The organism is Flavobacterium defluvii, assembly GCF_900129555.1.
Classification (GTDB): domain Bacteria; phylum Bacteroidota; class Bacteroidia; order Flavobacteriales; family Flavobacteriaceae; genus Flavobacterium; species Flavobacterium defluvii.
On record NZ_FQWC01000003.1, the window covers coordinates 115,344 to 346,029 of the forward strand.

The following is a 230,686-nucleotide window of genomic DNA, read 5'->3' on the forward strand; positions in this document are numbered from 1 at the left end:
ACCATAAGATGTATTTTCTGCCTGAGCAGCGTGATTGGCCAACAGACCATCATTATTTTTTAGTCTACTGTTAAAGAAGACTGTCTTTTTTGGAGGAAAAAACGAATTTGTGCTTTCATTCAGCTGAGCTGATTGAATTTCGGTTAAAAAAGCACCAAATCCAGGTACCGTTACACACTGATAACGATACAATAACTGCGCGATGTAAGTTTCGATTTTCATAGTAACAAAATTAATCAACCAATATAGTTATCAAAATTTTATTCACAATTTTTATTAACAATTCTGAAATTTTTATAGACAATTCGTTTTCAGTATTTTAACACTATTGTTATGAGACTCTATTAATTTTAAATTTCAATAACATTAAAATTTAATAAGAAATAACTTTATTTTAACCATATTTGCACTATAAAATTGGTTTTGTTTTTATTTCTATTTTACATAATGTTTTAGCCAAATGTCAGATCAGGATTTGTTTTATTTATTAGCCTTAATGAAAGTGGAGGGAGTTGGTGATATAATGGCCAAAAAATTATTGAATCACTGCGGAGATGCCGAAGCGATTTTTAAATCCAAATCAAGCCAAATTGCTGTAATTGATGGAGTTGGTTCAGCTTTGCTGAAAAACATGAAAGACAAAACTATTTTTGAAAAGGCAAATCACGAACTTGAATTCATTAGAAAAAACAAAATTGATGTTTCATTTTTTCAAAGCATAACATATCCCGAACGGTTAAAACATTGTGTTGATTCTCCGGTTTTGCTTTTTTCTGGCGGAGAAATAGATTTTGCAAACAAAAAGATTATCAGTATTGTGGGAACTCGGCAGATAACTTCGTATGGAATAGAATTCTGTCGAAAACTTATTGAAGATCTTGCGCCGCTTGACCCCGTAATTGTCAGCGGTTTTGCTTATGGTGTTGATATTGTTGCTCATCAATTTGCGATGGAATATAACTTGCAGACAGTTGGTGTTTTAGCTCATGGCTTAAATCAAATTTATCCGCGAACGCACAAAAAGTACATGGCAAAAATGGAAGAAAACGGAGGATTTATTACTGAATTTTGGAGTTCATCAAATCCTGATAAAGAGAATTTTGTTCGCCGAAACCGCATTGTTGCCGGAATTAGTGAAGCAACCATTGTGATTGAATCTGCAGATAAAGGCGGCTCGCTTATAACCGCCAATCTTGCAAATGATTATAACAGAGATGTTTTTGCAGTTCCCGGAAGAATTACAGACAAGTATAGTCAGGGATGTAATGATTTAATTAAAACCCAAAAAGCAAATTTACTCACAAGCGCCGCCGATTTGATCTACGTTTTGAATTGGGATATCGAAAAGAAATCTAAAACAATTCAGAAACAATTGTTTATAGAACTTGAACCTGATGAACAAAAGATCTATGATTTTCTTTTAAAAAATGGAAAAGAACTCTTAGATATCATTGCCCTGGAATGTGGTTTACCAGTATTTAGAATTTCGGGAATTCTTTTAAATATGGAACTTAAAGGCGTGGTAAGGCCTTTGCCGGGAAAAATGTTTGAAGCAATATAACCTCAATATTTTGAAAGTTCTATCGAGAAAATAACGCTTGAAATTTACCATTAATTTTTACCGGATTTAACGGGAATCGATTTTTTAAAATCAATAAAAACCAAACAAAAAACCATTTTTACAACCGCATACAGAGAATTTGCGATTGAAGGTTTCGAACCCGAAACGGTAGATTATATCCTGAAACAAAAACCTTTGAGCGTTTTTTAAAGCATTAGAAAATAATGAGATAGTTATAGAAAGTTTTACAATTCCTGTTGGCCAAAGCTTTAAAGAAAACCACGAAAATTTAAATAACCGTTTTTAAGATAAGGTTATTTTTAACAAAAAAATTAGGTTTAATATATTAAAACTATACTTTTGTTTTAACCCAAAAACCTTAAAAATGAATATAATAGAACTATTTGAAAACGCAGGCATTTACAAAGAAAACCGCAGCGGATTCAGCATTGAAGACTCAGAAAAAGTCAGGAAGCAATTTGAAATTGAGCGATCACAAAACCCAAATGTAGATCCTGATCTGGCAGATAATTTGATTGTCGCAATTAATGAATTTCCAAAAGAACTTTTGTTTATTTCAAACAATCGAATCCTTTACAATTTCTTTGCAAGAAAAAATTACTCCCGAAACAGATTTATTACAGATTATAATGTTTCTGTTAATGATGAAAACATTAAATCATTTATAGATAGATTTTTAGCAAAAGATTTAGACAAGTTTTTCGATCAAAACATAACACAAAACCGGTTTGATAGTATTGAGGATCTTTTGAATGTAAAGGAATATCTGCCTCAAAACTCATTAGACAGTTTGAATCAAAAACTGAATGCAAAACTTGATTTTGTTGTAAATAAATTTGATGAAAATCCATCTTTATCATCTGGAGCAGATACAATTGAATTTATTAAATACAGAAGTTTTTATGCTTTACTAACATATTTTAGATCTGAAGAAATCGACAAGAAAATTAGAGCGATCTATAGTAAAATGTCAGGCTCAATTGTAAATGGAGCTGTCCGAAATGAGTTTTTAGAGCCAATGGTAACTTCAATGGTGAATTATAAACCAATCGATTATGAATTAAGCAATTCGATAAGATCTCACAAAGAAAGAATTGATGCCGCAAAAGATAGAGAATACAGCAGCAGTTCATCTTCGGGCGGAATGTCTACTTGGTCTGTTATTGTTATTATCATCGTTGTTTTACGATTGATTTTATTACTTGCCAGATTAGGAAGAGCGTAAAGATTTTATATAAAAAAAGCCTGCTAAAATCAATTAGCAGGCTTTTTTATTTTATTATTATTTAGTTTTCAAAACCAAGAACATTTCTAACTTTTTTCAAAACACCATCGGCAACAACAGAAGCTTTTGCGGCACCCTTTTTCAATAAGGCATCTACTTCTTCAAGGTTATTGATGTAGTAATTGTATTTTTCTCTTTCGGTTTTAAATTTCTCTGTTATCAATTCAAAAAGAGCTTGTTTAGCATGGCCATAACCATAATTTCCGCCAAGATAATTCGCTCTCATTTCGGCAATTTGTGTTTCATTTGCCAGAAGAGAATAAATGGCAAAAGCGTTACACGTATCTGGATTTTTTGGCGCTTCAAGCGGCGTACTGTCTGTTTCAATACTCATAACCTGCTTGCGTAAGGCTTTATCATCTAGAAAAATATTGATGATATTATTAGCAGATTTACTCATTTTTCCACCGTTAGTTCCGGGAATCAACATAATGTTTTCCTCAATTTTTGCCTCAGGAAGTACAAAAGTTTCGCCCATTTGATGATTAAAACGAGAAGCTACATCACGAGTGATTTCTAAATGCTGTAATTGGTCTTTTCCAACAGGAACAAATTCAGCATCATACAATAAAATATCGGCTGCCATTAACATCGGATAGGTAAAAAGTCCGGCATTAACATCGTCTAAACGATCGGCTTTGTCTTTGAATGAATGTGCTAAAGCCAATCTTGAATAAGGAAAAAAACAGCTTAAATACCAGGTCAATTCAGCAGTTTGAGTCACATCAGATTGTCTGTAGAAAGTCACCTTATCAGGATTTAATCCGCAGGCAAGCCAGGCCGCAGCTGTGCTGTAAGTGTTTTCTCTTAACGTTTTGCCATCTTTAATTTGTGTAATCGAATGCAAATCAGCAATAAACAAAAATGATTCATTTGCCGGATTATTCGATAATTCAATCGCCGGGATAATTGCTCCCAATAAATTGCCTAAGTGTGGCGTTCCAGTACTCTGAACACCAGTAAGTATTTTTGCCATTCTAGTTTTTTTCTTAAACGCAAAGTTCGTGAAGTTTTTTATAACCGCAAAGTTTGCAAAGGTTTTAGGGAAATTTTTGAGAATTTCGTTTGGTTTTTTTAACGCTAAGGGCGCAAAGGTTTTTCGCAAAGAACACGAAGTTTTTTAAGATTTGCTTTGCAATGAGTTCTCAAAGCTTTGGCTATCTAGGAATTAACTTTAAAAAATTTGGTTTTGACTTTATATTTAATTTATAAGAAAATATTTATAATTTTATCGTTTTTGATTATGACAGAAAACGAAATATCAAATATTATAATTGGCCTTGCTATAGAAATTCATAAAAAACTTGGACCAGGTTTATTAGAGAATGTTTACAAAGAATGTTTGTTTTATAAAATTTCGAAGCGAGGGCTATTTGTAGAAAAAGAGAAAGCGCTGCCATTAGTTTTTGAAGAAGTTAATCTTGATTGTGGATACCGAATTGATTTGCTTGTAGAAAAGAAATTCCTAGTTGAAATTAAAACGGTAGAATCCCTCTCAGTTAATCATTTAGCACAAACATTAACCTATTTAAAACTAGGGAATTATAAACTTGGCTTACTTATAAATTTCAATGAAAGTCTCCTAAAAAATGGAATAAGAAGAGTCATAAATAATTTATAGAAAAAGCTTTGAGAACTCATTGCAAAGCAACTCCTAAAATAAAATTACCTTCTTTCTTTTGCGAAAAAACTTTATAACCTTCGCGTAAAGAAGGTTAAGGGTGAGCATTAAAAAATCTTTATAAAATTCATTTGGGTTTTAGTACTTTTGAAATTATGAAAATATTTAAGATTGTTTTTTGGATTATCTGGCGCATTTGGTTTTACATTTTAATGGCAATTCCGATATTGATTATGCTGCCGTTTTTACTGATTTCTATTATCTCGGAAAGAGGATATCCCTATTTCTTTAAAATGGCCCGCATTTGGGCTAAATTTATCCTTTTTGGCATGGGTTTTTATTACAAGGTCAAGAAGGAACAAAAGCTTATCAAAAATAAAAGCTACATGATTGTTGCCAATCATACTTCAATGACAGATATTATGCTGATGCTGGCAATTATAAAAAATCCTTTTGTTTTTGTTGGGAAAAAGGAACTTGTGAAAATTCCGTTATTTGGATTTTTCTACAAAAGAACCTGTATTTTAGTTGACAGAAATTCTTCGAAAAGTAAAAATGAAGTTTTTAAAAGAGCTCAAAATCGTTTAAATCAAGGTTTAAGCATTTGTATTTTTCCTGAAGGCGGAGTTCCCGATGATGAATCGATTTTATTGGACGATTTTAAAGATGGAGCTTTTAGACTTGCCATAGACCATCAAATTCCGATTGTACCAATTGTTTTTGCTGATAATAAAGAACGTTTTTCGTATACTTTTTTTAGCGGAAGTCCCGGAAAAATGCGGGGAAAAATTCTGCCCTTTGTGGAAACAAGCGGCTTAACAAGCGATCACAGAAAAGAGCTTAGAGATAGGGTAAGAGAGTTGATTTATAACGGTTTACTCGATTTTCAAAAGAAAGATTTAAAATAAGAAATAAACTAAAATAACAAACCCGACAAGATTTTACTCTTGCCGGGTTTTCTTTTGAAATAAAAACCCCCGTTTATATTCAAAAAGCTTATCGGTGAATTATTTCTATGAAATAAAACGCAATTTTTTTAATAGATAATTTTTTCAAAATCAGTAAAAACCCGTTAGAACCATGCGAAACTAACGGACTTTTATTGAATCAACCAACCAAATTTATTATAAAAAAAATGTTGAATTAAGTATTTATGGCTAATACCAATTAAACATTATGTCTACTGTATAGATGAAATTGTTACAAAAAGGTTGCGTTATTTTTTTAATTTTTTTTCAAATAAAAAACCCGAAAGTATAAAAAACTTTCGGGTTTGTGTTATAAAGTATTGATTATAAAACTTTTAAAAAGAATTTAAGCATCAGCTAATTCTTTCATATGCGCTTTAATTTTTTCCTCTAATTCTTCGGCTAATTCAGGATTATCTTTAATTAATGCTTTTACAGCATCACGACCTTGTCCTAATTTTGTGTCTCCGTAGCTAAACCAAGATCCCGCTTTTTTAACGATATCAAACTCAACCGCTAAGTCAAGAATTTCACCGGTTTTAGAAACTCCTTCTCCGTACATAATGTCGAATTCAGCAGTTTTAAAAGGCGGCGCCACTTTATTTTTAACGATTTTTACTTTAGTTCTGTTTCCAATTACGTTTTCACCGTCTTTAATTTGAGCAGAACGACGAATATCTAAACGTACCGAAGCGTAGAATTTTAATGCGTTACCTCCGGTTGTCGTTTCAGGGTTTCCGAACATTACACCAATTTTTTCACGAAGCTGGTTAATAAAGAAAACGGTGCAATTTGTTTTACTGATTGTTCCGGTTAATTTTCTTAAAGCCTGAGACATTAAACGTGCATGAAGACCCATTTTAGAATCTCCCATTTCGCCTTCGATTTCGCTTTTTGGAGTTAAAGCCGCAACCGAGTCAATTACAACAATATCTATAGCTCCTGAACGAATTAAGTTTTCGGCAATTTCTAAGGCCTGCTCACCATTGTCCGGCTGAGAGATAATTAAGTTCTCAATATCAACATTTAATTTTTCAGCATAGTTTCTGTCAAAAGCATGCTCAGCATCGATAAATGCGGCAATACCTCCGGCTTTTTGAGCTTCGGCAATAGCATGTAGTGTCAGTGTTGTTTTACCAGAAGATTCCGGCCCGTATATTTCAATAATTCTTCCTTTTGGATAACCATTTACTCCAAGAGCTAAATCAACGCCAAGAGAACCCGAAGAAATCGTTTCTACCTCTACAATGGCTCTGTCGCCCATTTTCATTACGGTTCCTTTTCCGTAGGTTTTGTCAAGTTTATCAAGCGTTAGCTGTAACGCTTTTAATTTGGCTTCTTTGTCTGAACTCATCTTTTCTTAAATTATCTAAATTATTTTTTTAGCTTTCAAAAGAAATCAAAAGGAAACAACTTATTGATTTTTATTTGACAAACTAGAATGTGTAAAAATACTTCTTTTTTTGAAGTTTCATTGCTCTAAATTGTTTCAAATTGTAACAATTTGTATTACAAAAACAAAGCTTTTAATTCTGTAGCGTCAGAAGGTTTTAATTTTCCTGCCAGTACTAAACTTAACTGTTTACGGCGTAAAGCAGCATCAAAACGTTGTATTTCTAATTCGGTTTCAGGAACAATTGCCGGTACTTCAACGGGTCTTCCGGTATCATCTACAGCAACAAAAGTATATATAGCTTCGTTTGCTTTGGTTCTGTTTCCAGATTCGCGGTCTTCTACCCAAACGTCTATAAAAACTTCCATCGAACTTTTGAATGATCTTGAAACTTTTGCTTCGACAGTAACAACGCTTCCAAGAGAAATTGCTCTGTTGAAAGCAACGTGATTTACAGATGCCGTAACCACAATTCGGCGGGAATGTCTGCGCGCGGCGATACTTGCTGCACGATCCATTCGGGCTAATAATTCGCCGCCAAAAAGATTGTTTAAAGGATTTGTTTCGCTTGGTAAAACTAAATCAGTTAATATTGTTACGGATTCTGAAGGATGTTTTGGATTCATTTTTTTATTATAAAAATTTGTTTTTTCTGCCACTCCCGATAGCTATCGGGATCACAGATTAGAAGGATCAAAAATCTGCTTGAATATTTAAAATCAGTGGCTTATCTTAAAAAATTGAGACTGATCAATTCAGCCAGTTAACTACCATTACGGCAGGAATTAAATAAATAACAATGGTTCTTGCACCATCGTAATCTTTGGCTAATCGTTGTCCGAAAAGCATCATTAATAAGCTGATACATGAAAAAATTCCGGCATAAAAACCATAATCACGACCGCTGTTTGTTAATAACTGAATTGCTCCAACAACGCTTAAAATTCCAGAAATTAATTCTAAAATTAAGAGATGAAGTAAAGCAAGCGGAACCTGATTTTTTAGCGGTGTTTTTGCAAAATGTTCTTTGAGCCAGGTTACATTATCTTTCCAATAAAAAATTTTTTCGTAGCCTGATTGTAAAAAAGTTAAAGCTAAAAATGCTAATATTAAAATAGAGGCAACATTATTCATTTGTGGACTATTTTTTATGAATTAAACGAGTCAGTTTTATAGATAAATCGGTTAAGATTATTTTTGCATTTCCATTTCTTTCAATGTGATACATCGCATCTGAAAGTTCTTTGAAAATTTCGTGAATGTTATTTCCGTTTACAAAAGGCGCAAAATTTTCGAGTTTAAACTTGTCGACTTTTGGCTCGATGTAAACCAAACTCGGAGTTTGATAATTTAGCAAAAGAGCCTGTCTGAACATTTCGATACAAAACTGAATGAATTTTTTTTGGCTTTCGCGGCCAAGTCCTGCAATTTCTTCACTCCAGGAAATTAAATCCTGAATGGCGGCGGCATTCCCTTTTGCTCTAAAAGCGGCACGAACCCAATTGACAAACCATTGTTCAAATGGATATTCAGAGTCATCCTCTTTTAGCAAATGGAGTGCTTTATTAAAATTTCCCTGAGCCTGGTGCGCAATTTTTTTCGCCATATTAGGATCGATGTTTTCCTGAGAAACAAGAGCATCTGCAATCACCTTTTCCGGAAGTCCGTTAAAGTGAATTACCTGACAGCGGGAACGTATAGTTTGTATAATATCTTCTTCGTTTTCAGAAATGAGAATAAACATTGTTTTGTCTGAAGGTTCTTCCAACAGTTTCAAAAGTTTGTTTGAAGCTGCAATGTTCATTTTATCGGCCATCCAGATAATCATGATTTTATAACCGCCTTCGTATGATTTAAGCGAAAGCGACTTTAAAACTTCCTGCGCATCTTCGACCCTGATTTCGCCTTGTTTATTTTGAACACCCAGAATTTTATACCAGTCAAATAATCCGCCGTAGGGCATTTCCTGAATAAAGGTGCGCCAATCCTGAATGAAGTCTAAACTTTTGGGTTTGGTTTTGACATCTTCGGTTGTAACGGTTGGATAAATAAAATGCAGATCGGGATGCGAAATGTTTTGGAATTTGAGATTACAGGAATCATTTCCGTTTTCGTTTTCATTTCCGGTATTGTTGCACAAAATATACTGTGCATAAGCAATTGCTGTAGACAATGTACCGCTTCCTTCAGGCCCAATGAATAATTGCGCATGCGGAATTCGCCCGGAAGAGGCACTTTTTATTAAGTGGCTTTTGATGTAATCTTGACCTAAAATTTGAGAAAATTGCATGAAGCAAAGATAGCAGAAAATGATGTAGTCAAAAATTTTAGATTAAAGATTATTGAGGTGCATTTCATTTATGAGATTATGATTGTTTTTTGCTGAAAATTTTGCTCTCTGTTAACTAACTTTTGTTAATAAATTACTTCATGCTAGCAGATATCAAGACTTTTTTGTTAATATTTTTTTGCCAAAAACGACAAACGTAATGTTTTTTTGGCTATTTAAAGTGAAAATCAGAGTCTTTTTTATAGAAAATATCTTACGTTTGTTGTTTTAACAAATTTAACAAAAACCCCGTCAAAACGCAGATTTTCTCGACGATAAGCGAGTTTTTAAGCTTTTTTTAAGCTTTTTTTTTGAAAAAAAAATTCAATAAAGTTGCAATTTAAGTTAATTTCTATATTTTTGTTTGCATCAACAACCAATTATATACAAGAATTTATGAAAGGGAAAATTATTTTATTTAGTGCATTTTTAATCATGACAACTGCAGCTGTTTCGGCGCAGGCAAAAAATGCTCCAAGAAGTATCATTAGTACAACAGCTCTTATTCGTAAATACCATGATCAAAAAGAATTGAGTGGTATGCAGAAAGGAGAACTTTTGGAATTATACATTGAGCGAATTAAAGTATTAGTAAAAACTCTCCCTTACATTGCTTTGGTTACTAAACCGGGTGTTACGATGGCAGATTTAGGTATTCCAGATGATGGTGATCACAAGAAAATCTTAGATGCACAGGCAATCGGTACAACAACTTTCTTAGATACTACAGTTGAGTTTCAAAGAAAAATGATGCCTTACTCTGACAAAGGAAACCTTATCGCAGCAATCTTGTTTTACGAAAACACATTAAAATCTTTACACGAGTTCAACGAATTGAACGAAATGTAAAAAATTTAAAAAATATTAAAACCTTTTTTGAGGTGTTTGCGTAGATAGATGAGTTTCTGCGAACATTTCGAGAAAGAAACAAAAACAACAACTCGTTCTCGATTATTCTGAAATTATTAGAAAAATTCGAGAAGAGTTTTGTCATTTTACGCATACCCAAATTTATTATTAACCTAATACACACCTTTATCATGAAAAAAATTACTCAAATGATCTGCGTTCTTTTGACAGTAACAAGTATGAGTGCTCAACAAGAGAAAGGAATTATGGGCTACACGAACTGGTTGAATAACTGGACTGAATTTAAGCCTAACAAAGTAGAGTATGGAGAAGCTAACCAAATTTTAGCAGGAAACATTTCTGTTAATACTAAGTTGCTTAAAAGGAATATTTATGTTTTGCAAGGGAACGTTTATGTTACGAACAATGCAGTTTTAACAATTGAGCCAGGAACTTTAATTATTGGTGATTTCGAAACAAAAGGAACATTGGTAGTTACAAAAGGTGCACAGCTTATTGCAGATGGTCTTGAAACAGATCCAATTGTATTTACTTCTAACCGCAGCCAGAAAAAAGCTGGAGACTGGGGTGGAGTAGTTATTTTAGGAGATGCTCCAATCAATAAATTCGGAAATGTTGGTTCTTACAACATGGACCTTGATCCAACTTTAACTACTTACGGTGGTGATAACGCTGCTTCAAATTCTGGAATTTTAAGATATGTTAGAATCGAGTTTGCTGGTAAAAAAGTAAAAGGTGTTGATACTTTCAACGGTTTAACTCTTGCTGGTGTTGGTAACAAAACTATTCTTGAAAACATTATGGTTAGCTACGCTGGTGGTGACTCATTTGGATTCATGGGTGGAGACGTTAACGCTACAAAATTCGTTTCTTATAAATCAATCAACGACGATTACAAATTTACTCAAGGAGTTCAATGTCGTTTTTACAACTCATTAGCAGTTAGATCTTCTTACTTTTCTAGTACAAAAGACGGATCTCGTTGTATGGAGGTAAAATCTTATGAGAAGAAAAGTGAAACAGACTTTACTAAAAAACAAACTTTAGTTGTTGCTACTAATATTACAATGCTTAACGATAGTGAAAATATCAATGCTGATATTCAGGCAGGATTGGTAAAAGAAGCTGTTTACGTTGCAGAAAATGCTTCTCTTGAAATGAAAAGAAGTGTAATCTCTGGATTCAACCCAGCAGTATTATTAGACAGCAAAATAGAAATTAATGATGCCAACCTTAAAAAAATCAAATTTGAGGAAATGTATTTCAACTTATGTAAAGGAAACATCTTTACAGAATACAACTCTAACAACGAAGATTTAGAAAGCTGGTATGGAAACAGTGTTTTCTTTAATGTTTACTCTCAAAGTGATAACAAAGAAACATTCATTGATATTTTCAACCCTAAAAAGCCAGATTACAGATTACAATTAGGAAAAATTACAGCTTCTAGCGGCAATAGATAAATAGATTTCGATTTTTATTTCAAAGCGTAAATTTTATTAATAAAGTCCCCAGACACAATTTATGTATCGTCTCTAAAGGACCAAATAAAGATCAGAATAATGGCTCTATCAACGAAAAAATATTTGTTATATACAATATTTTTGGTTTCTCCTATTTCGTTAAGTCTGTATGCACAAAACTCAGCAAAACCTACGTTTTCTGCTGATTCTGACTGCAAAATAGCAACGGTAATTGAAGCAAATCAAAATAACGAATCAGCTGATAAATCTATCAGCAAATTAGATAATTCTAATCAGTTAATAGTAGGGCTGTCCACCCCCAAGGACAGCCTTACTATGGCAGCTGATAAGGATAATCAATCTACAGAATGCAACGAAACTTCATTGCTTAGTTCTACTTCGATTCTTGCAAAAGACATCATCGAGAACTACAAATATGATTTTTCGGAAACATTCATTGATATCTTGTTTTTTGAGCGTATAGACTTAGCAAGAACACGTACTATATGATTCGAAAAACTACTTTATCTTTTTTTAAAGTTTTCTTTTTATTTAGTATAATTCTCTTTACTAAATCGCATACCTATGCTCAAACAGCAGCAATTGTTGGGCAGCAGCTTCCTTTTGATAGAATTTGTGCGGGTTTAATAGTAAATGGTACGCCTTTTAATGAGTACAACGCAACATTCAGCTATTTAAATTTTCCGGCGGGAACTACTTTTGAAGTAGAACTTTCTGATGACCTCGGAAGTTTTACAACTCCAACGGCTACAACAAAACTTTCGTTTGTGGATGATCCTGCAACAGGCCAGCAGACCATTAAGTTTGCAATTCCAACAAATTTAAAAGGATCAAATACTTACAGCCTTCGTGTTAAGAGTAATACGGCAACACCCGTTTATAGCCAAAGGTTTAAAAACTTTCAAAATCAGACTTCGTTTCCTGCTTTTTACAGAATTTTTACAGACAAATTCTATATCAATAACAGAGAAGCCAATGCAACAATCTGTTCAGGCGGAAGCATAAGCTTATCCGTAGACAATCCAACGCCTTCTGATACACCTTCATCTCCTGCTAATTATCCTGGTCTAACGTATAAATGGTACAAGGATGATGTTTTAATCGCAGGACAAAGTGGTACAACGTTAGTCGCAAATGCACCTGGTGTTTACTACGCTCAGATCAATTATGGGGGCTGTGATGACGATAACTTTAGTTCGAATCGTGTCACTGTAGTTTCTTCAACTGGAGGATCGGCCGTAACGGTAGATTCTAGTTTAGGAAATCCATTTTGTTCAAACGGTACAGGAACAGTATTAACAGCGACTTCTGGTAACAGTTATGCTTGGAAAAAAGACGGTGTAGCACTTGCAGCAACAACCCGAAGCATTACTGCAACTGAATCTGGAATTTATACGGTTGAGGTTGATTTTGGTGGATGTAAAGCAACAGGAAGTATCGATTTAAAAAGCAATAGTTTCGCAGCAAGTATTGATGTTGCTGATGAATACCAACTAAAAGACGGTGAGACTCTAAACGTATCTGTAACAACTGATGCGACAACTCCAAAATTTGAGTGGTTTTTAAACGGAATCGCTATAAACGGAGCAACAACAGGAAGTTATTTGGTAGCTGTAAGAGGTCTTTATAAAGTAAAAATTTCACAGGAATCAGGTTGTATTGCTTCAAAAGAATTTACGTTCAGAATTACTTCTGAAAATGATGCAAAAACTACTGTTATTCCTAATATAGTAAAATTAAGTGGTAATTATCCTTACTGGAATATTCCTGATATATACAAAACCGCAACGACAAAGTTGATGATTTTAAGTTCAAATGGAGAGGTAATGTTTGATGATGTTGGAAGCAACTACGATCCGGAACTTAATTCATTTATTAAAGATTTTAAAAATGTAAATCCAGTTTATTACTATGTCATTCAAGCAGACACAGGTGAAAAAAAAGGATCAATTACTGTGATTAAATAATATGAAGAAAATTTTACTATTCATAACTTTATTTTACGGTTTTTCAAATGCACTCTATTCTCAAACCCAAACCGAGAATGGAGTTGTTTCGTTTTCATTACCTATCAGAAATTCATTAAAGTTTAATAGATATTTAATTAACCCTGCATTTAGTTTTGTTCGCGAAACAAACGCTTATGCAAGTTTCTATAATAAAAGACAATGGGTGCAGTTTGAAAATGCACCAAATACGTATTTAGCCAATTATTCAGGAAGATTCAGAGAAAATGAAGCTTTTGCAGTTGGTCTTTTTCAGCAAAATTATGGTTTAATGACCGTTTTTGGAGGTGTTGTCAATTTTGCACACAACATTGTTTTAGATCAGGACAGTAACTTAACTTTTGGTTTAAATGTTGGCGCTTATCAAAGTGGTTTAGACAAAGGAAAAATTATATCTGATGATCCGGATATTTTAAACGGAGATTATCCTTCAAATACAATGCTTACCGTAAACCCAGGTATTAACTACGGAACAGCATTTCTGGATTTCGGATTATCCGTAAACAATTTAATTCTTTACAACTTTGGCTCAGGTGTTGTAAAAGAAGATCCCGAAAGAGCAATCGAACTTCATGCCATGTACACTGGATATATTGACAGCTATGGATTTTTTGAAGAAAGCAAATTCTCAGGGATTGTAAAAACAGAAATTAAAAAAGACAAAACAGTTCTTTCAGGGCTTGCCATGCTTTCATTAAAACAAGGCGTTTGGGCACAGGCAGGTTACAATACTTTATACGGAGTTTCTGCAGGATTAGGAGTTAATATCTCGCCAAGTATTGCAATTGAATATAACTATGAAAGAGGAATGGGCAATTTTACAAACATGGGAGGTTCTCATGAATTTGCAATTGCTTATAAATTCAAAAACAGAAATTACTATTACGGAGATGATGAAGAAGGAGCATTAATAGACCCATCAAGAACTACATCAAAACCAGTAATAGCAAAACCAAAAACAAACGCAGCTCCGGTCACACGAGTAGATGGAGCTGAAAAAGCAAGACTGGCTGCCGAAGCAAAAGCAAAAGCTGACGCCGAAGCAAAACAAGCAAGACTTGCTGCTGCAGAGAAAGCTAAGGCAGATGCCGAAGCTGCAGAAAAAGCAAAACTAGAAGCAGACAATAAAGCTAAAGCAGATGCTGAAGCTCTTAAAATAAAATTAGCTGCAGATGCAAAAGCGAAAGCAGATGCCGCAGCTGCAGCAAGAGCACAAACAGCTAATGCAAACAGAGCCGTTGCCGCTGAACAAAAAACACAAGCACAATTAGCTGCTGATAAGGCAAGAGCCGATGCTGAAGCACGCAGAATAAAACTGGCAGCAGATAATAAAGCAAGAGTAGATGCAGCCGCCGCTGCGAGAGCACAAGCACAAGCAAACAAACAAGCTGGAGCCGTGCAAAAAACACCGGCACAATTAGCAGCAGATAAATCAAGAGCTGATGCTGAAGCATTAAGAATAAAATTAGCTGCAGATGCAAAAGCAAAAGCCGATGCAGAAGCAAAAGCAAAACAAGCAGCAGGACAAAATCCGGCTGCACCAGCTCCGCAAAAGACACAAGCACAATTAGCTGCTGAAAAAGCCAAGGCTGATGCCGAAGCTGCAGCCAAAGCAAAACTTGCGGCAGACGAAAAAGCCAAAGCTGATGCCGAGGCATTAAAAATAAAATTAGCTGCAGATGCAAAAGCCAAAGCTGATGCTGCAGAAGCCAAGCGTAAAGCCGATGCAAAAGCTAAAGCTGAAGAAGCAGATTTACAGTCAATCTTAGCTGCAGATGCAAAAGCCAAAGCAGATTCAGATGCACTTCAGGCCAGATTAGCTGCCGAAGCAAAAGCCAAAGCGGCTGCAGAAGCTAAAACTAAAGCAGCAATTGATGCTGCAAACAGAGCGAAAGCTGCTGCTGCTGCAAAAGAAAAAGCTGCTGAAGAAGCTGCATTAAAAGAAAAATTAGCTGCGGAAGCAAAAGCCAAAGCCGATGCAGAAGCTAGACAAGCAATAATTGCAGCAGAAGCAAAAGCAAAAGCCGATGCGGAAGCATTAAAAATAAAACAAGCAGCAGAAGCTAAGGCAAAAGCCGAGGCAGAAGCACAAGCGAAATTGGATGCAGAGGCAAAAGCCAAAGCAGACGCAGAAGCTTTACAAGCGAAATTAGTTGCAGATGCAAAAGCGAAAGCTGATGCCGAAGCACAAGCAAAATTGGCTGCTGAAGCAAAAGCGAAAGCTGATGCGGAAGCACTTCAGGCTAAGTTAGCTGCCGATGCAAAAGCAAAAGCCGATGCAGAGGCATTACAAGCTAAACAAGCAGCTGAGGCGAAGGCTAAAGCAGATGAAGAAGCACGACAGGCTAAATTAGCTGCAGAAGCAAAAGCAAAAGCCGATGCAGAAGCTGAACAAGCAAGATTAGCAGCAGAAGCAAAAGCCAAAGCTGATATGGAAGCTTTACAAGCTAAACTAATTGCAGATGCAAGAGTAAAAGCCGATGCTGAAGCAACTGCAAAAGCAAAAGCCGAAGCAGAAGAAAAACAATTAAGAGAAGCTGAAGAAGCACGTCAGGCTAAGTTAGCAGCTGAAGCAAAAGCTAAGGCTGACGCAGAAGCACTTCAGGCGAAACTTGCTGCAGAGGCGAAAGCAAAAGCCGATGCAGAAGCTTTACAGGCTAAATTAGCGGCTGAAGCAAAAGCTAAGGCTGACGCAGAGGCTCTTCAGGAGAAACTAGCTGCAGAAGCAAAAGCAAAAGCTGACGCAGAAGCATTACAAGCAAAACAAGCTGCAGAGGCAAAAGCGAAAGCAGATGAAGAAGCACGTCAGGCGAAGTTAGCAGCTGAAGCAAAAGCTAAGGCTGATGCAGAAGCACTTCAAGCGAAACTTGCTACAGAAGCAAAAGCAAAAGCTGACGCAGAAGCTTTACAGGCTAAATTAGCGGCTGAAGCAAAAGCTAAGGCTGATGCAGAGGCTCTTCAAGCGAAACTTGCTGCAGATGCAAAAGCCAAAGCCGATGCAGAAGCATTACAAGCAAAACAAGCTGCAGAGGCAAAAGCGAAAGCAGATGAAGAAGCACGCCAGGCTAAATTAGCGGCAGATGCAAAAGCTAAGGCTGATGCAGAGGCTCTTCAGGCTAAATTGGCGGCTGAAGCAAAAGCTAAGGCTGACGCAGAAGCTCTTCAGGCGAAACTTGCTGCTGATGCGAAAGCAAAAGCTGATGCAGAAGCATTACAAGCAAAACAAGCTGCAGAGGCAAAAGCGAAAGCAGATGAAGAAGCACGTCAGGCTAAATTAGCGGCAGAAGCAAAAGCTAAGGCTGATGCAGAGGCTCTTCAGGCGAAACTTGCAGCAGAGGCGAAAGCAAAAGCCGATGCAGAAGCTTTACAGGCAAAATTAGCAGCTGATGCAAAAGCCAAAGCGGATGCAGAAGCAAATGAAAGATTGAAAGCTGAAGAAGAAGCAAGACAATTAAAAGCTGAAGAAGAACGTCAGGCTGCATTAGCTGCTGAAAAAGCAAAAGCCGATGCAGAAGCGGCAGCAGCAAGAGCTGCAGCAGCTGCTAAAGATGAGACAGCAAAAGCAATCGAGAGCTTAACAATTTCAATCGAAACATCTGAAAAAACACAAAATGATTTATTAGATCAGTTTAAATCAACAGTTGCCAATAAACAAAAAGACTTGAATGACTTAAAAGAAGAGAATGATTTAAGTGAAAAAGGTATTTACAAAGAACCAAAACCATTCAAGAGTGTTGCTGCGGAAAACAGCCAGTTAGAAGCTTTAAAAACACAATTAGCTGATGCAAGCAGAATTCAAAAAGATGAAATTGCTAAGCTGACTAATTTATATAATGAAAGACTGAAAAAAGTTCCAAATAAAAATGATGCTTTAAACAAAGCTTATCTTGAAAAGATAAACCAATTAAAAGCAGCACAGTTAAAAATGGAACAGGATGGTGCAGCATTACTAGCCGACTTAGAGCGTATTAAAGCTGAAACTGAGATTGAGAAAAAACGTAGAATTAAACGTGCGGCATACGAAAATGATCAGGGAAGATATGCTCAGGATTTAGCAGCTCTTAAACGTATTAAGGAAACTACGAAACCGAGCAGCACACCATTGACAGCAGCAGATTTTGATTTTGGAGAAGATCAGTCGAATATGCAGATTATCAAGAATATTAAAAATACTGAAAGTGGTTATTATATGATTCTTGCGGTACACAGCAGCGTTGAAAAACGAGATGAATTCTTAACTAAAGCAGTTGCAGCGGGACGTACAGATATTAATTTCTTTTACAATATAACAACTAGTAAGTATTATATCTATTATGAGAAATTCGATGGGTTACAAGAAGCAACTAAGGCATTAGAAGCAAAAGGGAAATCGCCTTACAACGGAAAAATGGCAATCGTAAAAGTCGAAAATTAGTATTAGATATAGATGGCAACTTCTTCAATAAAAGGAAGAAGGTAAGTAAAACATAAATTTAAATTAAGATTGAATGTTGTTCTTTGAACGCCCCTTCAAAGAACAACAGTTAAACTGAAACCATAGTAACATGAAGAAACCTACTACTTTAAAATTAGTTTTAACTGTATTATTTTTTATACAGAGTTTTATTATGTTCTCTCAAAAGAATTTCACCCCTCGCTTTGACCAGAGTTTAAAAGGTGATATGCTCTTGATAGGTAATAATATTTTGAATAGAGATAACAACAGGAATGGTGAGCGGCCTAATAATGCGTTTAATGCGACGAACCAAAATAACAACGACCTTAATATGCAGTATATTGATGTCGATAATGATAATACTACTTTTAGTTCGAGTTCGGCTAATTTAACTATTCCGCAAACTAGTAGAGAATGTTACAAAATTGTATATGCAGGTCTTTATTGGGCAGGTATTTACAGCAAAGGTACAGTTGACAATGGTACGGTTAACCGAGCTAATTTAGGTTCGATTAAGATTAAACTCCCAAGCCAGACAGCTTACACAAATATTTCGGGATCATTAATTTATGATTACTATCCAACGACATCAAATGGTGATCAGATGCCTTATGCATATTATTATGATTTGACATCAATGATTCAGGGATTAGCAAATCCTGAAGGAACTTATACTGTTGCCAATATCATTTCTGGAAGAGGCGGTATAAATGGAGGTTTTTCTGCAGGTTGGAATTTATTTGTGGTTTATGAAGATCCAAAATCATCTGCAAAATATATCACTTCTTTTGATGGTCTTCGCTGGATACAGTCAGGAAGTGCACCGGTAACTTATGATTTAACAGGTTTTAAAACAATTCCAACAGGAGTAGTAAAAGCAAAATTAGCTTTCGCAGCATTAGAAGGAGACGTTAACCTTACCGGAGATAAATATTCTATCAATAACGTAGATATTTTTACTGCTGAACGTCCGGTAAATAATTTCTTTAATAGTACTATTAATGATGTCAACGGTCCTTTTACAGACCGAACCCCAAGTAGTGCTAATACTTTAGGTTTTGAGACTGGTATTATCAATCTTAATAATGCTGCAAATGCGATTATTAAAAATAATGATACTTCTGCACAATTAAAGCTTAGTACGGGTGGAGATGGTTATGGACTTTTCTTTAATGCCTTCAATGTTGAAATCATTGAGCCAAAAATTGTTTTAACCAAAATTGTAAAAGACAATGCCGGAACAAATATTGGCGGGCAGAATGTTACTTTGGGGCAGCAGTTAAACTACGAAATTGGTTTTAAAAATACAGGTAACGATAATGCGACTTCGTTTACTATTCGAGATCAGCTTCCGATTAATATTATCTTTAATTATCCGGCTGATATAGTTTCGTTACCAGCCGGTGTAACCGTTCAAAGTTATAATGCTACTACAAGAAACATTGTTTTTGCAGTAAATAATAACATTGTAAAAGTTGGAGATCCTGAAAAAATTATCAGTTTCAAGGTTAAAGTTGTTCCAGATTGTCAAAGTTTGAGCGAAGCTTGTTCTAACAGTATTGACAACTCTGCTTATGCAACTTACAAAGGTCAGCAAAACACAACATTTACGATTTCTGATGACCCAAGTGTTAATACCAATACAGGATGTATTTTAGTTCCAAAAGCGACAAACTTTTTAGTGGGAGTAGATGGATGTAAATACACAGCTAATGTTACACTTTGTGGAGAGAACATTACTCTGACAGCTGCAAACGGATATTCAGATTATACATGGTATAGTGATGAGGCCAGAACAAACCAAATAGGTAAAGGACAAACATTAGTAGTAAAAGATCCTGGAACTTATTATGTTTACAACTTGGCCGCTGCACCTTGTAGATCAATTTATCAATCTTTTGTTGTAACAAGATTTGGAAGCACAGTAGAAAATCCGGTAATTCCTTTTGCAGATCAGGTAGTGACTTGTTCTAATGATGGAAAAAAATTGCCAAACATTTTCTTGTGTGGATCTAATGCAACAAGACAAATTACTACAAGCATTTCTGATGCAACTAGTATTGTTTGGGAAAAATTAAACGAAGGAAGCTGCGCCGCTGTAACCAATCAAAATTGTGCCAACGAAAATACTGCCTGTACATGGACAAGTGTTGGAAGCGGGCAAAATTATACAGCAAATCAGGCAGGACAATTCCGTGTAACATTAAATTATGCTGGCGGATGTTTTAACCGTTTCTATTTTAATGTTTATACCAATTCATTAACTCCAACAGAAACTCATAAGGATATTATTTGTGGTGTTCCTGGAAGTATTACAATTGGAGGAGTACCTGCAGGATACGAATATGCTATCAGAACTGACCCTAGTGGAGCAATTGGAGCATATCAAACAAGCAATACTTTCAATATTACAACTGCAAACTCTTATACTGTTTATATAAGACAAGTAGGTGTAACTACTAATCCATGTATTTTTACTGTTCCTAATATTCTTATCAGAAACAGAGCTTTACAGATTACTACGGCAGTTACTCAGCCAACTTGTTATGGAGATAAAGGAAGTATAAAAGTTGGAGCTCTTAATATCGATCCGCAATATTATTATTACTTATATAATAATGCAACCAATGCTCTTGTAAATAGTGCAGGTCCTATTGCTGCTTCAGACTATACTTTCCCGAATTTAAATCCTGGAACAACTTACAGAGTAAGAGTTACAAATGCTCCGGTTGGTGGTACACCAGCTCCAACTTGTGATGTGTCTAGTGTTATTTCTATCAATAATATTGCAGCGCCTTTAGTAGCAACTGCAGCTTTGACAACTCCACTTACAGCATGTAGTGATGGAAAAGTTACTTTATCAGGTTCTGGAGGTACTGCACCCTATTTCTTCTTTGTAAATGGATCGACTACTTTCCTTACTTCAAATGAAATAACAGTAACAGCTCCGGGAACTTATAATATTCGTTTAGTTGATTCTAATAACTGTGAGGCAACCACTTCGATTACAGTTACAGGAAACCCTAAACCAGTTTATAATGTAACAAATACTGAAATTAATTGTAATGGCGGTACTGCTCAAATTAATATTAATGTTACAAACGCAAACGGATATACTTTACAATACAGTATCGATAATGGTGCAACATTTAGCAGTACTCCTGTGTTTTCTAATTTAACAGGTGGAACTTATAATGTTGTGGTTAGATACACTTTGTCTGGTGTAACTTGTACTGATCCTGCAACAGCTATTACAATTACTGCTCCTGCAAATGCATTAAGTGCTTCTGCGGGTGTTTCTGAATTAGCGGGTTGTGATCCTGCAGGTACAGGTTATGGTAAAGTACGTATTACAAACCCTCAGGGCGGAACCCCTCCTTATACATATAGTTTTAATGGTGGAACAACTTACGGAACTTCAAATGAAGCTTATGTAGCTCCGGGAACTTATACACTTTATGTGAGAGATTCTAAAGGATGTACATTTGCAATGCCGGGTGTAGTTTTAGATCCAAAACCTGCAGATCCTACAATTTCTGTTGATCCTCCTGTTTTTAACTGTAACGGTACAGCAACAAGTACAGTAACTGTAACAAATAATGGTGGAGCAAATTATAGTTATGAATATTATTTAGATAACGTATTAAATACAAATACACCTTCTAATGTTTTCTTAAATGTTCCTTCTGGATCACACACAGTAAGTGTAAAATATAATTTGGTTTCTGTACCTACTTATAGTAATTTATTAATTGAAGATTTTGGTTCTGGTGGAACCACAACAACTCCTGGTATTGCATCAGCTTACTGTTTCAATGACCAAAGGGTAAACCCGCCATATACTTGTTCTTTAAACGGAACACCAACTCGTTCTGTAGAAGATAACCAATACTCCGTTACAAGTTTCTTCTGGAGAGGTGATGATCCTAGCAGTAATAATTCTGGTGCATGGTATCATTTTAAAGATCACACGACAAATCCTAATAACTTAGCAGGAGTTGGAGATGTAAATGGAAGATATTTATTAGTAAACATTGGAGGAGCAGCTGGACCTTACGGAGTTTTATATAGTAAACCTATTATTGATGTTATTCCTAATCAGCCGGTAATGGTTTCTTTGTATGTAGGAAACTTATTAAATACAGGTGTAAACGGAGCCGCTCCAATTGTTAGATTTGAATTAGTGAATTCTGCTGGAACAGTTGTTGCTACAGAAGATACCGGAAAAATCGCAGAAGCAGCAAATGACCCTAATAGAAGAAAATGGGTTCCGATAAATATTTCTCTTAACCCTGGAAATAACACAAATCTTACTTTTAGAATTCGTTCTGGAAGTGTTGAATATGGAGGTAATGACTTAGTAATTGATGATATCTGGGTACGTCAGATTCCAAAATCGTGTATTACTCAGAAAGATTTCCCAATTGTTATTGATAGCAACAAAGCTTTTACAGCTTCTATCACCGGAGTTAAAAATGTTACTTGTAATGGTGGAAATAATGGAGAAATTACTTTAGCAGCGCAAAACTTTAACCTTCCTTACGGATTCGATTATTCTATGAATAATGGTGCTACCTGGATAAATTCTAAAGTATCTCCTGTAACCGTAACAGGTTTAACAAGTCAGACATACGCAATTCAAATTCGTTTTAACAATAGTGCTTCTACTTGTAGCTTCCCATTTTCACAACCTATTACTGCTCCTGCAGCATTGGCTGTTACAGCTCAGGTTACAGCTCAGCCTACTTGTACAAGTGGTGCTTCTATTACAGCAACAGTAACTGGTGGAACACCGGCTTATCAATATGAATTAAGACAAAATAATGGAACTACAGTTGTAGTACCATTCCAAACTTCGAATGTATTTACAAACATTCCTTCGGGAACTTACAGAATCGTAGTTAGAGATGCAAATTCTTGTACTTCTCCAGCTTCTGCAACTGTAAATATTACTTCACCAACAGCTCCAACAGCTTCTTTAGCTGCAAGTTCAGATTTATGTTATGATTCTACTAATCAGGCTACACTTGTAGTTACAGCTACTGGAGCAGGAACTCTAACGTATAGTTTAGATGGTGGAGCAGCACAAACTTCAAATACATTTACAAATGTAGGTCCTGGTACACACAATGTTGTGGTTACAGATAGTAATAACTGTACAGCTACAGTTAGCAATATTGTAATTGCACCTGAGTTGCAGGGAAGCGCAACAATCTCTAAAACACTAGATTGTACTACATCTCCAAATGCTACTATTACAGTTTCAATTACTGGAGGTACAAGTGCATTTACATACAAAGTTAAAATAGGTTCAGGATCTTTTGGATCTAGCAATAACGTAACAGGAACATCATTTGTTTACACTGCTACAACGGCTAATACGTATACATTCGAAATTACAGATTCAAAAGGATGTGTTACTACAACCAGTGCAATTGTAAATCCAATTACAAATCCAACAGTCACAGCAACTAAAGTTGATGCAACTTGTAACGGAGCTTCTACAGGTTCTGTACAATTAGTTGGAGCAGGCGGATCTGGAGGTTACACTTACAGTTTTAACGGAAGTTCAACTTTCATTGCACAATCTAATTACACAGGATTGGCAGCTGGAACTTATACTTTCCAGGTAATGGATAGTAAAGGTTGTAAATCTGCAATAGGAAATATCACTATTACGCAGCCAACAACATTAACTGCTACAGCTACAGCTACAACATTTACTTGTAATGCTTCAAATGTAAAACAAGCAGCTACAGTAACAATTGCAGTTCCAACAACTGGAACAGCTCCTTATCAATATAGTTTTGACGGAGGAACAACATTTACAAGCACACGTACATTATCTGTTACAGATAACGGTACTAACCAAACTATTTCTTATGTAGTTAGTGATGCTCAAGGTTGTAAAACTCCGGTTCAAACCATTACAATCAACAGATTAAACCCTCCAACAGATTTAGCATTTAGTAATGCAGCAGTTACTTGTACAGCTACAACAACTACTGTTACTGCTACTGCTACAAATGGAGTAGCGCCTTTAACATACGCAATTACATCTCCGGCAGCATCTGCAGCTACAAACACTACAGGTGTATTCTCTGGATTAGCTGCAGGAACTTACAACTTTAGAGTTACTGATGCTAATGGATGTTATTATGATGAAGCTTATATCATCAACGCTGTTACACCAATTTCGGTAGTTGGTAATAAAACTAACGATGCACTTTGTAAAGGTGGTGCTACTGGATCAGGAACTTTCACAGTTTCTGGTAACGCTACTGTAGGTGCTTATACTTATACAGTAAGTCCTGCCGCTGCTGCATCATTAGTAACAAAATCAGGAAATACATTAACATTAGCAAATGCTGCAGCAGGAACATACACTGTTCAGGTTAGAGATAATGCAACAGGATGTACAAATACAACAAGTATTGTTATTACTGAACCTGCAAATGCATTAACATTTACAGCAACTGCTACAAATGTAAACTGTAATAACGATAATTCTCAAATTACAGTTACAGCTGCAGGCGGAACACCAAATTATACTTACGCTTTCGCGAAAAATCCATCAACTGTTCCAACTTCAACTTATGGAAGCAGTGCTACACTTACTGTAGATACTAATTCCGGAGCTGATTTAGTTTGGGATATTTATGTGAAAGATACAAATGGCTGTATCACTAAAAATACAGTTACAGTAGCTACAGATAATTTACCAACTGTAACTGCAACAAATAATAATCAATGTACAGGTTCTGGAAATTCATTTACTATCACTGCAACAGGAACTGGATTGGCTCCTCTGCAATATAGTATTGATGGAACTTCTTTCCAGGCTTCAAATACATTTAACGTACCTGCAGGAACTTATACAGTTACTGTAAAAGATAAAAACGGATGTACTGCTACAACTGCAACGGCATTAGTTATTTATCCACAATTAACAGCTGTAGGTGCAGTTACTAAAGAATTAGATTGTACGGTTTCTCCAAATGCTACTATTACAGTAACTATTGCAGGAGGAAAAGCGCCATATACTTATACATCTAAAAAAGGATCTGGAGCAACTAGTGCGCCAAGCGCTTCTATTGCGGGTCCAACATTTACTTTCTCAGTTACTCCTGCAAATGCAGACAGTTATACATTTGTAATTACAGATGCTAATGGATGTCAGGCTACTGCAGTAACTAAAGTTGATCCTATCACAAATCCAACAGTTACAGCTGTACCAACAAGTGCAAGCTGTAATGGAGCTGCTGATGGTTCAGTTACTTTAACAGGTGCTGGAGGATCAGGCGGATTTACTTATAGTAACAATGCTACAACAGGATTTACTACTAATCCGGTATTTAACGGATTAGCAGCTGGTAACTATACTTTCTATGTAAAAGATAGCAAAGGTTGTACAGGTTCTGTGGCTGTTACTATTACTCAGCCAAGTACATTAGCTGCAACTACAACAGTAGTTCCATTCTCTTGTAATGCTTCCAACGGAAAAGTTGCAGGAACAGTTACTATTAATGTAACAGCAGGAACAGGAACTGCTCCATACGAATACAGCTTCAACGGAAGCGGATACAGCTCAAATAATGTATTAACATTAAACGACAATGGAGCTGATCAGCCATATACATACTCAGTTAGAGATGCAAAAGGATGTCCTGTAACAGGTTCAGGAACTTTATTGAGATTGAACCCTCCAACTGATTTAACTTTTGCTTCAACAGCGGTTACTTGTACAGCTACAACAGCTACAGTTACTTTAACAGCAACCAACGGTGTTGGAACTTTACAATACGAAACAATTGCTCCTTCAGTAGTAATTAGAGCAAAACAAACTTCTAACTCATTTGCAAACCTTGCTCCTGGATCTTATACTTTCAGAGTTACAGATGCAAACGGATGTTATTATACAGAACCGTATATTGTTAATCCTGTTACTCCAATTGTAGTTACAGGAAACAAAACAAGTGATGTGTTGTGTAGAGGCGGAAACACAGGATCTGGAACTTTTACAGTTTCTGGTAATGCAACAGTTGGTGCTTATACATTTACTGTAACTCCTCCAGCTGCTACAGCATTAGTAACAAAATCTGGAAATACATTAACATTAGCAAACGCAACAGCGGGTACATATACCGTTACAGTTACAGATACTGCAACAGGCTGTACAGCTAATGCTTCAATCACAATTAATCAGCCAGCAGCTGCTTTAGCGATAACAAGTGCAGTTGCTACAAACGTAAGCTGTAATAACGATAATTCTAATATTACAGTTACTGCTGCAGGTGGTACTCCAAATTATACTTACGCTTTCGCGAAAAGCCCATCAACAGTACCATCATCGACTTATGGCGCTAGTAATGTTTTAACAGTAGATACTAATTCCGGAGCTGATTTAGTTTGGGATGTTTATGTGAAAGACGCAAACGGATGTACTGCGAAATCTACTGTTACAGTTATCTTGGATTCTATGCCGGCTATAACTAATGTAACAGTTAACAATCAGTGTACAGCTTCTGGAAGCGGATTTACTATTACTGCTACAGCTACAGGTTTAGCTCCGCTAGAATACAGCATTGATGGAGTTTCTTTCCAATCTTCAAATACATTTACAGTTGCTGCGGGAACTTACACAGTTTCTGTAAAAGATAAAAACGGATGTATTGCTTCAGCTCCGGCTGCAACAGTGGTTTACCCACAATTAACAGCTGCGGGTACAGTTACAAAAGAGTTAGATTGTACAGCTACTCCAAATGCAACTATTACAGTTACAATTGGCGGTGGTAGATCTACTTATACTTATACAGTACAAAAAGGTGCTGGTGCTCCAAGTGCTGCAAGTGCTCCTATAGCAGGACCAACATTTACATATACAGTAACACCTGTAAATGCTGACACTTATACGTTTGTAATTACAGATTCTAACAGCTGTACAAGAACAGCAGTTGTTACAGTATCTCCAATTTCAAACCCAACAGTTACGGCTGCTCAGGTAAATGCAAGTTGTAACGGAGCTGCTGATGGTTCAGTTACTTTAACAGGAGCTGGAGGATCAGGCGGATTTACTTATAGCAGCAATGTTGCAGGACCATTTACTACTAATCCGGTATTCACAGGATTAGCAGCTGGTACTTATACTTTCTATGTAAGAGACAGTAAAAACTGTACTGGATCAGTGGCAGTTACTATTACTCAGCCTCTAACATTAGCAGCTACAACTACTGTAGTTCCATTCTCTTGTAATGCTTCAAATGGAAAAGTTGCAGGAACAGTTACAGTAAATGTTACAGCAGGAACAGGAACTGCTCCATACGAATACAGCTTCAACGGAAGCGGATACAGCTCAAACAACGTTTTAACATTAAACGATAATGGAGCTGACCAGCCATATACATACTCAGTTAGAGATGCGAAAGGTTGTATCGTAACAGGTTCAGGAACTTTATTGAGATTGAACCCTCCAACAGATTTAACTTTTGCTTCAACAGCAGTTACTTGTACAGCTACAACAGCTACAGTTACTTTAACAGCAACTAACGGCGTTGGAACTTTACAATACGAAACAATTGCTCCTTCAGTAGTAATCAGAGCAAAACAAACTTCTAACTCATTTGCAAACCTTGCACCTGGTTCTTATACTTTCAGAGTTACAGATGCAAATGGATGTTATTATACTGAACCGTATATTGTTAATCCGGTTATTCCAATTGTAGTTACAGGAAATAAAACAAGTGATGTTTTATGTAATGGAGGAAGCACAGGATCTGGAATTTATACAGTTTCTGGTAATGCTACTGTAGGTGCTTATACATTTACATTAACAGCAGGAACTTTAGGATCAGGAACATTAACAAAGTCTGGTAACACATTAACATTATCAAATGTTGCCGCTGGAACCTACACTGTACAAGTTACAGATACGGCAACAGGGTGTACAAATTCAGCAAGTATTGTTATTGGTCAGCCGGCTGCTGCTTTAGCCATTACTTCTGCAGTTGCTACAAACGTAAATTGTAATAACGATAATTCACAAATTACAGTTACAGCAACTGGAGGAACACCAAATTATACTTATGCTTTTGCGAAAAACCCGTCAACTGTTCCAACTTCAACTTATGGAAATAGTGCTGTTTTAACGGTAGACACTAATTCTGGAGCTGATTTAGTTTGGGATGTTTATGTAAAAGATGCTAATGGATGTATTGCTAAATCAACAGCTACAGTTATTCTGGATGCAATGCCGGCAATCACTAATGTAACAGTTAACAATCAGTGTACAGCTTCTGGAAGCGGATTTACTATTACTGCTACAGCTACAGGTTTAGCTCCGCTAAGTTATGGAATTGGAGGTCCAACAGGAACTTTCCAATCTTCAAATACATTTACAGTTGCTGCGGGAACTTACACAGTTTATGTTAAAGACAAAAACGGATGTATCGTTTCGGCACCGGCTGCAACAGTAGTTTACCCACAATTAACAGCTGCGGGTACAGTTACAAAAGAGTTAGATTGTACAGCTACTCCAAATGCAACTATTACAGTTACAATTGGCGGTGGTAGATCTACCTATACTTATACAGTACAAAAAGGTGCTGGTGCTCCAAGTGCTCCAAGTGCACCTATTGCAGGGCCAACATTTACATATACAGTGACACCTGCAAATGCAGACACTTATACATTTGTAATTACAGATTCTAACAGCTGTACAAGAACAGCAGTTGTTACAGTATCTCCAATTTCAAATCCAACAGTTACAGCTGCTCAGGTAAATGCAAGCTGTAATGCTGCTGCTGATGGTTCAGTTACTTTAACAGGAGCTGGAGGATCAGGCGGATTTACTTATAGCAGCAATGTTGCAGGACCATTTACTACTAATCCGGTATTCACAGGATTAGCAGCTGGTACTTATACTTTCTATGTAAGAGACAGTAAAAACTGTACTGGATCAGTGGCAGTTACTATTACTCAGCCTCTAACATTAGCTGCAACTACAACTGTAGTTCCATTCTCTTGTAATGCTTCAAACGGAAAAGTTGCAGGAACAGTTACAGTTAATGTAACTGCAGGAACAGGAACTGCTCCATACGAATACAGCTTCAACGGAAGCGGATACAGCTCAAACAACGTTTTAACATTAAACGACAATGGTGCTAATCAGCCATATACATATTCTGTTAGAGATGCTAAAGGTTGTATCGTAACAGGTTCAGGAACTTTATTGAGACTGAACCCTCCAACAGATTTAACTTTTGCAAATCCAGCAGTTACTTGTACGGCTACAACAACTACAGTTACTTTAACGGCAACTAACGGTGTTGGAACTTTACAATACGAAACAATTGCTCCATCTCCGGTAATCATTGCTAAACAAACATCTAATGCCTTCCCAAATCTTGCGCCAGGTACTTATATGTTTAAAGTTACAGATGCAAACGGATGTTACTATACAGAATCTTACACAGTTAGTCCTGTAACACCAATTACAGTTTTAGCTAGTAAATTAAGTGATGTATTATGTAATGGAGGAAATACAGGATCTATCAGATTAAATGTTTCTGGCTTCGGATCGACTTATTCTTATACAGTTAATGGAGGTACAGCTGTAACTGGTGTTAGTTCAGCAACAGTTACTCTTCCAAATTTAACAGCAAATACGTATGCAATCGTTGTTACTGATGAAATAACAGGATGTACTGCAAATACTTCTATAACAATAAACCAACCAGCCGCTGCTTTATCTGCAACTTATACTGCAGTAAACGCAAACTGTTTTGTTAGTACTTCGGCAGTTACTGTTACAGCAACAGGAGGAACTCCGATTTACAGATATTCATTTGTACAAGATGGTGCTGCAGTTGGAACTTATACGAATAACAATAAAGCAAACTTAGATCCGGCGGTTAACCTAAACTGGGATGTTTATGTAATTGATGCAAATGGATGTACAACTAAGGTAGATATTACAATTGCCAAAGATCCTTCTCCAACGGTTACTGCTTCCGCAGCAGGTCAGTGTTTTGGTGTAGGAAGCTATACTATTACAGCAACTCCGGGAACAGGTTTAGTGGCTCCATTAAGCTACAGTATTAATGGCGGAGCTTCTTACCAGGCTGGAAATACATTTGTTGTAACTACTCCGGGAAGTTATACTATTAAGATTAAAGATGGTAACGGATGTACTGCTGATAGTAATGTTGTTATCGTAAATAATGCATTAACATTAAATGCTGTTTTAGACAAAGATATTACATGTTCAGCACCAACAGATGCTCAGGTTACTTTAACTCCAACTGGAGGAAACGGACCATTTACATATTCAAGTTCTCCTAATACGGGAACATTTGCCGGAAATGTATTTACTACAAGTACTGCTGGTTCGTATACTTTCACAGTAACCGACTCTAGGGGATGTACGGCTACATCTTCTGCAGTTATCGTTACTACACCGGTTAATCCAGACATTACTGGAGTTATACAAACTCAGAATATAAACTGTAATGGTGATGCTACAGCAGCAATTGCTATTACTATTGATAATACAAAAGGTCAGGCACCATTTGTATATACAGTATTAAACACAACAACTGGAGTTAATTACGGTTCGCAAACTTCTGGCTTAGCAGCTGGTGATTATGTGGTTACTGTAACTGATGCAAAAGGTTGTACAGATACATTTAATATAACTATAGCTCAGCCAACGCCAATTGTTGTGAGCAGAACGATTACGCCAATTACTTGTGGAGCTGGTGGTGTTTCTTTAGGATCTATTACCATTAATTCAGTTACTGGTGGTACTCCAAACTATACTTACCACGTAACAGGAGTAAACGGTTATAATAAACAAATCACAGGTCAAACTGGATCTACAGCTGTATTTGAAGTTGTTGATTTTGGTTTATACCAAATTATTATCACTGATGCGAACGGATGTACAAATATTGAACAAAACGTATTTGTTGCTTCACCGCCAGATGATTTAGATATTACGGTTACGGCTCCGCCAGCTGACTGTTCTTCATTAGGATCAGCAGTTGTAGCTATTGGTGCTGCGTCGACTAATATTACAGGTAATGGTCCATTCCACTTCGCTGTTTATACAGGTCCAGGAATGGTTTATACAAGTCCAACTACTTTACCATGGTATGATGAAGACGTTGTAGGAGTTCCTCCAGGAGTAAATCCGGGAAGTAAAAAAACAACAATACCAAACTTATTGCCAGGTGTTAAATATACTTTTATCGTACATGATGCGGGTACAGGTTGTTACTATTATGAAACAGCTACAATGCCTATACCTACAAACTCTACTTTAACGGTTAGCGGATTAACATCTAATAACGTTACTTGTAGAGGAAGTAATAATGGTAATGTTAGTTTTACAGTAAACAGTACTTATCCAATTGCAACGCCAATTAGTTATGAAATCTATAATGCTTTCACTATGGTTAGCACCGGAATTACAGGAACAGGAACTATTCCAGCAAATGGAAATCTTGTAATCAATAACCTTGGTGCATTAGGTTTCGGAAATTACGTTGTTGTAATTAGAGAAACTGCAGGTGCTACTAATGCAGGATGTAGTATTGCAACAAATTCATTTAATATTACTGAATCGGCTATTGATTTATCAGTTACAGCTTCAGTTACTAAAAATGCAAACTGTAATCCAAATTCAGGTATAATTACTGCTATTGCAAAAGACGGAACAGGTCCATATACATATCAATTATTATTGGCTACAGATCCTGCACCTACAGCTGCTGCTGCTGGATGGGCTTCTGCTAATACATTTAACAGAGATGCAGGAAACTATATTGCATACGCAAAAGATGCTTATGGCTGTATTAAGTTTGCTCCAATAACACTAATCAAAGATGCTGATCCAACGATTACAGCACCAGCGACAATTTGTTATGATGGAAATCCATTCACAATTACAATTACTGGAACAGTAGACCCTGCTGTTGGTGGAGAAACTTATAGTGTAAATGGAAGTACTTTCCAGACAAGTCCAAACTTTACATTTAATGCTTCTGGTATTTATACATTAGTAATTAAAGATGGAAATGGCTGTACTGCTACAACTACTTATGAAGTTAAACCACAATTACAATTAATTGCTGCATTAACTAAAGAATTAGATTGTACTGCAACTCCAAACGCTGAAATTACATTAACAGCAACTGGAGGTTACAATACATCTTACACTTATGAATATTCTACTGATGGTGGTTTCTCATACACATTAATGGCATCAAATGTTCTGTCAACTAGTGTTTTAGGTAACTATATCTTTAGAGTAAGTGATGCTAAAGTGCCAGTGGCATGTCAGGCTACAACTACTTTAACATTAGATCCTATCCAGTCGACTTTATTTACAACAGTTCAAACGGATGTTAGCTGTAACGGTGGAGCAGATGGAACCATTACTGTAAATGTGACTTCAGGAGTTGGTCCTTATGAATATCAATTAGATAGTGGAGCTTTCCAAACATCAAATGTATTTACAGGATTAGCTGCAGGAAATTCATATATCATCACAGTTAGAGATGCTAAATCTTGTCTTTATCCAAGTGCAGCAATCACAATTGCACAACCTTCAGCTTTAACAGCGACTTCGACTCTTACAACAGCATTAACATGTGCTGCAGGTAACGTACCGACAAAAGCTGTTGTAACTGTAACAGGTGCAGGTGGTACATCTCCATACTTATATAGTTTTGATGGAGGAACAACTTACACTAGTACAAATACATACGAATCATTCGCTGGAACAACATTCAATGTTTTAGTTAAAGATGCTAAAGGATGTATTTTCACTTTAACAAATGGAGTTAATATTCCAGCGTTAAATCCGCCGACAATTACAAATATTACCGGAACACCAATTTATTGTGCTCCAGCGGCAAATACAACCAGTACAGTTACTATCACTACTACAAATGGTGTTGGTACTTTATCTTACGCAATTTTATCACCAGCTAGTGCAACATCAAATGTTTCTGGTGCTGCGAGCGGAATATTTACATCATTAGCTCCTGATACTTATTTATTCGAAGTAACAGACGCAAATGGATGTAAAGACCAAAAATCATATACAGTTGATCCGGTAACTAATATTACAGTTGCAGGTCAGTTAGTAAGCAATGTAATTTGTAACGGACAAGCAAATGGTGCAGTTAAATTCACAGTTGCAAACTTCGGAGGTACATATACAGCGGTATTAACTGTAGGTACAGGTACATTAGTTCAAACTGGAAATACTGTTGACGTAACAGGATTAGTACCTGGAACATACACAGTTCAGGTTACAGATAATATTACAGGATGTACGGCTACAGCTTCTGTGGTTGTTACTCAGCCAACAGCTCTAAGTCTAAACTTAGTAAGTAATGTAAATGCAAATTGTAATTCTGGTGCAAAAGTCGAAGTTATTGCTTCTGGTGCAAAACCAAACTATACATATGCTTTTGTTCAGGACGGTGCAACGCCAAATGCAGGAGATTACACAAATAGTGCAAGTGCAGTATTAGCTCCAGCAACAAACACTCAATGGGATGTTTATGCTAAGGATGCAAACGGATGTACAGTAAAACTTGATGTAACTATTGGTACAGATGCATTGCCAACAATCAATTCATCTGCGGGATTATACTGCTACACAGGAGGTCCGGTTCCAATTACAATTACAGGAACTTATGTTGGAACGCCAACATACAGCATTGGTAACGGATACCAGTCTAGCCCTAACTTTGTATTGAATGCGCCAGGAAACTACACATTCTATATTAAAGACGGTAACGGATGTATCGTTTCAGCTCCTTATACATTAAACCAAGAATTACTATTACAAGCTACTTTAACACAAGATTTAACTTGTGCAGGATCAGCTAGTATCACATTATTGGCAACTCAGGGTACTACAACTTATACAGGTTTTGAAGTTGACTTTAATGGTGGAGGATATGTTGCTGCAACGTCACCATACACGGCTACTGCTGCTGGAACTTACACTTTCAGAGTAACAGACAGTCAGGGATGTCAGGCAGTTTCTATTCCGGTAACCGTTACACCAACAACAACTCCAACAGCAACTCTTGCTCAGACAAATGTTAGCTGTATAGGAGGAAATGATGGAAGTATTACTGTTACTGCTGCTAATGGAATTACTCCATATCAGTACAGTATCAACGGTGGAGCTTTCCAGGCTTCAAATATATTCACAGGATTAACTGCGGGAACATACAACATTGTGATTCGTGATGCTAAACAATGTACTTCAGTAAGCATAACTGCTACAATTACTGAGCCTACAGCTTTAGCCGCAACTGCTACATTAACTCAAGGTTTAACTTGCGGAACAGGCAATGCTACTCAGCCGGCAGTTGTTACAATCAATGTAACTGCGGGAACAGGAACAGCGCCTTACCAGTACAGTTTCAACGGTGGAACAAACTACAGCTCAACAAACACGTTGACTACTTATAATGCAGGAACAGTTACAGCTTACGTAAAAGATGCTAATAACTGTATCATCGCGACGCCAGTTACTATCAATATCCCAGCGTTAAATGCGCCGACAAATATGGATATTAACGGAACACCAATTTATTGTGCTCCAGCGGCAAGTACAACAAGTACAGTTACAATCAGTAATGTAATCAATGGAGTAGGAACTCTTCAATATGAAATTCTTTCTCCAATTGTTGTAGCGAAACAAACATCTGCAGTATTTGCAGGATTGTCTCCTGATACTTATTTATTCCAGGTAACGGATGCTAATGGATGTACGTTCCAAAAATCATATACTGTTCTTCCGGTAACTAATATTACAGTTTCAGGTCAGTTAGTAAGTAATGTTACTTGTAACGGAAATACAAACGGAGCTGTTAAATTTACAGTTGCTAATTATGGAACATCATATACAGCGGTATTAACAGCAGGAACAGGTACATTAACTCAAACTGGTAATACAGTAAATGTTACAGGATTAGTACCTGGAACATACACAGTTCAGGTTACAGATGGAACTACAGGATGTACAGCAACAGCTTCAGTTGTAGTTACTCAGCCAACAGTTCTAGGTCTTAACTTGGTGAGCAATGTAAATGCAAATTGTAATTTTGGTGCAAAAGTTACTGTTTTAGCAAACGGTGGAACACCAAACTATACTTATGCATTTGTTCAAGACGGTGTTACACCAGTTGCTGGAGATTACACAAATAGTGCAAGTGCAGTATTAGCACCTACTGTAAACACTCAATGGGATGTTTATGCTAAAGATGCAAACGGATGTACAGTAAAACTTGATGTAACTATTGGTACAGATGCATTGCCAACAATCAATTCATCTGCTGGATTATACTGCTACACAGGAGGTCCGGTTCCAATTACAATTACTGGAACTTATGTTGGAACACCAACATACAGTATTGGTAACGGATACCAGTCTAGCCCTAACTTTGTATTGAATGCGCCAGGAAACTACACATTCTATATTAAAGATGGTAACGGATGTATCGTTTCAGCTCCTTATACATTACGTCAGGAATTGTTATTGAAAGCTACCCTAACACAAGATTTAACTTGTGCAGGATCAGCTAGTATCACATTATTGGCGACTCAAGGAACTCTTACCTACACAGGATTTGAGGTTAGCTTTAATAGTGGAGCATATGTTGCTGCAACATCACCTTACACGGCTACTGCTGCTGGAACTTACACTTTCAGAGTAACAGACAGTCAGGGATGTCAGGCAGTTTCTATTCCGGTAACCGTTACACCAACAACAACTCCAACAGCAACATTTACACAAACAAATGTTAGCTGTATAGGAGGAAATGATGGAAGTATTATTGTTACTGCTGCTAATGGAATTACTCCATATCAGTACAGTATCAACGGTGGAGCTTTCCAGGCTTCAAATATATTCACAGGATTAACTGCAGGAACTTACAACATTGTTGTTCGTGATGCTAAACAATGTACTTCAGTAAGCATAACTGCTACAATTACTGAGCCTACAGCTTTAGCCGCAACTGCTACATTAACTCAAGGTTTAACTTGCGGAACAGGCAATGCTACTCAGCCGGCAGTTGTTACAATCAATGTAACTGCGGGAACAGGAACAGCGCCTTACCAGTACAGTTTCAACGGTGGAACAAACTACAGCTCAACAAACACGTTGACTACTTATAATGCAGGAACAGTTACAGCTTACGTAAAAGATGCTAATAACTGTATCATCGCGACGCCAGTTACTATCAATATCCCAGCGTTAAATGCGCCGACAAATATGGATATTAACGGAACACCAATTTATTGTGCTCCAGCGGCAAGTACAACAAGTACAGTTACAATCAGTAATGTAATCAATGGAGTAGGAACTCTTCAATATGAAATTCTTTCTCCAATTGTTGTAGCGAAACAAACATCTGCAGTATTTGCAGGATTGTCTCCTGATACTTATTTATTCCAGGTAACGGATGCTAATGGATGTACGTTCCAAAAATCATATACTGTTCTTCCGGTAACTAATATTACAGTTTCAGGTCAGTTAGTAAGTAATGTTACTTGTAACGGAAATACAAACGGAGCTGTTAAATTTACAGTTGCTAATTATGGAACATCATATACAGCGGTATTAACAGCAGGAACAGGTACATTAACTCAAACTGGTAATACAGTAAATGTTACAGGATTAGTACCTGGAACATACACAGTTCAGGTTACAGATGGAACTACAGGATGTACAGCAACAGCTTCAGTTGTAGTTACTCAGCCAACAGTTCTAGGTCTTAACTTGGTGAGCAATGTAAATGCAAATTGTAATTTTGGTGCAAAAGTTAGTGTTTTAGCAAACGGTGGAACACCAGTTTACAAATACGTGTTCGTTCAGGATGGAGTTACTCCAAACGTATTAGACTACGATACTGTAGCAAGTGCAGTATTAGATCCAACAATAAACACTCAATGGGATGTTTACGCTATGGATGCAAACGGATGTACAACTAAGATTGACGTTACAATTGCTACAGATGCATTGCCAACAATCAATTCATCTGCTGGATTATACTGCTACACAGGAGGCCCGGTTCCGATTACAATTACTGGAACTTATGTTGGAACACCAACATACAGCATTGGTAACGGATATCAGTCTAGCCCTAACTTTGTATTGAATGCGCCAGGAAACTACACATTCTATATTAAAGATGGTAATGGTTGTATCGTATCTAGTCCATATACATTAAATCAGGAATTATTATTACAAGCTACTTTAACACAAGATTTAACTTGTGCAGGATCAGCTAGTATCACATTATTGGCAACTCAGGGAACTCATACTTATGCAGGATTTGAAGTTGACTTTAATGGTGGAGGATATTTCCCTGCAACATCACCTTACACTGCAACAGTTGCTGGAACTTACACTTTCAGAGTAACAGACAGTCAGGGATGTCAGGCAGTTTCTATTCCGGTAATAGTAACTCCAACAACAACTCCAACAGCAACATTTACACAAACAAATGTTAGTTGTGTAGGAGGAAATGATGGAAGTATTATTGTTACTGCTGCTAATGGAATCACACCATATCAGTACAGTATCAATGGAGGAGCTTATCAGGCTTCTAACATATTCACAGGATTAACTGCGGGAACTTATAACATCGTTGTTCAAGACGCTAAGCAATGTACTTCAGTTAGCATAACAGCTACAATTACAGAGCCAGCTGCTCTTGCTGCAACAGCCGTATTAACTCAAAGTTTAACTTGTGGTTCAGGTAATGCAACGCAGCCAGCTGTTGTTACAATCAATGTAACTGCAGGTACTGGAACAGCGCCTTACCAATACAGTTTCAACGGTGGAACAAATTATAGTGCAACAAATACGTATACAACTTACAATGCAGGAACAGTTACAGCTTATGTAAAAGATGCTAACAACTGTATCATTGCAGTACCAGTAAGTGTAACGATTCCGGCACTTGATCCACCAACAATTGATTCTGTAACAGGAACCGATATTTGGTGTACACCATCAGCTAACACAACAAGTACAGTTACTGTAACTGTTTCTCACGGTGTTGGCGCATTACACTACGAGATTCTTTCTCCGGCAAGCGCAGTAACAAACGTTACAGGAGCCGCAAACGGAATATTTACAGGTCTAACAGCAGATACTTACTTATTCCAGGTAACAGACGCAAACGGATGTAAAGACGATATGTACTATACAGTTGATCCTTTAGTAAACATTACAGCTGCAGGTCAGTTAATCAACGACGTAAGTTGTAATGGAGGTTCAAACGGATCAGTGAAATTTGATGTTGACAATTTTGGAGGAGCTTATACAGCTGCTCTAATTGGAGGCCCAACAACAGGAACTTTAACTCAGGTTGGAAAAGTGGTAACATTAACAAACTTACCAGTTGGTACATACACAGTTCAAGTTACTGATAACACAACAGGATGTACAGCTTCAGCTTCTGTAACAGTTGGCGAACCTGCTGTATTAACATTAGTTCAGGCAACTAATGTAAATGCTAATTGTAATTCAGGTGCTCAGGTAAGCGTAACTGCTGCAGGAGGAACACCAGATTATCAATATGCTTTCGTACCAGGTACAGGAACACCAACAGCTGCTGACTATACAAATAGTAATAACGCTGTTCTTGATCCGGCTGTCAACTTGAACTGGAGAGCTTATGTTCTGGATTCAAAAGGTTGTGAAACGTTTATTCCAATCACAATTGCAGTAGATCCATTACCAAGTGCTATTACAGCTAATGTTTCTAGCCAATGTCCAACGGCAGCAGGTGAGTATACATTTACAGTTACTGTTGGTTCAGGTGTAGCGCCTTACGAGTATAGTATTGGAGCTGGTTTCCAAACGAGCCCAACATTCACAGTAAATGCTGCTGGAACTTATGACATAACAGTTAGAGATGCAAACGCATGTACAACTACAGTAACAGCTGCAGTAACTATTACTCCGGCATTACAGTTAGAAACTACAGTAACCGCATTACCAAGCTGTACATTTAATAACGGTGTTATTACTGCAACAGCAACAGGTGGTTCAGGAACTGCTAACTACAGATATACTCTTGACGGAGGTGTAATCGTAAATACTACACCGGCTGTGTTTAATAATGTTGCTCCTGGTACACACGTGATCAGAGTAAGAGATGTATTAACTACTTGTGACTTCAGTGTTACAATTGAAATCGCTCCGGCAACAGTTATTACTGGACTTGCTTTAACAGGAACTAATGTTTCTTGTAGAGGTAACTCTGACGGATCTATCACAGCTAACATTGACCCAAGTTCTCCTGGTGTAAATGATAACCCGGTTTACACTTACACATTAACAGGAACAACGGCTTTAGGTGCAGCAGTAAACAGACCAGCTCAGACATCAAATATTTTTGATAACCTTCAGGCTGGAGATTATACAGTAACAGTAACATCAGGAAGAGGATGTGTTGATTCTGAAGATATTAGAATCAGTGAGCCAAATGTAATTACAGTAGGATTGCCAGTTATCGCACAGTACAGCTGTACAACAGGTACAAATGCACCAAACTATGCAGTTATTACAGTAAACAATGTTACTGGTGGTTCAGGAACTTATACAATTTATGAGTTCTTTAAAAACGGAGTTCAGGTTCAAAAAGGTGCCGATAATTTCTACACTGAATCTGATTTCGCAGGAGGTGATTATACTGTAAATGTTTATGATGATAAAGGATGTATGGGATCTAGTACAGGAATAATTAGAGTAAATCCATTCATTCGTTTAGATCAGATAAACGTTGCTGTAAATACTGCTGTAACATGTATTTCTAACGAAGATATTACAGTATCTGTAACATCAATTGGAGGTACACCAGCAATATTAAATTATAATGTTGCAGGAACTGATGGAAACACGTACAATCAATCAAATACAAATGGTGTTTTCACAGGATTAACTATCGGAAATTATTTAATTACCGTAACGAATCCAGCAACAGGATGTTCTATTACACAAGTTCATTATGTTAATGATCCTAACACATTCGATATTAATGTAGCTCCAGTTAACGGACAAATCTGTTACGGTACTGCAGACGGAAGTGTTGATTTAACTATAGTTGATAATCAATTAAACCCAACAGATGACGCAGGAGCATTTAACTATGTAATTACAGGACCAGTTCCAAGCAACGGAACTTCTGCAAATGCAGGACCAGTTAGAATTTCTAACTTAACTGCCGGTCAGTATACAGTTGTTGCAACGTTAGTGAACAATCCTTTCTGTACAGTTACAACATTGTTCACAATAGAACAGCCAGCAGCTGCTCTTACAGTAACAACAGCGAAGTCTGATATTACTTGTGTAACAGGAAATAATGATGGAGAAATCACTGCTTCAGCTGCAGGTGGATGGGATAATAAATACGAATATCAATTAGTATTGAATGGTACAACATTAGTTGACTATTCAGCTCAATATGTATGGTCTGGATTATCTGCAGGTAATTATACAATTAACGTTAGAGATAATGTTGGATGTATCGCTACAGCAACAGAAACATTAGTTGTTCCGGCACCAATCGTTGTTACTGCATCTGCAAGTGCTACAACATTAACATGTTTCGGTGATAAAACTGGAGTAATTACAGTTGATCCTCCAACAGGTGGACAAGGAAGTAACTACCAGTATACTTTAAATATACTTTCAGCAAATCCAGTAATTGTTTCTGGACCACAGCTTAGCCCAATTTTCAGTGGATTAGGTGCTGGAACTTATAGTATAACTGTTACTGACGGATTCAGTTGTTCTGCAACATCGGCAAACATTGTGATCAATGAACCAACAGAAGTTGTTCCAACTTTAGTTGAAGCTACATCACAAACATGTTTAACTCAGGCAACACTTACTTTAAGCGCTGTGGGCGGAACTGCTCCTTACTCTTACAGTACTGATGCTAATTTTGGAACAACTATCGGAACATTTGCTTCTTCAGTTACATTCCCAGTTGGAGTTGGTACTTACAGCTACTATGTAAGAGATGCGGCAGGATGTGTTGGTTATGTTTCTAATGAAATCGTAATTGATCCAATAGTACCGCTTGATATTGATGTTGATGTTACAAATGCAGTTGTAAAATGTACAGGTGAAGCTACAGGTGTTATCGTAGCCGAAGCCAAAGGCGGATTAGGAAACTATATTTACAGATTAGAAGATACAGCTGGAAATATTATCCAAGGTCCTAAAGACAATGGTATTTTCGAAGACTTAGTAATTGGAGATTATGTTGTTAAAGTTGAAAGTGGAGATTGTTATGATACATCAGCTGTAATTACTATCAACGAACCGCCGGTTGCTTTACAAGCACAGTTTACACCAACAAACGTTTCATGTTTCGGTGAAAACAATGGTAAAATTGTTGTTACGGCTACAGGTGGAACAGGAGTTATTAAATATGCAATTTCACCAGATCTGAATCAGTTTGATACAATCAGCGTGTTTGATAAACTTGCTCCTGGAACATATACTGTAATTGCGCAAGATGAAAACGGATGTTATGTAATGACAGATGTAATAATCACGCAGCCGGCAGCACCGCTAGTAGCTACAGTTACTCCTAACTCTATTTTAGGAGAACAATGTAAAGGAGACTTAAATGGTGAATTTACAATTGACATTGCAGGTGGAACAGCTCCTTACTCAGTAAGCTTAGATTTACCAAATGGTCCTTTTGATCCAATTACTGGAACTCAGCATACATTTGATGGTCTTGCAGGAGGAAACCATACAGCTTATGTTGTAGATGCAAACAATTGTACGTATGAAATTGAAGTTCTTGTACCATTGGCAGTTGACATGGATCCAATAGCAGAAGTTGTTTATGGTTGTGAAACTAATACAGTTACTGTAACAATCGATCCATCTGTAGATCCTGCTGATGTTGATTACGCTTTAGATTCTAATGCTGGTCCATTCCAGTTAGAAAACGAATTTAAAGATGTTGCTCCTGGTGATCACGTAATTTATGCTAGACATACTAACGGATGTATCCAGCCAACAGCAAGTTTCAACATTCAGGCATTTGATAAGTTATACATTCAATTAGCTGCAGGACAACCAGAGATGAACGTAATTTCTGTAACTGCAATTGGTGGAAGACCAGCTTACGAATACAGCTTCAATGGAGGTCCATTTACATCTGATACTAAATTCAAAATCTACAAATCTGGAGATTATGTAATTACAGTAAGAGATCAAAACGGATGTACGGATACAATTACAGTTCCAATGACTTACATTGATGTTTGTCTTGACAATTACTTTACACCAAACGGAACTCACGATGGTTGGGGACCTGGATGTACAAATATTTACACAAATCTTGAGTTTGCGATCTTCGATAGATACGGACGTCAGATAGCTAAATATCATTATGGTCAAAAATGGGATGGTAGATACAAAGGCGAGGAATTACCAACAGGTGATTACTGGTATGTTCTTAAACTAAATGACGTGAATGATTCAAGAGAATTCGTTGGACACTTCACATTATACAGATAACAAAATAATAGCCCCATGATGTTATCTAAAAAAATTATTACAATGAAAAAGTTTATTTTATCCTTAGTACTCATGGCTGTAACAACAAGTTACAGCCAAGAGTTAAACCTACCAGTTTTTACTCAGTATCTGGCTGATAACCCGTTTGTGCTTTCTCCTGCTTATGCGGGTATTGGTGACAACCTTAGAATTAGGGCCAATGGTTTAACACAATGGGTTGGAATTAAAGATGCTCCGCAAAACCAATCGCTTTATGCCGATTTTAGAATCTTAGATCGTTCAGGGGTTGGTATTTCTTTGTACAACGATAAAAATGGATATACAAGACAAACGGGTGCAAAAGTCTCTTTTGCACATCACCTTATTCTTGATTATTATTCTAAACAGTATTTATCTTTTGGTATTTCGTACAACTTCAATACATTCAGAATTGATACAGATGAATTTAATACCACAATCGAGCATCCTGTTATAGACCCAACAGTTACAGACAATCGCTACAATGCAAACAACAACTTTGACATTAGTGCCTTGTACCGAAACAAAGATTTCTATTTGAGTTTTAATGCCAATAACGTATTAAAGAAAAACACATCTAAGTATCGTGGGGTAGAACCGAACTTACTTTCAAACTATCAGGTTTATACAGGTTATATTTTTCGAGATGCAGAAAATAGCCGTATCGAATACGAACCATCAGTTTTCTTCCAGTATTTTGCAAGTGACCAGCGTTCAACAACCGATATTAACTTCAAATACAGAAGATATAACCGTTACGAAGATTATTACTGGATTGGAGTTTCATACCGTTTCTTAAACGACCAGTTTCCAAAACCATTATCAGTTGGGCCAATGGCAGGTTTTATGAAATCTAAGTTTTACTTCGGATATTCATATCAGGTTATGTTCAACGATTTAGGAAATTACAATACAGGAACGCACGTTGTAACAATCGGATTCGATTTCTTACAATCTATCAGTAACTGTCCTTGTACGCAGAGTCCAGTTCACGATTAATCGCCAATTGACGATTATTTTATAAGACTTAAAAGTCTCAATATTATAAAGCGAGTCGAAACATATAATGTTGTGACTCGCTTTTTTATTTATTTCGTATCTGCTTAATTCTATAAATACCGTTTTTCATTACCACATTTCTTTTTTTGTTAACAGAGAAGGTTTTTTGTTTCAGATGATATCAAATCGTCACGCATAATTGTTTTTAATATTTAATAAACCAATTTATTTGTGAATTTATAACGTTTTCGTTCTTTTTATTAGAGCTTTTTTAGTTTATTCGAATTTATTAGTACTTTAAAAGTCCTATATTTGTTTTTCTTTCTAAAAAACTAAAAAAAATATCAAATGAAAACTTTAAGCGATTTCGATTTTAAAAATAAAAAAGCAGTAATCCGTGTTGACTTTAATGTGCCGTTGGATGAGAATTTTAATGTAACCGATACAACACGTATTGAAGCTGCAAAACCAACTATCGATACTATTTTATCTCAAGGCGGAAGCGTAATCTTAATGTCACACTTAGGAAGACCAAAAGGAGCTGAAGAAAAGTACTCATTAAAACATATCTTAAAAACGGCTTCTGAAATTTTAGGAGTACAAGTTAAGTTTGCAGAAAACTGCGTTGGGGAACCAGCTCAAACAGCTGCTAAAAATTTACAGCCGGGAGAAGTTTTATTACTTGAAAATTTACGTTTCCACGCAGAGGAAGAAGCTGGAGATATTGCTTTCGCAAAAGAATTAGCTTCATTAGGAGACATCTATGTAAACGACGCATTCGGAACTGCACACAGAGCGCACGCTTCGACTACAATTATAGCACAATTCTTTCCAAACGATAAAACATTCGGAACATTATTAGCAAAAGAAATTGACAGCTTAAACAAAGTACTTAATAACAGCGAAAAACCAGTAACAGCAGTTTTAGGAGGTTCAAAAGTTTCTTCTAAAATTACTGTTATCGAAAATATCTTAGACAAAGTCGACCACATGATTATTGGTGGAGGTATGACTTTTACATTCATCAAAGCACAAGGTGGAAAAATTGGAGAATCAATCTGCGAAGATGATAAATTAGATTTAGCACTTGAAATCTTAAGATTAGCAAAAGAAAAAAATGTTCAGGTTCATATTCCTGTTGATGTAGTGGCTGCAGACGATTTCTCAAATTCAGCAAATACACAAATTGTAGACGTAACAGCAATTCCTGACGGATGGCAGGGTCTTGACGCAGGTCCAAAATCATTAGAAAACTTCAAAAAAGTAATTTTAGAATCAAAAACAATTCTTTGGAACGGTCCATTAGGAGTTTTTGAAATGGAAACTTTCTCAAAAGGAACTATCGCTTTAGGTGATTTTATTGCAGAAGCAACTAAAAACGGAGCATTCTCTTTAGTTGGAGGAGGAGATTCTGTTGCAGCAGTAAAACAGTTTGGTCTTGAAGAGAAAATGAGCTACGTTTCTACGGGTGGCGGGGCAATGCTTGAAATGTTAGAAGGAAGAGTTTTACCTGGAATCGCAGCGATTTTAGACTAAAAAATCACAATTAACATTTTTTTGCGTATATTTAAGCCTTAAACTTTTTAAGTTTGCAAAAATAACAGTTCTATAATTGGTTGATTTATAGAATTTTAAAAAAGTGTTATATGATTGTAAGGAAAATTTCATTAGCGGTAACCGCTTTATTCTCAGTGTCAGTGTTTGCGCAACAGTCTGCCGAACTCTCAAAAGAAATAAAGCCCGAAGTAAAGTTGTCTTATTTAGATTCTATTAAAAGCACATTCAAAAAAGATGATCTGGCTTCAAAAGTTGACAGTCTTTGGATGAATGAGTTAGTAAGTTTAGATATCTACGATGATTTGACAAAAGATATTCAGACTATTAATAAAGATGTTACTGTAGATGAAGAATTGCCAACAGAATTGCTTAAAGAGCGTTTGGCGGCAATGAATGCAAAATCACCTTTTCAGATAGAATACAATCAGGGATTAGAAAATGTAATTAAGTCATTTCTAAAAAATCGTAAAAAATCATTTTCACGATTAATGGCTTTATCAGAATATTATTTTCCAATATTTGAGGAAACATTCGCAAAAGAAAAAGTTCCATTGGAAATAAAATACTTAGCCGTTGTAGAATCTGCTTTAAATCCTAAAGCAGTTTCTAGAATGGGCGCTACCGGGCTTTGGCAGTTTATGTACGGAACCGGAAAACAATATGCTTTAAAAATTGATTCTTATATCGATGAAAGAAGCGATCCTCTTAAGGCTACGGCCGCATGTTCAGACTACCTGAGCAGAATGTTCAACATTTTTAATGACTGGGAACTAGTTCTGGCATCTTATAACTCTGGTCCAGGAAACGTAACAAAAGCAATTCGTCGTTCGGGCGGAAAAACAGGTTACTGGGACATTCGCAATTATCTTCCAAAAGAAACTCAGGGTTATGTTCCGGCATTTTATGCAACAATGTACCTTTTTGAATATCACAAAGAACACGGAATCAATCCCGAAAGAGCTGTAGTAAAAAACTTTGAGACAGATACAATAGCAATTAAAAATGAAATGTCATTTAAACAAATTGCCGATTTATTAGACATGCCTCAATCACAGCTTCAGCTTTTAAATCCGTCGTATAAACTAAATGTTGTACCAGCTTATCATGGTGAACAAAATTTTCTTCGGTTACCAAAGGATAAAATCGCAACTTTTGTTTCAAACGAAGACAAAATTTACGCTTACGTAAAATACGAATCTGAAAATAAATCAATTCCATCTCGTTTAGCAATGAAAATTGCTCCAAAAGGAAAACCGGTTAAAGAGACTAAATCTTTAGAAGTTCAAAAAGAAATTCAAAAAGATATAGAATTTTATAAAGTTAGAAAAGGAGATAACTTAGGTTCTATTGCAGATAAATACAATGTGAATATTTCTGATTTGAAAAAATGGAACAACCTTAAATCAAATGCAATTGCTTTAGGAAAAACATTAAAAATTAAATCAGATATTGATTCTTCTGCGAAAGCGGTTAAAGAGCCTAAAGCATTGCCGGTTATAGAGAAAAATACTGAAGAAGCAGTAGCTTCAGCAGAAGATAATGATAAAGTTTCAATACAAACTGTAGAGTACGTTGTAGTAGCTGGCGATAATTTAGGAAGTATTGCAAAAAAATTCGGTACGACTATTGCTGACTTAAAAGAGTTAAATGATCTTACATCTAATAATATTGGTTTAGGAAAAACATTAGTGGTTTCTAAAATAGTTACAGAGATACAAGAACCTGTTTCTACAGCAATTGCATCTAACTCTGTAGAGTCTTTCAAAAAGAAAGCACCTTCAGCAAAATCTATGAGTGAAGATTATTACGTTAAAAAAGGTGATTCTTTATACAGCATTTCTAAAAAATATCCAGGAGTAACAATTTCTGATATAAAAAAATGGAATGGTATTAAAGATGAAGATATTAAACCGGGAATGAAACTTAAAATAAACGGATAATTCAAAATCTTATTTAAATTTGGGTTTTATTTCATAAATTAAGAAAATGAATAAAACCCATTTTTTATTTATAATACTTCCGTTTATACTGATTTCTTGTTTAAAAACAGACAAACAGCAACAGCCTGTTTCTGGAAAAACAAATACAATTTCCATTATCATCGACGATCAGTTGTGGTATGGAGAAGTTGGCGACAGTATAAGAAATAAATTTGCATCGCCAGTTCTGGGCTTAACTCAGGAAGAACCACTTTTTACAATCAATCAATATCCTGCAAAACTTCTGGAAGGATTTGTAACCGACAGCCGAAGCATTATCGTTGTTAAAAAATCAGCTGTAGAAAAATTTGAAATAATCCACAATAAATCATTGCCCCACAATACTTTTCGTATTTATGGAAAATCTGTTGATGACATTATCTGCAGCATCGAGTTAAATTCGGCACAAATTATCAAAATGATTCGCGATGCCGAAATCGAAAAAGTTCAGGAAGACAATAGAAAATCACTTTTGAATCCGGCGGTAATAAAAAATAAGTTTCACATCGATATTCAAATTCCTACCGGATATGAATATATGCTTCACAAAAAAAACTTCATCTGGCTTAAGAAAGATATTATCAGCGGAAACACAAGTTTATTGATATATCAAATTCCGCTTCACAATTTCAAAACCCGTGGAAATGTTGTTGGAAATATTATTAAAATGCGCGATTCAATAGGTACTTATATAAAAGGCAGAGAACCCAAAACCAAAATGATTACGGGAGAAGCTTATGCACCATATTTTTCAAATACATCACTTGATGGAAAAGAAGCTTTTGAAACAAAAGGCAACTGGGAGCTTAAAAACGATTTCATGTCCGGGCCTTTTATAAATTATGCAATTGTAGATCCTGTTTATAATCGAATTTTGGTGATAGAAGGTTTTTGTTATTCACCCTCAAATCAGGAACGCGATTTAATGTTCGATCTCGAAGCCATTATAAAATCTGTAAAAATAGACAAACGATAAAAGTTTGTTTCAGGTTTCAGGTTTCAAAAGTTTCAGGTTTTCTTAGCCGCAAAGTTATATTTAAGAATTTGCTTAAATTATCTTATATGTTTCTATAACGTGCCTTGCGTAAACCTTAGCAAACTTTGCAGTTAAATATACCCTGCAAAAACCCGAAACCTGAAACCTGAAACAACTCCAGTTGTTATTTTTCTTACTTTTGTTTTTGTAACAAACATAAAAACAAAGGATTATGAAAAAGTTAACCACCGCATTAGTAATTATTGCACTATGTGTTATTTCGTGTAAAAAAGAAGTAAAAGCAGAAACAGAAACCACTTCAACTGTTTCAGATAGTGTTAAAACCAAAGAGTCGGCAGCAGAAGCACCAGTAGATTCTGCTACAGCAGCAAAAGCATGGCAAGCCTATGCAACGCCCGGCGAACCACACAAATTAATGACCGATGAAGTTGGAACATGGAATTGTGACATGACGTTTTGGTACGAACCAGGCAGTAAACCGGAAAAATCTACTTCGGTAGCAAACATCAAAATGATTCTTGGAGGACGCTATCAGGAAGCAAATTATCAGGGAAAAATTATGGGAGCGCCATTTGAAGGAAAAAGTACATTGGCCTACAACAACGCAAGTAAAGAATACACAACAACTTTTATTGATAACATGGGGACAGGAATGATGGTTGCAACCGGAAAATATGATGAAGGGACTAAAAGTATGGAACTAAAAGGCGAAGTTGTAAATCCTGTGGATGGAAAAAAATCGCCATACAGAGAAGTTTATACTATTGTTGATCCAACAACACGTAAAATGGAAATGTTTGATGTAAAAGACGGAAAAGAATATAAAAGCATGGAAATTGTAATGAAGAAGAAATAATAACATACAATTTTTTATAAATAACAAATCCCGATTGTAAAATGCAATCGGGATTTCTATTTGATAATATTTGACGTAATTTTGTTTTAGTATTAAATTATTAAGACAGTATACAAAAATGGAATTAAAATGGAAAATAAAGTCATTTGAGGCATTAACAGTAAATGAATTATATGACTTGCTTAAACTAAGAAGCGAAATCTTCGTTCTAGAACAAAATTGTGTTTATTTAGATCTTGACGGAAAAGACAAAAAGGCTTTACATTTAATTGGAGAATATGACGGTAAAGTTGTTGCTTATTCTCGTTTGTTTGATGCCGGAATTAGTTTTGATAATGCATCGATAGGAAGAGTAGTTGTCGATGTGAATTATCGTGATAGAAAATGGGGACACGATTTAATGCGTGAAGCAGTTGCCGCTATAAAATCAAACTTTGGTAAAGATAAAATAACAATTGGAGCACAGTTGTATTTAAAGAAATTTTACGAAAGTCATGGTTTTGTTCAGTCAAGCGAAATGTACCTTGAAGACGATATTGAACACATCGAAATGATACGAGAATAAATAAAAACATAAAAAGCAACAATGTTGCAATATTTAATTTTAAGATTTATATAGATTGTAAATAATTTAAAAACAAAAAATTAACAATATTGTTTGGAGTAATACTTTAGGTAATAAAATCTTTCTATTTAAAAATTTTCTAAATTTTGGTAATTAAAAATTCAACCCGGCGATCGTATATATCGCCTCTTTTTAGAGGGAATTTATTACCGCAGCCTTGGTAACGCATTCTGTTTTTTGAAACTTTTTTAGAGCTTAAATAATAAAAAACTGTTTTTGCGCGGTTCCAGGAAAGTTTTCTTTCTTTGGTATCTTTATCAATTGCGTCACTGTATATTTCAGGAGTACAGCAAACGTGCCCCCTAATTTCAAACTCAATGTTTTTTTGCTTTTGAAGAGTTAACACAATTTTGTCAAGTTCTTTTTTAGAATTATTAGTTAAGCGTGCACTGCCCATATCAAAAAAAATGTTTTCAAGATATATTTTATCGCCAACCTTTAGCTTGTCTTTAAAAGAAGCATAACCATCTTTCTTTAGGAAACTGTTTCGTTTTATTACTATCAAATCAACCCGCCGATTCCGCAATCGGGTTTCATAAAGATTTTCAACAGTGTCAGGCCGAACCACAACCCGGCCTTTTCCTTCTAAAATAACAATTTTGCTTTGATTAAATCCTGATAAAACCAATAGGTTTTGTATTGTATTTACGCGGTCATGCGAAAGTTTAAAATTATAATCGTCTGTGCCGCGGTCATCGCAGTAACCGTAGATTTGTATAGATTCAACTTTTGCCGTGTCTATCGATTTTATAAAATTATTTACAATTCGGGTTTGTGTTTCAGTAAGATCATACTTGTCGAAATCAAAATATACTGTTTCGATAGGTTTTTGCTGTGCCGATACATTGTAAATAATAAACAAAAACAGGACCCGGTAGAGTTTCATTTTGCTACATTTTTAAAATCGTTTTATATTCAGTTTGATTATTTAATACGCTTACTGCTCTTTTAATTTCTGAATTGTTCTTAATATAAAACTGATACAAACCTTCCTGGTATTGGTATCTCTTGATAAGCTCTTCCTGAATTAAACCTCTTATTTCTTTTTGGTTTTTATCCAGCAGAGTGTTTTCACTTCTTTCTAATGCGGCTAATAATTGTTGATATTCCGGAGCAATAGTTTCGTCAATCTTTTCGGTTTTGGCTGCAGCCAAAGTGTTTTTCAGGGCAACTTCTGTTTCAGTATCAAAACTAATTTTATTTGTTTTTAAATATTGTTTAAAGGCAGAATAATCAGCATCTGTAACAACAGGAATTTTATCTCCTAAATTTTGATTTTTATAATAGTAAGTAGTTGCGTAATCAAATATTCCGTCATTTTTCAAAAGAGCGCTCGTAATTGGGCTCATTTTGGCTTCTTCAAGTTCAATATCCGGTAAAACGCCGCCGCCATCATAAACTGTTCTTCCTTTTCTTGTTTTAAAAGCATTGAAATTTTTGGCATCTGTCTTTTGAGCAACACCATTTTTATCTTTATGTGCATAATCTAATGCCTGAATACAACGACCCGAAGGGGTATAATAACGTGAAATAGTTACTTTAAGCTGAGTTCCGTAAGTCAAATCTACTGAACGTTGTACAAGTCCTTTTCCAAAACTGCGGCTTCCTAAAATTACCGCACGGTCTAAATCCTGCAAAGCTCCCGAAACAATTTCAGATGCCGATGCACTTCTTCCGTTTACTAAAATCGCAAGCGGAATCTCAGTATCAATCGGTTCTTTGGTTGTTTTATACGTATTGTTGTGTTTTTCGATTCTCGATTTTGTGGTTACAATAACTTCATTCTTTGGAACAAATAAATTGCAGATATCAATTGCTTCATTTAAAAGTCCGCCCGGATTTCCTCTTAAGTCCAAAACAATCTGTTTTGCTCCGTCGGCTTTTAGTTTTTCTAAAGCATCTTTAACTTCTGCAGAAGCTTTTCTGCTAAAATGTGCTAAAACGATATAACCGGTTTTTTCATCGATTTTTCCATAAAACGGAACTGATTTAATATCCACTTCATCCAAAACCAATTCTGTTGTATACGTTTTTCCCTGACGAAGATATTTGATAGCGATTTTCGTGTTTTTTGTTCCCTTCAGTAATTGCGAAGCATCATCTTTAAAATCAGCAATTAAAACATCGCCAATCTGGATAATTTCATCTCCCGCTTTTAATCCGGCTTTGTCAGCAGGATAATTTTTGTACGGTTCGCGAACAATTAAACGGTCTTTTTTGCGGGCAATCATAGCGCCAATTCCGGTATATTCTCCCGTATTATTGATTTTAAAATTCACCACATCCTGTTCGTTAAAGTAAACCGTGTACGGATCTAAACTTCCCAACATGCTTTTAATGGCTTTATCCATCAAATCACCCGGATTTGTTTCGTCTACATAATTGGTATTTACAGCTTTGAATAAGGTTGTGAAGATTTCGATTTGTTTGGCAATTTCAAAAAAGTCTTCTTTGAAACTGGTTCCCACAAATAATAACCCCGCTGCAACAGTTGGTATAATGAATTTCTTTTTGAAATAACGATTCATGATTGTTGTTTTTTTCTTTTTAATCTTTTTCTAATAAAATAGGCTAATACACAAAATATAATTATAAACGGCCAAATGCTGATAATTGATATAAAGAAACTCGACAAACTAAAAAATCCCGATTTTATAGCCGTCCAGATCTTTGATCCGTAAGATAATTGCACTGCTTCCTGCTCAGGAAGGTTTTTATAAAATTCAATTTTTACGGTACTTTCAGAAACTCTGCTTTCCAAATATTTTAATTGTCCTTCTTTAGCTTCAATTTCTTCGCGGATAATCGAAATCTGTTTTTCAATTTCCAGAATTTCGCTTATTTTATTCGCTTTTTGTAAAATCTGCAAATAACGCTCTTCAAGTTTTCGTTTGTTTTTTAATCTTGTTGTGAGATCAATGTATTCTTCGGTAACATCTTCTGCAGAAATATCTTTTCTTTCGAAATAAGAAACTCCTTTTGAAATTGTATTTATAAAATTATCAAAATTCTGACTCGGAACTTTAATCGTAAGATTTCTAAAAACAGAATTATAGTCTTTTTCTTCAGAATCAATTAAAATATTTCCGTGGTTTGCTGCAACAGCAATTTTGATTTTACTGAATGTTTCTTCTAAATCATTTGTCTCAAATCGAAGTGAAGCTTCTTTGATGATTTTTTGTTCAATTTTAGGAGAAGGAACTTCCAGGTTTTTATCAGCACTTACTGATTCTGATTTATTTAATTTCGGCGGTAATTTTACAGTACTAATTGCCAGTACTTCATCTGAGCTTTCAGATTCAGCTTTGCTGCAACCCAAGAGAACACAAAAAATTACAGATAAAAAGAAAATGTATCGCATAAAATTTCAATTTAGTGCTAAAACTACAATTTTTTTATAATTTTTTATCTGATTTGGTGTGCAAAGTTGAGGTTGAAGATTTATAAATCCTTTTTGATTTCAGAATCTTGTGTTTTGTTTATCTGCTGTACAAATTTCTCAAACAGCTGAATTGTTTTGGTGTTGATTTCTTCATATGATAATCTGTCTTTTGTCTGGTAAAAAAGCATGATCGAATATGGCCTTTCTAGATTATCTAAAAGCAAATGTTTATTTAATCGGTACGTTTCTCTCAAAACTCTTTTGAAGTAATTTCTATCAACAGCTTTCTTGAAATATTTTTTAGAAACCGAAACGCCCACTTTTGTTATTTCTTCTGAATTTCCTTCCGCTTGACGGAAAACCAAACGGAGCGGATATTTAGAAACTGATTTTCCTTCAGAAAACAGTAATCCAATCGTGGTTTTGCTCTTTAAGCGTTCATTTTTAGGGTAAGTAAAGTTCATTTAATTCAGAAAAAAGTTGCAATTTTAGGGACAAAGGTACAATTAAACCATAAAAACGGTTATTGTTTTCAATTTTTCTATCGCTAAGAATATATTTACTACTTTTGACCTCAAATTTTTTCAAGCATGCAAAAGATAATCTCATATCCAATCTCCGTTATTTATTATATATTTTTTGGATTGTGTTTGGTGGTTTTTCATCCGATACAATGGATCTGCCTTAATCTTTTTGGATATCAGGCTCATAAAAAAAGTGTCGACTATTTAAACCTCTGCCTTTTAAGATGTACCAATTTAGTTGGCACAACTTATAAAGTTACTGGTGTCGAGAATATTCCCACAGGAGTTCCGATCATTTTTGTTGCCAATCACCAAAGTATGTACGATATCGTTACAATCATTTGGTACTTTAGACGTTTTCATTGTAAATTTGTAAGTAAGAAGGAGTTAGGAAGCGGAATTCCAAGTGTATCGTATAATCTGCGTCACGGAGGTTCTGTTTTAATTGACCGTAAAGACCCAAAACAAGCGATTCCGGTAATCAAAGGCTTGTCTGAATATATAGAAAAAAACACTAGATCTGCTGTAATCTTCCCGGAAGGAACCCGTAGCAAAACAGGTAAACCTAAAGAATTTGCCCAAAGCGGTTTAAAAATTCTTTGCAAATATGCGCCTTCAGCGTATGTAGTACCGGTAAGTATTAATAATTCATGGAAAATGGTTCGTTACGGTATGTTTCCGGTTGGTTTAGGAAACCGCTTAACTTTTACGGCACACAAAGCACTAGCTGTAAAAGATTATGATTTTGCCGAATTAATGGCATTAACAGAAAAAGCGGTTGTTGAAGGAGTAAACGAGTATAAACAGGTTTAAGTTTTAGTCCGAGCTAAAACATAAATCCCCAAATTAAAATAAGTAATGTCTATAAAAAACATTAGATTAGAAGTGATGCAGTTTTTAGAAAAAAACGTTGACAGCTTCGTTGAACAGTATTTAATTCCGGTGGAAAAAATTTGGCAGCCGTCAGATTTCCTGCCTAATTCTGAAGGAGATAATTTCTTTGAGGAGGTAAAGGAACTGCGTGAAATTGCTAAAGAATTACCATACGATTTCTGGGTAACGCTTGTAGGTGATACTATTACCGAAGAAGCTTTGCCTACATATGAGTCCTGGTTAATGGATGTAGAAGGAATAAATCAAATTGAAAATGGCGGAAACGGCTGGGCCAAATGGGTAAGACAATGGACCGGAGAAGAAAACCGCCACGGAGATCTTTTAAATAAATACTTGTATTTGTCTGGTCGTGTTAACATGCGTGAAATTGAAATGACAACTCAGCATTTAATCAACGACGGTTTTGATATTGGTACCGGAACTGATCCATACAAAAACTTTGTATATACCAGTTTCCAGGAATTAGCAACTTATGTTTCGCATAACAGAGTTGCACAAATGGCTAAGAAATTTGGAGACAATAAACTCTCTAAAATGTGTAAAATGATTGCTGGAGACGAAATGCGTCATCATCATGCCTACAGTGAGTTTGTAAACAGAATTTTTCAGGTTGATCCTAGCGAAATGATGCTTGCTTTTCAATATATGATGAAACAAAAAATCGTTATGCCTGCTCATTTCTTAAGAGAATCAGGGCAAAAAATCAGCGCTGCATTTGAGCAGTTTTCTGATTCTGCACAGCGTATTGGTGTTTACACGGCAAATGATTATGTTGAAATTTTGCAGAAATTAATCAACAAATGGGAAATTGACAAAATCACAAACTTAACAGATGAAGCCGAAAAAGCACGTGATTACTTAATGAAACTTCCGGCTCGTATGGCCAGAATTTCTGAGAGATTAGTAATTCCGGCTGAATCTCACATTTTTAAATGGGTAGAACCGGCTAGATTGTAAAAAATTTTAGATTTTAGAATGTAGATTTTAGATTGATATTGCAAATTGCAATTGATTTTTTGATATTGAAAATATTGTTGATTGTTAGAGTTTAAAACCTTTAACAATCAACATTTTTTATTTAAACTATAAAACTTCAGCGGAAACTCGTTTAATCCGTTAAATCTGCGTGCCATTTTCACAAAAACCAAACCACAAATATGAATAACTCTGAACTTATAAATAAAACCATTGCTTTTGTAAAAGAAAAATTAAATGATGCCGAAGGCGGGCACGACTGGTTTCATATTGAACGTGTTTACAAAAACGCGCTTTTAATCGCAAAAGATACAGATTGTGATACAACTATTGTTGAATTAGGGGCTTTACTTCATGATATTGCCGATAGTAAATTTCATGACGGAGATGAAACCATCGGTCCTAAAACAGCAAGAGCGTTTTTAGAGTCAGAAAATGTTTCTGAAGACATAATTGTTCATGTAATTAATATTATTGAAAATATTTCGTTTAAAGGCGGGAATTTTGAAAAGAAATTTGCTTCTGTAGAATTAGACATTGTTCAGGATGCTGATCGATTAGATGCAATTGGTGCAATTGGTATAGCAAGGGCTTTTAATTACGGCGGATTTAAAAACCGTGCGTTGTACAATCCGGAAATTGAGCCGATAACGAATATGACAAAAGAGGAATATAAAAAGAATAATGCACCAACGATTAATCACTTTTATGAAAAGCTTTTACTTTTAAAAGATAAAATGAATACCGAAAAGGGAAAAGAAATCGCTGCAGAGAGACATCATTTTATGGAATTATTCCTGGCTCAGTTTTATGCTGAATGGGAAGGAGTAAAATAGCATTCGATTTTATATGACTTATTAATAAAAAAACGACCTCAGATTCTGAAGTCGTTTTTTTATCATAAGAATTTAGAAACTCTGCTGTTTTTTGTTGTTTAGAATTAGGATTTTAAAGCACTCATTAATGCAAAAGCACATAAGAATCCAATCGAAAACCATAATAATCTTGCAACTCTGTTATCTCTTAAAATTTCTTCTCTTTCAAACTTAGTCATTTCTGATGAATTTTTACACTGCAAAATTAATTCTGAAATAGTTTAAGAACAGGACTTAAAAGATTTAAAAATAATAACATAAGATAGAATCTTCATCAAATAAAAATAGTAATTTTCTTAACATTTAATATATTTGTGACTTATCCTAAAACAAATTATTTAATGAAAAAACTTTACTTAATTATTGCAGTTTTATTTAGTACATTTTGTTTGGCACAAGTATCAGTTAAAGACGAAATGGTGATTACAGGTAAGGATTCTGTTCTTACCTCAAAAATTAGATTTGGAAATGATTTGGTTACAATAGAAAGTACACCTGAATGGAAATTTACTATAGTTTCTGAAGCGGCTGTAGCTGAACGAAAAGGAATAACCTTAAAAATTTCTGCCGCAAAAGACGAGATCGATTATTCTGATGCGGTTTTGGAATATTATGTCAACAACGAATGTCAGCCTTCAATAGACAAATGTTTCTATCAAAAAATCGACAACCGCACTGTACTTTTTCAAAGACGTTTTAGTGTTGATGACCCGAGATATTATTACAGAATGACTAATATTTTCTTTAAACGTGCTGTTCTTTTAGAATGGTATGCTGATATTCCGGTTGATGGAAATGAAGATGAACTGAAAAAACAACTTGATGAGTTTGCAGAGTATATGGGAATGCATAAAGTTAAAATTTCGGGTAACTTTTTCAGTAAACCAACTGTTGGTAAAACTATAAAAAAGTAAGGAAAGCATAAAAAAGAAAAAGCTTTATAAGGATTAAAAATCCCTGTAAAGCTTTTTCTTTTTTATGAAATAAGGTTTTACGAGCACCCGCAATTACCATCGCCGCAGTCTTTTTTCTTTTTTGATTTCCAAAAGAATTTTTTAATTAAAAACCCTACAGCCAAAAGTAATATTGCAAAGGCTATAATTTCTTGTACCATAACTTTTTACTTTAAAAATTGATAAGCCACAAGTGCTGTAATATAAGCCAGACCACTCATAAAGAAAAGCTGCATTACCGGCCATTTCCATGAATTGGTTTCTTTTTTAGTAATGGCCAATGTACTGGCGCACTGCATGGCAAAAGCATAAAACAACAATAACGAAATACCTGTTGCAAAGTTAAATACCTTTTCGCCTGTTTCAGGATTTACTTCTTTCTGCATTCGGCTTTTTATGGTCGATTCATTATCACTATCTCCAACGCTGTAAATTGTGGCAAGCGTTCCTACCAGAACTTCACGAGCAGCAAACGAACTGATTATCGCAATTCCGATTTTCCAGTCGTAACCAAGTGGAGAAATTACAGGTTCGATAGCTTTACCCATAATTCCGATATAGGAATTCTCTATTTTTTGAGAAGCAACTTCATTTTCAAATTGAATTTCACTCAGTTTCGTATTTGCAAATCTTTCTTTTACGATAGTTTCTGCCTCGTTAAATTCTTTTCCTGGTCCGAAAGACGCTAAAAACCACAAAATAACCGATATTGCAAGAATGATTTTACCCGCGCCTAAAACAAATGCTTTGGTTTTCTCAACTACATTGATTCCAACATTCTTAAAAAGCGGTAATTTATAACTAGGCATTTCGACAACGAAATACGTTTTTGATTCAAATTTTAAAACCTTATTTAAAATATAAGCCGATAGAATTGCCATAAAGAATCCTAGTAAATACAACAACATAAGTGATAATCCCTGAAGATTTAAAATACCTAGCACACGTTTATTTGGAATTACCAATGAAATCATAATGGCATAAACGGGTAATCTTGCAGAGCAAGTTGTGAATGGCGTTACTAAAATCGTAATAAGGCGTTCTTTCCAGTTTTCGATATTTCGTGTCGCCATAATTGCCGGAATCGCGCAGGCTGTTCCTGAAATCAACGGCACAACGCTTTTTCCCGAAAGCCCGAATTTGCGCATAATTTTATCCATCAGGAAAACAACACGGCTCATGTATCCGCTTTCTTCGAGAATTGAAATAAACAAAAACAAGAAAGCAATTTGCGGAATGAAAATAATAACCCCGCCAATTCCCGGAATAATACCCTGCGAAAGCAAATCGGTTAATATACCGCTCGGTAGTTTTTCAGCAACCCAGCTGCTTAACGAAGCAAAAGTCGCGTCTATAAAATCCATCGGAATAGTTGACCAGCTGAAAATAGACTGGAAAATGACAAATAAAATCGCAAGGAAAATGGCATATCCCCAAAATTTATGAGTCAAAATGCGATCCAGTTTAGCTCTGAAATCTGTTGCCGCTTCGGTATCGATTTTTAAACCTTCTTTTAAAACATCATTTATAAACTGATATCTTTTGATGGTTTCTTTTTGCTGCAAGCGTTTTAATTCTGAATGCGATTTGGTAAAAGTGTTTCGAATTTCATTTCTGTCCAAATTTGAAAAATTGACATCCTGCGTAATTACCAGCCACAATTTATACATTAATTGGTTTGGAAAAGCATGCTGCAATTTTTGAAAATACTCGGGGTCAATTACCGATGCATTTAAACAAGGTTCGTGTGTAACGGTTTTATAAGAAACAATAAGTTCTTTTAGTTCCTCAATTCCCAAACCTTTGCGTGAACTTACTAAAGCAATTTTGGTTTTTAGTTTTTCTTCCAGAAGCGGAATATCCAAAGAAATTCCTTTGCTCTGCATACGATCTGCCATGTTGATGACTAATATCGTTGGAATTTCAAGATCTTTTATTTGTGTGAAAATCAGTAAATTTCTTTTTAGATTTTCTACATCAGTTACCACAACGGCAACGTCAGGATAAAGTTTGTCGTTTTTGTTTAATAAAAGTTCAATTACTACACTTTCGTCCATCGAACTGGCATTCAAACTATAAGTTCCTGGCAAATCGAGAATGTTGGCTTTAACGTTTTGCGGCAGTTTGCAGAAACCCATTTTTTTCTCAACCGTAATTCCCGGATAATTTCCAACTTGTTGATTTAAACCTGTAAGCTGATTAAAAACTGAAGTTTTTCCAACATTGGGATTTCCTATAAGGGCAACATTGATATTCTGAACGCTCATTATAAATTGGTTTGTAAAAGTTCAACTTCAATTTCACGAGCCGTTTCAACACGAATAGCAACATGCGAACCGTTTATGTCTAAATATAAAGGATCTCCAAATGGAGCAATTTGAAGTAATTCGACTAAACTGCCCGGCAGACATCCCATTTCTAATAGTTTTAAAGGAACCAAATCGATATCAAAATCTTTGATAATGGCTTTATCGCCTTTTTTCAGGGTGTGAATAGTATTATGCAAAGCTTATTTAGATTGAATTTAGATTGCAAAAATAGGTAATAATTATTTATTCCAAGGTAATAATACGGTTTGAAAATGCTAAATCTTTCTAAAAGTGAGGAATTTTACTCTTTTGATAGGAAATTTATGTCTTCGATTAGTCTGGCAATTTCTTCTTTTTTGGTTCCGTCATAAAATCCGCGAACACGTCTTTTTTGATCTACCAAAACAAAATTTTCGGTATGAACCATATCATATAACTGATCTGGGCGGCCAAGTTTAACCGCTAAGTAAGATTTTCTGGCCATGGTATAAATTTCTTTTTTATCTCCCGTAACCAAATTCCACTTACTGTCTACAACACCATATTTTACCGCATAGGCTTTTAAAACCGAAACGCTGTCTACTTCTGGAAAAACGGTATGCGAAAGCAGCATTACTTTTGGATTGTTTAAAACTGCTTTTTGTACTTCAACAAGATTGGTTGACATTTTTGGGCAGATCGATCCGCAGGTTGTAAAGAAGAAATCGGCAACATAAATCTTGCCTTCGTAATTTTTTTGAGTAATTGTATCGCCATTTTGATTTACAAACGAAAAATCTGCAATCGTATGGTACTTACTTTTGTACTGAATAGTACTGTCAACTAATTCCGGGTTTACATCGGCCGGATTATAAATCGGAAGTGTTTTTTGCGGTTTTAAAGCAGAATAAAATAAAGATATAGTGACTACAGAAAAAATAATTAATACAATGAAGAATTTGCGGTATTTATAAAGAAGCGATTTCATAAAAATAATTTGGCGCAAAAATACGAAAAGAGCGTTTTAAAAGGCACAATTTTAATGGTTTTTAACAAATGACAACGAGTTTTTCGCCACGAATTCACGAATTAAAATTAATGAATTGAATAAAAAATAATTCGTGAATTCGTGGCTAACTAAATTTTAGGTTTTCGGATGGATTTATTGACCATATACAATCCGGTTAAAGTTACGACCGAACCAATAGCGATTGCCTGTGTAAGTACTTCTCCAAAAATAATCGAACCCAATACCATCGCAACAATCGGATTAATGTAAACATAAATACTGCTTATTTCTGTTGGCAGATGCTGCAGCGTATAAATAAAAGCAATAAAGGTTAAAACGGAACCAATAATTACCAAATATCCAATTGCCCACCAGGATTGTGATGGAATTTCGCTAATTGGGATATTAACCTCAGCAGCTTCTGTAATTCCGAAAATAAAAATACTCGAAATCAGCATTTGCAGTCCTAAACTAAAATACGGATTAAAACTCGCTGCTTTTTTCTTCGTGTGTAAAATTCCAAATGCCCAAGTTACAGTTGACGCTGTCATTAGAATAATTCCGAATTGAAAATCTGGATTTAAAAAATCGGCTATATAATCGATAAAAATTACACAGATACCTCCAAAAGAAATCAAAATTCCAAACAAAGCCATTTTGGCAATTCGTTCGCCATTAAAGAAATTAATGATAATAATCCAGATTGGAAAAAGCGCACTTATGATGGCGCCCAATCCGCTTGTCATATATTTTACTCCCCAGGTACTTAAGCCATTACTGCAAACAAAATTCAAAAAGCTCAAAATAATAATAGTGCGCCATTGTTTTCCTTTTGGCCACGGTTGTTTTTTCAAAATAAAATAAACCACATAAATTAATCCGCCGAAAAACTGACGAATTGTTGCCATTTGTAAAGCCGGCATATGTTTAACGCCTTCTTTTGAAGCCAGCCAGGTTGTTCCCCAAAAAAAGCTGACCCAGCATAAAGCCATAATAGGTAAACCAATCGCTTCAATTTTTCCGGAAACGGCATTCTGAATTTTTGCTTTCATTTGGACTTTAATTTGTTAAACAAATATTCCAAAAACAATTTTAATTATCAGAAAAATAAAGGTTTTTAATTCATGAAAATAATCGATGGTTTCTATTAAAATGTTATAATATATTTCTTATAGTTTATTATTGCATAAATTTTAACATACAGTTACAAATTTTAACGATATGTTTGTATACACACTCGAAACACATTTAAAAATGAAGAAACAACTTAGTAAACCTTTATTTTGTGCTTTTTCTGTAATGTTTTCATTTACAGCAATCAAAGCCCAAAATGCTCCAAAAGAGCCTGGTATTAATGTATCTTACATGAATACTAAAATTAGTCCAAGTCAGGATTTTTTTCAATATGTTAACGGAACCTGGCTGGACCAAACTGAAATCCCTAACGATCGTACAACTTGGGGAAGCTTTAATGAATTAATTAAAAAGACAGACAAAGATGTAATGTCTATTTTAAAAGATGCATCAAAAAATCCAAATTATAAATCAAATACAGATCAGGGAAAAGCTGTTAACTTATTCCTTACTGTTTTGGATACTGTTGGAAGAAACAAAGCAGGAATTACTCCTTTAAAACCGTATTTAAAAAAGATCGATGCGATTAAAAATGTTGCCGATCTTCAAAAATATCTTGTAGAAATGGAGCCGGAAGGGGGTTCAGGTTTCTTCGGAATTTATATTGGTGCCGATGATAAAAACAGTTCTAAAAACTCGGTAAGTCTAGCTGTGAGCCAATTGGGATTACCAGACAAAGACTATTATACTTCTGAAGATAAAGATTCTAAAGAAAAACGTGCAAAATATGAACTTCATGTTGCAAGAATGCTGCAGTTTATTGGCGAATCTCCGGAAAAAGCAAAACAAAGCGCTGCAGAAATCTTAGCTTTTGAAACAGAATTATCTAAACCAAGATTAAACCGCGTAGAAAGCAGAGACAGCCGTTTGCAATATAACCCAATGACAATTGCCGAACTTCAAAAATTAACTCAGGCCATAAACTGGAATGGTTATTTTACAGGAATTGGTATAACAAAATTAGATACTGTTATTGTTACAGAACCTAAGTATATGAAAACACTGCAAACGGTATTTACAGAAAATAAAGTAGCACAGTGGAAAGAATATTTGAAATGGGATTTGTTAAACACAGCATCTTCAAAATTAACAACAGATATTGAAACAGCCAGTTTTGATTTTTACAGCAAAACTCTAAGAGGAGCAATTAAACAATTGCCTCGCGAAGAAAAAGCATTGCAGGTTGTAAACAGAGGAATTGGTGAAGCACTTGGTAAGTTGTATGTAGAAAAAGTATTTCCTGCTGAAGCAAAAACCAAAGCTCTGGACATGATTCATAATGTTATTACGGCCTACCAAAACCGTATTAATAATTTAACATGGATGTCTGCAGATACCAAAACGAAAGCAATCGAGAAACTAAATAAAATTACCATTAAAGTAGGTTATCCTGATAAGTGGAAAGATTATTCTGCACTGGAAATTAAAAGTATTGCAGAAGGCGGAACTTATTTTTACAATTCTAAAAACTTATCAAAATGGAGATTTAAGAAAAGTATTGAAAAGTTAAATAAACCGGTAGATAAAACAGAATGGGGCATGTCGCCGCAAACCGTAAATGCTTATTACAATCCATCATATAATGAAATTGTTTTTCCTGCCGCAATTCTTCAGCCGCCATTTTACAATTATCAGGCTGATGAAGCTGTAAATTATGGTGGAATTGGAGCTGTAATTGGTCACGAAATCTCACACGGATTTGATGATTCCGGAGCGCGTTACAATGCCGAAGGAAATCTTGTTGACTGGTGGACACCACAGGATTTAGAGCAATTTACAAAACTGGGTTCTGAATTGGCAGATCAATACAGTGCATTAGAGCCATTGCCGGGAATTCATGTTGACGGTAAATTTACTTTAGGTGAAAATATTGGAGATTTGGGCGGAATCAATGCGGCTTATGATGGGTTGCAATTGTATTTAAAAGCACATGGAAATCCGGGTTTAATCGACGGATTTACTCCAGAGCAGCGTTTCTTTATTTCCTGGGCTACAGTTTGGAGAACAAAATCAAGAGACGAAGCGATTAAAAACCAGGTAAAAACAGATCCGCACTCACCGGGAATGTACAGAGCTTATGTTCCAATTCAAAACGTGGATGCTTTTTACGAAGCTTTCAAAATTAAAAGTGGAGACAAAATGTTTGTAAGTCCTGAAAAACGAGTTAAAATCTGGTAAACTCATAAATAAAAAACGGCGCTGATTTCAGCGCCGTTTTTTATATACTAAAACATTAATTGCTCAAATGGCTGTAAATGTAAGTTTCAATTGCTTTTAATTCTTCATCAGACATTGCTTTTGTTATCCCGAAATTGGTCTGCATTACCGAAAACTGACTCGGATCAACAATAGGATCTGCATTTCCTTTTAAGAAAGTCGGAATATCTCCTTTTTTGTCTTTATAGATTTTGGCAATTTCCTTAATACTCGGCCCAATGATTTTTTGATCGGGCTGATGACATGATGTACAATTTCCTCTTCCTTCAAAAATTTCTTTCCCTAAAGCTTCCGGTGTTGTGGCTTTTGCCGATTCTCCTTCGGAATAAGTTTCTGTAACCGTATCTGTATTTTCTGAAACTTCTTTTTTACACGATGCAAATGCTAAAACAGCAGATAATAATAATACTTTTTTCATCCTTATTTATTTAAAAGTAATGAAGCTTCTTTTGCAAAATAAGTAGAGATAATACTCGCACCCGCACGTTTAATGCAATAAAGTTGCTCTATCATAATTTTGTCGTGATCCAGCCATCCTCTTTCGGCTGCGGCCTTTACCATTGCGTACTCACCAGATACTTGGTAAACAGCAACCGGCACATGAACGGCATTTTTTACCTCACGAACAATGTCTAAATAGGCTATTCCCGGTTTTACCATAACGATATCTGCACCTTCTTCAACGTCTAATAAAGCTTCGCGAATTCCTTCAATTCGGTTAGCATAATCCATTTGATATGTCTTTTTATCTTTTGGGATATTTTGCGAATCAACAGGAGCAGAATCTAAGGCATCGCGAAATGGTCCGTAAAATGCCGAAGCATATTTGGCACTGTAACTCATGATGCCAACATTGTGATGTCCGTTTTCTTCTAATGCTTTTCTAATCGCCAAAACACGTCCATCCATCATGTCGCTTGGTGCAACAAAATCAGCTCCCGCTTCAGCATGACTTAAACTCATTCTGGTTAAGGCGTCTACAGTTGCATCGTTAATTAATTGGCCATTTTCGATAATTCCGTCGTGACCGTAAATTGAATACGGGTCTAAAGCCACATCTGGCATTACAATCATTTCCGGAACAGCATCTTTAATCGCACGTATAGTTTGCTGCATTAAACCATCTTTGTTCCAGGCTTCAGTTCCTTTATTGTCTTTTAAATTATCGCTTACTTTTACGTAGATGTTTACCGCTTTAATTCCTAAATCCCAGGCTTCTTTTACTTCTTTTATTGTATTGTCTAATGAATGACGGTAAATTCCCGGCATTGACGGAATTGCCGATTTTACATCTTTTCCTTCGGCAACAAACATTGGAAGCATAAAATCCTGTGGACTTAAACTGGTTTCACGAACTAATGAACGTATAGATTCATTGGTTCTTAAACGGCGGTTTCTTTGTAATGGGAACATTGTTTTTGAATTTTAGATTTTAGAATGTAGATTTAGATTTTTCTACAACCCTGATTTTGATTTTTTATTAATTGATTATAATACTTTTGACTTTATGATTTTAACTTACGACTTACTTATGTAATCGAAGCCTTGTAAATAGCTTTAATTGTATTGCTTAGCGTTGTATCAAAATAAGCATCTGATTGGCCGGCACTAAGTCCTTCAGACAATGCTCTTGAAAAACTGGCGATTAATCCATGATTGTGTTCCAGTTTATCATTGGCTTCTTCTCTTGAATATCCTCCGGATAATGCCACAACCCGCACAACATGTGGATCAGAAATTAATTCGCTGTAAAAATTATTTACCGTTGGAATAGAAAGTTTCAGCATTACTTTTACATCTTTATCTAATAAATTAAGCTGTTTCTGGATTTCTTCTTTTAAAATCTGCTCTGATTTTTCTTTGTCAGGGCTGTAAATATCAACTTCAGGTTCAATAATCGGAACCAGACCTTTGGCGAATATTTGCTTTCCAACTTCAAACTGCTGTTCAACAACTTCACGAATTCCTTCCGGATTCGCTTCTTTAATCACAGAACGCATTTTGGTTCCAAATATATTTCGTTCTACAGCTCGCGTCAGCAATTCATCCAGATTTGAAATCGGCTTCATCAGCTGAACACCATTTGCAAGATCAGCTAATCCTTTGTCAACTTTTAAAAACGGAACGATATTTTTCTTTTTCCATAAATAATCTGCTGTCCATTCGCCGTCAATTTTGCGATCCATTGTGTTTTCAAACAAAATAGCTCCAAGAATATATTGGCTGTCAAAAGCAGGGCTTTTGATAATTCTGGTTCTCATTTCATGCACAAGCGTATACATTTCCTCATCATTTGTATAACTGCTCTCTTCAACGCCATATTGCGATAATGCCTTCGGAGTACTGCCGCCGCTTTGATCAAGAGCTGCTATAAATCCTTTTCCTGAATGCATACGATCTAATTGTTCATTGTTCAAATTTGCCATAATAATGAAATTTAGTTTGTATAAATCCTCGTTAATTTAAGCATTTTATTCGTAATTCATTGTTTATGAGTTCTAGTTTTTCTATAAACCAATTTTATCGTTAACCTTATCGTAGACTTCTTTTACTTTTTTCGGAGGATCGAATCGATAACCTACTGAAAGTTTTAAAGTAGCGATATTATCGTTTAGCCGCGGATCAACCTTATCATCCTGAGCAAAACTTACGGTATTAAGACTGGCAAAACCAAAGAAACGATCATTGTTATAGGTCAGTTTCAAATTAAAATCGGCTTGGTACAAAGCTGAGGTATCGCCGTCAATATCATTAATTCCTGCCCCCAAAGCAATTCCTGCCCCAATTAAAACCCGATCGCTTATTACGAAATTATAGAAATAAGATGGTGCCAATGTAAATACATACATATCTCCGGGTGACGAATCGGGAGTGTTCAAGTCCAGATTGGTGTAGTAAAAGGAGAAAGTCGGTATAAAACTTCCGGAACTTTTAGTCTGCCATTCATTTTGACTTACTAGTGTTTTAAAAGAAAATTTGTCATTAAAAATATAAGATGTAGAACCACCAATTTTCAAAGTACGCATATTGGGCAGTTGTGCAGTTACATTATTATCGTTGACATAAAATCCTTTTTGATTGATAAAAGTAAACGACTGCATCCATTTTTTGTAATAAAAACGAGTATTGAAATTAAAATGCTTCGAATGAGAGTCGCCTTTGTTTCCGCTAAGAAACTTTGGAGCGAAACCAACTGTAACATCTATAATTTTATAATTCAGATTAAAACCAATCTGTTCTCTTCGGTTTGGAATTAAATTTAAATATATTTTCGGATCCTGAATATCTGAAGCAATTTGAAAACTATTAGAAGTGTCCAGATAATAAACGCTGGCAGTAATTTTATCATTATATGATTTAAAATACGGATTTTGCAAAGTATCGTTTTGGGCAAAACACCCAAATGCACTTCCAAAAAACGTTAAATAAATCATTTTTAAATCCATTCACGCTGATTTTCCAAGACGTTTACTAATTTTTCTTCTTCGCTTCCAGGTTCGGCATGATGATCATAAACCCATTGTACATGTGGAGGTAAACTCATTAGAATACTCTCAATTCGCCCATTGGTTTTTAAACCGAATAAAGTTCCTTTGTCGTGAACGAGATTGAACTCAACATAGCGGCCACGACGGATTTCCTGCCAGTTTCTGTTTTCCGGAGTATAATCCAGATTTTTTCTTCTTTCCACAATCGGTACATACGCTTCAAGGAAACTGTTGCCAACTTCGGTTACAAAATCGTACCAGTTTTCCATCGACATTTGTTCATTTGCTTTGCAGTAATCAAAGAATAAACCCCCAATTCCGCGAGCTTCATTTCTATGTGCATTCCAAAAATACGAATCGCATTGTTTTTTATACTTCGGATAAAACTCCGAGTTATGTTTGTCGCAAGCTGTTTTACACGTTTGATGAAAGTGTTTTGCATCTTCTTCAAACAAATAATAAGGCGTTAAATCCTGTCCGCCGCCAAACCATTGTTCGATCACTTTTCCAGCTTCATCGTACATTTCAAAATATCGCCAATTGGCGTGGACAGTAGGAACCATAGGGTTTTTCGGGTGAATAACCAAACTTAATCCGCAGGCAAAGAAATCGGCTTCGCCTACGCCAAACATTTTTTGCATTGTTTCCGGAAGTTTCCCGTGAACAGCTGAAATGTTTACACCGCCTTTTTCGAAAACATTTCCGTTTTCTATAACGCGTGTTCTTCCGCCTCCGCCTTCAGAACGTTTCCATAAGTCTTCACGAAATTTTGCAGTTCCGTCAAGAGCTTCTAATCCGGCACAGATCTGGTCTTGTAAATTTTGTATGTATGCGTAAAATTTGTCTTTCATTCTCATTATTTTTTGGCTTTCGCCGAAGCAATTTTAGCATTTATTCCAAAAGAAAAAACCTTGCTTTCTTGTTGGATATATTGATAAATAGCCAAAGCTTTATCAGTAAAATTATAATTTTCTTCTTTGGAGAATTCAACCAAAATATCTCCGAATTGCTCCAAATGTTCCCAATCAAAATGAAGACGTATTAATAAAGTGATTAAATCTTCATTCGAAAAATCAATTAAACTTTCAATGTTTAACCCGAATTCTTTCAGCTGATTTTCAATATCAGTTATTTGCAAGTGACTCAAAGGATAAGGCACAAAAATAAGAGTTCGTAACGTTTTGAGGACGTTATCAATTCTTATTTTCTCTTCGTCTCTTAATCCTTTGTTGAGCATGTTTTTAAGTTGATTGTTGATGGTTTTTGGTTGATAGTTTTATTTCCAACAACCATCAACCAAAACTATCAGCTATTTATTGCCCGTATTCCTTAACTGCGTCAATAAACGCTTTTGCGTGATCTACAGGGATATTTGGTAAAATTCCGTGACCTAAATTTACAATATATTTGTCTTTTCCGAACTCATCGATCATTTCGTGAACCATTTTCTTGATAGTTGGAATAGGAGAAAGCAATCTGGAAGGATCAAAATTTCCTTGTAAAGTAATGTTTCCTCCAGATAAGTAGCGAGCATTTCTTGCTGTACAAGTCCAGTCAACTCCAAGTGCAGAAGCCCGGCTTTTACCCATTTCGCCAAGAGCAAACCAACATCCTTTTCCGAAAACAATAACTGGAGTGATATCTGCTAAAGCATCAACAATCTGGTTGATGTATTTCCATGAAAATTCCTGATAATCAGCTGGAGAAAGCATTCCTCCCCAAGAATCAAAAATCTGAACGGCATTTACTCCCGATTTTACTTTTTCTTTTAAGTATAAAATAGTTGTATCAGTGATTTTTTGCAATAAAGTATGCGCTGCAACTGGGTTTGAAAAACAGAATCCTTTTGCAGTATCAAAACTTTTAGAACCTTTTCCTTCAACTGCATAGCAGAAAATGGTCCAGGGCGAACCTGCGAAACCAATTAATGGCACTTCGTCATTCAGCATTTCTTTAGTCAATTTCACAGCGTCAAAAACGTAACCTAAAGTTTCATTTACATCTGGAACAAAAACTTGATTTACTTGTTCCATCGTACGAATTGGATTTGGAATAATTGGTCCTAAGTTGTCCTTCAATTCAACGTGAATTCCCATTGCGCGAGGCACTACTAAAATATCTGAGAATAAAATAGCAGCATCCGGAGCGATTCGGCGAATTGGCTGAACGGTAATTTCAGCAGCTAATTCTGGAGTTTCGCAACGTGTGAAAAAATCATATTTATCACGAAGCTCTCTAAATTCTGGTAAATATCTTCCTGCCTGACGCATCATCCATACCGGTGGACGCTGAACTGTTTCTCCTTTTAATGCTCTTAAAAATAGGTCGTTTTTTAACATGGTTTTTTTATGTTTAAACCTAACAGGTTTTTAAAACCTGTTAGGTTTGTTATTGTTATTTATATTCTTGAATTACATTTTCAATCACATCTTCAATCGTTGGTTGTTTTGCAACTATGATGTTTTTAGTAATTTTATGTAAAGCTTCGGCAGTGGTTTCGCCAATGCAAAAGCAAAGCTGCTTATGTATGGTGTTGTCTTTGAGGTAACTTTGAACTCCGGAAGGACTAAAAAACAAAACAGCTTCTGGATTTGCTTTTATTTTCTGAGGCAGTAGAGAAGTTTCGTAAACCTCAATTTCGTTAAATTTTATTCCGGCTTCTTTTAAAGCTTCCGGCAAAGTATCTCTTCGAAGATTACCGCTGAAAAAAGTATAACTTTCTTTGTTGTAAATCAACGATATAATTTCTGCCAAATCCGCTGCATAACCTGTGTAAGCCACAACATTGAATCCGTTTTCTGTTAAAAGACTTTTTGTTTTTAATCCAACACAATAAACGTTTTTCTTTTTTAGTTCTTCAGATTTTGGATGTGATAAAATACTGTGAACAGCGTTTTGGCTCGTGAAAATCAGACTTTCGTTAAGGTCTTTTAATTCGAAAGGTTTGTTTTCGGTTTTAATAAAATCGGCTTCTATTACTTCCAGACCAATTTTAACCAGCTCTTGTTTATGAAGAGGAGATAATACTTTAGTAGATAATATCTGAATTGAATTCGCCATTATTTTTTCAGTGATTCTTTAATCTTTTGCATCAATTCAGTTCCTCCATTATTCAAAATTTCCTGAGCAGAGTTGAAACCTAGTTTTTTCCACTCCGAAATATCAACCGTTTTATTGATTTCCAGTTTTTGTTTTCCGTCAATAGAAAGTAAAACGCCTTGAAAATGCAAAGTGTCTTCATCTTCATTATATTTTACCAAGGCTCCTATTGGGGCAGTACAGCCTCCTTCAAGAGTTCTTAAAAACTGACGTTCGATATGCGTACAGATTTCGGTTTCGATATCGTTTAGCTGCGAAAGGGCATCGAGCGTATAATTGTCGTTTTCCATTCCTACAACCAGCATTGCACCTTGTGCCGGCGCAGGAATCATCCAGTCTAAATTGATAAAATTTTCAGGTTTTAGGTTAATTCGCTCTAAACCTGCTGCGGCAAAAACAGCTCCGTCCCAATCATTATCCTGTAGTTTTTGCATGCGCGTATTTACGTTTCCTCGTAAATCAACTACGGTATGATTTGGGTATTTGTTAAACCATTGTGCCTGACGACGTAAACTTCCTGTCGCAATGGTACTTGAATTTGAAAAATCAGGATTTCCTTTGTGAACTAAAATGTCCAAAACATTGGCTCTTGGCAAAACTGCTCCCTGAACGATTCCTTTCGGTAAAGCTGTAGGAACATCTTTCATAGAATGCACCGCAATATCAATATCGCCATTAATCATGGCAATGTCAAGCGTTTTGGTAAAAATTCCTGTAATTCCCAATTCATAAAGCGGTTTATCAAGAATAATATCACCCTGAGATTTTACTGCCACAATTGAGGTTTTGTAACCTAAATCATTTAGTTTTTTCTCTACAGTGTGTGCTTGCCAAAGTGCTAATTCGCTGTCACGCGTTCCTATTCTGATTGTTTTTTCAGCCATGTTTTGTTTTTTGAACCATATAAGTTATATAAGTAAATTTAAGCAGTTTGGGTAAAACACAGTTTTTAAATGAACTTATATAACTTATATGGTTTAAATTGTATTTAAGATGCCTTTATTTTGAAGACTTTTTCGATCCATTCGATGCTTTCATCAACCATGGTATCGTCGTCTTTTAAATGATTTGCAAAATGAGTAGTGATTTTTTGAATGATTCGGTTACTGATGATTTCAGCTTGTGCTTCATTGAAATCAGCCATTTTTTTACTTTGAAAATCCAACTCTGAAGCTTTTATTGCGTTTAGTTTTTCTTTTAAAGCATTAATTGTCGGCGCAAATTTGCGGCCTTTCATCCACGCAATAAATTCTTCTTTAATTTCTTCGATGATCGCTTCAGCTGCCGGAATGTGTAATTTTCTGTTTTCCAGAGTTTCATCTGTCAACTGAGACAAATAATCCATATGAATCAAAGTTACACCTTCTAACTCCTCTACATTTTCATGAACGTTTTTTGGAATCGATAAATCCAAAATCAACAAAGGTTTTTTAAGATTCAAAATTGCTTTGTCAACTGTTGGGTTTTGTGCACCGGTTGCTACAACCACCACATCAGCTTTTTGAAGTTCTAAGTGCAATTCAGAATAATCTTTAACAATCAAATTTAGTTTTCCTGCTAGTTTCTCAGCTTTGTCTTTAGTTCGGTTGATTAAAGTAATGTGTTCGTTTTTAGTATGTTTTACTAAATTTTCACAAGTGTTTCTTCCAATTTTTCCAGTTCCGAAAAGCAAAATGTTTTTATTGCTGATATCTTCAACATTCTTTAAAATATATTGTACAGAAGCAAAAGATACGGAAGTAGCGCCAGAGCTAATTTCTGTTTCGGTTTTAATTCTTTTACTCGCCTGAATAACGGCGTTTACAAGTCTCTCCATAAAAGCATTGGCTAAGCCTAATGATTTTGAATGGGTAAAAGAAGTTTTGATTTGAGATATAATTTCGAAATCGCCAAGAATCTGACTATCTAAACCAGTTCCTACGCGAAATAAATGATTAATTGCTTCCTGATTTTTATAAACGAAACCAACTCTTTGAAAAGCATCAACAGAACCGTTGCTGTTGTCGCAGATAAGTTTGATTAATTGAAATGGATGTTCTGCAAAACCGTAAACCTCGGTTCTGTTGCAGGTCGAAGTTACTAATAAACTTTCTATCCCATCGTTTTTAGCCTGTTCAAGCAAACGCGTCTTTGCAATTGCATCCAAACTAAATTGACCTCTGACCTCAGCATCAGCTTTTTTATAACTCAGACCAACTGAGTAAAAATAAAGGTGTTTCGGTACGTTATTGTTTTCCATAAATTCACTTTCATAAAAGTGCAACAAAATTATTATTATACCGTTGATAAAAATAACGCTAAAAGTACTTTTTGTGTCGCTGTATGTTTTTTTGATTATAAACGTATCATTTTATTTAAAAATCAGCACTTTTATAGCAAAATCAAGTCGTTTGAAATGTTTTGTTTAGAGTCGTTCTAAATAAATTAAAGCAAATGGATAAAATTTGACTGTAAAAAAATATCGCTGAGGGTTCAAAAATTCAAAACCGAATTTTTTTAAATTATTTACTACCCAATTGGCGTTATTTTTTACTAAAAGTGGGATTAAATAAAAAGCGCCATCTTAAAGATTTAAAATAGCGCTTTTAGGGAAAGAAAATTATTTTTGAACGATTGGAGTTCTTAATGATTCTAAAACTGCAACGATATCTGTGTAAAGTTCTGTGTTTGAAGCAACACCATTTGCATTTGCGGCAGCACCAACATAACCTTCAAATTTTGTATAATCTGCATTGCTGGATTTAGTTCCCATTCTAGGGTTTTTTGCAGGATCGTGCGCAGCTGACATACTTAAACCTGAATATGTGTTTACAGCATTTGTTCCACCTGTATTAAAAGAAAAGAAATCAGTAAGATTATCTGATAATTTTGCAATATTAGTAGCCTGTGTATTTCCTGTTTCTGCAAGAAGAGGAGCAAAGTGTGCCTGTAAATTACCTGAAGCATTAGACTGAATATCAGCTACGATTAATCCTATGGTAGAATTTACAACTTTGCGGAAACTCAAACGGCCTTTTTCAATCATTTGTCCTGAATTATCAGGATCTGATACCATTGTAGTTCCTCCTAATCTCTCATAAATAGTTGGTTTTTCTGCCGGAGTGTTATTGTCATCGTCGTTGCTGCATGATGTTAATGATACCGCTGCAATAATCAATGCGCCAAGCGTAATTTTAGAAAAATTTTTCATAATAAATATTTAAGGGTTAATTAAAAAACTGATTGATTTTTTTTGACAATTTGTAGCTGTAACTATTTTGATCTATAGGACAAACTTCCTGGTTGGCCAGATTAGCAGGTAATATGTAACGTTTAGCATCATAATTGCCTTTGCTCATTAATTCGTCATATACTTTTTTTGAATTAGTAATCTTATTGTTATGAAAATAGACTACGACGTTTCTTTTTACGATTATCGAATCGGACGTTAATCCTTTTATGGATCTTAAATCTGCGCAAATCTTTTTCGCAGCAGCAGAATCTATGTTTTCTTTAAAATCAATCCTGCTTACCTGAAGATTTGGACTTTCATAAACTGCTGGTTTTGCTGTAATTATGTGGAATACCAAAATGGCGAAAAACAACACTCCTGTTATTAAAACCGCCCAAAGTCCTTTTTTTACTATTTTGTTAATTTTCATAAAAGCTTTTATTTAATTATTGATTTAGTTTTTTAGCATTTATTTACGTGCGGTTTTTATAATTGGTTTTATTAAAATGCAACAAATTCTTAATTTAGAACAGTTATAAATACTATAGGAAATAATTGATGTTTGTTTTTAAGAAGGATTAAGATGAAAATCAGTAAATTAACACTATCAAAACCAAGTTTGACTTCGATCGCTTTATGATAAAATTGAGCCGAAAAAGAAGGAAAAGATGTTGAAAGAATAAAGAAATTATAAATTTAGAAGCAAGTAAACGATAAACCCATCAAAATGATTTAATTTTGAAAACCAAATTATCGTTTCAGCAAAAATCAATTACAACTTGAATAAAGGAATCAAAATGGAGGAAGAAATAAAAATTGAAGACGACTTTACGCTAATCAGGTTTCAGAACGATAGTTCGGAGCCTTTTTATGCGCAGCATGAAATAGGTACGGGACTGATTCAGTTTCACTTCGGAATAAAAGGAAATGCAAAATTTTTATTCAATCAGGGCAATTATGCTTTAGAGCTGAAAGAAGAAAAATCACTCCTTTTATACAATCCGCAGAAAGAATTGCCTCTTAATTTAGAATTGGCGCCAAATTCCTGGGTTATTTCGGTAATTGTTTCTATTAAAAAATTTCACGCATTATTTTCTGCCGAAGCCGATTATATTACTTTTTTAAGCCCTGATAATAAGGACAAAAAATATTACAACGAAGGAAATATTAGTCCGTCTATGGCAATTGTGTTAAGCCAGTTGTTTCATTATAATCTTCATCCATCTATAAAAAACCTTTATTATAAAGGAAAAGGATACGAATTATTGAGTTTGTATTTCAACAGAACCGAAGATCCAAATGCAGAACAATGTCCGTTTTTGATTGATGAAGAAAATGTATTGAAAATCCGAAAAGCAAAAGAAATCGTAATTGCTAATATGGCAGAGCCGCCAGGGTTACAAGAATTAGCAGATGAAATTGGTTTGAACTTGAAAAAGCTGAAAATGGGTTTCAAACAAATTTATGGCGATACGGTTTATGGTTTCCTTTTTGATTATAAAATGGATTTCGCCAGAAAACTTTTAGATAGCGGTTCTTATAATGTAAACGAAGTCGGATTGAAAATCGGTTACAGTACAGGAAGTCATTTTATAGCAGCATTTAAAAAGAAATTCGGAACAACACCAAAAAAATATTTGATGTCAATTAATGCGAATGTTTAAGTTTTTTTTTCGCCACGACCCGAGCGATAGCGAGCTGGCTAAGCAATTCATGAATTAATCTGCTTTAATCTGTGTAATCCCGATAGCTATCGGGAGCGTGAAAAAATTTCTCGAATTAGCTAAATCAATTTTAGATATTCTATAATAATTAAAAAGTAATAAATATCATATTTCGAATAAAGTACAGCGTTTACTTTTGCCGAAATTTTAAGAACAAAATAAAAAGCTTAAAGAAAAAAGAAACAATAATGAAAGGCGTATTATTAGTAAACTTAGGTTCTCCGGACAGTCCAACTCCAAAAGATGTAAAACCGTATTTAGATGAATTTTTAATGGATAAATATGTGATCGATGTACCATATTTATTGAGAGCATTGTTAGTTCGCGGTATTATTTTAAGAAAAAGACCAGAAGAATCGGCACATGCTTATTCAAAAATCTGGTGGGAAGAAGGTTCTCCGTTAATAGTTCTTTCAGAAAGAATGCAGCAAAAAGTACAGCCTTTAGTAAATGTTCCCGTATCGCTGGCAATGCGTTACGGAAGTATGACAATCGAAAAAGGACTGCAGGAATTAAGCGATAAAGGAGTAACAGATGTACTGCTTTTTCCATTATATCCACAATATGCAATGGCTTCGACTTTGACTATTTTAGTCAAGGCAGAAGAAATTCGCAAAAATAAATTCCCTCACATGAAATTTACTGATGTTCCGTCATTTTACAATAAACCGGACTACATCAAAAACTTAGCAGATTCTATTCAGAAACACTTAGTTGGATTTGAATATGACCATTTATTGTTCTCTTATCATGGAATTCCGGAGCGCCATATCCGTAAAACCGATGTTACAAAATCGCATTGTAAAATTGACGGTTCATGCTGTAACACGCCATCACCGGCACACGAATTCTGCTACCGTCATCAATGTTATGAAACAACAAAACAAGTCGTTAAATTATTAGGTCTTCCGGAAGATAAATACAGCCTGACTTTCCAGTCTCGTTTAGCAGGTGATAAATGGCTCGAACCTTATACAGATGTTGAAATTGATAACATGCCGTCAAAAGGAATTAAAAAATTAGCAGTGGTAACACCAGCTTTCGTTTCAGATTGTTTAGAAACTTTAGAAGAAATCGCAATGCGTGCCAAAGAAGATTTTGAAGCAAATGGAGGAGAAGAATTCTTAGCTGTTCCTTGTTTGAATGACGATGACGAATGGTGCCAGACGGTTGCGAACTGGATTAATGATTGGACTAAATAATATTTGTTTCAGGTTTAAAGTTTCAAGTTTTTCCAAAGTTGATGAACTTGAAACCTGAAACCTGAAACCTGAATCAAAACAACAATGGAATACTACAACTATCTAAAATCACTGCATCTTATTTTTGTAATTACCTGGTTTGCCGGTTTATTTTATATTGTACGTTTGTTTGTGTATCAAATCGAAGCCAGTGAAAAACCTTCGCCAGAAAAAGAAATTCTTCAGGCGCAATACAAAATAATGGCCTACCGTTTGTGGTATATTATTACATGGCCATCGGCAGTTTTGGCAAGTATTTTTGCTTTTTGGATGCTGTTTTTTACTGATGCCGGGCATATTTGGCTTACACAACCCTGGATGCACGTAAAATTATGTTTCGTTTTCCTTTTATATTTATATCACGGAAAATGCCATCAGATTTTTAAACAATTACAAAGAGATGAGGTAAAATATTCCAATAATTTTATGCGTTTGTGGAATGAAGGCGCAACTATTATTCTGTTTGCTGTTGTCTTTTTAGTAGTTTTAAAAAGCGCCATCAACTGGATTTACGGCGTAATCGGAATTATTTTATTTTCGGTTTTAATTATGCTGGGATTCCGTTTTTATAAAAGAATTAGAGAGAAAAAATAGTTTTTTAGTTTCAGGTTTCAAGCTGCCAAAAGCAACGTAACTGAACTTGAAACCTGAAACCTGAAACAAATAAAACAGATGTTGAACAACTTCAAAATGTCAATGCTATCGCTTCGTACCAGGATTTTCCTGTCGATGATTGTATTGATTGTTGTGGCATCTTTTTTATTGGCATCGATTTCGATAATTCAGTTTAAAACCGAGGCAAAAGAATACCATCAGGAACGTTTAGAACGAAAAGAAAATGCGGTCAAAGAACACATCAATTATGTGCTTTCAACTACAACATATCCGCTGAAAACCCAAAATCTGGATTTGATTTTCAAAGATAAAATCCATGAACTTGCACAGATTCACAAAATCGAAATCAATATTTACAGTCTGGACGGAAAACTTTTAAAATCATCTAAAGAATCTTTTGCTGTTGATAAAATCGCACCGCCAATTCCGGAATATATTCTAAAACTGGTTCGTTCTTCCATCGAAAAACGTTTTGTAGACATTAAAACCATCGACGGAGTTAAGAACAGATCTTCATACAGTTTAATTAAAGACGAAAAATTCAAACCACTCGGAATTCTCAATCTTCCGTATTTAGAAGACGACGGTTATTATGATAACGAATTAAATACTTTCCTCATTCGTTTGAGTCAGGTTTATTCATTTATGCTGATTGTGGCTTTTGCTTTGGCATATTTCCTTTCAACATACATCACCAAATCATTAAAAACCATTTCAGATCGTTTGGAAGAAACCAATCTGGATCAGAAAAACGAGAAAATTGTTTTAGAAGCAAATAGTAAAGAAGTCAATTTCCTTATTAAAGCGTATAACGGAATGGTCGACAAACTCGAAACGAGTGCCATAAAATTAGCACAAAGCGAGCGTGAAGAGGCCTGGCGCGAAATGGCGAAACAAGTTGCACACGAAATTAAAAATCCGCTTACGCCAATGCGTTTAACGGTTCAGAGTTTTCAAAGAAAATTCGATCCAAATGATCCTGATGTTAAGCAGAAGATGAATGATTACTCCGAAACTTTAATTCAGCAGATAGATACGATGACGTCTGTGGCTTCGGCATTTTCGAACTTTGCTTCGATGCCGGCTCAGCAAAATGAAACCCTGAATGTTGTTGAAGTAGTAGAATTGGCTTTGGATATTTTTAATGAAGATTATATTTCTTTTGAAAAGGAAGAAGAAGAAATTATTTCCAAAATGGACCGTACACAGCTGATTCGTGTGATTACCAATTTGGTTAAAAATGCCACTCAGGCTATTCCCGAAAGTCAGTTTCAAAAATCGATTATTGTTACCGTAAAAAGACGAAATAATAATGTTGAAATTGCAGTAAAGGATAACGGAATTGGGATACAGAAACAAGATATAGGCCGAATTTTTGAACCAAAATTTACCACCAAAACCAGCGGAATGGGGCTTGGACTTGGAATTATCAAAAACATTATAGAAAATTACAAAGGAACAATTACCTTTGAATCAACTTACGGAAAAGGAACCACTTTTAGAGTTTCTTTACCTATTACAAACTCTTAAATTCATCGTCATGAACTACGAAAATATCTTAATTTCTATTGAGGAAAAAGCTGCTACCATAACTATAAACAGACCTTCAAAACTGAATGCTTTAAACAAAGCAACAATCAGCGATTTGAGTAATGCGCTAAACTTATTAGCTAAAAGCGATGAGGTACGTGTTATTATTTTAACAGGAAGCGGTGAAAAAGCTTTTGTAGCCGGAGCAGATATTTCGGAATTTGCAAATTACAGCGTTGTTGAAGGCGCGCAATTAGCATCTGAAGGGCAAGAAACATTATTTGATTTTATAGAAAATCTTAAAAAACCGGTTATTGCAGCAATTAATGGTTTTGCTCTTGGCGGCGGACTAGAATTAGCGATGGCATGTCATTTCAGAGTTGCTTCAGATAATGCAAAAATGGGACTGCCGGAAGTAACTTTAGGATTAATTCCGGGTTATGGAGGAACACAGCGTTTACCACAATTAGTTGGAAAAGGCCGTGCCATGGAAATGATTATGACTGCCGCGATGATTTCTGCAGATGAAGCAAAACAATACGGTCTGGTAAATCATGTTGTGCCGCAGGCAGAACTTTTATCATTTACAAATGTAATCGCTCAAAAAATTATTAAAAATGCTCCGTTTGCAATAGGTAAAGCCATAAAAGCAATCAATGCCAATTTTAAAGACGGCAAAAACGGATTTGATACAGAAATTAAATCCTTCGGAAAATGTTTCGGGACGCAGGATTTTAAAGAAGGAACAACAGCGTTTTTAGAAAAACGTAAACCAGAATTTACAGGAAAATAATTTTTTTTAACCGCAAAGTTCGCTAAGAGTTGCGCAAGGTTCGCAAAGTTTAAATTTTCCTTGTGTTCTTTGCGAAAAAACTTTGCGACCTTTGCGGTAAAATTATAGACAAAGGTTGTAAAACCTTAGTCCCGATAGCTATCGGGATAGCATCTCAAAACCTTAGAAACTTTAAAAAAAATGTACGAACCAATATTTGCCCTTTTTTGTGAACGAGTTAAAGAAAGTATTCAAGCTGGAACTTTCGCAAAACTTACTTTGGCTAAAACGATGGGCGATACCGAAATCAAAAACATTTATTTCAGATTGGTTTTAAATGAAGATAATACTTTTTCGATCTCATTAACTTCACGTTATAAGACTGAAGAAATCGAAAGCATTCATACTTTAGATGAAGCTTTACTGGTTTTGGGAACTTACATCAAAAAACCGTTTTTAACCGCACTTTTATTTACAACGAATGAAGATGTTACCTTCAAAGTAAATAAGAAGAATGCAGGAAGTATTATTGAGCAACCACCGACCTTTAAAAATGCTTCTCCGGTAATGCTGGAAATGATTGAGAAGGGGATTGTTTAGCAATCTTCTTCGTCTAAATAAAAAATTAAACCCGTAAAGACTGAATAGTTTTTACGGGTTTTTTATTGGCTTTTCTTAATACTATTCAAATGTCTACGGGTACATGAAACTAAGGAGCGGAAGTAATTTTGCAAAAATTTACAAAGTTTTTAAAATGAAAGAATATAGAATAAAAAAAAGAGTTAGACTATCAGTGTATGTTTTTGCTTCATTAGCAATAGTATTATACGGAGGTTTAACAATTGCGCTTATAATACCTCCCTTTAATACAATTACAGAAGAAATGCATCAAGCAATGCCAGGTTTATGGCTGACAGGATTGTTTCTTGCGATGGTTATTTTAATGATTGTTTCAATAATTTCTACAAAAAAAAGAAAAATCATTCTTGCGGATAAGTCTGTAATTTCAATTGGTTTATGGGGAAAAAGGGAGCTTAAATTTGCGGATATAAAAGGTTTTCGATTAGATAGAAACCCGAAATACCCTCAAATTAAGAATTTAGTTATTGAGCCTATTGAAAGAAAAATGAAAAGTATTAATATTGGTTTTTTTCTTAAAGATATGGATGATTTAAAGTCTAGTTTAGATTCTAAATTAAAAGACTTAGACGCAGACAAGAGTATAGCTTTAGAGCAAAAGTATAAGCGAGAAGAACAAGAAATACTTCAAAATAATGATTTTGGGTTTACGATTGAAGAAAGAGAAGAAAAGCTAAAAAAAGCCCATTTATTTGTAAAAGTACTAAACAGCATAACTGCTATTGTTGTTGTGTGGTTGTTTTTCTATCCAAGACCTTATAAATATGCGGTAATTGCTTGTGTTTCTTTACCATTAATAGGTTTTTTGTCGGTAAAATTTTGGAAAGGCTTAATTCAAATTGATGTTGAAAAAGGTAGTGTATATCCAACGGTAGTGTTTCCTATATTATTTCCAGGATTGATTCTTGGCTTAAGAGTCATGTTGGATTTTTCAATAGAGAATTACACTAACATTTGGATTCCGGCAATAGTAATTTCATTTATATATGCTGCACTTGTAATTATAAGCAGCAAAAAAATGTCATTTAAAAATGCCAAAGCTTATTTCTCAATATTAAGTTATGTTGTTTTTGGATTTCTTTATGGGTACAGTACTGTTGTAGCTACAAATTGCGTGTTTGATCATTCAGAGCCAAAAGTGTTTGCTTCAGAAGTTCTTAGTAAAACCATAAACGAAAGCCGTAAAAGCACAACATATTATTTGAATCTCTCTCCGTGGGGAGAAAAGACTGAGGCAGAGAAAATTTCTGTCGATAGTGATTTATATAATAACATTCAGACTGGTGATGAAGTTTCAGTATATCAATTTAAAGGGAGGTTCAATATTCCGTGGGTTGTTGTCGATTATGCGAGATAAGAGTATTATTAAAATGAAAAATCCGCTAGATTTATTAAATCTGGCAGATTTTTTTAAATTGTATTTTCACTAAACCAGCTTCACAAACAAATTAGAAGCAATTTTATTAGAAATAGACAATTCCTTTTCATTCACTTTGATTTTTACCGATAAATCGAAAGATTCTTTAGAAAGAAATTCGATTTTAGAACCCAAAGCAATTCCTTGTTTGTCCAGATATTTCAAAAAATCAGAAGAAGTATCTTTTACGCCAACGCAAACTCCGGTTTGGTTTTCCGATAATTCAGAAAGTAATTGTTTTTCAATCTTAATAATTCGGCCGTTTGCATCTGGAATTGGGTCGCCATGCGGATCTTCAGTTGGATTTCCAAGGAAATCATCTAAACGGTTAATCAATTGCTCTGATTTAATATGTTCTAACTGCTCTGCAATATCATGAACTTCGTCCCAGCTGAAATTTAACTTCTCAACCAAAAACACTTCCCATAAACGATGTTTTCTCACGATCATTTTGGCTGCCAGTTTTCCGTTTTCGGTTAAAGAAACACCTTGGTATTTTTTATAATTAACCAAATCCTTTTCTGCCAGCTTTTTAAGCATATCTGTAACCGAAGAAGCTTTTGTTTCCATTATTTCGGCAATAGCATTTGTGCTTACTTCCGTTTCCAAAGCAGCGGTTAAGTGGTATATCGATTTAAGGTAATTTTCTTCTGAAAAAGTCATTTTTTTTCTTTTGAGGTTCTAAGATTCTAAGGAGCTGAGGTTCTAAGGTTTTGTTCTAAAGCTTTCAAGAGAAACCTTAGCATCTTAGCAACTCAGTACCTTAGCACCTTTATTTAACAATCAACAAAGGTATTGAAATTTTATGTCTCAGTTTATCTACCGTTGTGCCAAAAAGAATATCTTTCAATCCAGTGTGGCCGTGGGTTCCCATTACCAAAATATCAAAAAGACCGTTGTTAATGATTTCCGGAATTATTTTGTTGGGTTTTCCAAAACCAAGTTCTGTTTCGATATTAAATCCTTTTTCCGAAAGCATTTCTTTGTATTCTAACAATAGTTTTTCATCAATCGTAGTTTCATGATCGTGAATGTGAATTCCATACATTAAAGCACCAACAGTTTCAACAATGTGTATAAGTGTGTATTTGGCTTCCATTCCGCCTAATTCGAAAGCATGGTTAAGAGCAGCTTCATCGGCATGAGAAAAATCAACAGAGACGGCAATATTTTTTACTTCCTGAGTTTTCTTTTGAGAAAAATGAAGTTTCAGGTTATGTGGAGAATGATTTATAGTTTTTGATTTGGCTTTGGCAATAAAAGGTTTAAAAATAATGTAAAGCAGTAAACCTAAAAAACCAAAGGCAAGCGGAACAACTGTAAGCCACAAAATTACAGGATGATTTGAACTTGCAAGCCAAGACGTAATTTCATCATAAACTAATTTCGCATTCAATGAAACAATTATCGAAGCAATAATCCAGGAAACAACCTGCGTAGTTCTGGAAATATGAAATCCGTTCATTTTTGATTTGTCGCTTACAAAGTGAATCAACGGAATAATCGCAAATCCTAATTGTAAACTCAAAATAACCTGACTGAGAATCAAAAGTTTTCCAGTTACGCTTTCGCCATAAATCCAAATAACGATCAAAGCCGGAACAATCGCAATCAAACGCGTAATGATTCGGCGTACCCAGGGCTGAATTCTAAGATGTAAGTAACCCTCCATAACAATTTGACCTGCAAGGGTTCCGGTAACGGTAGAACTTTGTCCTGCAGCAATTAAAGCAACGGCAAATAATACGGGTGCCCATTTGGTTCCTAAAAGCGGTTCAAGAAATTTATGGGCGTCCTGAATTTCGGCAACTTCAAACATTCCGTTTTTGTGGAAAGTAGCAGCGGCCAGAATTAATATAGCTGCATTTACAAAGAAAGCCAGATTAAGAGCAATTGTAGAATCTATAAAATTGTATTTTAAAGCTTGTTTGATTCCTGCCGGTGTTCTGTCAAATTTTCTGGTTTGTACCAAAGAAGAGTGCAGGTAAAGATTGTGTGGCATTACAGTGGCTCCAATAATACCTATTGCGATATATAAAGCAGCCGAATTTGGAATAGAAGGAACAAGTCCCGCAATGATTTTAGAAACTTCTGGTTCAGCAAAAATCATTTCAAAAATAAAAGAAAAACCAATTATCGCAACAAGAGCAATAATAAAAGCTTCCATTTTGCGAATTCCTTTGTTGATTAAGAACAAGAGAATGAAAGTATCCAAAACCGTAATCAAAACTCCTTCAAAAAGCGGAATTCCAAATAAGAGATTAATTCCAATCGCCATTCCAAGAACTTCTGCCAAATCACAGGCGGCAATGGCAATTTCAGCAAGAAAATATAAAATGTAGTTAATGAATTTTGAATAGGTTTCTCTGGATGCCTGTGCAAGATCACGCTGCGTAACAATTCCAAGTCTTGCGCTTAAACTCTGCAAAAGCAAAGCCATTAAGTTACTCATAAGTAAAACCCAGACTAAAGTATAGCCAAACTGGCTTCCACCGGCAATATCAGTTGCCCAGTTTCCGGGATCCATATAACCTACGCTAACTAAATATGCCGGACCTAAAAAGGCTAATATTTTCCTGAAACCTGTTTTTTTATGTTCTGTAGAAACTGATTCGTGTACTTCTTCTAATGATTTGGTCATTTCTAAAATATTGATTTACCAAATATATAGAAAAATTACATTCGCTCAACAATATTTTTAGACAAGTCTAAAACTTAAATGTTAGAATTTAAACATTTTGGACATAAACCTGAAAGGGTAAAATTAATCTCATTTACTTTATAATTATGAGGCATAATATAACTCGGTTTTACTGTTTCGAGACACGTTATTTCATTACAGTTTTCGCAGCTAAAATGGGCATGGTTATGAATGTGTACTTTTTGATGTGAATGATTGCATTTTGCATATTTTACTGTTCCGTCCTGATTTGATATTTTATGAATAATATCGTCGTTTAACAGACGATCCAGAATTCTATAAATGGTAACGCGGTCGCAGATATCGTTCAATTGTTTTTGAATTTCGGTGTGAGACAGTGCGGTTTTAGATTTCTCAAAAACCTCTAAAACGGCTGTCTTTGCTGTAGTGTTACGTGTAGTTTTCATTTTATTTTTGAATTAAAAAAATTAACGCAACAATGTTGCTTTTGTTTTTATTGTGTATATTTGCAACAACATTGCATTAAACAAATGTACAAGAAATGAAGAAAATAACCTCGTCCTTTTACGATATTTTAGGAATTTCAAGCGCAACGATCTGTCTGGTTCATTGTTTGATTTTTCCACTTTTAACGATTCTCCCTTTTGGCTTATCTCACAATCCAATTATCGATCTGTTATTTGCTTCAATAGGTTTATTTGCCGTTATCAAAATTACGAAAAAATCAAATCTTTTGGTTTCGTCAATTTTGATTGTTTCGATGGGTTTAATCTGGATAAGTATTTTGACAGATTTGTTTTTAGAAATTCATTTGGAGCTGATTTATTTCGGCGGAATCGGAATGATCGTTGGGCATTTAATTAATTACAAATTACACAAAAAACAAAATCATTAAAACATTCATTATGGAACAAAAGAATTTTGATGTGATTATCATTGGCGGAAGCTACAGCGGATTATCTGCAGCAATGAGTTTGGGACGTGCGCTGCGTCAGGTTTTAATTATTGACAGCGGTTTGCCTTGCAACAGACAAACGACGCATTCTCATAATTTTATTACACAGGATGGAGAAAAGCCCGCTGTTATTTCGGCGAAAGCCAAATTACAAGTCGATCTTTATAAAACAGTTCATTTTTATAGCGGACTTGCTGTAAAAGCTGTCAAAAAAGATAACGGATTTGAAATCTTAACAGAATCTGGAGAAGTTTTCAATTGCAGAAAAGTTCTGTTTGCAACCGGAGTCAAAGATTTGTTTCCGGAAATAAAAGATTTTGAAAATTGCTGGGGAATTTCTGTTCTGCATTGTCCGTATTGTCATGGTTATGAAGTTAAAAATGAAAAGACGGCGATTATTGCTAATGGCGAAATGGGATTTGAATATGCAAAACTGATTTCGAATTGGACAAAAGACTTACGATTATGTACGAATGGAAAATCGGAATTAACATTAGAACAAACTGAAACACTTAACAAACACGGTGTTCAAATTTTTGAAGAAGAAATAGATTCTTTTGAAAATCAAGATGGATATGTTCAAAATATAATCTTGAAAAATCAGGAAAAAATTACTGTAAAGGCAATTTATGCGAAACCACCTTTTGAGCAGCATTGTCCAATTCCTGAGACTTTGGGATGCGATATAAATGAACAAGGCTTATTAAAAGTTGATGCGATGCAAAAAACAAATGTTGCCGGTGTTTATGCAAGTGGTGATTGCACAACCCAAATGCGATCTGTGGCAATTGCGGTTTCTACAGGATCTTTTGCCGGAGCTGTAATCAATAAAGAACTTACTGATGAGGATTTTTGAAGTTTATAAAGTTTAAATAGCCCCTAGCTTCAGCTAGGGGAATTAGATTTGAATCGAAACGGGGCTTTAGCCTAATTGAATCAGTTTGGCTAAAGCCCTTTTGGTTTCGTTTATATTTTCATCCAGCTAAAGCTGGACGCTATTGAAAATTTTATTTGTTTTTAATCTTATAAATAGAAATATAACATATTGACATATTTTAAGTTATAAATTTCCAAATTTAAAATCATTATTTGTCAAATTTAATTTTTAGTTTTGTCTAAATTTAATTTTACCACGATGAAAAATTCAATTTGGATATTGATATTGTTTAATTTACAGTTTTGTTTTGCCCAACAGACTTCAAAAATATCAGGTTTTGTTTCAGGCAACGGACAAAAAATACAAGCCGCGAATGTTCAATTAGTAGGAACAAATCAAAAAACAGTTTCAGATAGTTTGGGTTATTATATTTTTGAAAATGTTACTGGCGAAAATGGAAAGATTCAGGTAACTTCGGCAGGATTCAAACCAGTAACTCAAAGATTTTCAATTATAAATGGACAAGATTTAAGTCTTGATTTTGATTTAGAAGACAATGAAAACCAACTTAATGAAGTTGTAGTTTCAGGAACTTTAAAACCGGTAAAACGTTTGGAAAGCGCCGTTCCGGTTGAGGTTTATTCTCCGGTTTTCTTCAAAAAAAATCCAACTCCGAGTATTTATGATGCACTGCAAAATATAAACGGCGTTCGGCCGCAGCTCAATTGTGGTGTTTGTAACACAGGAGATATTCATATAAATGGACTTGAAGGGCCATACACTTTAGTTATGATTGATGGAATGCCAATTGTAAGCAGTCTTTCGACGGTTTATGGTTTATCGGGAATTCCGAATTCATTGGTAGAAAGAATAGAAATTGTAAAAGGTCCCGCATCTTCTCTTTACGGAAGTGAAGCTGTTGGAGGATTAATCAACATTATTACCAAGAACCCTACAAATGCTCCAATGTTTTCTGCAGATTATTTTACAACGACTTATCTCGAAAACAATCTTGATTTGGGAATGAAGTTTAATGTTGGTAAAAAAACGATTTCTCTTTTAGGCGTAAATTACTTTAATTACGATCAGGTTATTGATAAAGACAAAGACAATTTTACCGATGTTACGCTTTCTGACCGTATCTCGGTTTTTAATAAATGGAATTTTCAGCGAAATGATAATCGTCTTTTTACGATTGCAGCGCGCGGAATGTATGAAGATCGCTGGGGAGGAGACGTTCGCTGGGAGAAAAAATACAGAGGAGGAGATGAAATTTATGGCGAAAGTATTTATACCAAAAGAGGAGAATTAATAGGAAGTTATCAATTGCCATTTGAAGAAAAACTAATGCTTTCTTTTTCTGGAAATGTGCATTATCAAGACAGTCGATACGGAACGACATCTTATATCGCGAATCAAAAAATCGGATTTTTGCAATTAACCTGGGACAAAAAAATAGGAAGAAATGATATATTGGCTGGAGCTGCAGCCCGATACACTTATTATAACGATAATACTACGGCAACAAAAAACCCCGAAAAAACATGGCTCCCGGGAATTTTTGTCCAGGACGAAATTACATTTTCTCCAAAAAGTCAGGTATTGCTTGGAGCGCGTTACGATTATAACTCAATTCACGGTTCTATTTTTACACCAAGATTTGCATATCGTTTCAAAGCAAATGAAAATACAATTTTCCGATTAAATGCCGGAACAGGATTTAGGGTTGTGAATTTGTTTACCGAAGATCACGCTGCTTTGACAGGTTCAAGAGATGTAATAATCAAAAACGACTTAAAACCGGAACAATCTGTAAATGTAAATTTGAATTATATTCAGAAAATAAACTTTGGAAATGGAACTTTTATGGGAATTGAAACGACGGCTTTTTATACCCGTTTCAGCAATAAAATCATTTCAGATTATGAAACAGATCCTAATAAAATTATTTATGATAATATTGATGGATATGCTTTAAGTCAGGGAATAAGTATCAATATTGATCTTAATTTTCCATCGGGTTTAAAATTTATTATTGGTGCAACGTTTTTAGACAATAAAAATGTTCAGGACGAAATTTCAGAAAGACCTTTTCTAACCGAAAATTTCACCGGGACCTGGAGCGTTTCATATAAAATTGAACCTTGGAATTTATTGTTGGATTATACCGGAAATGTTTACAGTCCGATGAAATTACCTTTGCTGAACGAATATGATCCAAGAAATCCAAATTCACCCTGGTACAGTATTCAAAATATTCAGTTTACCTATACAGGCTGGAAGAACTTTGAAATTTACGGCGGCATCAAAAATTTACTGAACTTTACTCCAAAACAGAATAATCCATTTTTGATTTCAAGAACAAACGATCCTTTCGACAAAAATGTACAATACGATTCAAATGGAAAAGTCATGGTAACACCAGATAATCCATACGGATTGACTTTTGATACTACCTATGTTTATGGGCAAAATCAAACGATTCGAGGTTTTTTGGGATTGCGATATACTTTGAAATAATGGCAAATGATAAGTAAACTGGACTGAAGTCCAGCTTTACAAAATAGTTCGTTCCGTTGGAACTTAAAGAGCCATAGGCTCGATTTAGCTTGTAGAGCTGGACTTCAGTCCAAGTTTAATGATATGAAAATTTTATATAGTCGAATCTATAATTATTTTAATCCGTGAAATCTGCGGCAAAAAAATAAAATAAAATGAAAAAGCTACTTCTACTAATCGTCTTCCTCTTAATAACTTCAACAGCATTCTGCCAATTACAAAGCAGAACTTTTGAAGAAATAGACAGCTTGCAGCAAATTCAAAGACGAAAAATCATCGTTTTTATTCATACTAATTGGTGTCAGTTTTGTCAGCGAATGAAAACTACGACTTTTAAAAATCAGGAAATCATCGAAAAACTGAACTCTAATTTTTATTTTATTGATTTTAATGCCGAAGAAAAACGAGATATTACTTTTCATAATCAGACTTTTAAATACAAACCTTCGGGAAGTAATGTCGGCGTTCACGAATTGGCTTTGCAGCTAGGAACGATCAATAATCAAATTGTATATCCGGTTTTATGTGTTTTGAATGAGCAAAACGAAATCATCTTTCAGTATTCCAACTATTTATCGCCAAAGGACTTTAAAGTGCTTTTGGAAAATTTGGAAAAATAAATTTCTTATTTTTGAGAATGAATTCTTCGCAAATTAAACATTTCGATTACATTTTTACAGGAACAGGACTAGCATCTTTGATGACAGTTTATAAAATGATTTTATCTGAGAAATTTACAGATAAGTCTATTTTGCTTTTAGATCAGGATTTAAAAAAAACAAATGACAGAACCTGGTGTTTTTGGGAAAAACAAGAATCAGCCTGGAATTCTGTTATTTTTAAAAAATGGGATTTGGCTTTATTTGCCAATCAAAATTTCAAACGCCATTTGGCGTTAAAGCCTTATAAATACAATCAAATAAATGGAATTGATTTTTATAATTTCGTTTTTACATCACTTTCCAAACATTCGAATATTACTTTTCTAAACGAAAAAGTAACCGATATCAACGAACTCGAAACTCATGTTTTTGTTGGTACAGAAGAAAATCGATACACTTGCAATTATTTATTCAATAGTATTTATACTAAGGCTTTCGCCGAAAGTCAAACCAAATATCCTGTTTTACAGCAGCACTTTATGGGCTGGTTTGTAAAAACTGAAAAAGAGGTTTTTAATCCCGAAGAAGTTACTTTCATGGATTTTTCGGTAGAACAAAAAGAAAATACAAGATTTATGTATGTTTTACCAATTTCAAAAACTGAAGCTTTGGTCGAATATACGTTGTTTTCGGAAAAACTTCTTCCAAAAACTGAATACGAAAACGAGATTCAGATTTATTTGCAACAACTTGGTGCAAATCAATTTAAAATTCTCGAAAAAGAGCAGGGAAGTATCCCGATGACAAGTTATCCGTTTTGGAAAAAAAATACCAAAAGAGTTTTAAATATTGGAACTGCCGGAGGATGGACAAAAGCAAGTACAGGTTATACTTTTAAAAACTCCGATAAAAAATCTTCACAACTCATCGAATTTCTTCAACAAGAAGACTTCAAGATGAAGGATTTTCATAAAAAAAATCGGTTTTGGTTTTACGATTTATTGCTTTTAGATATTCTTTATCATCACAATGAATTAGGAAACAGCATTTTTTCATCTTTATTTAAAAAAGGAAATCCAAATTTGATTTTCAAGTTTTTAGATGAAGAAACCAATTTGGTTGAAGATTTAAAAGTCATTTTAAAATGTCCAAAAACACCATTTTTAAAAGCGTTATTTAGAGTTGTTTTCTTTCAAAATAAATTAACTTAAAACCGACAGCAGAATACCAACGGCATATTTTTCTTTGTTTGAACCAGCATATTACTTTATAGACTTTGGTTTGTAGAGCATAGAAGATGTTTCGAAAGGGTTTTCAATCAATGAAGACGATACGATTAATGAAACCTATCTTTATCAAGTTTGGTAAATAATACTTCACTCTCAAATTTATTTTAGAAAATGTCTTATTCTTCTGTTTTAATAACTTTTTAAGGAGTTAGAAAAACGTGTTAACATTTAGATTTGCTGATTCAAAAAATCCTGTCAAATCAGGATAAGTCTAATATAATCGGTTATTCACGATAAAAAAATAATGCAAATTTATGGGCGTTGCAAAGAACTTAAAATTTGATATAGAAACAGAAGTAATAGGAAAAATATGCAAAGCACTTGGACATCCTGTCCGAATTCAGATTATGACACTCCTATGGAAAAGAGATAACAGAACGTGTGGTGAAATTGTTGAATTAATTCCGCTGGCACAATCTACAATATCAAAACATTTATTAGAGTTGAAAAAAGCAAATCTGGTCAATGTAAAATACGAAGGAAAAAAAACAATTTATTCTATAGAAGCAGATAATATAGAAATTCTTAAAAAATATGCCTCCAATTACCTTTCGACTATCAAAATTTCTGAACAGGATAAATCAACAGTTTTAACAACCCGATATAAAATAAGAGCCAGAAACAGCCATTTAAAACAATACAATTATCAATTTCCAGATAAAAAAATGAATAGGGAAGCTGTCTAGATATTTAAAAAATGTTGGATCTAAAAATTAATATTGTACTATAACAAAACTTTATACTTCAAATTAACTAGTTGCGAGTAAACTTTGTAACTTTGCAGTTCAAAAGTAAAATTTTAAAAGACAAAAATATGTATCCACTAGACATGGTAAAACCAATGGAAGCTGAATTAACAGCTGCAGGTTTTCAAGATTTACATAGTGCCGAAGCTGTTGAGAATGCTATCAAAGCTGAAGGTACCACTTTAGTTGTTGTGAACTCTGTTTGCGGGTGCGCTGCAAGAAATGCACGTCCGGGAGCAAAAATGAGTTTAGAAGGAGCTAAAAAACCAGATCACCTTATTACAGTTTTCGCTGGTGTCGACAAAGAAGCTGTTGATGCTGTAAGACAACATATGTTCCCATTTCCTCCATCTTCCCCATCTATGGCTTTATTCAAAAACGGAGAATTGGTACACATGTTAGAGCGTCACCACATCGAAGGACGTCCAGCTGAAATGATCGCTGAGAATTTGCAGGATGCGTTTAACGAGTTTTGTTAATTTTTTTTAAGGTGCTAAGGTTCTGAGTTGCTGAGGTTCTAAGGTTTTAGATACAAAGTGACAAAGGTACAGAGTTACAAAGATTAAAAAAGGGTTGTTTCATTTATGAAACAACCCTTTTTCTTTTATATAAATGTTCCGTAGGAACATCTCGTCGGTAGAAAAATTATATTGTTATATTTGTTTTACGTTCCGTAGGAACGTTTGAGATTATTGAATTCATTAAAAAACGATGTCAAAACCAGACGTTCCTACGGAACGTAAAATGTGGACAATCGCAATTTTTTCTACCAACGAAACATTCCTACGGAATGATAGCGTTATGTATAAGTGCAAAATCGATACTTTTTTATTAAGAATTCAGAGAAACCTTTGTCCCTCTGTCCCTTTGAACCTCAAAAAAATTAATTCCATCCCCCGCCGAGTGCTTTATACAACTGAACCATAGAACTCAATTGTTTTTGGGTTAACTGCGAAAGGCTTAACTGCGCTTCAAACAAGGATCTTTGTGCGTCAAGAACTTCTAAGTACGAAACATAACCGTTGTAATATCTCGCATTCGATAAATCATAGTTTTTTTGCGCAGCAACAACTTGTCGGTTTCTGGCTGTCCATTCTTCTTTGAACATAGCTGTGTTTTGAAGAGAGTTTTCAACCTCTGCAATAGCAGTTAAATATGTTTTCTGAAAGTTGAATTTCATTTCCTCGGCTAACTTTCTGTTGTAATCTACACGGCGTTTGTTTTTTCCGAAATTGAAAATCGGTCCAGTAATGCCACCGCCAGCATTTTGTATATAAGAGCCATCATTAAACAAATCACTAATCATAATGTTGGTAAAACCAGCAATTGCAGAAATATTAAATGATGGATATCGCATCGCCTGTGCAACGCCAATTCTTTCAAAAGAAGCTCTATATAAATATTCCTGACGTTTGACATCGGGTCTGTTTTCTAATAAAGCCGATGGAACAGAAGTTGGAAACTCAGTCAAAATTAACAATTCGCTATTGGTTTTTCCTCTCGGAATCGCTTGTGGAACTTGTCCAATCAAAACTGAAATAGCATTTTCTAAAGCCGTAATTTGTCTTTTGATTAAAGGAATATTCGCTTCGGCAATAGCAACCTGCTGTTCAATCTGCACTTTATCCAATTCGGCAACATAACCGCTTATAAAACGTTCGTTGATAATATCGTAAGCCTTTTGTCTGGTTTCTAAAGTGTGAGTTGTAATTTCAAGCTGATTATCAAAATCACGCAATTCAAAATAAGAAATAGCTATTGCACTTACAATATTCGACAAAACTACTTTTCGTGCTTCATCCGAAGCTAAAAGTTCATTTTGTAAAGCTTTGGTCTGATGACGGTATTTCCCCCAAAAATCTAGTTCCCACGACATATTTGCAAAAGCCGATGAAGGCTGCATGACAGTTTCTGCACTATTAACCTGACCAGAATATTGAAATGCAGGGAATAAATCGGCTTTTGCCATTCCGAGATTGGCCTGAACTTGTTCTAAACGTGCTATTGCAATTTTAAGATCATAATTGTTCTGAATTCCGTTTTCAATCAGACTAATTAAGACATCATCGTTAAATATCGATGACCATTTTATCGTAGTTACCGATTTGGTAGTATCTGCTGGCTGACTGCTATATCGAAATGAATCTGTCTGAGGCTGTTCTGGTTTGGTATACTTTGGCCCAACCATACATCCGAAAGGAAAAACTACGATAAAAAATAATGCCAGAAGTATCTTTAGAGTTTTCATTTTTCTTCAGTTTTAGGTTCATCGGTTTCCTCGGTTTTTTTCTTTCCGAATGTTTCAATAAAAACAAACAACACAGGAATCAAACAAACTCCCAAAATGGTCGCAACGAGCATGCCACTAAAAACAGTCATTCCCATAACCTTTCTGGCCTGAGCTCCGGCTCCAGTTGCAGTTAACAACGGAACAACCCCTAAAATGAAAGCAAAAGCAGTCATCAAAATAGGACGGAAGCGCAGTTTTGCGGCGTACAAAGCAGCATCTTTTGCGGGCATTCCTTTTTCATATTCTTCTTTCGCAAATTCTACAATCAGAATCGCATTTTTGGCAGCGAGTCCAATCAACATTACGAGTCCAATTTGAGCAAAAACATTATTTACATAATCAGGACTTAGCAATCGACAAATGTATAAACCAAGAAAAGCTCCAAAAACGGCAAAAGGTGTTCCGAGTAAAACGCTGAAAGGCAGTTTCCAGCTTTCGTATTGAGCCGCAAGAATTAAAAACACGAAAAGCAATGCCATTAAGAAAACAGTATTTCCTTTTCCTTCCGCTTGTTTTTCCTGATAACTCATGTTTGCCCATTCGTAACCCATACCTGCGGGAAGTACTTTTGCAGCGGTTTCTTGTAAAGCAGTCATGGCTTGGGCCGAAGTAAATCCGGGAGCGGGAGTTCCGCCAATTTCGGCAGCACGATACAAATTGAAACGAGTTGTAAATTCAGGTCCGCTTACTTTTCTGATTGTGGCAATACTCGTAATCGGAATCATTTTGTTGTCTTTACTCCGAACAAATATTTTATTAATGTCTTCGGGATTTACAGTATAACTCGGATCGGCCTGAAGCAATACAATATATTGTCGACCAAATTTATTGAACTCGTTAATATATTGTCCTCCTAAACTGGCTCCAATGGCAAGATTTACATCAGATAATGAAAGATTAAGTTCGGTAACTTTTTCCCTATCAATGTCCAAACTAATTTGCGGGACATTCGGATTAAAAGTCGTTCGAATCGTTCCAATTTCGGGTCGCTTTTTGGCTTCTGCCATGAATTGCTGTGCATTTGCAAAAAGATACTGCGGTGTATTTCCTTCCCGATCCTGTAGCATCATAGAGAATCCCGCGGCATTTCCAATTCCAGTAATTGGAGGTGGACCAAAGGCAAAAACGGTGGCTTCGGGAATTCCGAAAACCACTTTTCCGTTGACTTCTTTTAAAATCTGAAAAACATCTTGTTCGCGTTCTTTCCATTCTTTTAAAGCGACAAAGAAAAATCCATTGTTGGTCGCCACCGAGTTTTTTATTAAACTAAATCCGGCAACCGAAGTATAATATTCAACACCTTGATTTTGAGATAAAATATGTTCTACTTTCTGAATCACTTTTCCTGTTCTTTCTAAAGAAGAAGCACCGGGAAGTTCAATGTTTACAAACATATAGCCTTGATCTTCTTCGGGTACAAAACCGCCAGGAATTTTCCCTCCCAACAGAATAATCGCTCCAACGATAATTCCGATGAAGATTAAGCTTCGGGCGGTTTTTTTAATTAGAAAACCTGAAAAGCCAGTATATCTGTTGGTGAATTTTCCAAACTTATCATTAAACCATTTAAAGAATTTTCCGAGCCAGCCTTTTGCTTCCTGATTGGGTTTTAATAAAAGAGAACATAAAGCCGGACTTAAAGTTAACGCACTTAATGCAGAGAAAATCACAGATATAGCAATTGTAATAGCAAATTGCTGATACAATCTTCCCGTAATTCCGGGCGTTAAAGCTACGGGAATAAATACGGCGGTTAATACAATCGCAATGGCAATTACAGGTCCAGAAACTTCTTTCATCGCCTGATTGGTGGCTTCTCGGGGAGACATTCCCTGTTCGATATGATGCATTACGGCTTCTACAACCACAATGGCATCGTCAACGACAATTCCAATTGCCAATACTAATCCTAAAAGGGAAAGTACATTGATGGAAAATCCGAGTAACGGAAAAAGCATAAAAACTCCGATTAGTGATACAGGAACGGTTAAAAGCGGAATTAAAGTCGCTCGCCAGTTTTGAAGGAAGATAAAAACCACGATAATTACCAGAATAATCGCTTCGACCAAAGTGTGCATGATTTCGTTGATACCTTCAGAAATGGCAAGAGTCGTATCTAAAGAAACACGGTATTTTAAATCCTGCGGAAATCTTTTGCTAAGTCTTTCAATGGTATTTTTTACATTTTCCGCCACTTCCAATGCATTCGAACCCGGCATTTGTTTGATTCCGATTGTTCCGGCAGGGTTTCCGTTTAATTTGGCAATCGAGGCATAACTTTCTGTTCCTAAAGTTACCGTTCCAACATCTTTTAAACGAACCTGCTGATTGCTGATATTCGATTTTAAAATAATATTTTCAAAATCTTCCGGATTGACCAAACGGTCTTTCAGCATAACATTATAAGTAAACTCATTATTCTCAGTTGCCGGCGGAGCACCAAATTTTCCTCCGGGCGCAATAGCATTTTGATCTTGAATGGAGCGAATGATATCAGGAACGGTTAGATTGTATTTGGCCATAATATCGGGCTTGACCCAAATTCGCATGGCATAATTACTTCCTCCGTAAAGGGTAACTTCTCCAACTCCTTTGATACGTGCCAAAGCATCTACAATGTTGATATTGGCATAATTAGTCAGGAAGTTTCCATCGAAAGTTTTGTTGGGAGAATATAAGGATAAAATCAGCATGGGCATTGAGAGCGACTTTTTGGTCGTAACTCCCGTTGTTTTTACGTCATTTGGAAGTTTATTGGTCGCTTCGTTAACTCGGTTTTGGGTCAGCATAGTGGCGTTATCCAGATCGGTTCCCATGTCGAAGGTAATGTTAAGCGTCATACTTCCATCACCTGTATTGGTAGATTGCATGTAAAGCATGTTTTCAACTCCATTTACCTTTTGCTCGATTGGTGTGGCAACTGCCTGCTCAACATTCAGGGCATTGGCACCACGATAACTCGTGGAAACTTGTACCAAAGGCGGTGCAATTTCCGGATATTGGGCAATAGGAGTCGAAAGGACAGAAAGACCTCCAATTAAAACAATGAAAATGGAGAGAACAATAGCTACTATTGGTCTGCGTACAAAGAAATTATCCATAATCTAGTTGTTTAGAGATGATGCAATCTGCTTTTTATCTTTGTCGGCAACATAAGGAACCGGAACAACGGTTGATCCGGGCTGAATAAACTGATTACCAATAATGGCTACTTTTTCGTCGGGTTTTAAACCTTTGGTAATGATCCAGTCGACACCAATTTTCTGACCGACTTCGACCATTCGGGTTTGAATGGTGTTTTTATCGTCAATTATAGAAACCTGAAAAAGTCCCTGAATTTCAGTTACGGCTTTTTGTGGAATCACTATAGCATCTTTTTGAGTGCGAATTAAAACACGGACTTTTGCAAATTGTCCTGATCGTAAAGTTCCTTCGGGATTTGGGAACTGCGCTTCAATAGTCACAGTTCCGGTTGTGGGATCTATTTTAGTGTCAGAGAAATTGAGACTTCCTTTGTATGGATGGGTACTTCCGTCTGAAAGTATTAAAGAAAGATCAGTAATACGTTCTCCGGCTTTGACCTGCTTTTGGTATCGTAAATAATCGGATTCGCTAACTGTAAACTGAACTCTTACTTTTTCTAATTTGGAAACGGTATTGAGTTTTGCATCATTTCCAATTCGGGTAATATAATCTCCTAATCGGGCATTCGAAAGTCCGATTACACCATCAATTGGAGATCTGATGTCGCAGTAGCTTCTTTCAATCTGCTGATTTCTTAAACTGGCCTGTACACTGTTGAGGTTGGATCGTGCGGCTTTGTCTTTCGCGACAGCGGCATCTAATTCACGTTTACTGACTGCATTCATATCAGCAAGCGGACGGATTCTTTTTAATTCTTCTTCGGCATTTACCAAATTACTTTGAGCGCCGGCAACTTGTCCGCGAACCTGCTCTACTTTGGTATCATATTCTAACGGGTCGATGGTATATAAAAGCTGGCCTTTTTTGACTCTCTGGCCTTCTTTAAAATGAATTCCGGTGAGAATACCATCAACTCTTGCGATTAATTCAATGTCTAAATCTCCAAAAGTCTGTCCTGCAAAATCTTTATAAATGGGGACATCTTCACTTTTGACCGTAACAAAAGGAGCCTGCATTGGAGGAGGTGCTTTGGGCTGTTCTTTTTTGCAGGAAGTAAATAAGGTTAAAAGAATGAAGAGGGGAAGGATTGGTTTTGGTAGTTTTAAAGCATTCATGATCATAAATGTTAAAATTATACCACATAAATTTAAGAAAATTTTATAACGAATTGATAAACAGTGTTTGTTTTTTGTTTTTGCAACAAAGTTGCGAATGCAATCTAAAAGAAAAGCTCTATTTAAATGAACTTGAATCTCTTATATGGTTTCAGAAATCAGCCATTTTTATTGTTTTTAAAATTGAAAAGAAAGCCTTACCTTTGCGCCCGAATTTATTCCAGTTATAGATTCCTAATTATTTATTCTTAACTTAAAACTGTTTATAGCATGCAACTGTATAACACTTTAAGCGCGGAAGAAAGAGCCATCATGATCGATGATGCCGGTAAACAACGACTAACGTTGTCTTTCTATGCGTATGCCAAAATTCAAGATCCACAAAAATTTCGTAACGATTTATTCATTGCCTGGAATGCACTAGATGCATTGGGAAGAATTTATGTTGCCCATGAAGGAATTAATGCTCAGATGAGTGTTCCTGCCGAAAATTTTGAAGCTTTTAGAGAAACTCTTGAAGCTTACGACTTCATGAAAGGCATACGATTGAATGTTGCTGTAGAACAAGACGATCATTCTTTTTTAAAATTGACCATCAAAGTGCGACACAAAATCGTTGCTGACGGTTTAAACGACGAGACTTTTGATGTTACCAATATTGGTGTTCACTTAAAAGCCAAAGAATTCAACGAAATCCTTGATGATCCAAATACTATTGTGGTAGATTTTAGAAATCACTACGAAAGTGAAGTTGGACATTTTAAAGGCGCGATTACTCCAGATGTGGAGACTTTCAGAGAGAGTTTGCCAATTATCAACGAACAGCTTAAAGATCACAAAGACGATAAAAATCTGGTAATGTATTGTACTGGAGGAATCCGTTGCGAAAAAGCTAGTGCGTATTTCAAACACCACGGTTTCAAAAATGTTTATCAATTGGAAGGCGGAATTATTAATTACGCTAAACAATTGAAAGAAGAAGGTTTAGAAAGCAAATTCATTGGTAAAAATTTCGTATTTGATAATCGTCTGGGTGAAAGAATTACAGATGATATTATTTCGCAATGCCATCAATGCGGAAAACCTTGCGACAATCATACCAACTGTGAGAATGACGGTTGTCATCTATTGTTTATTCAGTGTGACGATTGTAAAGCGGCAATGGAAAACTGCTGTTCTACAGAATGTTTAGAGATTATCCATATGCCTTTGGTAGATCAGGTTCGTTTAAGAACTGGAAAACAAGTTGGAAATAAAGTATTCAGAAAAGGAAAATCTGAAAATCTTAAATTCAAACATTCAGGTGAACTGCCAGAAACTGCTTTGGCAACAGCTCAAAAGCCAGCTGATATCCGTCAGAAAATAAAAGTAAAGAAAGTACTTCTTGGAAAAGCAGAACATTATTATGTAAAAGCACAAGTTGGACAGTTTACTATCGAAAACCAGGAGTTAAACAGTGGTGATAAAATTTTAATTTCTGGTCCAACTACTGGAGATCAGGAAATGATTTTGAATAGAATTATCGTTAATGGAGCAGAAACTCAAACTGCTAAAATTGGTGATAAGGTTACTTTTGAGGTTCCTTTTCGTATTCGTTTGTCAGATAAATTGTATAAAATTGTAAATTAGCGGTTTTTTAAAACCCTAATTTACAATGTCACATTCTTTTTCCAAATTATGGATTCACGCCATTTGGGCGACTAAAAATCGTCAGGAATTAATTGATTTTTCAATTGAGAAAAACGTGCATGATTATATTCACGATGAATTAATTGAGTTGGATTGCCCTGTTAGAATCATTAACGGAATGACTGACCACATACATGTTTTATTTTTATTAAATCCGAAAAAATCTCTATCAGATGTAATTCGTCAGGCAAAAGGAGGATCTTCTCATTGTATAAATGGAGTAAATCTAATTCCTGAAAAATTCGCGTGGCAAACTGGTTACGCAGCTTTTGCAGTAAGCGAATCTCAGCTTGATGCTGTTTATAATTATATAAAAAATCAAAAGCAGCATCACCTCAAAAAGAACGGACAACAGGAATTTGAAGAGTTTGTAAAACTACACGGGTTTGAAAATTCAACCAATATATAGACAAAAATACCACAATAAAATATAAACATAGCCCACGGTTTCAACCGTGGGTACACAATGCAAATCCTTAACGTTGCATAACAATACGTTTCCCACGGTTGAAACCGTGGGCTATGTTTGATAAAGATTGCGCAACGGTTAAAGATATTGCCCACGGTTTCAACCGTGGGTACACAATGTGAATCTACAACGTTACGTAACAATACGTTTCCCACGGTTGAAACCGTGGGCTATGTTGATCTTCGGCAAAGAATCTTTTTAATTTATAGACTATGATAAAAATCATAGAAATCTAATTTAGACCACATTATTTTTGCCAATTGTTAGATGGCTAAATCCAAAAACATGTCATCCGAATACTAAATCAAAAATGACATTTCATAAAAAAATTGAACTCATGTCTCCAGCTGGAGATTTTGAATCGCTTCAGGCTGCCTTAGATAATGGCTGTGATTCTGTATATTTTGGAGTAGAACAGCTTAATATGCGCGCGCGCTCAACGGTGAATTTTACGATTGACGATTTAAAAGAAATTGCCAATCGATGCGAGGCCAAAAACGTTCGTAGTTATTTGACTTTAAACACCATTATTTACGATCACGATTTATCAGTCGTAAAAACATTATTGACAAAAGCTAAAGAGGCAAACATTACAGCTGTCATTGCTTCAGATCAGGCTGTAATTGCTATGGCAAGATCAATTGGAATGGAAGTCCATATTTCAACCCAGTTGAATGTAACTAATATCGAAACCATAAAATTCTACAGCTTATTTGCCGATACAATGGTTTTAAGTCGTGAACTGAGTTTGCGTCAAGTAAAAAATATCACCGACCAAATTGAAAAAGAGCAAATTAAAGGACCAAACGGAAATTTAGTTGAAATCGAAATTTTTGGTCACGGAGCTTTGTGTATGGCAGTTTCGGGAAAATGTTATTTGAGTTTACATTCTCATAATTCATCTGCCAATCGTGGCGCGTGCAAACAAAACTGCCGAAAAAAATATACCGTTATCGATCAGGAAACGGGTTTCGAAATCGAATTGGATAACGAATACATGATGTCACCTAAAGACTTGTGCACACTGGATTTCTTAGATCAGGTTATCGATTCCGGAATTAAGGTTTTAAAAATAGAAGGACGTGGCCGTGCACCAGAATATGTGGCAACAGTAACTAAAACGTATCGTGAAGCGATTGATGCATATTACGAAGGAACTTTTTCAAAAGAAAAAACTTTAGTTTGGATTCAAGCGTTAGAAACCGTTTACAATCGGGGATTTTGGTCAGGATATTATCTAGGTCAGGAATTAGGCGAGTGGAGCGATATTCCAGGATCAGCCGCAACACAGAAAAAGGTTTATGTGGGTAGAGGAATACATTATTTTCCAAAAGCTGAGGTTGGACAATTTAAGATTGAAGCTTACGATATTAAAATTGGAGATAAAATTTTAGTTACAGGACCAAGTACAGGCGCTCAGGAAATGATTATCGATGAAATGTTTGTAAACGATGCTGCTGGAGAAAAAGCTACAAAAGGTGACGACTGCAGTTTCAAATTGCCTTTTAGAATCAGAATGTCGGACAAATTATATAAAATTGTCGAAGCATAATGGTTGTCGTAACTTTACAAAGAGATAAATGCATTGGCTGTAATTATTGTGTTGAGATGGATCCGGTTCATTTTCAAATGTCAAAGAAAGACGGAAAATCGGTTTTGATTCATTCTGTAAATACAAAGGGATTTTTTACACTGAAATCTCCAAATCATACAATTTTTGAGAGTTGTGAATTGGCAGCAAAGGCCTGTCCGGTTAAGATTATTACGGTTAAGGAAACTTAAAAATCATTAAATAAAAACAAAAATCCCCTTTTTGAAAAACAAAATAGGGATTTTTGCTGTTACCTCATGTAACTTAAACCTTCGGCGATTTATTCTATAGTAGAGTAACTCTTAATTTGAATGTAATCATCTTTGTTATCAGTATCTCTAAAAAGAAATACAACATAATTGCTAAAAAAATCAGAAAGATTACGATCTTCAATTATATTTAGTTCACTGTTGTAAAATCGGGATGAATGTACGAAACTTTCTAAATCAAGTATTTTTTTAGATTTAAATCTTGGTCGGGTTTGTACATCGAATTCTTCAAAGAAAAAAGTACCGGTTTTAGATTTTCCGCCATCTTTTAATAAATATCTTTTTGGTGTACAATGCTCAGGTTCGTAAATGTATTTATTGTCCAGTTTAAAAAAAAGCGTATCCTTTCTTCTGTTTTCTACAATTTTTAAATCTTTTTGAATTGGATAATAAGAAATATATTCTAAATTTTTAGACTTAATCAATTCATTACCGTTGACAAAAAAGATAACGTACTTATCAGTTAATGAGTCTTTAAGTTTCCATTTGTCGACTATTTTATTATGATTGCCGTCATAATAAAATTTCTTATTTTCAATATAATCCTTTATTGATAATATTTTCTTGGGTTTAATTTCTTTTTGAGGAAGAGAATCTGCAGTAAAATAAATGTAACCGTCTGTGTTTGTCTGTCTAAATTGCATTTTTTGAAATGCCAGCTTTTGAGTATACTTTTCGTTTGACTGTTTTAGTTCAATCGATGACGATATTGTATAATACTTATCGAGATTAAAAAAAAGAGTATCTTTTTCTTTAACTTGAGCAGTGAGAGTGAAAGATATAAGTGATGCTAAAAATACAAAAGTTCTCATTTTTAAAGATTCAATAATTTTATTTGGAAAAAAACTTGTCTTAATTTCAAGACAAGTTTAAAAACGAGCAAATATATTCTTAATATTCTTACAAAAAACACAAAATATTGTGAAAGTAAAATTAAAATGTAGCTAATAAATTTTCAAGCAAAAAATGGCAGTAAATAAATACTATATATTTCTGTTTAATTTTTTTATTAAAAAATAGCCAAAAATAATATTTGGTATCCAGCAAACCCAAGCAGTTATTCTATAGGCAATTGTAAAATCTTTGAGCGTCAAAACTAATAAAGGAAGCCAGATTCTTAATGTAATTGCGGCAGAACAAGCAGCATAACTATAAATCATCATTTTATGATGTTCATTTATTTTGCCTTTTTTAATAGTTAGATAAGCTAAAAGTGTAGATGTAAACCAAATTAAGGCAAGAGAAATAAAACCTATAGCAGACCAAATTCCTCCAGTTGCAAAAACTCCAATATAAATTCCGGACAAAGAGCTTATTAAAACAGAAGCAACATATAGTTTTCCTATGTTGCGATGCAATTTGATTTTTTTAGATCTGAGTTTAGGAATAAATTGAATCCATCCAACAAGCAAAGCTATTCCGCCTGGAATGATATGTGAATAGAAAGCGACATTCCAACAAAAATTGGATAAAAGTTCATCCGATTTTGTTTGTAAAAGACCAAATTTCCTGTCAATCAAAAAGTAAATTATAGGATACAAGCCAATAATTATTGCAAGTAAGATGAATAATTTTTTAAATAGTTTTTTCATAACCTCTAAATTATAAAAGATGAAAGACGTTTTTACTTGTAAATTTAAAGATGATTATAGTTTGAAAATGACTGTTGTAGGACGGAAAATTGTTAGGATAAGACAAACTTTAATAATGTAACTATAATCGAGATTATTGAAAAATAATATCAAGATCATTATCAATAGCATCTTTGCACAATTCGATTAGTCTATCGATTAGATTTTCTCCATCAACATCAATGAAACAATCGTAGAGATTTAGAATTTTAATTTGATATAAATCTATCAATTCTTTTTTCTGATCTATAACTTTTTTATTAGGAGCTTGTTTTTGAAACGTTTTCTTTACTTTTTTAAGTTCAAACATCATTTCTACACATTCTTTAGATTCCCATTTTCCATCGCAATCAGAATGATTCATAATTGTTGGACAAATATCTCCCCAATTAGAACTGTTTTCAATGAATTCATAAATGCAATCACGAAAAATTCCAAAATACTCGTAAGTTCCCACTTCCAAGCCATTTATTTCTTCTTCATTTTTAAAAATTGCTAAATATAAACCCATAGTAATTTAATCTAAAGTTCTTTCTACTTTTATATGCGATTTGTTCTCTTTCATTAATTGCTTTAAATCATTTTTTAAAAGACATTCTTTTTTTACTTTAATGATTAATTGACCTTTTTTCGAGATTGCATCTGACAATAATATTTTGATTTGGTACGTTGCTCTTAGTTCATAACAACATTTTATTAAATACCGTTTATTATTTGAAAAAATATCAGCCTTGGCAGTTCTGGTGACTTGATGTTTTGTGTATTTATATTCGATATTCATGTTTTTGAATTTATAATAGTAATTTTATTCTCAATTACATTTTCTCAATAACCACAGTACTTGCAACATAATCATGAAATCCTTTTCGCTTAGGAGTAAAAAGAAGAATAATATTTATTACGGGAATAAATTTTACTACAGCCCTTAAAAAGTATCTTAAAGCAGAAATAGGTTCGTTATTATCTGAAACTGAAATAACAGACATCATTTTTTTTCCAAGTGTTCCTTTAAAAAACAATTCCATTAAGAAGAAATAAAGAAACCAAATTGGCAGAAAAATAAGTGTAAATCTTGTGTTGAAATATTCGGGTAAATGTTTTGAGAAAATTGCCAACGGAATATTTAATATTACTAACAAAAAAAGATCAATTATATAAGCTCCGATTCTTTTTCCAGTTGAAGTTATTGGGAGAATATCTTCTAAGGTGTTTTGAACAGAGTCGTTGTTTAGTAATATCGAATTTGGCTCGTAGAGTGTTTTGCAAGTTGTACATTCTAAAGAATCTCCCATTTTTCCTAATGGTAGTAATGGAATAAAAAATAATGCAAAATATTTTTTAGCCTGTTTTAAAATAAAATTTCTTTGCTTGTTGCATCTTGAACAATGAAAAGTTCCTTTCTTAATTCCTATTTCAACTATTTGAGAACCAAATATTACGATCATTTTTTTTAATTTTAAAAATTGGGTGCAAAAATAATTTTGAGAGTATATTTAAATAACCTTCATAAGACATAAAATAAACATTTTAGGGTTTTTTCAAATTGTTTGAAAAATTAAATCGGAGTTGATAAAAACACATTTTTTTATTTAACAACCCTTTACAATTAATCTATAAATAGCCAAATAAAAAAAATACTATCTTTACCGATCAAACGTTTATGAACTTAAGCTGCATTTTGGCAGCACTACATATATAATTATGGCATGTACAAGTTGTTCAACCTCAGATGGCGGCGCACCAAAAGGTTGTAAAAATAATGGGACTTGCGGCACCGATAGCTGCAATAAATTGACGGTTTTTGACTGGCTTTCAAACATGAGTCCGTCCAATGGAGAGGCGATTTTTGATTGTGTTGAGGTACGTTTTAAAAACGGACGTAAGGAATTTTTTAGAAATACAGAAAAATTAAGTTTAAGTATTGGTGATATTGTAGCAACTGTTGCTTCACCTGGACATGATATTGGAATTGTGACTTTGACAGGAGAATTGGTTAAAATTCAAATGAAGAAAAAAGGAGTTAATCCGGATAGTAACGAAGTTCCAAAAATTTACAGAAAAGCATCTCAAAAAGATATCGATATCTGGTCAGCAGCACGTGAACGTGAAGAACCAATGAAGGTTCGTGCACGAGAATTGGCAATTCACCATAAGCTAGAAATGAAAATCTCTGATATTGAATTTCAGGGAGATGGATCAAAAGCAACATTTTATTATACCGCAAACGACAGAGTCGATTTTAGAATGCTGATTAAAGATTTTGCCAAAGAATTCAGCACCAGAGTCGAAATGAAACAAGTTGGTTTCCGTCAGGAAGCTGCTCGTTTGGGCGGAATTGGTTCCTGCGGCCGTGAACTTTGCTGCTCGACCTGGCTTACAGATTTTAGAAGCGTAAACACATCTGCGGCACGTTATCAGCAGTTGTCATTGAATCCTCAAAAATTAGCCGGACAATGCGGTAAACTTAAATGTTGTTTAAACTATGAGTTAGATACTTATATGGACGCATTGAAGGATTTTCCGGATTACGATACAAAGCTAATAACCGAAAAAGGAGACGCAGTCTGCCAGAAACAAGATATTTTTAAAGGATTGATGTGGTTTGCATACACAAATAACTTTGCAAACTGGCATGTTTTGAAAATTGATCAGGTAAAAGAAATTATTGCCGAAAATAAACAAAAAAACAAAGTTTCTTCTTTAGAAGATTTTGCAATTGAAGTTACTTCAGAGCCGGAAAAAGATTTTAATAACGCAATGGGTCAGGAAAGTTTAACGCGTTTTGATCAGCCAAAAAGAAAGAAAAAACCAAATCGCAAGAAAAAACAAAATGCTGAAACAGCTGTTGCTGCAGCACCAGAAAAACAAAAACAGGCACAAAATAATAAACCAGCTGGCGCAGTAAACCCGAATCAGCAGAATAAGCAAAACAACCCAAATAAACCACATCATAAGAATAAGCACAAAAATTCGAATAAATCAAACAATCCGAATCAGCAAAATTCAAATGATAACAAACCTACAGAACCTAGAAAACCTATAATTATCACAAAAAATGAGAATAAAAAATAGCGGGATTCTTCTTTTGGCAGCGATACTTCTTTTTTCGTGCGACAAAAAGAGAGTATTCGATGAGTACAAATCTGTTGGAAGTGCCTGGCACAAAGACAGCATTGTCACTTTTGACCTGCCGGTTTTGGATTCTACCAAAAAGTACAATTTGTTTGTAAATTTGAGAGATAACAACAATTATCCTTTCAATAATTTATTTTTGATTGTGGCTATGGAAACACCAAGTGGTTTTACAAAAGTTGATACTTTAGAATACCAAATGGCAAACCCTGACGGAACATTGATGGGAAATGGTTTTACTGATATAAAGGAAAGTAAACTTTTTTACAAAGAAAATGTGAAGTTTAAAGGAAAATACAAAGTACATATCAAACAAGCTGTTAGAGAATCAGGGAAAATACCTGGAGTCGAAGCTCTGGAAGGTATTACAGATGTAGGTTTTAGAATAGAACAAAAAGATTAGAAAAATAGTTATGGCTGCTAAAAAAAACAATCAAACCAACACCGTAAAGGATATTAATTACTACAAAAAGAAATTCTGGAGAATCTTTGCTTATACGCTTTTAGGTATTCTGGCTTTCTTCTTATTTGCCTCTTGGGGATTTTTCGGGTCGATGCCTTCTTTTGAAGATTTAGAAAACCCAGATTCAAATCTGGCTACCGAGATTATTTCTTCTGATGGAGTTGTTTTAGGTAAATATTTCAAGACCAACAGATCACAGCTTAAATATTCAGATTTGCCAAAAAGTTTAGTTGAAGCTTTAGTGGCAACAGAAGATGCACGTTTTTACGAACATTCAGGAATTGACGGACGCGGAACTTTAAGAGCTGTTTTTAGTTTAGGTACAAATGGTGGAGCGAGTACCTTAACACAACAGCTTGCCAAACAATTATTTCATGGTGAAGGATCTAAATTTCTTCCTTTCAGAATTGTACAAAAAATAAAAGAGTGGATTATCGCCATTCGTCTGGAACGACAATATACCAAAAATGAAATCTTGGCAATGTATTGTAACGTATACGATTTCGGTAATTATTCAGTTGGAGTAAGCTCGGCAGCACAGACGTATTTCTCCAAAGACCCAAAAGACTTAACGATGGACGAATCGGCTATTTTAGTCGGAATGTTCAAAAACTCAGGATTATACAATCCCGTTAGAAATCCCGAAGGAGTAAAAAACCGTCGTAACGTTGTTCTTGCTCAAATGGCAAAAGCAAAAATGATTACAAATGCCGAAAAAGAAAGACTTCAGGCATTACCTATCGCATTAAAATTCAAATTAGAAAGCCACCGCGAGGGAACGGCTACTTATTTTAGAGAATATCTTCGTGATTACATGAAAAAATGGGTAACCGAAAACAAAAAACCAGACGGAACGGATTATGACATATACAAAGATGGTTTAAGAATTTATACAACCATCGATTCAAGAATGCAGCAATATGCAGAAGAAGCAGTGGCAGCGCATATGAAAAACCTGCAGCAGCAGTTTTTCATTGAAATGAAAAACAATAAAAATGCACCTTTCGTAAATATTACTCAGGCTGAAACTGACAGAATCATGATGCAGGCGATGAAAAATTCTGTTCGCTGGGCACAAATGAAAGAAATGGATAAGAGCGAAGACGATATTATTGCTTCTTTCAAAGTAAAAACGAGAATGCGCGTATTTACATGGAAAGGTGAGCGTGATACCATCATGACACCGCTGGATTCTATTCGTTACTACAAGCACTTTTTACAATCTGGTTTAATGGCGATGGAACCGCAAACAGGTAATATTAAAGCCTGGGTTGGAGGAATTAATTATAAATATTTCCAATACGATCACGTAGGTCAGGGAGCGAGACAAGTAGGTTCTACATTCAAACCTTTCGTTTATGCAACAGCTATCGAAGAGTTGAATATGTCACCTTGTGATTCTATTCTTGACGGACCATTTATGATCCATAAAGGACGTCACCATGTAACAGAAGACTGGGAACCAAGAAACTCTGACAACAGATACCGCGGAATGGTAACTTTAAAACAAGGTTTGGCCAACTCTATCAACACCGTTTCTGCAAAATTAATTGACAGAACAGGTCCTGAAGCTGTTGTAGATTTGACAAGAAAATTGGGAGTAAAAACAGAAATTCCGGTTCAGCCTTCAATCGCATTAGGAGCTGTAGATATTACAGTTGAAGATATGGTTGCGGCATACAGCACATTTGCAAATCAGGGAGTTTACGTAAAACCACAGTTTTTAAGCAGAATCGAGAACAAAAGCGGTGAAGTTATTTACGAACCGATTCCGGAATCTCATGACGTTTTAAATAAAGATATTGCCTTTGCCGTAATCAAATTATTAGAAGGTGTAACCGAAACCGGATCTGGAGCACGTTTACGTACACAAGGAGGAGGAAGTGGAGATAACCGCTGGACAGGATATCCGTATATGTTCAAAAACCCAATTGCGGGTAAAACAGGAACAACACAAAACCAGTCAGATGGCTGGTTTATGGGAATGGTTCCAAATTTAGTAACAGGAGTTTGGGTTGGATGCGAAGATCGTTCGGCACGTTTCAAAAGTTTAACTTACGGACAAGGTGCAACCGCAGCCTTACCGGTTTGGGCTTATTTTATGAAACTTTGTTATAAAGATGAAAACCTTCAAATCTCAAAATCAGAATTTGAACGTCCGGCAAATCTTTCTATAAAAGTAGATTGTTACCAAAGACCTGCGGTTGTAAAAGACACAACGCAAACAGAGCAAAATACAGACGAATTCGAGTTATAATTTAAATTCGTTTTTAAATAATAAATCCTCTTATGATCTTCTGAATCTGGAAGAATATAGGAGGATTTTTTTTCGAACCATCGTTTTTATTTTAAGCCGTTATAAAGTATATTGCTTATACTCCATTAGGAGTTAAATATCGGTAGCGTAATAATGATAAAACTTCGAAGATGTCCCGTAGGGACTACACCTTTACAGGCTTTTGATTGCGTATAGTCCCTACGGGACAAAAAATACTATAGCTAATAAATTTTCTACCAATATTTAATCTCTACGAGATTTTTTCTCTATATTATAAGGTTTATAATTAATAATTGATTTCAAATTTTATTTTTTACGAAATCGATATAATTTAATCTAAAAATCTTATTTTTATCAAAAATATACGGTAATAAAGACAGTTTGTTATGATAACAAAAAAAGTTAATAATGTTCAGGACGCAATTAAAGGAATTGAAACCGGTATGACGATTATGTTTGGTGGATTTGGTTTATGCGGAATTCCTGAAAATACAATTGCAGCATTGGTAAACACTTCAATTTCAGATTTAACTTGTATTTCAAACAATGCAGGGGTTGATGATTTTGGTTTAGGTTTGCTTTTACAGAAAAAACAAATCAAAAAAATGATTTCATCTTATGTGGGAGAAAATGCCGAGTTCGAGCGTCAGATGCTTTCTGGAGAACTTGAAGTTGAGTTGACACCGCAGGGAACTTTAGCAGAAAGATGCCGTGCTGCTCAGGCAGGAATTCCTGCTTTTTTTACGCCAGCCGGTTATGGAACCGAAGTTGCTGAAGGAAAAGAAGTGCGCGAATTCAACGGTAAAATGCATATTATGGAACAAGCTTTCAAAGCTGATTTTTCGATTGTAAAGGCATGGAAAGGTGATGAAGCCGGAAATCTTATTTTTAAAGGAACTGCCAGAAACTTTAATGCCTGCATGGCTGGAGCCGGAAAAATTACAATTGCAGAGGTTGAAGAATTGGTTCCTGTGGGTACTTTGGATCCAAATCAAATTCATATTCCGGGAATTATGGTTCAACGTATCTTTCAGGGAGAAAAATTTGAAAAAAGAATCGAACAGCGAACTGTGAGAAAGAGAGCATAATTAGATAATGAGATAATTTGTCGATTAGATAATTCAATTATCTGATTATCAAATTTTCTAATTAACACATTCAAGACATGTTAACAAAAGAAGATATAGCGAAAAGAATCGCAAAAGAAGTAAAAGACAGATATTTTGTGAATCTTGGAATAGGAATTCCAACTTTGGTTGCAAATTATGTTAGGGAAGATATTGCAGTTGAGTTTCAAAGTGAAAATGGTGTTCTCGGTATGGGGCCGTTTCCTTTTGAAGGTGAAGAAGATGCAGATATTATCAACGCAGGAAAACAAACCATAACCACATTGCCGGGAGCGAGTTTTTTCGATTCGGCTTTTAGTTTTGGAATGATTAGAAGCCAAAAAGTAGATTTAACTATTCTGGGCGCAATGGAAGTTTCGGAAAACGGTGATATTGCCAATTGGAAAATTCCGGGAAAAATGGTAAAAGGAATGGGAGGTGCAATGGATTTAGTGGCTTCTGCCGAAAACATCATTGTGGCCATGATGCACGTTAATAAAGCAGGAGAATCAAAAATTCTAAAAAAATGTACTCTGCCATTAACAGGCGTAGGATGCGTAAAAAAGATTGTAACCGAGCTTGCCGTTCTCGAAGTAACCGAAAAGGGTTTTAAGCTCTTAGAAAGAGCGCCAGGCGTTTCTGTAGAACATATTATCGCTTCAACTGAAGCTGAATTGATAATTGAAGGTGAAATTCCGGAAATGGATATTTAATTATAACCATTTAACTTTAGAAAAGAGAATTTTCGGAAATGGAGATTCTCTTTTTTATTTTCAGATAATCTTTATCTACATTTGCTTGGATTAAATAAGCACATTTGGAAAAGTTTGAAATAGATTTAAAATGGGGAAGTTATTTGTTTATTGCAAATATGGTTTCTACAATTTGTATTGTGTTATTAATATTTTTAATTAACAGTTATAGCTTTATATATTTATCTGATATACTTATACCAATTTTTATAATTCAACTTATTTACTTCACTATTAAAGCTATCAGAGAAAATAGAAAATATGACTTAAGTAAAGGTTTTCGAAAGATTTTTGTTTTTACTAGACTTTTAGTTTTCTATTTCATGTTAATTTCGTTTTCAGACGGAAGAACAAATATCTGGTGTTTTTCTTTACTTCTTCCTTATAGAAAAAAAGATATTTCAGAGTTAATTCAAGATGATTCAAATGAAGAGGATGAAATTACATTGAAAGAGTTTATGGTTAGATTAAAAAGAAAATTTTCAAGACCCTAAATATTAATGCAGATATAAAATTAAAAAACCGCTTTTTTGAGCGGTTTTTTTATACTTATCCATTTATAAAAAAAGTTTTTTGTCTGTATTTCAGTACATTAAAAATAATTGATATATTAATTTTCGGACTTTTTTGCTGCTAAATTATCACGTTTTGTTATATAAAAGTTAAATTTATGTAAAAAATGTTGCATTTTATCGATTAACGGCAAATTTCATCGATTATCTAACAAAATTAAAATACTTTTATCTCAAATTTAAGTATTTACTTACTTTAATTGATTGATTTTTTTTATCATTTAACTAAACTTAAAACCCCCAATTATTATGAAAAAAAAATTACCAAAAATTATTGTGACCACAATTGTTCTTAGTTTTTCTTTTTCTGCATTTGCGCAGGTTCAAACCGACAAACGGGTAGAACAGAAAAGTGTTTCAGAAAATGGACAGCCAAATTTAATTACGTTTAATGAACTTTCGACTTATAAAAGTTCAGAATCACAAAAGGTTTTTAAAGAACAATTAGGTTTAAAAGATTCTCAATCCTTCAAAAAAATCAGAACAGAATCGGACAAACAAGGTTACACGCATGAAAAATTTCAACTGTACGAACAGGGAATTAAAGTAGAATTTGCCAATTATACTTTACATTCAAAAGATGGAAAATTAGTTTCAATGAACGGTGAATATTACAACATCGAAAACGTGAAACTTTCTCCTGCACTTTCTGCGCAAGATGCTTTTAATAAGGCATTAAGCTACACGCGCGCCACAGAATATCTTTGGGACAAACCACAAGATGCCGCCGAATTAGGATATGAAAAACCAAAAGGTGAATTGGTTTTACTTCCTGATATGGAACAGCAAGGTCAAAAAAGAGCAGGCGATAAAGTTCGTTTGGCTTATAAATTTGACATTTATGCTACAAAACCATTAAGCCGTGGTGACCTTTATATTGATGCTGAAACTGGAAAAGCATTGTTTTATAATGCTGCAATAAAACACCTGAACGATAATGTTCACGTGAGTAAAGCTTCAAATTCGGTTAAAAATGAAACAGCTTCAAAAGCAGCATTCGTAGCAGCAAACGCAGCAACTCGTTACAGCGGAACGCAGACTATTCAAACTACTTTAAGCGGATCATCTTATATTTTATCAGATACATCTCGTGGTTTGGGAATTCAAACGTATAATTCTGCAAGAACTGCGACGTATCCAACAACAAACTTTACAGATGCTGATAATAACTGGACAGCGGCCGAATACAATAACACAAACAAAGACAATGGAGCACTGGATGCACATTGGGGCGCTGAAAAAACATACGACTATTGGTCATCTGTTCACGGAAGAAACAGTTTTGATAATGCCGGAGCAAAAATTAAAAGTTATGTCCATTATAATTTAGTTGCAGCAGGATATTCTAGCAACAACAACGCCTTCTGGAACGGAAGTGTAATGACATACGGTGACGGAACAGGAACTGGTGGATTTGACATTTTAACTTCACTAGATGTTGCCGGACATGAAATTGGCCATGCGGTTTGTACTTATACAGCAAATTTAGCTTACCAAAAAGAATCTGGAGCAATGAACGAAGCTTTCTCTGATATTTGGGCAGCTTGTATTGAATATCATTCAGCGCCAACAAAATCAATCTGGCTGGTTGGTGAAGATATCGAAAGAAGAAGCGGACACGTAGCTTTACGTTCAATGAGCGATCCAAATGCTGAAGGACAACCGGACACTTACGGAGGGACATATTGGGTAAACGTAAATTGTACTCCAACAAATAGCAATGATCAATGTGGTGTACATACAAATTCTGGTGTTTTAAACCATTGGTTTTACATCTTATCAGTAGGTAAATCAGGAACTAATGATCTTGGAAATGCTTATAACGTAACAGGAATTACTATTGATAAAGCAGAAAAAATTGCTTTCCGTTTAGAAGATGCTTATTTGGGAGCAAACTCAACTTATGCAAATGCAAGAACATACGGAATACAATCGGCTATTGATTTATACGGAGCTGGTTCTGCAGAAGTTATAGCTACAACAAATGCATTTTATGCAGTAGGAGTTGGAGCGGCATATTCTGGAGGAACAGATACAACTGCGCCATCTGCACCAACAGGTTTGGCAGCTTCCGGAACTACGGGAACAACTACAAACTTAACATGGACAGCTTCTACAGATAATGTAGCGGTTACCGGTTATGATATTTACCAGGGAACAAGCTTTAAAGGTTCTTCTACTACAACTTCTTATACTGTAACTGGATTAACGCCTTCAACTGCTTATACTTTTAGCGTAAAAGCCAAAGATGCAGCGGGGAATATTTCTGCTGCTAGTAATACAGTAAACGTAACCACTACAACAACGAGTGTAACATATTGTAATTCACAAGGAAACAGCGCTGCCGACGAAAGAATTGGTAAAGTTGTTTTTGGAACTATTAATAATACTTCAACAGGAACAACTGGTTATGAAAACTATACTTCTATTTCGACAAATGCTGCCAGAGGAACGGCTTATACAATTACAATAACGCCAACCTGGACTTCAACAACGTATAACGAAGGTTATGCAGTATTCATTGATTATAACCAAGATGGAGATTTCTCTGATTCTGGAGAAACGGTTTGGACAAAAACGGCATCAAAAACTACTCCGGTAACAGGAACAATTACAATTCCGTCAACTGCAGCTTTAGGAACAACAAGGTTAAGAGTTTCTATGAAATACAATGCGGTTCCAACAGCTTGTGAAACTTTCTCTTATGGGCAAGTTGAAGATTATACTATAAACATTACAGCTTCTGGAACAATCGATGGTGAAGAAATCGCAGCAGGATTAATCGAAACTACTGCACCAGTTGGTTTTGCATTATATCCAAATCCGGTTGAAAGCGAATTGAATGTTTCTCTTTCTGAAGAAAATTATTCATATAAAATCATAAACGCATTAGGGCAGCAGCTGGGCTCAGGACAAGTTGCAGGTTCTATTGATGTAAGTAAATTAAGCACAGGAATTTATCTTATCGAATTAAATAACGGAGATAAAAAAATCGTGAAGAAATTTGCTAAAAAATAAGAGAATTGAATTAGTTAGTTAAAATAGAAAAGCCTCGCAATTTGCGGGGCTTTTTTTGTTTTTAACCACAAAATATTTTTTAACGCAAAGAGCGCTAAGATTTCTCGCAAAGTTCACCAAAGTTTTTTTAATCTCGCAAAGTCGCGGAGCCGCAAAGTTTTTATTAATTGCCTCCTGCTTTAGCTGGAGGAAGTATAATTTATACACAAAAGGGCTTTAGCCAAACGATTATGTTTGGCTAAAGCCCTTTTCCCTTTCATTACTTTTTCATCCAGCTAAAGCTGGACGTTATTGAATCTAAACAATGAACTTTGCGGCTCCGCGACTTTGCGAGATTAAATCACCCACAAAGAAAAATAACTCTGCTAACTTTGCGAGAAACCTCAGTGCCCTTTGCGGTTAAAATGCCTACAAAGAAAAACTCATTCTTCCGAAGTAATAAGCCCCCGTAGTTCCCATTTGAACCGGTGCATATTTGAATACTCCGTAATAACTGTTTTCATAGATTTGTTTATCCGGGAAAACATCAAATAAGTTATTAGCGCCTAAGGCAAACTGAACTCTAGGCGTTATTTTATAAGCAATTGTCAAATCGGTAACTACTTTTCCGTTATGTCTTTGAATGCCGCCAAAAGGGAAACCATCTCGAATAACTTCACCAAAATAAGTATTTCTCAATAAAAAGTTCCATTTATCAATACTGTAATTAACAGCAAAAGTTCCTTTGTGTTTAGGAGTATTCGATTCGATTAGACTTCTTTCCTGCGGTCCGTAATAAACATCTTCCTGACCAACAAAAATGGCCGGAATATTGTTTAACTGATTATCAACCTGATTGTTGTTGTAATTGTATAATAAAGAAAGATTCAATTTACCACGTCCGGCATTTAAATCATAATCGATAACAACGTCAAGACCATCTGTAGTAGTATTAATTGCATTAGTAAAGAAACGTCCCGTTTGAGCCCCATATTGAGCAAATAAATTACGAAGTTCAGGAACAGGATCTCCATAAGCATCGTTTCCTAAATTTCCGGTCAAAATGATTCGGTTATCAATTCGAATATGATAATAATCTGCAGTTATATGCAAATTTTTTGTTGGAGAAAAAACAACTCCAAAACTGTAATTTCTAGACGTTTCTTCTTTTAATTTCGGAATTCCGAGTTGTTTTGCTACGTCGCTGTCATTTCTAAAAATACCCGAATTCAGAAGTTCACCATCAACAACATCTGTTGCGATATTATTGAAATATTGCTGATGCAATGAAGGCGCTCTAAAACCAGAACTAATCGCGCCGCGCACAAAAAGATTATTCAGGATTTTATATCTCAAAGATAATTTCCCGTTTATAGTATTTCCAAAATCGGTATAATCTTCATAACGACCCGCAATTCCAACTAAAAACTTATCAGTAATATCCGCTTCAACATCAGCATAAACACCAACGCTGTTTCTGTCTTCATTAACTTGATTTAGAGGAGAAAATCCTGGAAAAGACTGCGCGCCGCCATCAATATAAGAAGCTTCTTCGCCGGGAACAATTTTATATTTTTCATATCGATATTCGGCACCAAAAGCAACATTCAATCCGCTGAAAATATCTTTATACAATCTTGAAATGTCAGCATTTACCGTATTTTGAAGAAAAGAATGATTTCCGGCTTTAAATTCTGTCGGACTGGCATCTCCCAGAGAAAAGTTGTTTGTGTTTGAAACATCATAAACAAATTTATTTTCTCCAATTGTATTACTCAAATCCAGTTTCCATTCGCCAAATTTGAATTTGAAACCAAATGAAGAAGAAAGATCCGTAACAACTGAATTCAATTCAGGTTGAAATCCGAAAGGAAAAATAGAAGTTACAACACTTTCTGTTTCACTTGGTAAACGTCTAAAACCGTAACCTGTTCCTTTTCTGTGGCTCACACCTCCGGAAGCATAAAATTCGATTTGTTCGTTTAACGGAATCGAAGCATTAAAGAAACCCTGAATATTCTGGATTTTTGCGTCACCAATCTGGAAATTAAAATCATCACGTTTCAAACCGTTTTGAGCCAAAAGATTATCATCAATCTGACGTGATTGCGCCGGATCATCAGCAAAATCGTAAGCAAAGAAATTGCCTTCTGCCGATTGATCAAAAATAATCAGGTTATGATTTTGAGAACGATTTGTTTTCTGACGGTCATTAAATTCTGCCGAAAGATTTATAAAGCCGCCTTTATTGCCAATTTTTGTTCCGTAATTTAAATTCAAATTTGTTGTTTGACCGTCATTTCTTGAAGTCGAACCATAAGTGGCATTTGCTTCTAAACCTGTGTTGTCTTTTAAAACCAAGTTTATAACACCAGCAATCGCATCAGATCCATATTGTGCAGCTGCACCATCGCGTAAAACTTCAATTCTTTTAATTGCCGAAGCTGGAATTGCGCTTAAATCAGTTCCAACCGAACCATTTCCAACCGTGTTTTGATAATTTACCAAAGAAGTTGTGTGTCTTCTTTTTCCGTTAATCAAAACCAAAACCTGATCCGGACCCAAACCTCTCAAAGAAGCCGGATCAATATGTTCCGTCCCGTCTGCCGAAGATTGTCGGTTTGAATTGAAAGACGGAATCAAATACGTTAAAATGTCATTTGTTGTGGTTTGCGGTGTTGTGTTTCTAATTTTAGCCAGATTTACAACATCAACAGGAACGGCGGTTTCGAGTTTAGATTTCTTTGGGTTTCGGTTTCCAACAACTACAATTTCATCTAAATTATTATTTTCTAAAATCAATTGAACATCCACAAAATGATCTTTTGCCACTATTTCTTTGGTTTGATAGCCAAATAACGATACGATAAGTGTTGGTGAATTTGTGACTGCCGAAATTTTGAATTTTCCCAAAGCATCACTTGTTGCCGTAGTTTGAGTTCCTTTTACAAGAATAGCAGCAAACTCTAACGGAATTCCGGTTTCAGTTGTGATTGTTCCGCTGATTTCGTGATTTTGGGCAAAAAACAAACTGCTCGACAAAGTGAGAACGAGTGTTATAATAAGTTTTAATTTTTTTCTCATAATAAAAATGGTTTTTTGTACTAAAAGTATTGGAGAGATTATTTTCCTATTATTTATATAGGATAAAGAATAAAATGCAAATGTAATTGTAAAAAACTAAAATCAATTTATAAAATCTTGTTTTTTGTAAATTCATTATATGATTTTTTGATTTTAATGAAATATCTTTGCATAAATTTAAAAATAGAAAAAATGAAATTAAGAGTACTACTTTTTTTGTTAGCAATTACATTTAATGGTTTTTCGCAAAATAATGTATTGGTTTTTCAATCTGATTTTGGTTTGAAAGATGGAGCGGTTTCTGCTATGAAAGGAGTTGCAATGGGTGTTTCAACCGATTTGAAAATATTTGATTTAACACACGAAATTCCGGCTTTTAATATTTGGGAAGCAGCTTATCGTTTATCACAAACGGCTCAATATTATCCAACGGGAACTGTTTTTGTTTCAGTTTGTGATCCGGGAGTAGGTACGTCAAGACATTCGGTAGTTTTATTGACAAAATCGGGTCATTATTTTGTAACGCCGGATAACGGAACTTTAACTTTAATAGCAGAACAATTAGGAATTCAGGAAGTTCGTGAAATCGATGAGGTTAAAAACCGTCGTCAAAACTCCAATGAATCGTATACGTTTCACGGACGTGATGTGTATGCTTTTACAGGCGCGCGTTTAGCATCAAAAACAATTACTTTTGAAGAAGTTGGGCCAAAACTGCCAAGTGAAGTGGTTAAAATTGATTACCAAAAACCAGTTTTTGAAAACGGAGTTATCAAAGGTGGAATTCCAATTCTGGATATTCAATACGGAAATGTTTGGACAAATATTGATAAAAAGACGTTTGCTAATCTTGGTTTAAAAGCGGGTGACTTCGTTAAAATTCAGATTTTCAACGGAACTAAAAAAGTATATGACGGAAAATTAAAACTGGTAAATACTTTTGGAGAAGTTCCTGTAGGAACGGATGTTACGTATTTCAACAGTCTTTTGAATTTTTCATTAGCCGTAAATCAGGGGAGTTTCTCAGCTAAATATAAAATTTACAGCGGTGCTGACTGGACAATTCAGTTAAGCAAATAATGTTGTTATACATAAAAAGAAAAACCGCTCAATTGAGCGGTTTTTTTATAAAACTTTGCGAGATAAATTCTCTTATAAATTAAAAGAAGCTCCTAAACTAAAAGTAGCCTGATTGTTTAAATGATCGAACATATCGTTATTGTCGCTGTATTTTGCAATAGGGAAACCAATTTCTGTAAAAACACCAAATCCGTCAGTAAAAAAGTAACGTCCTCCGATGTGTCCTCCAAAGTTTTTTAAACCTAAGCTTAAACCTGGATAAACATCTAACTGCTCAACACCAATAACACTGCTTAAATTAGCATTGATTCTTGCTTTTGCATCAAAACGATCTTTAAATTCCGGCTTGTAATCGCTGTAGTAAGTTGGGCCTCCGTGGTAGTAACCATTAAAATTGTCTACTCCAAGTAAGTAAGTAGAAACAAATCCGAAAGAGAAATTTTCTCCTAAACCAAAGTCGATAGAACCTTGAATTCCTGATCCTCCATCTTGTAGATTAGCACCTACGTTTACTTTCATATCGCCTTTTCCGCTAAAAGCTTTTTGCGCATGAATAAATCCAAACGATACTAAAAACAATAATGTGATAACTTTTTTCATAAACTTAAATATTAATTATTTTGCTGTGCAAATATTAAATTTTTATATATCAATTCCTACCTTTTTCGTTAGAATACAATTCATTTAACGGTTCGCTCTGCCAGAATTCTTTTGTATCGATGTTCATAATCGTTAGAGGGCCTTTAAAAGCAGCTCCGGTATCGACATTCCAAACGCAGGCTTTATTTATTGGCACCGTTTCTCCAATTCTGGTAACAGGCGTGTGACCAATATATATCTCTTTGTAAACCGTAAAACGTTTTGGATAATATAAATCATCAGGTTTTAAATTTGGGTCTAATGCTAATGCTGATTCCCAAAGTGTTCTGTCCCAATAGAATAATTTTGGAAAATATTCCCATACTACACCATTTAGATTCGTGAATCCCGCATGAACAAAAAGTCGGTTTTCATCATCGAGATAATAATCCTTCAGCGATTCAAAAAAAGCAATATGATCTTTTTTTCTTTCTGGTGAAATTTTAGAATATCCTTCAACAGTAGCTCTTCCGCCATGTTTGTACCACATTTCTTCATCAAAATCTTCATGTCTGTTTTCAAGCCAGTCCAACGCCAGCTGATCATGATTTCCTCTGATGAAAATACAATTTTGTGTTTTTTTAAATTCTATAAGAAAGTCTATAACTTCTGCCGACTGACTCCAGCCATCAACATAATCGCCTAAAAATATAATAGTATCTTGTGTAGTAACTTCGGCTCTTTTCAAGACTTGTTCAAGTGCGAGTAATCCTCCGTGTATGTCGCCTATAACAAATGTTCGCATTTTTAAATATTTCGGTAGTAACTACAAAAATAATTAAAATGATTTGTTTGGGATCATTTACTTGTTAATCTTTCAAAATTGATACTATTTATAACTATTTCAAGCGTTTTTTTACTGCTTTACTTTTTAAATTTGCAAAAATGTCAGATGCGCCAACATATCGCAAAATAATTCATATTGATATGGATGCTTTTTATGCTTCGGTAGAGCAGATGGATAATCCTGCTTTACGCGGAAAACCTGTTGCAGTTGGCGGATCAGAAAATAGAGGAGTAGTTTCGGCGGCAAGTTACGAGGCTAGGAAATTTGGTGTGCGAAGTGCCATAAGCGGTGTTTTGGCCAAAAAATACTGTCCTGAAATTATTTTTGTCCGGCCGAGATTTGATCGGTATAAAGAAATTTCATCCAAAATTCATAAAATCTTTCATGATTATACAGATTTGGTAGAACCGCTTTCGCTTGATGAAGCGTATCTTGATGTTACTCAAAATAAAAAAGGAAATCCAAGCGCAAGTTTATTGGCACAGGAAATTAGAAACCGTATTTTAAATGAAGTAGGACTTACGGCTTCAGCTGGAATTTCGATTAACAAATTTGTGGCCAAAATTGCCAGCGATTTCAATAAACCCAACGGGCAGAAAACCGTAAATCCTGATGAAATAGTACCTTTTCTGGAAGAACTGCCAATACGAAAGTTTTATGGGGTTGGAAAGGTCACGACCGAAAAAATGTATCAGCTGGGCATTTTTACAGGTTTAGATCTCAAAAGTAAATCATTAGAATTTCTTGAAAAGCACTTCGGTAAATCCGGGGCTTTTTACTATAAAGTTGTTCGCGGAATTCATAACAGCGAAGTAAAGCCATTCCGAATTACAAAATCTGTAGCGGCAGAACATACTTTTGATGTTAATTTATCTTCAGAGATCTTTATGCTTGAACAGCTCGAAAGAATTGCTGTATCGTTGGAAAAACGATTAAAAAAGCATAAAATTTCTGGTAAAACAGTTACACTCAAAATTAAATACAGCGATTTTACGCAGCAAACCAGAAGTAAAACCCTGCCTTATTTTATTTCAGATAAAAGCTTGATTATGGAAGTGGTAGAAGAACTGTTGTATCAGGAAAAAATGAAAGATTCTGTCCGGCTGCTCGGAATTTCACTCAATAATCTGAATAATGAAGTGAAAAAAGCCGTTGTAGTACAGTTAAAGTTTGAATTTTAATTTTAGTAAAATTTTACTAAATGAGGTTTTCCCGTAATTTATTTTGTAACTTTAATTATAACTTTGAGAGAAATGATTTCTAATATTCATTTAAAATGAAAAAGAATAGCTCTGATGAAACAGCAAATCGTACTTGGGTGCCTATATTGGCCTTAGACCTTCATTATGAGTATTTGAATGAGTTGAAGGCTGTTTTTGCCGATATGAAAAAGGTAAATAAAATCTCAAGTCAGTTTACCTGGAACGAAGAAAATCTTAAAATCGAGGAAAGAATCAAGGATGAAGTTGTCCTTATAACCGATTTAGATTTAAAAATTGTATTTGCTTCCAACAGAATTAAAAGAATGACGGGTTATTATGAGGAAGAAGTTTTGGGCAAAACGCCTAAAATGTTTCAGGGACCGGCAACTTGTAAAACCGTTTTAAACGAAATTAAAGAAGCAATAGAACTAAAAGTACCGTTTAAAAAAACAATCCAGAACTATAAAAAAGATGGAAGAACTTATACCTGCAGTGTCGATGCAACGCCAGTTTATAATTCCAAGGGAGAGATTTCGCATTTTATAGCTTTTGAAAAAGAAGATAAAAGCGCTTAGGTTTTTAGTTGCAAAGAACGCTAAGGTTTACGCAAAGTACACAAATTATATAATGAAAAACCGCCTATTTAGGCGGTTTTTGTATTTTAAAAACTTAGAATCTCAGCACCTTAGCACCTTAGATTCTAAAAAAATTATAGATTTTCAAAAAAGTCATTTCCTTTATCGTCTGTGATAATAAATGCAGGGAAATCTTTTACTGTAATTTTACGAACAGCTTCCATACCTAATTCTTCAAAATCAACAACTTCAACTTTTAAGATATTGTCTTGTGCTAAAATAGCTGCAGGGCCTCCAATAGAACCCAAATAGAATCCGCCGTATTTGTTGCAGGCATCTGTAACTTGTTTAGTACGGTTTCCTTTTGCCAGCATAATCATACTTCCGCCATGTTTTTGGAATTCATCTACATAAACATCCATACGACCGGCAGTTGTTGGCCCAAAGCTTCCCGAAGGCATTCCTTCCGGAGTTTTTGCAGGTCCGGCATAATATACCGGGTGGTTTTTAAAGTATTCCGGCATCGGTTTTCCGGCATCTAATAGTTCTTTGATTTTTGCGTGAGCGATATCTCTCGCTACAATTACAGTTCCGTTTAGTTTTAAACGTGTTTTGATAGGATATTGAGAAAGTTTAGCCAAAATATCTGCCATTGGCTGATCTAAATCAATTTCAACCGGAGCTTCTAGATGCGGAGCTGTTTCTGGTAAAAATTGCTTTGGATTTACTTCTAATTGCTCAACGAAGATTCCGTCTTTGGTAATTTTTCCTTTAATATTTCTATCTGCTGAACAAGAAACTCCTAATCCAACCGGACAAGATGCTGCGTGACGCGGTAAACGAATTACACGAACGTCGTGTGTGAAATATTTTCCTCCAAACTGAGCTCCGATTTCACTTTCCTGACAGATTTTCTGAACACGTTCTTCCCATTCTAAATCACGAAATGCCTGACCAGCCATATTTCCTGAAGTTGGCAAATGATCATAATATCCTGCAGATGCTTTTTTAACGGCACTTAAGTTCGCTTCCGCAGAAGTTCCGCCAATAACCAAAGCCAAATGGTAAGGAGGACAAGCCGAAGTTCCTAAATCTTTTATTTTGGCACGGATGAAAGTATCCATAGATTTATCATTCAATAATGATTTTGTCTGTTGATATAAATAAGTCTTGTTTGCAGATCCTCCGCCTTTTGCCATAAATAAGAACTCGTAAGAAGCTCCTTTTTTAGCATAAATATCAATTTGCGCCGGAAGATTTGAGCCTGAATTCTTTTCTTCAAACATCGAAATCGGTACAATTTGAGAATAGCGTAAATTACGTTTTTGGTATGTGTTGAAAATACCTTTGCTCAACCATTCTGCATCATCAACACCTGTAAAAATGCTTTCACCTTTTTTTGCCATTACGATGGCAGTTCCGGTATCCTGGCAGCTTGGTAATTGACCTTCGGCAGCAACCGAAGCATTTTGAAGTAAATTATAAGCTACAAAACGATCGTTGTCTGTAGCTTCCGGATCGTCAAGAATTTTTCTTAGTTTTTGCAAATGCGTTGTTCTCAGCATGAACGAAACATCTGTTAAAGCTTCTTCAGCCAATAATTCTAAACCTTTTGGATCAACGGTTAAAACTTCGCGTTCTCCAAATTTTTCAACTTTTACAAAATCAGAGGTGATTTTGCGGTACTGCGTATCATCCTTTAAAATTGGGTAAGGATCCTGGTATATAAAATCAATCATTTCTTTGTTTTTTTACAAAGTTAGAAATTATTTACCTAAGAAAGAATTTGAATTAGGGGCGTTTGTGCGTATTAATTTATTCGCGAAAATCGCATATATAGAAACTGGACTGAAGTCCAGCTCTACAAAATAAATCGTTCCTCCGGAACTTTAGCAGAGCCAAGGCTCGGCCCATATTGTAGGGCTGGACTTCAGTCCAGTTTTGATGTGGATTGTAAAACCAGATTTTAATGCGGTGTTATTATTTTGATGTAGCGCAATTATAGAATTATATTAATTTTTCAAAAATGCGTCTCTCATCAAATTTAACATCGTATTTATTTAAAAATGAAGAATATTCATCTCTGAAATTTTGTTTTTTATGATGTTCTTCCTGGTTAGCTATATATTTATAAACAGCATCAATATGGGATTTACTATATGAAAAAACACCATAACCTTCCTGCCATTCAAATTTGTATTTTGTCAATTGATAATCATTGATGTATTTTGATGATTTCCCTTTTACAACTTTCATCAAATCCGAAACAGAAACCGTTGGTTTAAGTGCCAGAAGACAATGAACATGATCTTCAGTTCCGTTCACTATTATGGTTTTACAGCCAGTTTCGTTTATTAAATTTCCTATAACGCTTAATATTTTAGATTTACAATCATTTGTAATTAATGATTCTCTGTACTTAACTGCAAAAACGGCTTGTATATAAACTTGGTGAAATGTGTTTGACATTTTTATATTTATAACGATTAATAATTTGTTATAAATATATAAATTTTCTTACAAAAATAAATCACATCATATCATTTTAAACTGGACTGAAGTCCTGCCCTACAAAATAGATCGTTCCTTCGGAACTTTAGATTGAGTACTTTTGATATTACGAAGTTAAATGAAGTTCAGCTCTACAAACAAATAATTTTTCCAAACTGGAAAAAAAGAGCCAACGGCTCGAACCATATTGTAGGCCTAGACTTCAGTCCAGTTTATATGTACAAAGATGATTTTAAAAAAACCAGGTAGCCACAAAAATCGCGGTAATCACACAAATTAAATCCACCAAAAGCATAGTACCCAAGGCATAACGGGTATTTTTGATATTCACAGAACCAAAATAAACCGCAATAACATAAAAAGTACTTTCGGCGCTGCATTGAAAAATACTACTCAATCTTGCTGTTAAAGAATCGGCACCAAAAGTATTCATTGAATCGATTAAGAAACCACGAGAACCGGCAGAACTAAACGGACGAAGCATAGCAACAGGCAGCGCATTCGTAATTTCTTTGCTAACTCCCATATTAGAGAAAACAAAAGCAATTCCGTCGCTGATGATTTCAAATAGACCACTATTTCTGAATAATGAAATCGCAACCAGCATTCCTAAAACGTAAGGAAAAATTGTGACCCCAGTTTTCACTCCGTTATTGGCACCCACAACAAAAGTTTCAAAAACTGTCGTATTGGCCTCGCTGAATTTCTTTTCATTTTTGAAAGAAAAAATCAAAGTAAAAGCAATAATGGCAATTAAAATTAATCCCGAAAGGTTAGAAGTAAAATAGTTTTTTCCAATTATATCCAAATGGTTAACATACATCAGCAAACCAACAATGGCCGCGATTAATCCCATTAAGACGATAAGAAGAGAAGCACTTTTGAAATTGATTTTTTGTTTTATACCCACAATTAAAAACGCAGCGATAGTTCCGATAAAAGAAGTAATGATGCAAGGCAGCATAACATCGGCAGGATTACTTGCATTTGCAGCGGCGCGATATCCAATAATCGAAGTTGCGATTAAAGTCAAGCCCGAAGCATGAAGACACATAAACATAATTTGAGCATCGCTGGCTTTGTCTTTATCTGGATTGATTTCCTGTAAACTTTCCATGGCTTTCAATCCAAATGGAGTTGCGGCCGAATCCAATCCGAGGAAATTAGCAGCAAAATTCAAAGTCATGTATGAGATTGATGGGTGATTTTTAGGAATACTTGGAAACACTTTTACAAAAACCGGACTCAATATTTTTGCCAGATTTCCAGAAGCCCCAGAAACAATTAAAAGTTCCATCAATCCACAAAAGAAAGCTAAATAAGCAATAAGCGGCAGAATCAAATCAACCAAAGTGCTTTTACAAGTTGGCAATAAACCATCAGATTTTTGAAGACCGCTGTAAATTTTTACCGTTTTGTTTTTATAAACATAAGTTGTATCGGCATTAAGCGTATCACGATTGATTATCATCGTTTGATCTGGTGCTTTTTTAATGCTGTCTTTAAGAAAAGCCGGAAGTTCATGAATGTATTTTTCAGAAACTAAAATAGGATCATCTTTTTTTCCATTCAAAACTGAGTCAATAGTATATGTGTTGGCAGTAAATAAACTGACTACAATAAAAACAATCGAAGAAATAAAAATAACCAACCAGAATCTGCTTAATACCATAATGAGAATTTTTTGTAAATGTAATAAATCAATTGTAATGACAATTACAAAAGTCAATTTCGTGATTTATGACAAATTATTTAGCCAGAATGTGCACAATGATTTATTGTTTCGAATTATTCGATCATAACTTTGGTTCCGAGATATTTTTCAAAAGATTTTATTCCTTCGAAAAGAATTTGTTTTTTAGAATTTTCAGTTTCATTAAAAAACTCCGTTTCAATTTTAGCATGATCTTTTTTAAAGGTTCGTTTCCATATTCCGATAACTTTTCCATCTTCCAGAATTATCGGTTTGAATATGCCATTGTTGGTAAAAACCTTTGTTTGATGATCTGTTAAAAAGGAAGCTTCTCTGGTTTTATACGAAATCAAAATCTCGTCAAAAGCTGGAAGAAAGTGAATGCTTTTCTTGAAGTTAATCTTCTCAATGTTTTGATTTACAAAGTAATAATTTTGATTTTCAATTTCAATTAATTCTAATTGCAACTTTATTGCATCAATTGTTTTTGCACAAATTGTAGGCGGAAAACCAGACCACCACGAAAAATCCACCAAAGTTGCCGGGCCGTGACTTTCAAAATATCGTAAGGCTAATTTTGCCAAAGCTTCTTCTTTTGATAATTGTATTTTTGGTTTTTCAACGCGTTCTTCAAGTAAAGCATAAGTGATTTTTTTGCCGTTCATTCTTCCGTTGCAAACCAAACCATCTTGTTCGGCATGCATCATAATCGCGGCACTTAGAAAATCTTCTTTTGAAGTTTTTTTAATGCCAAGTTCCTGCATAATTTCATCGCGTGTTAAATGATTGTTTCCAGATAATAGCTTTTCGATAGAATTATTTGTCTTCTCCAGTTTTTTAGCATCATAACCAAATTTTTTGGCTCCGGAAATTGTCATTCTTTTTACTTGAGGTCCGGCAATATCCAGCATCCAGTAAATATCATCCGGAGAAACAAAATGCCATGTTGGGCGTAAAATGTGAGTTCGAATTATTTTGCCTGAATTAATATCTTCTTCAATTTCTTTTTCAGAAGCATCACAGCGAGAACCTATTGCCCATTTTGCCATGGCATAATCCTGTGCCTGCATGGCGCCGAAATGATGTACAATTTCCTGCGGAGAACATTTATCTGTTTTGTACAGTTTCTGCGAAACAAGACGATGATATGAAATTTCAGAATGTGTCATCTTTCAAAATTTTATTAAACCATATAAGAGATATAAGTTCATTTAGTTTTGCTTCTCTGTACGTCAAATAAAACTTTACATTAAGCTATATAAGAAGCATAAGTTCATTTAATTAGAGTTTCAAAATCTTAGAATCTCAGCTCCTTAGTATCTTAGAATCTCAAAAAACTATACATGAATTATTTCTTCCTCAATCAATAAATCTTGTCTACGTAAACGAAGGAAAATCTGGGCTACGGCAATTGTATCTTTTTCGCAATACGTTATAATTCTGTCGATGTCTTTTTCGACATAATACACATGTGCTACCTGGCTACCGTCAATATCGCCTTTTGGCGATGGAATTCCGAGAATCTTGGTCAAAAGCTTTAAAGAAGTAAAATGCTTGTAATCGCCAAACTTCCATAATTCTAAAGTATCAAGATGTGCAATTTCCCAAGGTTTTTTACCAAATAAATTCAGCTTGTTGGGAATTGCTATTTGATTGATAATCATTCGTCGGGCGAGAAACGGAATGTCAAATTCCTTTGCGTTATGCCCGCATAAAAGATGCTGCGGCTGATTGAAATGATTGTTCAAAAGATTATTAAAGTCTTTTAGAATCTTTTTTTCTTCCCCAAAAAATGAAGTTACCCTAAAATTTCGAACATCACCCTTTATTGTAAAATAACCAACCGAAATACAGATAATTTTTCCAAACTCGGCCCAAATTCCGGCACGTTCATAAAATTCTTCCGGAGTAAAATCGTCTTTTCGCTGATATTGTGTTTTTAAATCCCAAAGTGACTGCATTTCCGCGTCAAGCAAATTGAAGTTTTCTTCTTCAGGAACAGTTTCTATATCAAGAAATAAAATGTTGTTGAGGTTTATTTTTTCAATCATTTTTAGACTTCTTAGATATTAGATTATTAGACTTGTATTTTTATGTTTTACAAATATGCGTAAAATTCTTACTATTTAAAAACAGTTAGAATAAACTTTGCTGTGCAGAAGGACTTTCATGCTCTAAAAGCCATTTTTTACGTGATAATCCGCCGGCGTAACCGGTTAAAGAACCATTTGTACCAATAACGCGGTGGCAGGGAACAACAATCCAAAGCGGATTTTTCCCATTTGCAGATGCCACAGCACGAATCGCTTTTACATCGCCCAGTTTTTTGGTTTGATCCATATAACTTACCGTTTTTCCGTATGGAATTTCAAGTAATGCTTTCCAGACTTTCTGCTGAAATTCAGTTCCTTGCGGATTTAGTTTTAAGTCGAAATCTTTTCTTTTGCCTTCAAAATATTCTTCAAGCTGCAAAACAGCATCTTTTAGAATTTCTGGAATTTTTTTAGAAACTTCGTTTGTGCCAACATCAGATACCGAAATTATGGAAATACCATTTTCGTCTCCAACTATTTTGGTGATTCCTAAAGGCGAATTGACGAAAACTGTTTCCATAGATTTTGAGTTAATTACAAAGATAAAAACGTTTCGCAATCCCGATAGCTATCGGGAGCAAAGTTTTTTTAAACCATATAAGTTAAGTAAGTAATTTAAGTTTTTGTTCGTTTTACTATAGTTCACAAAGTTTATTCTATTGTCACCCTGAGCGAAGTCGAAGGCTTGTGGAAACAAAAGGGTTTCGACTTAGCTCAGCCTGACATTTGAAATTCTAGTAATCTTCCAATTTAAATTGATAATTTAAAATGTTTTCGATTTTTTCGCTGGAAATAACCTTTTTGATATTTGATTTTTCAGAGCTGAATTTTGGTAAAACTAAGTTTTGTTGCTCTGCTTTTTGAGTATAATAATCCTTTCTTGTTGGATGAAAAGGCGCAACGGCGTTGAAAACTTCATTCCATTTTTGCTGGTTTATGATTTCTTCAATAATGGCAATGCAGTCTTTTTGATGAATTAAATTTATTGGAGCGTCGGTATTTTCGAGATTTTCTTTTCCGGCTAGAAATTTTACAGGATGTCGGTCTTCGCCGATTAATCCGCCGAAACGTAAAATGGTCGTTTCGAAGTTTTGATTTTTTTGAAGAATCGCTTCTGCTAAAACCAATTGCTTGCCGCTTTCGGTTTCCGGATTTAGATTTGTTTCTTCGGTAATTAATTCGTTACCATCGCCATAAACAGAAGTAGAGCTTACAAAAAGAACTTTTGTAATGCTTGATTTCTCTATAAATGAAATTAGATTTTCGATTTTCTGAACAAAAACTTTATTTGAATCTGAAGTAACAGCTCTTAATTTGGGTGGAATATCAATAATTAAAATTTCACTTTCGGCCAAAAAATCGTCAATATTTCCAGAAATACTTTCACCTTCAATATTTCCTTCGACTTCGCTCAGGATGACAAGGAAAGGATTTATTCCAGAATCTTCTAAAATAGAAAGTTTGCTTTCAGAAGTTGTAGATCCCTTTACCGAAATTCCTTTTTCGATTAGTTTTTTCGCCAAAGGCAAGCCCAGCCAGCCACAGCCTAATATGCTTATTTTTTTCATTTTTTAAGATTGCTTAAAGTAATAATCTCGCAAAGTCGCAGAGTCGCAAAGAATATTAAACTTTGCGTCTTAGCGACTTTGCGAGATTAAAAGCCACAAAGATGTTTACTCTTTTGATTTTACAAAGTTAGCGTAAATCGGACTTTATCTTTTCCTTTTGCACCAATTCTGTTATAAAATTTAATTGCTCTTGTATTAAACTCGGGAGTTTGCCATTGTATGTTTATGCAGTTATTTTGAGTTCCGATTTCTTTTAGTTTGTTAATTAAAACTTCACCAATTCCGAAACTTCGGGCTTCTTCTTCGAGAAATAAACAATCCATGTACAGGAATGCCGCAGCATCCCAGGTTGAGAAATCAAAAGTATAGGAAACATAACCCACAATTGTTTCTTTTGCAGCGACAACTAAACAAAACAGTTTTGGTTTTTCGCTGAAAATTGCTTTTTGAAGATTTTCTAGTTTTCCTTCCGGAGAAAAATCAGCTTTTTCAAATTCAGCGTGTTTTTGGCAGAGGATAACCAATTTTGGTAAATCGGTTATTTTGCAGTTTCTTATTGAATATTCCATTGCAGGTTAATTTCATTTTGTAGAAAATTAATAAAATGCTGAAAATAATCCGGATATGTTTCGTTTGCTCTTGTCGCTATGAAATGTTTTCGTTTTAAGCCATTTTTGCCCACTTTTACGGCTTTAATTGGATTATTTTTTAAATGTGGCTGTAGTGCCCATTTTGCCATCGACATAACGCCCATATCAGCTTTTACCATTTCGAGAGAAGCTTCTGTGAGTGGAAGCGGTGTTATTTTTTTCGGTGTTACTTTGGCTGGAGCCAAAACAAACTGATGAATCGTAACCGTTTCCATCGGAAGGGAATGAATTATTAAATGTTCGTTTATAAAATCTTCGGCAACGACATATTTTTTGTCTGCCCAAGGATGATTTTCTGAAACGGCCATTACAACTTCGTCCTGAAAAAGTTCGGTATATTTTATATGATTATCTTTTATCGTGTCGCTTACAATGGCAATATCGATTGTATTTTCTAAAAGTTTTTGCAACGGAATATGTGTTGCTTCGGTTATAATTTTCAGTTCGACATTTGGGTATAAAAGATGAAATTGCTTTAAAACCGGCGGCAGCCAGTGATAGCTCGAAAAACATTCTGTACTTATTCTGATTTCGCCGTATTCTCCGTAAACCATTTGTTTGATCTGAGATTGGGTTTCGGTGAGTTTGTCCAAAATTTCGTTAGCAAGTGCATAAATCTTTTCACCAGCTTTTGTGAGAACCAGTTTTTTGTTGGTTCGTAAAAAAATAGCCGTACCCAATTGATATTCTGCTTCTTTGAGCTGATGACTCAAAGCTGATTGTGTTAAATGAAGTTTGTCAATCGCTTTTGTAATGCTTCCTTCTTCAACAATTGCTTTTATCAATTTTAAGTGGCGTATTTCCATTTTTTTGAGATTTATATACAAAGGAACAAAATTTTAGACTGCCATTTGCATGAAAAAATCTAATGCGGTTCATGAATTTTTTTCGTTTTTATGGCATGAAATGTTCTTCTACTTTTGAAAAAACAAAATCAACAAAACAACATTACTATGGAAGAGCAAATTAAATTTTATGAGCATAAACTAGTATTCGAAATGGATCCGTCTGATTTATTTGATGCTTTAAACAATGGCGAAAAAGTAATTGCGATTGATGCGAGAAAAGCTTTTGGATTTGAAGCAGAACATATTCCGAATGCGATTAATATTCCGCATCGCGAAATGTCTGTAGAAACCACAAAACATTTAGATAAAGATATTTTATATGTTACGTATTGTGATGGAATTGGCTGTAATGCTTCGACTAAAGGTGCTTTGAATATGACAAAATTAGGTTTTAAAGTAAAAGAATTAATAGGAGGAATTGAGTGGTGGAAGTTTGATGGATATGCAACCGAAGGCGAAAAAGGAAATAAAGCCGGTCTAAAGTTTGAATGTGCGTGTTAAAAGTTACAAAGGTTCAGAGGTACAAAGGCTCAAAGGTTTCTCAGCATATCGATAAAAGCAAAAAGCACTATGAAAATAGTGCTTTTTTAATCTTTGTACCTCTGTTCCTTTGCTTCTTTGAACCTAACTTTAAGATTCTACTACAGCTTTTAGGGCTTGTAATATTGGATTTTCTTCTCCTTGTGGTTTTTCCTGAACTGCGCCAGGGCGATTGTCTTCCTGAATTATTTCGAGTTTTACTTTCTGATTTTCTTCAGATAAAACATAACTCATTATAAAATAATTCTCGGGTTTGTCTTCTAATGCCGGTCTTGGAAAAAACAGCGAATATTTTATTTTTTGATTTGGAGAAACTTCTAAAACTGTTCCCCATTGTTCAAAAACCTGACCTTCCCATTCATTCCTGAATCTGATTTCGTTACCGATTTTCCAATCTGTAATTAAATCACTTCCGTATTCCCATTGTTTTACCAATTCTGGTTTTGTCAATGCGTTCCAGACTTTTTCTATTGGCGCACTTAAAAATATTGTAGAAACATTTGTTGCCATAGTATTCGTTTTTAGTTTTTATTCTGGTTTTTGAACAGCTGGTTTTATTAAACTGTCTTTTGCGATTACAGTACTGTCCTGAATTGCTGCAGGCTGAATTGGCGGATTTACCGGGGATGTATATCTTTTAATTTTCTGCTGAATCATTACGGCATCATTCAAAACAAATGGCGTCGGCATCATCCAGTCGCTTCTTGGTTTAACTTTCAATTCCGGGTTTGTCATTAAGTCAAATGAACTTTCTATTAAATCCATATCAAAAATAGACGATTTATTGATGTAGAATTCCATAACAAGTGGTTCGTTTCCAACAACATAATAACATAAAATTTTGCTGTCTTCACGTTGTAAGCGATTTCCTTTTTCACCAAAAGTCGAAACACCGTTTGCCTTAAAGTTGTAAAACGTCATTTTTGGGTTGGCATAAATATCGTAACGATTTACTTTTCGGTTTGGCGTAATTTTAATTTTTAAATATCTGTTGCTGCCAATTACGCTGTCTCTTAAGAAAGCAATAGTTGGTTTTGGAACATCAATTAGAGGAGCAATCGCACTGTGCGTAAAAGTTGAGTTGTATTTACTTGAAATAGGAAAACTATTTAATCCCGGAGCTTTTTGGTTTTTTTCGCCCAAATATGATTTTGTCCAGTCATCTAAATTTACATCATAAGTTGCCCATAGAGCTGAATTGGTATTGGCGTTATAGATATACAATAAGCTGTTTGATTTTGCTTTGCCGTGTTCGTAGCCTGAATTGTATCCGGCATAAATGAAAAATCCAATCGATGCGGCAAAGAAAACCATAATCCAGGCCCCTTTTTTAACAAAAGTATTGAATATCGGCAGTAATAATCCGAAAAGAAGTACGGTTAAAATAGCACTTACGAATAGAATTTTTAATCCTAAACCAACCGGAAACATTACAATAAACGGCGCTATGATAGCTAAAGCCGGAATACTGAAAATTAAATTCATTCCTAAACTGTAATGCTGCGTAAAAACAAAAATCCCAAACAAAAGAATTCCAAAATAAACCGGAACAATTAAAAATCCTGCACCGGTTAAGCTATTAGCCAAAAATGCATTTATGATAATCCAAAGCAGTAAAGGAGCCACGAAATGGTTCATTGTAATTTTAGCATCAGAAAAATGGTGGTAAAATGCGAAACAAATAGCGATACTTAAAGTTACAAATGCGCCAATGTATGCGTGGCCGTTATATGTAAATCCGTTTAAGAAATCAGAATACTGCGGATAAATTTCTAAAATTATTTTCCAGCCTAAAAAAGTAACTAAACCGGCAATAATAAGCGATCCTAAAAGCGGAACAAATCCTTTGAATATTTCCCTCAAAGTAATCATTCTTTTGGCTTTTCCGATAAACATGAAAAGTACCAGTAATCCAAAAGCAATTAAAGTCATTGGCATTACCCATGAAAAAGGATAACTTATGAAAGAAAACGGTGCGCTGAAATAAACGTAATCTTCTGTTGAATCTGTTTGGTTTAAATCAGTATTTGCAAAGTATCTTAATAAAGGCATCAAATAAGAGCCTTGGTGTGCAAGCGTCATTTTGTTTAAATGCTGAACATCGTCTTGCTGTGTATGATAATTGTAATGTCCGTCGATAAAAGCGAAATTAAATCCCTGAATATTTGCCTGTTCTCTAAAAACGGTTAAATCTGTATCATTAGGAAGCATTTTGTAAATGCTGTACATCAAAGAGTTTGATACCGGATATGATGCTTTTGCTTTTGTAAATTCTTCTACAAGTGCTTTATTGCCTTTGTTGGTTTCCATGAGCATGTAACTCGGTCCTGAACTTCCTCTGGCTTCAAAGTTTAAAACCAAACCAACATCTTTTGCCCACGGATGTTTGTTTACAAAAAGCGCTGCGCCGTTTAAACCTAATTCTTCAGCGTCAGAAAAAAGAATAATGATGTCATTTTTCTGCGGTTCTTTAGCATATAAAAAAGCTCTGATTCCTTCAAGAATGGTGGCAACTCCTGAGGCATCGTCACTTGCGCCTTTTGAAAAAGAATGCGGCGCGCTGTCGTAATGAGAAAGTAATAAAAGGGCTTTTGAATTATTTGTTCCCTTGATTCGGGCAAGAATATTTTTAGATTTTACCAAAAGTCCTTTGTCATTGAGTGTAAAACCTTCCTGAACGCTGGTTTCTAATCCAATTCTGTTAAGCTCAAGTTTAAGATAATTAGCCACCAGTTCATGATTTGTCGAACCTACATAATGCGGTTTCTGTGCAATAATTTCAACCTGATTTAAGGCCCGTTCAGTCGAGAAATCCGCCAGAGCGTCATCATTTTTTGAAATGTACTGCGGCATCATTGCAGCATAAATGATACCTAAAATGGCTAGAATTAAGACAATTGCCAGAATCGAGGTGGGGTTTTTTCTCATGACGAATAAAACTAAATTTCTTTTTTAACAAGCATATAATAATCATTGTCCAAAGGCCTGTATCCTTGGTCATACAGGAAATAGTAGGTGTTTCCTGTTTTGGTTTGCAAGATATTAGTAAAGAAATCAAAATCAAAACCTTTATTAATCATTTTCTCCCTAGTTGCTTTTGATTTTCCATCAACATTTAGCTCTGACAAAATACGGTAATTTTTTCGTAATTTGTTGTTTACATTTCGCATGAAATTGTTGCTGTCTTTATTTATTTTATTGTTGTAGGCATTTCGGCAATTGTCTGAGCAGAACTTTTTATCTTCTCTACCCACAAGTTTCTCCGAGCATTCGAGACAGGTTCTCATTATTTTGTTTTGTTAATTTGATATAAATCGGTTCTTCGGTCTTTTAAAATTCGTACACTTCCGTGTTCATGAAGATCTTTCAACAAATCTAAATCTACATCTACAATCAGTGTCATTTCGGTATTTGGAGTCGCTTCTGCTTTGATTCCGTTACTTGGAAATGCAAAATCAGAAGGTGTAAAAACCGAAGCCTGAGCATATTGAATGTCCATATTGTTTACCTTCGGAAGATTTCCAACACAACCGGCTATGGCAACATAACATTCGTTTTCTATCGCACGTGCCTGCGAGCAGTGTTTTACTCGTGTATATGCGTTTTGTGTATCGGTTAAAAACGGAACAAAAAGAATATTCATTCCTTCATCTGCCAATAATCTTGAAAGTTCAGGGAATTCGATATCGTAGCAAATTAAAATTCCAATTTTACCGCAGTCGGTATCGTAAGTTTTAAACTCAGATCCGCCTTTCATTCCCCAATGATGGACTTCGTTTGGCGTAATATGAATTTTATAATACATCTCCGAAGTTCCGTCTCTTTTACACAAAAAGCCAACATTATATAAAACACCATTTTCAAGATGCGGCATACTTCCTGTTATAATATTGATATTATACGAAATAGCAAATTCCTGAAAACGCTTTCTTATGGGCTCTGAATGTCTGGCTAATTCACGAATTGCTTCGGCTTCAGACAAATGATTAAAATCGGCCATTAAAGGGGCTGTAAAAAGTTCCGGAAAAAGTGCAAAATCGCTTCCGTAACCAGAAACCACATCAATAAAAAACTCTGCCTGCTCAAAAAGCGCTTCAACATTATTGAGCTGACGCATCTGCCATTGAATTAATCCCAATCGAATAGTACTTTTGCCAGAATTGATTAATTGAGGACTTTCATCATAATAAACATTGTTCCATTCCAGCAAAACCGCAAATTCTTTTGATTCTTCATCTCCTTCCAAATAATTTTTGATAATACGAAGTACGTGGAAATCATTACTTAACTGAAAAGAAAGAACCGGATCATGAAGTTCTTTATCTTTTACTTTTTCAATATAAGTTCTTGGAGAAAACTTTTTAGAATATTGATTGTAATTTGGAATTCGGCCGGCAAAAACAATTGCTTTTAAGTTTAATTGTTCGCAAAGTTCTTTTCGGGCATCATAAAGACGTCGTCCTAAACGAAGACCGCGGTAGTTCGGATGAATAAAAACGTCTATTCCATATAAAATTTCACCTTCCGGATTATGAGTAGAAAAAGTATAATCGCCTACAATTTGTCTGTAATTATGTCTTTTATCGACTAATTTTTCATCGACAATTAGCGATAATGCCGATCCTACAACGACTCCGTCAACAAGGATTACCAATTGTCCTTCGGGAAATATTGAGAGTAATTTTTTTATATCATTTGATCTCCAATAGGAGTTTGCCATTTCTGGATACGATTCAACCATCGAATTTTTCAATTGTTTGTAATCTTCAAACGCAAGGTTTCGTAACTCAACTTTTTTAATTTCTGTCTGCATATATGTACGATTTATCTCAAATATAGCAAAAATAAATTCCACTTACAAACGCTTACAAATATTTACAACCGAAAGTAAATAGTTTGCAACCGAATAATTTAGAGTGCTGAGCGCAATTTTGCATCGTTGAATTTGATCAACGAATTTTTATATGAACTTTTAAATAGTATACGCCATGAATGCAATGAAAAACAAAGTACAACTAATTGGTAACGTAGGACAAAATCCTGAAATTAAAACGTTAGAAAACGGAAGAAAACTAGCTAACCTGAGTATTGCAACAAAAGAGATTTACAGAAATGACAAAGGCGAAAAAGTTGAACAAACCGAATGGCACCGAATTACTGCCTGGGGGAAAACAGCAGAAATAATCGAAAAATTTGTAACAAAGGGAAAAGAGGTTGCAGTAGAAGGAAAGTTAACACACAGAAGCTACGATGATAGAAATGGAGAAAAGAGATATATTACCGAAGTTGTTGTAAACGAGATTTTATTGCTTAGTAAATAATCGTTGATTAATCCAGTTAAACCGGACAGGTTTTCAAAACCTGTCCGGTTTAACTTTTGGTTGAAATTTATAAAACAGAAGCTCCGTTTATATCTGTCGAAAGCACTTCGCTCATATAATCAAAAAACGGACGCATGTTTTTGAATGTTTCTAAAGCCTGCTCAAAAAAATGCGGGCTTAATACTTCATCATCTGTAAAACGTTTTATAATTAAAAACTGTTTGTAACGTAGTAAATCAATGGCTTCGTGGTCTGGATTAAAACCTTTCGGAGTTGTTTTCAGTTGTTCGCCCTGTAGTGTTCCAAAAGTTTTTTTGAAGTTTTTGGAGTTCAATATTTCTCTAAACGATTCGTGATCATGTGCAAATTCGCTTCTTATACGTTTTAAATCGGCTGCATTTGGTCCCCAAAAACCACCAATCAAAGAAGTGTTTCCTTTTTCGATATGAAAATAATAACCTCCGCGTCGTGCACTTGTTGCTCGTTTATAACTTCCGCCCCAATAGGTTTTAAATGGCGTTTTATCTTTTGAAAAGCGAATATCACGATAAATTCTGTAAACGCTTTTTTTACCGGATTGCGTTTCAAAAACATCAGTTTTTGAAAGTTCATGAAGAAGTGCGCCGGCAAAATTTTCAATATAATTGAGTTCTTTTAAATACTCTGTTTTGCGTTCTTCAAACCAGAGTTTGTTATTGTTTTCTTTTAGCTGTACTAAAAAATCCAGACTCGATTTGGGAATAAGAATTTGGTTTTCCATAATTAAATTAAACCGTTTTTAAATCAGAAGACGAATGTAGTTAAAATTAAAAACCCACCAGATGTCTTGGTGGGTTTTCTATATATGTTTAAGCAGTTTTTTTGAATAAATCAAACATAGGACAACGTGAACAACGTTTCTTTTCACTTTTCTTATATTTCTCACAACAAGAAGATTTACAGTTTTCAATCTTCTTAATTTTGTCAAGGATATCTTTATTCTTTTTTTTCTTTTTATCCTTTTTCTTGTCCTTGTCTTTTTCTTTCTTGCTCAATTTTCCTCTGAATTATTAAAAACAGAGACAAATATAAATCAAAAAAGTTATTTTTATATATTCTAAATAAACTTTAACTTTTTTATTTTGGATTGATTGCGATCGAACTTGTAACGGTTAATTGCTGAATATCACGATCAAACAAGTAAAGTCCGCCTTTGTCATCGCCAATTAAGTTGATTTTATCCAAAATAGATTTAGCTGTTGCTTCTTCCTCGATTTGTTCAGAAACATACCATTGTAAGAAATTATGTGTTGCATAATCTTTTTCTTCAAAAGTAATGTGTACCAATTCATTGATAGATTTAGAAACAAAAAGTTCATGATTATAAAGCTCTTCAAACATTTCTTTAAATGTAGAATAAGTTGTTTTTGGCGCTTTTAAATCTGTAACCTGAGCGTGTCCTCCGCGTTCGTTTACATACTTAACCAATTTAAGCATGTGTGCACGCTCTTCATCTGACTGTGTGTACATAAATTGAGCAATTCCTTCTAATCCGTGTACTTCAGCCCAACAAGCCATAGAAAGATAAGTTTGCGAAGATTCTGCTTCTATGCGGATTTGCTTGTTTAAAGCCGATTCAATATTTTTTGATAGCATAATGATGTCTTTTTTGTAAAATTAACAAAAATAATTCAAACGATTTTTTGCAAACCGCGAAAACATTATACATTTGGATTAATTCTCAATAAAATTAACGGGATTTTATAGGTTTAAAAGAAGCAGGTTTTGAGAATACAGACTTATTCATAATTGGGTTTCCATCGTCTAATCTAATAAAACCATCTGAGAATTTTCGTATTATAAATTGTTTTAAAACTGTGTCATAATAACATAAGATGTAATAGTCTTTCAGCTTTAAAATATTCTGCAGTGAGACATTTTTGTTTGTACTCAAATAATAAAAAACATTATCAATTGCCAAAGATTCTGATTTTGAAGTTGTTGTGAAATCATTATTTTCATTCATTACAGCATCAAAGAAAACCATTTTGTTTTGCGAATAATAGGAATTCCCAACATCATAAAAATCGTTTTGCCCATACTCAAAATTAGAAACAATGTATTCTACGTAACCTCCAAATGTCAGATAGCTGTTTTTTCTGTTTTCTAAGACAGAAACCCCAACGCTTAAATCGGATAATTGTTTCAGGAATTTAGCCGTAGTTTTTAATTCCTGTGGTTTGTTATTATTTGTTTGAAGGAATAAAGGAGAATTTTTAAAACGTATCGTATCATTTTTTGATACCACAATATTCTTAATCGTTTTCCCGGTCTCGAAATCTTTTATGTTAAACAAAAACTCATCGCTGTTTGCCTTGACTTGATAGAGTTTGTTTTGATTATAAAATGAATTTGAGGTTTTAGCGGTTTTGATAGAAACGGGCTGATCAAAATTTTTCTCAGTTACTTCGAGTGTTTTGATATTAAGATCAAAAACCTGTGTTTTTTTAAAACTATAATCAAATGTCAAAATAATATGGTCGTCAATAACATACATTTTGTTTATGTTTGAAGCTTTATCCAGCGAATTAAAATCATTTAATTCCATTTTTTGAATGGGATAATATCGAATGAGCGAGTTAAAAGTTAAATTTTGACCCTTTTCGGTCTGAAATTTAAAATCTGAAAAGTCGAACATTTTTATTTCGCAGTTTCCGTTTTTAAATTCATAAAGAAGTAAATGCTGCTGGCTTTTTTCTTTTGAGAGAATATAAAAATTATTGTCTTTTTGAAAACTTGTTATTATGTATTCATTGTTTTCAGGAAAATCGAAATTTAAGGTTCTGGAAGCTTTTGTTTCCAAAAAATATTTGATGATTCGAATATTTCTTGAATTTTGGGAACTCCAGTACAATATTGGATTCCCGTCTTCGCTAATGCTCTGACCAATTAGAGATCTGTTTTTTTCATTTCGTATAGAGTCGCTAAACTGAGTGGTTAAAAACATCGATTTATTATATTTTAAAATATTGATGTTTTTAGAATCTGCTGCAAAAACATAAATATCGTGTGTTTTTGCATCTTCCGTATTTAAAATCTGACCTTCTTCTAACGGATTTTCTAAGTTTAACGGAAAAGAATTTAATATTGTCTGACTTAACAATACTGATTTAGAGAGTAAAAGCAAAAAGAGCAAAAGTTTTTTCATACGTTTTCACGGGCAAATATTATTCCAAATTTAATGAATAAATCGTACGAGTTTTAACCTAAGAATAGTCTGGATTGCAAAAAACAATTTTTTTAGAATATTGAATATAAAAAAGCCCGAAAGTATTACACTTTCGGGCTTTCAATTTTATTACTTAAAAAGATTATTTTACTTTAAAAGTTACTCTTCTTGCTAATCTTCTAGCTTCATCAGAATCTTTTTGGATTGATGTATCTGAACCTGCAGCTACAACATTTAATCTTGAAGAAGCAATTCCAGCCTGCGTCAAAATCTTTTTAACATTCTCTGCTCTTGCATTTGAAAGTTTCTCATTGTATTCTGCTTTTCCAACCTGGTCAGCATATCCAATAATATCAAGAGATGCAGAAGGATTTTTTCTTAAATAAGATAATACAACATCAATTGCAGCAGTTGAATTTTCAATTGGAGTCGCTTTGTTGAAATCAAAGTATACGCTGTAATACTTATCATTAATCAACTCTTTAACAACATCTTTATCATTACTAACATTGTTTGTTACTGGTTTTTCTACGATAACTTGTTTTTGTGGCGCATTTTTGATTTGATTTTCAAGATCAGCGATCTTGTTTTCAAAAGCACTTAGATCAACATTTTCAGAAACTACAGTCCAGTCAGCATGTTTAGCATTTTTACCTAAGTAAACATTTAATCCTACTGTACCGTTGAAAAGTAATCCTGAGAATCCTCTGTTTTCAGGAAGATAAGCTCCATCAAATGAACGATCCTGAGATGCATTAAAAATCGTAGAGAAATCTCCGGTTAAAGCAATTCTGTTTGACAATTTGATTTGACCCGTAACTCCGGCAATGAAATTTGTCATTTCATCAGCCCCTTTGTAACTGTCGTTTCTCAATTGCGCATAACCAAAACCTGCATGACCTAATAAACCAATTGTATTAGTCCATGTTTCAAAATTCATGATGCGTCCTAAGTTAGCAACTGCTTGCAAATCTACTCTGTAGTATCTTGAATCGAAATCTAAAGAGTTGTTTTTGTTAGTTAAGCTGTTGTAACCAGCATCAACTTTTAAACCGAATTTGTTATTGAACATGTAACGAACTCCAAGATCAGCAACCCATGGGCTTGGCGTACTTGTAAAATAACCGTCTGAAAATGGCTTTTGTGGTTTGTTTACACCACCAGCAAATTCTATAGACCATTTATTAAAATTGTTCGAAGAATTTGTTTCTGTTTGTGCATTCATGCCAGTTAAGCCTAAAGCAAATGCCAGAATCATTACAGATTTTTTCATTGTAATTTGAGTTTTAAAATTTTTCCCAAACCAACGATTTATTACTGCTTGGCTTATCCGCTAAAAGTTATTAATGTATTAAAATAAGACAAATCGTAAGATAAAGATTATATTTTATCCATTTCTTCCTGAAAACAATCTACAAATTTTCCAACATGTAAACCATCCATCAACCCGTGATGTACATGCACAGACATTGCAATCGAACGTTTTCCATTTTCTGAAACAATCATTTTTCCAAACGAAATTTTAGGGCAGCTGTCTGGAAATGTAAAACTTCTTGCATGTGAAAGGGAAGTAAAATTCAACCACGGAATTGCAGAAAAATGGATTAAATTATCATCATCAAAAGATCTTGTGAAAAGACCAGTTGTGTTTTGAACACGTTCAATTTCAGTTAAAGCACTTTGTTTGAAGATTTCAAAATCAGGATTGTATTCGATTAAAGAAAATCCAAAAGTTCCGTCCTCGCGGCCAATTGTAGCAGATGCATCGATGCGGTCATTGCTGTATATTTTGTCTTCGGAAATTCTGTATCTAAAATTTTCGATTGAATTTACAGCGACTAGAGTTTTATACAGATAGAAAATGAAAAAAGAAACATTTAATTCTTTTGCAGTTTGATAAGCCTTTGTGCAGTCAATTTCTACGGTGGCACCAAAAAAAGGTTCTTCCATTCGGCAGAAATGTTCAAAATGCTCTTTTCTGTTCCAGTTTTCTAAGTCTAAAAGTGTTTTCATTATAATAAATTATGGACTACTTCTGTAATCTTTTCAAATGAACTAAAATGTTCATGTTCGACTTTATGATTGATTTTTTCGTGTTCCCAGGTAGTATGAAACGGAATATGAACAGCATAGCCGCCAATTCCTAAAACAGGAAGAACATCAGATTTTAATGAATTTCCGATCATTAAAAACTCATTTGCCTTGATATCTAAACGGCCCAATAATTTTTGATAATCAATTTCCTGCTTGTCTGACATTACTTCGATATGATGAAAATAATGACCTAAACCAGAACGATGCAATTTGCTGTGCTGGTCTTTTAAATCACCTTTTGTAGCCACGACCAATTTGTATTTTCCGTGTAAAGCCTGCAGTGTTTCTTCGATTCCGTCAAGGAGTTCGATTGGTTTTTCGAGCAGTTCTTTGCCGTATTGGATGATTTTTTCGATTACTTCAACCGGAATTGTATTATTCGAAATATTCATCGCCGCCTCGATCATCGAAAGAATATAACCTTTGATTCCGTAACCGTACAAAGGCAGATTGGCAATTTCAATTTTAAATAATTCCTGCGAAATGCCCTGATGTGAAAGATAATCTTCCATTAAAGCACAAAATTTATGTTCGGTTTCCTGAAAATAAGGTTCGTTTACAAATAAAGTATCATCGGCATCAAATGCGATTACTTTTAAGTTCGGTATTTTGCTTTTATGTAACATAGTGTTTTTGTTTCAGGTTTTTTTGTTTCAGGTTTCAGGTTTTTTGCCACAGATTGAAAAGATTAAAATGATTTTTATCTGCTTGATCTGCTCCCGATAGCTATCGGGACTGCGAGAAACTTTTTCAGCAGTAAATTTAAAAAATCAATCTGCGTAAACCCGTTTAATCCGTAAAATCCGTGGGCCAACTTATTTAGAAAAAAGCTTTTTCAAAGAAATATTCTTATCATAAAAAGTAATTCGGATTCCGAAAAGTAAAATTATTCCACCGAAAACCATTTGTAAAGTTATTTTTTCTTCTAAAAACAACCAAGCTAAAATAGAGGTAATTACAGCCTGACTCAATAAACTCAATGAAACTCTTGTCGCGCGCATGTGCTGCGTTGCATAACTAATCGAAAGCCATGCACACAATTGGCAGATTAACGCCTGAAGAACCAGTACAAACCAACCTGCATTTGAAAATCCTGTAAAAGGTTCATTTAATGAATAACAAAGAATTCCTAAATAAATACTTGAGGCCGATAAACTAATTGTCATGAAAGACAAAACATCTACTTGAGAAAGTACATTTTTGCTGACTAAAAGATAAATCGAATATAAGATTCCCGATAAAACGGCAAAAAGAAAAGCCTGATCGAAGTTTAAATCAATAAAAAATTCAAATCCAACCAAAGTCACCATTCCGAATAAAGATACAATTGTTCCAATCCAAAAATTAGTCGCAGGTTTTGATTTTAAAAATAAAAATGAACCAATTCCAACCCAAACCGGAGACAAATTTGTAAGCAAAGAAGCCTGCGTTGCGCTCGAATCCTGAATGGCGATATTCCAAACTGCAACATCTGATGAAAATAAAACACCGCAAAGCATTGCCAAAAGAGCAAATTTAAGACTTGGAATTTTAAAGTTTCCACTTAAAAACACGTAAGGCAAAAGTAAAGTGACAGCAAAAAACATTCGGTAAAAAGCCGAAATTAATCCTGGTGTTAGACGTAATTTAACCAATATCGGAAAAATCGAAATGCAGAGTATTCCGCAGATTAAAGCTAATCTTGGTTTGGTGAGCTTCATTTTTGATTTTATTTTAGCGAAGGTCTTATTTTTAATAATGCGAACCAAGTTAAAAAATGTGTCGTTAGGTACAAAATATCGGTAGTTCTTTCAGTTGTTTTTAATAAAGAAATAAAGTGAGTCAAGAATGAAAATGTGCCATTAGGTACAAAATATCGGTAGAAAAAACAAGTTAGCATAAATCCAGCGTGCCTTAGGTACGCAACAACATTAACAATTGCGTACCTAAGGCACGCCAACGATTGTCGAATTCAATTGTCTACCGATATTTTGTACCTAATGGCACATTTTTTATTAAACTTAAAATGAGGATTAAACTTGTTTCTGAATTTAATCAACGAATTTTCTAATGATATATTCTTTCGTTTTGTTATCGTAATATCCTAAATAATACGCTGATTCGAATTTAAATAAAGTTTTAGAAGAAACATCAGTATTATCATCAAAGAAAGTTCGGATTTTATCGAACGCCAAAGATTGTAATTCTCCTTGTACGTGATTATTGTCTTTATCAAACAAGCATTCGATTTTAACTACTTTTCGATTTGCATACGAATTAAAACTGTTCATTGTTGCGTTGTAATTGTAATAACCTGCCAAACCTCCTGCGATAGCTGAGGCTGCAATACCAGCAACTCCTGCGCCCATAAATACAGGTGAACCTATTTGTTTTATTTCAGAAACGCTTCCAAGTGTTATCAAAGTATTTTCTCCAATATGATAACATGAAATTCCTGAATTTAAATTGTTTACTTTTCTAATAAATTGTGAACTCTTTTCTAAAATTCTTTTTCCGCCAAAATCACCGCCTTCCTGATATATTACCGAATTTTTGAAATCGATTGGTGTTTCTCCAGTTATGTGGAATTCTTTTATTGAATTTCCTTCCAGATCACTTATTGTAAAGAAAAGCTCATCTGCAGAGCTTTTTATCTGATAAAATTTATTATCAAAATAAAATGAATTAGAATTTACACTCATATTGTCCATTTGAGTTAAAATGACTGGCTTTTTAATAATTTTTTCAGAAACCGTAAAGTTTTCCAAATCAATCATTAAAGCTTGTGTGTAAGATGGATTAGCATCGAGTGTTATTGTGATTTGATTATCTGAAAAATAGCATTTTCTTTTCTTAGCCCCATCAGCTATTGAGGTTAGGTTTTCGGGATGAATACTTTGTAATGAAAATGGAGCTTCAAATGGTAGTAGATTTTCTTCAAAAATTCCATAAAGATTGGTTTTCGTGTAGTCTTTTTTATAAAAACGGAAATTGCTTAAATCAATAGTTTTTGTTTCATGATCTCCGTCTTGATCAAAAACATGAAGTTTTAGAGTATTAGAATCTTTTACAACAGTTAATATATAAAACTTGTTTTTTGAACTAAAGTCTTGTAAAACTTTTTCATTTTTTACAACCAAGGTCAATTCTTGTGTTGTAATTTTTTGGGTTTTAAAATCATAAAACTGAGAAAGAATAAAGGTTCGGTCGCTGGATGACCAAAATAACCTCGCATTAGAATTAGTCGAATTATATCCGATCATTTCGTCATACTTTTTCTTATTGGGTCTTTCTGTAGACATACTGTCAATAATCTGCATTTTTTCATTTAAAAGCAACGCTTTTACTTTTACTTTGTCGCTGACAAATAAAGTGACTTCTTTATTGTCGTTGTTTATAATTTGAAAAACGTCACGATTTCTTTTTAATTCGATTGGAGTATAATTGACAAGGTCTTGCGAAAATGAGATAAAGCTATTTAAAAATAGGAAAGCAAGGAGTAATTTTTTGAACATTTTAAGCGTAAGTAATTGATATTTTATTTTTTGGCGAAGGTCTTATTTTTAATAATGCGAACCAAGTTAAAAAATGTGCCGTTAGGTACAAAATATCGGTAGAAAACATAAATCGAAAATATATTCAGCGTGCTGTAGGTACGCAACAACATTAAATATTCCGTCCCTACGGCACGCCAACGAATATTAAACCTAATGGCTGCCGATATTTTGTACCTAACGGTACATTTTTTATTTCAATTCAATTGTTTGCCAATATTTAGTGCCTAGCGGCACACTTTTATTATGCACTAAAAAAAGGATCAAATTTGTTTTTGTGTGGTATCATGCGTTCATAATTTTCCTGCAGGCATTATTGATTTCCATATCAGAAAAAGATCCTAGTGTTTCTGCAAGCATTTTACTGGTTCTAATGGAGTTTATCATTCTGATTCTTAGATCCTGATCATTGCCCATTTCAGTTAGCAGGATTGTCTCGAAAATTTCAGACAAATATTCGGGATGATCTCTAAAATCATCTACAAACCAAATCTCCGAAAGAAATTTTGCCATTGCTGTTATTACAGCTGTTTCTTTTGTTTTTTCATTTTCCTCTGTCATGATCGAAAATATTAAACGCACGAAACCCTCGCTTTAGGTGTGACAAAATATTCAAAAGAATAGATCAAGGGCAGTTTCCCGCTCCAGCACCATAACGAGGGTTCGCTTATTGTAAATTAATAAGTTTTATTTAAAGCCTCTTAAATATTTTGTCGAGACAAACTTACAATTATAAACTTATATAAAAGTAAAAAACATGAGAAATTTCTCATGTTTTTAATGTTTTGATTTTCAGAAAGAACTTAATCAACTTTGGGTCGATTATTTCACTTTTCTATTTTTAATATCTTGACGATTATCCCAAAATGATACTATTTCAATTTGACTTGCATTTATCTCATAGAATATTAAGTACACTTTCATAGAGATCACACGAGTTATTTTATTTGAAGTAAGCCTTCCAATTAATTCTGAATATGAAAGTGTTTCTAATAAATCTTCGATCTCATTTAAAAGTTTTAAACTGTAAGCAGGGCTTTCATTTCTAATGAAATAATATTCAAGAACATTTTGTAATTGCAATTTAGCCAAAGAAGACCAAACTATTTCTTTTTTAGCCATTCTCTCATTTCAGAAATTACTTCTTCATTTTTATGAAAATCCCCATTTTTAATTTCCATACGACTATTTTCAATTGCCTTTTTTTGGTCATTTGACAATGCATAAAGTTCTTGTTCAGATGAATCAAAAATAGTTTGTAGTGCATTTAGAAAATTCAAATCTTTAGAATCTTTGATTCTTGATATTAAATTCTTTTTTATTTGCGCAGTCAAGTCCATAATATTTCTTTATATACCCAAAATTAAAGATTAATTCTCAGATTATATTAATTGCTTAAGATTATTTAAGAAAGTGTTGTAAAACAAAGAAAGTTATCTGCCGAGATTTAGACCGATAACTTTCTTTTATATTATTTGAAATAAACTTATTTAGTTTACAGTCGCTCCATTCGGCGCATCAGCATCAGGATTTACAAAAACCAGTTTTCCTTCGGCATTTGTTGTCATTAAGATCATTCCCTGACTTTCAACTCCGCGTAAAGCTCTTGGAGCTAAATTAGCTAAAACAGAAACACGTTTCCCGATGATTTCTTCCGGAGAAAAACTCTCAGCAATTCCCGAAACGATTGTGCGAACGTCAATTCCGGTATCAACTTTAAGAACTAAAAGTTTGTTTGCTTTTGGCATTTTTTCAGCCTCAAGAATAGTTCCGATACGGATATCCATTTTGGCAAAATCATCAAACTGAATTATATCTTTCTGTGGTTCAGCTTGTTTGTTTTCGGCAAGGTTAGCGGTTTTTGTAGCTTCCAATTTATCTATTTGTTTTTGTATTTCTTCGTCTTCAATTTTAGCGAAAAGCAATTCTGCTTCTCCTATTTTATGTCCTGCAGCAATTAATTCGTCATTTTCAGCAACATCAGACCATTTTAGCTTCCCTTCATTTTTCAGGATTTTGGACAATTTAGCAGCTGTGAAAGGTAAAAACGGTTCAGATAAAACGCTCAATGCAGCAGCAATTTGCAATGCCACATACATTTGAGTTTTTACACGCTCCGGATTGTCTTTCATTACTTTCCAAGGCTCTTCGTCTGCCAGATATTTATTTCCTAAACGAGCGACATTCATCAATTCGCCTAAAGCTTCACGGAATCTGTAACGCTCAACCGAACTAGAAATAACAGCCGGATAAGCTTTTAATTCTGCTAAAGTTTGTTCATCAACTTCTGTAAATTCATTTGGCGTCGGAATAACGCCATCGTAATATTTGTTGGTTAAAACTACAACGCGGTTTACGAAGTTTCCAAAAATGGCAACTAATTCATTGTTATTTCTAGCCTGAAAATCTTTCCAGGTAAAATCATTATCTTTTGTTTCTGGTGCATTTGATGTTAAAGCGTAACGCAAAACATCCTGCTTATCTGGGAATTCTTCTAAATATTCGTGTAACCAAACTGCCCAGTTTTTAGAAGTTGAAAGTTTGTTTCCTTCTAAATTCAGGAACTCATTTGCCGGAACGTTATCTGGTAAGATATAACTTCCTTCGGCTTTAAGCATTGCAGGGAAAATGATACAGTGAAAAACAATATTATCTTTTCCGATAAAGTGAACCAGTTTTGTTTCTTCATCTTTCCAATACGGTTCCCAGTCTTTTCCTTCGCGTGCAGCCCATTCTTTCGTAGACGAAATATATCCGATAGGCGCATCAAACCAAACATATAATTTTTTTCCTTCGGCACCTTCAACCGGAACATCAATTCCCCAGTCAAGGTCACGCGTTACGGCACGAGGCTCTAATCCTGCGTCGATCCACGATTTTACTTGTCCGTAAACATTGGTTTTCCAGTCATTTTTGTGACCTTCCAAAATCCATTCGCGTAAAAAAGCATCGTAACGATCAAGAGGTAAAAACCAGTGTTTAGTTGATTTTAAAATTGGAGTTTCGCCTGTAATTGTCGATTTCGGATTTATTAAATCTGTTGCATTCAAAGTCGATCCGCAATTTTCGCATTGATCTCCGTAAGCTCCGTCATTACCACATCTTGGGCAAGTTCCAACAACAAAACGATCTGCAAGAAACTGATTTGCTTTTGCATCGTACAATTGCTCTGTAACTTCTTCAATAAAATCGCCTTTATCATACAAAGTTCTAAAGAATTCCGAAGCCGTATCGTGATGAATTTTTGCAGATGTTCTTGAATAATTATCAAATGAAATTCCGAAATCAGAAAATGATTTTCTGATAATTCCGTCGTATTTATCAATAACTTCTTGTGGTGTAATTCCTTCTTTTTTGGCTTTCATCGAAATTGCAACACCGTGTTCATCGCTTCCGCAGATAAATGCAACGTCTTTATTTTGCAATCTTAAATATCTCGAATATATATCTGCAGGCACGTAAACCCCCGCCAAATGTCCAATGTGGATTGGTCCGTTTGTATAAGGTAATGCTGCAGTAATAGTATATCTCTTTGGATTTTGTATCATAACTCAATTTTATTGAGTGCAAAAATAAGCAATAGAATTGAGATTTTATTATTACATGGAGATTCGCAGGCAATTTCACAGAGTTGCACGAAGAAAAAGCACAGAGATTCGCTAAGTTTTTGGTTTTTTTGAATCTCGCAAAGTCGCAGAGATGCAAAGTTTTTAAGTTATTCAATTGCCTCCAGCTTTAGCTGGAGGTTATAAGAAGTCAATTTATCTGGCTTTAGCCAAAAGACATAGTTTGGCTAAAGCCGCTCTTGAGGACAATCATAAATTTCATCCAGCTAAAGCTGGACGCAATTAAATAAAAAACGTTGTGTGTCTCTGCGGAATTAAGAATTAAAATAGAACCAGTTTAAACTAGCATTCGCATCAAAATCTTCAGAATATATTTCGCAATCTTTGCATCCGAAAAAAACAAAAAACAAGTTTATGAGCAAGACAAAACTAATCATCAATAAAAACGGATCAATCAAAATTGAAGGTGATTTTGAAATCATGGATCCGGAAGGAACTGTTTACGGATTACAAGGAAGATCTGCACTAGGACTTTGCCGTTGCGGATTATCTGCAAACAAACCATTTTGCGACGGAGGCCACAGAAACGGATTCGAACACGATTCTAAAGCGTTTGATTTACCGCCGATGAAAACGAACTAATTAGTTTTTAAAAATAAAAAAAGCAGCATTTTCTGGATGCAGCTTTTTTATTTAGAGTCATTACACTTCATTATCTCGAGAGAAAATTAATTTAGTGTCTATACTAATATTTTGTAAATCAGTTTGTAGTGTTTTAAGTCTGGATTCAGAACCACTGTCTAAACAAAAAATCTTGCTGTCTTTTATTGTTTTGAGGGTATTCAAATCTAATTTAATATGGTTTTTTAATGCTATTAGTTTTGATTTCTCAAGAAGATTACTTTCTGTCAAAAAAAAGATTCCACATTTTTTCTTTCTCCTCGTATTCATAAGCTATTTCATTGTTTCCAGAATTACAAGGTATTTGGTTTCCTGTTTGTTTGTCAACAAGTATTGGTACGTTTCCGGCGTATATATATTTGGTGTCCCGATTCTGATTATGCCAAAATTGAGAATCATAATAGAAAATCCAGCCATACGGTTTTTCAATAGTAAGATGATCTAGAATAACAAGTGAATCACCATCTAAAGATTTTGAATTCTCTACTAATCTGTCAGAAATAATTTTTCTGGCTTCTTCAAAAGTGAGCATAATTAAAGAAAGTTTTTATATATAAAGTTCCCCCTTCATCGTAATTATCGAAGAACCTCCAACCAAAATATCTTCCTCACGATTCATAACTTCAATCATTGAGGCTTGTTTTAACCTTACGCCCTGAAGAATTTTATATTCTTTGTCGGATTTAGTGAATTTCTTTTGTGTTAAAAAACCAATTAAGGGACCCGCAGCTGTTCCTGTTGCCGGATCTTCATTTATTCCGATTATCGGGTTGAAAAATCTCGTTTCAACTATATGTTCCTGATCTTCATTGGCAGGGGTAAAACAATAAAAACCTTCAAAATTATATTCTTTTGAAATTTCGATTAAGAGTTTATTGTCTGGAACAAAGCTGTTTAGTAACTCACTGTTTTTTATAGGAACCATTGTGTGTGCTACTTCTGTTTTAACTACTGTTGGCACAAAAGCGTTTACATCCAAATCTTCAATTTTTAAACCAAGAGCTACAGCAATTTTGTAAGTTGGAATTTCCTGTTTAATAACAGCCGATTTTTGATGCATTTGAACAAGAGGATAAAACGTAACCGGATCAAAAGTAACCGTTAGCGGAATTGCCGAATCTTTCATGATTACAAAAAGTTCACTTTCGTTTTGTTCGTCAAAAATTGGCATTCCTTTTAGCAAAGCACCGCAGACCGCACCTAGTAAATTGTGTCCTGCACCGTCAATCTCGATTCCGGTTGGGGTAAACGAACGTACCATGAGCGCTTTTTCTCTAGAAGAATAATAGACAAATGAGGTTTCAGAATAGCCAAATTCTTTAGAAATATCTTTATAAGTTTCCAGTTTTAAATTGCCATCTGTAAAAACCACCGAAAGTGGATTTCCTTTGTAGCTTTCGTTTGAAAACACATCTAAAACGTAATATTCTAATGCTTTTCTTCCTTCCATTCCTTTTCTTTTTTAGCTGAGATTTTTTAAACGGAATAAAATTACATTTTATAAAACATCAAAACAACAGTATTTACAACATTCGTTTTCCTTCGGCACTAAATTTTATTGCTTTTTCTAATCTCGCAATTCTGGTTTTTTCTTGCTTGGCGCTCATAATCACATGAATTATTACTTTTCTGTACGATGGCGCCTGATTACTGAAATATTCCCAGGCTGTTTTGTTGGCTTTAAATTGTTTTTCGAGTTCCGGATCGAGAACATATGCTTCATTTTCATGCGAGTAAATTTTGGATCTTTCTTCAGATCTTAATTCGTAAGCTTTTATTCCGGCTTCTTTCATCAATCCGGCTTTTGTGAGTGCTTCAACTTTTTTAATATTTATAGCGCTCCAAATGCTTGATTTTTTTCTCGGTGTAAATCGTATCGTATAACTTTCATCATCAATAGTTTTTCGAATACCGTCAATCCAGCCAAAACAAAGCGCCTGATCTACAGATTCTGACCAGGTCATAGATGGTTTTTTCGTGCTTACTTTATAGAAACCAACTACAAGTTCAGTTTCTTTTTGGTAATGCTTTTCTAACCATTCTCTGAATTTTTCTTGGGTTGCGAAAAAAGTTGGGGTCATTTGTAGTATTTAAAAGTTCTACAGATTAGCAATAAATCTAACAATCCATAAAAGTATAATAAATAACAGAAAAGAAAACTGAACCTTATTGACTTTTTCATTTCCAAACCTTTTTACCAATAATCGATCAATCAACAAAACAAGAAAAACCGGAATTAAACCCATTAAAATGTAAATCCCTAATAATCCATCTTGAGCTGAATTTCCGGTTATCAGGATTATGGCATAAATTATTCCGGCTAAAATGGAGAGAATTCCTAAGATGAAAAATAGAGTTATGTTTTTTGGGAAGTTCATATAGTGGTTTTGATTATTTTTCTTGTACGAAAGAAAATTAGAACTGAAATAGTAAAATTAGTCAAAAGTTCGATTAAAGCTTCATGGCTAACTATTTCAAAACAACCTGTTATGAAAACCAATATCGAAAAGAAAATATTAAACCAACCAAATGGTAAAAGAAAAAAAACTTTGGCAGGGTTAGATTTCCAAAATTTTAAAAATGAAAGTAAAATAATCAATATACCAAGTCCTGAACTAATCCAGCAGCTCCATAAAAAAAATCCGAACGTTTCAAATCCGTGAAACCATCCCGGATCTTCGAAGAAATAAATAAAAAATATAATGACTGACCAGATATTGGTAATTAAAAGAGATGATAATAAACTTTTGTAAATAGTGTTTTTCATGATTTTGGTGGTTTTTGGTTAATAGAATTAACACTATACATTTATCATGCCGAAGGATTTATTAATTTAATTCTGGATCATTTGATTTTTTCCCTCAACTTTGCAAAACAAATCTCAATACAAAAACCAAATGGAAGAATTCGGCAAAATATTAGTTTCAGAAACAGCAGCAAATAGCGAAAATCCGCAGGACATTATCAATTCAAATATTTCGATAATTAATTTAATGCGCGAAGAAAAAGTAAACGACGACTTCATTCACGAAGATGCTTTATTGAGTTATTATTTAGATTATTATGCTTCGCAATATTCGGCTGGCAATTTTTCGCAGTTTGTCTACAATTCAGGCTGGAATAAAGAACTGAACGAATTAATCGAAGAAGGTTTGGCTTTAATTGGTGCCGAAAAACATTTAGAATTATTTCAGGCGCAGTCAAAAAGAGTCAAACTGCTGAGTTCGGTTAAAATTGGTAAATTTTTAAAAGGAAAGCTAGAAGGTGTAAACCCGACAAGAGATTTACTTAACAATAGTGCATTTTTTGAATTGGATGAAAATCTGGTTCAGCTTAATGCCGATTTCCTAAAAAACCATCCTGATTTTGAAGCGCTTCCGGTAGAAGAGATATTTGCCGTTTTAGAAGAATTTGTTGGGCATGAAATTAAAAGGGCTTAGACTTTTAAGGTTCAAAGAAGCAGAGTAACAAATGGTCAGAGGTTTTTTGGTAAAATTTAGCTAATCTTTTCTATCTTCACACAGCATTTGCAATATCTTTATTAATTTCGCTTTGAGTGATTTATCTATTTAAAATAGCCAAAATGAGATTTAAGTACTGCCCAGTTTTGCTCGTTCTTTTTGCACAAACAGCAATTTCTCAAAACAAAATCAACCTTTTTTCAGAGATCAATTACAATTCGATTCCTGCGGTTTCTTTAACAGATTATAAATCGGTTCAGGAAAGAGATCAAAAATTTCAAAACCCAAATATTGCACTGGGAATCGGAATTTCCGGCGGAGGCTCGCGCGCGCAGTTTTTCAGCATGGGCGTTCTCCTCGGGCTCGAAGAAATCAGTGAAAACTATCTCGAACGTAATTTTTTAAATGAAATCGATTATTACTCAACCGTTTCCGGAGGCTGTTTTTCGGCGGGATATTATTTAACGGTTCTTAAAAATAAACTCCATAACGACAACTGTTCCTTTAACGAATTTTATTTTTCAAAAGCCGATGCTTACAAAGATTATGTAGATAAATCGGCCAATATTTTATCACTTTTAAATAACAGCCGAAACGAAAAAGGCGATAAAATTCCGATGACACAGCGCATCGATGCAGACATTCTGCAATACGATATCACAAATCCTGCAAACAAAGACAAATTTGATACTCAAATGCTTTTGTCCGATTTTTTTGTTTCAAAAGAAAGTAAAAAAGAACCTTCTTTGCCCATGTTTGTGGCAAACGGAACCGCTTTTAATAACGGCGAACGAATTCCGTTTATGCCTCATATCATCAAAGGGTTAGCAATTGATGAATCACTCGCTCCGAATAAAGCTGATCTCGTTTTGAACGAAAACAAAATCAACGATGGTTACAATTTTCCGGTTACATACGGTATCACGGCAAGTTCTGCTTTTCCGGGAGTTCTGCCAAAAGTGAAATTCGGAATAAAAAATCAGGATAAAATTTTATGTATTATCGATGGCGGTGCATCAGATAATATGGGTTATAAAACGCTTGTCGAATTACTTCATGCTGATACTAAAGTTGAGGACAAAAATAAAAAGGCACTTTTTATTGATTGTCTGGGTCCAGGAAAAAAAACGCCTTATATCAATGATAAAAAAATAGGACTTCTTTCGTTGTTTGAAACAGCTTCACTTTATACAGTTCAAACAAGATACATTACTTTTGATAAAGATGTCGAAAATACTTTTGAGCGCTATAAAATTCCAACAAAGAATTATCAGATTATTGGTTTTACGACCATTCGAAGCCATTTACAAAAAATGGAAAAAGACGAAAAATATGAAGAATTGTTAACAGAATTAAAAAACACCAATGACGATTCTGCCGGCTGGTTTAAATTATATACTGATTTTAAAACTGATGTCGTAAATAGATTCGGCGAAAGTGCATTCAGAAAAAATAAAGACGGAGAAATAATTGCAGCAACACTTCAAAAAGATAAATTTTCAGAATTTTCGGCTGGCGAAGTTTTGTTATTATACGAATACGCATCGCACATCGAAACAAAACTAAGAATCAGACCCGAAGAAAGAGATATGCTGCTTTTGGCCGGAAGATTTGTAGTGTTTTTAAAAACCAATGAATTAAGAGAATTATTGGTAGAATATAAATAATTTATCAATTTTATTAAATTTTTGATTTTATTTAAAAAGCTAATTAAGAATAGTTTATATTTGATAGCCCCTAATTTTAAAATCAAATCCAATGAAAATTAAAACCTACTTAATTCTCAGTGGCGCTTTTCTATTTCTATCTTGTGGAAAAAACGAAAAACAGATCATTGACGAAAACGCCCCATCGTTAGCCGTTCAGTCTGAAACCCCAAAAGCAGTCGAACAGCTGGTTTTCAAAAAAAGCGAAGACATTGTGCCTTCTGAAGAACTCGATTTGAGCCTGCTCAAAAAAACCACCGAAAATCTAAACATCGAATATTCAAACATTAAAATTGAAGATGTAAGTTCTATTCGTTATAATGACAAAACAACTTTTTTTGTTATTTGTACTACCCATAAAAGCCAGAAAGCAAAATCAAAAGAAGAAGATTTAGGCAATTTCTACGAAAGAAAATACGTTTTTGTAAATAACGAAGACGGAAAAATTCTGGCTGAAGAAACAGATAAAAATCTTGGTTACTATGAAAATGAAGGTTTACGAGCTGCAAAAACTTATATTTTAAAAGATTTATTACAGTTGAATGAAAAAACTCAGGCAATTGCTTTAAGTACAGAAGTTTATTCAAACAGCAGAGTTGTAATGTATTCTGAAGAAAAGTTTACAATCGTAACTTTTGACGGTAAAAAAATGCATAAAGTTCTCTACGAATATCCTATCCGGTTGACAAACGGAGATTCGAACGGAGCAGGAACGTATCAAATAGAGACTTTAGAAACGGGAATAAGCCTTTCGGATTCAGAAACAAATGGTTTTTATGACATATTGGTTTCAAAAATCTTTACGTATGAAGATGCTGCCGAAGAAGATCTGGAAAACGATATTCAGAAAAAAAACGATCTGAAAGTCAAAAAAGAATTTCAAAAATTGAAGTTTGACGGAAAAACGTATAATTTTAAAAAAGACGATCAGAATCGTTTTCTGTAATTTCGCATTCAATTAAATTTTAAAAATGTTTAAAAAGATACTTTTTGCTTTACTGATTTGGCCTTTTTTCTTGTTGGCTCAGGAAAAGCAAAACGAAGTGTCAGAAAATGTTACGCGCTATTTTTATGAAAATCAGGTTGTTTCTGCTGCTATTTGGTATGGCGCAGATAAAAAAACCGATAGTTCAAAAACCTATTATCCAACCGGAAATTTAAACGAAGTTTTTTATTTTGATAAAGACGGATTAAAAGACGGCGATTGTTTTCAGTATAATAATCAGGGCGAAAAACTCGTGACCTGGAATTTTGCACACGGCAAAATGACCGGAAGAACAGATCATAAACTACCGTTTGCTAAAGACCGTGAAGAATCAGTCAAAAAAGCATTAAAAATGCTAACAGATATTAATGCTAAAACTAATTTTAATCCAGCCAATATTAACGATTTATACAATCGCGGCGTTTTGGGAGTTAGTCTTGGAAATAATACTTTGGCAATAGAAGATTTAAAAAAAGTTGAATATTCGATTGACAAAGATCCAAAAAACAAAAATCTTGTTCTAGCTGATTCTGCCCAAAAGAAAACAGCCGTTTTTAGAAGCAAACTTTACGACCGAATGGCAAGCGTTTATGCTCAGCTCGAAATGGATGGTTTTGCTTTCAATTATTATTACAAAGCAATTAGGAATGCACCCGATGATTATCGCATTTTATTTAACTTTGCAACATTGTTGCAAAAAAGAAAAATAAACGATCTTGCGTACCATTATTTTGAAAAAATAATAAAAGAAAAACCAAATCAACCTCAATCATACTGGGCGATTTCCAGGTTATTGACAGAAATGGGCGAATATAAAAAAGCATTTGAAAATATCGAGAAAGCTTTTCAATATGATAAAGAAAATCCAGAAAAAAGGCCTTCGTATGGAGGTCGGGATTTAAAGTCAATTCGCGGTTTGCTTTATCATAAACTTGGAGAATCTAAAAAAGGAATTGCCGATTTAAAAGCTGCATTAGAGACAAATAAAGAAAATGCCTATGCGATGAAAAATCTCGGGATTATTTATCTTGATCAAAAGAAATATGATGAAGCCTGCCAATTGTTTCAAAAAGCAAAAGAACTCAATTATTCTCAGATTTACGATGAAAACGATTTGGATGCCCTTTTAGAAAGTGCCTGCAATAAATATCCGTTAGAAAAATCATCTAAAACTAAGCTGTTCATTTCTCCAAATCCTGCACAAACAACAATTTCTGTAGAAAATCTTAATTCTAAAAACTTCGACTTTGAGTTTTTTAATTTTGAATCAAAATCGGTTTTAAAAGGAAAAACCAGCGAAGGAACAATTAACATCATCGCACTCGAATCCGGATTTTATGTTTTAAAAGTAACTTTTGGAGATTCTGCAGAAACTTTTAAAGTCATTAAAGAATAGATCAAAAACTCTCTGTACTTCTTTGCAAAAACTTCGCGCATCTCTGTGAAATTCACGAAATAACTTTAGAATAAACTTTCTATCTAATCTTAGCAAACATTTCATTAAATTTGCTTCCGTTATTAAAAAATACAATAGTTATAAAAAACAAGCTATGTTACAAATTGCATTTATTAGAGAAAATCAGGAGAAAGTAATCAAGGCTTTAGCAAAACGAAATATCGATGCTAAAAGCGTTGTTGAAGAGGTGGTGAAATTAGACGAGAACCGTCGTGCTGCACAAGTGGAGCTGGACAATACTTTGTCTGAATCTAATAAATTATCCAAAGACATTGGCGAATTAATGAAAGCAGGAGAGAAAGCCAAAGCGGCGATCTTAAAAGAAAAAACAGCGACATTAAAAGAAAAAAGCAAAGAACTTGGCGAAAAAGCAGAAGCTTTGGCAGTTGAGTTAACGAATAAATTATACACTTTACCAAACCTTCCGGCAGATATTGTTCCCGAAGGAAAAACTCCGGATGACAATTTGAATGTTTTTCAGGAAGGCGATATTCCGGTTTTGCACGAAGGCGCTCAGCCACACTGGGAGTTGGTAAAAAAATACGATATCATCGATTTTGAACTGGGTGTAAAAATTACCGGAGCAGGTTTTCCTGTTTACAAAGGAAAAGGAGCAAAGTTACAGCGTGCTTTAATTAATTATTTTTTAGATAAAAACACAGCTGCAGGATACAATGAAGTTCAGGTACCACATTTGGTAAACGAAGCTTCAGGTTACGGAACAGGGCAATTGCCGGATAAAGAAGGACAGATGTACCACGCAGGAGTTGATGATTTATATTTAATTCCGACGGCTGAGGTTCCTGTTACGAATTTATTCCGCGATGTTATTTTAAACGAAAGCGAACTGCCGGTTTTGCAAACTGCGTATACGCCATGTTTCCGTCGTGAAGCAGGTTCGTACGGGGCGCACGTTCGCGGATTAAACCGTTTACATCAATTTGATAAAGTAGAAATTGTTCGCATCGAGCATCCTGATAAATCTTATGAAGCTCTTGACGGAATGGTGGAACACGTAAAAGGTATTTTAAAAGAATTAAAACTCCCATACAGAGTTTTACGTCTTTGCGGAGGCGATATGGGTTTCACATCGGCTTTGACTTATGATTTTGAAGTATTTTCTACAGCGCAGGATCGCTGGTTAGAAATTAGTTCTGTGTCTAACTTTGAAACTTTTCAGGCAAACCGTTTGAAATTACGTTTCAAAGACAAAGACGGAAAAAACCAATTGGCACACACATTAAATGGAAGTTCATTAGCGCTGCCTAGAGTTTTGGCCGGAATTTTAGAAAATTACCAAACACCGGAAGGAATCGTAATCCCGGAAGTTTTACGTCCTTACTGCGGATTTGATATTATAAACTAAATTTTTTGTAATTTAGAGTTAAACCTGACGGGCTTTTAAAACCCGTCAGGTTTCTTAATTGTTTAAAATACCACATTAAAAACTGAAATATGAAAAACATCTTTATCTATATCGTTTTGTTGTGGTCGGGTTTTATATTCTCGCAAAACGAACAGTTAGCCAACAATTACTACGACAAAGGTGATTTTGAAAAAGCCAAAATCATTTACGAAGACCTTTTAAGAAGTTCTCCATCCAATACCCAATATTTTTTACGAACTATAGATTGTTATCAGCAGCTGCAGCAGTTTGATCTTGCTGAAAAAACAATTTTAAGTCGTTATAATGCTTATAAACAAGGCATGTTTTTAGTTGAATTGGGATATAATTACCAATTGCAGAAAAACGAATCTAAAGCCAAAAATTACTACGAACAGGCAATTGACAGAATCAAAACCAATCCCAATGATGTTTACGGAGTTGGAAATGCTTTTGAAAAAAAGGTTTTAATAGAATATGCCTTAAAAGCGTATCAAACCGCAATGCAGGTTCAGCCAAATTATAATTTCAATTTTCAGATTGGAATGTTGTACGGTCAGTTGGGGAAAACCGATTTGATGATTGATCTTTTACTCACTGAATCATACACAAATCAGCAAAATTCTAATTTGATTCAGACTCAATTGTCACGTTTTATGAATGGCGAAACGGATAATACAGCTTTTAAAGATGCCATGCGAAAAGCTCTGATTTTACGAACACAAAAAGATCAGGACGTTTTTTGGAATCATTATTTAAGCTGGTTTTATGTTCAGCAGAAAGAATTTGCAAAGGCATTTATTCAGGAAAAAGCCATTTACAAACGCGAACCAGAATCTTTAATCAGTATTGTCAATTTAAGCCAGTTTGCTTTAAATGAAGACGACACCGAAACGGCTTCTGAAATTCTCAACTTTATTCTTCAAAATACAAAAGATCAGGATTTACTAATTCAGACCAATGCCAATTTAATGCAGATTAAAATCAATAAGGCACAGGAAAAAGATTATCCCGCAATTACTGCTGAACTGCAGCAATTACTGGTTACTTACGAAATAAATCCTTTTACCTTATCTTTGCAGTTAATTCAGGCTCATTTTTTAGCTTTTAATTTAAAAAAGACAGAAGAAGCCAAATCAGTTGTAAAAAGAGCTTTAGAATTAAATTTGAATGCTTATCAGCAGGCTGATGCAAAGATGGAGCTGGCAGATATTTTGCTTTTAGAAGAAAAATACAATCAGGCGCTTATCTATTATTCGCAGATTCAAATGGATTTAAAGAATGATGTCATGTCGCATGAAGCCAGTTTGAAAGCCGCAAAAACAAGTTATTACAAAGGCGATTTTGAATGGGCTCTAAAACAGTTTAAAGAATTAAAATCGGCAAACACACAATTAATAGCCAATGATGCTCTTGAATATTTTTTACTGATAAATGACAATACCGCTGCTGATTCGACACAAACAGCTTTGAAACAATTTGCAAAAGGCGATTTTTTACTTTATCAGAATAAAAAACCAGAAGCTATTACTCAGTTTCAGTCTGTTTTAAAGAATTTTAAAGGACAGGAAATCGAAGCTGTAACATTGTTGCGTTTAGGTAAAATATACGAAAGTCAAAAGGATTTTCCTTTGGCTTTAAGCCAATATCAGCAGATAATAGATAATCACAGCGACGGAATTTATGTAGATGAAGCGCTGTTTTTCTCGGCAGAAATTTATAACGACGAATTAAAAGATCCAGAAAAGGCAAAGCCTTTATATGAAAAGGTAATTTTTAACCATCAGGACAGTATTTACTTTGTTGATGCCAGAAAAAAATACCGAGAATTGAGAGGAGACAAGAATTTATAATTTGGTTTAATCGGTTATTTGTTTATCCGTTTATTCGGAATTATCAATTGAATTAAAAGAATTAGTAATATGAGATGTATTTTAAGATTCTAAAAAAAACTTAGAACCTTAGCGCCTTAGTATCTCAGAACCTTAAAAAAAATGATAATTTTCAACGTTACTACCAATATACACGAAAGTGCACACGATCAATGGTTAAAATGGATGCAGGAAAAGCACATACCGGAGATTTTGGCGACACAAAAATTTTCTTCAGCGCGAATTGTAAAAGTTTTAGTTGAAGAAGAAATGGGCGGAGTTACCTATTCTGTACAATACATAACCGACAGCAAGGATACTTTAGAAAAGTATTATTTAGAAGATCAGCCCAAGTTTGACAGAGAAGCATTAGAATTATTTGCAGATAAAATGCTTACTTTTAGAACGGAGCTTGAGGTTATTTCAGAACATTAATTTTATTTCTCAGTCTCGGTTTTCAGTATACAGAATTGCCCACAGATTTGACGAATTTAATGGGTTGCACGGATTATTATACTTGAAATTTGTAAAAATGAGTGTAATTCGTGGCAAAAATGAAAAATATATACTAGAGTCTTTGACCCTTCGCTTTAAAAAGAATACTTTTGCAGCCTCGTGGCAAAACAGGTAAGAAAATGGAAAAAGTAAAAGCCAAAAAACATTTAGGACAGCACTTTCTTAAGGATGAAAGCATCGCAAAAGCTATTGCCGATACTTTGAGCTTAAAAGGATACGATGAGGTTTTAGAAATAGGACCGGGGATGGGTGTGCTTACTAAATATTTACTTGACAAACCAGTTCATACCCGGGTAATTGAAATAGATACAGAATCTGTTGCTTATTTAGATGCAAATTATCCAAAATTAAAAGATAATATTATTTCAGAAGACTTTCTGAAATACAATATAAACCAGATTTACGAAAACAAGCAGTTTGCTATAATTGGTAATTTCCCGTATAACATTTCATCTCAAATTGTTTTTAGAACATTAGAATTTAGAGATCAGATTCCGGAGTTTTCAGGAATGTTTCAAAAGGAAGTTGCAGAGCGCATCTGCGAGAAAAAAGGATCAAAAACCTACGGAATCCTGTCTGTACTGGCACAGGCTTTCTATGATACTGAGTATTTGTTTACTGTAAGCGAAAATGTTTTTATTCCTCCGCCCAAGGTCAAGTCGGGTGTGATGAAAATGACCCGAAAGGAAGATTATAGTCTTCCGTGTGGCGAAAAGTTATTTTTTACGGTTGTAAAAACAGCTTTTCAGCAAAGAAGAAAAACATTACGTAACAGTTTGAAAACATTTAATTTATCAGACAAACTGAGAGAAGACACTATCTTTGATAAACGTCCCGAACAGCTAAGTGTTGAAGAATTTATTGTTTTGACTCAAAAAATAGAAGCCGATGGAGTTCAAAGTTAGCAGAGAATTTATCCACCAATTAGAGGAACTAATCGTTAAGAAAAATGACAATGAACTTGAAATTTTACTTAATGATCTTCACCACGCTGATATCGCTGAAATTCTTGAAGAATTAGATTTTGACGAGGCGACATACATTTTCAAAGTTTTAGATAGTGATAAAACCGCCGAGATTCTTCTTGAACTGGAAGAAGACCTGCGTGAAAACATCTTAAGCAGGCTTTCGCCAAAAGAGATTGCAGAAGAGCTTGATGAACTTGAAACAAATGACGCGGCCGATATTATCGCCGAGCTTTCGCAGGAAATCAAAGCGGAGGTTATCTCTGAAATGGTCGATGTGGAACACGCAAAAGACATTGTCGAGTTATTGCGCTACGACGAAAACACGGCGGGTGGTTTGATGGGGAAAGAGCTTGTGAAAGTCAACGAAAACTGGAACGTTTTGACCTGCGTGAAAGAAATGCGAATTCAGGCCGAAAATGTGTCAAGAGTACATTCGATTTATGTAGTTGATGATGAAAACCGATTAAAAGGAAGATTGTCGCTTAAAGACTTATTAACTTCTTCAACAAAAACACAAATTGGGGACGTTTATATCCGAAAATTAAACTTCGTAAGAGTCGATACAGAAGATGTAGAAGTCGCACGTATCATGCAGAAATACGACCTTGAGGCAATTCCGGTTGTGGATGAACTAGGACGTTTGGTTGGAAGAATTACAATCGACGATATCGTAGACGTAATCAAGGAAGAAGCCGATAAAGATTACCAGTTAGCAGCGGGTATTACGCAGGACGTTGAATCAAATGACAGCGTTTTAGAATTGACAAAAGCTCGTCTGCCATGGCTTTTAATCGGGATGGTGATCGAAATTGTAGCATCTTTTGTTTTAAAAGATAACGAAACTGCTTTTCAGAAATATTCAACCCTGATTATTTTTGTGCCTTTACTTTCGGCAACAGCCGGAAATATTGGAGTTCAGGCATCAGCAATCGTTGTACAGGGTCTGGCAAACGGAACTCTGAAAGAATTCAGTAAAAGTTATTTCAGTAAAGAAATTACCGTTTCGATGATTTCAGGAAGTATAATTTCTCTTCTTTTATTGGGGTATCATTCGCTAATGTACCAGCAATACATGGTAGGAATGGCGATATCTATTTCAATGATTGTAGTTATTATGTTTGCTGCGACATTAGGAACCTTAGTACCGCTTTTTCTTCATAAAAATAAAATAGACCCGGCGATTGCAACTGGACCGTTTATTACTACAACCAATGATGTTTTTGGAATTATGCTCTATTTTGGAGTTGCCAAAATGATTCTGGGATTTTAATTTTTTGCCACAAATTAATAGATCACAGTGATTTAAAATCTGTAAAATCTGCGTAATTTACACGCCGAAAATCTGCTATTCAGCAGCCAAAAATAAATTAAAACCAAGCAGGATGAAAGTACACATTATAGGGGGAGGAAACCTTGGAGTTTCTATTGCCTTGGGAATTGCAAAATTTTCTAAAAATAATCAGGTAACAGTAACCAGAAGAAACACGGCGAGTATTCAATATTTAGCTGAATATGGAATTACGGTTTCAAACGATAATAAACATAACATTCAGGAAGCTGATGTGGTTATCTTAACAATTAAGCCCTATCAGGTTGATACTGTATTGGCTGAGATTCTTCCTGTAATTCAAAATAAAACTATAGCCTCGGCTGTTAGCGGATTATCTTTAGATATGCTTCAGTCAAAGACAAACAACGAATATCCGGTTGTACGTATTATGCCAAATATAGCCGCACAGTTTGGAGAGTCGGCAACGTGTATATCTTTTCCTGAAAAAGACAGAGAAAAAGCTTTACCGATTGTAGACTTATTTCAGGATTTAGGAACTGCTCCTGTAATCGATGAAAAACTAATGGATGCAGCGACAGTTTTAGGTGCATGTGGTACTGCTTATGCATTGCGTTACATTCGTGCATCTATGCAGGCAGGAATCGAAATTGGATTCGATTCTAATACTGCTCTTGCAATTGCAGCACAAACGGTAAAAGGAGCGGCTAAAATGCTTTTAGAAGAGCGTGTTCACCCGGAACAATTAATCGACCGCGTAACGACGCCTCAGGGCTGTACAATCGTAGGATTAAATGAAATGGAACACAATGGTTTCAGTTCATCTTTAATAAAAGGAATTAAGACGTCTTTGAAACAGATTAAAGGATTGTTAAAATAAAAATCTCAATTTATAAATTCCAAATCCCAACGAACAATTGGGATTTGGAATTTTTGTTTTAAGATTTGATAATAGTTGTTTAAGCAAAAACCTCAAAGTGTTCTACTTTTTCTTCAAATTCTAGTAAGAAATCATCATCTTCAGGATAATATTTTGCTTTTTCAAAATCTTCTCCTGCAAAATTCTTTATTACTTCAAGATTTTCCCAATAAGTGATTAGCGTAAAATGAGCTTCATTGTTTTTAATATTTCTCAAAAAAGACAATTTTATAAAACCAGTTGTTTTGGAATAATCCGGAATTGCTGTCTTTTTTGTAAACTCTGTATAAGCTTCATAATCTTCAACTTTTGTTTTCCCATGCCATATTCTTGCTATCATAATATTGAGTTTTAAGATTGTTATTTTTTAATAAGTTGAATATATTTCCTGCCACATTCTGATAGCTTTGTATATGAATTCATCGCATTCCCATAGTTTTGAATGGTGAGTGTATCCTTAACATAACCAGCAGTAATTCCAACCGGAATTTCTAATTCTTTTGAACCAGAAACAGAATCATTTTCTTCGTTGCTAATATCGCCTTCGTATTCATCCCATTTTATACCTTCTAAAACCAAATATTTTTCACCGGATTCTTCTGTAATAAAGTTTGAAATTCCTTTCAACTGCCTTGTTTTCGTTTTTAAGAAATACGAATAACCATTTTTGGTTTTATTTATTTCTAATGAAATTTTGCAGTCGTCAGCATTATTATTTTCAGGTTTTGTTTCATAAATTCCTTCTATAGAATCTTCATGGCTTTTTGTTTCGATAACAATTGTGTCTGCAGGAATATTTGCTTTTGATACTGAAACAGGCTTTTTATCGTTACATGACGATAATAAAACAAGGGCTGCAAATAAAGAATAATACTTTTTCATTTATTATTAAATTAATCTGTTTATATCTGCTAAAATCTGCGTTACGATAACTAAACGTTTTCCTTTTTAGTCAGGACAAGTTTTAAATAAGCAAATCCAAGTGCTCCCGAAAGTACAGAAGCAATTAAAATCGATATCTTAGAATAAAGAATTGTTTCGGGATCTTTAAAAGCCAGAAGGGTTATGAAGATTGACATTGTAAAACCAATCCCGCCCAGCATTCCGGCACCTAAAATATGTGTCCATTTTAAATTTTTGGGTAAAGCACATAAACCTGCACTGACTCCTATAGAAGAGAAAAGAGCAATTCCTAAAGGTTTTCCAATTACTAAACCCAGAATAATTCCAAATGCGTTTGGATGATTTAAACCTGAATGCCAGTCTGAATTTATTGTGATACAAGTATTGGCAACGGCAAACAACGGCAGAATTATAAATGCAACAGGTTTATGTAGAAAATGCTGCAGTTTGTATGAAGACGTTTTTTCGCCGCCATCGCCAAACGGAATTACGAATGCCAAAATTACTCCGGTAATTGTAGCGTGAATACCTGAATTTAGCATAAAATACCACATAATTATTCCGCCAATTATATATGGAATAAGGTTATGAATTTTCATTCGGTTTAACACAAAAAGAAGACACCAAATTCCAAGTGCAATTCCAAGATTTAGAAAAGAAATTGAAGTAGTGTAAAATATTGCAATGACAATTATAGCTCCCAAATCGTCAATAACGGCAAGCGCGGTTAGAAAAACTTTTAAAGACGCCGGAACTTTGCTGCCTAAAAGCGATAGAATTCCAATTGCAAAAGCAATATCAGTTGCCATAGGGATTCCGGCACCATTTTGCGTAGGAGTTTTAAAATTTAGAGCAAGAAAAATCGCCGCAGGAATAAGCATTCCGCCGAGAGCACCCATAATAGGCAGCGAAGCATTTTTAATATTAGAAAGTTCACCATGATAAATTTCGCGTTCCAGTTCCAGACCAATCAGCAAAAAGAAAATACTCATTAGCCCGTCATTAATCCAATGTGTTATTGAATGTCCGCCCAAATCTTTTTCCCAAAAACCAATATATGCCGCAGCAAAAGAAGAATTTGCGGCATACAAAGAAAAAATCGTGACAAATAATAAGAGCAATCCTCCAGATTTTTCGTTTTCAAAAAAGGCTTTAAAAGTCTTGGTTAATTTCATTTTAGAAAGATTGTGATGATTAGAAAAGAAGAAATTCTTTGAGGTTGTCTTCAAAGTTAAAAAAAATCTGACCGATAAAAAAGTTTAGAAGCAAAGCTTCAGAGAGACAAAGTTACAAAGTACAAAGTATATGCGATTTGACAAAGATTGGAGTATTTAACGGACTCTGTTGTGCGAAAACTTTACAACTTGAAATGTTTAAAGAGAACAATTAATATTTAGCTGTATTTTTGTTTTAATAAAATACATAAAAAAATGAGCATAAAAATTCTTCATATCGATAGTAATCACCCCGTTCTTTGGAATCAATTAGAAGAAGCTGGTTTTGAAAATCACGCTGATTTTAAATCATCTAAAGATGAAATTGAAGCCAAAATTGAGGATTATAACGGAATTGTAATTCGCAGCCGATTTAAAATCGACAAAACCTTTTTAGATAAAGCCACAAATCTTGAGTTTATTGCCCGTGTTGGTGCTGGTTTGGAAAGTATAGATTGTGACTATGCCGAATCAAAAGGAATTCATTTGATTGCAGCGCCGGAAGGAAACCGAAATGCTGTTGCAGAACATTCGCTTGGCGTAATTCTGTCACTTTTTAATAATTTAAATCAGGCCGACTCCGAAGTGAAAGCCGGGCATTGGAACCGTGAAAGTAACCGTGGTCATGAATTAGACGGAAAAACGGTTGGAATTATTGGTTACGGAAACATGGGAAAAGCTTTTGCTAAAAAACTTAGAGGTTTTGATGCTGAAGTTCTTTGTTACGATATTTTGGAAAATGTTGGCGATGAAAATGCAAAACAGGTTTCTCTACAGGAATTGCAAAAGAAAACGGATGTTTTAAGCCTTCATCTTCCATGGACTCCGCAAACCGATAAAATGGTTGATTCTGCTTTTATAAATGCCTTCGAAAAACCATTTTGGATTATTAATACTTCTCGTGGAAAAAATATAGTTACGGCAGATTTGGTCGAAGCTATGAAAACGAAAAAAGTTTTAGGTGCAGGACTGGATGTTTTAGAATACGAGAAATTATCATTTGAAACTCTCTTTCAGGACAAAAACACACCTGAGGCATTTCAGTATTTACTTGAAGCAAAAAATGCGTTGTTAACGCCTCATATTGCAGGATGGACTTTTGAAAGTCACGAACGACTGGCTCAGGTTATTGTAGATAAAATTAAAAAGGTGTATTCTAAGTAATTACTAAATTCAAAATTTAATTAGAGCTTCATTTTAAGAAAAGCATTTTAGACTTTAATAACAAGGCATTTCTGTAAAAGTAACATTAGGAATTAGTTTTTAAAATAATTTTTGTTTAATATTGTTTCCGATTTTTTTAACAAAATTTTATAAAGGAGGAGCTGAAAATCCTAAAAAGAGTAGGAATAAACTAACTAATTTTTTTTAATTATGATTGAATGGTACAAAAAAGTTGTTTTTGAAAACTATGCAAATTTTAAAGGCCGCGCAAGAAGAAGTGAATATTGGTATTTTGCTCTTGCAAATGGTATAATTTCATTTTTATTAATAATTATTGGATTAATACTTGGGGCAATATTTGGAGACGCTGTTACAGGAGCAGTAATAGGTTATATTCTTTTTGCACTTTATTCTTTTGCAACAATTCTTCCAGGATTAGGAGTAATAGTTAGAAGATTACATGATGTTGGAAAAAGCGGCTGGTTTTATTTTGTTGCTTTCATTCCATTTGCTGGTCCAATCTGGATTTTGATCTTATTATGTACAGAAGGTGATAGAGGTTCAAACCAATATGGTCCGGATCCAAAAAATGAGATTGAAGAAATTAATGAAATAGGTAAAGTTGAATTGCAATAATTAACTAAATATATAAAAATGGAGACTACAAAACCAGAATCATGGAATACACCATCAGAACCAAGACAAGAAAATAAAAAAGTTGCTGCCGGAGTCCTTGGTATTTTACTAGGCGGATTTGGAATTCACAAATTCATCTTAGGATATACACAAGAAGGAATCATTCAAATAGTAATCTCTGTGGTTACTTGCGGAATTGGAAGCATAATTGGATTCATTGAAGGAATCATTTATCTGACAAAATCAGACGAAGAATTCTACCAAACTTACCAAGTAGGTAAAAAAGGATGGTTCTAAAATATACTTAATCCCATTTGTAATCTGGCAAATGGGATTTTTTTATCAATTTTAAATAATCAAAATATGGAAGGCACTCAGGAGAATAAAAAAATAACGGCAGGAATTCTGGCTATTTTATTAGGAGCATTAGGAATTCATAAGTTTTATTTAGGATATAGTAAAGAAGGAGTAATTCAGCTTCTTTTAGGCCTTTTATGCGGAATTGGGGGCTTAATTGGTTTAATTGAAGGAATTATTTATCTCACAAAATCAGACGAAGAGTTTTACCAGACCTATCAGGTTGGTCAAAAACCTTGGTTTTAAAAGTAATAAACAACCTGGTTTTTAAATAAAAATTGTAAAAAGCGAGATCCCATTCAGGAAGAATGGGATTTTTTTATACATAGATTGAATATAGTTTCTCTATTCGAAAATTGAATCATTAATGTCTTTTTTTAATACTTTAATGTCTTTTAATTGCTTAAAAGCGTCTTTAAAACAAGTATTCTTGCGACTTGTTGAAAAAAAAAGACGGAGTAACTGAAAAGCCTTAAGAGTAGGGGAATTATTAAGATTATATTATGTTAGAAATGTACAAAAAAGTAGTTCTGCAGAACTATGCAAATTTTAATGGAAGAGCAAGAAGAAGAGAATATTGGTATTTTACACTTGCTAATATTATACTTTTTATTTGTTTTTTAATAATTGGAGGGTTACTTGGAGCAATTTTTGGAGATGCTGGAAACGGAGCAGGTATAGGATATGTATGTTATATTGTGTGTTCATTGCTTACAATGTTACCAACTTTAGCTGTTACCGTTAGAAGATTACACGATACTGATAAAAGCGGTTGGTTTATACTTTTAGGTATAATTCCGCTTGCAGGAATTGTTCTTTTGGTTTTTCTTTCTACTGAAGGAACAAGAGGTCCTAATCGTTATGGAGCAGATCCAAAAAATGAATATGATGAATTAAATCAAGTTGGTGTAGAATAAATTTCAAGCTAGTTTTAAATAAAAATTGTAAACATAAAATCCCATTTGTATTAGCAAATGGGATTTTTCTATTTTGGAGTAAATCTGATTAATCTTCCTTCTCAGATAATTTCCTTTCCAACTCAATCTGAAATTCTTCAATAACAGGTTTCATAGTACTTTCTGGAATATCTGCGATTCTAATGTACATTAAACCGTCAATAGCGTTGTTGAATAAAGGATCAACATTAAATGCTACTACACGTGCATTTTGTTTGATGTATTTCTTAATTAAAACTGGCAAACGTAAGTTTCCTGGTTCTAATTCGTCAATGATTTTGTCGAATTTGTTTAAATCAGATTCTGCTTCGTCGAAGATAAAATCTTTGTCAGCGTCTTTTAATTTTACTTTATAAGCCTTTTTCGGATGAATATATTGCGCAATATAAGGGTCATAATAGTTAGACTTCATGAACTCAATCATAAGCGATTTAGAGAAATCTGAAAACTGATTACTGATACTTACACCTCCAACTAAATATTTGTGCTCTGGATGACGTAAAGTGGTGTGAATAATACCTTTCCATAACAAAAATAAAGGCATTGGTTTCTGCTGGTATTCTTTTACAATAAATGCACGACCCATTTCGATAGATTTGTGCATCATATCATGAAGTTCCGGTTCAAACCTGAAAAGATCAGTTAAATAGAAACCTTCAATTCCGTATTTCGGATAAATCTCAGAACCCAATCCCATACGATAAGCTCCGGCAATTTTTTTGGTTTCATCATCCCATAAAAACATATGGTGATAATATTGGTCGTATTCATCTAAGTCAATAGATTCGTTGGTTCCTTCGCCTACTTCACGGAAAGTAATTTCGCGAAGACGTCCTATTTCATGTAAAATATTCGGAATCGACTTTGCTCTGGCGAAGAAAACTTCATAATTTTTACTTTGTAAAAATCGGCTGTCACTATCTCTTAATGCCTGAACTTCATCAATTAATTTTGATTCATTTGCCGGCGTAACGATTTTTTTAGGCGCTTTAGGAATTTTTAAACTTGCTGTGTCTATCAATTTGGTGTCTTTCTCAAAAGGATTAGCAAGCATATAAGTTTTACGTCTTAAGAATTCTGAATATTCTTCAAACGATTCTATTTCATTTTGTTCACTTACAGAAATAGGTTTTCCAATACGAACTTTTATAACGCGGTCTTTTTGTGTAAGCAATTCAGACGGCAGTTTTGCAGTACGCAAAGTGTCATCAATTTTAGAAAGCCAATAGAATAATTTACTGTTTTTCGCGTGAAAGTAAATAGGTACAACCGGAACTTTTGCTTTTCTGATCAATTTCAGAGCGCCTTCTTCCCAAGGTTTATCTACTACTAATTTACCGTCTTTATAAGTTGAAACTTCACCAGCAGGGAAAATTCCCAACGGTTTTCCGTCGCTTAAATGGCGCAACGTTTCTTTAATTCCAATTACGCTCGATTTTGCATCCTTATGATTTTCAAAAGGATTAACCGGCATAATGTATTTTTTCATCGGAACAATTCTATGTAATAAGAAATTGGCAATGATTTTGAAATTTGGCTCTCTTTCAAGCATCAATTTCAAAAGCAAAATCCCATCAATTCCTCCAAGCGGATGATTAGAAATGGTTATATACGCACCATCTTTTGGCAGACGTTTTAAATCTTCTTCCGGAATTTCGAACTTAATTTCCATTTCATCCAAAATTCCATTCAAAAAGTCAAGGTCTTCCAAATGTTTATTGCGATCGTAAATTTTATTCAGGGTCGAGATCTTAAGAACCTTCATAAGAATCCAGCCAGAAAAAGTACCGAGAACTCCGTACTTTTCAACATTTATTGCCTTTGCAACTTCTTTCGCGGTAACTAAACCCATTTACTATTTTTAAATTATTAAGGAGCGAACAAAGATAACAAAAAACTCTACTTTTCCTTTATTCAATTATAAACTTTCCACTTTTTTATTACATTTGAAATCCTAAAAAATACAATCTGATGAAAATTATTTCTTATAATGTAAACGGAATTCGTGCTGCAATTACCAAAGGTTTTATTGAATGGCTGCAAGCGGCCAGCCCTGATGTTATCTGTCTTCAGGAAATTAAAGCGACTCAGGATCAAATTCCTGTAGAAGCAATAACGGCTGCGGGCTATCCTTACCAATATTATTATCCTGCGACAAAAAAAGGTTACAGCGGTGTAGCAATATTATCTAAAATTGAACCTAAAAAAGTAGTTTACGGAACCGGAATTCATCATATGGATTTTGAAGGACGAAACCTTCGCGCTGATTTTGATGATGTTTCTGTAATGAGTTTATATCTTCCGTCTGGAACCAATATTGAAAGATTAGATCATAAATTTATGTTTATGGATGATTTTCAGAAATATATTGACGAATTGAAACTTACAATTCCAAACTTGATTATTTGCGGAGATTATAATATCTGCCATGAAGCTATTGATATTCATGATCCGGTTCGTAACAAAACGGTTTCGGGATTTTTACCGGCAGAACGTGCGTGGCTTGATAGTTTTATGAAATCTGGTTTTATCGATAGTTTCCGTCATTTCAATAAAGATCCGCATCATTATTCGTGGTGGAGTTATCGTGCAGGAGCCAGAGGAAATAATAAAGGCTGGCGTATCGATTATAATTTAGTGAGTGAGGTAATGGGACATCGTTTAAAACGTGCTGTTATTCTTCCAGATGCTGTACATTCAGATCATTGTCCCGTTTTGGTTGAGATTGATTAAATTTTGGTATTGTTCTTGTAGAGAAAATGCCGTTCAATATTTCTATATATTCCACTAAAAACTATGAAATAATTTGGAATTTAAATTTTGAAACTCAAAAGAGTAAAAATTATTAATTGCCCCAAATAAAAAACCAAAAAGTAAAATGATTAAAAAAGCCTCCATCGGATTAGTAGTTCTGGCATTGTCTGCAACTTCATGCGTATCCAAAAAGATTTACAATGATCTTGAAACCAAATATTCAGATCTAAAAAAAGAAAATCGTTCTATTGCTGACGAAAATGAAAGTTTAAAAACAGCAAAAAATCAATTAGAATTAGATCGTGATAAACTGACTAAAGATTTAGCAAACACAAAAGACGAACTAGCTAAACAAAAAGCAGATTTAGCAGCAGAACAAAAGAAATACAAAGTTTTGCAGGATTCTTATAATGCATTAGAGAAAAATAGTAACGATGCATTAGAAAGTAACATGGCTAAAAACCGTGATTTACTGGCACAATTAGAAGCAAAATCTAAAAAACTTGCCGACGAACAAGCGCGTTTAGACAAAACAGCAAATCGTTTAAAAGAGCTTGAAGATATGATTGCTGCTAAAGAAGAATCAATGCGCAAGCTGAAAGAAACTTTATCTAAAGCTTTAAATGGTTTTGAAGGCAAAGGGTTAACAGTTGAACAGAAAAATGGAAAAGTATATGTTTCTATGGAAAATAAATTACTTTTCAATTCAGGAAGCTGGGCTGTAGGAACAGAAGGTAGAAAAGCGGTTGTAGAACTTGGAAAAGTATTAGGTGAAAATCCAGATCTTTCAGTTCTTATAGAAGGCCATACTGATGATGATCCGTATGCTGGTTCTGGACCAATTGCAAACAACTGGGATTTGTCTACAAAAAGAGCAACTGCAATTGTAGCTATTTTAAGTGAAAACCCAAAAATCAACAAACAAAAATTAACAGCAGCAGGAAGAAGTGAATTTTCTCCTTTGGCAAGCAATGCTACTCCGGAAGGAAAAGCTAAAAACCGTAGAATCGAAATCATCTTAACGCCAAGATTAGATGAAATCGCTGAAATGCTTAATAGTATTAATTAAAGTTGCTAAGGTTCTGAGTGACTAAGATGCTAAGATTTTAAAAAAGGCTCAAAGTAAAACTTTGAGCCTTTTTTGTTCTTGCGAGGTTTTAAAATCTTGTAGATTTTTTAACTTTTGTCAAATTCTCATTTGAAGAATACCGTTGTATCTTTGATGCTTCAAAATAAAAACCTTAGAATCTTAGTAACTCAGCATCTTAGAACCTTAGAAAAACAATGAAATACACGACACTACCCAACACTGATATAAAAGTTAGTAAAATTAACCTCGGAACCATGACTTTCGGACAGCAGAATACCGAAGCTGAAGGACATGCTCAAATGGATTACGCGCTGGAAAGAGGAGTTAATTTTTTTGATACAGCCGAAATGTATTCAGTCCCGGCGAGTGAAGCAACTTACGGAAGTACAGAAAAAATTATAGGAACCTGGTTTAAAAAATCAGGAAACAGAGATAAAGTGGTTCTGGCATCTAAAATTGCCGGTCCAAATCCGAGTTTTGGATACATGCGTGAAAAACTGGATTTTTCTCCAGCAAGTATTAAATACGCTTTAGAAAATAGTTTAAAAAGACTTCAGACAGATTATATCGATTTGTATCAAATGCACTGGCCGGAAAGAAAAACTAATAATTTCGGACAACGTGCTTTTCACGGACACAATGATGCCTGGGAAGATAATTTCAGAGAGATATTAGAAACTTTCGATGGATTAATCAAAGAAGGGAAAATCAAACATATTGGTGTTTCTAATGAAAATGCCTGGGGAATGATGCGTCTTTTAGAAGAAAGTAAATACAACAATCTGCCGAGAATCAAAACCGTTCAAAATCCTTATTCTTTATTGAACCGTTTGTTTGAAGTAAATTCTGCCGAAGTTTCAAAATACGAAAACGTTGGTTTATTAGGATATTCACCTTTAGCTTTCGGAGTTTTGACTGGAAAATTCTTAACAGGAGAAAGTCATCCAAAAGCGAGAATTAATCTTTTTCCTCAATACAAACGTTACAATAGTGAACAATGTACGCAAGCAACAAAATTATATCAGGAAATCGCTAAAAAACATGGTTTAACGCTAACACAACTTGCTATGGGATTTGTATTGCAACAGCCATTTTTGACAAGTGCAATTATTGGTGCAACAACTTTAGATCAATTAAAAGAAAACATCGATACTATTGATGTTGTGCTTTCTAAAGAAATTTTGGCAGAAATTGACGCTGTTCAGGCAATAATTCCTGATCCGGCACCTTAATTTTTTTGTTACAAAGGCTCAAATTTTTTCAATAGCCTCCTAGCTTCAGCTAGGGGAAGAAGATTAAGAATGAAAAAGGCTTTAGCGAAACAAATAAGTTTGGCTAAAGCCTTTTTTATTGTGTTTATATTTTCATCCAGCTAAAGCTGGACGCAATTGAACTTAATAATTAAACTTTGCGAAATTAATATAAACCATCGGGCCTTAATGTCTTTGTGGCAAAGCTACAAATCAAACTCATCTCCAGTCGCCAAAGAATCAACCTGAACTGCTGTAGAATCAGGAGCTTTTATTTTTATAAGCGAACGCGCATTTCCAGAAATATAAACCGGCAATATCCCAATTGTGTCTTCGGGAACTAAAAGACCTCTACGGAACATTAAATTCTTTAAAAACTTTTGATTTTTTATCGCGTAGTCTTTTAGATTTCCTTCATCATTAAATTGATACATGAATTTTCGCGGTTTCGGAATAATCGTTGCCAGATACAAACATTCGTCAACATTTAAAGCCGAAGGACTTTTTTGGAAATAAAAATGACTCGCTTCGCCAATTCCGTAGACATTTGGTCCCCATTCAATAATGTTGAAATAAACCTCCAGCATTCTTTCTTTGCTTACAATTCGGTTATTTTCTAAAATATAAACCAACAAGATTTCTTCCAGCTTTCGCGAAAGCGTTTTTTCTCTCGTTAAGAAAACATTTTTAATCAACTGCATGCTGATTGTACTGGCGCCGCGTGAGAATTTTTTGGTTCTAATGTTTTTTAGAATCGATTGTTTGAAAGCTTCGTTTATAAATCCGCGATGCGAAAAGAAAGAAGGATCTTCAGTCGTAAGAACACATTTTCTCAAATAAGGAGAAATTTGGTCTAAAGGCGTATAGTTTGGATTTGCATTTCCAACCAAAATAGGTCTTTGTAGTACATTTTGAATAATCGCACGATAAACAAATTCGCCGTTTAGTTTATTTAAATCGGCTTCGCCATATTTTGTAATTCGTAAATCTTCTTTGTTGAGTTTACTGTCAAAAACAAGTGTATTAGGTTTGTTTTTATTGAATTTGAAATCGAGTTTATAATCGAAATTTCCTGTTGCCTGCATTCCCTGAAAATGCGTAAACAAACCATCTGGAAGCGAAACAATAAAATCCTGCGCTTTCATTTTCGGTATATCAACTTTCAAAGTATAAACGGTGTCTTTTTCAGTGTTATACGAAATATACGGACGCAATTTTATTTTGTTCAGCGTCATGGTTGAGGTACTGTCAATCGAAATAAAATCATCGCCCAATAAAAAACGATAATCAAAACGAGCGTTTTTTATGATAACATCTTTGCTGGCAATTTTTGGATGATTGATTTTTAAGTTTACGATAGAAGTGAAGCCGTCAAGATGAAATTCACTTCCACTTTTATCAATATTTTCAACATTTAAGCGAATAGAATCAAAACTTGCTTTTAGGTTATATCTTTCATCTAAATAAGGAACGCGAATGGCGCCGGTATCTAAATTGAAGAAACGAATATCTGCTTTTTGGTTTCTTGGATCGGCAAAACCTTTTAAATTCCAACGCTGATCAAAATCTTTGCTTACAACATGAATGTTTGTTTCGAGCTTTTTGTCGCTTAAAACCAATTTATTTATGGCTACAGAAGTTTTTTTGCCATTGTCGTCAATTTTGAATTGGAAATTTTCCAAATTCATGTCTGTCGGAACCAAATTGAGCAGTTTTGAAATGATACGATAAGCAAAAGTTCCGTATTTTCTTTTTTCGTTTTTTTCAAAATCCTCGTCTTTGTTTCTTTTTAAGAAAGCATCAAAATTGCGGATTTTTCCTTTTTTTACTAATTGAATATAACCTTTACTGACTTTTAAAGTTCCAACCTGAACATCTCCAATTAATAAATTACTTAAACTAACGCTGGTTTCAATATTATTTATTTTTAAAAGTGTGTCGGCATTTTTGGGAACCAAAACAACATCTGTAAGTTTAATGCTCGAAAGTCCGTTAAAAGAAGCCTCTTTAATAGAAAAATCACTGTTATAATCAACAGCCATTTTGTGGGTTACTTTTGCAATTGCCTGTTTTAGAAGCGAGTTGCGGAAAAAATATAATCCGATGCAAAGCAAAACTACTATTACAGCCAGTATTTTTAAAGCTTTATAGATTTTTTGTTTGGGAAAATTCATAGTGGTATTTTTATAAGAATCAACCAAAAAGAATGCTTGCAACATCCTCAATTTTTGCTACAAGTTCAATTTTGATTCCTGTATTTTTCAAAGCAATTTTATTGTATTTAGAAACAAAAATAGTATCGAAACCTAATTTTTCGGCTTCCTGAATGCGCTGGTCTACACGATTTACGGGACGAATTTCTCCCGAAAGTCCAACTTCGCCGGCAAAACAAAAACCTTTTCCAACCGGAATATCTTCGTTTGATGATAAAATCGCAGCAACAACGGCAAGGTCAATTGCGGGATCGTCAACAGAAATTCCTCCGGTAACGTTTAGGAAAACGTCTTTTGCGCCTAAACGGAATCCGGCTCTTTTTTCTAAAACAGCCAAAATCATGTTTAAACGCTTGGCGTTATATCCTGTTGTGCTTCTTTGTGGAGTTCCGTAAACAGCGGTACTTACAAGCGACTGAATTTCGATCATAAGCGGACGCATACCTTCAAGTGTCGTCGCAATTGCAGTTCCGGATAATTCTTCATCTTTATGCGAAATCAGAATTTCAGATGGATTGCTGACTTCTCGCAAACCGCTTCCGAGCATTTCATAAATTCCGAGTTCAGAAGTTGAACCAAAACGGTTTTTCAGCGAACGTAAAATTCTATAAATATGGTTTCTGTCGCCTTCAAACTGAAGAACAGTGTCAACCATATGTTCCAGAATTTTTGGCCCGGCGATATTTCCATCTTTGGTAATATGACCAATTAAAATAACCGGAATATTGGTTTCTTTAGCAAATTTGATCAATTCGGCAGTGGTTTCTCTAATTTGAGAAATACTTCCGGCAGTCGATTCTATATAATCAGTATGTAAAGTCTGAATCGAATCGATAATTACAATTTCAGGCACAATTGCTTCAATTTGTTTGAAGATATTTTGTGTCTTGGTTTCCGTTAGAATATAGCAGTTATCGCTATTTGGCGTTATTCTTTCGGCACGCATTTTTATTTGTTTCTGACTTTCTTCACCAGAAACGTATAAAGTTTTATAAGGTAATTTTAATGAGATTTGAAGCAAAAGTGTACTTTTCCCGATTCCCGGTTCACCGCCCAAAAGCGTTAAAGATCCCGGAACAATTCCACCTCCCAAAACACGATTCAATTCACTATCGGTAGTATCCATTCGGATTTCCTGAGCCGAATCAATTTCGGTTATTTTTAAAGGTCTTGGCGCTTTACTCGTGGAGGTTGGTTCGCTTTTCCAGGCTACTTTTTCCTGCTTCTGAATAATTTCTTCAGCAATTGTATTCCATTCTTTGCATGCGTTGCACTGTCCCTGCCATTTAGAATACTGGGTTCCGCAGTTTTGGCAAAAAAAGGAAGTTTTAATTTTTGACATTTTTACTATTTACTTTTTTTAGCAAGCGTATTCATTTCGTCAATTTTCTCATACATCAAATCTTTGTTCAAATCACCAATTGGCTCCATTTGCGAAGCGTTTTGGTATTTTTTTGAAGCATGTTTCGGATCGCCCAATTTTTCATACATCAAGCCTAATTCATATTCTCCTAACATGGCCTTTGGATAATTTACATTTCCAATTTCTGCCATTTTTCCTAATTCGTCGTAGGCATTTCTTTTTAAAATAATATTTTCGATTACTTTAAAATCACTCATTCTAACCGGAATCTGAACACCTAAAACCTCAGACATGTCATTATATTTTTTTTCTAAATAATCGGCATAACCTGTTTGAAGTACTGCAATTTTGTCGTTGTATTCTGCTGAATTAATAGGCCTGTATATTTCAAAAATCTGATATAATGCACTCGGAATTGAGTGCAGAACTTCAGTATAATGTGTTGCCCCTTTAAATACTTCGTATTTATAATTGACTAACGGATTATTTGCGATTTTAATATTACTGGCCAATTTTTCTATTGGTTCTTTAATCTTCTTAATATCGCCTTCTCCGGCAGAAAGGTAATAGAAGATTGGTTTTTGTATTTTGGCAAACTTTTCTGCAATACGAACTTCCATTTTTGGAGCAAGTTCCGGGCTTAAACAAATATAAGCATTAAAAAGAGGTTGTTCTTTATACAAATAAAAGTTAGCAAAACTAGCTGTTACATCATGGCCGGCAATAATTCTAAAAGGCGATGTACGGTATTTTTTCTCTATATACGGAATTAACTCTGAACCAATAAATTCGAAAAATTTTGCTCCTTTCTCAAAAGGTAAACCTGCATTTTGATCGATTGTTGTATCGTCATAACGTTCTTCATCTTTATTTTGATGAATACCAATGATAATCATCTCGGGAATATCATCCCAATAATTGCCATAACTTACAGCTCCGTAAAAAGGATCAAATAAATAATCGCCGTCTAATAGATATAAAACCGGATATTTTTTATCTGATTTAGCATCGTAAGAAGCAGGAAGTCCAATTGTTATTCTTCTTTCTTCTCCCAGTTTTTCAGATTGAATATTGTCAAATTTTTTCTGAGAAAATACAGAAACGGAAATTAATGTAATGAGTAGGTAAACTTTTTTCATGATTTGTGGCATTTCAGTGAATTAAAAAGTATTCAAAATAGTGTAGCAATATACTATTTTATTTGCTTTTTGTGATTTTGGGGGAATAAAAAAAGCAATGATTTCTTACGTTGTATACATTTTCAATTTAGGGAAAAGAAAATCTGTTTGTACAAAAATATTTTTGACAAAATTACAAATGTAAATAAGAAAGAAATATGTTTTATGTTAACGAGTTATCGTTTTCATTTGGGAAAATAATCCACGGTTTGAAGGTTTTAGCTTCTTCAAAATCCAGGGTTGCATACGAAATGATAATAATAATATCGTCTTTTTGAACTTTTCTGGCTGCAGGACCATTCAAAGTGATTTCACCTGAATTTTTTTCTCCTTTAATAGCGTAAGTTTCAAAACGTTCACCATTATTAATGTTAACAATAGATACTTTTTCGCCTTCAATAATGTTTGAGGCTTCCAGTAAAGTTTCATCAATAGTAATGCTGCCAATATAATTTAAATCGGCTCCGGTAACTTTTACTCGATGAATTTTTGATTTTATAACTTGAATTTGCATGCAGCAAAGGTAATTTAATTTAATGAAATGGTGTCAATCAGTCTTATAGAATTAACAAATACCGCTATAAACGCACGGTATTTTTTATCGTTTATTTTATGATCGATAGGTAATAATGTAGATTCGTCAGCAATTACGAAATATTCGAGGTCAAATTTTTCGTTATCTTTAAAAGCATTCTCTACAAACTGAATTGTTTCTGCAGGTGTGCTATTTTGGAAGATTTCCTTGGCTTCGGTTAAGGTTTTGTAAATAATTGAAGCTTCTTTCCTTTCTTCCGGAGTTAGTCTTTCATTGCGGGAACTCATTGCCAAAAGATTATCTTCTCTAAAAATTGGACAGCCAACAATATTTACGGGTAAATTATTTTTTTCTACCAGTTTTTTAACAATTTGAAGCTGCTGAAAATCTTTTTCGCCAAAATAAGCATTGGTTGGAGTAACGATTTCAAACAATCGTTTTACGATAGTTCCAACTCCGTTAAAATGCCCTGGACGGAATTTTCCTTCCATTTGATTTTCTAAACCGTCAAAGTCAAATGATTGCGAAATCGTGTTGCCTTCATAAATATCATCTACAGAAGGCGCGTATAAAATTATTTTGTCACTTAATCCTCGCATTTTTTTTACATCTTCTTCAAGAGTTCGAGGATATTTTTCAAGATCTTCGGGATTATTAAACTGCGTTGGATTCACAAAAATGCTTACTACAGTGTCGTCGTTTTCTTTAAGTGATCGCTGCATTAAAGCCAGGTGTCCTTGGTGTAAAGCTCCCATGGTTGGGACAAATCCAATGGTTGAATTTGCGGTTTTGATAGTTTTTAAATAAGCTATCAGAGCTACTTTACCGTAGAAAATATGCATGGCGGTATTATTAAAATTTAGTGCAAACATAATATATTAGTTATAAACTGCATAAAATTTTGTAATTTTGCGACGTTTTTATTACCAAAAATTAAGTAAAATACTATTATGAAAGATAAGAGGATATTATACGTATCATCTGAAGTCGTGCCTTATTTGGCTGAAAATGAAGTTTCTTTAATGTCTTATGACGTTCCAAAAATGATTAATGATCAAGGCGGACAGATAAGAATTTTCATGCCAAGATATGGAAATATCAACGAAAGAAGACATCAATTACATGAAGTGATCAGACTTTCAGGGATGAATTTGGTAGTGAATGATTTAGATATGCCGTTGATTATCAAGGTGGCTTCAATTCCTAAAGAAAGAATTCAGGTTTATTTTATTGATAATGATGAATATTTTAAACGTAAAGCAACTTTTGCCGATGAAGAAGGAGTTTTGTATCCTGATAATGATGAGCGTGCTATATTTTTCGCAAAAGGAGTTGTTGAAACTGTAAAAAAATTAAATTGGGTTCCGGATATTATTCATGTTCATGGATGGCTTGCGGCAATGCTTCCAATTTATATGAAACACTATTATAAAAACGAAGCATTATTTAACGATACCAAAATCGTTACCTCGGTTTATGGTCAGTCTTTTGATGAAAATTTAGATTTGGAAATGATCAATAAAGTTAAATTTGATGGTGTTCCGCACGAATCTGTTGCCGATCTTGAAATTCCAAATTACGAAAATATCCTTAAAGCCAGTATAATGCATTCTGATGCTGTTATTATTGCATCAGAGAATGTTTCGCCAAGTTTAACAAAATTTATAGAATCTTCAGGAAAACCTTTTTTACCTTTCGCCACGAAAGATGCATTCGCTGAAGCGTATACAAATTTCTATAAAACTATGGGTCTTTAAATTTTAACTTTATTATTAAACATGTACAATACTTCTTTTATTAAGAAAATTCTATTAGCTGCAGCCGTTGTTTTTTTATATTCTTGCGATAAAGACTTTAATGCGATTGGTGATGATTTGATTGGAGATGATCATTTTGGTCTGGAATCTGAAAAGTATGATGTTATAGCTTATAATCAAGAAGTAACGCCTATTCAATCGAATTCTTTAGTAACAAATGCTTTAGGAATTTATGATAATCCGGTTTTTGGAACAACAACAGCGAATTATAATACACAAGTAGGACTTTCTGCTTATGCTCCTTCTGTTGGCGAAGATCCAGTTATACAGAGCGTTGTGTTAAGTATACCTTATTTTAGTCATGTTAAAACTACAAACACTGATGGAACGCATGTGTATGAATTAGATTCAATTTACGGTTCTCCTAATGGTAAGCTTAAATTAAGTGTCTACGAATCCGGCTATCAAATGCGAAGCAGTTATTATGATAACGGAAGTCAATTTGCTCAATTGTATTATACAAACCAAACTGAATTTGAGGATGCTAAAAAACCATATGCTGCAACTGGTAAACCTTTAAATGATGGAAATGTACTTGAAAACAGTGAATTCTATTTTGATGCCAAAGAAATTACGGATATTACTAAAGATAAAGATGGTAAAGAAGTAAAAACTTTAGTAGCTCCGGAGATGCGTTTAAATTTAAATAAAGCTTTTTTCCAAGATAAAATTTTAAAAGCGCCAAAAGAAAAACTTTCTGCTGCAGATGTATTTCAGGACTATTTTAAAGGATTGTATTTTAAAGTTGAAAGATCAGAAGCTAGTCCTTTAAGTAATATGGCATTAATGGATTTTTCTAAAGGAAAAATTACTATCAATTATAAAGCGAAAACTGATATTACAACAGATGAACCAACTGTTACAGAAGACAGATCTATAGTTATTAATTTAACGGGAAGTAATGTCAATCTCCTTCAGGATGTTAAAGATGCAGATTATCAAAACGCAGTTGCTTCTCATAATGTAACTAATGGTGATAGAAATCTTTATTTAAAAGGAGGTCAGGGATCTCTGGCAATAATTGAGCTTAAAGATTTTGCTTCTAAGTTAGAAGAAATCAGAACCAATAAATGGCTGGTAAATGAAGCTAACCTGGTTTTTCATATTGATGCAGTCAAAATGGCTAAAAAAACGGGTGACGAACAAGCGCAGGAGCCAAAAAGAGTTTATTTATACGATTTTACAAATAGTACCGTTCTTCTAGATTATTCTGCAGATGCAAGTTCGAGTATTACATCTGATCGAAGAATGTCAAAGGTTATTTTTGGAGGTATAATTAATGTTGATGCAACAACCAAACGAGGAACTACTTATAAGATTAGAATAACGAATCATATACGTAATCTTATAAAAACGGCTACAGCGACTAATGTGAAATTAGGCTTAGTTGTAACGGATGATATTAGTATTATAACATCCAATAAATTGAAAAATAGAATTCAAATGGCAAATCCAAATGAGTATTTTTCAGAAGCACCGAGAGCTTCAGTTATGAATCCGTTAGGAACAATATTATTTGGTAATAATATACCTGCTGGTGATTCAGATTATGATAAAAGACTGAGACTTGAGGTTTACTACACGAAACCAAATAAATAAGTAATATATGTGTGGAATTGTTGGATATATCGGCCATCGAGAGGCCTATCCTATAGTTATCAAGGGCTTAAAGCGGCTTGAGTACAGAGGATACGATAGTGCCGGCGTTATGTTGTATGATGACGAATCAGGTATTAAAGTTTGTAAAACAAAAGGTAAAGTTTCGGACCTTGAAGCTAAGTCACAAGAAGGTTTTACAATTAATGGAAATATTGGAATTGGGCACACACGCTGGGCGACTCACGGTGTTCCAAATGACGTGAACTCCCATCCTCATGTTTCTAATTCTGGAGATTTAGTAATCATCCATAACGGAATCATTGAGAATTATGCTCCTCTTAAGGAAGAATTAATAAAAAGAGGATATACTTTTAAATCTGATACTGATACTGAAGTTTTAGTAAACTTGATTGAAGAGGTTCAGAAAAATGAAAAAATAAAACTTGGAAAAGCAGTTCAAATCGCTTTAAACCAAGTTGTAGGAGCTTACGCGATTGCGGTTTTTGACAAGAAAAACCCAAATGAAATTGTCGCTGCAAGATTAGGTAGTCCATTAGCGATTGGAGTTGGTGAAGGAGAATACTTCATTGCTTCTGATGCATCTCCTTTTATCGAATATACTTCGAATGCAGTATATTTAGAAGATGGCGAAATGGCTAATATCAGACTGCACAAGCCTCTAAAAATCAGAAAAATTAAAGATGACTCTTTAGTAGATCCTTATATTCAGGAACTTCAAATGAATTTGGAGCAGATTGAAAAAGGAGGTTATGACCATTTCATGCTAAAAGAAATCTACGAACAGCCAAGTGTAATTAAAGATACTTACAGAGGAAGACTTCATGCCAATGAAGGAATCGTTCAAATGGCTGGTGTTGAGGATAACTTAGAAAAATTCTTAAATGCAAAGAGAATTCTGATTGTAGCTTGCGGTACTTCATGGCATGCAGGTTTAGTAGCTGAATATATCTTTGAAGAATTTACACGTATTCCAGTTGAGGTAGAATATGCTTCTGAGTTTAGATACAGAAACCCAATCATCAATAAAGATGATGTGGTAATTGCTATTTCTCAATCTGGAGAAACTGCCGATACTATGGCGGCTATTAAATTAGCAAAAGAAAACGGAGCTTTTGTATTTGGAGTTTGTAACGTTGTAGGTTCATCTATTTCAAGAGAAAGCCATGCAGGTGCTTACACGCACGCAGGACCAGAAATTGGAGTTGCTTCGACAAAAGCATTTACAACTCAAATCACGGTTCTTACCATGATTGCGTTAAGATTAGGAAAAGCAAAAGGAACGTTGTCAAATCCTGATTTCCATGCTTACTTACAAGAATTAGAATTAGTTCCTGAGAAAGTTGCAGAAGCTTTAGAAACAAACGACAGAGCAAAAGAAATTGCTGCTAAATTTAAAGATGCTCCAAACTGTCTTTATTTGGGTAGAGGGTATAATTTCCCTGTAGCACTTGAAGGAGCTTTAAAACTTAAAGAGATCTCTTATATTCACGCAGAAGGTTATCCTGCAGCCGAAATGAAACACGGACCAATTGCGTTAATTGATGAGCAAATGCCGGTTATTGTAATTGCGCCAAAACAAGGTCATTATGATAAAATTGTAAGTAATATTCAGGAGATTAAATCAAGAAGCGGTAAAATCATTGCTGTTGTTACTAAAGGAGATATTCAGGTTCGTGAATTAGCTGATTATGTAATCGAAATTCCTGAAACTTCGGATGCATTATCTCCGCTAATTACTACAATTCCATTACAATTACTCTCATACTATATTGCAGTAATGAGAGGATGTAATGTCGATCAGCCACGTAACTTAGCAAAATCTGTTACTGTAGAATAGATATTTCAAAATATAAAAAATGTTAAAAAGCGAGATTTAGGTCTCGCTTTTTTGTATAATTTGAAAGTTTTTGATTGTTAATTGTATGTTTGTGAATTATAATATAAATTAATTAGAAAAGAATTTTAAAGATGAAAAAAGTATTGCTTATAGGGTTTAGTTTGTTTTTTCTGTGTTCAAATGCACAAAATTTAACTCCAACATCTACTATTTCGATTAGTGGAAGTGCTGATAGTTTTAAAGGAGGTTATACGTTTTCATATGCGACGGCAGGAACACCTTGGAATGGTTCACTAATCAGTTATGGTGGTTTTTATAATAATAGTTATGATACACAAATAAGTTCTGACTATGGACCAAATGGAGGAAATCATATTTCATTTAGGACTAGAAATGGAGATGCAAATATTTGGAATCCTTGGATTGAACTTGCGACAAAAGGGAATAATACATTTGTTGGTAATCAAGTTATAAATGGAAATGTGGGGATAGGTAAAACAAATCCAACAAATAAATTGGATGTGAACGGGACAATACATTCTAGGGAAGTTAAAGTTGATATGGATAATTGGTCAGATTTCGTTTTCAAAAAAGAATATCAATTGCCAACAATTCAGGAAGTAGAAAAGTATATTAAAGAAAAAGGTCATTTAGAAAATATCCCAAATGAAGAAGAAGTATTAAAGGAAGGGATCAATTTAGGAGAAATGAATGCCAAACTACTTCAAAAAATAGAAGAATTAACATTGTACGTTATTGAGCAAAATAAACAGATTACAGATTTGCAAAACCGACTGGTAAAAATTGAATCAACTTCGAATTAGTAAGAAGTGTAATGAGTATGTTAAAAAGCGAGATTTAGGTCTCGCTTTTTTTGTTTTTAGAATTTTACTTTAACATAAATTTTGTAAGATTTAAAATATAAATATATATTTGTAGGAAATATTTTAAATTTTGAATTTATGCGCCTTTCTCTACTTTTTATTTTGTTTCACTTCTTTTATTTCTCAAATGCACAAACTAAACTGACTTTTAGTTATGATGGTGCAGGAAATCAAACAAATAGAACATTATGTATTAATTGTTTATCAAAATCTGTAAAAGAAGTTAAAGAAATTGAAGCAATTGTTGAAAATGATTTAGAGAAATTCTTCTCCGAAGATGTTATTTCCTATTATCCAAATCCAGTAAAAGAAGAGCTTTATCTGCAGTGGCAGTTAGCAAACGACAATTTTGTGACTTCTGTTCATGTCTATTCTATAACAGGACAGGTTTTACGATCCTTTCAGACCAGCGATACTATAAATACCCTCAATATACCTTTTCAACAATATCCGACTGGTATGTATCTGGTGCTGCTTTCTTATAAAGACGGAGGAGAAAAATCTATTAAAATCATTAAACAATAATTGGCTATGAGGAAGTTTTATATTACTGTTTTATTTTTAGTATTTGGTCTATTTGGATTTGGACAATCTACAGAAGTGGGTGTTACAGAAGGACAATTATCTGTTTCTCTATCAGGTGCTGCAACTTATACGATTCCAATTGCGGTTCCTCCAGGAATTAATGGAGTCGTGCCTCAAATTAGTTTGTCATATAATAGTCAGTCAGGAAATGGAATGGCAGGCTACGGATGGAATATAGCCGGACTTTCAACAATTTCAAGAATTCCTGCAACTAAATTTCATGACGATGTTATTGATGCAGTTGATTTTAATGCCTTAGATCGATTTGCATTAGATGGTCAGCGGTTAATAGTCAAAAATGGAACTAATGGAGTCTACGGCGCTGATAAAACTATCTATGAAACGGAAAGTTTTTCTAATATTAAAATCACCTCTTTTGGTGTTCATCCTTCTGGAGCAAATTATGGTCCCGCTTATTTTTTAGTAGAATATCCAGATGGTTCAAAAGCTTATTATGGTAATTCAATAGGTTCTCGATCTGTAACAGATTGGGCAATTACTTATTGGGAAAATCCTCAAGGAGTAAGAATAAGCTATAATTATTCTGGTGGAGATAATAGTTTTAATAATATATTAAAGATAATATCTATAAAATATGGTAGTATTACAACTGCAACACCTATAAATGAAATTATATTTAAATATGATGATAGGAAACGTGCTGAACAGTCATACGTAGGTGGTCTAAGCATTATAAGAAATACAATTCTCAAAGAAATTAATGTTATTGGAAATGGATTAGGTTTTAGAAATTATGTTTTAGATCAAGAAACAACTTCTTTGAATTATCAACGTTTAAAATCTATTACAGAAAAAAGCGGCGATAATACTAAAAGTTATAATCCTACTAGTTTTAGCTATGATGATACTAATAGTCCTACTCCACTAAAAGCAAATGTAGAAGCAACACTAGGATGGTCAGGGATAAATAATTTGAACACTGATTATATTACTGGTGATTTTGATAATGATGGCAAAACAGATATTATTTTATATTCAAAAACGATAGGCTTAAAAAATAAATATACTTTGTTTTCAAACATTACATCAGGAAGACTTAATCCAGGCCAACAAGATAATGTAGGAACTTTTGAAAATATTTTTCCTGCTGCTTTTTTAAGTTCAGATAATAAGTTATTACCACAAGGATGGGCTGTTGTAAAAAAAACAGATCAAAATTGTGTCATTTCACTGCATGGTTCTGGTTCAACTTCAGCGACTACGAAGCATTATGAAAAGACGTACAATTTTAGTAAGACAGTAACTAAAGCATCAAATTGGTCCTATTGCGATCCTAAAGACTATAAAGGAGTGGTTTTAGAAAACATTCCTGTCGATTATTATAGTGGAGATTTTAATGGAGACGGTCTTACGGATGTCATCGCAGTTGAAAAAAGTTTCTATTATGATATGACAGTCTGTAATTTTGGAAATCATACAACAGAATATCAAAGGCCACTTTATCAGGGTGGAACTGTTCATCTTTTTAATTTAGATAGACGCCTTACTTCTGATCAACCAGATAATATTGGAAATATTACTATGAGTGTTGGTAATGATACAAAAATCTATATAGCTGATTTTAATGGTGATGGGAAATCTGATATTTATGTTTTAGAATCTGGTTTTATAAAAATATATACTTTAAATAAAGACAATAAATTAACATTATTATATAAAAATGCATCAGCAGATCCTGGAATCGCTCTTGACAAACCCATTTTAATAGGAGATTATAATGGTGATGGTAAAATTGATTTTGTAATACCTAATGAACTGAATAAAGATAGTTGGAATTTTTATATTGCTACAGGTACAGGATTTAATAAAATAAATTCTAGTATAGGAATTTTATATGAATATGGAAAGCAAACCTATTTCGAGGTAAAGGGGGAAGACGGTGTCACTAGATTTCCATATAGCTTAAAGGAAAGTACTTATATAGCTAATGATTATAACGGAGATGGTAAAACAGACATTTTATATCAACAAAATTTAACAGCAGCGCAAGATGGTTTTTTTGGAAAAACAGGATCTCCAATAGTAACAAAATTGATTTTATATGAAAATCAAATCGTTACAGATAAAGAAGTTAAATTCTCTGCAATTGGTGCTCCAGAAGAGTTTGCAGGAATAGGCAGAAACTCTATACCTGTATTTACTAATCACAATCAAGTGAATCAAAATTTAGAGTACAGTGTGATTTATGATAATATGATCAAATCTTTTAAAAGTCCAAAAGATAATCGTGAAGATGTACTCTTAAAACGAATTACAAATGGAAATGGAATAAAAGAAACCATAACTTATAAACCTTTAAAACAAGATCCATATGAACCTATTTATAGTCCAACAGCTCTAATAGAGACTTTTCCCAATACTGACATTGTAATTGCACCAGGCTTTAAGATTGTTTCAATGTTGGAAAAACAGAGAAATGGCAATGTTTATAAAAAACAACAGTACTCTTATCTAGGTGCAGTTTCTAATTTAGAAGGCCTTGGCTTTTTAGGTTTTCGATCTACATCTAAAACAAACTGGTATGAAAACGACTCTCAAATAATTTCAACGATCTCTAAAAATGATATCAGTTTGAGAGGTGTCAATATTGAAAATTATACAACACTTGGAAGACATGAACCTCTTACTGTTTCAGGGACTATTACATCTAATACAATAATTAAAGAAAAGGATTATACCGTAACCACAACAGACAACTTAGTTGCAATACAAAGTATAACCTTGAAGCCGGGAGTGTGGATCAAATCTGGCAGCACATTTACGGCAAAAATAAATGAAGAAGCAAATAAGTCATCAAACACGCCGACAAACTATATTACAAAATCAAGATTATTTTATGATGCAGAACTGTTGTCAAATAAAGTTTTTAAAGTTAAAAATAGTACAGCTAAACAATATAATGGATTAGAAAATACAAGTTCGGAGACAGTTACAGAATACGATACTTATAATAATCCGCTTAAGGCAACAACATTATTAAAAGAAGGGGGTACAACAATTCAAACTACAGTTTCGAACATGGCGTATCAAAACTCTCCAACGGCATCGCCATACATCGTGGGCAGACCAATGAATAAAAATCAAATTGTGACCGTTACGGGAGATGTCATGTCAACCGAAGAAATATATGAGTACAAAAATAACTTATTGAGTCAAGTCAAAAAGAAAGGAACAAATACAGATTATATTACGGAGGATAATGAGTATGATAGTTTTGGGAATGTTGTTAAAAAAACTATCTCAGCAACTGGTTTGACACCAAGAGTGACTAGTTATGGATATGATACATCCGGCCGATATCTAACGCTAAGTATAGATGTAGAAGGTTTGTCGACAATATTTCTTTACAATGCTGATGGGACATTACAATCAGAAAAAAATCCATACGGCCTGACTAAGTCGTATGAATATGATTCATGGTTTAAAAAAACTAAGGTAAAAGATTATTTAGGTAATACAAACAATTTTGTTTATAAACGTATTGGAAATGAAACTGTTGTAACATCAACAGCCGATGATGGAAGTTCTACACAAGAAACGTTTGATGATTTAGGCCGAAAAATAAAGTCTGGAGTAAAGGATATTAGCGGATCATTCTCATTTGTTGATTATTTATATGACATTTACGATAGAAATTATAAAGTAAGCGAACCTTATTTTGAATCATCACCAAAACAATGGAATGAAGTACTATTTGATGTTTATGGAAGAAATAAGCGGAGTATAGCTTTTACAGGAAAAACTACAGATATCACTTATTCGGGGCTGACAACCACAGTAAATGACGGAGTAAAAACAAAGATGTCAACAAAAAATGCAATCGGTAATGTGATATCTATGACAGACACTCCTGGAGGAACAGTTAAGTACATTTATTTTGCCAATGGTAATTTGAAAGAATCAGAATATAATGGAGTTAAAACCACAATATCACAAGATGGCTGGGGAAGAAAAACAAAGCTAGTAGATGCTTCTGCCGGAACCTATACTTATGAATATAATGCATTTGGTGAAAAAGTAAAAGAAACAACTCCAAACGGAACAACTATTTACATTCTTGATGATGTTGGAAAAATAAAACAAAAAACAATCTCAGGAATAAATACAAATTCTAAAACAACATATACATACGATTCATCGTCTAAGTTGCTTTTAAATTCAAAGTTTGAGGATTTTAGTAACGGAACCAATACCATTATAAATGAATATATTTATGATAGTTATAAAAGAGTTAGCAAGTCTGTTGAAACAACTCCGTTTGCAGTTTTCACAAAACAGATAAGTTATGATGCATTTGGAAGGATAGAACTGGAAACTTCAACCGCGGCTGCAGGAGGAAAATCAAGCAGTAAAACTATTAAGAATGTATATAAAAATGGGGCACACTGGCAAATATTGGATAATACTAATAGTGCTGTTTTATGGCAGGTTAATACTGTAAATGCCAGAGGACAGCTACGTACAGCTCAAAATGGACCTATTACAATTACCAATGAATATGATACTTATGGATTAGCATCCCAGTTTAAATATGATAAAACAGCAGGCTCACTAAATATTCTAACATTGAATACAGTTTTTGACGCCAAGCAAGGTAACTTAACCAGTAGAACAAACAGTTTATTTAGCAGAAACGAGAGCTTTAAATACGATTCACAAGACCGTTTAACAGAATTTACAAATGTTAAAGGAGTACAGGAAAAACAATTGTATGATGATCAGGGAAGAATAACGCAAAACGATTTAGGAACCTATGGATATACTTTAAAGGATAAGCCGTATCAAAATAACTCGATTACAGTTACACCAGAGGCATTAACCTATTATACAGCAAAGCCAACACAAATTATTAGTTATAATACTTTTAAAAGTCCTGTACAGATTGAAGAACCTGGAATTGATAAAATAAGTTTTAACTATAATGATGCAAATAGCCGTACTGCTATGTTTTATGGCGGTTTGCAAGATGATAAGCTACAAAGGCCATTACGCAAATATTATTCTGCCGATGGAACTATGGAAATAAAGCAAAATATGCTGACTGGTGCGTTTGAATTTGTAACTTACATAGGTGGTGATGGTTACAGTGCACCAATTGTAGTAAATAGCAATGGTACAACTCAGAATTATTTATATTTACAAAGAGATTATCAAGGTAGTATTTTGTCTATTACTGATGCTAACGGGACGGTACTCGAAAAACGACTGTTTGATGCCTGGGGAGCTATAGTAAGTGTGAAAGACGGAGCAGGAAATGTTCTTATGGGGCTTACAGTTTTAGATCGTGGTTACACAGGTCACGAACATTTGCAAAGTGTAGGACTTATAAATATGAACGGTCGTATATATGATCCGAAATTGCACCGTTTTTTACAGCCTGATAATTTTGTACAGGATCCGTTTAATACGCAAAACTATAATAGGTATGGGTATGTTTTAAATAATCCTTTAAAATATACTGATTATAATGGAGAAAAGTTCAAGTTAACTTTTAATGACATATTTGCCGGAATTGAAATAATTGGGGGTGTAGCATTAACGATATTTTCTTCTGGAACAGGTGTTGCTATAGGTGCTGGATTAATCTCGGCAGGTGTTGGGCATTTTGCAGCAGCTTACAATGAGTTTAAACAAACTGGTGATTGGGGAGCTGCTTCTAAAAATTCGGGTGTGTTTTTTAACATATCCTTTAAAACAGATTTTGGTTATGATGATTCTAAAGATAAACCGAATGGTATTACTCAAAACCTAACTGTTGATGATAATTACATAAATGTGACTAAAATTGATAAAAATTCAAAAGGTTTAAAAAACAATATAATTCCTTGTGTAATATGTCATCATACTTTAGATAGAGGTGAAATTTTTCAATCAGAGTTAATGGAATCACAATCAAAATTTGTGAATGGAGCGCTAAATACTACATTTGGAGTTGTTGGTACAATTGGTGCTGTAGCTGCAATTCCAGAAACTGGAGGTGCATCCGGACTTGCATTAAGTTTGACAATTGGACAAGCTTCAATTGGAATGGCTCAAATGGCTGATTCTTTTAATGATAGACCAAGTGAGATTCTTCATAGTTACTCAACAGTTCCTGGTTTAATAGCAGGTCAACGAGGTAGTAAATATGCCACTATGATAGATTTTACTTCTGCATGGGTTACTGGGAGCGTAGGGAATGCTCCTATACTTAGAGGGAATACTATAGGAGCGTGGAATAGTGCTAAGGAATTATATCGAGGGGAAAAGGTGATGTATAATGCCGTTTCAACTTACAGTACATATGGTACTTATAATAGTGGTTTTTCTTTACTATTTAATAATAAACAATAATAGAATGATATTCAAAAGAAACAAAAAATATTTACTACATCGGTTTTTAATATCCCATATATTTCTATTTTTTTTAATCTTAGGAAATAAATTAAATCTTGGAAAGATATTTATGGTTTGGATTTTAACTGTAATTATTCCTAATGTAATTTTCTCTCTTATTAAGAGTTTAAGTTCTATAGAGTTTCAAAATGATCATATTCAATTGATTTTTAATAAGTGGTTTTTTAAAAAAGATATAAAATCATATAGGTATGAGGATTTATTGTTTACTTATAAACAAGAAAATGAAGGAAAAGCTTGGGGTACACGTTTTAGAATTTATAAAAAAGGAGAAGAAAAAAGCTTATTTAGCGTAAGCGAGCTAGATGGTTGGTATGATGAAAATATTGAAGAAATTATACAAGAATTAAATAAAATAGGAATTGAGGTCAAAACGAAATGATTGCCCAGTTAACAGCACAAGGAATGCAATATTTAACTGAATTTTGATATGAATAAAACTTTTAAAATAATAATAGCAAGTGTAAGCGTGCTAGTAATTAGCTATTTATCTTATTTCTTTTATGGTGTTATAAGATACAGCCACTCTTCGGATTGGCAGACTTACAAACAATATATGTGGATTTTTAAAGACTTTGCTAAAAAAGATATTAATACTAATTTCTGCTTTAGTTATGTAAAAGAAAGGGATGTCTATAATAATTTTGATTATAAAGACATTTATAATGTGATGGTATGGGAATTTAAAGATCTGGGTAATGCTGAATTGAAAAAATCAACCATTAAACAAAATGTTAATCTTGAAGATGTGAAGTTTGAGTCTGGAGAAATATTAAATAAAGGGGGTAACTTAGAATTAACAATTAAATATGGTTTTGTTTTTAATTCTGCCATAAATGTAAACCTAGATAATTATTCAAAAATAGAGAGAACCTTTAAGGGTACTAATTATAAGGGGTTTTATGGTTCAATAAATCAAATGTCCTTCAGCAATGAAAAAGGAGAACACCAAATACTTTCAGATTTTACTAAGCGACTAACACCAGCATTATTTTTATTTTACAAGGCGCATCAGAGTTTTTATGTAATTATGATTTATTCAAAAAATCCATTTGATGAGAATATAATTAAGATATTAAACTTAGAGTAGTTGTCTCTTCTGCTGGCGCGAGCATCTTGATCGTGAACGCAAAGTGAGTTAGCCCATACCAAATAAAAAAGAATGTGTAGAAAATATAAATTTGGGAATAAAACAGGAGTTATCTTTTAATAAAATATAAATAAATTCAGATTGTGTTCATGAGCAAGATGCTTGCGCCAGAGGGGGAAGAGAAAAATTTGGATATTAAATTTACGTGTTTTTTATGGATGTTATATATTATTATTGTTACCTATTTTATAAAAAAATCTTGAAAGAAGATGAACCGCATGCACTAACTGTTTGGGCTCTAGGTATTGGAGAGGGTTTTTTTGTAAGCGTTTTTACTGATATTATTTTAATTCGGTTTTTTTGTATAAAGATGGATAAATGGTTAATGATTGGAATAGGTATTTTGTTCTTATTATTCAATTATTTTTATTTTTTTAGATCTGAACGAGGAAAAAGAATTGTAATTTCAAAATCAACATTTTTAGAAAGTAATAAAATTTCTATAATAGCTACTATTTTATTTTTTTTGATTTTAATTTCTTCATTATTTTGGGGTGCAATTTGTTCGAAATACCTATTAGAAACTTACTGTAATCAAAGTTCATTGTTTCAATAATATGAATATTTGCAATGAATATAATATATAATTTCAGATGGTTTCCCCCTGCTGGCGTGAGCATCTTGCTCGTGAACGCAAAGAGAATTAGCTCATACCAAATAAAAAAAGATGAGTAGAAAATAAATTTGGGAATAAAACAGGAGTTATCTTCTAATAAAATATAAATAGATTCAGATTGTGTTCACGAGCAAGATGCTCGCGCCAGCGGGGGGATGCAATATTTAACTGAATTTTGATATGAATAAGACTTTGAAAATGATAATAGCAAGTGTAAGCGTGCTAGTAATTAGCTATTTATCTTATTTCTTTTATGGTGTTATAAGATACAGCCACTCTTCGGATTGGCAGACTTACAAACAATATATGTGGATTTTTAAAGACTCTGCTAAAAAAGATATTAATACTAATTTTTGTTATAGTTATGTAAAAGAAAGAGATGTTTATAACAACTTTGATTATAGAGACATTTATAATATAGTAGTATGGGAATTTAAAGATCTGGGCAATGCTGAATTGAAAAAATCAACTATTAACCAAAATGTTAATCTTGAAGATGTGAAGTTTGAGTCTGGAGAAATATTAAATAAGAATAGCGACATGGAAATTACGATTAGCTATGGTTTTGTTTTTAATTCTGCCATAAATGTAAACCTAGATAATTATTCAAAAATACAGAGAACCTTTAAGGGTACTAATTATAAGGGGTTTTATGGTTCAATAAATCAAATGTCCTTCAGCAATGAAAAAGGAGAACATCAAGTACTTTCAGATTTTACTAAGGGACCAACTCCAACAGTATTTTTATTTTACAAGGGGCATCAAAGTTTTTATATAATTATGATTAATTCAAAAAATCCATTTGATGAGAATATAATTAAGATATTAAACTTAGAGTAGTTTTATTCCCGGTGCTACATATCATTTAGAGTGGTTAGACATTTGATTTGATTTTTAAGTAATTACGCATGAAAATTTGAAAGATGACATCCAATAGATAAAATAATTTTGTTTCAAAATTTTAATTAACAAGACTTAACTTATAAAAAATAAAAATTTAAATATGAAAAAAATAATGTTTTTTGCAGTAATGCTTTTTAATGCATTTATTTATTGCCAGACTTTTGATGGTAATTTAGGTTCTAACAGTTTAAGATGGAACACAGAACAAAAAGATTTTAATGCACTGCCAAGGGTTGGAATTAACTCAATGTCTATAAAACTTTGGGATAATTATGCTGGAGCTGGTGCGCCATCAACTTACGGATCTTTGTTGGAAATTTATGGAAAATATGCACACTTGGTTTCTCAACTATATTTTAAAAGTACTTGGGAAGGTGATAAAATAATGTACAGAAGTGCATTTTATAATCAAAATGCATGGTCGGAATGGAGAACCTTGTTAGATTCTAAAAGCGATGTTGAATCTTCGGGTAGTCTAAAATTACAAGGAGTTGGCAATAGTTATATTACTACTGGAAATTTTGGTATTGGAACTAAAACTCCATCGACTAGTCTTGAAGTTTTTACTCCCTCTATTGTAGGTTCTGAAGCATTATTAAAATTAAGCATAAGTGATGCCTCGCAAGATTATATAAGAATTGTAAATGCAACAGGCGATGACAATCGATTTATTCCCCTTTTACAAGGATATCATGTAACTGACAATCGAGCGGCACTTTATTTAACAGGTATGATTGAAACTGCAAATGACAGCGGTGAAAATCCTATTATGGTTTTTGATTCCAGACGTAATGGCTCAGTTGTAAGTACAAGACCTCTGTTTTCCTGGGATTCTTATGGCATAAGAAAAATGATTTTAACTTCAAATGGAAGTTTAGGTATCGGTACAAATACAACCGGAAATCATAAACTGGCTGTTGAAGGATCAATTGGAGCAAGAGAAGTAAAAGTGCAGGCAACAGGATGGGCAGATTTCGTTTTTAAAAAAGAATATCAACTGCCAACACTTGAAGAAGTAGAAAAACATATTGCTGAGAAAGGTCATTTAGAAAATATTCCAAGTGAAGAAGAGGTTTTAAAAGATGGTATTAATTTAGGAGACATGAATACTAAGTTACTCCAGAAGATTGAAGAGCTGACTCTATATATAATTAAGATGGAAAAAGAAAATAAAAAACAAACAACTGAAATTAATAACCTAAAAAAGATAGTGCTATCTAAGAAAAAATAATAATGAAAAAACTAAATTTAATTCAAAGGGTTGTGGTTGTTTTTATATTCTTTACATCAACTATTCATAGTCAGGCGACTTTGCCAATAGTTGGATTTAATGATGCTTATAATTATACAATTGGGCATTATAGTGTTACGGGATCTTCAGGTTTAGATATACACTGGTATGGAGGAATACGTTTTGGAGACTGGAGCAGTAGAAGTGTAATGCAAATTACAAATGGTAAGGTTGGAATTGGCACAACAACACCAACAGAAAGGCTTACTGTTGCAGGAAACATTAGTTCTCGTGAGGTAAAAGTAACTGTCGATGCCGGAGCAGACTTTGTATTTGAAAAAGATTATAACCTTAAGTCCTTAGAATCTTTAGATAAATTTATTAAAGAGAATAAACATCTACCAGAAATTGCATCAGCACAAGAAATGCAAAATGATGGAATCAACTTATCTAAAATGAATATTAAACTACTTCAAAAAATTGAAGAACTAACACTATACATTATTGAGCAAAATAAAAAGATAGAAGATTTGCAAAATCGACTAATAAAAATTGAATCACCTTCAAATTAGTAGGAACTATTGATGATAATGTTAAAAAAGCGAGATTTAGGTCTCGCTTTTTTTTATTGTCATATTTTTTTTCTTGTATATGTATTTTTATTAAATCCTCAGAAAAATATTAAAAATTTATATGTATGCATAGTATTGTGGTTTTTCTTTATTTAATATTTGATTTTTATCTAATAAAATCAATTACGAAATAGTTAAAATAGTTTTAAAAATTGTGCTGAATATGAATTTTTTTTAACGTTTTTTTATTAATATTAAAAATATTTGTATTTTGGCTATTAAAACTAATAACAACTAACCAAAAACTAACCCTAATGAGAGTCTACTTGCTAATTATGTTGTTTTTCAGCGGAATATCTTTTGCGCAGAATACAATTACAGGTTCAGTTACTGACAGTAACAAACAATCTATTCCCGGTGCCAATGTTGTTGTACTTGGAGGCAGCGGAGGTGTATCGACTGATTTTGACGGAACATTTAAATTGACCACAAATGAAAAACTGCCATTTTTGATAAAGGTATCTGCCGTGGGATTTGAAGCTCAAACAATCAATGTTACATCTGCAAATCAAAAAATAAACGTTACTCTAAAAGATGAAGAAACCAAACTTGATGAGATTGTGGTTTCGGCTTCCAGAACTCCTGAAAGAGTTATTGAATCACCTGTTACAATTGAAAGAATGGGTATTCAGGAAATTAAAAACACAACAGCTCCCACTTTTTATGATGGATTGGAAAATTTAAAAGAAGTGCATTTCAATACGAGCAGTATTTCTTTTAAATCAATAAATACTCGTGGTTTTGCTACTGTTGCTAATACCAGATTTATGCAATTGGTTGATGGTATGGACAACTCTTCCCCAGCTTTGAACTTTGTGTTAGGAAACTTAATTGGTGTTTCTGATATCGATGTTGCAAGCGTTGAACTTTTGCCGGGAGCATCTTCTGCTCTTTATGGTGCAAACGCTTTTAACGGAATTATGTTTATGAATAGTAAAAGTCCTTTTACAAATGAAGGAATAAGTGTTTACTATAAATATGGGCAAACGAGTCAGGACATTGCAGGAACTAATGATTATAATGATTTTGGAATTAGAGCTGCAAAAGCTTTTACAAAACATTTCGCAATGAAAGCTAACTTTACTTATATGAGAGCTACGGAGTGGATTGCTGGAGATAAAAGAAGTATGACACCTGGAGGAGACAGTCATGCAGTAAATCAAAACTATGACGGATTAAATATCTATGGTGATGAGGTTACTACTTTTATTTCAAATGTTGGACAAGTTAGTAGAACCGGTTACCGTGAGCAGGATTTGACTGATAATAAAGTTAAAAGTATGAAAGCTGATTTTAGTGCTCATATCAAGCCTTGGGCAGATGATACAGAATTTATACTTCAATATAAAATTGGTACAGGGAGCACTATTTATCAGGGAGCAAACAGATATGCTTTAAAAGATTTCTTAATGCAGCAAGGAAAATTTGAAGTAAAAGGGAAAAACTTTTTTGGTAGAATATATTTCACAAGTGAAGATGCAGGAGATTCATACGATATGAGATTTGCTGTATGGAACGTAAACAGAGCGGCAAAATCAGATACTGAATGGTTTACAAACTATGCAACTGCTTATCAATATGCGGGAGCTGTTATGGGAACAAATGCAAATGAGTCGGCGGCAATCGCAAGAAATTTTGCAGATTATAATGTTCTTCCTGCTGCGATTTCTTTTATTCCAAAACCAACTGGTTCTCCTAGATTTGAACCAGGATCTGCACAATTTAATAATGCCCTTAAAACAGTTATCTCTAATCCAGATTTAACACAAGGAGCAAAATTTATCGATCATTCAAAATTATACCATTCTGATGTGAATTATAATTTTAGAGATATTATCAAATGGGCAGAAATTCAGGTTGGAGGTTCTTGGAGAAAATATATCATGAACTCTGAAGGGACAATCTTTACAGATTATGACGGTCCAATTGATTATAAAGAATACGGAGCTTATGCACAATTACAGAAAAAATTCTTAGATGACAGATTGAAATTTACAGGATCTTTACGTTATGATAAAAGTCAAAACTTTGATGGAAATGTTTCTCCTAGAGTCTCATTTGTGTATTCTGCAGGAGAATCTAAAAGACATAACTTTAGAGTTTCTTATCAAACAGGTTTCCGCAACCCAACAACGCAAGATCAATACATTGGTTTAGACTTAGGACCATTTGCTTTAATTGGTTCTGCAGCAGAGAACTTAGATCGTTTTCAGGAAACTGTAAATGTAAGTTCTGCCGGACAAGCAATTGCCGGTCAGCCTGCGACAATTCAAATGTCAGGTCAAAACGCTTATCACAATGCATATACAGTAGCTTCAGTTCAGGCTTTTGCAGCTTCTTCAAATCCAAATGATCTTCAAGTAGCAAATATTGGTTTAGTAAAGCCGGAGCAGGTACAAGCTTTTGAAGCTGGATACCGTACAGTTGTTCAAAACGATTTGTCGATTGATATTAACGGATACTACAATATTTATAATGATTTTATGAATACGGCGAGAGTTATTTCTCCTTATTATGGAACTGTAGGAACTAATCCGGCAGATACAGAAGTACAAAAAACTTACCAGGCATTGGCTTTTGGTGATAGAAGAGTCTATCAGGTTTATACGAATACAACGGCTCAAATTTCTTCTTTAGGATTTGGTGTTGGTTTGTCTAAAAAAGTATATAAAGATTTTGAATTAGGAGTAAATTATAACTATGCTCAATTTAATTTTGATCAAAAAGATGATCCTGATTTCGTGGCAGGATTTAATACCCCAAAACACAGAATTAAAGCTTCATTAGGAAATTCTAAAGTAACTAAAAATTTAGGTTTCAATGTAAATGTAAGATGGAATACAGAATATTTATGGGAGTCTTCTTTTGGAGATGGAATGATTCCGGAAAATACTGTTCTTGATGCTCAGATAAATTATGCACTTCCAAAACTAAAATCAGTTATAAAAGTAGGTGCAACAAACCTTTTCGGGTCAGATTATCTTCAGGTAATTGGAGCAGGTATGATAGGTCAGCAATGGTTTGCTTCATGGACAATTAATCCTTAAAAGAAATAATTATTGACGTGAATATTTTTAGCTTCTTTTTGTAAAGGGGTCTGACGAAAAATGGAGAGGTAATAATTTAAAAAGTACTAACATGAAAAAAAATATAAAATGGCTATTAATGGTTTCTTTGACCTTTTTAGCAGCTTGTAATAATGATGACGACAATAATACTCCAGAAGAAGTTCCGGTGATTCCCGGTTCAGCAGTATTTACAAAATATGTTGCTCTTGGAGATTCTTTTGCGGCGGGATACAGCGACAATGCTCTTTTCAAAAGAGGACAGGAAGGTGCTTATCCTAACATTTTAGCACAGCAATTTGTGGCTGCCGGCGGCGGTGCTTTTACAACACCATTAATGAATGATAATCTTGGAGGATTGTTATTAGGAGGAAATGTTGTGGCAGGAACACGTTTGTATTTTAACGGACAAGCTCCTGTAAATGTAACAGGAAAGCCAACAACAGAAATTACTGCACATCTTACAGGGCCGTTTAACAACTTGGGAGTTCCGGGTGCAAAAAGTTTTCACTTAGTTGCAGCTGGATACGGAAATGTTGCCGGAGTAGCAACAGGAGCAGCAAATCCTTATTTTGCCAGATTCGCAAGTTCTCCTTCAACAACAGTTTTGGCAGATGCAGCAACGCAGGCACCAACATTCTTCTCCTTATTCATTGGAGGAAATGATGTTTTAAGTTATGCAACATCTGGCGGGGTTGGAAAAGATCAAAAAGGAAACTTAAATCCGGCTACTTATGGAGGTAATGATATTACAGATCCAACAGTTTTTGCAAATGTTTATACGGCATTGGCAACAACCTTAACAGCAAATGGAGCAAAAGGGGTAGTAGCAAATCTTCCATATATTACAGCTTTACCATATTTTACAACTGTTCCATATAACCCGCTTACAGCAAAATCTCTTGGAGGAAATAACGAAGCAGTAGGAAAAGCAACAATCAAAGCTTTAAACACACAATTATATGGCCCCCTAAAACAAGTTTTAACAGCATTTAATGCAGGAGACAGAATTAATTTGCTGTCTGAAACTGCAGCGAATCCTGTATTGATAAAAGATGAATCACTTACGAATTTATCAGCTCAGCTTACTGCAGCCTTTACGCCTTCATTAGGGGCTCAAACGGCAGCATTTTATGGAGCTGTTTTTGGACAGGCTAGACAAGCAAGAGCAACAGATTTAGTAGTTTTACCAACAAGAACAGATATTGGTGCCGCACCAAAAGCTTCAGATTCTGGATTGGGTATCGCACCGCCGGCACCATTGGATAAATTTGGAGTAACTTATCCTTTACAGGACAAACATGTTTTGATTCCAACTGAAATTGCAGAAATCAAAACAGCAACAGATGCATATAATACAACTATTGCAGCAGTTGCGGCAGAAAAAGGTTTGGCTTTTGTGGACACAAGAGCAATTTTAACTCAATTAGCAAGCGGCGGATATAGATTTGGAAATTACACAATGTCATCTACATACGTTACAGGTGGAGCTTTTTCGTTAGATGGAGTTCATCCAAGTGCAAGAGGGTATGGTTTAATTGCAAATATTTTTATAGATGCCATAAACGCTAAATACGGTTCAACACTTCGTCATGTTGATTTAGGATTGTATCCAATTCAATATCCGGCGTCGTTATAATATACCATTTTTTTTAATTAAGAAAGCCACTCGTTTTTGTAAAATGTAGTGGCTTTTTTATTTCGTTAAAAAATGACATAAACGACAGTTTAAAAGTCTGTTTTTATGAATCAAACAAAATCATGCTATTTTTTATGAAAAAAAAATTGATTTTATATTTTAAAAAATTATCTTTGCGCTCTGAAAAAAGAGGTATTTTCGATAAACCTAAATAGCTATTTAATAAATACATAAGTAATGTCAAAAGTAATAGGAAAAGTTGCTCAAATCATTGGACCAGTAGTAGACGTAGTTTTCAACGGTAAAGATGTTGAACTTCCAAAAATTTATGATTCACTAGAAGTCACTAAAAAAGACGGAACTTTATTAGTTCTAGAAGTACAATCACACATTGGTGAAAACACTGTTCGTACCATTTCTATGGATTCAACAGATGGTTTAAGCAGAGGATATGAAGTAGTTGGAACTGGAAATCCAATCCAAATGCCAATCGGTCCAGACGTATATGGAAGATTATTTAATGTTGTTGGAGATGCCATTGACGGTTTAGGTAATTTACCAAAAACTGGAGAAAACGGTCTGCCAATTCACAGACAAGCTCCAAAATTCGAAGATTTATCAACTTCATCTGAAGTTTTATTTACAGGTATTAAAGTAATCGATTTGATCGAGCCTTATGCAAAAGGAGGTAAAATTGGATTGTTTGGTGGTGCCGGAGTAGGTAAAACAGTATTGATTCAGGAGTTGATCAACAATATTGCAAAAGGTCACGGTGGACTTTCAGTATTCGCTGGAGTAGGTGAAAGAACACGTGAAGGAAATGACTTGCTTCGTGAGATGTTGGAGTCAGGAATTATTAAATACGGTGATGATTTCATGCACTCTATGGAAAATGGAGGATGGGATTTATCTAAAGTAGATATGCCAGGAATGAGAGAGTCTAAAGCTACTTTCGTTTTCGGACAAATGAATGAGCCACCTGGAGCTCGTGCACGTGTGGCACTTTCAGGATTATCTATCGCTGAGTACTTCCGTGATGGAGCTGGATCTGATCAAGGAAAAGACGTATTGTTCTTCGTTGATAATATCTTCCGTTTTACACAAGCAGGTTCTGAGGTATCAGCACTTTTAGGACGTATGCCATCTGCGGTAGGTTACCAGCCAACTCTTGCAACAGAGATGGGTGCAATGCAAGAGCGTATTACATCTACAAACAAAGGATCTATTACATCTGTACAAGCGGTTTACGTTCCTGCGGATGACTTAACTGACCCGGCTCCGGCTACAACTTTCGCGCACTTAGATGCAACAACTGTATTGTCTCGTAAAATTGCTGAATTAGGTATTTATCCTGCGGTTGACCCGTTAGATTCTACTTCAAGAATTTTAACTCCACATATCTTAGGAGATGAGCACTACAACTGTGCACAAAGAGTAAAAGAAATTCTTCAAAAATACAAACAACTTCAGGATATCATTGCGATCTTAGGTATGGAAGAGTTATCAGAAGAAGATAAACTTGCAGTATCAAGAGCTCGTCGTGTACAACGTTTCTTGTCTCAGCCATTCCACGTAGCAGAGCAGTTTACAGGTATTCCGGGAGTTTTAGTAGATATTAAAGATACTATCAAAGGTTTCAACATGATTATCGATGGTGAATTAGATCACCTTCCAGAAGCAGCTTTCAACTTAAAAGGTTCTATTCAGGACGCTATCGAAGCTGGAGAAAAAATGTTAGCTGAAGCATAATAATATTGGTTGTTAGTTGTTAGTTGTCAGTTGTTAGAAACAACCATCAACCATCAGCCATCAACTATTAACTAAAAAAAATATGATTTTAGAAATAGTATCACCAGAAGCAAAATTATTTTCAGGAGAAGTAACTGCAGTTACACTTCCTGGAGTTGATGGAAGCTTTCAGATTTTGAATAATCACGCTCCTATCGTTTCTATTCTAGAAAAAGGAACAATTAAAATTGCAGCGTCTAGTTTCAATTTTTCTAAAGAGGTAGCAGATAAATTTACGAAAGTGAATGACCAAACTTATACATTAGATATAACGTCAGGAACAATCGAAATGAAAGATAACAAGATAATTGTTTTAGTAGACTAAAAACAATTTTGTAAATAATTTTAAAAGCCAAACAGAAATGTTTGGCTTTTTTTATTTTTGATTTATGAAAAATCAAGAATCAGACAAATTAGTTTATATATCAGAAAGATCTTTTTGGCATTTTATCTTGGCAGCACCACTTTATTATTTTACCATTTCTATGTCGCTTAAAATGTTTGATCTTTATTACACAGGAAGGATTATGAATGGTTTAAAATTTACTGTAGCGGTTTTTTTTATGTTTGTCTGTGCTGCCGGATTAACTTTTACTAAAAAAGTTTATACAAATTCTGCGATCAAAAACGTTCGTTTCAATTTTACTTTATTTAATATTCCTTTATGCAAAGACATTCTTTTTAAGGAAATACAATATGTATCTGTATATAAAAATCATTCAGATCGAGATTTTGAAGTTCAAATCTGGTTGTCAGAAACAAAGAAAAAATCTGTCTCAGTTCATCTTAATTCTCAGTCTGCTTTTAATTTAGGGCTTAAAATAGCAAATGGATTGGAAGTTAACTTGCTAGATGCCACTGAAAGAGGAAATTTTAAATGGATAGAAAAAGAAAATTTATAATATTTTGAGAGTCAAACTTTTGTTTGACTTTTTTATTTTTTACTTTTGAAGTATTATAATCTCTTTATAAAATATTGATCGTATTGGTAAAAGCTCAGTAAGCTTTTATGTTTTCGCTTTATTAGTTTCATAAAGCACAAATTATTTATGTCAAATTTTATAAAGAATATCTATGAAAAATATATCAAAAGTCGCTGTTCTAGGCGGTGGTGGAAGAACTGGAAAATATCTTGTAAATCAGTTGTTAAAAGAAGGATTTAATTTAAAACTTTTAATTAGAAATCCTCAAAATTTCGAAATTCAAAACTCTAAAATTGAAATCATTCAAGGTGATGCACTCGATTTAGAATCCATAAAGTTATTGCTAAAAGATTGTCAGGCCGTTATAAGTACTATTGGTCAGAGAAAAGACGAGCCTCTTGTTGCAAGTGATGTAACAAAGAACGTTTTGGGAGTAATGAATGATTATAAAATCGAACGTTATGTTCTTCTTGCTGGTCTTAACATTGATACACCATTCGATAAAAAAAGCCCAAAAACAATTATGGCTACAGATTGGATGAAAGCTAATTTTCCGGTAATTCAGGAAGACCGCCAAAAAGCGTATGATCTTTTAGTTGCAAGTAATATAAACTGGACGCAGGTTCGAGTACCTTTTATTGAATTTTCGGATATTAGTTCTGAAATAGCAGTTAATGTAGAAGACTGTTTAGGGGATAAAATCAGTGCATTTGATATCGCCGTATTTATGGTGAAAGAATTGATTAAGTCAAATTACAGCAGGCAGTCGCCTTTTATAAGCGCTATTTAATAATCAATTTAAAACAGCGGGAATATCAAAACCCGCTGTTTGTTTATATCAAATTTCAATTTCATAACTTTGTTTTTATGAAATTAGCTGAAAATCTTATTCAGAAGCTTGAAAACCGAATGCAGAATAATTCACTTCGGAAACTCCCTGTGTTTAATAATCTCGTAGATTTCTCTTCTAACGATTATATTGGTTTTTCAAAATCTGAAACTATTTTTAAGCTTACGCATAGTTATTTACATGAAAATGAAATTTTTCAAAACGGAGCAACGGGTTCAAGATTAATTTCGGGGAATCATTCTTTATATCAAATTGCAGAAAATTTTATTTCGCAATTTCATGACGCAGAAGCCGCTTTAATTTTTAATTCGGGTTATGATGCCAATTTGGGATTTTTTAGCGCTGTACCGCAAAGAAATGATGTTATTTTATATGATGAGTTAAGTCATGCTTCAATTCGGGACGGAATTGTGATGTCAAATGCAAAATCATATAAGTTTAATCACAATAATTTCGAAGATTTAGAACGACTTATCTTAAAGTTTCCCACTACAAATATTTATATCGTTACAGAAACAGTTTTTTCTATGGATGGTGACAGCCCAAATCTGGAAGAATTAGTCCAGCTTTCTGAAAAATATAGTTGTTATTTAATTGTTGACGAAGCCCACACTTTTGGCGTTTTTGGGGATAAAGGCGAAGGTTTGACTCAATATTTAAATTTGCACAACAGAATTTTTGCCCGAATTATGACTTTCGGAAAAGGTTTAGGCTGTCATGGTGCAGCTGTACTTGGAAGTCCTCAACTCAAAGAATATTTAATAAACTTTGCCCGAAGTTTTATTTACACAACAGGATTATCTCCACATTCAGTTGCTACGATTTTAACAGCTTATCAGCAATTAGAAATCGAAAAAGAAGCTATTGAAAAACTGCGTCAAAATATCGTGTTCTTCAATCAGCAAAAAAACTTATTGGGATTAAAACCAATGTTTGTTCGAAGCAAATCGGCTATTCAGTCTGCTATTGTTCAGGGAAATGAAAACGTCAAGAAATTAGCCCAGCAATTACAGGATAAAGGTTTTGATGTAAAACCCATTCTGTCTCCAACAGTTCCTGAAGGTCAGGAGCGTTTGCGATTTTGTATTCACAGTTATAATTCAGAAGAAGAAATTAGTCAGGTCTTAGAATTATTAAGAAATTACGTATATTAGACCGCCGATTAAACGAATTAAACGGGTTTACACAGTTTATAATGTCTCACTTACTACACAAAGAAAAATCAAAATCTATTCTAAAAATATTTTATGATGTTTATAATCAATTAGGTTACGGATTTCTAGAAAAAGTCTATCAAAATGCAATGTATTTTGAATTACAATCGAAAGGATATAAAGTTGAAGTTCAAAAACAAATTAAGGTGTATTTTAAAAATCAATTAGTTGGTGAATACTATGCTGATATTGTAATTGATGATGTAATTATATTAGAATTAAAAGCATGTGAATATTTATTGAGTTCACATATAGCGCAATTGATGAATTATTTAAAATCGACAAAAATGGAAGTTGGTTTACTTTTGAATTTTGGAGAAAGTCCTGAATTTAAACGTTTAATTTATACAAATAACAGAAAACCAAATTTAATGCTGCGTTAATCTGTTTAATCGGTTTTATCAGTGGGCCAAATATTTCTATTTTTTTTGTAACGTTTTGATTAATCTTATACTTACAGGTAGTAATTACAAAATGAGTTTTAATCATTAACTAAACCAATCTCAAAAATGAAAAAAATAGTAAGTCTATCTATATCAGTAATACTTCTTGTTTTCGGAATAAAAACACAAGCTCAAACATCTCCTAAATTAGAAAATTCTCTTTTGTGGGAAGTTTCCGGAAACGGACTTTCAAAACCATCTTATTTGTATGGAACGATTCATATGATTTGTTCTTCGGATTATTTTTTAACAGACAAAACAAAGAAAGCTTTAGAATCTGTAGAAAAACTAGTTTTAGAAATTAATTTTTCTGATCCAAAAGAAATGTCTCAAATGCAGCAGCTGGCAATAGGAAAAGAACCTTTAAGTAAAAAATTAACTCCGGATCAATTAGCAAAATTAGATGCCATTTTGAAAAAAACTACCGGAATGGCTGTTCAGCAAGTTGACAGTTTTAGTTTACTGACGGTGATGAGTTTGATTTCTATGAAAAGCTTTGGCTGTAATGATTTAAAATTCTACGAAATGGAATTTATAGAACAGGCTAAAAAAAGAAATATTGAAATTGGCGGACTTGAGACGGTAAAAGAGCAATTTGGGATACTCGAAAATGCTTATACAAATGACGAAATGATTTCTATGCTCGAAGAATCTGCATCTGAGGAAACTGCAAAATTAGTATTGGCATACAAATCTGAAAATGTTGATGAAATGTATGATTATACAACTGATAAAAAGTATACCAGTGATAAAACAAAAAAGATTATTCTAGACCAAAGAAATCAGAATTGGGTAAAAATTATGCCCGAATTAATGAAAAAACAAAGTGTGTTTTTTGCTGTAGGTTCGGGACATTTAGCTGGAGAATTTGGAGTTATAAATTTATTAAGAAAAGCAGGTTATACAATAAAACCTATTTGGAATTAATATATTTTGAAAGAACGGGGACAAGGATTTTTGATTCGGATTGAAACTCATAAAGGAATTTTGTACAAAGTTTCTAAAATGTATATGGACACGCACGACGATCAGCAGGGTTTGTTTTTTTATTGGTATTTTTGAAGAGATTATTACACAGACATACACAAAGAAAAACACAAAATAGCGCAAAGTAAAAAGTAACTTTGTGTATCTCTGCGAAACAACGCATTTATGAAAATATTCGTAACGGGAATTTCGACAGATGTTGGTAAAACAATTGCCTCTTCTGTTATTGTAGAAGCTTTAGAAGCTGATTATTGGAAACCAGTTCAGGCTGGTGATTTAGATAATTCAGATACTGATAAAGTAAAAGCCAGAATCTCTAATAAAAAAAGCCGTTTTTTTGAGAACAGTTATAAGTTGAATACGCCGGCAAGTCCGCACTGGGCGGCTGAAATTGACGGAATCACAATTCAATTAAATGAAATACAAGAACCTAAAACAAACAATAACTTAGTTATTGAAGGTGCAGGCGGAATTTTTGTTCCATTAAATGATGAACAAACTATTATCGATTTAATAAAACCGGATTATAAAATTGTTGTTGTTTCAAGACATTATTTAGGAAGCATCAATCACACTTTATTAACGATTGAAGCGATCCAAAATAAAGGTTTTAAAGTTGCCGGAATTATCTTCAGCGGAAGCGAAAACAAATCAACAGAAAGCTTAATTCTCAATAAAACTAAAATCAAATGTATAGGGAGAATTGACGAAGAACCCTACTTTGATCAAAATGTAATTGCAGAATATGCTGATTTATTCAGAGATAATTTACTTGATTTGTAGAGTAAAGATTATAGAATAAAGAAAATAGACTTTCTTATCTTTGTGTAAACTATAGAGTTTAGTCTTTTTTCTATTCTCTTTCTTCTATTTTCTTAAAAATGACCTTAACAGAAAAAGACAGCCAATATCTTTGGCATCCTTATACACAGCATAAAACCTCACAAACACCCATTGCGATTACTCGTGCAGAAGACGCATTACTTTGGGATGAAAACAACAAAGAATATATTGATGCAATTGCTTCGTGGTGGGTAAATCCGTTTGGGCACAGTAATAAATTTATTGCCGATGCGATTTACAAACAATTGACGACCTTAGAGCATGTTTTGTTTGGAGGCTTTACGCACGAACCGGCTGTAAAAGTAGCCGAAAAGTTAATGGAAATTCTGCCGAAAAACCAACAGAAAATTTTCTTTTCAGATAATGGTTCAACAGCTGTTGAAGTAGCAATAAAAGTGGCGCTTCAGTATTTTTTCAATAAAAATGAAAAACGAACCACAATTATTGCTTTTGAGAATGCTTTTCACGGAGATACTTTTGCGGCAATGGCAGCGAGTGGAATCTCATTTTATACGCAGGCTTTTCAGGGAATGTTTATAGATGTAGTTCGAATTCCGGTTCCGGTAAAAGGACTGGAGCAGGCAAGTTTTGAAGCTTTAGAAAATGCCATAAAAAATAATAATTGTGCCGGTTTTATTTTTGAACCTTTAGTACAAGGTGCAGCCGGAATGGTAATGTACGAGCAGGAAGCTTTGGCTAAATTAATTCAGATTTGTAAAGAAAATAATGTCCTGACAATTGCAGATGAAGTAATGACGGGTTTTGGTAAAACCGGAAAAACATTTGCAATGGATTATGTTTCTGAAGAACCTGATATGATTTGTCTTTCGAAGGCTTTAACAGGGGGAACAATCCCAATGGCGATTACGACTTTTACGCAAGATATTTTTGATGCTTTTTATGATGATGATATCAATAAAGCATTGTTTCACGGCCATACTTTTACCGCAAATCCAACGGGTTGTGCGGCTGCTCTTGCAAGTATGGATTTGTTGCTGACAAATCAAATGCAGCAAAATATTCAAAGAATAAATGCAAGTCATTTAAGTTTTCAAAAGAAAATCGAAAACCATCCAAAAGTAATTACGGCCAGAACTTTGGGAGTTATTTTTGCTGTTGAAATTAAATCCAATTCAGAAGAAAGTTATTACGGATCCATGCGTACAAAACTTTACAATTTTTTTATTGAAAAAGGAGTGGTTTTGCGTCCGGTAGGTAATATCGTTTACATTTTACCACCTTATATTATGACCAATCAACAGCTTCAAAAAGTATACACAACTATTGAAGAAGCTATTGAAATGGTATAAATTTGCCCTCAGATTTTAATTTATTAAACGGATTTATACAGAGAAAATAGTATTTCTGTATAAATCTGTTTTATCCGTGTCGTTAGTGTGCCATTTTTTTACAGACATTTGTTATAAATAAACTATTGTGAATACACCAAAAATTGCCATAACAGCTTTTTCGTCTATTTCTCCGTTAGGAAATAATAACGATGAAGTCTGGAAAAAATACCTTGACAAAAAGCATTGTTTTACAAAACATTTTCTTGACGGGAAGGACACTTCGGTTGCGATGCTAGATATAGAATCGAAACAAATTGTTGATGAAATTCGTGAATCTGATAGTAAATACAAATTTCTCGATAATTCAGTTTTATTTGCTTTGGCAGCCTCACGAAAAGCAGTTCAGGATGCAGGCTGGAATTCAGATGATGTTTTCGGAATCAATATTGGTTCTTCAAGAGGTGCAACAGATTTATTCGAAAAACACTACAAGGAATATCTTGAAACAGGAAAAGCACAAACTCTTGCTTCACCAACTACAACTTTAGGAAATATCTCGTCCTGGGTTGCACATGATTTACAAAGTGAAGGTCCTGAGATTTCGCATTCTATTACTTGTTCTACAGCTTTACATGCACTTTTAAATGGAATTGCGTGGCTAAAATCCGGAATGGCTGATAAATTTTTGGCTGGTGGAAGCGAAGCGCCTTTAACTGATTTTACGATTGGACAAATGCGGGCTTTAAAAATTTATTCAAGAATAGATCAGGATATTGATTTATGGCCAAATCTTGCGTTTGATTTTGAGAAAACACAAAACACTATGATTCTGGGTGAAGGCGCGGCGGTTTGCTGTTTAGAAGCAGGAGAAAAAGAAAATGCAATCGCTTATGTTATCGGAGTGGGTTATGCAACAGAAATTTTGGAGCACAATATTTCGATTTCTGCAGAAGCAGATTGTTTTCAAAAATCGATGAAAATGGCTTTAAAAAATATAGGCATAGAAAGTGTTGATGCAATAGTAATGCATGCACCAGGAACTATAAAAGGTGACCTGACTGAATTGCGCGCTATTGAAAAAGTTTTCGGCCTAAAGCTCCCATTATTGACAACTAATAAATGGAAAATCGGACATACTTTTGGTGCTTCCGGAATGTTGAGTTTAGAACTCGCGCTTTTAATGATACAAAATGATACTTTTATTGAAACCCCATTTTCAGAACCGAAAAAGCTGGATAAATCGATTAAAAGAGTTTTGGTAAATGCAGTTGGTTTTGGAGGAAACGCCGTGAGTATTTTAATTGAAAAAGCATAAATTTACATTTATCAAAAATAAAAAAAACCATTCCGTATTTAAGGAATGGTTTTTTTTTGGAAGTAGGATTTTTTTATTTGAATATAACTTTTCTCGTTATTTCGGCTTTGTTTTCAAGAGTAACTTTTACTAATAAAACTTGTTCGGCAGCTTGCAGGCTTGAAATAGTCAATTCTAAAGCTTCAACTTTCTTTTTGTTATATAGAAGTCTTCCGTTAATATCAAAAACAGAAACTTCTTTGATGTTTTCTTTTGAAGAAAGTACGTTTATTACTTTATTCTTCTGAGAGACCAAAAGACCGTCTTTTACATTTTCGAAATCTCCTGTTCCTAATGTTTTATTAGTATATTTTAATTGGAAACGATCTGTAAATGTTCCAATTTCTGTTGTGAATTTGTAATCACCGGCTTTTAAATCATAAATGGTATTAGTCACTTTGTCTTCAAGGTAAACCTTTTGATTGTCAAATAAACCATCTGTATGATCTATAGAAATTATAAATTCTCCAGCAACTGCAGTTCTGTATCCAAGCGGAATTATTTCAGCATCATCAAAAGGAACGGCACGTCCCTGAACGGTTAATTTTTTAGCTTCACTGATGCTGTAAAAATCTACATAGGTATTCCCGTTAAGAGTTGCCGCATCATAATTTTGATCAAAACTGTTTGTTGCTCCTTCAATATAACCAATTAAAGCTTGTTTGAATGCCCCTTCGGCATTTGCAAAGTTTAACCAGAGACGATTTTTTTCGATGTCTTTTGCCTGTGCAGTTTTAAAGAACTGGCTGTTGTTTCCGGCAACCCTCATACTGTTTGTGAAGACAATATTGCTGGCTGTACTTGCTTTAAAGAAGAATCCCTGTCCTGCGGCAATTTTACCTAGCATTACTGCAGCACCGCTTGCTGTTCCTGTACTTCCTGTTAAAGTATATACGGCATAATCTGCTGCTGTATAATTGTATCTGGCATCTCCAACTACGCTTCCGTTTGGAGGTGAATTGTGTGTCCAGAAATATAATGCACCAACCCCGGTATTATTGATAAGGATATCTGCATCGATTGCTGATGGATATGGATTCCCAATTAAATTCCATTTTGTGGCAACTGGGGTAAAAGAGATATCTCCGTTGTTTGGAACTCCGGTAAAAGTTGCTGAATAAACCGCAGTAGTGTTGATATTAAAACCTTGCGGTGCCCTTACAATATATCCTTTTCCAGGTGCCATAGGTAAAGTTCCGTTGTAGTTTATTACCCATCCTGTGTTGGAATCATAGCTGTAATATTTATCAGCCAATGTTGTTGGAGATAAATCATAAAGTGTAAACGCAGGTGTAGAAGTTACAGGTGTTGACCAGTAGGTAAAATCGTAGCGGCGAACTGGCTGTGTATCTCTTTTGTAAACAATGTTTCCGCTGTTTACAGCATTTGTAGTCTGCACTAAACTCGCATTATTTTCAAAAGTTAAAGTACTTCCTGTATTAACCGTTACTGTACTTGTAATGGTTAAAGTGTTTGTACTTTGTACGGTAAGTAAACTGTTATTGTTTAGGTTAAGAGTATAACCTTGAGCAACAGTATTTGTTCCTGTTATTTGAGGTTTGTTTGTTATAGCTGTTAAATCTGGAATTGTAACACAATCTGAAGCAGTTGGTACACCACTTGGTGTCCAGTTTCCTGCTGTATTCCAGCTTGTACTTACACTACCGTTCCATGTTTTTCCTGCATAAGCATTTATAGTTACAACAGTAATTGGAGATTCGCATCCTGAACTGTTTTTAGTTGTAACATTATATGGTCCAGCTGCTAATCCTGTAAATACACCAGTTGTATTGGTAAAAGTGGTTCCGTCAACACTATATGTAATTCCAGCAGCTGGAGCAGGGCTTGAAATGGTTATAGTTCCTGTAGGTGCAGCACATGTCGGTTGAGTTGTTACAGATGCCGTTGGTGCCGCTGGTGTAGGATTTACTGTTAATAAAGCCGAATTTGATGTACTAGAACAAGTCCCTGTCGTAACAATACAACGTACATAATATCCAGAATAGGACAATGCAATGTTCGAAACACTCAATGAAGCAGTTGTATGTCCCGTTGCTCCTGGAGCCCCATTAGTATTTGTCCAAGTCGAATTATTAGGAGAATATTGCCATTGATAAGTTGGGCTTCCGGCAGATGTAGCTACAGTAAATGTATGAGTTTTGCCTTCGCAAACTGTAATCGTTTGTGGATGAGTTGTGATAACTGGTAGAGCGTTTACCGCTAACGTTACATTAGTTGTAAATGACTGACTGCAGTTAGGTGTATTGCTTGTAGTTGTAATTCCGATTATTTGTAGAGTCTGACCATTGTTTGCTGCAGTTAATGCAGGAGTGGTAAAACTTGCAGCTCCGCCTGCAGATGCAATAACACCAGTTACAGGAGTCTGTGCTACACCATTGATTGTATAAGAAACAGTAGAAGTACTGCTTGCTAATAATCCGGTTAAATTAATAGTAGCTGAAGATCCCGCACATACTGCAGCAGCTTGACTAGCTCCAGTTAAAGTTGGAGTTGGATTTACTGCTAACGTTACATTAGTTGTAAATGACTGACTGCAATTTGGGGTGCTGCTTGTTGTTGTAATTCCAGTTATCTGCAGCGTCTGACCATTATTTGCAGCAGTTAACGCAGGCGTATTAAAACTTGCAGCTCCCGATGCATTTGCCGTAACTCCAGTAATTGGAGTCTGTGCTACACCATTGATTGTATAAGAAACAGTAGAAGTGCTGCTTGCTATTAATCCGGTTAAATTTATTGTTGCAGAAGATCCCACGCATACATTCGCAGCTTGACTTGCTCCTGATAAAGTTGGAGTTGGATTTACAGCTAAAGTTACATTAGTTGTAAATGACTGACTGCAGTTAGGAGTACTACTGGTAGTAGTAATTCCGGTTATTTGTAGAATCTGTCCATTATTTGCAGCTGTTAATACTGGTGTATTGAAACTTCCTGCTCCCGATGCATTTGCTGTAACACCCGTAATTGGAGTTTGAGCGGTACCGTTAATTGTATATGAAATAGTAGAAGTACTGCTGGCTCGTAGTCCAGTTAAATTTATTGTTGCAGAAGATCCCACACATACATTCGCAGCTTGACTTGCACCCGATAAAGTTGGTGAAGGATTTACTGCTAAAGTTACATTAGTTGTAAATGACTGACTGCAGTTAGGAGTATTGCTTGTATTTGTAATTCCGGTTATTTGTAAAGTCTGACCATTATTTGCAGCTGTTAATATAGCTGAAGTAAAACTTGCAGCTCCGCCTGCAGATGCAGTAACACCTGTAATTGGAGTCTGTGCTACACCATTGATTGTATAAGAAACAGTAGAAGTACTGCTTGCTAATAATCCGGTTAAATTAATAGTAGCTGAAGATCCCGCACATACTGCAGCAGCTTGACTAGCTCCAGTTAAAGTAGGAGTTGGATTTACAGTTACAGTTACAGCATTTGATGTTACACTTGTAGAACAAGCATCACTAATCACAACTGTATAACTTCCTGCATTTGCAGCTGTAGGGTTTGTTAACGTAAGTGTGTTTGTACCTTGTCCAGAGATTACGCCTCCATTAGTGACAGCAGTTCCACCTAATCTCCATGAATAAGTTAAGCCAGAACCAGTTGCTGCAACAGAAATCGTGCGGACACCCGATCCAGAACAAACTGCTGTTGGAGTCGTTGGTTGTGTTGTAATTACTGCTGTGCTCATGTCTACTAGAACAGATGTCGTTGTTGTCGTAGTACCACAAGTAACTTGTACACGATAATATGTTTTTGCAGTTTGAGTAGTAGCAAATGTTGAATTTGAATTAACAACATCTTGGTATCTTATCAATAAATTATCAATAATATGGTTATCATTTGAACCTCCAGTTCTTGCTGCAAACTTAAATTTCCAAGCTGATTTATTAGTTGAAAGATATGCGGCTGGAAGTGATAAATCTGAAACAACTATTGAACCATTGACTCTTAAGGTTAATTTTCCTTTAGAATCTACACTTAAAACTACTGGAGTATTTCCTGTTGTTGGTCTTAAAGCGGGTACATCGATTGCAGAATTAAAAAGCACATTTCCTGCATATAATACTCTAACACGGCTTCCTGTTGCTACACCTTCGTTATCATAAGTATCAAATTGCACAATAATACCAGATCCTTGTCCGCTTTCTCCTCCTGCAGCATCGCTTGTAATGTCTCCTGCATAACTTAAACTAAAACCATCAGCTCCTGTACCTCCAGATGCTTGATAATCAAAATTTACAGTAAAGGCGTCCATATTTGTACCAGGAGTATTTTGAATTACAAATGCTCCGTTCAAACTATTAGTTGCCGGTGTTAAAAGCAATTGGTTTCCTGTTACAGAAGCACTTCCATAAACGTTTGTATTTGCTGGTAATGAATTAAAAGCTTCAAGGCCAAAGAAATTTATTGGAGCAGCAGTAGCATTTGACCAGGCTGCATTATCAGGCGAAGTCTGCCATACATAAGTAGCTCCATCTGATAATGTGCTGCTTGGCAGTGAAATTGTGAAAGGTACATTTGGACATACAGTAGACGCAGAACTTACTGGGGCTCCTGCAGTACCTGTACAACCTGATTGTACGGTTACTCTATAATCTTCCATTTGTCCGCTGCTGCTGCTTATGGCACAAGGGGTATTGTTATATCCTGACAAACGACCAATAACTCTCATTTTAATATTACCAGTAGCAACACTTGGCACTGTAATATAAACTGATGCAGCTCCTGTTGTTCCTGTTGAGTTTCTAATAGTTCCTATTTGATAATATTCACCAGCGTCATCAAAATCACCATCATTATTCCAGTCAAAAAATGCAGAATAATAAACATTTTGATCTCCTCCTGTATTTCCTCTCACTGTTAAAGAATAACCTTTTCCCTGAGTAATTGTAGTTGGAGTATCTGCTGTAAAATCTTCGTATGCAGTCGTTCCTGTACTTGTTTTTGATAATGTATTTAAACTTACATTAGTAATTTGTAACACTGTAGAGAAATTTGCACAAGTACTTGAAGATACGTTTATCTGTCCAGTTGTTGCAGCAAAATAAGTATCACTTTTATTGGTTGCTGCAGAACTTGAACTACCCCAAGAGCCCGGAAGGGATTGAGTAGATCCTAAAAATAATGTGTTCGCAGTATGAGTTTGTGTTCCTAGATTAGCAATTATACCTGAGTTTATTGTTAAAGTGTTTGAGATTGTAGTAGCCCCTGTTGAAGCAAATGTTTTTGTACCGCTTCCTGTAAGAGTAAGTGCGTAAAAATTTGGAACGTTAAAGGATTGATTTACTCCATTTAATGTCACTGTACTTGTTCCTGGAGTGAATGTGCCGCTACTTGTGAAATTTCCGCCGATTGTTAAATTATAATTATTACTGCTTGTACTTAATATTACTCCACTTACAATATTTACATCAGAGGTAATGGTTGTTGCGGCTGCTAATGTTTTTGTGTTAGAGCCTGAAAGTGTTAAATTTGAATATGTTGTAGCTTTTATTGTTTGTGCAGTTCCATTATAGTTTACTGTATTTCCTGTAACTGTAGCAGTAAGAGTTGTTATCGGATTTGTTGCCGCTGTAATGTTAAGCTGACTGGCGGCAGTAGCATTGTTAAAAGTTGAGATTGTTCCTGAACTCGCTAAATTAACAGTTCCATTATTCGTAATTCCGGCTATTGTACCCGAACCATTTAAGTTTAATGTTCCTGTATTTGTATTTACAAAATTTGCTGTTACTGTATTAATTGCTGATCCTGTATTTACGTTTGTCGTACCGGAATTTGTTATTGTATTTATTGTAGTAGTAGCAGTAGTATTTAAATTCAAGGTTGCTCCTGAATTGTTAGTTAAAGAACTAGATCCGGCAAGGGTATCAGTTATTGTGAGATTACCATTATTTGATACAGCAATATTTGCAGTTAGTTTTGGGATACTTAATGTGCCGTTTAAAGTTTGTGCATTTGTGTCAAAAGTCTGAACTCCTGTCCCAGTCGTAAATGTTCCGTTATTGGTAATACCACCTCTGTAAGTAACCCCGACACTACTAGAATTATTCCAGGTTCCTCCAGAATTAACTGTTACCAATCCTATAAAGGTCTTGGATCCAGTGTTATTGCTTAGGTTTAATGTTCCAGAAATTGTAGTTGTTCCCGTAATTGATATGTTATTATTATTAACAGTCAAAATTCCACCAGTAGCAATTTGTAAACTTCCAGTTAAACTCCACGCAGCAGTTGTTGACATAGTATATCCATTTTGGATAATAAAAATATCTCCAGCTGTTGTAAAATTTGCAGGGTTACTTCCGGTGCTATTCATATTTGTCCACCAGTTTGTTAGAGTACTTGGTGAACCACTACCGCTTGCAGGGCTATAATAAGTCGTAGCATTCGCAGTCGAAAAAACAAAAAACATCCCCAAACAAACTAATTTTAAGCTAAGAGTGAAAGACTTTTTTTCTTTAGAAGAATTAGGGGATAATAAAAATAAAGAACGGGTAAACAAAAGTAGTTTTCGAATCATAGTAGGCGCGGTATTAAATTGTTTTTGGCTTTAATTCAAATAAAAAATTCCAAATTCCGTTATGAACGAAAGACTAAATTTTGAACTTAAATTCTTATTAATAACTGTTTAATAAACAGGGCAGTTTAACAAACAGATTTTACTCACAAAATTATTATAAATCCTGATATACACAAGTGATTTTTAAAAGTCTTTTGTGAAATAAGGAATAAACAAGTAATAAATTAACATTTAAATGATTATTTTTACCATTAATAGTTAAAAAGAAAGAAAAAACTCATGAATTCGTTTTGTACTCCAAAAGAAGCTTTACAGAAATTAGAACGTTATTGTGCCTATCAGGAACGCTGTCATGACGAAGTAGTTTCTAAACTTTACAGCTTAAAAATGACTTCTGATGAAATAGATTCTATTGTCGTTCAATTAATTGAAAATAATTTTTTGAATGAAACTCGTTTTGCCTGCAGCTTTGCGAGAGGTAAACACAGAATCAAACATTGGGGCAAAATTAGAATCACAAATGAACTTAAACTCAGAAATATTTCTTCAACAAATATCAATCTCGCTTTAAAGGAAATTTCTCCAGAAGAATATTTTGAAACTTTTGAAAATCTTTCACAAAAATGCTGGGATTCGATATTAGAAATAGATACGTTAAAAAAGAGAAAAAGGTTTTGCGATTATCTTCTTCGAAGAGGTTATGAAAGTAATTTAGTTTATGAAAAAGTAAAAGAATTAGAGCAAGATTCCAGCTCATAAATTGTATTTAAAATCTTATTTTTTAATCGTTTCAAAATTTCTGAAAAGTATTAAAAACTACTTTAAATTTCTTACGGAATAAAAAATAACCATCAGTCGTAAAATATTGCTTTTCTGAGGATTTTTTACAAAACAAGACGTTTTTTCGATTATTTCCCCAAAAACACAATCTAAAATCAGATCATATTACGGATTTTTCTTATTTTTAACAAGCTTGTTTTATAAGAAATTCCATAAATTCCTTATTTTTACTATGCATTTCATCGAGTATTTTATCGTTTTATCGAGAATATGCCCATTCTAAAAACCTTCTCAAAATCAAACACGTAGATGTATCTATATTTGCGCGGGTGTAATGTTATTATGCCAGCATAACAATCTGATAGAAAACATTTAACATGATGAGAACTCTACTTTTATTTTTGTTTTTACCCTTTTTTGGAATTGCACAAAATGTTGATTTAGCTTCCTGGGCTTTAACATCAGATGGCAATATTACAACCAAACAAAGTTATGTTCAATCCGGCACTTTTACATCAGACCAAAACCCTATCTCCTACGGAAGTACAGGAGCATTAGTTACGGGATGGAATAATTCTGGGTTTGTACACTATCGCTATATTGAAGTTTCGATTGCACCTACTACAAACAATGTGATCTGGATATCAAATTTAGTTTTCCAGCAGGCAAGTATTCCAAACGGCGGAACACCGGGCCCCTCTACTTACATTGCAAAATATTATATTTCTCAAAACGGAAGTGTTCCTTCTACGGATCAATTTTTCAATACGGCGACGAATTTAGTTGCCGAAGAATCTATTTCAGGAAACCCTTCGAAGAGCATTAAAATCAATGAATCTTTAAATTCTAATCAAAGATTAATTGTTCGTCTTTACACAAAAGGGAATGATTATAATAATATAAAATGGCAGATTTTACCTAACACATTAAAGTTTACAGGTAAATTAATGGGGCCTTTGGCGGGAACTTATATCGTAGGAAGTGTTGCTGCTTCTGATTTCAATACACTTACCTCTGCTGTAAATACACTTAACAATGTTGGTGTTTCTGCGGCTGTAACATTTTTACTTGATAATACAGCATACAACGTTTCTTCTGGAGAGATTTTTCCTCTTGTTATTACTCCGTATACGGCAAATACAACTTATAAAGTAACTTTTAAGCCAAATACGAATAGGAATGTAGTTATCGAATCTAGTAATACTGCGAAAAATACAGAAGCTGTTTTTAAGCTAAACGGAGTTGATAATGTTGTTTTTGATGGAAGTAATACCACAAACGGAACGACAAAAAACTTGACTATTTACAATAACAACCAATCTAATAATGACAGGGCAGTTATTTGGATTGCGAGCCAGAATACTACAAATGGTGCAAATGGCAACGAAATTAGAAATGTAATTTTACAACAATACGCAAGAGGTACTTATGATTTCTCAATTGGTGTTTTTGGTGGAGGAACAAGCAGTGCTTCAAGTGCGGCAGAAACAGCAAACTCATCAAATATTATAAGTAACAATACTTTTACCGGAGTAGGACAAGCAGTATATTTAAATGGACTTGCAAGTTCGCTGTCAACTGGCTGGAAGATTCAAAGCAATACAATTGGCGGTACTACAAATACAAACAAACCGCATGTTGGTATCAGATTAAATAATGCTAAAGATTACGAAGTTTCACAAAATACAATTACCGGAGTTTACAAAGCAGATTCTGGCCAAAATACTACTACTCACCATGCAGGTATTTCAGTTTATGGAGCCAGTAATGGAAATATCTTTAGCAATAAAGTTAGTGATGTGTATGACGTAACAGGAAACGGTATGACTTACTGTGCAGGAATTTATGTTGATAGTGGTAATAATATTATTTACAACAATTTCATCAATAATGTTCGTAGTAGTAATACTAATGATAATAATTCTAATTTTAGTTACAAAGGCCACGGTATCTATATAAACAGCGGAGCTTCTAACAAAGTTTATTTCAATACTGTTTCGATGGATGCATCTGGAGCAGGTGGAAGATCTTCTTGTTTGTTTGTAAACGGAGGCTCAGCATTAGATGTTCGAAATAATATATTTTACAATAGCCAGACATCTGGAACACAATATGCAATTTTTACAAGAGTTGCAGCTTCAGTATTTGGTACTTTAAGTTATAATGATCATTACGTAGCAAAATATGCATCATTCTTTAATTCAAGAATTCAGGATAATGCAGATTCTACAACATTGGCAGCTTGGCAGACTGCAACTGGTAAGGAACAAAATTCTATTGTAGTTGAGCCAAAATTTATTTCAACTACAGATTTTCACTTAGTTCAAAATACAACAAACTCCGGAATACATGCAAAAGGTACTCCAATAACTGGTTTTACTACAGATATTGACAGTGAAACAAGAAGCACAACAGCACCAGATATGGGAGCAGATGAAATTATTATTTGTCAGCAGGGAGATCAAACAACTTTTGGTGTAGATTCATGGATTGGTTATGTTTACAAATGGAATACAACTACTCCAAATCCTGCATTGGCAGCTTCACCGGCATCTTCAACAAATGTTTATATTGGTAATGTAACGGAGTCAATAAATTTTGATCGAAATGTTGGAGCAGGAGCCGTTAGTGGAGCTACAACAAACATATGCGGAACTCCTCCGACTGATAACTTTTTTGTTCGCTACAAAATGAGAACAACAACTGCGGCTGGAACTTATAATATTTCTATTGGTGGAGATGATGGTGCAAGATTGTATATTGACGGAACTTTAGTCTTAACAAGATGGAATGATCATAGTTATATTTTAGACGCAACTTTATATACATTAACAGCGGGTTCTCATGATTTTGTTTTAGAATACTATGAAAATGCCGGTTCAGCGCGTACTACCTTCTCATTTGGTTTAATAAAAGGAGATAATGTCAATCTTCCATATGGAGATAATGTTTGGAATGTTTATGGTTTTACAAAAAACAATTTCGACTTAACTCAAACCGCTTATGCAGGAACTTATGTTGATTCGAATTTAAATATTAATACAACAACTGCATGGGCAGCAGACAAATCACCTTCGGCCGTAACCACATGGCAAGGTGCACCAATGCCTGTTGATTATTTTACAACAACTCATAAACGTCAGGGATTTCCTTGTGGGAATTATCAAATTCAGGTTGTAAACTGCGATGACGATATGAGAATTTATGTAAATGAAGTTCTTGAGTACACTGCGGGTCAAAATATTGGAGCGCCAGTTTTAGTAAAATCAGGACAGATTTACACATTAAATAAAAATTCAAAAATAGAAGTTCGATTAAGAGAAGATGCCGGAGATGCAAAAATGGCTTTAAATCTTATTGCAGTACCAACAATTTATGATGGGTCATCAACTCCTGCTAGTGGTTCAGCAATTACTGTAAATACAAATACAACCTTAAATTCAGATTTACAGGTTTGTTCATGTACTATTAGTCCGGGTGTTACATTAACAGTACCGGCAAATAGAACTTTAACCGTAGACGAAACTACAACTGTAGGTGCAGGAGGTAAACTTTTGATTAAAAATGGAGGTTCGTTATTGCAAAACAGCACGAGTGCAAATGCCTATCAAGGAGCATCAAACTCATTTGAAATCCAAAGAGATACTCAATTAATTCGTCGTTACGATTTTACTTATTGGTCAACGCCGGTATCAGCAACTCCTGGGGTAACGCTTCATGCTTTATCCCCAACAACATTGGCAGACAAATACTATAGTTATAACCCAACTACAGGATGGACAATAAATTATAACGGAACCTTGGTAATGACTCCTGGACAAGGATATATTGTAAGAGCTCCTCAGGAATTTGATATTAATAACACAGCTATATATCATGCATCTTTCGTTGGAGTCCCAAATAATGGTAATATTACGGTTACACCAGTAGCTACAAAATGGAATTTAATTGGAAATCCATATCCATCAGCTATTGATGCAAACACATTGATTAACAATACAGGAGTTGGAGCATTATATTTCTGGACACACAATACACCTCCAAGCGGAACTGTTGCTGGTGATGCAAAATATAACTACACAACTTCAGATTATGCTGTTTACACTTTAACAGGAAGTGTAGTTACGGCAAATGGCGCTGCGGTTCATTCAGGAAAAATTGCATCTGGACAAGGGTTTTTCTTCAAAGCGACAACTGGAAATAATATTGTTTTTACCAATAGTATGAGAATTGCAGGAAACAATAGTCAATTCTTTAAAACGTCAGAAACTGTTGCAGCAAACCGTTTGTGGTTGAATTTTGCAAATGGGGAAGGAGCTTTCAAACAAGCCTTAATTGGTTATATTGAAGGTGCAACAAACAGCTTCGACCAAAATTATGATGCGGCAACTCTTAACGGAAATACCTATGTAGATTTTTATAGTATTAACGATGCTAAGAAATTGACCGTTCAGGGACGTGCTGTTCCATTTGAAGATACTGATGTAATTCCGCTTGGATACAAAACAGCAGTTGCAGGAGAATTTACAATCTCTATCGATCACACAGATGGATTATTAAACGATCAAAAGATTTATCTTGAAGATAAAACGACCAATACAGTTTTTGATTTAAAAGCAGGTGATTATAAGTTCAAAACAGAAATAGGAACTTTTACAGATCGTTTCCAATTAAAATATACTAATAAAACATTAGGAACAGGAGATTTTGAAAATGTAAAGGACGGACTTTTAGTTTCTGTAAAAGATAAAGTGATCAAAGTAACAGCATCAAAGGAAAACATTAAAGAAGTCAATGTATATGATATTTCAGGCAGGCTTTTATATAGTAAAAATAAAATAGGAACAACAGAATTGTTAATCTCAAATCTGCAGTCTGCTAATCAGGTATTACTTGTAAAAGTTGCCCTTGAAAATGACTCGACAACAACGAGGAAAGTTATTTTCAATTAATTAAAATAAAATATAATAAAAATCCGACAGCGAAAGCTGCCGGATTTTTCCATGTAATCACAGTGCGAAATTAGAAATAAAACATATTTAAAGATTTTAAACCCACATTGCAATAAATAATTAACAAATAGCCAAATCAAACCAAAACACAAATTGTATGCCCCAAAAATTACTTTTGTTTACCCGTTCTTTATTGAAAAGAATAGTATTTGTATTCTTTTTGATTTCCTTAAAAATGTCGGCTCAGCTTACAGCAGTATCAAGAATTTATACCGATTGGAATGGATATTGGACTTCAAATTCAACTACTGGAGTTGGTAATCGCCCTGACAGAGAAAATAACTTATTAGCTTTTGCCTGGAATGGTACAACGTATTCAACAGGAGTTGATAATGCAGTACTTACTTCACACTCTGTTGCATTTAGTGCACAAAAATTTAGAGCTTTAAAAATTCAGTCGCTTGGTTCAACATCAAGCTCATATTTTTTACAAGGTTCTATGATAGATGGATCTGCGGGCACGGCAACTTTAGTTCCTGCATTAGCGGGTTCAACTGCTAGTGGTGCCGAACTTGCATCAAGATTAACAGATGGTTCAAGCGGTTTATCAATAGGTACAGGTGTCGCTAATATTAAAGCTGGTACAGCTGAATTTAAAGTGGGTACCAATAACCTGAATCTTGCCGGTATTGGTGATGGAGTTCCTGATTTAATCGTAACACAGGTTGCAGATCCTGGCGGAACACCAGATACTTTTAAATTTATTGATGCATCTGGAAATACTGTCGGAACTGAATTATCTATAAAATTTGATGCCGTAACGCCAATAGGTACTTATAGTCTTGATTTATTTAAAATGGACGGAACTATTGGATTTCCTGCTGCATCAACAAGAGATATAAGAATGCTCGCAATAGAAACCAGTCAGTTTGGAATTACATCTGCAAATGCAGCTCAGGTTGACCGATTTGTTGTAACCTTTTCAGGGAGTTCAGATTGTGCATTTATAGCTTTTAATACCAACTCATTAAAAATTGCAGAATTAAGTCTTATTAAAACAGCTTCAATGCCATCATGCGGAAAAGTTGGAGATGTCATTAATTATACTTTCAATGTAAAAAATACAGGAGAAGTTCCTATTACCGATATTCGGGTAACCGACCCAATGCCGGGTGTAACGATAACCGGAAATCCAATTGCCAGTTTGGCAGCAGGCGCAACAGCAACTTTAACAGGTACTTATACAATTACAGCTGCGGATGTAAATTTAGGGAGAGTCATTAATTCAGCTAAAGTTAGCGGTACAGATCCTTCATTAAATATTGTTGAAGATATTTCGGGACATACCTATACAGACAACATTTCAACATCTATTGATTTATTAGCACCACCAGCTATTGGTACAATATCTGACGTTTCATGTACAGCTGCAGGAAGTGTTGTATTAAATAATCTTCCAGCATCTGGAACGTGGACAATTGAAAGAACTCCCGGATCAGTAACCTATACAGGTTCTGGAACAAGTACCACTATTTCCGGATTAACAGCAAATACTTATACGTTTAGAGTAACTAATAGTACAGGCTGTAAATCGCCATCGAGTCTATCTGCAGCAATTACGGATCAGTCTTCAACAACATGGAACGGAACAGCTTGGTCAAACGGAACTCCAACAGCTACAAAAAGAGCTGTTTTTTCGGGAGCGTTTGCAATAACTTCAGACTTAAATCTTTGTTCGTGTACCATAAATAATGGTGTGAATATAACAGTTCCGTCTGGTCGAACATTAACAATCACAAATGCAGTAACGGTAAATTCCGGAGGTTCATTAACTTTTGATAATAATGCCAGTTTGGTTCAGATCAATAATGTGGCCAACAGCGGAAATATCGTTTATAAGAGAGATACACAGCCGGTTCGTCGTATGGATTTTACATATTGGTCTACACCAGTAACAGCAACCCCATCTTACACACTACATGATTTATCACCAACAACACTGGCTGATAAATATTACAGTTATGATTCTAACACAGGATGGGTAATAAATTACAACGGAACTTTACCTATGGCACCTGGAAAAGGATATATTGTAAGAGCACCACAGGGATTTGATTTGGTAACATCATCCGTTTATTCAGCAACTTTTACCGGAGTTCCAAACAACGGAGATATCTCTTTTACTCCAGTTGCCACAAAATGGAATTTAATTGGAAATCCATATCCATCAGCAATCGATGCAGATATCCTTATCAATAATACCGGAGTTGGTGCATTATATTTCTGGACACACAATTCACCTCCAAACGGAAGTGTAGTTGGAGATGCTAAATACAATTATACTACGAATGACTATGCCGTATATACTTTAACAGGAAGTACAGGAACTGCCAGTGGTGCAGCTACTCACTTAGGAAAAATTGCTGCAGGTCAGGCTTTCTTCTTTAAAGCGAGCACAGGAAATAATATTGTTTTCACAAACAGTATGAGAGTTGCCGGAAACAACAGTCAGTTCTTTAAAACTACTCAAACTAATATCGAGAAAAACCGTTTATGGCTGAATTTCTCTAATGCCGAAGGAGCATACAAACAAGCTTTGATTGGTTATATTGAAGGTGCAACAAACAGCTTCGACCAAAACTATGATGCGGCCACTCTTAACGGAAATACTTTCGTAGATTTTTACAGTATCAATGATGCTAAAAAATTAACCGTTCAGGGGCGTGCCATTCCTTTTGAGGAAGAAGACGTGATTCCGTTGGGATATAAAACAACCGCAGCAGGAGAATTTATAATCGCAATAGATCATACAGACGGATTGTTTGACGGTCAAAAAGTATATTTAGAAGATAAAGTAAATAATGTTATTCACGATTTAAAAGCCGGAGATTATAAATTTACTACCGAAATAGGAACTTTTACCGATCGTTTTAATCTTCGTTACGCAAACAAAACTTTAGGAACAGGAGATTTAGAAAATGTAAAAGACGGTCTTTTGGTTTCTGTAAAAGATAAAATCGTAAAAGTAACTTCTTCAAAAGAAAACATTAAAGAAGTAAACATATATGATATTACCGGAAAGCTTTTGTACAATAAAAAGAAAGTTGGAGCTTTAGAATTATCAATCTCAAATCTGCAGTCTTCTAATCAGGTTTTATTAGTAAAAGTTACGCTCGAAAATAATTTTACTACTACAAGAAAAATCATTATTAAATAAAAAATGATTTGATAAAAACATAAAAATCCATTTGTCTGTAAAGGCAAATGGATTTTTTTATTGCATCAAAAATCACCAAAAGTGGGTATTGTGATTTCTAATCAGGCTTTTTAATTTCGGTTAATTCTTACAAAATAATTAACAGATATTTTTTCAACTTTGATAAAAAAATTACTCTACACATTAACTTTTCTGGTTTCTTTTTATAATCAGGCGCTATTTGCCCAGCAGGGAAAAGTAGATATCACATTCAATACTATCGATGATGGACAAAAAGGCGATGGGTTTAACAGTATTGTTCGAACCCTGTTTTTACAACCTGATAATAATCTCATCGTAGGAGGTGATTATACAAGCTTAAACGGAATTCCCTGCCCGCATTTAACCCGTTTGCTGCCCGACGGAACGATAGACGAAAGTTTTAATACAGGAACAGGTTTTGTAGGTAACGTTTACTCTTCTAATGTGCAGCCAGATGGAAAAATATTAGTAGGAGGAAGCTTTACCAGTTACAACGGAACAAACGCAGGCCGAATCATTCGCTTAAATCATGACGGTACACAAGATCTCACTTTCAACACTTCGATAGGAGCTCAAACAGGGATAATCCATGACATTGCTTTACAATCTGACGGTAAAATTATTATTGTCGGAACTATTACTAAATACAACAATACAACCATAAACAGAATTGCCCGCCTTTTGCCAAACGGCTCTTTAGATTCTTCTTTTTTAATTGGAACAGGAGCTTCAGTCAGCATTACAAATGTTAAGGTTTTACCTGATGATAAAATCCTGCTTACCGGAAATTTTGAATTATTCAACAATATTCCTTCAAAAAGAATCATCCGTTTAAACGCTGATGGAAGTGTAGATTCAAGTTTTAATACAGGAACCGGTTTTGATAATAATGTAAATGCCATAGAAATACAGCCGGATGGTAAGATACTTTTAGGCGGAAGTTTTACATCTTATAATGAAGTTACGGCGAATAGAATTGTGCGTTTAAATCCTGACGGTACACGAGATTTCAGTTTTCTAGGATCAGGCTTTAGTAATAATGTAGTTCAGGTTATTAAAACAGATAGCTCAGGAAATATAATGATAGGCGGATCTTTTACAGGTAAATATGAAGGATCTGATGCTCCTAGACTCATTTTTTTAAATCCAGACGGAACTCCTAAAACTAATTTTGATTTAGATGCAGGCCCGGCAGCGACCGTTTGGGCTCTTGCTAATGATGCAGAAGGATCATGGTTTATAGGAGGAACATTTTCGGTTTTTGATGGCCAAAATCAAGGAAGACTGGCAAAAGTTAATTTTGAAGGAGAAGCAGATACAGGTTATTTAGCATCCGGAATTGGCTTTGATAATTCGGTTTTTAAAATCATTGCTTTGCAGAACAAAAAAGCAATGGTATTTGGCAGTTTTACAAAATTTAATGATAACCCGGCTTTTAGAATTGCCAGACTTTTAGAAGATGGTTCTTTTGATAATGAATTTAATTCAGGAGGAAAATCAGCAAATAACATAATCAAAACAGCAGTTTTGCAATCAGACGGCAAAATGATTTTAGGCGGGAACTTTACTTCTTATAATGAACAGTTGTATAATCGTATTGTTCGAATTTTTCCAGACGGATCGATAGACAATACCTTTAATGCAGGTTCAGGATTTAACGGTCAAATTAATTCGATGGTATTACAATCTGATGGTAAAATTATAATTGCAGGAAGCTTTACCCGCTTTAATAATGACTCTTCTGTAATAAGAATTGTGAGACTTATGCCAGACGGATCAAGAGATTTAAGTTTTAATCCGGGTACTGGAACTGAAGCTGCCATAGAAGAAATGCTGATTCAGCCCGATGGAAAAATTTTAGTAGGAGGGCGATTTACAACTTTTAACGGACGTGATTTTCTGCATTTAGTTCGTTTAAATACTGACGGAAGTATCGATACAAGTTTTAATATCAAAGAAGGATTCGATAAAAATGTCTACTCACTAGCCTTACAGTCAGACGGAAAAATAATTGTAGGAGGCTCTTTTCTAACCTATAATAAAGTCTCACAAAAGAGAATACTTCGATTAAATTCAGATGGAAGTTTAGATACAGGTTTTGACTCTGGAATTGGGTTTAATAAAGGAGAAGTTCGTTCTATTTTAGTTCAGCCCGATGATCGTCTTTTAGTGGGAGGAAGTTTTTCTGGAACATATAAAAACAAAACATCTTTAAGATTAATCAGGTTGTTAAAAACAGGAGATTATGATCCCTCTTTTGATGCAGGCCTCAACAATAAACTTTTCGCATTAAGCATTACAGCAGATCATAAACTTTTGATAGGCGGAAATTTTAATTCCGTTTCAGGAATTTCTAAACACAGAATCTGCCGTTTAAAACTCTGCTTGGAATCGACAACGTGGAATGGACTTTCATGGTCAAACGGCTATCCTTCCGGAGGAAAAGAAACCTTTTTCAAAGAAAGTTTTCCAAATTTAATTTC

The 230,686-nt window shown here is 34.5% G+C and carries 180 protein-coding genes (2 of these 180 only partly in view); 99 read left to right on the forward strand and 81 right to left on the reverse strand.

Annotated elements, in window-relative coordinates; genetic code table 11:
* On the reverse strand, window positions 1-222 hold the start of the coding sequence (locus tag BUC29_RS08175) for an HU domain-containing protein (protein ID WP_073415188.1). The gene continues 741 nt to the left of window position 1, outside the view; 222 of the gene's 963 nt are visible here — the first part of the coding sequence; its start codon is at window positions 220-222; its stop codon lies beyond the left edge, outside the window.
* A gap of 238 nt (window positions 223-460) precedes the next feature.
* On the opposite strand from BUC29_RS08175, the gene dprA reads away from it, so the two are divergent.
* Window positions 461-1,561: a DNA-processing protein DprA gene (gene dprA, locus BUC29_RS08180; protein ID WP_073415190.1), complete on the forward strand. Its 1,101-nt coding sequence runs from the start codon at window positions 461-463 to the stop codon at window positions 1,559-1,561.
* A gap of 385 nt (window positions 1,562-1,946) precedes the next feature.
* Window positions 1,947-2,807 carry a hypothetical protein gene (locus BUC29_RS08185; protein WP_073415192.1) on the forward strand — a complete coding sequence of 287 codons (861 nt, stop codon included), beginning with the start codon at window positions 1,947-1,949 and terminating at the stop codon, window positions 2,805-2,807.
* A 61-nt stretch (window positions 2,808-2,868) separates the two neighbouring features.
* Here the strand turns inward: BUC29_RS08185 and trpS are convergent, their stop codons facing one another.
* Window positions 2,869-3,843, reverse strand: coding sequence for a tryptophan--tRNA ligase (trpS, locus tag BUC29_RS08190; RefSeq protein WP_073415194.1), 975 nt, complete (start codon window positions 3,841-3,843; stop codon window positions 2,869-2,871).
* A 267-nt stretch (window positions 3,844-4,110) separates the two neighbouring features.
* Here trpS and BUC29_RS08195 point away from each other — a divergent pair, with 267 nt between their 5' ends.
* Both BUC29_RS08195 and BUC29_RS08200 read left to right on the forward strand, forming a co-directional pair.
* Window positions 4,111-4,488: a GxxExxY protein gene (locus BUC29_RS08195; protein WP_073415196.1), complete on the forward strand. Its 378-nt coding sequence runs from the start codon at window positions 4,111-4,113 to the stop codon at window positions 4,486-4,488.
* 155 nt (window positions 4,489-4,643) lie between these two features.
* Window positions 4,644-5,396, forward strand: coding sequence for a lysophospholipid acyltransferase family protein (locus BUC29_RS08200; protein ID WP_073415198.1), 753 nt, complete (start codon window positions 4,644-4,646; stop codon window positions 5,394-5,396).
* 406 nt (window positions 5,397-5,802) lie between these two features.
* On the opposite strand, the gene recA is transcribed toward BUC29_RS08200, so the two are convergent.
* From recA to BUC29_RS08220, 4 genes are all read right to left on the reverse strand, one after another.
* Window positions 5,803-6,810 carry a recombinase RecA gene (gene recA, locus BUC29_RS08205; RefSeq protein WP_073415200.1) on the reverse strand — a complete coding sequence of 336 codons (1,008 nt, stop codon included), beginning with the start codon at window positions 6,808-6,810 and terminating at the stop codon, window positions 5,803-5,805.
* 155 nt (window positions 6,811-6,965) lie between these two features.
* Complete coding sequence (locus BUC29_RS08210) at window positions 6,966-7,475, reverse strand: acyl-CoA thioesterase (protein ID WP_073415973.1); 510 nt, start codon at window positions 7,473-7,475, stop codon at window positions 6,966-6,968.
* 124 nt (window positions 7,476-7,599) lie between these two features.
* The gene (locus BUC29_RS08215) at window positions 7,600-7,983 is read right to left on the reverse strand and encodes a DoxX family protein (RefSeq protein ID WP_073415202.1); all 384 of its coding nucleotides are present in this window, start codon (window positions 7,981-7,983) and stop codon (window positions 7,600-7,602) included.
* Between the two features lie 7 nt (window positions 7,984-7,990).
* On the reverse strand, window positions 7,991-9,139 hold the full coding sequence (locus BUC29_RS08220) for a DNA polymerase III subunit (RefSeq protein WP_073415204.1): 1,149 nt from the start codon (window positions 9,137-9,139) through the stop codon (window positions 7,991-7,993).
* A 435-nt stretch (window positions 9,140-9,574) separates the two neighbouring features.
* Between BUC29_RS08220 and BUC29_RS08225 the strand changes: the two genes are divergently transcribed.
* The 12 genes from BUC29_RS08225 (at window position 9,575) to BUC29_RS08280 (ending at window position 49,533) form a co-directional block, all read left to right on the forward strand.
* The gene (locus BUC29_RS08225) at window positions 9,575-10,027 is read left to right on the forward strand and encodes a hypothetical protein (RefSeq protein WP_073415206.1); all 453 of its coding nucleotides are present in this window, start codon (window positions 9,575-9,577) and stop codon (window positions 10,025-10,027) included.
* Window positions 10,028-10,218: 191 nt separating this feature from the next.
* Window positions 10,219-11,511, forward strand: a complete 1,293-nt coding sequence (locus BUC29_RS08230; RefSeq protein ID WP_073415208.1) for a hypothetical protein — start codon at window positions 10,219-10,221, stop codon at window positions 11,509-11,511.
* A gap of 99 nt (window positions 11,512-11,610) precedes the next feature.
* Window positions 11,611-12,021, forward strand: a complete 411-nt coding sequence (locus BUC29_RS08235) for a hypothetical protein (protein ID WP_073415210.1) — start codon at window positions 11,611-11,613, stop codon at window positions 12,019-12,021.
* Window positions 12,018-13,499, forward strand: coding sequence for a gliding motility protein SprC (gene sprC, locus BUC29_RS08240; RefSeq protein WP_073415212.1), 1,482 nt, complete (start codon window positions 12,018-12,020; stop codon window positions 13,497-13,499). Before BUC29_RS08235 ends, sprC begins: the two co-directional genes overlap by 4 nt.
* A gap of 1 nt (window position 13,500) precedes the next feature.
* Window positions 13,501-17,952 carry a PorP/SprF family type IX secretion system membrane protein gene (locus BUC29_RS08245; RefSeq protein ID WP_073415214.1) on the forward strand — a complete coding sequence of 1,484 codons (4,452 nt, stop codon included), beginning with the start codon at window positions 13,501-13,503 and terminating at the stop codon, window positions 17,950-17,952.
* A 130-nt stretch (window positions 17,953-18,082) separates the two neighbouring features.
* Window positions 18,083-42,562 (forward strand): T9SS type B sorting domain-containing protein, encoded by a 24,480-nt coding sequence (locus BUC29_RS21325; RefSeq protein ID WP_139260445.1) that lies wholly within the window; start codon window positions 18,083-18,085, stop codon window positions 42,560-42,562.
* Between the two features lie 42 nt (window positions 42,563-42,604).
* Window positions 42,605-43,579, forward strand: a complete 975-nt coding sequence (locus tag BUC29_RS08255; protein WP_073415975.1) for a PorP/SprF family type IX secretion system membrane protein — start codon at window positions 42,605-42,607, stop codon at window positions 43,577-43,579.
* A gap of 348 nt (window positions 43,580-43,927) precedes the next feature.
* Complete coding sequence (locus tag BUC29_RS08260) at window positions 43,928-45,115, forward strand: phosphoglycerate kinase (protein ID WP_073415218.1); 1,188 nt, start codon at window positions 43,928-43,930, stop codon at window positions 45,113-45,115.
* 110 nt (window positions 45,116-45,225) lie between these two features.
* Window positions 45,226-47,076, forward strand: coding sequence for a LysM peptidoglycan-binding domain-containing protein (locus BUC29_RS08265; RefSeq protein WP_073415220.1), 1,851 nt, complete (start codon window positions 45,226-45,228; stop codon window positions 47,074-47,076).
* Window positions 47,077-47,122: 46 nt separating this feature from the next.
* On the forward strand, window positions 47,123-48,091 hold the full coding sequence (locus tag BUC29_RS08270; RefSeq protein ID WP_073415222.1) for a DUF4837 family protein: 969 nt from the start codon (window positions 47,123-47,125) through the stop codon (window positions 48,089-48,091).
* 232 nt (window positions 48,092-48,323) lie between these two features.
* A complete protein-coding gene (locus BUC29_RS08275; RefSeq protein ID WP_073415224.1) occupies window positions 48,324-48,968 on the forward strand; it encodes a DUF1579 domain-containing protein in 645 nt (214 codons plus the stop codon).
* Window positions 48,969-49,086: 118 nt separating this feature from the next.
* Window positions 49,087-49,533: a GNAT family N-acetyltransferase gene (locus BUC29_RS08280; protein WP_073415226.1), complete on the forward strand. Its 447-nt coding sequence runs from the start codon at window positions 49,087-49,089 to the stop codon at window positions 49,531-49,533.
* 139 nt (window positions 49,534-49,672) lie between these two features.
* Here the strand turns inward: BUC29_RS08280 and BUC29_RS08285 are convergent, their stop codons facing one another.
* From BUC29_RS08285 to rnpA, 4 genes are all read right to left on the reverse strand, one after another.
* Entirely contained in the window at window positions 49,673-50,479 is an 807-nt protein-coding gene (locus BUC29_RS08285; RefSeq protein ID WP_073415228.1) for an OmpA family protein, read from the reverse strand.
* Window positions 50,480-50,483: 4 nt separating this feature from the next.
* Window positions 50,484-52,121, reverse strand: coding sequence for a S41 family peptidase (locus BUC29_RS08290; protein WP_073415230.1), 1,638 nt, complete (start codon window positions 52,119-52,121; stop codon window positions 50,484-50,486).
* On the reverse strand, window positions 52,118-52,954 hold the full coding sequence (locus tag BUC29_RS08295) for a DUF4349 domain-containing protein (protein WP_073415232.1): 837 nt from the start codon (window positions 52,952-52,954) through the stop codon (window positions 52,118-52,120). Before BUC29_RS08295 ends, BUC29_RS08290 begins: the two co-directional genes overlap by 4 nt.
* 80 nt (window positions 52,955-53,034) lie before the next feature.
* Complete coding sequence (gene rnpA, locus BUC29_RS08300) at window positions 53,035-53,439, reverse strand: ribonuclease P protein component (protein ID WP_073415235.1); 405 nt, start codon at window positions 53,437-53,439, stop codon at window positions 53,035-53,037.
* Window positions 53,440-53,565: 126 nt separating this feature from the next.
* On the opposite strand from rnpA, the gene BUC29_RS08305 reads away from it, so the two are divergent.
* The 4 genes from BUC29_RS08305 to BUC29_RS08320 all read left to right on the forward strand — a co-directional run bounded on the left by BUC29_RS08305 (window position 53,566) and on the right by BUC29_RS08320 (window position 57,157).
* Complete coding sequence (locus BUC29_RS08305; protein ID WP_073415237.1) at window positions 53,566-54,312, forward strand: lysophospholipid acyltransferase family protein; 747 nt, start codon at window positions 53,566-53,568, stop codon at window positions 54,310-54,312.
* A 45-nt stretch (window positions 54,313-54,357) separates the two neighbouring features.
* Entirely contained in the window at window positions 54,358-55,350 is a 993-nt protein-coding gene (locus BUC29_RS08310) for an acyl-ACP desaturase (protein ID WP_073415239.1), read from the forward strand.
* Window positions 55,351-55,550: 200 nt separating this feature from the next.
* Window positions 55,551-56,204, forward strand: a complete 654-nt coding sequence (locus tag BUC29_RS08315; protein WP_073415241.1) for an HD domain-containing protein — start codon at window positions 55,551-55,553, stop codon at window positions 56,202-56,204.
* A gap of 380 nt (window positions 56,205-56,584) precedes the next feature.
* Window positions 56,585-57,157, forward strand: a complete 573-nt coding sequence (locus tag BUC29_RS08320) for a hypothetical protein (protein WP_073415243.1) — start codon at window positions 56,585-56,587, stop codon at window positions 57,155-57,157.
* 77 nt (window positions 57,158-57,234) lie between these two features.
* On the opposite strand, the gene BUC29_RS08325 is transcribed toward BUC29_RS08320, so the two are convergent.
* The 5 genes from BUC29_RS08325 to BUC29_RS08345 all read right to left on the reverse strand — a co-directional run bounded on the left by BUC29_RS08325 (window position 57,235) and on the right by BUC29_RS08345 (window position 61,545).
* Window positions 57,235-57,357 carry a FeoB-associated Cys-rich membrane protein gene (locus BUC29_RS08325; protein ID WP_073415246.1) on the reverse strand — a complete coding sequence of 41 codons (123 nt, stop codon included), beginning with the start codon at window positions 57,355-57,357 and terminating at the stop codon, window positions 57,235-57,237.
* 6 nt (window positions 57,358-57,363) lie between these two features.
* On the reverse strand, window positions 57,364-59,463 hold the full coding sequence (feoB, locus tag BUC29_RS08330; RefSeq protein ID WP_073415248.1) for a ferrous iron transport protein B: 2,100 nt from the start codon (window positions 59,461-59,463) through the stop codon (window positions 57,364-57,366).
* Window positions 59,463-59,702, reverse strand: a complete 240-nt coding sequence (locus BUC29_RS08335; RefSeq protein WP_073415250.1) for a FeoA family protein — start codon at window positions 59,700-59,702, stop codon at window positions 59,463-59,465. Before BUC29_RS08335 ends, feoB begins: the two co-directional genes overlap by 1 nt.
* A 104-nt stretch (window positions 59,703-59,806) precedes the next feature.
* Window positions 59,807-60,472 carry an SCO family protein gene (locus tag BUC29_RS08340; RefSeq protein ID WP_073415252.1) on the reverse strand — a complete coding sequence of 222 codons (666 nt, stop codon included), beginning with the start codon at window positions 60,470-60,472 and terminating at the stop codon, window positions 59,807-59,809.
* A gap of 149 nt (window positions 60,473-60,621) precedes the next feature.
* Window positions 60,622-61,545, reverse strand: a complete 924-nt coding sequence (locus BUC29_RS08345; RefSeq protein WP_073415254.1) for a DMT family transporter — start codon at window positions 61,543-61,545, stop codon at window positions 60,622-60,624.
* 202 nt (window positions 61,546-61,747) lie between these two features.
* Here BUC29_RS08345 and BUC29_RS08350 point away from each other — a divergent pair, with 202 nt between their 5' ends.
* Window positions 61,748-63,805, forward strand: coding sequence for a M13 family metallopeptidase (locus tag BUC29_RS08350; RefSeq protein WP_073415256.1), 2,058 nt, complete (start codon window positions 61,748-61,750; stop codon window positions 63,803-63,805).
* Window positions 63,806-63,860: 55 nt separating this feature from the next.
* Here BUC29_RS08350 and BUC29_RS08355 read toward each other — a convergent pair whose 3' ends face one another.
* The 12 genes from BUC29_RS08355 to BUC29_RS08410 all read right to left on the reverse strand — a co-directional run bounded on the left by BUC29_RS08355 (window position 63,861) and on the right by BUC29_RS08410 (window position 74,072).
* Entirely contained in the window at window positions 63,861-64,262 is a 402-nt protein-coding gene (locus tag BUC29_RS08355) for a c-type cytochrome (protein ID WP_073415258.1), read from the reverse strand.
* A 2-nt stretch (window positions 64,263-64,264) separates the two neighbouring features.
* Window positions 64,265-65,257: a porphobilinogen synthase gene (gene hemB / locus BUC29_RS08360; protein ID WP_073415260.1), complete on the reverse strand. Its 993-nt coding sequence runs from the start codon at window positions 65,255-65,257 to the stop codon at window positions 64,265-64,267.
* A gap of 116 nt (window positions 65,258-65,373) precedes the next feature.
* On the reverse strand, window positions 65,374-66,261 hold the full coding sequence (locus BUC29_RS08365) for a fructose bisphosphate aldolase (RefSeq protein WP_073415976.1): 888 nt from the start codon (window positions 66,259-66,261) through the stop codon (window positions 65,374-65,376).
* A gap of 90 nt (window positions 66,262-66,351) precedes the next feature.
* On the reverse strand, window positions 66,352-67,278 hold the full coding sequence (locus tag BUC29_RS08370; protein ID WP_244160799.1) for a DUF4421 family protein: 927 nt from the start codon (window positions 67,276-67,278) through the stop codon (window positions 66,352-66,354).
* A gap of 2 nt (window positions 67,279-67,280) precedes the next feature.
* Window positions 67,281-68,183, reverse strand: a complete 903-nt coding sequence (hemF, locus tag BUC29_RS08375; RefSeq protein WP_073415978.1) for an oxygen-dependent coproporphyrinogen oxidase — start codon at window positions 68,181-68,183, stop codon at window positions 67,281-67,283.
* A gap of 5 nt (window positions 68,184-68,188) precedes the next feature.
* Complete coding sequence (locus tag BUC29_RS08380) at window positions 68,189-68,569, reverse strand: hypothetical protein (RefSeq protein WP_073415264.1); 381 nt, start codon at window positions 68,567-68,569, stop codon at window positions 68,189-68,191.
* Window positions 68,570-68,645: 76 nt separating this feature from the next.
* Entirely contained in the window at window positions 68,646-69,671 is a 1,026-nt protein-coding gene (gene hemE, locus BUC29_RS08385; RefSeq protein ID WP_008465672.1) for a uroporphyrinogen decarboxylase, read from the reverse strand.
* Window positions 69,672-69,726: 55 nt separating this feature from the next.
* On the reverse strand, window positions 69,727-70,392 hold the full coding sequence (locus BUC29_RS08390; protein WP_073415266.1) for a uroporphyrinogen-III synthase: 666 nt from the start codon (window positions 70,390-70,392) through the stop codon (window positions 69,727-69,729).
* Window positions 70,392-71,315, reverse strand: a complete 924-nt coding sequence (hemC, locus tag BUC29_RS08395) for a hydroxymethylbilane synthase (protein WP_073415268.1) — start codon at window positions 71,313-71,315, stop codon at window positions 70,392-70,394. Before hemC ends, BUC29_RS08390 begins: the two co-directional genes overlap by 1 nt.
* 104 nt (window positions 71,316-71,419) lie before the next feature.
* Window positions 71,420-72,670, reverse strand: a complete 1,251-nt coding sequence (gene hemA, locus BUC29_RS08400) for a glutamyl-tRNA reductase (protein WP_073415270.1) — start codon at window positions 72,668-72,670, stop codon at window positions 71,420-71,422.
* 360 nt (window positions 72,671-73,030) lie between these two features.
* Window positions 73,031-73,621: a globin family protein gene (locus BUC29_RS08405; RefSeq protein ID WP_073415272.1), complete on the reverse strand. Its 591-nt coding sequence runs from the start codon at window positions 73,619-73,621 to the stop codon at window positions 73,031-73,033.
* A 16-nt stretch (window positions 73,622-73,637) separates the two neighbouring features.
* Window positions 73,638-74,072, reverse strand: coding sequence for a hypothetical protein (locus BUC29_RS08410; RefSeq protein WP_073415274.1), 435 nt, complete (start codon window positions 74,070-74,072; stop codon window positions 73,638-73,640).
* Window positions 74,073-74,439: 367 nt separating this feature from the next.
* Between BUC29_RS08410 and BUC29_RS08415 the strand changes: the two genes are divergently transcribed.
* The 7 genes from BUC29_RS08415 (at window position 74,440) to BUC29_RS08445 (ending at window position 81,520) form a co-directional block, all read left to right on the forward strand.
* On the forward strand, window positions 74,440-75,306 hold the full coding sequence (locus BUC29_RS08415; protein WP_008465659.1) for an AraC family transcriptional regulator: 867 nt from the start codon (window positions 74,440-74,442) through the stop codon (window positions 75,304-75,306).
* Window positions 75,307-75,554: 248 nt separating this feature from the next.
* Complete coding sequence (hemH, locus tag BUC29_RS08420; protein WP_073415276.1) at window positions 75,555-76,568, forward strand: ferrochelatase; 1,014 nt, start codon at window positions 75,555-75,557, stop codon at window positions 76,566-76,568.
* Between the two features lie 84 nt (window positions 76,569-76,652).
* On the forward strand, window positions 76,653-77,201 hold the full coding sequence (locus BUC29_RS08425) for a CopD family protein (protein ID WP_073415278.1): 549 nt from the start codon (window positions 76,653-76,655) through the stop codon (window positions 77,199-77,201).
* Between the two features lie 135 nt (window positions 77,202-77,336).
* Window positions 77,337-78,752: a sensor histidine kinase gene (locus BUC29_RS08430; protein ID WP_012023024.1), complete on the forward strand. Its 1,416-nt coding sequence runs from the start codon at window positions 77,337-77,339 to the stop codon at window positions 78,750-78,752.
* A gap of 10 nt (window positions 78,753-78,762) precedes the next feature.
* Window positions 78,763-79,545: an enoyl-CoA hydratase/isomerase family protein gene (locus BUC29_RS08435; RefSeq protein ID WP_073415280.1), complete on the forward strand. Its 783-nt coding sequence runs from the start codon at window positions 78,763-78,765 to the stop codon at window positions 79,543-79,545.
* 180 nt (window positions 79,546-79,725) lie between these two features.
* Window positions 79,726-80,124, forward strand: coding sequence for a hypothetical protein (locus BUC29_RS08440; protein WP_073415282.1), 399 nt, complete (start codon window positions 79,726-79,728; stop codon window positions 80,122-80,124).
* A 154-nt stretch (window positions 80,125-80,278) separates the two neighbouring features.
* Entirely contained in the window at window positions 80,279-81,520 is a 1,242-nt protein-coding gene (locus BUC29_RS08445) for a hypothetical protein (protein ID WP_139260447.1), read from the forward strand.
* Between the two features lie 69 nt (window positions 81,521-81,589).
* On the opposite strand, the gene BUC29_RS08450 is transcribed toward BUC29_RS08445, so the two are convergent.
* From BUC29_RS08450 to BUC29_RS08460, 3 genes are all read right to left on the reverse strand, one after another.
* Entirely contained in the window at window positions 81,590-82,243 is a 654-nt protein-coding gene (locus BUC29_RS08450) for a metal-dependent transcriptional regulator (RefSeq protein WP_073415286.1), read from the reverse strand.
* A gap of 109 nt (window positions 82,244-82,352) precedes the next feature.
* The gene (locus tag BUC29_RS08455; RefSeq protein ID WP_073415288.1) at window positions 82,353-84,221 is read right to left on the reverse strand and encodes an Nramp family divalent metal transporter; all 1,869 of its coding nucleotides are present in this window, start codon (window positions 84,219-84,221) and stop codon (window positions 82,353-82,355) included.
* A gap of 74 nt (window positions 84,222-84,295) precedes the next feature.
* On the reverse strand, window positions 84,296-84,688 hold the full coding sequence (locus BUC29_RS08460; RefSeq protein ID WP_073415290.1) for a Fur family transcriptional regulator: 393 nt from the start codon (window positions 84,686-84,688) through the stop codon (window positions 84,296-84,298).
* 95 nt (window positions 84,689-84,783) lie between these two features.
* Between BUC29_RS08460 and BUC29_RS08465 the strand changes: the two genes are divergently transcribed.
* From BUC29_RS08465 to BUC29_RS08495, 7 genes are all read left to right on the forward strand, one after another.
* The gene (locus BUC29_RS08465) at window positions 84,784-85,137 is read left to right on the forward strand and encodes a MerC domain-containing protein (protein WP_073415292.1); all 354 of its coding nucleotides are present in this window, start codon (window positions 84,784-84,786) and stop codon (window positions 85,135-85,137) included.
* 10 nt (window positions 85,138-85,147) lie between these two features.
* A complete protein-coding gene (locus BUC29_RS08470; RefSeq protein ID WP_073415294.1) occupies window positions 85,148-86,053 on the forward strand; it encodes an NAD(P)/FAD-dependent oxidoreductase in 906 nt (301 codons plus the stop codon).
* Window positions 86,054-86,332: 279 nt separating this feature from the next.
* A complete protein-coding gene (locus BUC29_RS08475) occupies window positions 86,333-88,594 on the forward strand; it encodes a TonB-dependent receptor (RefSeq protein ID WP_073415296.1) in 2,262 nt (753 codons plus the stop codon).
* Between the two features lie 194 nt (window positions 88,595-88,788).
* Window positions 88,789-89,253, forward strand: coding sequence for a thioredoxin family protein (locus BUC29_RS08480; protein WP_073415298.1), 465 nt, complete (start codon window positions 88,789-88,791; stop codon window positions 89,251-89,253).
* A 17-nt stretch (window positions 89,254-89,270) separates the two neighbouring features.
* Window positions 89,271-90,446 (forward strand): lycopene cyclase family protein, encoded by a 1,176-nt coding sequence (locus tag BUC29_RS08485; RefSeq protein WP_073415300.1) that lies wholly within the window; start codon window positions 89,271-89,273, stop codon window positions 90,444-90,446.
* A gap of 332 nt (window positions 90,447-90,778) precedes the next feature.
* Window positions 90,779-91,210 carry an ArsR/SmtB family transcription factor gene (locus tag BUC29_RS08490; protein ID WP_073415310.1) on the forward strand — a complete coding sequence of 144 codons (432 nt, stop codon included), beginning with the start codon at window positions 90,779-90,781 and terminating at the stop codon, window positions 91,208-91,210.
* Between the two features lie 128 nt (window positions 91,211-91,338).
* Window positions 91,339-91,749 carry a BrxA/BrxB family bacilliredoxin gene (locus tag BUC29_RS08495; protein WP_073415980.1) on the forward strand — a complete coding sequence of 137 codons (411 nt, stop codon included), beginning with the start codon at window positions 91,339-91,341 and terminating at the stop codon, window positions 91,747-91,749.
* A gap of 404 nt (window positions 91,750-92,153) precedes the next feature.
* Here the strand turns inward: BUC29_RS08495 and BUC29_RS08500 are convergent, their stop codons facing one another.
* Genes BUC29_RS08500 through BUC29_RS08510 form a run of 3 tightly spaced genes read right to left on the reverse strand, consistent with a single transcriptional unit; the run spans window position 92,154 to window position 97,819 of the window.
* The gene (locus BUC29_RS08500; protein WP_073415311.1) at window positions 92,154-93,518 is read right to left on the reverse strand and encodes an efflux transporter outer membrane subunit; all 1,365 of its coding nucleotides are present in this window, start codon (window positions 93,516-93,518) and stop codon (window positions 92,154-92,156) included.
* On the reverse strand, window positions 93,515-96,661 hold the full coding sequence (locus BUC29_RS08505) for an efflux RND transporter permease subunit (RefSeq protein ID WP_073415312.1): 3,147 nt from the start codon (window positions 96,659-96,661) through the stop codon (window positions 93,515-93,517). The genes BUC29_RS08500 and BUC29_RS08505 overlap by 4 nt, the downstream gene beginning before the upstream one ends.
* Before the next feature lie 3 nt (window positions 96,662-96,664).
* Entirely contained in the window at window positions 96,665-97,819 is a 1,155-nt protein-coding gene (locus tag BUC29_RS08510) for an efflux RND transporter periplasmic adaptor subunit (protein ID WP_073415982.1), read from the reverse strand.
* A gap of 270 nt (window positions 97,820-98,089) precedes the next feature.
* On the opposite strand from BUC29_RS08510, the gene trhO reads away from it, so the two are divergent.
* The 4 genes from trhO (at window position 98,090) to BUC29_RS08535 (ending at window position 101,759) form a co-directional block, all read left to right on the forward strand.
* Window positions 98,090-99,448: an oxygen-dependent tRNA uridine(34) hydroxylase TrhO gene (trhO, locus tag BUC29_RS08520; RefSeq protein ID WP_073415314.1), complete on the forward strand. Its 1,359-nt coding sequence runs from the start codon at window positions 98,090-98,092 to the stop codon at window positions 99,446-99,448.
* Between the two features lie 25 nt (window positions 99,449-99,473).
* The gene (tnpA, locus tag BUC29_RS08525; RefSeq protein ID WP_073415315.1) at window positions 99,474-99,917 is read left to right on the forward strand and encodes an IS200/IS605 family transposase; all 444 of its coding nucleotides are present in this window, start codon (window positions 99,474-99,476) and stop codon (window positions 99,915-99,917) included.
* Window positions 99,918-100,287: 370 nt separating this feature from the next.
* Window positions 100,288-101,529 (forward strand): peptidase U32 family protein, encoded by a 1,242-nt coding sequence (locus BUC29_RS08530; protein WP_073415316.1) that lies wholly within the window; start codon window positions 100,288-100,290, stop codon window positions 101,527-101,529.
* Window positions 101,529-101,759: a ferredoxin gene (locus tag BUC29_RS08535; RefSeq protein ID WP_073415317.1), complete on the forward strand. Its 231-nt coding sequence runs from the start codon at window positions 101,529-101,531 to the stop codon at window positions 101,757-101,759. Before BUC29_RS08530 ends, BUC29_RS08535 begins: the two co-directional genes overlap by 1 nt.
* Before the next feature lie 89 nt (window positions 101,760-101,848).
* On the opposite strand, the gene BUC29_RS08540 is transcribed toward BUC29_RS08535, so the two are convergent.
* From BUC29_RS08540 to BUC29_RS08560, 5 genes are all read right to left on the reverse strand, one after another.
* Window positions 101,849-102,649: a hypothetical protein gene (locus tag BUC29_RS08540; RefSeq protein WP_073415318.1), complete on the reverse strand. Its 801-nt coding sequence runs from the start codon at window positions 102,647-102,649 to the stop codon at window positions 101,849-101,851.
* A gap of 171 nt (window positions 102,650-102,820) precedes the next feature.
* Entirely contained in the window at window positions 102,821-103,429 is a 609-nt protein-coding gene (locus BUC29_RS08545) for a DUF2306 domain-containing protein (protein ID WP_073415319.1), read from the reverse strand.
* Window positions 103,430-103,562: 133 nt separating this feature from the next.
* Window positions 103,563-103,979, reverse strand: a complete 417-nt coding sequence (locus BUC29_RS08550) for an Imm70 family immunity protein (RefSeq protein ID WP_073415320.1) — start codon at window positions 103,977-103,979, stop codon at window positions 103,563-103,565.
* A 6-nt stretch (window positions 103,980-103,985) separates the two neighbouring features.
* Window positions 103,986-104,249 carry a hypothetical protein gene (locus tag BUC29_RS08555; RefSeq protein ID WP_073415321.1) on the reverse strand — a complete coding sequence of 88 codons (264 nt, stop codon included), beginning with the start codon at window positions 104,247-104,249 and terminating at the stop codon, window positions 103,986-103,988.
* A gap of 34 nt (window positions 104,250-104,283) precedes the next feature.
* The gene (locus tag BUC29_RS08560; RefSeq protein ID WP_073415322.1) at window positions 104,284-104,913 is read right to left on the reverse strand and encodes an RDD family protein; all 630 of its coding nucleotides are present in this window, start codon (window positions 104,911-104,913) and stop codon (window positions 104,284-104,286) included.
* Between the two features lie 256 nt (window positions 104,914-105,169).
* Here BUC29_RS08560 and BUC29_RS08565 point away from each other — a divergent pair, with 256 nt between their 5' ends.
* From BUC29_RS08565 to BUC29_RS08595, 7 genes are all read left to right on the forward strand, one after another.
* On the forward strand, window positions 105,170-106,540 hold the full coding sequence (locus tag BUC29_RS08565; RefSeq protein WP_073415323.1) for a PSP1 domain-containing protein: 1,371 nt from the start codon (window positions 105,170-105,172) through the stop codon (window positions 106,538-106,540).
* Window positions 106,524-107,003: a gliding motility lipoprotein GldH gene (locus tag BUC29_RS08570; protein WP_073415324.1), complete on the forward strand. Its 480-nt coding sequence runs from the start codon at window positions 106,524-106,526 to the stop codon at window positions 107,001-107,003. Before BUC29_RS08565 ends, BUC29_RS08570 begins: the two co-directional genes overlap by 17 nt.
* A gap of 10 nt (window positions 107,004-107,013) precedes the next feature.
* Window positions 107,014-109,320, forward strand: coding sequence for a penicillin-binding protein 1A (locus BUC29_RS08575; RefSeq protein ID WP_073415325.1), 2,307 nt, complete (start codon window positions 107,014-107,016; stop codon window positions 109,318-109,320).
* A gap of 407 nt (window positions 109,321-109,727) precedes the next feature.
* Entirely contained in the window at window positions 109,728-110,429 is a 702-nt protein-coding gene (locus tag BUC29_RS08580; RefSeq protein WP_073415326.1) for a CoA transferase subunit A, read from the forward strand.
* A 77-nt stretch (window positions 110,430-110,506) separates the two neighbouring features.
* Window positions 110,507-111,160 (forward strand): CoA transferase subunit B, encoded by a 654-nt coding sequence (locus BUC29_RS08585; protein WP_073415327.1) that lies wholly within the window; start codon window positions 110,507-110,509, stop codon window positions 111,158-111,160.
* Window positions 111,161-111,264: 104 nt separating this feature from the next.
* A complete protein-coding gene (locus tag BUC29_RS08590; RefSeq protein WP_073415328.1) occupies window positions 111,265-111,693 on the forward strand; it encodes a hypothetical protein in 429 nt (142 codons plus the stop codon).
* 327 nt (window positions 111,694-112,020) lie between these two features.
* Window positions 112,021-114,789, forward strand: a complete 2,769-nt coding sequence (locus BUC29_RS08595; RefSeq protein WP_073415329.1) for a M4 family metallopeptidase — start codon at window positions 112,021-112,023, stop codon at window positions 114,787-114,789.
* A 408-nt stretch (window positions 114,790-115,197) separates the two neighbouring features.
* On the opposite strand, the gene BUC29_RS08600 is transcribed toward BUC29_RS08595, so the two are convergent.
* Entirely contained in the window at window positions 115,198-117,852 is a 2,655-nt protein-coding gene (locus BUC29_RS08600) for a TonB-dependent receptor (RefSeq protein ID WP_073415330.1), read from the reverse strand.
* A 192-nt stretch (window positions 117,853-118,044) separates the two neighbouring features.
* Here BUC29_RS08600 and BUC29_RS08605 point away from each other — a divergent pair, with 192 nt between their 5' ends.
* A complete protein-coding gene (locus BUC29_RS08605) occupies window positions 118,045-118,932 on the forward strand; it encodes an SAM hydrolase/SAM-dependent halogenase family protein (protein ID WP_139260450.1) in 888 nt (295 codons plus the stop codon).
* 72 nt (window positions 118,933-119,004) lie between these two features.
* Here BUC29_RS08605 and BUC29_RS08610 read toward each other — a convergent pair whose 3' ends face one another.
* The gene (locus BUC29_RS08610; protein WP_073415331.1) at window positions 119,005-119,532 is read right to left on the reverse strand and encodes a DUF6646 family protein; all 528 of its coding nucleotides are present in this window, start codon (window positions 119,530-119,532) and stop codon (window positions 119,005-119,007) included.
* 49 nt (window positions 119,533-119,581) lie between these two features.
* Complete coding sequence (locus tag BUC29_RS08615; RefSeq protein WP_073415332.1) at window positions 119,582-120,316, reverse strand: metallophosphoesterase family protein; 735 nt, start codon at window positions 120,314-120,316, stop codon at window positions 119,582-119,584.
* 140 nt (window positions 120,317-120,456) lie between these two features.
* On the opposite strand from BUC29_RS08615, the gene dinB reads away from it, so the two are divergent.
* Window positions 120,457-121,539, forward strand: coding sequence for a DNA polymerase IV (gene dinB / locus BUC29_RS08620; RefSeq protein ID WP_073415333.1), 1,083 nt, complete (start codon window positions 120,457-120,459; stop codon window positions 121,537-121,539).
* Between the two features lie 95 nt (window positions 121,540-121,634).
* On the forward strand, window positions 121,635-122,135 hold the full coding sequence (locus BUC29_RS08625) for a PAS domain-containing protein (protein ID WP_073415334.1): 501 nt from the start codon (window positions 121,635-121,637) through the stop codon (window positions 122,133-122,135).
* 134 nt (window positions 122,136-122,269) lie between these two features.
* Here the strand turns inward: BUC29_RS08625 and BUC29_RS08630 are convergent, their stop codons facing one another.
* The 9 genes from BUC29_RS08630 to BUC29_RS08670 all read right to left on the reverse strand — a co-directional run bounded on the left by BUC29_RS08630 (window position 122,270) and on the right by BUC29_RS08670 (window position 131,456).
* Complete coding sequence (locus BUC29_RS08630; protein ID WP_073415335.1) at window positions 122,270-123,874, reverse strand: fumarate hydratase; 1,605 nt, start codon at window positions 123,872-123,874, stop codon at window positions 122,270-122,272.
* A gap of 268 nt (window positions 123,875-124,142) precedes the next feature.
* On the reverse strand, window positions 124,143-124,604 hold the full coding sequence (gene tnpA, locus BUC29_RS08635; RefSeq protein WP_073415336.1) for an IS200/IS605 family transposase: 462 nt from the start codon (window positions 124,602-124,604) through the stop codon (window positions 124,143-124,145).
* A 274-nt stretch (window positions 124,605-124,878) separates the two neighbouring features.
* Window positions 124,879-126,318: a nucleoside recognition domain-containing protein gene (locus BUC29_RS08640; RefSeq protein WP_073415337.1), complete on the reverse strand. Its 1,440-nt coding sequence runs from the start codon at window positions 126,316-126,318 to the stop codon at window positions 124,879-124,881.
* A 116-nt stretch (window positions 126,319-126,434) separates the two neighbouring features.
* A complete protein-coding gene (locus BUC29_RS08645) occupies window positions 126,435-127,508 on the reverse strand; it encodes a winged helix DNA-binding domain-containing protein (RefSeq protein ID WP_073415338.1) in 1,074 nt (357 codons plus the stop codon).
* 168 nt (window positions 127,509-127,676) lie between these two features.
* Window positions 127,677-128,390 (reverse strand): 3'-5' exonuclease, encoded by a 714-nt coding sequence (locus BUC29_RS08650; RefSeq protein WP_073415339.1) that lies wholly within the window; start codon window positions 128,388-128,390, stop codon window positions 127,677-127,679.
* 85 nt (window positions 128,391-128,475) lie between these two features.
* Window positions 128,476-128,952, reverse strand: coding sequence for a methylated-DNA--[protein]-cysteine S-methyltransferase (locus BUC29_RS08655; RefSeq protein WP_073415340.1), 477 nt, complete (start codon window positions 128,950-128,952; stop codon window positions 128,476-128,478).
* A gap of 214 nt (window positions 128,953-129,166) precedes the next feature.
* Entirely contained in the window at window positions 129,167-130,000 is an 834-nt protein-coding gene (locus tag BUC29_RS08660; protein ID WP_073415341.1) for an NAD-dependent epimerase/dehydratase family protein, read from the reverse strand.
* 119 nt (window positions 130,001-130,119) lie between these two features.
* Window positions 130,120-130,569 carry a GNAT family N-acetyltransferase gene (locus tag BUC29_RS08665; RefSeq protein WP_073415342.1) on the reverse strand — a complete coding sequence of 150 codons (450 nt, stop codon included), beginning with the start codon at window positions 130,567-130,569 and terminating at the stop codon, window positions 130,120-130,122.
* Window positions 130,554-131,456 carry a LysR family transcriptional regulator gene (locus BUC29_RS08670; protein WP_073415343.1) on the reverse strand — a complete coding sequence of 301 codons (903 nt, stop codon included), beginning with the start codon at window positions 131,454-131,456 and terminating at the stop codon, window positions 130,554-130,556. Before BUC29_RS08670 ends, BUC29_RS08665 begins: the two co-directional genes overlap by 16 nt.
* 147 nt (window positions 131,457-131,603) lie before the next feature.
* Here BUC29_RS08670 and BUC29_RS08675 point away from each other — a divergent pair, with 147 nt between their 5' ends.
* A complete protein-coding gene (locus tag BUC29_RS08675; protein ID WP_084538608.1) occupies window positions 131,604-131,999 on the forward strand; it encodes a rhodanese-like domain-containing protein in 396 nt (131 codons plus the stop codon).
* Between the two features lie 129 nt (window positions 132,000-132,128).
* Here the strand turns inward: BUC29_RS08675 and BUC29_RS08680 are convergent, their stop codons facing one another.
* The 4 genes from BUC29_RS08680 to BUC29_RS08695 are packed head-to-tail and all read right to left on the reverse strand — an operon-like array spanning window position 132,129 to window position 136,851.
* A complete protein-coding gene (locus BUC29_RS08680) occupies window positions 132,129-132,548 on the reverse strand; it encodes an SRPBCC family protein (protein ID WP_073415344.1) in 420 nt (139 codons plus the stop codon).
* 18 nt (window positions 132,549-132,566) lie between these two features.
* Window positions 132,567-134,966 carry a M28 family peptidase gene (locus BUC29_RS08685; protein ID WP_084538609.1) on the reverse strand — a complete coding sequence of 800 codons (2,400 nt, stop codon included), beginning with the start codon at window positions 134,964-134,966 and terminating at the stop codon, window positions 132,567-132,569.
* Window positions 134,967-134,977: 11 nt separating this feature from the next.
* The gene (locus tag BUC29_RS08690) at window positions 134,978-135,325 is read right to left on the reverse strand and encodes a hypothetical protein (protein ID WP_073415345.1); all 348 of its coding nucleotides are present in this window, start codon (window positions 135,323-135,325) and stop codon (window positions 134,978-134,980) included.
* Window positions 135,325-136,851 (reverse strand): carbon-nitrogen hydrolase family protein, encoded by a 1,527-nt coding sequence (locus BUC29_RS08695; protein WP_073415346.1) that lies wholly within the window; start codon window positions 136,849-136,851, stop codon window positions 135,325-135,327. The genes BUC29_RS08690 and BUC29_RS08695 overlap by 1 nt, the downstream gene beginning before the upstream one ends.
* Window positions 136,852-137,026: 175 nt before the next feature.
* Here BUC29_RS08695 and BUC29_RS08700 point away from each other — a divergent pair, with 175 nt between their 5' ends.
* Window positions 137,027-137,359, forward strand: coding sequence for a single-stranded DNA-binding protein (locus tag BUC29_RS08700; protein ID WP_073415347.1), 333 nt, complete (start codon window positions 137,027-137,029; stop codon window positions 137,357-137,359).
* Between the two features lie 67 nt (window positions 137,360-137,426).
* Here the strand turns inward: BUC29_RS08700 and BUC29_RS08705 are convergent, their stop codons facing one another.
* From BUC29_RS08705 to metG, 13 genes are all read right to left on the reverse strand, one after another.
* Window positions 137,427-138,119 carry a DUF2461 domain-containing protein gene (locus BUC29_RS08705; RefSeq protein WP_073415348.1) on the reverse strand — a complete coding sequence of 231 codons (693 nt, stop codon included), beginning with the start codon at window positions 138,117-138,119 and terminating at the stop codon, window positions 137,427-137,429.
* A gap of 88 nt (window positions 138,120-138,207) precedes the next feature.
* The gene (locus BUC29_RS08710) at window positions 138,208-138,393 is read right to left on the reverse strand and encodes a hypothetical protein (RefSeq protein WP_029271150.1); all 186 of its coding nucleotides are present in this window, start codon (window positions 138,391-138,393) and stop codon (window positions 138,208-138,210) included.
* 82 nt (window positions 138,394-138,475) lie between these two features.
* Window positions 138,476-138,994, reverse strand: a complete 519-nt coding sequence (locus BUC29_RS08715; protein WP_073415349.1) for a ferritin — start codon at window positions 138,992-138,994, stop codon at window positions 138,476-138,478.
* A gap of 94 nt (window positions 138,995-139,088) precedes the next feature.
* Window positions 139,089-140,546 carry a hypothetical protein gene (locus BUC29_RS08720; protein WP_073415350.1) on the reverse strand — a complete coding sequence of 486 codons (1,458 nt, stop codon included), beginning with the start codon at window positions 140,544-140,546 and terminating at the stop codon, window positions 139,089-139,091.
* Between the two features lie 163 nt (window positions 140,547-140,709).
* Window positions 140,710-141,840: an OmpA family protein gene (locus tag BUC29_RS08725; RefSeq protein WP_073415351.1), complete on the reverse strand. Its 1,131-nt coding sequence runs from the start codon at window positions 141,838-141,840 to the stop codon at window positions 140,710-140,712.
* A 107-nt stretch (window positions 141,841-141,947) separates the two neighbouring features.
* Complete coding sequence (locus BUC29_RS08730; protein ID WP_073415352.1) at window positions 141,948-142,580, reverse strand: chloramphenicol acetyltransferase; 633 nt, start codon at window positions 142,578-142,580, stop codon at window positions 141,948-141,950.
* The gene (locus tag BUC29_RS08735; protein WP_073415353.1) at window positions 142,580-143,287 is read right to left on the reverse strand and encodes an HAD family hydrolase; all 708 of its coding nucleotides are present in this window, start codon (window positions 143,285-143,287) and stop codon (window positions 142,580-142,582) included. The genes BUC29_RS08730 and BUC29_RS08735 overlap by 1 nt, the downstream gene beginning before the upstream one ends.
* Before the next feature lie 189 nt (window positions 143,288-143,476).
* Complete coding sequence (locus BUC29_RS08740) at window positions 143,477-144,361, reverse strand: DMT family transporter (protein WP_073415354.1); 885 nt, start codon at window positions 144,359-144,361, stop codon at window positions 143,477-143,479.
* 330 nt (window positions 144,362-144,691) lie between these two features.
* A complete protein-coding gene (locus BUC29_RS08745) occupies window positions 144,692-146,155 on the reverse strand; it encodes a hypothetical protein (RefSeq protein ID WP_073415355.1) in 1,464 nt (487 codons plus the stop codon).
* A 324-nt stretch (window positions 146,156-146,479) separates the two neighbouring features.
* The gene (locus tag BUC29_RS08750) at window positions 146,480-146,755 is read right to left on the reverse strand and encodes a hypothetical protein (protein ID WP_073415356.1); all 276 of its coding nucleotides are present in this window, start codon (window positions 146,753-146,755) and stop codon (window positions 146,480-146,482) included.
* Window positions 146,756-147,016: 261 nt separating this feature from the next.
* Complete coding sequence (locus tag BUC29_RS08755; protein ID WP_073415358.1) at window positions 147,017-147,316, reverse strand: type II toxin-antitoxin system RelE/ParE family toxin; 300 nt, start codon at window positions 147,314-147,316, stop codon at window positions 147,017-147,019.
* Complete coding sequence (locus BUC29_RS08760; protein ID WP_073415359.1) at window positions 147,298-147,534, reverse strand: hypothetical protein; 237 nt, start codon at window positions 147,532-147,534, stop codon at window positions 147,298-147,300. Before BUC29_RS08760 ends, BUC29_RS08755 begins: the two co-directional genes overlap by 19 nt.
* A 150-nt stretch (window positions 147,535-147,684) precedes the next feature.
* Window positions 147,685-149,742 (reverse strand): methionine--tRNA ligase, encoded by a 2,058-nt coding sequence (metG, locus tag BUC29_RS08765; RefSeq protein ID WP_073415360.1) that lies wholly within the window; start codon window positions 149,740-149,742, stop codon window positions 147,685-147,687.
* A 432-nt stretch (window positions 149,743-150,174) separates the two neighbouring features.
* Between metG and BUC29_RS08770 the strand changes: the two genes are divergently transcribed.
* Window positions 150,175-150,402, forward strand: coding sequence for a CDGSH iron-sulfur domain-containing protein (locus BUC29_RS08770; protein ID WP_073415361.1), 228 nt, complete (start codon window positions 150,175-150,177; stop codon window positions 150,400-150,402).
* Between the two features lie 256 nt (window positions 150,403-150,658).
* On the opposite strand, the gene BUC29_RS08775 is transcribed toward BUC29_RS08770, so the two are convergent.
* From BUC29_RS08775 to BUC29_RS08790, 4 genes are all read right to left on the reverse strand, one after another.
* Window positions 150,659-150,973 carry a YrhB domain-containing protein gene (locus BUC29_RS08775; protein WP_073415362.1) on the reverse strand — a complete coding sequence of 105 codons (315 nt, stop codon included), beginning with the start codon at window positions 150,971-150,973 and terminating at the stop codon, window positions 150,659-150,661.
* 15 nt (window positions 150,974-150,988) lie between these two features.
* Window positions 150,989-151,891 (reverse strand): PhzF family phenazine biosynthesis protein, encoded by a 903-nt coding sequence (locus tag BUC29_RS08780; RefSeq protein ID WP_073415364.1) that lies wholly within the window; start codon window positions 151,889-151,891, stop codon window positions 150,989-150,991.
* A 73-nt stretch (window positions 151,892-151,964) separates the two neighbouring features.
* Window positions 151,965-152,522, reverse strand: a complete 558-nt coding sequence (locus BUC29_RS08785) for a YdeI/OmpD-associated family protein (RefSeq protein WP_073415366.1) — start codon at window positions 152,520-152,522, stop codon at window positions 151,965-151,967.
* Between the two features lie 18 nt (window positions 152,523-152,540).
* Window positions 152,541-152,819 (reverse strand): hypothetical protein, encoded by a 279-nt coding sequence (locus BUC29_RS08790; protein WP_073415368.1) that lies wholly within the window; start codon window positions 152,817-152,819, stop codon window positions 152,541-152,543.
* 111 nt (window positions 152,820-152,930) lie between these two features.
* Here BUC29_RS08790 and BUC29_RS21510 point away from each other — a divergent pair, with 111 nt between their 5' ends.
* The 11 genes from BUC29_RS21510 (at window position 152,931) to proC (ending at window position 164,956) form a co-directional block, all read left to right on the forward strand.
* Complete coding sequence (locus tag BUC29_RS21510) at window positions 152,931-153,104, forward strand: hypothetical protein (protein ID WP_167369527.1); 174 nt, start codon at window positions 152,931-152,933, stop codon at window positions 153,102-153,104.
* 234 nt (window positions 153,105-153,338) lie between these two features.
* On the forward strand, window positions 153,339-153,881 hold the full coding sequence (locus tag BUC29_RS08800; RefSeq protein ID WP_073415372.1) for a DMP19 family protein: 543 nt from the start codon (window positions 153,339-153,341) through the stop codon (window positions 153,879-153,881).
* Between the two features lie 143 nt (window positions 153,882-154,024).
* Window positions 154,025-155,569 (forward strand): patatin-like phospholipase family protein, encoded by a 1,545-nt coding sequence (locus BUC29_RS08805; protein ID WP_073415374.1) that lies wholly within the window; start codon window positions 154,025-154,027, stop codon window positions 155,567-155,569.
* Window positions 155,570-155,660: 91 nt separating this feature from the next.
* A complete protein-coding gene (locus BUC29_RS08810; protein ID WP_073415376.1) occupies window positions 155,661-156,554 on the forward strand; it encodes a hypothetical protein in 894 nt (297 codons plus the stop codon).
* A gap of 25 nt (window positions 156,555-156,579) precedes the next feature.
* On the forward strand, window positions 156,580-157,989 hold the full coding sequence (locus BUC29_RS08815) for a T9SS type A sorting domain-containing protein (protein WP_073415379.1): 1,410 nt from the start codon (window positions 156,580-156,582) through the stop codon (window positions 157,987-157,989).
* A gap of 154 nt (window positions 157,990-158,143) precedes the next feature.
* Entirely contained in the window at window positions 158,144-159,415 is a 1,272-nt protein-coding gene (serS, locus tag BUC29_RS08820; protein ID WP_073415381.1) for a serine--tRNA ligase, read from the forward strand.
* Window positions 159,416-159,504: 89 nt separating this feature from the next.
* A complete protein-coding gene (locus tag BUC29_RS08825) occupies window positions 159,505-161,286 on the forward strand; it encodes a tetratricopeptide repeat protein (protein ID WP_073415383.1) in 1,782 nt (593 codons plus the stop codon).
* A 141-nt stretch (window positions 161,287-161,427) separates the two neighbouring features.
* Complete coding sequence (locus tag BUC29_RS08830) at window positions 161,428-161,739, forward strand: DUF4286 family protein (RefSeq protein ID WP_073415385.1); 312 nt, start codon at window positions 161,428-161,430, stop codon at window positions 161,737-161,739.
* 200 nt (window positions 161,740-161,939) lie between these two features.
* Window positions 161,940-162,725, forward strand: a complete 786-nt coding sequence (gene rsmA, locus BUC29_RS08835; protein WP_073415387.1) for a 16S rRNA (adenine(1518)-N(6)/adenine(1519)-N(6))-dimethyltransferase RsmA — start codon at window positions 161,940-161,942, stop codon at window positions 162,723-162,725.
* Window positions 162,709-164,058, forward strand: a complete 1,350-nt coding sequence (gene mgtE, locus BUC29_RS08840; RefSeq protein WP_073415389.1) for a magnesium transporter — start codon at window positions 162,709-162,711, stop codon at window positions 164,056-164,058. Before rsmA ends, mgtE begins: the two co-directional genes overlap by 17 nt.
* Window positions 164,059-164,170: 112 nt before the next feature.
* Complete coding sequence (proC, locus tag BUC29_RS08845; RefSeq protein WP_073415391.1) at window positions 164,171-164,956, forward strand: pyrroline-5-carboxylate reductase; 786 nt, start codon at window positions 164,171-164,173, stop codon at window positions 164,954-164,956.
* A gap of 79 nt (window positions 164,957-165,035) precedes the next feature.
* Here proC and BUC29_RS08850 read toward each other — a convergent pair whose 3' ends face one another.
* Genes BUC29_RS08850 through nhaA form a run of 3 tightly spaced genes read right to left on the reverse strand, consistent with a single transcriptional unit; the run spans window position 165,036 to window position 167,073 of the window.
* Window positions 165,036-165,335 carry an antibiotic biosynthesis monooxygenase family protein gene (locus BUC29_RS08850; RefSeq protein ID WP_208610043.1) on the reverse strand — a complete coding sequence of 100 codons (300 nt, stop codon included), beginning with the start codon at window positions 165,333-165,335 and terminating at the stop codon, window positions 165,036-165,038.
* 20 nt (window positions 165,336-165,355) lie between these two features.
* Window positions 165,356-165,877 (reverse strand): hypothetical protein, encoded by a 522-nt coding sequence (locus BUC29_RS08855; RefSeq protein ID WP_073415395.1) that lies wholly within the window; start codon window positions 165,875-165,877, stop codon window positions 165,356-165,358.
* Window positions 165,878-165,927: 50 nt separating this feature from the next.
* Window positions 165,928-167,073, reverse strand: coding sequence for a Na+/H+ antiporter NhaA (gene nhaA / locus BUC29_RS08860; RefSeq protein ID WP_073415397.1), 1,146 nt, complete (start codon window positions 167,071-167,073; stop codon window positions 165,928-165,930).
* A gap of 255 nt (window positions 167,074-167,328) precedes the next feature.
* On the opposite strand from nhaA, the gene BUC29_RS08865 reads away from it, so the two are divergent.
* From BUC29_RS08865 to BUC29_RS08885, 5 genes are all read left to right on the forward strand, one after another.
* The gene (locus BUC29_RS08865; RefSeq protein WP_073415399.1) at window positions 167,329-168,276 is read left to right on the forward strand and encodes a 2-hydroxyacid dehydrogenase; all 948 of its coding nucleotides are present in this window, start codon (window positions 167,329-167,331) and stop codon (window positions 168,274-168,276) included.
* Window positions 168,277-168,486: 210 nt separating this feature from the next.
* Window positions 168,487-168,912: a DUF805 domain-containing protein gene (locus tag BUC29_RS08870; RefSeq protein WP_073415401.1), complete on the forward strand. Its 426-nt coding sequence runs from the start codon at window positions 168,487-168,489 to the stop codon at window positions 168,910-168,912.
* An 18-nt stretch (window positions 168,913-168,930) separates the two neighbouring features.
* On the forward strand, window positions 168,931-169,209 hold the full coding sequence (locus BUC29_RS08875; RefSeq protein ID WP_073415403.1) for a TM2 domain-containing protein: 279 nt from the start codon (window positions 168,931-168,933) through the stop codon (window positions 169,207-169,209).
* 66 nt (window positions 169,210-169,275) lie between these two features.
* Window positions 169,276-169,515 (forward strand): TM2 domain-containing protein, encoded by a 240-nt coding sequence (locus BUC29_RS08880; RefSeq protein WP_073415405.1) that lies wholly within the window; start codon window positions 169,276-169,278, stop codon window positions 169,513-169,515.
* Between the two features lie 257 nt (window positions 169,516-169,772).
* Complete coding sequence (locus BUC29_RS08885) at window positions 169,773-170,186, forward strand: DUF805 domain-containing protein (protein WP_073415407.1); 414 nt, start codon at window positions 169,773-169,775, stop codon at window positions 170,184-170,186.
* Between the two features lie 88 nt (window positions 170,187-170,274).
* On the opposite strand, the gene BUC29_RS08890 is transcribed toward BUC29_RS08885, so the two are convergent.
* On the reverse strand, window positions 170,275-172,077 hold the full coding sequence (locus tag BUC29_RS08890) for a GNAT family N-acyltransferase (protein ID WP_073415409.1): 1,803 nt from the start codon (window positions 172,075-172,077) through the stop codon (window positions 170,275-170,277).
* Window positions 172,078-172,196: 119 nt separating this feature from the next.
* Here BUC29_RS08890 and BUC29_RS08895 point away from each other — a divergent pair, with 119 nt between their 5' ends.
* The 3 genes from BUC29_RS08895 (at window position 172,197) to BUC29_RS08905 (ending at window position 175,301) form a co-directional block, all read left to right on the forward strand.
* Window positions 172,197-172,958: an exodeoxyribonuclease III gene (locus BUC29_RS08895; RefSeq protein ID WP_073415411.1), complete on the forward strand. Its 762-nt coding sequence runs from the start codon at window positions 172,197-172,199 to the stop codon at window positions 172,956-172,958.
* 145 nt (window positions 172,959-173,103) lie between these two features.
* The gene (locus BUC29_RS08900; RefSeq protein ID WP_073415413.1) at window positions 173,104-174,048 is read left to right on the forward strand and encodes an OmpA/MotB family protein; all 945 of its coding nucleotides are present in this window, start codon (window positions 173,104-173,106) and stop codon (window positions 174,046-174,048) included.
* Between the two features lie 215 nt (window positions 174,049-174,263).
* Window positions 174,264-175,301, forward strand: a complete 1,038-nt coding sequence (locus BUC29_RS08905) for an aldo/keto reductase (protein ID WP_073415415.1) — start codon at window positions 174,264-174,266, stop codon at window positions 175,299-175,301.
* A gap of 224 nt (window positions 175,302-175,525) precedes the next feature.
* On the opposite strand, the gene BUC29_RS08910 is transcribed toward BUC29_RS08905, so the two are convergent.
* The 5 genes from BUC29_RS08910 to panC all read right to left on the reverse strand — a co-directional run bounded on the left by BUC29_RS08910 (window position 175,526) and on the right by panC (window position 181,480).
* Entirely contained in the window at window positions 175,526-177,493 is a 1,968-nt protein-coding gene (locus BUC29_RS08910; protein ID WP_073415990.1) for a transglycosylase domain-containing protein, read from the reverse strand.
* 19 nt (window positions 177,494-177,512) lie between these two features.
* Window positions 177,513-178,874 (reverse strand): DNA repair protein RadA, encoded by a 1,362-nt coding sequence (radA, locus tag BUC29_RS08915; RefSeq protein WP_073415417.1) that lies wholly within the window; start codon window positions 178,872-178,874, stop codon window positions 177,513-177,515.
* A 5-nt stretch (window positions 178,875-178,879) separates the two neighbouring features.
* Window positions 178,880-180,034 carry an alpha/beta hydrolase gene (locus tag BUC29_RS08920; protein WP_073415419.1) on the reverse strand — a complete coding sequence of 385 codons (1,155 nt, stop codon included), beginning with the start codon at window positions 180,032-180,034 and terminating at the stop codon, window positions 178,880-178,882.
* Between the two features lie 202 nt (window positions 180,035-180,236).
* Window positions 180,237-180,587, reverse strand: coding sequence for an aspartate 1-decarboxylase (panD, locus tag BUC29_RS08925; RefSeq protein ID WP_008465481.1), 351 nt, complete (start codon window positions 180,585-180,587; stop codon window positions 180,237-180,239).
* Between the two features lie 14 nt (window positions 180,588-180,601).
* Window positions 180,602-181,480 (reverse strand): pantoate--beta-alanine ligase, encoded by an 879-nt coding sequence (gene panC, locus BUC29_RS08930; RefSeq protein ID WP_073415421.1) that lies wholly within the window; start codon window positions 181,478-181,480, stop codon window positions 180,602-180,604.
* Between the two features lie 78 nt (window positions 181,481-181,558).
* On the opposite strand from panC, the gene BUC29_RS08935 reads away from it, so the two are divergent.
* The 24 genes from BUC29_RS08935 to BUC29_RS09055 all read left to right on the forward strand — a co-directional run bounded on the left by BUC29_RS08935 (window position 181,559) and on the right by BUC29_RS09055 (window position 212,659).
* Window positions 181,559-182,365 (forward strand): glycogen/starch synthase, encoded by an 807-nt coding sequence (locus BUC29_RS08935; protein WP_073415423.1) that lies wholly within the window; start codon window positions 181,559-181,561, stop codon window positions 182,363-182,365.
* 21 nt (window positions 182,366-182,386) lie between these two features.
* Window positions 182,387-184,024 carry a BamH family beta-barrel-assembly machinery protein gene (locus BUC29_RS08940; protein WP_073415425.1) on the forward strand — a complete coding sequence of 546 codons (1,638 nt, stop codon included), beginning with the start codon at window positions 182,387-182,389 and terminating at the stop codon, window positions 184,022-184,024.
* 7 nt (window positions 184,025-184,031) lie between these two features.
* Complete coding sequence (gene glmS, locus BUC29_RS08945) at window positions 184,032-185,882, forward strand: glutamine--fructose-6-phosphate transaminase (isomerizing) (protein WP_073415428.1); 1,851 nt, start codon at window positions 184,032-184,034, stop codon at window positions 185,880-185,882.
* A 161-nt stretch (window positions 185,883-186,043) separates the two neighbouring features.
* The gene (locus BUC29_RS21700) at window positions 186,044-186,706 is read left to right on the forward strand and encodes a hypothetical protein (protein ID WP_244160800.1); all 663 of its coding nucleotides are present in this window, start codon (window positions 186,044-186,046) and stop codon (window positions 186,704-186,706) included.
* Window positions 186,707-186,844: 138 nt separating this feature from the next.
* Complete coding sequence (locus BUC29_RS08955) at window positions 186,845-187,291, forward strand: T9SS type A sorting domain-containing protein (protein ID WP_073415432.1); 447 nt, start codon at window positions 186,845-186,847, stop codon at window positions 187,289-187,291.
* A 6-nt stretch (window positions 187,292-187,297) separates the two neighbouring features.
* Window positions 187,298-193,705: an RHS repeat-associated core domain-containing protein gene (locus BUC29_RS08960; RefSeq protein WP_073415435.1), complete on the forward strand. Its 6,408-nt coding sequence runs from the start codon at window positions 187,298-187,300 to the stop codon at window positions 193,703-193,705.
* 112 nt (window positions 193,706-193,817) lie between these two features.
* Entirely contained in the window at window positions 193,818-194,150 is a 333-nt protein-coding gene (locus BUC29_RS08965; RefSeq protein WP_167369528.1) for a hypothetical protein, read from the forward strand.
* Between the two features lie 48 nt (window positions 194,151-194,198).
* A complete protein-coding gene (locus tag BUC29_RS08970; protein ID WP_073415439.1) occupies window positions 194,199-194,858 on the forward strand; it encodes a hypothetical protein in 660 nt (219 codons plus the stop codon).
* 259 nt (window positions 194,859-195,117) lie between these two features.
* Window positions 195,118-195,474, forward strand: a complete 357-nt coding sequence (locus BUC29_RS21705; protein WP_244160802.1) for a hypothetical protein — start codon at window positions 195,118-195,120, stop codon at window positions 195,472-195,474.
* Between the two features lie 240 nt (window positions 195,475-195,714).
* Window positions 195,715-196,374 (forward strand): hypothetical protein, encoded by a 660-nt coding sequence (locus BUC29_RS08980; protein ID WP_167369529.1) that lies wholly within the window; start codon window positions 195,715-195,717, stop codon window positions 196,372-196,374.
* Window positions 196,375-196,537: 163 nt separating this feature from the next.
* On the forward strand, window positions 196,538-197,668 hold the full coding sequence (locus BUC29_RS08985) for a hypothetical protein (RefSeq protein WP_073415445.1): 1,131 nt from the start codon (window positions 196,538-196,540) through the stop codon (window positions 197,666-197,668).
* 2 nt (window positions 197,669-197,670) lie between these two features.
* Window positions 197,671-198,240 carry a tail fiber protein gene (locus BUC29_RS08990; RefSeq protein ID WP_073415447.1) on the forward strand — a complete coding sequence of 190 codons (570 nt, stop codon included), beginning with the start codon at window positions 197,671-197,673 and terminating at the stop codon, window positions 198,238-198,240.
* A 314-nt stretch (window positions 198,241-198,554) separates the two neighbouring features.
* A complete protein-coding gene (locus tag BUC29_RS08995) occupies window positions 198,555-201,347 on the forward strand; it encodes a TonB-dependent receptor (protein ID WP_073415449.1) in 2,793 nt (930 codons plus the stop codon).
* Window positions 201,348-201,438: 91 nt separating this feature from the next.
* The gene (locus BUC29_RS09000) at window positions 201,439-203,004 is read left to right on the forward strand and encodes an SGNH/GDSL hydrolase family protein (RefSeq protein WP_073415452.1); all 1,566 of its coding nucleotides are present in this window, start codon (window positions 201,439-201,441) and stop codon (window positions 203,002-203,004) included.
* Between the two features lie 237 nt (window positions 203,005-203,241).
* Window positions 203,242-204,753: a F0F1 ATP synthase subunit beta gene (atpD, locus tag BUC29_RS09005; RefSeq protein ID WP_073415454.1), complete on the forward strand. Its 1,512-nt coding sequence runs from the start codon at window positions 203,242-203,244 to the stop codon at window positions 204,751-204,753.
* An 82-nt stretch (window positions 204,754-204,835) separates the two neighbouring features.
* On the forward strand, window positions 204,836-205,117 hold the full coding sequence (locus BUC29_RS09010; protein WP_073415456.1) for a F0F1 ATP synthase subunit delta/epsilon: 282 nt from the start codon (window positions 204,836-204,838) through the stop codon (window positions 205,115-205,117).
* A gap of 64 nt (window positions 205,118-205,181) precedes the next feature.
* Window positions 205,182-205,694 carry a hypothetical protein gene (locus BUC29_RS09015; protein ID WP_073415458.1) on the forward strand — a complete coding sequence of 171 codons (513 nt, stop codon included), beginning with the start codon at window positions 205,182-205,184 and terminating at the stop codon, window positions 205,692-205,694.
* A gap of 172 nt (window positions 205,695-205,866) precedes the next feature.
* The gene (locus BUC29_RS09020; protein WP_073415460.1) at window positions 205,867-206,505 is read left to right on the forward strand and encodes an NAD(P)-dependent oxidoreductase; all 639 of its coding nucleotides are present in this window, start codon (window positions 205,867-205,869) and stop codon (window positions 206,503-206,505) included.
* A 77-nt stretch (window positions 206,506-206,582) separates the two neighbouring features.
* Entirely contained in the window at window positions 206,583-207,719 is a 1,137-nt protein-coding gene (locus BUC29_RS09025) for an aminotransferase class I/II-fold pyridoxal phosphate-dependent enzyme (protein ID WP_073415462.1), read from the forward strand.
* Between the two features lie 41 nt (window positions 207,720-207,760).
* Window positions 207,761-208,162 carry a GxxExxY protein gene (locus tag BUC29_RS09030; protein WP_073415464.1) on the forward strand — a complete coding sequence of 134 codons (402 nt, stop codon included), beginning with the start codon at window positions 207,761-207,763 and terminating at the stop codon, window positions 208,160-208,162.
* A gap of 126 nt (window positions 208,163-208,288) precedes the next feature.
* Window positions 208,289-209,149 carry a TraB/GumN family protein gene (locus BUC29_RS09035; protein WP_073415466.1) on the forward strand — a complete coding sequence of 287 codons (861 nt, stop codon included), beginning with the start codon at window positions 208,289-208,291 and terminating at the stop codon, window positions 209,147-209,149.
* A 225-nt stretch (window positions 209,150-209,374) separates the two neighbouring features.
* On the forward strand, window positions 209,375-209,992 hold the full coding sequence (bioD, locus tag BUC29_RS09045; protein WP_073415468.1) for a dethiobiotin synthase: 618 nt from the start codon (window positions 209,375-209,377) through the stop codon (window positions 209,990-209,992).
* A 98-nt stretch (window positions 209,993-210,090) separates the two neighbouring features.
* Window positions 210,091-211,362, forward strand: a complete 1,272-nt coding sequence (bioA, locus tag BUC29_RS09050; protein WP_073415470.1) for an adenosylmethionine--8-amino-7-oxononanoate transaminase — start codon at window positions 210,091-210,093, stop codon at window positions 211,360-211,362.
* A 127-nt stretch (window positions 211,363-211,489) separates the two neighbouring features.
* The gene (locus BUC29_RS09055) at window positions 211,490-212,659 is read left to right on the forward strand and encodes a beta-ketoacyl synthase N-terminal-like domain-containing protein (protein ID WP_073415472.1); all 1,170 of its coding nucleotides are present in this window, start codon (window positions 211,490-211,492) and stop codon (window positions 212,657-212,659) included.
* 73 nt (window positions 212,660-212,732) lie between these two features.
* On the opposite strand, the gene BUC29_RS09060 is transcribed toward BUC29_RS09055, so the two are convergent.
* On the reverse strand, window positions 212,733-219,125 hold the full coding sequence (locus BUC29_RS09060; protein ID WP_073415475.1) for a T9SS sorting signal type C domain-containing protein: 6,393 nt from the start codon (window positions 219,123-219,125) through the stop codon (window positions 212,733-212,735).
* 387 nt (window positions 219,126-219,512) lie between these two features.
* Here BUC29_RS09060 and BUC29_RS09065 point away from each other — a divergent pair, with 387 nt between their 5' ends.
* From BUC29_RS09065 to BUC29_RS09085, 4 genes are all read left to right on the forward strand, one after another.
* Entirely contained in the window at window positions 219,513-219,992 is a 480-nt protein-coding gene (locus BUC29_RS09065; RefSeq protein ID WP_073415478.1) for a regulatory protein RecX, read from the forward strand.
* Between the two features lie 398 nt (window positions 219,993-220,390).
* On the forward strand, window positions 220,391-224,965 hold the full coding sequence (locus BUC29_RS09070; RefSeq protein WP_084538610.1) for a T9SS sorting signal type C domain-containing protein: 4,575 nt from the start codon (window positions 220,391-220,393) through the stop codon (window positions 224,963-224,965).
* 157 nt (window positions 224,966-225,122) lie between these two features.
* The gene (locus BUC29_RS21175; RefSeq protein ID WP_084538611.1) at window positions 225,123-228,182 is read left to right on the forward strand and encodes a DUF7507 domain-containing protein; all 3,060 of its coding nucleotides are present in this window, start codon (window positions 225,123-225,125) and stop codon (window positions 228,180-228,182) included.
* A gap of 159 nt (window positions 228,183-228,341) precedes the next feature.
* Window positions 228,342-230,686 carry the 5' portion of a T9SS sorting signal type C domain-containing protein gene (locus BUC29_RS09085; RefSeq protein ID WP_073415482.1) on the forward strand. It continues 1,507 nt past the right edge of the window, so 2,345 of the gene's 3,852 nt are visible here — the first part of the coding sequence; it begins with the start codon at window positions 228,342-228,344; the stop codon falls past the right edge of the window.

Excerpts from the sequence above, each read along its gene's own strand:
- dprA (WP_073415190.1), top strand. The coding sequence starts at position 461 with ATGTCAGATCAGGATTTGTTTTATTTATTAGCCTTAATGAAAGTGGAG.
- BUC29_RS08185 (WP_073415192.1), top strand. The coding sequence starts at position 1,947 with ATGAATATAATAGAACTATTTGAAAACGCAGGCATTTACAAAGAAAAC.
- trpS (WP_073415194.1), bottom strand. The coding sequence starts at position 3,843 with ATGGCAAAAATACTTACTGGTGTTCAGAGTACTGGAACGCCACACTTA.
- BUC29_RS08195 (WP_073415196.1), top strand. The coding sequence starts at position 4,111 with ATGACAGAAAACGAAATATCAAATATTATAATTGGCCTTGCTATAGAA.
- BUC29_RS08200 (WP_073415198.1), top strand. The coding sequence starts at position 4,644 with ATGAAAATATTTAAGATTGTTTTTTGGATTATCTGGCGCATTTGGTTT.
- recA (WP_073415200.1), bottom strand. The coding sequence starts at position 6,810 with ATGAGTTCAGACAAAGAAGCCAAATTAAAAGCGTTACAGCTAACGCTT.
- BUC29_RS08210 (WP_073415973.1), bottom strand. The coding sequence starts at position 7,475 with ATGAATCCAAAACATCCTTCAGAATCCGTAACAATATTAACTGATTTA.
- BUC29_RS08215 (WP_073415202.1), bottom strand. The coding sequence starts at position 7,983 with ATGAATAATGTTGCCTCTATTTTAATATTAGCATTTTTAGCTTTAACT.
- BUC29_RS08220 (WP_073415204.1), bottom strand. The coding sequence starts at position 9,139 with ATGCAATTTTCTCAAATTTTAGGTCAAGATTACATCAAAAGCCACTTA.
- BUC29_RS08225 (WP_073415206.1), top strand. The coding sequence starts at position 9,575 with ATGAAAGGGAAAATTATTTTATTTAGTGCATTTTTAATCATGACAACT.
- BUC29_RS08230 (WP_073415208.1), top strand. The coding sequence starts at position 10,219 with ATGAAAAAAATTACTCAAATGATCTGCGTTCTTTTGACAGTAACAAGT.
- BUC29_RS08235 (WP_073415210.1), top strand. The coding sequence starts at position 11,611 with ATGGCTCTATCAACGAAAAAATATTTGTTATATACAATATTTTTGGTT.
- sprC (WP_073415212.1), top strand. The coding sequence starts at position 12,018 with ATGATTCGAAAAACTACTTTATCTTTTTTTAAAGTTTTCTTTTTATTT.
- BUC29_RS08245 (WP_073415214.1), top strand. The coding sequence starts at position 13,501 with ATGAAGAAAATTTTACTATTCATAACTTTATTTTACGGTTTTTCAAAT.
- BUC29_RS21325 (WP_139260445.1), top strand. The coding sequence starts at position 18,083 with ATGAAGAAACCTACTACTTTAAAATTAGTTTTAACTGTATTATTTTTT.
- BUC29_RS08255 (WP_073415975.1), top strand. The coding sequence starts at position 42,605 with ATGAAAAAGTTTATTTTATCCTTAGTACTCATGGCTGTAACAACAAGT.
- BUC29_RS08260 (WP_073415218.1), top strand. The coding sequence starts at position 43,928 with ATGAAAACTTTAAGCGATTTCGATTTTAAAAATAAAAAAGCAGTAATC.
- BUC29_RS08265 (WP_073415220.1), top strand. The coding sequence starts at position 45,226 with ATGATTGTAAGGAAAATTTCATTAGCGGTAACCGCTTTATTCTCAGTG.
- BUC29_RS08270 (WP_073415222.1), top strand. The coding sequence starts at position 47,123 with ATGAATAAAACCCATTTTTTATTTATAATACTTCCGTTTATACTGATT.
- BUC29_RS08275 (WP_073415224.1), top strand. The coding sequence starts at position 48,324 with ATGAAAAAGTTAACCACCGCATTAGTAATTATTGCACTATGTGTTATT.
- BUC29_RS08280 (WP_073415226.1), top strand. The coding sequence starts at position 49,087 with ATGGAATTAAAATGGAAAATAAAGTCATTTGAGGCATTAACAGTAAAT.
- BUC29_RS08285 (WP_073415228.1), bottom strand. The coding sequence starts at position 50,479 with ATGAAACTCTACCGGGTCCTGTTTTTGTTTATTATTTACAATGTATCG.
- BUC29_RS08290 (WP_073415230.1), bottom strand. The coding sequence starts at position 52,121 with ATGAATCGTTATTTCAAAAAGAAATTCATTATACCAACTGTTGCAGCG.
- BUC29_RS08295 (WP_073415232.1), bottom strand. The coding sequence starts at position 52,954 with ATGCGATACATTTTCTTTTTATCTGTAATTTTTTGTGTTCTCTTGGGT.
- rnpA (WP_073415235.1), bottom strand. The coding sequence starts at position 53,439 with ATGAACTTTACTTACCCTAAAAATGAACGCTTAAAGAGCAAAACCACG.
- BUC29_RS08305 (WP_073415237.1), top strand. The coding sequence starts at position 53,566 with ATGCAAAAGATAATCTCATATCCAATCTCCGTTATTTATTATATATTT.
- BUC29_RS08310 (WP_073415239.1), top strand. The coding sequence starts at position 54,358 with ATGTCTATAAAAAACATTAGATTAGAAGTGATGCAGTTTTTAGAAAAA.
- BUC29_RS08315 (WP_073415241.1), top strand. The coding sequence starts at position 55,551 with ATGAATAACTCTGAACTTATAAATAAAACCATTGCTTTTGTAAAAGAA.
- BUC29_RS08320 (WP_073415243.1), top strand. The coding sequence starts at position 56,585 with ATGAAAAAACTTTACTTAATTATTGCAGTTTTATTTAGTACATTTTGT.
- BUC29_RS08325 (WP_073415246.1), bottom strand. The coding sequence starts at position 57,357 with ATGGTACAAGAAATTATAGCCTTTGCAATATTACTTTTGGCTGTAGGG.
- feoB (WP_073415248.1), bottom strand. The coding sequence starts at position 59,463 with ATGAGCGTTCAGAATATCAATGTTGCCCTTATAGGAAATCCCAATGTT.
- BUC29_RS08340 (WP_073415252.1), bottom strand. The coding sequence starts at position 60,472 with ATGAAATCGCTTCTTTATAAATACCGCAAATTCTTCATTGTATTAATT.
- BUC29_RS08345 (WP_073415254.1), bottom strand. The coding sequence starts at position 61,545 with ATGAAAGCAAAAATTCAGAATGCCGTTTCCGGAAAAATTGAAGCGATT.
- BUC29_RS08350 (WP_073415256.1), top strand. The coding sequence starts at position 61,748 with ATGAAGAAACAACTTAGTAAACCTTTATTTTGTGCTTTTTCTGTAATG.
- BUC29_RS08355 (WP_073415258.1), bottom strand. The coding sequence starts at position 64,262 with ATGAAAAAAGTATTATTATTATCTGCTGTTTTAGCATTTGCATCGTGT.
- hemB (WP_073415260.1), bottom strand. The coding sequence starts at position 65,257 with ATGTTCCCATTACAAAGAAACCGCCGTTTAAGAACCAATGAATCTATA.
- BUC29_RS08370 (WP_244160799.1), bottom strand. The coding sequence starts at position 67,278 with ATGATTTATTTAACGTTTTTTGGAAGTGCATTTGGGTGTTTTGCCCAA.
- hemF (WP_073415978.1), bottom strand. The coding sequence starts at position 68,183 with ATGAAAGACAAATTTTACGCATACATACAAAATTTACAAGACCAGATC.
- BUC29_RS08380 (WP_073415264.1), bottom strand. The coding sequence starts at position 68,569 with ATGCTCAACAAAGGATTAAGAGACGAAGAGAAAATAAGAATTGATAAC.
- hemE (WP_008465672.1), bottom strand. The coding sequence starts at position 69,671 with ATGTTAAAAAACGACCTATTTTTAAGAGCATTAAAAGGAGAAACAGTT.
- BUC29_RS08390 (WP_073415266.1), bottom strand. The coding sequence starts at position 70,392 with ATGGCGAATTCAATTCAGATATTATCTACTAAAGTATTATCTCCTCTT.
- hemC (WP_073415268.1), bottom strand. The coding sequence starts at position 71,315 with ATGGCTGAAAAAACAATCAGAATAGGAACGCGTGACAGCGAATTAGCA.
- hemA (WP_073415270.1), bottom strand. The coding sequence starts at position 72,670 with ATGGAAAACAATAACGTACCGAAACACCTTTATTTTTACTCAGTTGGT.
- BUC29_RS08405 (WP_073415272.1), bottom strand. The coding sequence starts at position 73,621 with ATGAAAAATTTTTCTAAAATTACGCTTGGCGCATTGATTATTGCAGCG.
- BUC29_RS08410 (WP_073415274.1), bottom strand. The coding sequence starts at position 74,072 with ATGAAAATTAACAAAATAGTAAAAAAAGGACTTTGGGCGGTTTTAATA.
- BUC29_RS08415 (WP_008465659.1), top strand. The coding sequence starts at position 74,440 with ATGGAGGAAGAAATAAAAATTGAAGACGACTTTACGCTAATCAGGTTT.
- hemH (WP_073415276.1), top strand. The coding sequence starts at position 75,555 with ATGAAAGGCGTATTATTAGTAAACTTAGGTTCTCCGGACAGTCCAACT.
- BUC29_RS08425 (WP_073415278.1), top strand. The coding sequence starts at position 76,653 with ATGGAATACTACAACTATCTAAAATCACTGCATCTTATTTTTGTAATT.
- BUC29_RS08430 (WP_012023024.1), top strand. The coding sequence starts at position 77,337 with ATGATTGTATTGATTGTTGTGGCATCTTTTTTATTGGCATCGATTTCG.
- BUC29_RS08435 (WP_073415280.1), top strand. The coding sequence starts at position 78,763 with ATGAACTACGAAAATATCTTAATTTCTATTGAGGAAAAAGCTGCTACC.
- BUC29_RS08440 (WP_073415282.1), top strand. The coding sequence starts at position 79,726 with ATGTACGAACCAATATTTGCCCTTTTTTGTGAACGAGTTAAAGAAAGT.
- BUC29_RS08445 (WP_139260447.1), top strand. The coding sequence starts at position 80,279 with ATGAAAGAATATAGAATAAAAAAAAGAGTTAGACTATCAGTGTATGTT.
- BUC29_RS08450 (WP_073415286.1), bottom strand. The coding sequence starts at position 82,243 with ATGACTTTTTCAGAAGAAAATTACCTTAAATCGATATACCACTTAACC.
- BUC29_RS08455 (WP_073415288.1), bottom strand. The coding sequence starts at position 84,221 with ATGACCAAATCATTAGAAGAAGTACACGAATCAGTTTCTACAGAACAT.
- BUC29_RS08460 (WP_073415290.1), bottom strand. The coding sequence starts at position 84,688 with ATGAAAACTACACGTAACACTACAGCAAAGACAGCCGTTTTAGAGGTT.
- BUC29_RS08465 (WP_073415292.1), top strand. The coding sequence starts at position 84,784 with ATGAAGAAAATAACCTCGTCCTTTTACGATATTTTAGGAATTTCAAGC.
- BUC29_RS08470 (WP_073415294.1), top strand. The coding sequence starts at position 85,148 with ATGGAACAAAAGAATTTTGATGTGATTATCATTGGCGGAAGCTACAGC.
- BUC29_RS08475 (WP_073415296.1), top strand. The coding sequence starts at position 86,333 with ATGAAAAATTCAATTTGGATATTGATATTGTTTAATTTACAGTTTTGT.
- BUC29_RS08480 (WP_073415298.1), top strand. The coding sequence starts at position 88,789 with ATGAAAAAGCTACTTCTACTAATCGTCTTCCTCTTAATAACTTCAACA.
- BUC29_RS08485 (WP_073415300.1), top strand. The coding sequence starts at position 89,271 with ATGAATTCTTCGCAAATTAAACATTTCGATTACATTTTTACAGGAACA.
- BUC29_RS08490 (WP_073415310.1), top strand. The coding sequence starts at position 90,779 with ATGGGCGTTGCAAAGAACTTAAAATTTGATATAGAAACAGAAGTAATA.
- BUC29_RS08495 (WP_073415980.1), top strand. The coding sequence starts at position 91,339 with ATGTATCCACTAGACATGGTAAAACCAATGGAAGCTGAATTAACAGCT.
- BUC29_RS08500 (WP_073415311.1), bottom strand. The coding sequence starts at position 93,518 with ATGAAAACTCTAAAGATACTTCTGGCATTATTTTTTATCGTAGTTTTT.
- BUC29_RS08505 (WP_073415312.1), bottom strand. The coding sequence starts at position 96,661 with ATGGATAATTTCTTTGTACGCAGACCAATAGTAGCTATTGTTCTCTCC.
- BUC29_RS08510 (WP_073415982.1), bottom strand. The coding sequence starts at position 97,819 with ATGAATGCTTTAAAACTACCAAAACCAATCCTTCCCCTCTTCATTCTT.
- trhO (WP_073415314.1), top strand. The coding sequence starts at position 98,090 with ATGCAACTGTATAACACTTTAAGCGCGGAAGAAAGAGCCATCATGATC.
- tnpA (WP_073415315.1), top strand. The coding sequence starts at position 99,474 with ATGTCACATTCTTTTTCCAAATTATGGATTCACGCCATTTGGGCGACT.
- BUC29_RS08530 (WP_073415316.1), top strand. The coding sequence starts at position 100,288 with ATGACATTTCATAAAAAAATTGAACTCATGTCTCCAGCTGGAGATTTT.
- BUC29_RS08535 (WP_073415317.1), top strand. The coding sequence starts at position 101,529 with ATGGTTGTCGTAACTTTACAAAGAGATAAATGCATTGGCTGTAATTAT.
- BUC29_RS08540 (WP_073415318.1), bottom strand. The coding sequence starts at position 102,649 with ATGAGAACTTTTGTATTTTTAGCATCACTTATATCTTTCACTCTCACT.
- BUC29_RS08545 (WP_073415319.1), bottom strand. The coding sequence starts at position 103,429 with ATGAAAAAACTATTTAAAAAATTATTCATCTTACTTGCAATAATTATT.
- BUC29_RS08550 (WP_073415320.1), bottom strand. The coding sequence starts at position 103,979 with ATGGGTTTATATTTAGCAATTTTTAAAAATGAAGAAGAAATAAATGGC.
- BUC29_RS08555 (WP_073415321.1), bottom strand. The coding sequence starts at position 104,249 with ATGAATATCGAATATAAATACACAAAACATCAAGTCACCAGAACTGCC.
- BUC29_RS08560 (WP_073415322.1), bottom strand. The coding sequence starts at position 104,913 with ATGATCGTAATATTTGGTTCTCAAATAGTTGAAATAGGAATTAAGAAA.
- BUC29_RS08565 (WP_073415323.1), top strand. The coding sequence starts at position 105,170 with ATGGCATGTACAAGTTGTTCAACCTCAGATGGCGGCGCACCAAAAGGT.
- BUC29_RS08570 (WP_073415324.1), top strand. The coding sequence starts at position 106,524 with ATGAGAATAAAAAATAGCGGGATTCTTCTTTTGGCAGCGATACTTCTT.
- BUC29_RS08575 (WP_073415325.1), top strand. The coding sequence starts at position 107,014 with ATGGCTGCTAAAAAAAACAATCAAACCAACACCGTAAAGGATATTAAT.
- BUC29_RS08580 (WP_073415326.1), top strand. The coding sequence starts at position 109,728 with ATGATAACAAAAAAAGTTAATAATGTTCAGGACGCAATTAAAGGAATT.
- BUC29_RS08585 (WP_073415327.1), top strand. The coding sequence starts at position 110,507 with ATGTTAACAAAAGAAGATATAGCGAAAAGAATCGCAAAAGAAGTAAAA.
- BUC29_RS08595 (WP_073415329.1), top strand. The coding sequence starts at position 112,021 with ATGAAAAAAAAATTACCAAAAATTATTGTGACCACAATTGTTCTTAGT.
- BUC29_RS08600 (WP_073415330.1), bottom strand. The coding sequence starts at position 117,852 with ATGAGAAAAAAATTAAAACTTATTATAACACTCGTTCTCACTTTGTCG.
- BUC29_RS08605 (WP_139260450.1), top strand. The coding sequence starts at position 118,045 with ATGAAATTAAGAGTACTACTTTTTTTGTTAGCAATTACATTTAATGGT.
- BUC29_RS08610 (WP_073415331.1), bottom strand. The coding sequence starts at position 119,532 with ATGAAAAAAGTTATCACATTATTGTTTTTAGTATCGTTTGGATTTATT.
- BUC29_RS08615 (WP_073415332.1), bottom strand. The coding sequence starts at position 120,316 with ATGCGAACATTTGTTATAGGCGACATACACGGAGGATTACTCGCACTT.
- dinB (WP_073415333.1), top strand. The coding sequence starts at position 120,457 with ATGTCAGATGCGCCAACATATCGCAAAATAATTCATATTGATATGGAT.
- BUC29_RS08625 (WP_073415334.1), top strand. The coding sequence starts at position 121,635 with ATGAAAAAGAATAGCTCTGATGAAACAGCAAATCGTACTTGGGTGCCT.
- BUC29_RS08630 (WP_073415335.1), bottom strand. The coding sequence starts at position 123,874 with ATGATTGATTTTATATACCAGGATCCTTACCCAATTTTAAAGGATGAT.
- tnpA (WP_073415336.1), bottom strand. The coding sequence starts at position 124,604 with ATGTCAAACACATTTCACCAAGTTTATATACAAGCCGTTTTTGCAGTT.
- BUC29_RS08640 (WP_073415337.1), bottom strand. The coding sequence starts at position 126,318 with ATGGTATTAAGCAGATTCTGGTTGGTTATTTTTATTTCTTCGATTGTT.
- BUC29_RS08645 (WP_073415338.1), bottom strand. The coding sequence starts at position 127,508 with ATGACACATTCTGAAATTTCATATCATCGTCTTGTTTCGCAGAAACTG.
- BUC29_RS08650 (WP_073415339.1), bottom strand. The coding sequence starts at position 128,390 with ATGATTGAAAAAATAAACCTCAACAACATTTTATTTCTTGATATAGAA.
- BUC29_RS08655 (WP_073415340.1), bottom strand. The coding sequence starts at position 128,952 with ATGGAAACAGTTTTCGTCAATTCGCCTTTAGGAATCACCAAAATAGTT.
- BUC29_RS08660 (WP_073415341.1), bottom strand. The coding sequence starts at position 130,000 with ATGAAAAAAATAAGCATATTAGGCTGTGGCTGGCTGGGCTTGCCTTTG.
- BUC29_RS08665 (WP_073415342.1), bottom strand. The coding sequence starts at position 130,569 with ATGGAATATTCAATAAGAAACTGCAAAATAACCGATTTACCAAAATTG.
- BUC29_RS08670 (WP_073415343.1), bottom strand. The coding sequence starts at position 131,456 with ATGGAAATACGCCACTTAAAATTGATAAAAGCAATTGTTGAAGAAGGA.
- BUC29_RS08675 (WP_084538608.1), top strand. The coding sequence starts at position 131,604 with ATGGAAGAGCAAATTAAATTTTATGAGCATAAACTAGTATTCGAAATG.
- BUC29_RS08680 (WP_073415344.1), bottom strand. The coding sequence starts at position 132,548 with ATGGCAACAAATGTTTCTACAATATTTTTAAGTGCGCCAATAGAAAAA.
- BUC29_RS08685 (WP_084538609.1), bottom strand. The coding sequence starts at position 134,966 with ATGAGAAAAAACCCCACCTCGATTCTGGCAATTGTCTTAATTCTAGCC.
- BUC29_RS08690 (WP_073415345.1), bottom strand. The coding sequence starts at position 135,325 with ATGAGAACCTGTCTCGAATGCTCGGAGAAACTTGTGGGTAGAGAAGAT.
- BUC29_RS08695 (WP_073415346.1), bottom strand. The coding sequence starts at position 136,851 with ATGCAGACAGAAATTAAAAAAGTTGAGTTACGAAACCTTGCGTTTGAA.
- BUC29_RS08700 (WP_073415347.1), top strand. The coding sequence starts at position 137,027 with ATGAATGCAATGAAAAACAAAGTACAACTAATTGGTAACGTAGGACAA.
- BUC29_RS08705 (WP_073415348.1), bottom strand. The coding sequence starts at position 138,119 with ATGGAAAACCAAATTCTTATTCCCAAATCGAGTCTGGATTTTTTAGTA.
- BUC29_RS08715 (WP_073415349.1), bottom strand. The coding sequence starts at position 138,994 with ATGCTATCAAAAAATATTGAATCGGCTTTAAACAAGCAAATCCGCATA.
- BUC29_RS08720 (WP_073415350.1), bottom strand. The coding sequence starts at position 140,546 with ATGAAAAAACTTTTGCTCTTTTTGCTTTTACTCTCTAAATCAGTATTG.
- BUC29_RS08725 (WP_073415351.1), bottom strand. The coding sequence starts at position 141,840 with ATGAAAAAATCTGTAATGATTCTGGCATTTGCTTTAGGCTTAACTGGC.
- BUC29_RS08730 (WP_073415352.1), bottom strand. The coding sequence starts at position 142,580 with ATGAAAACACTTTTAGACTTAGAAAACTGGAACAGAAAAGAGCATTTT.
- BUC29_RS08735 (WP_073415353.1), bottom strand. The coding sequence starts at position 143,287 with ATGTTACATAAAAGCAAAATACCGAACTTAAAAGTAATCGCATTTGAT.
- BUC29_RS08740 (WP_073415354.1), bottom strand. The coding sequence starts at position 144,361 with ATGAAGCTCACCAAACCAAGATTAGCTTTAATCTGCGGAATACTCTGC.
- BUC29_RS08745 (WP_073415355.1), bottom strand. The coding sequence starts at position 146,155 with ATGTTCAAAAAATTACTCCTTGCTTTCCTATTTTTAAATAGCTTTATC.
- BUC29_RS08750 (WP_073415356.1), bottom strand. The coding sequence starts at position 146,755 with ATGACAGAGGAAAATGAAAAAACAAAAGAAACAGCTGTAATAACAGCA.
- BUC29_RS08755 (WP_073415358.1), bottom strand. The coding sequence starts at position 147,316 with ATGGCTAAAAAAGAAATAGTTTGGTCTTCTTTGGCTAAATTGCAATTA.
- BUC29_RS08760 (WP_073415359.1), bottom strand. The coding sequence starts at position 147,534 with ATGGACTTGACTGCGCAAATAAAAAAGAATTTAATATCAAGAATCAAA.
- metG (WP_073415360.1), bottom strand. The coding sequence starts at position 149,742 with ATGATACAAAATCCAAAGAGATATACTATTACTGCAGCATTACCTTAT.
- BUC29_RS08770 (WP_073415361.1), top strand. The coding sequence starts at position 150,175 with ATGAGCAAGACAAAACTAATCATCAATAAAAACGGATCAATCAAAATT.
- BUC29_RS08775 (WP_073415362.1), bottom strand. The coding sequence starts at position 150,973 with ATGCTCACTTTTGAAGAAGCCAGAAAAATTATTTCTGACAGATTAGTA.
- BUC29_RS08780 (WP_073415364.1), bottom strand. The coding sequence starts at position 151,891 with ATGGAAGGAAGAAAAGCATTAGAATATTACGTTTTAGATGTGTTTTCA.
- BUC29_RS08785 (WP_073415366.1), bottom strand. The coding sequence starts at position 152,522 with ATGACCCCAACTTTTTTCGCAACCCAAGAAAAATTCAGAGAATGGTTA.
- BUC29_RS08790 (WP_073415368.1), bottom strand. The coding sequence starts at position 152,819 with ATGAACTTCCCAAAAAACATAACTCTATTTTTCATCTTAGGAATTCTC.
- BUC29_RS21510 (WP_167369527.1), top strand. The coding sequence starts at position 152,931 with ATGAAAACCAATATCGAAAAGAAAATATTAAACCAACCAAATGGTAAA.
- BUC29_RS08800 (WP_073415372.1), top strand. The coding sequence starts at position 153,339 with ATGGAAGAATTCGGCAAAATATTAGTTTCAGAAACAGCAGCAAATAGC.
- BUC29_RS08805 (WP_073415374.1), top strand. The coding sequence starts at position 154,025 with ATGAGATTTAAGTACTGCCCAGTTTTGCTCGTTCTTTTTGCACAAACA.
- BUC29_RS08810 (WP_073415376.1), top strand. The coding sequence starts at position 155,661 with ATGAAAATTAAAACCTACTTAATTCTCAGTGGCGCTTTTCTATTTCTA.
- BUC29_RS08815 (WP_073415379.1), top strand. The coding sequence starts at position 156,580 with ATGTTTAAAAAGATACTTTTTGCTTTACTGATTTGGCCTTTTTTCTTG.
- serS (WP_073415381.1), top strand. The coding sequence starts at position 158,144 with ATGTTACAAATTGCATTTATTAGAGAAAATCAGGAGAAAGTAATCAAG.
- BUC29_RS08825 (WP_073415383.1), top strand. The coding sequence starts at position 159,505 with ATGAAAAACATCTTTATCTATATCGTTTTGTTGTGGTCGGGTTTTATA.
- BUC29_RS08830 (WP_073415385.1), top strand. The coding sequence starts at position 161,428 with ATGATAATTTTCAACGTTACTACCAATATACACGAAAGTGCACACGAT.
- rsmA (WP_073415387.1), top strand. The coding sequence starts at position 161,940 with ATGGAAAAAGTAAAAGCCAAAAAACATTTAGGACAGCACTTTCTTAAG.
- mgtE (WP_073415389.1), top strand. The coding sequence starts at position 162,709 with ATGGAGTTCAAAGTTAGCAGAGAATTTATCCACCAATTAGAGGAACTA.
- proC (WP_073415391.1), top strand. The coding sequence starts at position 164,171 with ATGAAAGTACACATTATAGGGGGAGGAAACCTTGGAGTTTCTATTGCC.
- BUC29_RS08850 (WP_208610043.1), bottom strand. The coding sequence starts at position 165,335 with ATGATAGCAAGAATATGGCATGGGAAAACAAAAGTTGAAGATTATGAA.
- BUC29_RS08855 (WP_073415395.1), bottom strand. The coding sequence starts at position 165,877 with ATGAAAAAGTATTATTCTTTATTTGCAGCCCTTGTTTTATTATCGTCA.
- nhaA (WP_073415397.1), bottom strand. The coding sequence starts at position 167,073 with ATGAAATTAACCAAGACTTTTAAAGCCTTTTTTGAAAACGAAAAATCT.
- BUC29_RS08865 (WP_073415399.1), top strand. The coding sequence starts at position 167,329 with ATGAGCATAAAAATTCTTCATATCGATAGTAATCACCCCGTTCTTTGG.
- BUC29_RS08870 (WP_073415401.1), top strand. The coding sequence starts at position 168,487 with ATGATTGAATGGTACAAAAAAGTTGTTTTTGAAAACTATGCAAATTTT.
- BUC29_RS08875 (WP_073415403.1), top strand. The coding sequence starts at position 168,931 with ATGGAGACTACAAAACCAGAATCATGGAATACACCATCAGAACCAAGA.
- BUC29_RS08880 (WP_073415405.1), top strand. The coding sequence starts at position 169,276 with ATGGAAGGCACTCAGGAGAATAAAAAAATAACGGCAGGAATTCTGGCT.
- BUC29_RS08885 (WP_073415407.1), top strand. The coding sequence starts at position 169,773 with ATGTTAGAAATGTACAAAAAAGTAGTTCTGCAGAACTATGCAAATTTT.
- BUC29_RS08890 (WP_073415409.1), bottom strand. The coding sequence starts at position 172,077 with ATGGGTTTAGTTACCGCGAAAGAAGTTGCAAAGGCAATAAATGTTGAA.
- BUC29_RS08895 (WP_073415411.1), top strand. The coding sequence starts at position 172,197 with ATGAAAATTATTTCTTATAATGTAAACGGAATTCGTGCTGCAATTACC.
- BUC29_RS08900 (WP_073415413.1), top strand. The coding sequence starts at position 173,104 with ATGATTAAAAAAGCCTCCATCGGATTAGTAGTTCTGGCATTGTCTGCA.
- BUC29_RS08905 (WP_073415415.1), top strand. The coding sequence starts at position 174,264 with ATGAAATACACGACACTACCCAACACTGATATAAAAGTTAGTAAAATT.
- BUC29_RS08910 (WP_073415990.1), bottom strand. The coding sequence starts at position 177,493 with ATGAATTTTCCCAAACAAAAAATCTATAAAGCTTTAAAAATACTGGCT.
- radA (WP_073415417.1), bottom strand. The coding sequence starts at position 178,874 with ATGTCAAAAATTAAAACTTCCTTTTTTTGCCAAAACTGCGGAACCCAG.
- BUC29_RS08920 (WP_073415419.1), bottom strand. The coding sequence starts at position 180,034 with ATGAAAAAAGTTTACCTACTCATTACATTAATTTCCGTTTCTGTATTT.
- panD (WP_008465481.1), bottom strand. The coding sequence starts at position 180,587 with ATGCAAATTCAAGTTATAAAATCAAAAATTCATCGAGTAAAAGTTACC.
- panC (WP_073415421.1), bottom strand. The coding sequence starts at position 181,480 with ATGTTTGCACTAAATTTTAATAATACCGCCATGCATATTTTCTACGGT.
- BUC29_RS08935 (WP_073415423.1), top strand. The coding sequence starts at position 181,559 with ATGAAAGATAAGAGGATATTATACGTATCATCTGAAGTCGTGCCTTAT.
- BUC29_RS08940 (WP_073415425.1), top strand. The coding sequence starts at position 182,387 with ATGTACAATACTTCTTTTATTAAGAAAATTCTATTAGCTGCAGCCGTT.
- glmS (WP_073415428.1), top strand. The coding sequence starts at position 184,032 with ATGTGTGGAATTGTTGGATATATCGGCCATCGAGAGGCCTATCCTATA.
- BUC29_RS08955 (WP_073415432.1), top strand. The coding sequence starts at position 186,845 with ATGCGCCTTTCTCTACTTTTTATTTTGTTTCACTTCTTTTATTTCTCA.
- BUC29_RS08960 (WP_073415435.1), top strand. The coding sequence starts at position 187,298 with ATGAGGAAGTTTTATATTACTGTTTTATTTTTAGTATTTGGTCTATTT.
- BUC29_RS08965 (WP_167369528.1), top strand. The coding sequence starts at position 193,818 with ATGGTTTGGATTTTAACTGTAATTATTCCTAATGTAATTTTCTCTCTT.
- BUC29_RS08970 (WP_073415439.1), top strand. The coding sequence starts at position 194,199 with ATGAATAAAACTTTTAAAATAATAATAGCAAGTGTAAGCGTGCTAGTA.
- BUC29_RS08980 (WP_167369529.1), top strand. The coding sequence starts at position 195,715 with ATGAATAAGACTTTGAAAATGATAATAGCAAGTGTAAGCGTGCTAGTA.
- BUC29_RS08985 (WP_073415445.1), top strand. The coding sequence starts at position 196,538 with ATGAAAAAAATAATGTTTTTTGCAGTAATGCTTTTTAATGCATTTATT.
- BUC29_RS08990 (WP_073415447.1), top strand. The coding sequence starts at position 197,671 with ATGAAAAAACTAAATTTAATTCAAAGGGTTGTGGTTGTTTTTATATTC.
- BUC29_RS08995 (WP_073415449.1), top strand. The coding sequence starts at position 198,555 with ATGAGAGTCTACTTGCTAATTATGTTGTTTTTCAGCGGAATATCTTTT.
- BUC29_RS09000 (WP_073415452.1), top strand. The coding sequence starts at position 201,439 with ATGAAAAAAAATATAAAATGGCTATTAATGGTTTCTTTGACCTTTTTA.
- atpD (WP_073415454.1), top strand. The coding sequence starts at position 203,242 with ATGTCAAAAGTAATAGGAAAAGTTGCTCAAATCATTGGACCAGTAGTA.
- BUC29_RS09010 (WP_073415456.1), top strand. The coding sequence starts at position 204,836 with ATGATTTTAGAAATAGTATCACCAGAAGCAAAATTATTTTCAGGAGAA.
- BUC29_RS09015 (WP_073415458.1), top strand. The coding sequence starts at position 205,182 with ATGAAAAATCAAGAATCAGACAAATTAGTTTATATATCAGAAAGATCT.
- BUC29_RS09020 (WP_073415460.1), top strand. The coding sequence starts at position 205,867 with ATGAAAAATATATCAAAAGTCGCTGTTCTAGGCGGTGGTGGAAGAACT.
- BUC29_RS09025 (WP_073415462.1), top strand. The coding sequence starts at position 206,583 with ATGAAATTAGCTGAAAATCTTATTCAGAAGCTTGAAAACCGAATGCAG.
- BUC29_RS09030 (WP_073415464.1), top strand. The coding sequence starts at position 207,761 with ATGTCTCACTTACTACACAAAGAAAAATCAAAATCTATTCTAAAAATA.
- BUC29_RS09035 (WP_073415466.1), top strand. The coding sequence starts at position 208,289 with ATGAAAAAAATAGTAAGTCTATCTATATCAGTAATACTTCTTGTTTTC.
- bioD (WP_073415468.1), top strand. The coding sequence starts at position 209,375 with ATGAAAATATTCGTAACGGGAATTTCGACAGATGTTGGTAAAACAATT.
- bioA (WP_073415470.1), top strand. The coding sequence starts at position 210,091 with ATGACCTTAACAGAAAAAGACAGCCAATATCTTTGGCATCCTTATACA.
- BUC29_RS09060 (WP_073415475.1), bottom strand. The coding sequence starts at position 219,125 with ATGTTTTTTGTTTTTTCGACTGCGAATGCTACGACTTATTATAGCCCT.
- BUC29_RS09065 (WP_073415478.1), top strand. The coding sequence starts at position 219,513 with ATGAATTCGTTTTGTACTCCAAAAGAAGCTTTACAGAAATTAGAACGT.
- BUC29_RS09070 (WP_084538610.1), top strand. The coding sequence starts at position 220,391 with ATGATGAGAACTCTACTTTTATTTTTGTTTTTACCCTTTTTTGGAATT.
- BUC29_RS21175 (WP_084538611.1), top strand. The coding sequence starts at position 225,123 with ATGCCCCAAAAATTACTTTTGTTTACCCGTTCTTTATTGAAAAGAATA.